This is a genomic window from Pseudomonas edaphica, from assembly GCF_965277385.1.
GTDB classification, from domain to species: Bacteria; Pseudomonadota; Gammaproteobacteria; order Pseudomonadales; family Pseudomonadaceae; genus Aquipseudomonas; species Aquipseudomonas edaphica.
In genome coordinates this window covers 5,385,431-5,614,292 of the sequence record NZ_OZ255725.1, presented here as the reverse complement: position 1 = coordinate 5,614,292, position 228,862 = coordinate 5,385,431, and the positions used below count along the sequence as shown (strand labels likewise).

Below are 228,862 nucleotides of genomic sequence, written 5' to 3'. Positions count from 1 at the left end.
GGCGGTGGAACAGCACCCCGAGTTGCTCGGCCGCCCACTCAACTACAAGGTCATCGACACCGAAGGCAATGCCGGCAAAGCCGTGCGCAAGGTCCAGGAAGCGATCCAGCAGGACGGCGCGCGGTTCTTCCAGGGCTGCACGTTGTCGTCCTCCGCGCTGGCGGTGGCCAAGGAAGTCGACAAGGTCGGCGGCGTGTTCATGACCCCGGTGGGCGCCGATGAAGTCACCGGCAAAGACTGCAACAAGGCGACCTTCCGCTGGTCGGTGCCCACCTACGGCGCGATCCGCGAAACCATGCTGCCGCTGATCAAGCTGCTGCCTGACGCCAAACGCTGGTACACCATCACCCCGCAGTACGTGTTTGGCGAAGCCTTGCTCGAAGGCGCGAAAACCGTGCTCAAAGACAACGGGCTGGAACACGTCGGCAACAGCTACCACTCATTGCAGGAACAGGAGTTCTCCGGCTACCTGACCAACGCCATCGCCGCCAAACCCGATGTGCTGGTACTGCTCAACTTCGGCAGCCAGTCGTCCAACACCCTGCGCCAGGCGGTGAACTTCGGTATCAAGGAGCGCATGAAAGTGCTGCTGGTATGGTCTGCCGGGCTCGACCAGTTCCAGGAACTGGGCAGCGACGTGCTCGAAGGCGTGTACCTCGGCGCCCAGTATTGGCACCAGGTCGACACCCCGCTCAACCGTGAACTGGTCAAGCTCACTCAAGCCAAATACGGCATCAACCCCACCTACCCGCTGGCGGCTGATTACATCAGCACCAAAGTCATGCTGGAAACCATCATCAGCACCGGCAGCTTCGACGGCCCGACCGTGGCCAAAGCCCTGCAAGGCTTGAGCTACGAAGGCCCGACCGGCAAGGAGTCGATCCGCGCCGGCGACCATCAGGTGATCAAGGATTACTACCTGCTGATCGGCAAAGCCACCGGCGACATGGCCGACAAGGACGACCTGGCCAAGGTGCTCAGCGCCGGGCAATCGTTCCCGCCGGTCGAGGCGACGGGCTGCACGCTCGCCTGATCCTCTGAATTGCTTAGCGCAGGGCCGCGCGAGCGGCTGCCTGCCGAGGGTTTCTGCATGCTTAATCTTTACCTGTTCCAGATCCTCAACGGCCTTGGGTTGGGGATGATCTACTTCCTGATCGCGGTCGGGCTGACGATCATTTTCGGCCTGCTCAACTTCGTCAACTTCGCCCACGGCGCGTTCTTTCTGCTGGGTGCGTACATCTGCTACACCGCCGTGAGCCTCACCGGCAACTTCTGGCTGGCGCTGTTGATCGCGCCGCTGGTGGTGGCCGCGCTGGCGTGGGTGATCGAGCGATTATTGATCCAGCGGATTTACCACTTGCCACACATGTTCCAGATTCTGGTGACCCTGGGGATCGCGCTGATCATCCAGGAAGCCAGCGTGATGATCTGGGGCCCAGTGGGCAAAAGCGTCGCCGTGCCGGAACTGCTGCGCGGCGTGCTGGTGGTGGGCGATTTCGTCTACCCCTACTACCGCCTGTTTCTCATCGTGTTTTCCGCGCTGATCGGCCTGGCCTTGTGGCTGCTGCTGGAGCGCACGCGCTTCGGCGCCCTGGTGCGCGCCGGCAGTGAAAGCACCGAAACCGTGTCGCTGCTGGGCACCAATATCTTCCGTCTGTTTTCCATGACCTTTGCCCTCGGCGTGGCCCTGGCCGGTGTCGCGGGTGTGCTGTTTGCACCGTTGCGCGGCGCGCAACCCTTTGTCGGCCCGGAGATCCTCGGCGTGGCCTTCGTGGTGGTGGTGATCGGCGGCATGGGCTCGTTCAGCGGCGCGCTGGTCGGCGGTTTACTGGTGGGCGTGGTGCAAAGCCTGATGACCACATTCTGGCCCCAAGGCGCGAGCCTGATGATCTACGGCGCGATGGCCGTGGTGATTCTGGTGCGCCCTTACGGCCTGTTCGGGAGAGCCTGACATGAGCGAGAAAAACCCCCTGCCGTTTGCCAAGACCCAATCCAAGGCCATGTTGCTGTGGGTGCTGGCGGTGCTGATCGGCTTGCCGTTGATTCTGCCCTCGGCCACCCTGGCCACCGAGATCCTGATCTTTGCCCTGGCCGCGCTGGCCTGCAACCTGTTGCTGGGCTACACCGGGCTGTTGTCGTTTGGCCAAGGCATCTTCTTTGGTGCCGGTGCGTATTGCGCGGCGCTGCTGATGATCCACCTGCAACTGGGCTTGTTCACGGCATTACTCGGCGCCGCCTTTGCCGGAGGGTTCCTGGCCTTGCTGGTCGGCGCGCTGGCAATCCGGCGCACCGGCATTTACTTCGTGATGCTCACATTGGCGTTCAGCCAGATGGCCTACTTCGTCGCCTACACCTTGAGCGACTGGACCGGCGGCGACAACGGCCTGCTCAGCGTGCCGCGCCCGGAGATCCGTCTCGGTGACACCGTGCTGCTGTCGCTGGCCGATGCCCGGGTGTTCTATGGCTTTGTCGCGGTGCTGTTCCTGCTGATCTTTATCGGCGCGCGCCGAGTGATCGCCTCGCCATTTGGCAGCACCTTGATGGCGATCCGCGAAAACGAAACCCGCGCCTCGGCCATCGGCTATGACACGCGCCACTTCAAGATCCTGGTGTTCGTGCTGTCCGGCGCGGTCACCGGCATCGCCGGGGCGCTGTACGCGATGCTGCTGCACTTTGTGCCGCTGTCGAACATCGACCTGGCGATGTCCGAGAACATCCTGATCATGACCATCGTCGGCGGCACCGGATCGCTGTTCGGCTCATTGCTGGGCGCAGGCTCCATCGTGCTGTTGGGGGACTTCCTCTCCGACCTGTGGCCACGCTGGCTGATGCTGCTGGGTGTGATCCTGATCTTTGTGGTGATCTTCATGCGCGGCGGCTTGTGGGGCGGCCTCGCATCGTTGTTCGAACGGGTACGCGGCAGCCGCAAGACCGCCGTCGTCGCCAAGGAGGAAGGGCTATGAGCATCCTGCTGGAAACCAAAGACCTGGAACTGGCCTATGGCGCGTTCCATGCGGTCAACGGCGTCAACCTCAAGGTCGAAGCCGGCACCATTCACACCATTATCGGCCCCAACGGCGCGGGCAAGACCAGCCTGTTTCACTGCCTCACCGGCGAGCGCCAGGCCACCGCCGGGGCGATTCATTTTGACGGCAAGAACCTGATACGCAAACCGGCCCACGGCCGTGTGGGCCTGGGCATGGCGCGCTCGTTCCAGCTCACCAGCCTGTTCCAGAACCTCAGCGTGCGCGAAAACCTGCGCCTGGCCGCCCAAGGCCGCGACGGCGCACGTGCGCTGAACTTCTGGCGCCGCGTCGACAGCAAGCGCGAGCACCTGGAGATGGCCGATCAAGTGTTGGAGCGCCTGCAACTGACCCGTCGCGCCGACACCCTGGCGGGCGAGTTGTCCCACGGCCAGCAACGGGTGCTGGAGGTGGGCATGTCGATCTGCTCCAAACCCAAACTGCTGATGCTCGACGAACCGACGTCGGGCATGGGCATCGATGACATTCCGATCATGACCCAGCTGATCAGCGACCTTGGCCGCGACCACACGGTGCTGTTGATCGAACACAACATGAGCATTGTCATGTCCATCAGCCAACGCATCACCGTGATGAGTCACGGGCAGATTCTGGTGGAAGGCACGCCGGAATTCGTGCGTGCCGATGAGCGTGTGCGTACGGCTTATCTTGGGGAGGCTGCCTGATGCTGATTGTCGAGAATATCCATTCCTACTATGACAAGAGCCATGTGTTGGAAGGCGTGTCGCTGACCGTCAACCCCGGTGAACTGGTGACGCTGCTGGGCCGAAATGGCGCGGGCAAGACCACCACGCTGCGCAGCATCCTCGGGATTATCTGCCCGCGCCAGGGCCAGATTCACTTCAACGGCCAGGCGTTGGTGGGCCAGAAGATCTTTGAAATCGCCCGTCAGGGCTTGGCGCTGGTGCCGGAGAACCGCGGGATTTTCCGCCTGCTGACGGTCGAGGAAAACCTGCGTATCGCCGTGCGCAAGACCAGCCGCTGGCAACTCGAAGACGTGTACGGCATGTTCCCGCGCCTCAAGGAACGGCGTAAAAACGCCGGCCACGCGCTGTCCGGCGGCGAGCAACAGATGCTCGCCATCGCCCGCGCGCTGCTCAACGACCCCAAGCTGCTGATCCTCGACGAGCCCACCGAAGGCCTGGCGCCGGTGATCGTCGACGAGCTGGTGAAGATCCTGCGCAAGGTCAAGGACGACGGCCTGCCGGTGTTGCTGGTGGAACAGAACCTGATGGTCTGCGACAAGCTTGCCGACCGCCATTACGTGCTCGAACAGGGCCGCGTCGTATACGAGGGCAGCGCCGCTGACTTCCGCGCCGACCCGAGCATCAAGAACCGCTACCTGGCCCTGAGTGCCTGACCGGAGATTTGCACATGAATAGTTTTGCGCAACCGCTCAAGAGCAATGCCCCGCTGATCAACCGCGACCGCTTGTGGCAATCGTTGATGGACCTGGCCCAGCTTGGCGCCACGGTCAAAGGCGGCGTGTGCCGCCTGGCCCTTACCGACCTCGACCGCCAGGCCCGCGACCTGTTTGTGCAATGGTGCGAGGCCGCCGGGTGCAGTGTCAGTGTCGATGCCATTGGCAATATCTTTGCGCGGCGTGCCGGACGCAATCCCGCCCTGCCCCCGGTGATGACCGGCAGCCATATCGACACGCAGCCCACCGGCGGCAAGTTCGATGGCTGCTACGGCGTGATGGCCGGGCTGGAAGTGATCCGCACCTTAAATGACCTGAATATCCAGACCCAGGCCCCCATCGAGGTGGTGGTGTGGACCAACGAAGAAGGCTCGCGCTTCCCGCCGTGCATGATGGGTTCCGGGGTGTTTGCCGGCAAGTTCAACTTGCAGGACACCCTCGACAAACTCGATGACCAAGGCCTGTCCGTGGGCGCCGAATTGCAGCGCATCGGCTACGCCGGCTCCCGCGCGGTGCTCGGCCACCCGGTCGGCGCATATTTCGAGGCGCATATCGAGCAAGGCCCGGTGCTCGAAGACCGCGCCACCACCATCGGCGTGGTCATGGGCTGCCTCGGCCAGAAGTGGTTCGACCTGAACCTCACCGGCGTCGAAGCCCACGCCGGCCCAACGCCCATGCACTTGCGCAAGGACGCCCTGGTGGGCGCCGCCGAAGTAGTCAGCGCGGTCAACCGCATCGCCCATCAACAGCAACCGCACGCCTGCGGCACGGTCGGTTGCCTGAACCTGCACCCCGGCTCGCGCAATGTGATTCCAGGCCAGGTGCACATGACCATCGACCTGCGTCACCTGCATGCCGACAAGTTGCAAGCCATGGTCGATGAAGTGCGCGGCGTGATCGAAGCCACCTGCGCCCGGCACGGGTTGAGCTTTGAACTGACGCCCACCGCCGACTTCCCGCCGCTGGACTTCAACCCGGCCTGCGTCAACGCCGTGCGTGACGGTGCGCAGGCATTGGGCTTGAGCCACATGGACATCGTCAGTGGCGCCGGGCATGACGCGATTTTCGTCGCCGAACTCGGCCCGGCCGGGATGATCTTTGTGCCGTGCGAAGGCGGCATCAGCCATAACGAAATCGAAAACGCCGCGCCGGATGACCTGGCGGCGGGCTGCGCGGTGCTGCTGCGCGCCATGGTCAACGCGGCGCAGGGAGAGGTGGCATGAGTGAGATTGGCCAACTGACGGCGGTGCAACTGCTGCAGCATTTTCGCGACAAGACCCTGTCACCGGTAGACGTCACTGAAGACGCTTTGCTGCGGATCGAGCGCTATAACCCGGTGGTGAACGCCTATTGCCACGTAGACCCTGAAGGCGCATTGAACGCTGCGCGGGCCTCGGAACAACGCTGGTTGAAAGGTGAACCCTGCGGCGCACTGGACGGCGTGCCTGCCTCGATCAAAGACCTGACGCTGACCATTGGCATGCCCACCCGCAAGGGGTCGCGCACCTCCTCTGCCGACGGGCCGTGGGATGTGGATGCGCCCTTCTCGGCTTTTATGCGCAAAGCCGGCGCGGTGCTGCTAGGTAAAACCACCACGCCGGAATTCGGTTGGAAAGGCGTCACCGACAACCCGCTGTACGGCATCACGCGCAACCCGTGGGACACGCGCACCACAGCGGGCGGTTCGTCGGGTGGCGCCGGTGCGGCGGCGGCGCTGAACCTGGGCGTGCTGCACCAGGGCAGCGATGCCGGTGGCTCGATCCGCATTCCCTGTGCGTTCACCGGTACGTTCGGCATCAAGCCAACTTTCGGGTATGTGCCGCAGTGGCCGGCCAGTTCCATGACGATTTTGTCGCACCTGGGACCGATGACCCGCACGGTGGAAGACACGGTACTGATGCTGCAAACCGTGGCCCAACCGGATGCGCGTGATGGCCTGATCGGGGCGCCGCGCCATACGCCGTGGTTGCCGGGCGCTACGGATTTGAAGGGTTTACGCGTGGCCTATAGCCCTACGTTCGGGTATGTGGACGTGGACCCACAGGTGGCCAAAGTGGTCGCCCAGGCGGTTGAGGGTCTGGTACAGCTGGGGGCGCATGTCGAGCAGATCGACCCAGGTTTCAGCGACCCGCTGGAGGTATTCAGCACCTTGTGGGCAGCCGGTGCGGCTCGCTTGACGGGCTCGATGAGTGATGCGCAAAAACAATTGCTGGACCCCGGTTTGCTGCGTATTGCCGAACACGGCCAGCAGTTGAGCCTCGGCAATTTTAACGACGCCCTTGAAGCCCGCGCGGCGTTGGTGGCGAGGATGGCGGCGTTTCATGAGCATTATGATGTGCTGGTCTCGCCGATGATGCCGATTACAGCGTTTGCAGCTGGGCATAATGTGCCGCCGGGTTCGTCGATGAAAGAATGGATGGAGTGGACGCCGTTTACTTATCCCTTCAATTTGACGCAGCAACCGGCAGCTTCGGTGCCCTGCGGGTTGGCAGCGAATGGTTTGCCGGTGGGCTTGCATGTGGTGGCTGCGCGGTTTGCGGATGAGCAGGTGTTGAGGGTGTGTCAGGCCTATGCCAAAGCCTTTCCTACTGAACACCTTGAAGCACCGCGGGTGCTCTGAACCCTGCATGTGCGGTCGCATCCGGCTTATAATCCGCGCTTCTTTTTTTGTTGCGCGGGTTGTTTTAGATGCTATTTACAAGGACTTTTATGGCGAGTGCAGTGCTCGCCGTCCTGCCGGTTATGGTCCATGCCACAGCGTTGGACTTGAGCTACGAAGCGCCTGTGCTTGAGGCGGTGCCACACGATGCACCGGCGACGGCGAAATCGTTGTTCCCGGTTCAGACCCAGGCGCCGGTGACGTTTGAGTACAAGTGCAAGGGGCCGCGTTGTCAGTATGAGGATGACCTGGAGCAGCGGCACGAAGACCAGACCACGCAGAGTTGGTCCATCGGTATTCACTAGGGTTCGGCCTGCCTTGGGCTGAAATGCGATCATCAACTGTGGGAGCTGGCTTGCCTACGATAGCGGTTTGCCGGGGTGTTTGGTCGGGGTACATATCCATTGCTGCGGTAACGGCGGCCTATGGTTCCGCTCTTACAGCGGCTCACTTTTTGAAGGACCAAAAAGTAAGCAAAAAGTCCTCGCCCCAACACTCGGTGCCTCGCTGTGGCTCGGCATGCCCGCAATCCGACAGTGATTTGGGGGGCCGCCGCGATGGGCCATCCTTGGCCCAGCGCGGCTAAACCGGCATCCCTGCCGGTTTACCCCCCAAATCCCTGTCGAATTCCGGCCATCGTGTTTGACGGGGCGATTTCAGATCAAGATCAAGATCAAGATCACAAGCGCAGATCAAAAGACCGCTGACTTCGTCATCGAAAAGGATGTAAGGGCCGGAGCAACAGCAGCAGCAGCAGCAGCAGCAGCAGCAGCAGCAGCAACAGCAACAGCAACAGCAACAGCAACAGCAACAGCAAAGCCATACTCGGTCAAAGGTGGGAGCTGGCTTGCCTGCGATGGCATCAACTCGGTGTGCCTGATGTACCGAGGTGTCTGCATCGCAGGCAAGCCAGCTCCCACAGAAAAGCAGCTCTTCAGTGTATGCAAATCCGCCTTCCGCCTTCCGCCTTTCGCCTTTCGTTTTTGATTCAACCACTCAGGTCGGCTACTAGGCCGCCGTGCTCTGCTTTTGATCTTGCTTTTGATCTGAGGCGCCCCGTTAACCACGATGGCCGAACGCAGGCTTGAATCCGTGGGTAACCCGGCAGGACGCCGGGTTAGCCGCGCTGGGCCAAGGATGGCCCATCGCGGCGGCCCACGGATTCAAGCCGGAGTGCGGGCACACCGAGCATTAGCGAGGTGCCGAGTGGTGGGGCGAAGACCTTTTGGTTACTTTTGGGGCGTTTGCCAAAAGTGACCCGCTGTAAGAGCGGAACCATAAGCCGCCGTGACCTAAATAACGGATATACACCCAGCCCCCCAACAAACCCACACACACCCCAGTTCCAAGCACATTCCATTACACTGTCCCCCATTCATCCCCGGGGGCTTCATGGACATCGAACTGGCACGCACCTTCCTCGAAATCACCCGCTGCGGCAGCCTGGCCGCGGCAGCCGAGAAACTGCACGTCACCCAGACCGCCATCACCGCACGGGTCAAAAGCCTGGAAAGCCAGTTGGGCAGCACACTGTTTGTGCGCAACCGCGCAGGCGCCAGGCTCACCGCCGATGGCGAGGCGTTTGTGGCCTACGCCAACCAATTGCTGCAAACCTGGGAAGCCGCCAAGCGCGACCTGCCGCTGCCCGATGGCTACCGCAATGTGCTGCATATCGGTGGTGAAGTCAGCCTGTGCAACCCGTTGATGCTGGGCTGGGCCAAGGCCTTGCGCGAACAGATCCCCGGCCATGCGCTGCGCACCGAAGTGCGTGAAGGTGAATACCTCTTGCGCCAACTGGAACTGGGCGTGCTCGATGCCGCGCTGGTATTCCAGCCGCAATACTGGCCTGGCCTGCAGGTCGAGCAAGTACTGGAAGAAAAACTGATCCTGGTGCAGTTAACAAGCAAACCCGCCCCTTATGTGTATATCGACTGGGGCCAGGGCTTTCGCCAGCAACACGACGCCGCGCTGCCCGACAAAGCCCGCGCCGCGTTGAGTTTCAACCTCGGGCCGCTGGCCTTGCAGTACATCCTGGAAAATGGCGGCGCCGGGTATTTTCGCACGCGGGTGGTGCAAAGCTACCTGGACAGCGGCGTCATGCAGCGCGTCCCGAAAGCGCCGGAATTCAGCTTCCCGACCTATCTGGTCTACTCACGGGCGCGGGATTCGGCGGTATTGCAACAGGCGCTGGGGCTGCTGCGCGAAGTGGTCAAGGCCGAAAGCGACTGGTCACAACGCTGGGACCCGCTGATTTGAATCACCCTACGCCCGCGCGCATGCTAGCCTGCGGATGTTTCCCAGCGCAGCCTTACCGATGAACAAGAAAAAGTCCGTCACCATCAGCGACATCGCCGAACGGGTGGGCATGACCACCATCACGGTGTCCCGCGCACTGAGCAAGCCCGACCTGGTCAAGCCCGCCACCCTGGCGCGCATTCTCGAAGTGGCGCGCGAGCTGGACTACGTGCCCAATGCCTTCGCACGCGGGCTCAAGCGCAGTGAAAGCCTGATCATCGGCGTGATCACCGCCTCGGTCGACAACCCGTTCTACAGCGAGATGATCAAGGCGATTTCCCGCGAGGCGAAGAAGCACGGCTACACCATCATGCTGGTGGACACCGATGAGCTGGAAGAACTCGAAAGCAAGGCCGTCGATACCCTGCTGGGCTATCGCGTGGCGGGGATTATCTTGTCGCCGGTCTCGGACGAACCCAGCTACCAACCCGACTATCTGGAGCGTCTGGGCAACGGCAAAACTCCGGTGGTGTTGCTCGACCGCACGATCCACGACAGCCCGTTCAGCCGCGTGGTGCTCGACAACTACCACAGCGGTATCCAGGCGGCGCACTACCTGCTGCGCCAGACACCCGACCTTAAACGCCTGCTGGTGCTGACCGGCCCGCAGCACTCACGTATCACCGTGGAGCGCCTCAAAGGGTTGCGCGAAGTGCTGGCTGAACACCCCCATGTTCAGGTTGAAGTCCAGGCCGGTGACTACACGCTGATGCCGTCTTACCTGCACACTCTCGACTACCTGGCCGAGCACTCGGCGCCCGATGCGATCATGGGTTTCAACCAGTTGATCACCCTCGGCGCCCTGCGTGCCTTGCGCATGCACAACATCCCCCACGACAGCCTGACCATTTGCGGCATCGACCGCCTGCCCTTCGCCGATATCTTCGGCGTGCCGATCGCCTGCGTGGCCCACGACGCCTCACTGGCCGGCAGCAGCGCGGTACGCCTGCTGCTTGACCGTTTGCAAGACCCGTACAAGCCACGGGACAAAGTGGTGATCGCCGGCGTGCTGGAAAACGGCTAGCGGCTGGTGTAGCCGCCATCGATCGGCAGGCTCACGCCGCTGATCATGCTGGCGGCATCGCTGAGCAGGAACAGCACCGGCAATGCGACTTCCACGGTTTGTGCGAAACGCCCCAGTGGAATGGCCGCCAGCGCCGGGTCGCGTTTGGCCGGATCCGACCAGGCCTTTGTCGCCATTGGCGTAAGTGTGACCGTGGGGTTGACGCTGTTCACACGAATGCCAAAGCGGCCCCACTCGGCGCACTGCACGCGGGTGATCGCGTCCAGCGCGGCCTTGGAGGCGCAGTAGCCGAGGTGATCGTCCAGCGCCACCAGTGACGCCTGGCTTGAGACATTGACGATGCTGCCGGGGATTTTCGCTTCGATCATTTTTGCCGCCACTCGGCTGGCGACCTGTGCGGCGGCGCGGGCGTTGACCTGCATGACCTGATCGAACGCCTCCGCGCTGATGGCGGCGGCGGGCTCCAGGCGTGAGATACCGGCGCAGTTGACCAGGCCGTTCAGCGGCGGCAAGTCTGACAGGGCTTTGTCCAGGGCGATGCTGTCGGCGATATCCACGCATAAGCTGTTGCAGCCCAGCTGTGACAAGGCTTGCGCGTCGCGGCCAAGGGCGAAGACTTCGGCACCGGCGGCAATCAGCTGTTGAGCGATTTCGCGACCGATGCCGCTGCTGGCGCCGGTGACGAGAATGCGCTGGCGGGTGAAGTTGAAGGTGGTGGTCATGGTCACTTCTCGATAAACACTGAAGATCCCTGTGGGAGCTGGCTGCCTGCGATAACGGTGGGTCAGTCAGCACATTTTTCACTGATACACCGCTATCGCAGGCAAGCCAGCTCCCACATTTTTGATCTGTGTTGGGTCAGTTGGTTTGCAGGCTATGCATGATCGGCTTGAGGGCCGGATACAGCTTCAGGTACTCGGCAAACGCCCGGTCATACGTCATGACATTCTCGCGCTTGGGCTGCGCCCGCAGTTCCAGCTGCACCCAGCCTTTGTCCATCTCGTCATCACTCACCAAGCCCACCGTATGCGCCGCCAGCAACGCTGCGCCCAAGGCCGCTTCCACCTCCTGCACAATGGTGTAGACCGGGTAGCGCGTGACATCGGCAATAATCTGCATCCACAAATCCGAATGGCTCGCGCCTCCCACCACAATCAAGCGCGGGTCCAGCGAATGCGCGCCCTGGGTACCGGCTTCAATGTTGTGGCGCAGGGCAAAACTCACGCCTTCAAGCACCGCGCGGTACAGGTGAATACGGCTGTGATACAGGTTCAGCCCGACAAAGCTGCCGCTGGCGCGGTCGTCCCATACCGGGCTGCGTTCGCCCATCAGGTACGGTAAAAACAACAAACCTTCGCTGCCCGCCGGAACCTGAGTGGCGCTCTGCTCCAGCAACACCAGGCTGTCCTGGCCGCTGGCTTGGGCCTGCTGTTCTTCGGCCTGGCAGAACTGCTCGCGAAACCAGCTGACCGACGCCCCGGCGGTGATCGCGCCGCCAAAGATGTACAGGTCTTGATGGCCGTTGTAGACGTGAGGCATGCTCACCAGGCCGTGGTGTGCGTCCACGTGCTGGTTCAAATACCCCCAGCACATACTGGTGCCGATCATCGCCACATGGTTACCCGGCTGCGTAACACCCGCTGCCAATGTCGCCATCGCCGCATCCACACCGCCGGCCAGGATTGGCGTGCCGGCCTGCAAGCCCAGGCGCGTGGCCCAGCTTTCAAGCAAACCGCCCACCACCTCACCGGAATACACCAACCGCTCGGGCATCATGGCCTGTGGAATGCCCAGCGCATCGAGCATCTCGACGGACCAGCCGCGCGCCTTCACATCGTAAACCCCACCGATATTGCCGGCGCTGCTATGGTCCACCGCCAGTTCGCCGGTAAGGCACCAGTTGATATAGCTGTTGGGCGGCAGCAGGTAGCGCGTGTCTGCCCACACCTGCGGCTGATGCTGCTTGAGCCAGAGCATCTTGGTGAAGCCGTAATAGCTGTCCACCGAGTTACCCGTTACTTCGAACAAGCGTTCCTGGTCCAGGTGCTCACGCACCCACGCCACCTGCTCGCCGGCGCGCCGGTCCATCCAGATAAGGCACGGGTGCAGCGGCGTCATCTGCACGTCAACGGCAATCCCCGAACCGCCATACAGGCTGCTGATGCACATCGCCTTGACCTGCCCGGCCGCCACACCGGACTTGGCCATGCACTGCGCCACACACGCCTCGACGGCCTCCAGCCACACCTGCGGCCATTGCTCGGCCCAGCGCACTTTCGGGGTATCGACGCGATACCCCTGGCTGTGCTGGGCGATGATCGTACCTTGACCATCCACCAGCAGCGCCTTGGTGCTCTGGGTTCCTATATCGACACCCATTACGTAGTTCATAGATCAAATCACCGGCTTCAACAGCACCTTGATCGATTTGGTTGAGTTGGCCAAGGCGAAGGCCTCGGCAAAATCATCCAGCGGGAAGTCATGGGTGACGATGCCCTTGGACGTCACCAGGCCGCGCTCAAACAGGTCGATAGCGATCGGGTAGCAATACGGGCCGAGGTGCGCGCCGCGCACATCCAGCTCCTTGCGGTCGCCGATGATCGACCAGTCGACGCTGGTTTCGGCGCCAAACACACTGAACTCGACAAAACGCCCGAGCTTGCGGATCAAGTCCAGACCCTGGGTCACGCCCGCCGGCACGCCCGTGGTTTCGATGTACACGTCGCAACCATAGTTATCGGTGAGGCCGTTGATGATCTCGCGGGCATTGTCGCGGGACGGGTTGATCACCACGTCGGCGCCAAACTGCTTGGCCAGTTCCAAACGCTCGTCGACCATGTCGATCACCACCAGTTTTTTCGGGGTTTTCAGTGCAGCCACCTGGACCATGCACAGCCCCAGCGTACCGGCACCGGCGATCACCACCACGTCATCGAGCTGGATTTCGCCACGGTTGACGGTGTGGATCGAACACGCCATCGGCTCCACCAATGCGGAGTCTTCCAGCGACACCGACTCGGGAATCTTGTGCACGATGGCGGTCTTGGGAATGCGCATGTACTGGGCCATGCCGCCTTCGGCGACTTCACGCTGGAAGCCGAAGATATTGTGCACTTCACACATCCAGTACTTGCCCGACTTGCAGAAGCGGCACTTGCCGCACGGCACGATCTGCTCGGCGATCACCTTGTCGCCCACCGCGACTTCAAAGTGTTCCTCGGCGCCCTCGCCCACCTCTTCCACGTAGCCGAAAAACTCATGGCCCGGCACCACCGGCGCCTTGACCCACGGGTTATCGCCACCCCAGAACATCGCCGCGCCGGAATGGCACTTGCAGTCACTGGCGCAGATGCCGCAGGCGGCAATGCGGATCACCAGTTCATTGGGGCGCGCCTTGGGTTTGCCGATGCGCTCCAGGCGGTAGTCTTTCGGGCCGTGGCAAACGACGGCTTGCATCTCGGTGTGCTTGTCCATGTGTTCGGTCCTTTCTTGTCAGGTGTTTATTTATGGCGCTGACGGCTGATGAAAATCGCCAGCAAAATGATCCCGCCCTTGATCACGCTCTGGACGTAGGGCGAGACCCCGAGCATGTTCAATCCGTTATTGAGTACGCCCAGCAGCATCGCGCCGAGCAAGGTGCCGACAATGACCCCGCGCCCGCCGGCAATCGACGCACCGCCAAGGACCACCGCCGCAATCGCATCCAACTCGAACGACACGCCGGCATTCGGCTGGCCGCTCATCAAGCGTGAGGTGAGCACCAGACCGGCAATCGCTGCGGTCAGGCCGCTGATGCCGTACACCAGCAACTTGAAGCGCGCCGCCCGCACGCCCGACAAACGCACCGCTTCTTCATTGCCGCCGATGGCGTAGATGTAGCGGCCGATGCGCGTGTGTTGCAGCAACACATAGGCGGCAAAGTAGGTGACCAGCATGATCAGGATCGGCACGTCGACGCCGAACAGGCTCTGGCGGCCGAAGAAACCGAACCACTCCGGCAACCCCGAAATCGGGTAGCCGTCGGTGTACATCAGGCCCAGGCCACGGGCGATGCCCATGGTCGCCAGGGTGACGATGATCGGCGGCATATGCAGGTAGGCGACGAACACGCCATTGCCGATGCCGAAGGCCACGCCGATCAGCATGCCGGCGCCAATCGCCAGGCCCGGCGGCAGGCCCGCGACCATCAGCCCTGCGGTCAAGGTGCCCGACAGCGCCATCACCGGGCCTACCGACAGGTCGATGCCACCGGTGAGAATCACGCAGGTCATGCCCACCGCGATAATCGCGTTGATCGACACCTGGCGTGCAATGTTCGACAGGTTGCTGGTGGTGAGGAAGTTATCGCTGGCGAAGATCATCACCAGGGTCACCACCACCAACCCCACAAAGGGATAAAACGCCGGCGAGCGCACCAGCCGCGCCAGGTTCAGGCGCAGTCGGCGGGTGTCGCCGGTATTAATGGACCTGTTCACTTGAGCCCCCTGTTGCATGGCGCATGACCTCTTGTGGGTTGACGGCGGCCGCTTCCAGCAGCTTGACGATGGCGCCCTTGTGGAACACGGCGACGCGGTCGCACATGCCAATGACTTCGGGCAGTTCGGAAGAAATCATGATGATCGCGTAGCCTTGTTCGGTGAGGCTGCGCATCAGGGCGTAGATCTGCGCCTTGGCGCCGACGTCGATGCCGCGGGTGGGTTCATCGAACACCAGCACGTCGCAGTGGTGGTTGATCCAGCGTGCAATCACGACCTTTTGCTGGTTGCCGCCGCTGAGGTTGAACACCCGGCTTTCGCTGCTGGGCGCCTTGATCGACAGCTGGCGCATCAGCGCATCAACGCTGGCGCACTCTTTGCTCTTGTCGATCAGGCCCGTGGCATTCTGGTATTTGGGCAGGTTGTTCAGGGAGATGTTTTCGCGAATGCTGAAATCGGTGATCAGCCCTTCGCTCTTGCGGCTTTCCGGGAGCAGGCCGATGCCGTGGGCCAAGGCTTGCGCCGGGTCATCGAGGGTGACTTTCTCGCCGCGCAACCACACGTCTTTGCTCACCGACGGCAGTGCGCCCATCATGCCCAGCGCCAGCTCGGTGCGACCGGAGCCGACCAGCCCGGCAAAGCCGAGGATCTCGCCCTTGTGCAACTGAAAGCGGTTGTGCGGGCCGTTGCGCACCAACTGGATGTCCTTGACCTCCAGCAACAGCGGGCCACGCTCCTTCGTGGGTTTGGGTGGAAAACTGTTTTCCAGGCGCCGGCCGACCATCATTTCGACGAGCCGGTCGATATCGCTGTCGGCCACATCGGTCACGCCTACGTTACCGCCATCGCGCAGCACGCTGATGCGGTCGCACACCTGGAAAATCTCCTCCAGGTGGTGAGAGATAAAGATCACCGCCACACCCTGGCGCTTGAGTTCGCGCATGATCTCGAACAGCAGTTCGGCTTCGCTGGGCGTGAGCGTAGCGGTCGGTTCATCGAGTACCAACAGGCGCGCATCCAGGGCCAGGGCCTTGGCGATTTCGACGAATTGCTGCTCGGCCACGCTCAGGTGCTTGATCGCACATTGCAGGTTGATACTCACGCCCAAGCGCTTGAACAACGCCTGGCTGGCCTCGACCATTTCACGTTTGCGCAGCAGGCCGAAGCGGTTGCTCAACTCATGCCCGAGGAAGATGTTTTCCACCGCCGTGAGATAGGGAATCAGGCTGAATTCCTGGAACACAATGCCGATACCGGCGGCGATCGCATCGCGGTAAGTGGCAAACTTTTGCACCTGGCCATCGATTAAAATCTGCCCTTCGTCCTGATGCTCGACGCCGCCGAGGATCTTCATCAGGGTCGACTTGCCCGCGCCATTTTCACCCAGCAACGCATGGATTTCGCCGCGCTCGACCTGCAGGTTGATGGACTTGAGGGCTTGTACGCCCGGATAGCGCTTACAGATATTTTCCAGCTTCAGAAGACTGCTCATGCCGCCGACCTCGTATTCAGAAGGAGACCTCAAGCCCCACGGTTCACGTGGGGCCGGGGCGATTTACCAGCTGAAGTCCTTGGCCTTGGCCTGGTCGATCAAGGTGATGTCGACGGGAATGGTGGCCGGCACTTGCGAGCCCCACTTCTTGGCCAGGGCGATGCCCAGAGCCAGGCGGATCTGATCGCGCGGGTATTGCGCCGAGGTGGCGATGAACTTGCTGCCGGGCTTCTGGATCGCCTTGATGGCTTCCGGTGCGCCGTCGACGCTGACCAGTTTTACGTCCAGGCCGCTGGCTTCGATGGCCGACAGTGCGCCGAGGGAGCCGTTGTCATTCACGCTGAAGATGCCCTTGAGGCTCGGCTGGGCCTGCAGCATGTTTTCGGTGACGGTCAGCGCCTGGTCACGTTCCTGCTTGCCATTCTGGATGCTCACGATCTTGATGTCCGGGTGCTTGGCCACCGCTTCTTTGCAGCCGCGCACACGCTCAAGGATCGGCACCACGGCGATACCGTCGAGGATCGCGATGTTGCCTTTGTCGCCGATGTTCTTGGCCAGGTATTCACAGGCCTGGAAGCCGGCGTCGAAGTTTTTTGAACCGACAAAGGAGTCCAACGGGCCGTCGGCCTGGGCGTCCACCGCGACCACGACCACACCCGCGGCGTGCGCAGATTTGACAGCCGATTGCACGCCAACCGAGTCGGTGGGGTTGATCAGCAGGATATCGATGCCCTTTTGCAGCATGTCTTCGACATCGCTGACCTGCTTGGACACGTCATGGCGGGCGTCGGTAATGATCAGCTTCGCACCGATGGTTGCGCCGGCTTCTTCCAGGGCGTTTTTCATGGTGACGAAATAGGGGTTGTTGATTTCCTGGAAGGAAGCGCCGATGCGGATCGGTTTGGCGGCGTCGGCAAACGCTGCGCTGGTGGCGCCGAGGGTGATGCTGACAGCCAGTAAACACAGGGTTTTCGGGAGCATTTTCATGGCGTGGTTCTCTGTTTTGTTTTTATTTTTAGAGCAAATGTTATCGATAACATTTTGCGAGAAGCTAGCAAGTAAATCAGGCCTGTGCAAGCCCCCGTCGGTCGCCCGCGGTTCAAGTGTGGGAGCTGGCTTGCCTGCGATAGCATCTACTCGCTCTACCTGACACACCGAGGTGTCTGCATCGCAGGCAAGCCAGCTCCCACACTTAAACCGCGTACTGCGCAAAAACTCGCACTATCTCGCGTACCAACTAAGCTCAGGCTCCAACAAAAAAACCAGAGCTTGCCGCCATGGCCCATCCCACCGAGACCTTCCGCGCCGGCTACCGCGCCGCCGTGAGCGCCCGATACAACCCCTGGCTGCACGCCAGTTTCGTGATGGGCTACGGCATCGTCTGCATCGCCCTGGCCTGGTCCTCCACCGCGCACATCACCGCGCTCCAGTGGCTCACCGTGCCGCTGACGCTGGTGTTCTTCAACCTGTGCATCTACCTCGTACACCGCCACCTGGGTCATCACAAACACAGCCTGGCCCGGCTGTTCTATGCGCGCCACACGGGTGACCACCACAGTTTCTTTACTCCCGGCCACATGACCTACGACAGCCCGCGAGACTGGCGTGTGATTCTGTTCCCGGCCTGGCTGATCGTGCTGCACAGCCTGACGATCACCCTGCCCGCCTGGTGGCTGCTCAAACAATTGAGCCCCAACGTCGCCGGGTTGTTTGCCGGGTGCATGATCCTTGGGTATTTACTTTACGAAGTGTTTCACGCCTGCGAACACCTGCCCGCCGAGCACCCGGTGGCGCGCTTGCCATGGATTCGCCAGATGCACCAGTTACATGCCCTGCATCATCGCCGTGAGCTGATGCAGGGGCGCAACTTCAATATCGTCCTCCCCCTGATGGATTACCTGTTCGGCACCCTGCACTGGGAGCCGAACGCCCACGACAACCAGGAATAGTCATGAGTACCCGCCCCAAAAAACTGCGCCATTTGCTGTTCGTACTGCTGCTTGCAGTCATCGCTTTTCTGCTGCTGATGCCCACCAAAGTGCAACCGGTGAACTGGTCGCCGCCCACGGCGCCCTCGCTCAAAGACGGCGCCTACGCCGAGAACCAGCGGCTCAAGGGCATTGAAAAAATCGGCGCACAGGACATCGCCGGCCCCGAAGCCTTGCTGCTCGACCCCCAGGGTTTTCTGATCAGCGGCCTGCAAGACGGGCGCATCATCCGCACCTCGCCGGACAGTCACACCCTGGAAGTGCTCGCCAACACCGGCGGCCGCCCGCTCGGCCTGGCGTTGCACCCGGATGGGCGCTTGATCATTGCCGATGGGGTCAAGGGGTTGCTTGCCCTGGATGCCAATCGCCAACTCAAGCCATTGAGCAGCAGCGCTGACGGCGTACCCTTTGGCCTCACCGACGATGTGACCGTCGATGCCAGCGGGCGCTATGCCTACTTCAGCGACGCATCAAGCCGCTGGGGCTATGGCCAGGACGGCACAGCAGTGATTGAGCATGGTGGCGACGGCCGGTTGCTGCGCTATGACTTCAGCAACGGCACCACAGAGGTGTTGCTAGACCGGCTGCAATTTGCCAATGGCGTGACCCTGGGGCCGGATGAAAACTACGTACTGGTGAATGAAACCGGCGCCTACCGTATCAGCCGCTACTGGCTCAAGGGCGAGCGCAGCGGCACCCATGACCTGTTTATCGACAACCTGCCGGGCCTGCCGGACAACCTCAGTTTCAATGGCCGCGATCGCTTCTGGGTTGCCCTGTATTCGCCGCGCAACCCGTTGCTGGACGGTTTCGCCGGCTACCCGCTGTTGCGCAAGGTGATGGTGCGCGCACTGATGGTGGTGCCCAAGCCCATCGAGCGTAAAGCCTTTGTGCTGGGGCTGGACATCGATGGCAAGGTCATCGCCAACTTGCAGGATGGCACTGAGGGCAATTTCTCGCCGGTCACTACCGCACGCGAATACGGCGACTGGTTGTACCTGGGCTCGCTCACGAGCACCAGCATGGCGCGCCTGCCGTTGAAGCTGGCGCTGGCCAGCGAATAACAAAAAGGGGCAGCCTGTTCAGGCTGCCCCTTCTGATTTACATCACGGTATCAATGGATGATGTCCTGGGTGCAGATGTGCCCAAAGGTCACATACTGCACGTTATCACCGCCGACACCCACGCCCGGGAACTCGTCCAGCTCAATACGCCAGCCGCCGAAGTTGAAGGTGGTGTCCCAGGTGTACTGCACGCCGGTGCTGCTGTCCGGGTACTGCACACGGTTATCGCCAAAGCAGGTACCGAGCGCAGCACTGGCCTGGGATGTGCCGGCACTGTTGGTGGTGGCCTTGAAGTCGGTCCAATGGAACTCGGTGCCCTCAAAGCGCTTGTCGACACGCAGCACAGGTGTGACGCCCAGCAGCGGCGCGCCCGTGGAGTCGGACCAGTTGGTGGTCCAGTTCAATGTGCGCCCCGCCTGCGTCGCCATCCAGAATATCGATGCCGGCACCCGCACGATGTTGTCACCGGTTACCTGCGAGCTGTTCAGCCGTGGCGCAGAGCCGAGGCTCAACTTGTAATATTTGCTTGGATCCTGCGTCACGGCCGGGTTGGCCCGCACACGCACCTTGACGGTCGTACCCGGCGTGACGCTCGGGTAGGTGGACGTAGAGCCGGCCGGTACGACGATCCAGTTGACGCCATCAAAGCGCTCGAAGATCCATTGGTTACGGCTGCCACTGTCATCGCCTGCCAGGTACATGCTCACGGCCTGGCCACGCACGGCCTTGAAGTCGAAGTAATCGACGTCGTTGGCGTTGTCCAGGTTGCCGCTCACCTTGTTCATGGTGTCCGGCAGCGCAAAAGCATCTTGCGGCGTGTCATTGGGCTCGAAGGCATCGATGTTGGTGTCTGCCGCCACGCCGAAACTGAACTGCGCGTTGGTGGCGGTCTTGGCCACCATGTACCAGTAGTAGTCACCAGCCGGCAGCACGCCGTCGATGTATTCATCGGCATTGCCGGCGTTATCAGCGGTGGCCAGCAGTTGCAGGTTGCCTTGGCCGTCGTCGCGGAACAGGCTCAGCGACATGTCGGCGCCGGCACTCTGGTTGATCAACTGCACCAGCACCCGCGCGCTTTTTGGCAGGTTGAAGTGGTAAGGGAAATCCTGGCCCGTTTGCACTTCGCTGATGGTGTAGAGGGTGTTGATATCCAGGGTCGGAAACAGCGGAACAAAGTCGGCGACCGCTGCACTTTTCAGCTCGCTCTGATTCGGCTTTTTCAACGTGCCGATAACGGTGTTGAACGGAGCGGATTTGGCAGCCTTGGTAGCCGCCTTGGCCTTGCCGTCCCGTGCATCCAGCAGCTTTTGCCGCAGCGCCTCCGAAATCGGCACCGCAGTGAGCGTGCCGCCAGGTTTGAGCGCGTCAATCTCGCTTTGGCTGACTGTGCCGGGGGTGAGTTTGGGAAGGTTCAGGTCGGCCAGGGCAGAGGCCGAGATAAAGCAGGAGGCCATCATGGCCGCGCCCAGCATAAGGGCTTTGGTTGGTTTCATTTTTTATCCATCCATAGTTAAAAAATTGATGCTCAGGTGATCGGTGACATCCGGTCACCTGGGATGGAATGTAGAACAATACTGTATGCATGAACAGTATTTTTTAGAAAAAATTAACCTCCTTCAAATAGGTAAGTCACCCCACCTGCGCCAAACGGACCAGACCACGGTTGTGATCAGCCAGGTAAACCCCAGGTAATAGGGCCATAACACCCAGCGTTTGAGCGCTAAAGGCACAGACGCCAGTTCGGCCTCGGTCACAACACCGGCTTTCACGTGGCGCTTTGAATCGGACAGAAACTCAAAAATCAGCAACATGCGGTACTGCCTGTCAATCCACTCCTTTCGTCTCCAAAAACGTTTGTTGCCACGAACCCGCTCGTTGTGACTGAAGTAACTTTCCACCTCATCGAGTTTTGTATATTCGGCAAAAAGCATCAGCCCCAGAACGACGAACATCCAAACAAACCACACAATTGAGTAGACCAGAAAAAAATCCATGGTTACGCGCCCTCTGGCTCGAAGATCAAATCACCATTGACCTCCAGGATTTTCCCACCCAGAAGCGCTCCATAATCACCACCTTCATTGCCTACGCCATACCCTCCAGCGGCGCCTCCAATAACGCCACAGGCAAGCGCACCATTCCCCTTCATAGAAATACCCAACACGATGTTGCATGCACGACGAGCGATGGCTGCACCATATTTTCCGCCCACAGCGGCACCTGCCACCGCCCCCACCAACCTTCCCGTTTCCACATACCTCGCCCTTCTACATTGCGCCTCCCTTCCCATCCCGCACGCCTCCTTGATCTCTAATCCTGCTGCTCCCACATCCAATGCCAACCCCACATAAGTGCCCTTCCCCAACCACTTCGACACCTGCGCCACGTCCCCGACCCGCTGCGCATACCCCGCAATCTCACCCTTATGCAGAAAGCTTTTGGTCGATATCCCTAGCACCTTCTTCAACGATTGATTGCCCCGCAACCCCGTGCCAAACCGCGCCGCGCCTTGCAGTTGCCCATCCAACTGCCGAAACAGCCCTTGGCGCTGGCGAGCAAACTCTCCCCGGTCCAACCCACCGCCCTTCAACCGCTGATGCAAGCGCTCAATCGCTTCCAGGGTCTGCGCCACCTCATCCAGATGCCGTGCCCACGCCGACGTGGCGCTGCCGATACCAATCGAGCCGTTCGCCAGCAAGCTCTGCAGCAAATCGTAGTTATTGATTACCGCCGAACCGGCCGATGGCTCCAGCCCCCAGCGAATCTGCTCGCCATAACGCATCAACCAAGCTTCTTCACTGCGACAGCTGAAGCTGAAGTCGTCAGGGATAATTACCAGTTGCCCCGGTGTTACCAGGCCAGTACGTAAGTGCCGGTTCAACACGTCAAAGTGATCAGAACGCTGACGATTTGGCGCCCCGCCCATCGCCCTGGACTTCAAACTGCCGTAGTCCGTTGTGCGGTCATTGATGAACCCCTGCGCCATGCCTTCCATCCCGGATGCAATGAAGATGGCGTCGGAATATAGGCAAGCACAGGCGGCCCGCACACAAGGGCGGGCGCGGGAAATCACATTTAGGAAGTTGCCTACTCGGCAGAGAAAAATCGCCTACAAAAACCCGCGATTAATACCCGGTCATCTCCAGATACCCCACACCACCGTCAAACTGCACCGGCCCTTCCCAGTACGGGATACTCAGGTTCATCCAGGCCTTCGGGTTGACGGCCTGTGGCGTGATATCCAGTTGCTTGCCGGGAATTTTCAGTGACCAGCGCGTAGGAACAGCGCGCCCGTCAACCTCGGTGGTGGCCAGCGGTGTGAGTTGAATATCGGCGTTATGCAGGGTCTGGGTGTGCCCTTGCTGGTCGATCCAGGTGCCGGTCAGGTAACCCGCGCCGTCTTTTTGCCGCACGCGAAACAGCATCAACTGCTCGCCACGGTCCAGGTGCAGGGAGAACCAGTCCCAGCCGGTCTGGCTCGCGGCCAGGGGCTGGCTGCTCCATTCGCGGTCGAGCCAGGCCGGGCCGCTGACCTGGTAGGTGGTGCCGTCAAGGGTGACGTTGCCTGCTGCGGTAAAAAACGGCTGGCTGTAGTAGTAGGACGCCTGGCCTTGATCGGATTTGCGGCTGTAGCCGTTATCACCTTGCAGCACCAGCGGGCGGCTGGAAGTCAGGTGCAAGTCGTAGGCAAACTGTGGGCCTGTGGCCTTGAGTTGCATATCGGCCAAGGCGCTGGCGGCATCGGGCCGGGTGGCAAAACTCCAATCGTCGAGCCACGCAGTGAATGGCGCTGCCTGGGCGCCGGCCTGGCCAACACCGCCACGGGCGTAGCGCTCAGCAGCGTAATGGCGGGTGGCGGAGGTGACGGCGGCGTGGCCCAGCCAGATCGTCGAGTCACGCCAGCCCGCGTGTACCGGCCCGGCCTTGAGCGCGTTGCGAAACAACGTCCATTGCACGCCGAACACATGGCCTTGGGCATCCTTGAGGTTGGCGGTGACGTACCACCATTCGATGCGAAAGCCGGGGTGCGGGCCGTGGTCTTCGGGAAAGCTGAAGACCTTGCCAGGCACCACCTGGGCGAAATCCGCCGCTTCACTGCCAAGGCCGGCGAAGCTTTCCTGCGGCGCGGGGGCTTTGTCGCAGGCGGTCAATAGCAACACGGCGGCCCAGCACCAGGCGTTAATCTTCATGGGCAAAGGTCCTCAGCAAATCCGCCGGGCGGCTGCGGTACAACTGCCACAGCGGCCAGGCCGAGGCCAGCAGCGTGGCAAGCATCGCCAGCCCCAGCAATTGCGCCAGCTGCCACGGGAACACTTGCAGCGGCAGGCGCCAGCCGAATGCCTGCACATTGATCACCGCGTCCAGGCACCACGCCAGCAGCAGGCCCAAGGGTAAGGCCAGTACCAGCGTCAACACCGCCAGCAGCCAGGTTTGGCCGAGGTTGAGCAGCATCAGTTGCCGGCGCGTCACGCCCAGCGCCCACAGCGGTGCGAGTTGGCCAAGGCGGCTTTGGCTCTGGGTCAGCAGGCTGATAAACAGCGCCACACCGGCGACACCCAGGGTCAGGCTGTTGAGTGCCGCGGTGGCGGCGAAGGTGCGTTCGAACACCTGGCTCGACCAGCCTTTGAGCTGCTGCTGATCGACGATGCGGCTGTCCTCCAGGGCAAAGGCGCGCCGCACCTCCTGCACCAGCGCCGGCACATTGCCGGGCAGTACGCGCAGGTTGAAGCGCGCCGGTGCCAGGCCCGGCCAGTGCGCCAGCAGGTGTTGCGAATTGACCAGCAGATGGCCCTTGGGGTTGCCGTAGTCGGCGTAAACCCCCACCACTTTTGGCGACCACACGCCTTGCGGCGTGGGGAGCTTGATGGCGTCGCCCAGGCCCACCTTCAAGCGGCGCGCCAATTGCTCGCTGAGCATCACGCTATCGCCCTCCAACAGTTGATCCCACGGTGCGCTGACGGCTTGCAGCAGCGGCCAGTGCTGGCGATAGGTCGGATCGTCGACCACCCCGAACACATCCGCCGGCCAGCCCTGCAATTGCACCGCCACCTGCCAGGTGGGCAGCACCGCCTGCACCAGCGGTTGCCGCGCCAACCAGGTGGAAAGCTGCTCGGCCTGGGCCGGGTTTTGCGGGTTGAGGTACAGCTCGGCGGTAAGGCGTTGTTCCAGCCAGTTATTGAACGTCTGGCGAAACCCCGAAGTCATGGAGCCCGCACCAATGTTCGCCGCCAGGGCCAACAGCAACGCCATCAGCGCCAGGCTCAAGGCCGGCAACTGTTGGCGGCAGTCGGCAAGAAACCACTGGCCCAACACCGAACGGCTATGTCCAAGCACCGCCGTCAACAGGCCATTGAGCACCACCGGCAGGCCGAGCGCCGCGCCCAGCAGCAAGGCTGCCATCAGCACAAACCCGGCGGCGAGGCTGTTACCCCACCACAGCGCCAGCACTGCAATCGCCAACGCAGTAGCCGCCACCCAACCCTGACGTCGCAGCCAGCGCCCGTGTGCCTCATGCCAGGCCTGGGCATTGGCCAGCGCCAGCAAGGGCAAACGCGACGCGCGCCACAGGCTGCTGGCGCCCGCCAGCAGCGCGCCGAGCAGGCTCAAGCCCAAGCCGGCCAGCCACCACCACGGGCTGAGGTTTAATTGGCCCGCCACCTCGGCGCCATACAGCCCGCGCAGGCTGGCGGCCACATCCGGGAGCAACAGGCTGGCCAGCAGGTAACCACTGATCACACCCAACACGCCACCCAGCAACGACAACACGCCCAGCTCAACCGCCAGGCTGACGATCAGCAGGCGCGCGCTGACCCCACAGGCACGCAAGGTACGCAGCAAGCCACGGCGTTGCTCCAGGGCCAGGCCGATGGCGGCGTGGACAATAAACAGGCCGACTACAAAGGATAAAAAACCCAAGGCATCGAGGTTCAGGTGAAAGCTCTCGGTGAGGCGCGAGAGGTTGTTGTCCTCGCCTTGCTTGAGTTGCAGCGCGGCGGGAGGCGTCGGGTGGGTGGCGGCAAATGCCTTGTCCACCAGCAGGCGCGACAGACGCCCCGGCATGTCCAATAACGGTTGGGCGAAGCCGATATCGGTCAGCAACAGGCCGGGAGCCATGTCAGGCTGAACCTGCAATGGTGGCAACCGTTGCCCGTTCGCCGTCAACGGTCGCGCACCGGCCTGCAACCCCAACGCCTGCAAGGTTTGCGCGGCGATCCAGGTTTGCCCAGGCGGGTTGAAAAACCCGAGCATCTGCGCCTGGCTCAAGCGCTGCCCCGCCACGGCACCGCCAGCGGGCAAGGACAACGGCTCGATGCCCATCAATTGCAGGCGCAGATCTTCATGCCCCTTGAGCTGCAGCCGCCCCTGCACCACCGGCGACACCGGCCAGCCGGCGCGGCGCAGTTCGGCAAACAGCGCTTGCGGGAAGCTCGCGCTGTCCGGCGCAGTCAGGCTGGCTTGGGGCTCACCGCCGATCAATTGGCTGGCACGTGCATAGCTGTCGCGCGCCTGGCTGTTAAGGGCTTGCACGCCGGTCAACAACGCGGTGGCCAGCCACAAGCCGGTGAGCACGCTGAAGAACTGCACCGGGTGTCGTCGCCAATGGCTCAACAATGCGCGCAGTGCCCAATAAAATACCCTCATCTCATGCGACCACACGACCACGCCGCAACACCACCTGGCGGTCCAGGCGCGCGGCGATGCGCGGGCTGTGGGTGACCATCAACAGACTGGTGGGGCTGTCTCGCAGCAGGTCCAGCAGCAATTGCAGCACGTCATCGCTGGTGGCCTCGTCGAGATTGCCGGTGGGTTCATCCGCCAGCAACAAGCCGGGGCGCGAGGCCAACGCACGGCCCACTGCAACCCGCTGCTGTTGGCCGCCGGAGAGTTGTTCGGGATAACGCTTGAGCAAATCGCCCAGGCCCAGGCGCTCAACCAGTTGCGCCTGCCATTGCGGGTCGAAGCGCCCGGCCAGACGTGCCTGGAACGCCAGGTTGTCGTCGACACGCAAACTGCCGATCAAGTTGAACTGCTGGAACACCAGGCCGATTTCGGTACGCCGCCAATGCGCCAGTTGCGCCTCGCTCAGTTGGTCCAGGCGCTGCTCGCCCACCTGGACAGTGCCACTGTCCACACGGTCGAGCCCGGCGACCAGATGCAGCAACGTACTTTTTCCGCTGCCGGACTCGCCCATCAGCGCCAGGCTGCTACGCTCTCCCAGGTACAGGTCGACACCCGCCAGCACCGGCAGTGGACCTTGCGGGGTGGCGTAGCTTTTAACAACACCTTGCACCTGCAACATAAACACGCTCGTTTAAAGGACTGCAAACGAGCATAACGGCTGGTTGACGGCCCCACGCAAATTTTTCACATGGATTTCACCGCTTGCCCACCCTCGCCCCTCTAAATTGCCCGCCATGCGTCGCTAGACGGCAACTTGTTAGTTACCGCCCACGGCAACTTTTAACCGTCGGATGTTCAGCCAAAAGACAGCAGCGCTATGACACGCTCCGCTTCAACTACGGGCATCCGTCAGTGCGTTGCGCCTATTTGAATAAAACACTGAAGACAGTGCCCATGGTGAATGATGTGGTTGACCTTACCCTGACCAAACCGCGCTCACGCCGGGGCTATCTCAAGCGCCTGCGAAAATGGTGGGCGGGCCTTGCCGTTATCGGCTTGCTGCTCGCCGGTTTCCTGGTGTGGCCGTTCTCGCCGCGCGACCTGAGCGTCGGCAATCGCCTGCTGACCTCGCAAGTGCTGCCGGCCTGGCGTAATGGCGACCTGATCGTGCTGGTGCGTCACGAAGAGCGCTGCGACCGCTCGCCCAATGCCTGCTTCGGCGCACCTGAAGGCCTGACGACCGTCGGCACCCAACGCGCTGAAGAAGTGGGCAAGGCCTTCAAACTACTGGGCCTGGAAAACAGCGACATCGTTGCCAGCCCGGCCTTGCGCACGGTACAGACCTCGCACTTCATGTTCGGCAAAGCCGAGCTGACCGCTGGGGAAAAGACCATCTGTGGCGAGGACATCGATGAAGAACTGCTCAGCCGCAAACGACCTGGTCGTAACCTCGTTTTTGTCACCCACAGCGGCTGTATTGCCGACTTCGAAAGCGCCCTGGGCTACCCCCATGCGACGTTCTCCGAGTACGGCAGTGCCCTGTTCGTGCGCGTACTGGCCAACGGCAAATTCGAGACGCTTGGCATCATGAAAGGCCCCGCCTGGGCCGCCGTACTTAAAAAGCTATAGACACTTTTTTACCTATAACTTTCTTCATGTTCAGCAAAACGACAGCCCTGTTCTGGCATGTTCAACTGCGCCCGCTACTATTGGACGTCATGAATACTTTCATCGACTTAGTGAACTTAGTGATTCTTCCTACAAACTTTTACACATCTGCTTACTTCGCCATTAAACGTCAAGGAGCGACGTTTTCATGACTCGACTGCTTAAACCCCTACCTCTGTTGCTACTGGCCTTCGCGGTATTCTATCTACTGCCCATGGGCCTGCACGGTTTGTGGATCCCGGATGAAACCCGCTACGCCCAGATCAGCCAGGAAATGCTCCAGAGCGGCAATTGGGTCGCACCGCACTTCATGGGTGTGCGCTATTTCGAAAAACCCGCCGCCGGCTATTGGCTGATCGCCCTCGGGCAGGCGGTGTTCGGCGAAAACCTGTTCGGTGTGCGTGTGGCTTCGGCCTTGACCACCGGCCTGAGCGTGGTGCTGGCCTACCTTATCGCCCGCCGCCTGTGGAACGACCCACGCAAAAGCTTCGCCTGCGCCCTGCTCTACATGAGCTTCGGGCTGGTGGCTGGGCAAGCAGGTTATTCCAACCTCGATCCGCAATTCACCTTCTGGGTCAACCTCAGCCTGGTAGCGCTGTGGTTTGCCCTCGACAGCCGCACGCCGCGTAGCCGCCTGGGTGCCTGGGCAGTGTTGGGCGTGGCCTGCGGCATGGGCTTTATGACCAAGGGCTTTCTGGCCTGGCTGTTGCCCGTGCTGATCGCCGTGCCCTATATCCTCTGGCAGCGCCGCCTGGGCGAACTGTTGCGCTACGGCCCGCTGGCCATTGTGGTCGCCGCGATCTTGTGTGTGCCGTGGGCCTTGGCCATTCACTTGCAGGAGCCTGACTACTGGCGTTTCTTCTTCTGGCACGAGCATATCCGTCGCTTCTCTGCCGACAATGCCCAGCATGCGCGGGCCTGGTGGTTCTTCCTGCCGATCATGGTGGTCGCCTGCCTGCCCTGGGCGGCGTTGCTGCCGGCCACACTGATCAAAACCTGGAAAGACAAAGCCCAGCCGGCCATCGTGTTCCTGGCGCTGTGGCTGCTGTTGCCCCTGGCCTTCTTCAGCATGAGCCGCGGCAAATTGCCGACCTACATCATGCCGTGCCTGCTGCCACTGGCCTTGTTGATGGGCCACGCGCTGATCGACTTGATCCAGCAAGGCAAGGCCCGCGCGATCCTGATCAACGGGCTGGTAAACGCCGTGATTGGCCTGGCGGCGATGGTGGCATTGATCTACCTGCAAATCAGCAACCCGATGTACGGCAACAGCCACGCGGAGATGTTCAGCCTGTCCCTGGCGTTTATCGTGTTGCTGGCCTGGATCCTCGCCAACCTGCTGCAAGCGCTGCGCCCGCTGACCCTGTGGGCAATGCCGGCACTGGGCATCGGTTTGCTGGTGGCGTTGCTGCCGGCGGGCATGCCGGAAATGATCACCGATACCGAAATGCCCGACCAGTTCGTGCTTGAGCATCTGGATGAATTGCAACAAACCCATGCTTTGATCAGCAACGAGTTGGGCTCTGCATCGGCCTTGTCCTGGCGCCTGGGTCGCACGGAAGTGGCGTTTTACGACACCGAAGGCGAGCTGCGTTATGGCCTCAAGTACGCCGACTCGGTGCACCGCAAGGTCGACCTGGACAGCGTGCAGACCTGGCTTGCGCAGGCGCGCCAGCAAGGTTCGGTCGGTGTGCTGATGCGCGTGCGCAGCACCAGCGAACACCGCGAAGAAGGGCAACTGCCACCGGGTGGCAAGCGCTATCGCAAAGGCGCCCTGCTCTTGATTATTTATCCGCAGCTTCCCTAACGTAACGTCTGCCTTGAGAGCCGCCCATGAGTGTCTTCAAAACCGAACGCGGCGCCCTGGTGCTGCTGCTGGGCGTCTCGGCGCTGCTCCTGCTGCTGGGCCTGGGCAGTCGCGACTTGTGGGGGCCGGAAACCCGCTGGGCCAACATCGCGTTGCAGATGCTGCAAAGCGGTGATTACTTCGACCCCTACCTCAAGGGCGCGCCCTACTACGACAAACCCCTGCCCTCCTACTGGCTGATCACCGGCTTCGCCAACCTGATGGGCGGGCTTGGCCCCTGGTCGCTGCGTTTGTCGTCGGTGATTGCGGCGTGGCTGAGCATCTGGCTGGTGTACCTGATCGGCGAACGCCTGTTTCGCAAAGGCACCGGGCTGATTGCCGGTTGGATGCTCGCCACCACCTTCTACTTTCTGTTCTGGGCGCGCGTGGCCACGGCCGATATCCTCACCGTGTGCGGCGTGCTGGCGGCGGTGTGGTGGTATTGGCGCGGGCCGGACGACACGCGGCTGGGGCGCTACACGGTGTTTTTCCTGCTGCTGGCGGCCACCTCGCTGTTCAAAGGTTTGATCGGTTTTGTGCTGCCGGGCCTGGTGCTGCTGCCGCACCTGCTCAGCGAGCACCGCTACAAGCGCCACCTCAACCTGCGCCTGCTGCTGGCCATGCTGATTGCAGCGGCGTTTTATGCGATTCCCTTCGTGCTGTCCCACCTCTACGGCGCGCCGACTTACGGCGAGAGTGGCCTTGAACTGGTGTTCAAGGAAAACGTCGTGCGTTTCTTCGACCCGTTCGACCACATGGGGCCGATCTACACCTACCTGATCTACCTGCCCGCCTACACCTTGCCCTGGGCACCGTGCTGGTTGCTGGGCCTGTGGCTGGCGCTGCGCAACTGGCGCCACACGCCACCGAACGTGCGCTGGCTGGTGTGGGGCCTGGGCCTGCTGTTTGTGTTCTTCACCGCCAGTGGCAGCCGGCGCAGCTACTACGTGCTGCCGCTGGTGCCTTTTGCCCAGTTGTTGGCGGCCTGGTGGTTGAGTGAACGCCTGGAGCAAAAAACCGCCAGCTGGCCGCGTTGGCAAAAAGGCTTCGGTTTCACCGCAGGCTTGCTGCTGCTGGTGCTCGGGGGCGTCTATCCCTGGGTCACCGGCAACGGCGGCGTGACCCGCTTCGCCGACGATGTACAAGCCGAGGCGACCAAAAGCGCACCGTGGAATCAATGGCAGATGGTGATGGTAGAAGTCGACAACAAAGTGCCGATGTACCTGCAAAATGGCGGCAAACCGTTCTACTACGTCAGCGAGACCCAGGACTTCCCGCGCCAGGGCGACAGCGCCGCCTTGATGGCCTGGCTGGAAAAAACCAGCGGCCAGGGCTTCGACCCGCAGCACACCATTATCGTCGCGCAGTATTCCAAGGAAGACCCGACGCCGCTGGCCTACCTGGGCGCGGATCACACGGTGATCACCACGCAGCCGGATAATGGCGAGCGGTTGTTCCAGAAGCGCTCGGGTGGCAGCGTGGCGTTTATTCCAACGCCACGCTGACGGCATTATCGGCGTCACCCTGCCTGGAACGCCGCTAGCGCTTCTCAAACACGGCATAACCGACATAAGCAAAATCCGACAGCCGCCGCGCTTCAGAACCGGGGTAAGTGAAATGCTCACGCGTCAGATAAGACGCAGGAAGATCAGGAACGTCCTCCACCCTTCCGTCTATTTCGCCGTTACTGGCCGTGGAATGGGCGCCGCCTTGCTGATCAATGAATTCAAGGAGGTGTTCAGCATTCGCGGCACTGGCTGCGCGAACATCGGCGGGTAACCGGGGGTCGTTCCAGTCACCGCCTACGAGCACTTTGAAGGCGAGCCGTTCGTTCGCGTCGAGCACGTTATCAAGTGCCTTGAACAAGGGATTCACAGTGATTGCCTGCACCGCGCGTCGGTCACCTGCTGCGCGGCCGTGGGGGGCAGGCTTTGGCCAGACGAGCCCACGACCGCCCTCCCCCAGTACGCGGTAGCCTTGCTCGGCGAACTGAGTCAGGCGGTCCACCTCGGACGCAAACCCCTTTATACCCTGCACGTCCAGGCGCCCATCCCCTGGATAACTGCCTTTGACCCGCCGCAGACAGGGGTCGTTGTCGATGTGGTGGATCACCCGCGCCAGGCGATACATGGCGTCGGCGCGCGACACGGGGTCTGGGTTGGCGGCGGTAAAGTCGCCCACCTGTCGCTTCAAGTGGGTGATCAATCGGGTTTGGCGCTCACGCCTTTGTGGGTTCCAGCCATAGGCTCGCGACATGATGCCCGTGCCCAGCATGGGGTTGTCCTTGTAGATCTGCGTCGCTGAGCGTTGATCATCCGCCGGCCGTGTTTGCGCGCGCGTCGGCAGGCTGGAGGTGTCGGCCTCTGTGCGAGGGGCAGGCAACGTCGGCGCGCGCGTCTGTATGAAAGGCTGAAAGTGTCCAAGCGTTGGGGTCATGAGCCAGGTTGTCCATCAAAATCCAACGGCGTCGAAACGCTGACGCCGACGTTTCAGGCGAAACTGCACAGTGTGTTGGTGGTGACGGCAAAAAAGGTTCCATCGGAACCTGCGGTTGATGGCGATCGTTCCCACGCGCAGCAAAGGAACGCCTCTTGGGACGCGCTGCGTCTCTCCACCATTGCGCACTTGCGACGCGGAGCGTCGCGGGCTGCATTCCCACGCGGAGCGTGGGAACGATCAAATCGGAACCTGCGGTTGATGGCGTTTGGTCATGGTTTGTAAAGGGCCAGCAAGGCATGTCCCTTTTAATTGCAGGACGTTTCCTAGACAATCCCTGGCGCCTTGTGCCTGTTGGAATCGATGGCTAGTCTGCGATCCGTCACTGCTTATCAGTGATCGGGTTTAGTCGCTCGGGTCTCATATGGCGCATGGTCCTCCGTGAAGTTTTATGGTGGCTGTGCGTAGGGCACCTTCGGGTGCGCCGGTTTTCCATGTGGCCGGTCGACTAACCTGCGTACAGCCGCCACCCTCGTTTAGTCGCGAAGGGTGTCAGCTCCAACCATGTGGAGTTACACCATGAAAAAAACTGTTCCAGACCCACCTCGCAACGCCACCAAAGACCGCGCCGCCTTCAATCGCGCCATCGACCATTACCTGCCCTCCAAAGGTGTTCAAATCGAAGACCTGAGCTTCGAAGATGCCCTGCTCTACACCGCCAGCTTGCTCGACAGTGCTTCAGCGACCGCGCTCAATTGCGGCGATCTGCTGGCCAGTCCCCAGCGGGCGAAGATTCTAGCGGTGTGGCATTTGCTGGAGGTGGCCAAGACCACGGTGGACCGCTCTATCGAGTGCCTGAATCCTTCAAAACCAACCGCCTGACTGTGGTCTAAAAATGTGGGAGCTGGCTTGCCTGCGATAGCCAAGTCTGTGGCAGGTGGGCTGTTGTGGCGAGCAGGCTTGTCCTGCGTTGGGCTGCGAAGCGGCCCCAGTAAAGGCACTGCAGTTTTCCTGAAAGAACTCAGCGTCTGGGTTAGGGGCTGCTTCGCAGCCCAACGCAGGACAAGCCTGCTCGCCACAGGTGAAATTGGCTGCCTTCAAACGTTGTGTAGATACCCATGCGGCGATAGCGGTGTATCAGCAACAGAGGCGTTGCCTGAACTACCGCTATCGCGGCGATGCGGCGACCCGACAAGCCCGGCTCCCACATTGCCCGCCTCCAGGCTTCAGATCCGGCGGCGGCGGTTAAGTTGGGGGATGGCGGTTTGCGGCACTTCCACGCGCTGTACCTGAGCAGTGGTGCAGGCGGCCAATTGCGCCAACGTCGGCTGGCTGAACAAGGTGCGCGCATCCACTTCCAACCCAGCCTTGCGCATCCGTGCCACCAGGTTCACCGCCAGCAACGAGTGCCCGCCCAATTCGAAGAAGTGGTCGTGACGCCCTACCCGCGCAAGCTTCAACACGTCGGCCCAGATGCCCGCCATCAGGGTTTCCATCTCACCCACCGGCGGCTCATACGCGCGACTCACCACCGCCTCCAACCCAGGCTCCGGCAAGGCTTTGCGGTCGAGTTTGCCAGCCGGGTTAAGCGGCCATTCTTCCAGCTGCACAAAGGCCGCCGGCACCATGTATTCAGGCAACTGTTCCAACACGTACGCACGCAAGGCTTCCAGGCTTGGCGCTTGCCCGCGCAGGGTAAAGTACGCCACCAAACGCTCATCACGAATCAGCACCGCCACGTCCCGCAGCGCCGGGTGCGCGGCCAGGCGCGATTCGATTTCGCCCAGCTCCAGGCGCACGCCCCGCAGCTTGACCTGAAAGTCATTGCGCCCCAGGAACTCAAGGTTGCCATCGGGCAAGTAACGCACCAGATCGCCGGTGCGATACAGCCGATCACCGGGCACAAACGGGCTGTCGATAAAGCGCTCGGCGGTCATCAGTTCCAGGCCCAAATAGCCCCGCGCAATGCCGACGCCGCCGATATGCAGTTGGCCGCTGACGCCCATGGGCACCAGCGTGTCATATTCATCCAGCACATACAGGCGGGTGTTGTTGATCGCCCGACCAATCGGCAGTTGCACGGCCGGCACGGCGGCGCCGGGTTCCAGGGTCCAGGCGCTGCTGTCCACTGTGGCTTCGGTGGGGCCGTAGACGTTATGCAAGCGCACGTTGGGCAAGCGTGCCAGCACGCCTCGGGCCAGGGCTTCAGTGAACTCACCGCCGCCGCAGAGCACGTCGGTGAGGCTGGTGCACAGCGCGGACTCTTCCAGTTCCAGAAACTGCTGCAACATCGCCGGCACGAACTTGATCACGCTGATCTGTTGCTCGCGGATCACCTGAGCCAGGTACGCCGGTTCACGGTGCCCATCGGGTCGTGCAAGCACCAGGCGCATGCCATTGGTCAGCGGCCAGAACAGCTCCCACACCGAGCCATCGAAGCTGAACGGCGCACGTTGCAACAAGGCGCCGCCCTGGGCATTCGGGCACAACCGGGAGCCCCAGTGCATCAGGTTGCTTAAGCCCCGATGCTCGATCATCACGCCTTTGGGCGTGCCGGTGGAGCCGGAGGTGTACATCACGTAGGCCAGGTTGGCGACGCTCAAACCGGGCACCAACGGGTTGCCGATAGGTGCCTGGCCCCAGGCGCAGCGGTCGAAGTCGATCACCGGCATCGACACCTCGCCGGGCAATTCACGGGTGGCCGCGTGCACCAGTAACGCCACGGGCTGACTGTCGCTGAGCATGTAGGCCAGGCGTTCGCGCGGGTAGCCAGGGTCCAGCGGCACATAGGCGCCGCCCGCCTTGAGGATCGCCAGCAACCCCACCACCAGCTCCAGCCCGCGCTCGACGCACAGGGCCACACGCGAATCCGGCTGGACGCCGCGCTCGCGCAGGTGAAAGGCAAGCTGGTTGGCACGCTCGTTGAGCTCTCGGTAGGTCAACTGCCGTTCGCCGGTCTGCACCGCAATGGCATTGGGAATCTGCCGCGCATGGGCTTCGAACAGGGCTTGGACGGTGAGGGTTTCGGGGTAGTCGGTGTGGGTCGCATTAAAGTCCAGCAACTGCGTTTTCAGTTCGCTGGCCGGCAGCACCTGTACCTCGCGCAGGGGTGTGGTCGGCGCGTGTTCAAGGGTTTCCGCCAGGCCGCGCAACACCGTCTCGATATAATCCAGCAAGCGCTCGGCACTGACCTTGCGCGGCGCCTTGGCCGTGAGGCGAAAGCCGCTGGCGACGTCGTCGACCGTCAGCATCAGCGGGTAGCTGAGGATGTCTTCGCTGCTGAGCAGCGCAATGCCCGGCACCAGGTTCAGGTCCCTGTCCGCCGCCGTGTGCCGATAGTTGAGCAGGCTGTTGAACAGCGGCGATGCACCGCTGCAACGCTGGGCCAGGGCCAGCGATGCCTGTTCATGGGCGACCAGCGCGCTCAGTTGCGCATGGGTGTCTGCCAGCGCAGCGACCACGCTTTGCCCGGCCAGGCGCACGCGCAGCGGCAAGGTGTTGATAAACATGCCCAAGGCACGGTCGGCGCCCTCGCCGGCTTGCAAACGGCCGAGCAACACGGTACCGAACACCACATCATCGCGGCCCGCGACCCGGCTGAGTACCTGGGCCCAGGCCAGGTGAAACAGGCTCGCGGCACTCACCCCAAGCGCTCGCGCTAGAGCGCGCAGGCGCAGGTTGAGGGCGTCTGCCAGGGGCCGTTCGGCCGCTTCGATGTCGGCGCGATTGGCCTGGCGCTCCTGCAAGCCGAACGCCAGGGTCGGCTCGTCAACGTCGGCCAGGCGCTCGCGAAAGAACGCCTCATGGGCCGCCTGGCGCGCTGCCGAGCGGGCCTGCGCGACCACGTTGCGGTAAGGCACCGGTTCCGGCAATTGCGCCTGCTGGCCCAGCAAGTGGGCGCGAATTTCATCCACCAGCACGGTGGTCGAAGTGGCGTCATTGACCAGGTGATGAAAGCGCAACTTGGCGACCCAGCGCTGGTTGTGCGGCTCCTCGGCGTAATCCAGCGCCATCAACGGCGCCTGGCGCAGATCCAGCGGTGCGTGCTGATCGTGCAGCGGCTCGACGCGCAACTGCGCCTGGCGCCACACCACTTGCATCGGTTGTTCCAGCGCATCCCATACCAGGCTGGTGCGCAGAATATCGTGACGGTTGATCACCTGCTGCAACGCTTGGGCAAACGCCTCCAACTGGTCGCGACGGGCAAAACTGAACAGTGCATGTTGCTGGTAGGGGTCGCGCTCGTCCGTGAGGTGGTGGTACAGCAAGCCCTCCTGCAACGGCGCCAGCGGGTAGATTTCCTGCACATTGGCAGCCCCACCGGGGATGCCGGCGACGATACGATCCAGGCTCGGCTGGTCGAGTTCGGCCAGTGCGAGCATGTCCGGCGTGATGTGGCTGCAACCTGGCGCAATACGATTGCCCGGCACCTGTACCTCACTGCCGCCACTGACCGCCGCCAGCGCGGCGAGCGTCGGCTGGCCGAACAACACCTGCACATCGGCATGCAAGCCGGCCTGGCGCATGCGCTGCACCAACTGCACCGCCAACAGCGAGTGGCCGCCCAGTTCAAAGAAATGGTCATGGCGCCCCACTTGCTGCACCTGCAATAGCTCAGCCCAGATCTGCGCCAGCAGGGTTTCCGCGCCTTCGTACGGTGCTTCGAACTGGCGCGTGACAAAGGCTTGCTGCGTGGGCGCGGGAAGCGCCTTGCGGTCAAGCTTGCCGTTGGCGGTCAGCGGCATCGCCTCCAACTGCACATAGGCCGCCGGCAGCATGTAATCGGGCAGCGAGGCTTGCAGATGGGCACGCAACGCTTCGATTTCGACGCTGTGCCGGGCGACAAACCAAGCCAGCAGTTGGCCTTCGCGACACTGCACCACGGCTTCCTGGACCGCCGGATGGCTGGCCAGCGCAGATTCGATTTCGCCCAGTTCGATGCGCACGCCACGGATTTTCACCTGGTCGTCATTGCGGCCCAGGTACTCAAGGTTGCCGTCGGGCAGCCAGCGCGCCAGATCGCCGGTGCGGTACATCCGGCCCTCGCTGAACGGGTCATCCACAAAGCGCTCGGCGCTCAGCTCGGGCTGGTTCAGGTAACCCCGCGCCACACCCTTGCCGCCGATATACAGCTCCCCCGCCACGCCAATCGGCACCGGGCGCCGCTGTTCATCCAGCACGTACACCGTGGCATTGTCGATCGGCGCGCCGATGTGCAAAGGGCGGCCCACCTCGACGCGCCCGGAGGTGGCGACCACCGTGGCTTCAGTGGGGCCGTAGTTGTTGATCACGTCATAGGTTTGTGCGCGGCTGAAGCTGCGCAGGCGGTCGCCGCCGATCAGCAGGGTGCGCAGGGTCGGGTGTTGCAGGCGCTGGCTGAAGGCGTACTCGGCCACCGGCGTCGGTAAAAAGCACACGTCCAACGGCTGCGCACGCCACCAGTCGAGCAGCGCGTCGATGTCCTGGGCGTCGTCCTGTGCCGGCGCCAGGTGCAAGGTCGCGCCCACGCATAACGCCGGCCACACTTCCCAGGCCATTGCGTCAAAACCGAAGCCGGCCACGCTGGCCGTCTGGCTGCCCGCGTGCAGGTTGAAGGCGCGGCAGTGCCAGTCCACCAGGTTCGACACGGTGTGGTGCTCAACCATCACGCCTTTGGGCAACCCGGTGGAGCCTGAGGTGTAGATCACATACGCGAGGTTCGACGGCGTGACCGCCACCGGTGGGCTGTCGCTGCGGCCGTGGGCCGGCAGGTCCAAACGGATTATCGGCACGTCGAGCATCGGCAGGCGCGCCAGCACGTTGTGCTGGGCCAGCACCGCCACCGGGGAACTGTCGTGCAGCAGGTAGCTCAGGCGCTCGGCCGGGTGAGCCGGGTCCACCGGTACGTAGCAGGCGCCGGCCTTGAGGATCGCCAGCAACCCGGCCACGGTGTCCAGCCCGCGCCGCGCCACAATCGCCACACGGTCATCCGGCTGCACGCCATGTTCGAGCAATTGGTGGGCCAGGGCATTGGCCTGTTGATCGAGCTGGGCGTAGGTCAATTGCCGGTCCTGATGCACCGCCGCAATGGCGTCAGGCGTGCGCGCAGCTTGCGCCTCGATGCGCCGATGCAGGGTTTGCGCGTTGGCAGGCGCTTGTGCGGTGGCATTCCACTGCTGCAACCGGAGCTGTTCGGCCGGCGTCACCAAGGCAAACTCAGCCAGCGTCAACGCGGTATTCGCCAACCCCTGTTCCAGCAGCCAGGTAAAGCGCTGCGCCAACGCCTGCACCTCGTCCTCGCGAAACCACGCCTCGTTGTACACGCAGTGCAGGCAAGCGGTGTCCTGGTAACGGTTGCTGCGCAGGTGGAAGGCAATCGGCAGCGGCTCGTGGTGGTTGGAGACCTTGATCGCACGGGCCTGGACCTGGCCGTAGCGCAGGTCGTGATCGTCCTGCTCAAAGGACACTGACAGGTCGAACAACTGGCCGCGATGGGTACGGCGCAGGCCCAGCTCACGGTTCATCTCGCTCAGGGGAAAACGCTGGTGGCGAAAATCCTGCTTGAGCTGGTCACGTACACCGCGCACCACCGCGCTGAACGGCAATTGCGCGTCGAACTGAAAACGTACTGCACTGACCTGGGCAAACAAGCCCACGGTGGAGCGAAAACGGGCGTTGGAACGGTTGAGGATCGGCAGCCCCACCACCCACTCATCACGCTGGCTGGTGCGGGTGAAATACACGTACAGCGCCGCCAGCAACACATGGAACGCCGAGGCCTGGTAACGGTTGGCGACTTGCTCCATGCGGTTGAGCAGCGCCACCTGAAATGGCTCCACCCAGGTATTGCTCGGCGCCGGGGCGTTGTGTCGCGGCGTCAGCAGCGGCTCGGGCAACACCTGGTATTTGTCCAGCCAATAGGCGCGGTCACGGGCGTAACGGGCCGATTCCTGGTAACGCTGGTCGGTGTCGATAAAGTCGATATACGACGGTGCATGCGGCTCCGGTGGCTGGCCCTGTACGAGGTCGGTGTACAGGCGGGCCAAGGATTGGAGCATCTGGCCAAAGCCCCAGCCATCGAGGATCAGGTGATGGGCCTGGGTGCCGAGGCGGTAGTGATCGTCATCGAGCTTGACCAGGAAAAACCGGAACAGCGGTTCGCCGCTCATCGCATAGGGCCGGGCCATTTGCGCTTGCATCAGCGTGTGGCTCGCGGCCAGTGGGTCTTGCAGCGCGCAGAAGTCGTGCCGTGCTACCTGCACCGTCAGCGCAGCATCAAAGGTCTGTCGAGGCAAGCCGTCGGCATCGGTGTGCAACTGGGTGCGCAAGGCATCGTGCTTGGCCACCAGCAACTCCACGGCGTGCTGGATCAGGTCCGGCACCAGGACGCCGGCAAAATCGACATAGCCGCCAATGTTGTACAGCGGCGAGTCGCCCGCTCGCAGTTGGTCGAGCCAGATGTCCTGCTGGGCGGCAGTCAGGGGGAAGCTTGGGGAACGCTGCATAAGATCCTTCTCAATAGGAGTCAGGCACGGCCGCGCACGGGCCCATTTCGCCAAAATTGCCGGATTTGAGCATGGCGACCCGAAGGTGTCTGTCACCCGAAACCCGGACATTCATATGGATGGAAACGGGCTTGGCTGATGGTTGACTGCTGAAACGATTAAAGCACTGTAGGAAATTGACTACACATGGCCGCAGTCAGTTTTTCTCAATACGCCCCAATTACTTATTTTTACTATAAATATCAATTGGTTAATCATTCCTAATTTTTAGCCATGGTTTTTCGTTGGCGGAATTCTCCGTCTGAAACGTCGAATTAATGACGTAGTTTTTATGGCAGCTTGTGTCCCTCGTTTCCGCTACATACGTAGGACAAATCGCTATGGCTAAATAAAATCTCGAACGCCGAATGACGCTGAAGAAGAGTCACGTTCAAGGAGTACGGGCCGCCCCACACAGACCCAGGGCACCCGTTGACGGTTTTCGACATCAAGGATGAGATGGCTATGAGTCTGACTTCTAGTATTGGCGGCGCCCACAGCCCGCAGTTCTACGCCGAAATGGGTGAATTGATTTCAAACAGTGGCCAGGAAAATTTCGCCGCCAACATGCTGCATCTGGTGGATAAATGGGTGCCGATTCACTTGGTCGACCTGAGTGAATGGACCCTCGACGAACTGCGTGACAGCGCGATCGATATTCAGCTGCTGGGCAGCGCCGGGTTGAAAAAACACCTGCTGGCGCCCCAGCCCGTACATGCGTTGAACGACCACCCGCTGCTACGGGAAATGCTGCGCATGCAAGACCCGTTGCTGATCCAGATGAAGGCCAAGGCCAACAGCGCACACCCACGCGGCACCTCGCACCAGTGCAACCTGGTCTCGCGCCAGGGCAACCGACGCTGCGTGATTTCGTTCTACCGCCCGCCGACCCAACAAGGCTTTTCCCTGGCAGAACTGTCGTTTCTCAAGTGCTTGTCGGACACCCTGTTGCCGTTGATGGAACGGCATGCGCGGATTTTGCGCCAGGCCCCTCACAGCCAGGCCGAACCAGCCCACAGCCAGCTGGAGCAGTCACAGTTGCAGCGCGAGTTCTACAAGCGCCTGTCCCTCAGCGATATCACCCTGTCGGCGCGTGAGCAGGAGGTGTGCCTGGGCCTGTTGACCGGCGGCACCGTGCCGCAAATGGCGGAAAAACTCAGCGTGAAAAACAGCTCGATCGAAACCTACCTCAAGCGTGCCGCCGCCAAACTGGGCGTCAGCGGGCGCCATGGCCTGGCCAAATGGATGGTTGGCGCCTGATGAAAAAATTCACCCTCACCACCGTTGGCATGGCCTGGGTGCTCGGCGGTTGCTCGCTGATCCCCGAGTATCAGCGGCCCGCTGTGCCGGTGCCGGCGCAGTACCCACAAGGCGGGGTCTACAGCCTGGCGCAAGCCGGCACTGTGGCGGTCGAGCCGGACTGGCAGCAGCTGTTCCACGACCCGGCGCTGCAACAGCTGATTGGCGCAGCACTGGCCAATAACCGCGACCTGCGGGTAGCGGCGCTGAATGTGCAGGCGTTTCAGGCGCAGTACCGCATCCAGCGAGCGGACCTGTTCCCGGCGATATCGGCCAGCGGCGCCGGCAAACGCCAGAAAGTACCGGGCGATCTGACCGGCACCGGCAAGTCGGCGATCACTTCCAACTATTCGGCCACCCTGGGCCTGAGTGCCTATGAGCTGGATCTGTTCGGACGGGTGCGCAGCCTCAGCGAGCAGGCGATGCTCACGTATCTGGGCACCGAAGAGGCGCGGCGCAGCGCGCAACTGAGCCTGGTGGCCAACGTCGCCAATGCCTACCTGACCTGGCGCGCCGACCAGGAGCTGCTGACCCTGGCGCAGCAAACTCTGACCGCCAACGACCACAGCTGGCAGCTCACCAGCCGTAGCAAAACCGCGGGCAAGGCCTCGGCACTGGATGTGGTGCAAGCCCGCACGGCAGTAGAAAGCACCCGCGCCAGCGTGGCCCGCTATGAGCGCCAGGTCGCCCAGGATGTCAACAACCTGGCCCTGCTGGTGGGCGGCCCGGTGGATGAAAACCTGCCGTCGCGCCCGCTCGCTGATGACCTGGTGGCGCGCCTGCCCGCAGGCTTGCCCTCCGACCTGCTGCAACGGCGCCCGGATATCCTCCAGGCCGAATACCAACTGCAAGCCGCCAACGCCAATATCGGCGCGGCGCGGGCAGCATTTTTTCCGTCGGTGACGCTCACCGCCAACGCCGGCAGCACCAGCAAGGAGCTGTCGGGGCTGTTCAAGGGCGGCGCGGGCACCTGGACCTTCCAGCCGCAAATCAACCTGCCGATCTTCAACGCCGGCAGCCTGCGCGCCAGCCTCGACTACGCCAAACTGCAGAAAGACATTACGGTGGCGCAGTACGAAAAATCCATTCAAACGGCGTTTCAGGAAGTCGCCGACGGCCTCGCCGCCCGGCAAACCTTTAACGACCAGTTGGACGCGCAACGGGATTTTGTCGCCGCCAACCAGGCCTATTACGACCTGGCCCAGCACCGCTACCGCAGCGGTGTGGACAGCAACCTGACGTTCCTCGATGCGCAGCGTTCCTTGTTCAGTTCGCAGCAGGCGCTGATTGTCGATCGGCTGGCGCAACTGGTCGCGGAGGTGAACCTGTACACGGCTCTGGGCGGCGCCTGGAGCGTCAACCCAAGCCCGACTGCCGCAGCCGATATTCCCCCGGTGTCACCTGCGCATAACGAAGGAAAAACCGGCTGAAATACGCCGGGTCCTTGAACCCCAGCTGGTAGCAGATTTCATTCGCGGAGCTGCCGGTAAACAGCAGCAGACGCTTGGCTTCCTGCATCAGCCGCTCCAGGATCAGGCGCTTGGACGGCAGGTCGGCCAGGCGTCGGCACACCTCATTGAGCCGCGCTTCGGTCACGCCAATCCCCTCGGCGTAACGCGCCAGCGGCCAGTGTTCCAGGTAGTGGGCTTCGATAAGTTCGTTGAAACGATGGAAAATGCGCAGGTCTTCATGCCGTGTCGGGCGGGCCGGCAGGCTGTTGGCGCACAGACGCAGCAGGCGAATCATGATCAGGCGGGTAAGGCTCTCCAATGCGGCGGCGCGCCCTGCCCTTTGCGCGTTGATCTCGCTGCTGAGTTCCCCGAAGAGTTGATCCAGCCCTTCGGCATCGGCGGTCAGCGCCACGCAGGCGGCGCCCGATGCAAGGCTGGGGTCGGCGTCGATCAACGCCCACACCAGTTGCTGACGCACGGTCAGCACATGCCCGTCGGCATCCGGCTCCGTAACAAACGCATGGGGCACTGTGGGCGGAGTGAGGAAAAACATCGGCCCCGACTCCACGAACTGGCGGTCATCCAGGTACACCCGCACCGCGCCACTCTTGACGAAATGCACCTGGAAAAACCGGTCATGCCGATGCACGGGCATATTGCGCCCGAAAAACCCCGCCAGGTTGCCGAGCTTGTCGTAATGCACCTCGGCATCGCTGTAACGCTGGTCGTAGACCTGCCCGATGTTGATGTTCGGAATCGGTTTCACAGAACACTCTTCTTATTGTTTTGATCCCGCCGGATTTTGCCACGCTTGACGGTAGTTAACATATTAATTATAACGTTAACACATTAACGAACTGCTTATGCAGCAGTCGCCACCGCCAGGAGAAACGCATGAGCCGTACCCTGCATGATGTTGCCAGCGGCACCTTGTTCGGCGTTGCGCTGAACTACCAGGGTCTGCTGGACCAGCATCTCGCCGCCTTCCAGCAGGCGCCCTACCAGAAGCCGCCTGCCAAGCCGGTGCTGTTTATCAAGACCCCCAACACACGCAACAAGCATGGCGGTGTAGTGCTGCATCCCGCGGGCGAACGCCTGCAACCGGGGCCGGCGCTGGGCGTGGTGATCGGCCAGCGCACCAGCCGCGTCAGCCTGGAAAACGCCATGGCGCATGTGGCCGGTTATGTGGTGGTCAATGAATTCAGCCTGCCGGAAGACAGCTACTACCGCCCCGCCGTCAAAGCCAAATGCCGTGACGGGTTTTGCGCGTTAAGCGCCGAGCTGATCCCGCGTGATCAAGTTGCAAACCCTAACCAACTGAGCCTCAAGTTGTTCGTCAACGGCGAACTGCGCCAGGAAAACTCGACGACCCATTGGGTGCGCGACATCCCGCAATTGATCGCCGAGATCAGCGAGTTCATGACCCTATACCCCGGCGATGTGCTGATCACCGGCACACCGGAGGGCCGCGTGGATGTGCAGCCTGGGGACCAGGTTGAGGTTGAAATCAACGGTATCGGTCGCCTGGCCAACACCGTGCAGGCGGAGGCACACGCATGAAACACGCTCGTATCCGTTTTGAAGGCGAAACCCATCACGTACAGGTAGAGGCTGATTGCAGCGTGCGCCTCAACGACGGCCGCCTGCTCGCCGAACAACAGGTGCAATGGCTGCCACCGGCCACCGGCAGCATGTTCGCCCTGGGCCTGAACTATGCCGACCACGCTGCCGAGCTGGCCTTCACACCGCCCACCGAACCGCTGGCATTTATCAAGTCGGTGGGCACCTACACCGGCCATCGCCAAGTCACTTGGCGCCCGGATAACGTTGCCTACATGCACTACGAGTGCGAGCTGGTGGCGGTCATCGGCAAGACCGCGCGCAACGTCAAGCGCGCGGATGCCCTGGACTACCTGGCCGGTTACACGGTGTGCAACGACTATGCGGTCCGCGACTACCTGGAAAACTACTACCGCCCCAACCTGCGCGTGAAAAACCGTGACGCCACCACCCCGGTCGGCCCGTGGATCGTCGATGTCGCGGACGTGCCCGACCCGAGCAACCTGACCCTGCGCACCTGGATCAACGGTGAACTGCGTCAGGAAGGCAGCACCCGCGACATGATTTTCGATATCCCCTACCTGATCGAGTACCTCTCCAGCTTCATGACCCTGCAACCCGGCGACATGATCGCCACCGGCACGCCCGAAGGCCTGGCCGATGTGGTGCCGGGCGATGAAGTGGTGGTGGAAGTCGAAGGCGTAGGTCGCCTGGTCAACCGAATTGTCAGCGAAGCGGAGTTTTTCTCCGCCCGTAAAGAGGCGTGAGCAGCATGATCAAACACTGGATCAACGGCCGTGAGGTCGAAAGCAAAGACACCTTCATCAACTACAACCCGGCCACCGGCGAAGCCATTGGCGAAGTCGCCAGCGGCGGCGCCGAGGAAGTTGCGCAGGCCGTTGCAGCCGCCAAAGAAGCCTTCCCGAAATGGGCCAACACCCCGGCCAAAGAACGCGCCCGGCTGATGCGCAAACTGGGTGAGTTGATCGAGCAGAACGTGCCGCGCCTGGCCGAGCTGGAAACCCTCGATACCGGCTTGCCGATCCACCAGACCAAGAACGTGCTGATCCCCCGCGCATCGCACAACTTTGATTTCTTCGCCGAAGTCTGCACGCGCATGGACGGCCACAGCTACCCGGTGGACGATCAGATGCTCAACTACACCCTCTACCAGCCGGTGGGCGTGTGCGGGTTGGTGTCGCCCTGGAACGTGCCGTTCATGACCGCCACCTGGAAGACCGCGCCGTGCCTGGCGCTGGGTAACACAGCAGTGCTGAAGATGTCCGAGCTGTCGCCGCTGACCGCCAATGAACTCGGGCGCCTGGCGGTGGAAGCCGGAATTCCCAACGGCGTGCTCAACGTAATCCAGGGCTACGGCGCCACCGCCGGTGATGCACTGGTGCGCCACCCGGACGTGCGCGCTATCTCCTTCACGGGCGGCACCGCCACCGGCAAGAAGATCATGCAAACCGCCGGGCTGAAAAAGTACTCGATGGAACTGGGCGGCAAGTCGCCGGTGCTGATCTTTGAAGACGCCGACCTTGAACGCGCCCTGGATGCCGCGCTGTTCACGATCTTTTCGCTGAACGGCGAACGCTGCACCGCCGGCAGCCGGGTCTTTATCCAGGAGAGTGTCTACCCGCAGTTTGTCGCCGAGTTTGCCGCACGCGCAAAACGCTTGATCGTCGGCGACCCGCAAGACCCGAAAACCCAGGTCGGCTCGATGATCACCCAGGCGCACTACGACAAGGTCACCGGCTACATCAAGATTGGCCTGGAAGAAGGCGCCACCTTGCTCGCCGGTGGCCTGGAACGCCCGGCCAATCTGCCCGCGCATTTGAGCAAAGGCCAGTTTATCCAGCCGACCGTATTTGCCGATGTGAACAACAAGATGCGCATCGCCCAGGAAGAAATCTTCGGCCCGGTGGTGTGCCTGATTCCATTCAAGGACGAGGCCGAGGCGCTGCAACTGGCCAACGACACCGAGTACGGCCTGGCCTCGTATATCTGGACCCAGGACATCGGCAAGGCCCATCGCCTGGCGCGCGGAATTGAAGCCGGCATGGTATTTATCAACAGCCAGAACGTGCGCGACCTGCGTCAGCCGTTCGGCGGCGTCAAAGGCTCCGGTACCGGGCGCGAAGGCGGCCAGTACAGCTTTGAAGTGTTTGCCGAGATCAAGAACGTGTGCATTTCCATGGGCAGCCATCACATCCCGCGTTGGGGTGTGTAGCACCAGAGCAAGCCAGCTCCCAAAGGGGCCTCACTGGTATTACAAGAATAAGTACTCAGGAGAATGATCATGGGCGAAGTGGTTCTGGCAGCGAAGATCTGCCACGTACCGTCGATGTACCTGTCGGAGTTGCCCGGCAAACATCACGGCTGTCGCGAAGCGGCGATCGCCGGCCACAAGGAAATCGGTCGGCGCGCCCGCGAGCTGGGCGCCGACACCGCCGTGGTGTTCGACGTGCACTGGCTGGTCAACAGCGGCTATCACGTCAACTGTGGCGCGCAGTTCCAGGGCACCTACACCAGCAACGAGCTGCCGCACTTTATCAAGAACATGGAGTACGCCTACCCAGGCGACCCGCAATTGGGTGAGCTGATTGCCGCTGAAGCCAACCTCGCCGGCGTGCGCAGCATGGCCCATAACATCCCGAGCCTGGAGCTGGAATACGGCACCCTGGTGCCCATGCGCTACATGCACATGGGCGTGCCGGAGGATGAGAAATTCAAGGTCATCTCCATCGCGGCCTGGTGCGCCTGGCATCGCCTGGAGGACAGTTTCGCGTTTGGCGCCGCTGTGCGCCGGGCTATCGAAAAGAGTGATCGCAAGGTACTGGTGCTGGCTTCCGGTTCACTGTCCCACCGCTTTTCGGATGACCGCCAGGCCGAGGCGAATATCCATAACTGGACCCGTGAGTTCGACAAGCAAGTGGACCTGCACGTAGTGGAGATGTGGAAGCAAGGCCGCTTCGAGGAGTTCTGCGCGATGCTGCCCGACTACGCCGAACACTGCTTTGGCGAAGGCAAGATGCACGACACCGCCATGCTCCTGGGCCTGCTCGGGGGGCCGGACTATGCCAAGCCTGCCGAGATCATCACGCCGCCGTTCGGCAGTTCGGGCACCGGCCAGATCAACGCGATTTTCCCGCTGTAAACCTGGGAGAAAAACCATGCCGCATTTTATCGCCGAGTACACCGACAACATTGAGCAACAGGCCGATCTGCCCAGCCTGTTTGAAAAAGTCCATCACGTGCTGGGCGACACTGGCGTGTTCCCACTCGGCGGCATTCGCAGCCGTGGCGTGCGCCTGGACAGCTGGCGCATGGCTGACGGCAAGCACGACTACGCCTTTGTACACATGACCCTAAAAGTCGGCCATGGCCGCGACCTTGCCACCCGCCAGGCGGTGGCCGAAGCGCTGTTCGCGGTGATCACCGCACACTTTGCCCCGTTGCAAGCGCAACGCTTGCTGGCGCTGTCATTCGAGATGGTCGAGCTGCACCCGCAGCTAAATTTCAAGCAGAACAATGTGCATGCGTTCCTGAACAACCCGACGGGCTAAGCCCCGCCGCCCCTCTCACGGCCACTCAAACAAAAAGTACAACACCATGAGCACAGCCAATTCCACTGCCAGCCACGTGCTGGCTGAGCACGACCGCACCCATCGTTTAGTCACCTGGCGGCTAATGCCACTGTTGCTGGTGTGTTACCTGTTCGCCCATCTGGACCGCATCAACATCGGTTTTGCCAAAATGCAGATGAGCAGCGACCTGCACTTCAGCGACACGGTCTACGGCTTCGGCGCCGGGCTGTTTTTTATCGCCTACGCGCTGTTTGGCGTGCCAAGCAATATGGCCCTGGACCGGGTCGGGCCGAGGCGTTGGATAGCCAGCCTGATGGTGGTGTGGGGCCTGTTGTCCACCGGCATGTTGTGGGTCGAAAGTGCGCGTGGTTTCTACGTGTTGCGCTTTCTGCTGGGGGTGGCCGAGGCCGGTTTTTTCCCCGGCATTCTGGTGTTTCTCAACCGTTGGTACCCGGCACGCCGCCGCGCCCAGGTCACCGCACTGTTCGCGATTGCGGTGCCGATGGCCGGCGTGCTGGGCGGGCCGATTTCCGGCGCGATCCTGGAAAACTTCCATGATGTCGGCAGCCTGCGCGGCTGGCAGTGGATGTTCCTGATCGAAGGCGCGCCGGTGGTGCTGCTCGGTCTGGTGGTGCTCAAGTGGTTGCCGGATGGTTTTGATTCAGTGAGCTGGCTGACGGACGCGCAAAAGCAGCAACTGCGCACCCAACTCAGCAGCGAGGAACAGCGCAAGACCATCACTTCATTCGGCGGCATCCTGCGTGACCCGCAAGTGTGGCTGCTGGTGGCGGTGTACTTTGCGGTGATGTTGGCGGTCAACACCCTCGCCTTCTGGATGCCCACGCTGATCCACGGCGCCGGCATCGGCCGCGACAGCCAGGTCGGTCTGCTCAGCGCCGTACCCTACCTGGCCGGCTGCTTCTTCATGATCGGTTGCGGGCGCTCATCCGACCGCCATCGCGAACGCCGGTGGCACCTGTGTGTGCCACTGCAGATGGCCGCCGTCGGCATCGCCGTGGCGGGCCTGGCGCCGGGCAACCCGCTGCTGGTGATGGGCGGGCTGGTGGTCGCCGGCATGGGCGCCAGTGCCGCCTTGCCGATGTTCTGGCAGCTGCCGCCGGCGTTCCTCTCGACCACCACCCAAGCTGCCGGCATCGCCATGATCAGTTCGTTCGGCAGCATCGCCGCGTTCCTCGCGCCGTACCTGATCGGCTGGATGCGCGACGCGACCCAGAGCGCCAGCCTGGCGCTTTACGTACTCGCCCTGTTTATCGCCCTCGGCGGCCTGCTGGTGCTGCGCACCCACGCCGCCATCGTCAACCCACACTAGAGACCGTTGCCATGCTCGACTCCCAGCAAATCCTCGCCGCCGCCGCCCACCTGGACCGCGCCGAACGCAGCCGCGAACAGGTGCGCCAGTTTTCCCTCGACTACCCCGGCATCACCATTGAAGACGCCTACGCCATCCAGCGCGCCTGGGTGGCGCAAAAGATCCAGGACGGGCGCCGCTTGAAAGGCCACAAGATCGGCCTGACTTCGCGGGCCATGCAGGTCTCGTCGAACATCACCGAGCCCGATTTTGGCGCGCTGCTCGATGACATGTTTTTCGACGAAGGCAGCGACATTCCGTTCGAGCGTTTCATCGTGCCACGGGTGGAAGTGGAACTGGCCTTCATTCTCGGTAAACCGCTCAAAGGCCCGAACTGCACGGTGTTCGATGTGCTCGACGCCACCGAGTGGGTGATCCCGGCGCTGGAGATCATCGACGCGCGCATCCAACAGGTCGACCCGCAGACCAACGCTACCCGCAAGGTCTTCGACACTATCTCCGACAATGCCGCGAATGCCGGTGTGGTGCTGGGCGGCCGCGCCGTGCGGCCCACCGAGATCGACCTGCGCAAGGTGCCGGCGGTGCTGTACCGCAATGGCGTGATCGAAGAGTCCGGCGTGTCAGCGGCGGTGCTCAACCACCCGGCCAAGGGCGTGGCCTGGCTGGCCAACAAGCTGGCCGCGTACGACGTCACGCTACTGCCCGGGCAAGTGATCCTCGGTGGCTCATTCACCCGCCCGGTGGCGGCCCGCCCTGGCGATACCTTCCATGTCGACTACGACATGCTCGGGTCAATTGCCTGCCGTTTCGTTTGAGCCCTGGAGGTTAGCCATGAACATGCCCATCAACCGCTTCAAACAACGCTTGCGCAACGGCGAGGTGCAGATCGGCCTGTGGCTCGGCCTCGCCGATGCCTACTGCGCCGAACTGGCTGCCAACGCCGGTTTCGACTGGCTGCTGATCGACGGCGAACACGCGCCCAATCAGCTGCACAGCATGCTCGGCCAATTGCAGGCCATCGCACCCTACCCCAGCCAGGCGCTGATTCGCCCGGTCATCGGCGACAGCGCGCTGATCAAGCAACTGCTGGATATCGGCGCCCAGACCTTGCTGGTGCCGATGGTGGAAAGTGCCGCCCAGGCCCGCGAACTGGTGCGCGCCATGCGCTACCCGCCACAGGGCATTCGCGGGGTTGGCAGTGCGTTGGCGCGGGCGTCGCGCTGGAACAGCATTGCCTGTTACCTCGACCAGGCCGATGAGCAGATGTGCCTGTTGGTACAAATTGAGAGCCTTGAAGGCCTGGCCAATCTGGATGCGATTGCGGCGGTCGACGGCGTGGACGGTGTGTTTATCGGCCCGGCGGATTTGAGTGCGTCGATGGGGCATCGCGGTAATCCGGGGCACGTTGACGTGCAGGCAGCAATAGAAGATGCGATCAAGCGCATTGTGCAGGCGGGCAAGGCGGCGGGGATTCTCAGTGCCGATGAGGGTTTGGCGCGGCGTTATATCGAGCTGGGAGCGACGTTTGTAGCGGTGGGCGTGGATACCACCGTGTTGATGCGTGGGTTGCAGGCGTTGGCGGGGAAATTCAACGGCGCTCCCACTGCCAACCACACAGGCAGTGTGTACTGAGACACCTGTGGGAGCTGGCTTGCCCGCGATAGCATCAACTCGGTTTACCAGGCATACCGAGGTGTCCGCATCGCAGGCAAGCCAGCTCCCACATTTGGATGTGTGGTGATTCAGCGCTTGATGTTCTTCAGCTCATCCAGCAGCCCCAGCAGCGCCTCAAACTTGTCTGCACCAAACTGATCCTGCAAACGCTGGTAGTTGGCCTCCATGCACTGGCTCATCGACTCAAAGCTCGCCTTGCCCTTGTCGGCCAGGGTCACCAGTACACGGCGCTGGTCTTGCTCGGCCTTGCGGCGGTGCACCATGCCGGCGTTTTCCATGCGCACCAGCACGCCGGTCATGCTGGGTTTAAGGATGCAGGCCAGTTCCGCCAGCTGGTAAATCTCCAGCTCACCGTACTGTTCGAGGATGCGGATGATCCGCCATTGCTGTTCGGTCAGCCCGTGTTCATTCAGGGATGGGCGGAAAAAACTCATGGCGGCTTCGCGGGCTTGCAGCAGCGCCAGCGTCAAGGATTGTCGAGGTTTGGACATAGGGATCAGGGTCACGGGTTATTTAGTTAATAATTTAACGAAACTCTAGCATTCCCGGTCGCCCAGCGCGCTATAACTTGTTGGCAACAGCTGCCCGTGGCGCGCTGAATCAAAAGCCTGGGCACGCAGGGTCAAGACTTCCATCCCGCCAGGGTACCTAATGGAGGCATCCGCTTTAGAGCCTTCCTTCACCTTTTCAGGCTGCGCCATGATCAACATTGAAACCCCCACGTATTACACCGCAACCAAGAAGTACAACCTCGGCTTTCCCACGCTGGAACAGGATATCGACGCCGACGTCGTGGTGATCGGCGGCGGTTTCTCCGGCATCAATACCGCCCTTGAACTGGCGGAAAAAGGTATCACCAACATTGTTGTGCTGGAGGCGCGCTACCTGGGCTTTGGCGGCACCGGCCGCAATGGCGGGCAGATCATGGCGGGCATCGGCCATGACCTGGAGAAGATCAAGAAGGATGTGGGCGAAGACGGCCTGCGACAGGTCTTCGAGATCAGCGACCTGGGCGCCGACATCATCAAGAACCGCATTGCCAAGTACAACATCGACGCGGACTTCTGCCACGGCTACGGCTACATGGGCTTCAACGCCCGCCAGGAAAAAACCCTGCGCGCCTGGGAGAAAGACTTCAAGTCAATCAACAGCCAGCACGAGATTCGCTTCCTGGGTGGCTCCGACGTGCAGCAGATCATCGGTTCCAACGCCTACACCAGCGCCCTATTGCACATGGGCGGCGGGCATGTGCATTCGCTCAACCTGCTGCTGGGCGAGGCCACGGCGCTGGCGGGCCACGGTGTGCGGATTTTCGAGAACAGCCCGGCCCTGGACGTCAGCTATGGCGAGCGCATCACCGTGCGCACCGGGCGTGGTTCGGTGCGCGCGAGCAAGTTGCTGTGGGCCTGCGACAGCTTCCTCAACAAGCTCGAACCCGAGCTGCACCGCTCGACCATCAACACTTACGCGTTCCAGATGATGACCGAGCCGTTGTCAGAAGAGCTGATCCAGCGCATCAGCCCGATCCGCGGGGCCTACAGCGATATTCGCCCAGTGATCGACTACTACCGCGTGACCAATGAAAACCGCCTGCTGTTCGGCGCCGCGACACCCTTGGTCGAGCATATCCCCGGTGACCTCAAGGCCTGGAACCGCAACCTGATGCTGAAGATTTTCCCTTACCTCAAGGACGTGAAAATTGATCTGGCCTGGGGCGGCCCGATGGCGTGCAGCCCCAATCTGTTCCCACAGATAGGCACCTTGCCGGGACGCAGCAATGCGTTTTTCGTACAGGGCTATTCGGGCTTTGGCGTCACCCCCAGCCACATCATCTGCAAGGTCCTGGCCGAAGGTATGAGCGAAGGCTCGGCACGCTATGACCTGGTCAGTTCGATTCACCGCCCGACCATCATCGGCAAGGACGCGATCCGCCCTCTGTTGCTAACGGCGGGCAAATCCTGGCACCAACTTTCCGGCTACTGGAACGGGCGCCGCTAACCCCCTTTTTACTCATCAGGAGCAACTGCCATGACCCTTACCACCATCAAGCACAACGTCCAGCTGTCTGAACTCGATGCCTGGGGCACCGTGGCCGACCTCGGCTCCGAGATCCTTGCAGGCGAAGTGCGAGCCTTCGGCAAGATGACCTTCGGCGCGCCCACCGACCCGGTCAGCAGCGCATATTTTGGCACGACCCAGGGCAAGTTCCGCATGGTCTACCCGTTTGCCGAGCAGGCCACGGTGGTCAGCGGCGAAGTAGTGCTGACCGACGAATCCACCGGTCAATCGACGCGTTTCAAGGCCGGCGACAGCTGGTTCGTGACCAAGGGCACGCCCGTGCTGTGGGAAGTGGTCAGCGAGCATTTCGTCAAACACTACTTCGCCGTTGCCTGAGGAGGCCTCCCATGACGAGTTCCCCAGACTGGATCACCGTGGGCGCCCTGGCCGACGGTTTCGCTCCCCAAGCCTTTATACTGCCGAACCTGGCCGAGCTGGCCGGCAAGACCTTCACCCTGCACTTTGAAAATGGCTGGCAGATCGAGCACCGTTTCGCGCCGGAGCGCCTTAATTGGCACGCCGCCGACGGTCATTCCAGCGGCAGCGCAGCCTACCGCGCCACCTCGATTCGAGCGGGCCTGTACCTGGTCGACTTCATCAAGCATGAGGCTGGCCAAAGCTGGTCGATCAGCCTGGTGCTGGATACGCCGAATGCGTCCTTTACTGCCGTGATCGGGCGTATGCCGGACCCGGCAGAGACCCACGAAGGTCTCTACCACCGAGCCCTGGCCGGCAAACCGCTGACCTCGGTGCAGGTCGACTTCCTGCACGGCAGCCTCGACCGCCCGTGGCAGGACGGCCACTGCAAGCACGCGCCAACCGATGAGCTGGTGGGCCTGCGTAACCAATATCGCTACAGCCCCAGTGAGGTCTACGAGCACATCTACCTCAATGAGCGCTTCTACGCCTGGCAATGCTTGAAGGGCGTGGAGCAAGGCCTGTGCGACATCGACCGCTGCCATTACTACAAGATCGCCGAGCAGTTGTACCTGTTTGTGTGGCAGGAGAAGATTGTACCCACCCTCGGACTGGTGTTGATCGACCTGCAACAGCACCGCAGCGACGGCAAGATCTTCGGCTATGCCGGGGCGTCGTTCGATGCGCTGTCGAACTTCCCGATCAGCTCGTATTGCCAGGTGCTTAACCGCACGGAGTACCCCCGTGACTGAGCCGCGCACGGTGGTGATCACCGGGGCCGGCACCGGCATCGGCGCCGCCTGCGCGCGCCTGTATGCCGAGCAAGGTGCGCAGCTGGTGTTGATCGGGCGGCGCCGTGAACCCTTGGAACAGGTGGCGCGCGACACCGGCGGCTTGATCCTGGTGGGCGATGCCGCCTGTCCTGGCACCTGGGACGGGTTTATCCGGCTGATCCATGAGCACTACGGGCGCCTCGATGTGCTGCTGGCCTGCGCCGGTGGCCATGGCTTGGGCAGCGCCACCCAGACCAGCTCCGCCACCTGGGAAGGCGCCCTGCGCAGCAACCTCGACAGCGCGTTCTACAGCGCCCGTGCCTGCTTGCCGTTGTTGCAGGCAAGTGCGGGCAACATCGTACTGATCGGCTCCATCGCCTCCTTGGCGGCGGGGCCGGAAGTCTGCGGCTACACCACCGCCAAGCATGCGCTACTGGGGCTAAACCGCTCGCTCGCGCGCGATTACGGGCCTCACGGTGTGCGGGTGAATGCCGTGTGCCCCGGCTGGGTAAAAACGCCCATGGCCGATGCGGAAATGCAGCCCTTGATGGACGCCTATGGCGATACCTTGCAGCAGGCCTATGCACGAGTTTGCGCCGACGTGCCACTGCGTCGGGCCGCCCAGCCCGAGGAAATTGCCAAGGTCTGCCGCTTCCTGGCGTCCAGCGATGCATCGATCATCACCGGGGCGACGATAGTGGCCGACGGCGGTTCAAGCATTGTTGATGTGCCGACCTTGGCGTTCACGCGCCTGGAGGCCAGCCATGCGCCGTGACCTGGATTTCCGCGGGCAAGTGGTGCTGGTAACTGGCGGCGCCCAGGGCATTGGATTGGGCATTGTCGACGCGTTTGCCCAACGTGGCGCGCAGGTGGTGATTGCCGATCGGATGTTGGCACAGGCCCAGGCTGTGGCCGCTGAGCTGTGTGCACAGGGTTATCGCGTGGAGGCCGTCGGAGTTGACCTGGCGGAGTCGGACGCGGTGTTTGCTTGCGTTCAGGGGCTGGCACGGGTGGATGTGCTGGTGCACAACGCCGGGTATTTTCCGTTGACGGCGTTTGACGACATTACCCCAGAGATTCTGCAGCGCACCTTGGCGGTGAACCTGTCGGCGTTGTTCTGGCTGACTCAGGCGGCGTTGCCGATGTTTCGTGAGCAAGGCCGTGGTTGCGTACTGGTGACGTCTTCAGTCACTGGCAATCGGGTGGGTTATCCGGGGCTCACTCACTATGCGGCGTCGAAAGCCGGGGTCAATGGTTTTATCCGCAATGCGGCGTTGGAATTGGCGTCGTTGAATGTGCGGGTCAATGGTGTGGAGCCGGGGATGATCGCTACGCCAGCGATGGGGAACCTGGGTGATGCTGCGTTGAATGACAGCATTGTCGGGCGCGTGCCGTTGGGGCGCCTGGGTTCGGCGCAGGATATTGCTGGGGCGATGGTGTTTCTGGCTTCGGATCTGGCGGGCTACATCACTGGCCAGACCTTAGTGGTGGATGGCGGTTCAACCCTGCCAGAAGTCTAAAACCCAATTCCAATGTGGGAGCTGGCTTGCCTGCGATACAGCCACCTCGGCGTGTCAGTCACACTGCGGTGATGCCATCGCAGGCAAACCAGCTCCCACACCAGCCCACAACGCATTTTCTTACGCCCCCACCGCCTGCAACCGGCTGGACCGGAAATCCTTGGGCGACAGCTCAAACTGCTTCTTGAACGATCGGCTGAAATGCGCCGAATCCGTAAACCCCCACTTATACGCAATCGACGTAATCGACTCACTGCGCAAAAACGGGTTAGTCAGGTCATCCGCACTGCGCTTGAGCCGCGCCCGCTGGATATAGCGGCACACACTGTCATCCTGTTCCTCAAACAACCGATACAAATGCCGCACCGAAATATTCAGCCGGTTGGCCAAACCCACCGGGCTCAGGCCGGGTTGGCTGAGCGACTCGTCAATCACCTTCTGCACATAGCTGCGCAGGTTATTGCCCTGCAACGCCGCCAGCCCTTCGCGGCACTCGTCACCCTGCTCCAGCGCCGAACCCAACAGCGACACAAACGCCGTCTGCAGCGCCGCCACTTCGCCCGCCCCATCGGCCGTATCGTCCTTGCACAGCTGGTCCATCAACACATGCAACATGCGCCCACAGGCCTTGGTCGAAGAAATTTTGCCAAACGCGCGCGACTCCCCGCCCAAGTGCTTGCACACCTCAGGCCGCGACAGCGACAGCGACGCGTGTTCGATCAAGCCAAAAGGGGTAATCTCGATGGAGCCCACCGAGTCCATCAACAGCATCTCGCCAGGCGCCAGTTGCAGGATCTGGCCGTTCTGCACAATTTGCGAATAACCGCTGCGCTGGCTGACCAGGAAACACTCCTGGTCGTTGTCGTGGTCGGCATGGTGCGTGGGGCGCTTGATCAGCCCGGCATTGGTGCGCAGGATCGCCAGGCCACGGGGCAAGTTGTTGATCTCGCCGATAAACAGCGAGCGGTTGAAGGCCAGTTCCGTGTCGAAGTGCCCACACGCAGCGCGCAGTTCGTGGTTCCAGCTGTCCAGCCCGTCGTGTGCCTGCTGTTGGATGCTCATGGGGTGCCTCCGCAATGGCTTGTTCTTGTTGTTCTGCTGCAATAGTTAACATGTTATCTATATGCGCGCAACAACTACCGGTTTACCCTTGCAGAAGCACTATTGATGCCAATCAGAGGTTCGACAACACCCGTTGCAGCCCCACCAGTGTCACCAGCAAATGCTCGCTCTGCACAGGGCTCAGGGCAATGTAACGCCGAAACGCCGGCAGGCGATTGACCACCTCGCTGCCGCCCATATGTTCCAGGCGCACACACCATTGCTGGTCCTGCAACTCGATACGCAGGCGCTTGAAATCCAGCGGCATCAAAGCCCGAAACAACGCCTCATCCGCCAGCAAACGCGCCTGCAATTCACGGCCCAGCGCCTGGTTGCCTGCACGCCGGCGTACACGCACGCCAGTGCGCCGAATCGCGCCGCCATGGTGCACCGCAAAACTGCCCGTGCCTCCTGTCGTCGCAGGCACATGCAGCACGAACTCGGTCATGACCAGGTGCATCAGCAACTGCGATTCGGCGCGTTCGACAATCTCGAACGCCACACCCTCCACTTCCAGTGTCGCCAGCCCCAAATTGCGCCGCAGACGCTCCAGCGTTACCCCAGGCCGATAGCCGGAAGGCGCACGATCCGCGCGAAACAGCTCAAACAGCTTTTGCCGCAAAGTCGCTATAACCTTCATGGGAATGCCCCGGTTCATTGCCGAATTCCTTGGCCAGCACCTCCTCCACGGAGGCCGGCTTGAAGGGGTTGACCTTCTGCACCACGAGGGTCCAGAACAACGCATAGGCGGCGGTGATCGCCAGCATCACGCCGAACGGCACGTAGATATCCGCCGGGTTCATGCCCGGCGGTGTGATAAACCACATGCCCAGCAAGATGCCGATGCTCGAGACGATCTGCGGCAGCGGGAACCACGGCGAACGGTAGGCCCGTGGCAAATCCGGGCGACGAATGCGCAGGCTCACCACCGACACCGTTACCAGCAGATAAGCGAAACTCCAGGCACACACCGCCGCCAGCACCAGGTGCATGATGTTGTCGGTGTTGCCGCCCAGGTACAGCGCGTGCAGACACGGAATCAGCATCGCCACCAGGATGCACAGCAGCGGTGTTTTAAAGCGCGGGTGCAGGTAGGTAAAGACCTTGGGCAATGCACCATCCACCGCCATGCCGTAGAGAATCCGCGGCACACCGGCCATCAGGGTATTGATGGTCGCCGCGCCGGCAAACAGGAAGCCGATGCCCAGCCACAGCGGGCCGACCTGCCCCATCACCTGCTCGGCGAACTTGGGGATGGCCATGGGTGTGTCCAGCAGGTGCACGCCCGACGCAGCGTCCAGCACCACGTTTTCCACTTGGCGCTTCATTGCAGCGCCGTAGATGAACATGCACGTGGCCACGCCCACCAGCCCGAGCATCATCGCCCGGGGCATGACCTTGGCCGATTGGCGCAGGTCTGGCGCCAGCGGCGTGACGAACTCGCAGCCGACGAACATGAACATCGCCATACCCACCAGGGACAGCACGGTGATCATGTCGGTGCCGACCAATGACACGCCGAACCAGCCGTCCAACTGCACCGCTGGCGCGGCGATCAGGCCAAGCACGCCGAACACCATCAAGGTGGTCCACATGCCAAAGGTGAGGATGATTTCTGCCCGGCCGAAAGCGCTGACACCAAAGGCATTCAGCACCCCGAAAACAACCACGAAGCCCACGCCCAGCAGCCAGGAACCGCCAGCGGACTCGGCCAAGGTATTGAGGTGCTCGAAGTTCACCAAGGCCATGACGCCGGCTAGAATGGTTTCGGCGGTGCCGGCAAACACGTGCACGATCAGGTAGGCCGACAAGGTGCCGGTGATCGCAAAAAACCGCCCCATGCCGCAGTTGATGTAGTCGTACACCGAGCCGGTGGTGGGCAGGATCGAGGCAGCTTCGGCGAAAGTGGTGGCCTGGGCCAGCATCATCACCACGGCGATCAGCATCGCCAGGGCAAACGCGCTGCCGCCGATGCCGAAGCCCATGGTGGCGGTGAGGATCACCGGGCTGGCCATGATCAGGCCAATGGTACTGGCCAAGGCGGTGGGAAAACCTACCGTGCCCCGGTTGAGGTGCGCGGTGAGTCGGTCATTGATCGACATAATGGGGTCCTCGAAAGCGTTTTTTTAATGTGCCAGCACTGTGCGCCCCACCCAAGTTGGTCGTCTTGCCCCTGTCTGCCGCCGGTTTTGTTGCTGCCTGCCACGGCGTATTGCCTGGCGGCCAGGGTCAATTCCCTGGCACGCAAATGAAAGACTTGCGCCTGCAGCGCTCGCCCTAATGCGCCCTCACTCTTAACCAAGCTGGGGACAATAACAATGGAGCACACACTGAAAAACCGTCGCTTGCGCCAGGCGGTAGGGCTGGGCATCGCGTTGCTGGTCGGCAAGGTTCAAGCCATCGAGCTGTACAGCGATGCCGACACCAGGGTCACCGGTAACTTCCTCGCCGTGTACGGCATGTTCAATAGCCCGAAAAACTACGACGGGCGCAGCGGCGGCTCGACCTGGCGTGAGGCGTTCATTAAGTACGGCCTGAGCGTCGAGCAAAACCTGGGCAACTTTGGCGGCGTGTACGGCACCGCCAACCTGGTGAGTTCCGGCACCTGGGGCGATGGCGATGCGTCCGGGGTCACCAACGGCACCGAGCGCACCACCAAATTCGACGAAGCCTTCGCCGGCTGGCGCTCCGGTGACCTGTTTCCGGCGCTGGGCAAGGATGGCGTCGACCTGTCCTTCGGGCGGCAAATCATCACGCTGGGGGACGGTTTTATCATCAACGACGACGGCCCCAACCTGGGCAAGGGCGTGGGCGATGGCGAGTTCAATCGCGGCGGTGCCTACTACATTGCTGCGCGCCACGCGTTCGACAAGGCGGCGGTGATCCGCCTGGGCGGCAAGGACGGCGTGCACGGCAGCCTGATGTGGCTCAAGTCCGACAACCCGGCGCAAGCCATGACCGAAATGGCCATCAGCACCCTCGATTACAGCGCCGCGCCGGGCACCTTGGGCCTGACTTATATTCACGGCATTGACGTGGATGAGCGCTACGCCACTGACCTGCAACGCCAGCGCAAGGGCATGAACCTTTATAGCCTGCGCGGCAGCGGCAATGCCGGTATCGATAACGCGCACTTTGCCTTTGAACTGGCGCGTCAGGACCGCCGCGAAAGCCAGCAAAACGCCGGTTACGCCGAGGCCGGCTACACCTTCGCTGGCTTGCCGTGGTCACCCGACCTGACCTATCGCTATGCGCGCTACTCAAGAAACTGGGACGGCATGTTCTCAGGCTTCAATCGCGGCTACGGTACCTGGGTTCAGGGCGAAGTGGCGGGCAACTATTCCGGCCCCTACAACAGCAACACGGGGGTGCAGCACGTGGCGTTCAAGCTCAAGCCACTGGACAACCTGACCCTCGGCGCGTTGTTTTTTGACTACAGCACCGTCAGCACCCGTGGCCAGCTCAACCTGGATGGCCGTGAGCTGGACCTGTACGCCGAGTGGGCGGTCAACGAGCACCTGATCATTACGCCGCTGATGGGCCTGTACAAGCCCAACAAGGATGCCGAAACCGGCGGCAACCAGGTCGTCGGTAACGGCACCAATGTCTACAGTCAGTTGGTGGTTGCCGTACCGTTTTGAAGCCCTTCGGGCGCGCACGGACGCAGCGCCTGAACCTCTGCGTAAGCGCCTTGGTGATAAAGCAACGGCGCACGCCCGAAGTCATCAAAGGCCACTACCTTGCCGATCATGATCCAGTGATCGCCACCGTCGATCTGCTGGTATTTCTCGCAATGAAAGCGCGCCGAGCAGTCGGCGAACACGGGCGAGCCACCCTCGCCCGGTTCGTATTCGATCAAGGCGAAACGGTCTTCACGCGGGCGCGCAAAGTTATTCGACAGGTGCACTTGGTCGGCAGCCAGTACATTCACGGCAAAGTGGCTGGCCTCCTCGAACACCTCGTGACTGCTGGAGCGTTTGTCGATGCTCCACAGCACCAGCGGCGGGTCGAGAGACACCGAGTTGAAACTGTTGGCAGTCACACCGACCTTACGCCCGGAGGCGGTGGCGGCGGTGACCACGGTCACACCGGTGGCAAAATTGCCCAGGGCGCGACGAAAGGCGCGTGGGTCGAAAAGGCTGCTGTCAGACATGCAAGACTCCCGGACGGCGGCTAAACGGCCGCCCTGATTAGTGTGGTGGCAAACCCGTCAGACCATGCTCGGGTCAGGTTCCAGGCCCATCAGCTCGCGGCCGAGGATCTGCGCACAAACGTCGTAGTCGGTGTAGGCATGTGCGCCGGTCATATGGGAATCGCGGAATAGGCGCTGCATCTCGTTATGCTCGAACCAGGCATTGCCGCCTGCTGCCGCAAACAGACGGTCCACCGCCTCGATGCACATTTTGGTCGCGTAGGCCTGATTGGTGCGCCAGAACGCCAGGGTTTCGCGGCTGGGATATTGGTGCGCGGCGCTGTGCTCGGCATGTTCCTGCCAGGTCTTCTCCAGGAAGGCGCGAGCGGCGGCGACCTGATGGGTGGACTCGGCCAGGCGCATCAAGGCCGGGGTCGCCGCGCCCACGGCAGCGCCGGTGTAGGCGCGCACGCGGGTTTTGGTTTTTTCGCGGAACACCTCCAACATGCGCTCGGCCACGCCCAGGCTCACGGTGGAGAACCCGCTGGCGAAATACGGCCGGTACGGCGCGTAGAAAATCTTGCTGTCGGGGTAGAGGCCAAAGCCTGCGGATTTGCCTTCCATCATGTCCTTGGCTTTCTGGATACGATGCTCGGGCACCCAGGCACGGTCGATGATCAAGGTCTTGGTGCCGCTGCCTTTCATGCCGGCGGCGTACCAGTCGTCACGGATCTGGTAGTCGCTGCGCGGCAGCACGGCGAAGCAGTAATCCTGGTTGCCTTCGGCGTTCTGGCGACGGCAGCCGACAATCGCCCACTCGCCATGGTCGCAACCACTGCTCCAACCCATCTCACCGCTGAAATACACGCCGCCCTCGCCCTCGGTGACACGCCCGAAGGGCGCAATACTGCTGCTGGCGGTGGCGTCGGGGTTCGCACCCCAGATTTCTTGCTGCAACTGTACGCTGAACAACGCTAACTGATGGCTGTGAGTACACAGCAAACTCATGGCCCAGGCAGTGCTGGCGCAGCTGCCGGCGAGCAAGGCGATGCAGTCGGCGAACTCGGGCAGCGAGAGTTCCAGGCCGCCAAAGGCTTTGGGCTGAAAGGCACGGTGCAGGCCGATACTTTTGAGCCAGGCGATATTTTCATCCGGCACTTGGCGCAGTTGTTCGGCACGTGCGGTATTCGCGGCAATGGCAGGCAAGAGAGGTTTGAGGTCTTCGAGCAGCGGGTTTGGCTTTTTCATGGATAGCCCTGCTTATTATTGGAAGTCCGGCAGGCGCTCCGAGGTCAAGAGCGGCGCTGGATGCAGGCCCAGTATCGGCCGGGGGGCAGCGGCGCAACATGCACATTCGGCAGGCAAGGTTGTACTTTTCACAAGCACGGCAGGCACAGGCATAAAACCTGGCAGGCACAGTCAAGCCGCCTCCAGGAGGGTTGGTTACCCTCGAGTTTTCCTTTGTGAACTGCCAGGAACCTGCCATGAGTGATATTGCGCTGCTGCCCCACGTCGAAACTTTTTTACGTCGCCAACATGGGCTGTTTATCGACGGCGTCAGCGTGCGCAGCCACGCCAGCCAGACGCTGACAGTGACCAACCCGGCAACCGGCCAGGTGATCGCAGAGGTTGCCGATGCGGACGTGGCGGATATCGACGCGGCGGTGGCTTCTGCCAATCGGGGTTTTAAGCAGTGGTCCCAGGCCGCACCCGCCACTCGCGGGAATGTGCTGCTCAAACTGGCCGATCTGTTGGAGCAAAACCGCGAAGAACTGGCGCAGATCGAAACCTGCCAGTCGGGCAAGATCATCCAGATTTCCCGAGCATTCGAGGTCGACCAGGCGACGCACTTTTTGCGCTACTACGCCGGTTGGGCCACCAAGATCAGCGGCCAGACGCTCACGCCATCGCTGCCCTCCTTCAATGGCGAGCGCTACACCGCCTTTACCCTGCGTGAACCGGTGGGCGTGGTGGTGGGCATCGTGCCGTGGAATTTCTCGACCATGATCGCCATCTGGAAACTCGCCTCGGCGCTGGTCACCGGTTGCAGCATCATCATCAAGCCCAGCGAATTCACGCCGCTGACGATCCTGCGCATCGCTGAACTGGCGATCGACGCCGGGTTGCCTGCCGGTGTGCTCAACGTGCTGACGGGCGGCGGCCATGTCGGCAAAGGCCTGGTGGAGCATCCGGGCACCCACAAGGTATCGTTCACCGGCTCCGTGCCCACTGGCATCGCCGTCGGCCGCAGCGCCATGGGCGCAGGCCTGACCCGCGCAACCCTGGAGCTGGGCGGCAAAAATGCCGCCGGATTCCTGCGCGATATGGACGTGGACAAAGCCGTGGGCGGCATCATCGAAGCCGGTTTTTTACACTCCGGGCAAATCTGCGCGGCGGCCGAACGCTTTTTCGTGCATCGCTCGCAGATCGACGCCGTGCTCGACACGCTCAGCCAGCGCCTCAGCGCCCTTAACATCGGCTCGCCCCTGGACGAACGCACCGAATTCGGCCCGGTGACTCACCGGCAGCACCAGCAAAAACTGCTCGGCTACATCAATCAGGCCCGCGCCGAAAACAACACAATCATTCACGGTGGCAACCTGATCGAGCGCCCCGGCTCCTACTTCGAACCCACCGTGATCCTGGCCAATAGCATCAACGACACTCTGCTCAACGAAGAAACCTTCGGCCCCATCGCCACCTTCCTGCCCTACGACAGCGAAGACGAACTGCTGGCACTGATGAACAACGGCCCTTATGGGTTGAGCGCCAGCCTGTGGACCAACGACCTCGGCAAGGCGCTGCGCATGATCCCGGCCGTCAATGCCGGCACTGTGTGGGTGAACATGCACACCCTGCTCGACCCGGCGGTGCCGTTTGGAGGCAATCGGTCTTCGGGGGTTGGGCGCGAGTTTGGCAGTGCGTTTATCGAGGATTACACCGAGCTTAAGTCGGTGATGATTCGGTACTGATTACACATGCTGTAAACACTACCTCCCACAGAAGTTACCAACCGCCCATCGCCAGGCTATGCGGCGAAAACTCCGCAAACTGCCAGCGCAGCGCCAATGCCGCCGGGCGGCGTACTACCTGCTCCACGGTCACTGTCCACAGCCGTTGGGCGCCCTCGAACCTGGCCACCTCAGGCCCGTCGAGGATCAGCGAAGTGCGCCCGGCAACCTGCAACACATCGCCCGATTCAAAATCGATAAACAGCAACCCCGCCACTGGGTTGAGCTGCAAATTGCCCAGGGTATTGAAGAACAGGTTGCCGGCAAAATCCGGGATGGTCAGCACGTTGCCTTCAACCCGCACAAACCCCGTATTGCCGCCTCTGTGTGAAACGTCCACCGAGCGTGCGCCATCCACGTCGGCGTAGCTGGCGACGAAGAAAGTGTCGGCGCTGCGGATCAACATTTGTGCCGCAGCGTCCAGGCCGTTGAGGCGCTCGACCGTGGTGCCGGGCTTGCGGGCGATGCCGTCGACGGGCCGCAACTGGATGTATTTGGGGCAGTTGCCATAGGTGTGCGCCACATCGACCGAAAAACCTTCGTGGTCCAAACCACCGATGCGGCCGTTCATGCGGTTGCGGCGCCGGGTGTTGAGGTCAATGCCGAGCAAACCCACGCTGGCACCTAAGTGCAAGGCGCCAAGCGCCGGGTCGCTTTTGGACGGCAAACTGTCGATCTGCAAGGTGTGTGGGTCGGGTGAATGCGCAAAGCCCGGCGCGCCTTCAAGCATGGTCGCCCAGGGAATGCCCTGGGGATCCACTACGCCGAGCATCAGGTAGGGCAACAGCGGGTAGAAGTCGCGATGCTGCTCCGGCAAGTGATCGCGAATCACCTTGAGCCCGACCACGGCCATGCGCTCAGCCGCACCAGCGCTTGCTTGCAGGTGCCGTTCGCCGGCATGCCAGGGAGATTGTTCGACTGGGTTCATGTTGAGCACCTCAGGTTGGATGCGCCCATGCTGCGCCCCACCTGCCAACGTGAGAATGCCCACACTTGGCAATCCACTATTTCACCGACTGAAATGCCGGATGCTCACGCAGCGCCGCCACACAGTGGTCAACAAAACTGCGTACGCGCATCGGTGCGTTGCGGCCCTCGCGGTACACCACATGCACCGGCAACGGCGGCTGTTCAAAGTCAGGCAACACACGGCGCAACTGGCCGCTCAGCAGGTGCTGGTGCAGCGGGTAACTCACGCAACGAATCACCCCCGCACCCTGCACCGCCGCGTTGATTGCACCTTGCACGCTGGCACAGCTCAAACGCGCGCGGGCCTTGAGCTGCAAGCCTTGAAAATCCCAGGCCACCGGGTCGGCACTGGCAATCAGCCGATGCTTTTTAAGCTCGCTCGGATGTCGGGGTTCGCCATGGGCGGCGAGGTAATCGGGGCTGGCGCAGAGGATATGCCGCACCTGCCCCACCGGCCGAGCGATGAGCGATGAATTGGGCAATTCGCCGACCAGGATCGCCACATCCAGCCCCTCTTCGTGCAGGTTCGGGTAGTAGTCGTGGTAGCGCGCCACCAGGCGGACGTCGGGGTAGTTGTCCATATAGCTGGCCAATACCGGCGCCATCACATAACGGCTGAACAGAAACGGCAAGAACACCTGCAAATTGCCCTGGGCCTGCACGTGCAGCCCCTTGGCCGAAGCCTCGGCGGTATCGACGGCTGCCAGCAACCGCACGCAATCGGCCAGATAGGCGCTGCCCGCTTCGGTCAGGCTCACGCCGCGTGTGCTGCGTTGCAACAACGGCACCCGCAGGCGGGCTTCCAGGCGAGCAACCGCACGGATCAGGGTCGGGCCGGAAACCTGGGCCTGGCGCGCCGCCGAAGCCAGGCTGGGCTGATCAGCCAGCGCTGCAAACAGCTGCATGTCGCGATAGCGTTCCATCAGCCGCGGCGCTTCATCGCCGGGTTCAGGGCAGCGTCCTGCCCGAGGCGATGGGTGAGGAAGTCCACAAAGGTATGGACCTTGGCCGGTACGCGGCCGCTTTTCTGGAACACCACCTGGATCGGCAGCGGTGGCGGTTCAAAAGCCTCCAGCACAACCTCCAACTCCCCAGCCGCCACCGCTGCCGCGACCTGATAAGACAGCACCCGCGTCATGCCCCAACCCAGGCGCGCCAGGTTGATCGCCGCATTATTTGCCGTGACCACCAGACGCGGCTCGATGGGTACCGTCAACGGCTGCCCGGCGTCGACGAACGCCCATTCACTTACCAGCTGGCTGGAGGATGACGTGACGATCTTGGCTTCACGCAACTGCTCAGGCCGTTGCGGCCGACCGTGCTGGTCGAGGTAACCGGGCGATGCACACACCACCCGGCGCACTTCCCCGACCTTTATGGCCTGCTGTCCAAGTTCTTGCAGATGACCGATACGCACGGCCACATCGACGCCTTCGTCGGTCATGTTAACCACACGGTCGACCAGTAAGGCGGTGATATTTACCAAGGGAAAGCGGTCCAGGTAATCCCCCAGCACCGGCGCCACATACAGCTCGCCGAACAGCACCGGCGCGGTCACCGTCAGGTGGCCGCCGGGGATGGAGTAGCTGCCCGCCGCCGCTTCCTCGGCTTCATCGAGCTCGGCCAGGATGCGTCGGCAATCTTCCAGGTAACGTTGGCCAGCTTCGGTCAGGTGCAGGCTGCGGGTGGTGCGTGCCAGCAACTGCGTGCCGATACGCTGTTCCATGGCGGCAATCGCTCGGGTCACGCTGGGCGGCGAGGTTTTCAGGCGCCGCGCAGCGGCAGCGAAGCCCTCCTCCTCGGCCACCGCCAGGAATACCTGCATCTCATGAAATCGATCCATCGGCACGCCTTCTCATTAGCTGAAAACTACTCACCCGTGGCGAGGGAGCTTGCTCCCGCTGGGGCACACAGCGGCCCCCAAAAAAATGACCGCGTATTGCCTGAATCAATGCGCTGCCCTTATTGGGGCTGCTGCGCAGCCCAGCGGGAGCAAGCTCCCTCGCCACAGGGGGTTTACGTTACTTTGCTTGCAGACCCACGGCGCTGCGCGGCATGCCGACAAACCCCGGCAACGCCTCGATGCGAGCAAGCCAGGCACGCACTTGAGGGTAGTCGGCCAACGACACATTGCCTTCCGGCGCGTGGGCCACGTAGGTGTAGAACGCCACATCGGCGATGCTCGGCTGCTCACCAACCAAAAAGCGGCTTTGGCTCAGTTGTTCGTCCACCAGCTTGAGCAGCGCATGGGAACGGCTGATGGCCGCGACTGTATCGACTTCGGCACCAAACACCACCGCCAACCGCGCAGCAGCGGGCCCGGCGTGCAGTTGGCCGGCAGCCGCCGACAACCAGCGCTGCACGCGAGCCTGGCCGACAGGGTCGCTCGGCAGCCACTGGCCGTTGCCATATTGGTTGGCGAGGTACACCAGAATCGCGTTGGAGTCGGCCAACACCGTGCCGTTATCGTCAATCACCGGCACCTGGCCAAAGCGGTTGAGGTGGGCGATAAAGTCCGGCGCTTTTTGCGCGCCTTGCTTGAGGTCGACCAGGATAAATTCACTGGGCAAGCCCAGCAACGACAACATCAGCTCGACCCGGTGGGAGTGGCCGGACAAGGGGAAACCATAAAGCTTGATCGCAGGCTGGGACATGAGAGGCTCCAAAAGTGGGGGTGTTGACGCCACACATACTCCACCGCTGCCCTGATCGATGGAATCACCAGACTTTACAATCGAGCATTTCACTCGATGAAACAATCACTCGCCAAACAATTCCACGATCAGGTTGAACATGGTGGTCTTCACCGCACTGTCCAACTCGGTCCAGGCCAACCCCGTGGTGGCCTGAAACCCACCCAATTGCAAAGGCCGCGACACGCAATTGGCTGGCAATGCCCGCGCCGCCTGCTGCGGCAACACGCCGATGCCCAACCCGGCGGAGACAAGCGCGAGCATGGTGGTGAACTCACCCAGTTCGCTGGCGATGTCCAAGGGCATGCCGACGGCCTGGATAAACTCATCGTAGAACCCCGGCGCGTAACGCCTGGCGAGGATATACACCGGCCACGTGAGCAGGTCGGCAGGCTGGATGGACTCCAGGGCCGCCAAAGGGTGGTCCATCGGCAGCGCCACGCAGAAACTCTCACGCAAGACCGCACGGGTCTGCACGCCGGGGTGGGCGGCCGGCAGGCGCATCAGGCCGAAATCCAGCTGGCCATTCTTTAACGCGGCGGCTTGGTCGGGGCCGGGCATGTCCTTGAGTTCCAGTTCGATACGCGGGTAACGCTGATGCACCGCGCGGATCAGTTGCGGCAGCAATTGCGGCAATACCGAGGACACAAACCCCAGGCGCACCCGGCCGATTTCACCGCGGTGGGATGCCCGCGCCGCCTCTGCCGCCCGAGCGGCCTGGTGCAAGGTGGCCTGGGCCTCAGGCAGGAACGCCCGCCCCGCTTCGGTGAGTGTGACCGAGTGGCGGTTACGATCCAGCAGGCGCACGCCCAAGCCGCTTTCCAGCACCTTGATCTGCATGCTCAGCGCCGGCTGCACGATCGACAACTGCGCCGCTGCCCGACCGAAATGCAGCTCCTGGGCGAGCACCACAAAGGCGCGCAAGTGCTTTAACTCCATTAAATTCTCTCAGCTATCAGAAACGGTTATCACAAACGGTGATCACCCGATCACAAATGAAAATTGGACGCTGCCCAGCGCCTGGGGTGAAGTAAGCCCAATTCATACACGATATGACGGGACGTGGCCTATAACAATCCGAACACGGACCCCACGTATCTGCTACTGGTCGCGCGGGTCACGATTATCGGATAGATATTGTTGATCACCCACCTCAAGGTCCATCCCTGTGTCGCCCTGGAGTTCATCATGCTGCTGTCGTTGGTAGTGTGAAGCGTTAGGAGAGGTAGCTCATGCAAAGCGTTCTAGACAACTTCCGCCTCGATGGCCGGCTGGCGCTGGTCACCGGCTCCAGTGCCGGTATCGGCCTGGCAATTGCCCGTGGCCTGGCCCAGGCCGGGGCGCAGGTGGTGCTCAACGGGCGCAACCGCAGCACCTTGCGCGATGCGGCGGCGCTGCTGGCGGCCGAAGGGTTGACGGTGCACACCCAGGCGTTTGATGTAACCGACAGCACGGCGATCCAGGCCGCCGTGGCGGATATCGAAGCGCGCCTCGGCCCGCTGGAGATCCTGGTGAACAACGCCGGCATGCAACGGCGTGGGCCGCTGGAGGACTACAGCGAGCAACACTGGCGCGAGTTGATCAGCACGAACCTGGACAGTGCCTTTCTGGTTGGGCAGGCCGTGGCGCGGGCGATGATCCCGCGCAAGCGTGGGCGCATCATCAATATCTGCTCGGTGCAAAGTGAGCTGGGCCGCCCCGGCATCGCGCCATATGCGGCCAGCAAAGGCGCGCTGAAAATGCTCACCAAGGGCATGGCCATCGATTGGGGCCCGCATGGGTTGACGGTCAATGGCATCGGCCCCGGTTATTTCAAGACGGAGTTGAACGCCAACCTGGTGGCCAACCCCGAGTTCAGCGACTGGCTGGTGCAACGCACACCGAGTCGCCGCTGGGGCGACGTGGCCGAACTGGCCGGTGCCGCCGTGTTCCTTGCCAGCGATGCTGCCAGCTTCGTCAACGGCCATATTCTGTACGTCGACGGTGGTATCACCGCTTCGCTGTAATCCGGAGAATTGTATGCACGCTATCGTCTGTCACGCCTCCAAAGACCTGCGGGTCGACCCCCAGGACGAACCGCAAACCCTCGCCCCCGATCAACTGCGCGTGCGCATTGCGCGTGGCGGCATCTGCGGTTCGGACCTGCATTACTACCAGCACGGCGGCTTCGGCACTGTGCGCCTGCGCGAGCCGATGGTGCTTGGCCATGAGGTGTCGGCGGTGATCGACGCCGTGGGTTCGGATGCCGGGTTGTTCAAGGTTGGCCAGCGCATCAGCGTATCGCCGTCGCGCCCGTGCGGCGGTTGCCGCTACTGCCATCAAGGCCTGCCGAATCACTGCCTGAATATGCGTTTCTACGGCAGTGCGATGCCGTTTCCGCATATTCAGGGCGCGTTTCGCCAGAGCCTGGTGATCGAGACGCATCAGGCACATCGGCTGGCCGACCACGTGAGCCTGGCCGAAGGTGCGCTGGCCGAGCCGCTGTCGGTGGGCCTGCACGCGATTCAACGCGCCGGCGCGGTGTTCGGCAAACGCGTATTGGTGACCGGTTGCGGCCCCATCGGCAACCTGCTGATCGGCAGCCTGCGCGCCGCCGGTGCCGGTGAAATCGTCGCCGTGGACCTGTCCGCCAGCGCCCTCGCCTGCGCCGAAAAAATGGGCGCCACGCGCACCCACAACATTGCCGACGGCGCGGATGCACTCAAGCGCTACACCGCCGAAAAAGGCTATTTCGAGGTAATGTTCGAAGTCTCCGGAAGCGCCCAGGCCTTGCGCAATGGCCTGGAATGCATCGCGCCACGGGGTGTGCTGGTGACGGTCGGACTCGGCGGCGATGTGTCGTTGCCATTGAACCTGCTGGTGAGCCGCGAGATCGACTTGCGCGGCACCTTCCGCTTTCACAGCGAGTTTGCCCAGGCGGTGGATTTGCTCAATCGCGGTATCATCGATGTGAAACCGGTGATCTCCCACACCGTGCCGTTTGAACAGGCGGTGCTGGCGTTTGAACTGGCGGCGGACAAGACCCAGGCGATGAAAGTGGTGCTGGATTTTGGTGTGACTGACTGAGCTTGATTCAGCGTTGTGGCGGCCTTCTGGCAGGACGGGGCCCGGTCAAATGTGGGAGCTGGCTTGCCTGCGATTGCATCACCTCCGTGTACCTGATGTACCGAGGTGCCCGTATCGCAGGCAAGCCAGCTCCCACAGAAAAGCGCCATGTGGGTTGAGCAGCGGGCATCAGGTGACGGAACGGCCAGACCAGCACCTGAGGTTCAAGCGCGCTCTTCAAGCCGATCGCGCAAAAACCGATGGCTGTTGGAAAACAACCGACGGTAGGTGAGCAGCACCGCACCTACCGTGCCCAAGGCCGAGGACGCGGCGATCAGAAACATGATCACGATCTGGTAACGCACCGCGTCCACCGGGCTTTCGCCGGCCAGTACCTGGCCGGTCATCATGCCGGGCAGGCTGACGATGCCGACCACGGTCATCTGGTTCAGCGTCGGGATCATCCCGGCGCGCACGGCCTGGCGGATCGCCTCCTGGGCGGCCTCCCAGCGTGAACCGCCCAGTGCCAGGATCATCTCGATGGTGTTGCGCCCCGAGGTCAGTTCCTGGGTCATGCGCTCAATGCCCAAGGACACACCGGTGAGGGTATTGCCGAGGATCATGCCGAGGATCGGAATCGCATACTGCGGCTCGTACCATGGGTGGATACGGATCACCGCGAACAACCCCACCGCGGTGACCAGCCACGAACTGCCCCACACCGACAGTATGCTGTCGACCCGTTGCCCACGGTAAGTGCGGCGCCCACGCCCCGCTGCGGATAACCCGGCGATCAAGGTCATCGCACACATCAGCGGCAGCACCACATACCAGTAGGCAAACTCGAACACCCAACCCAGCAGGTAACCGATGGCCAGCAATTGCACCACGGTACGCACGGCCGCCCACAGCAATTGGCGGCCCAGGCCCAGACGCAGCAACAGCGACAACGCGCCGTTAATGAGGATCAGCGAGGCGGCGATGCCCATGTCCAATGCCGTGAGGTTTTGATAGTTCATGGCTGGGCGACTCCGCTCAGGACACCGGCGCTCATGTGCAGGTGAATGGCGCTCATGCGCCGGGCCTGGTCGAGGTCGTGGGATACCCAGATATAGGCGCGGGCATTGTCGGCGGCATACCAGGCGCTGATCAGTGCCTCGACATCGCGCGAGGACGTGGGGTCGAGAGCGGCCGTCGGTTCATCCAGCAACAGCACTTCGGGGTTCAGTTGCAAGGTGCGGATCAATGACACCACCTGGGATTCACCACCGGACAGGTCGCCGGCGTTTTTGCCCAGGAAGTCCGGGCTTTTACCGGCATGTTCCAGCAGTTTGGTCACCGCTTGCAGGTCGAAGCGGCGCGTGCGCAGGGTCTTGAGGCTGAAAGGAAAGCGCAGGTTGTCCTCCACCGTGCCCTCCAGCAGCGCCGGGCGTTGCGACAGGTAGCTGATGTGGCTGCGATAGTGGGGAATCTGCGCATTTGCGATCGGCTGGTTGTTCCACAGGATCTGCCCCGACGTGGGCGCATCCAGCAACGCCAGCGCGCGCAGGAACACGCTTTTACCGGAGCCGGAGGAGCCGGTGATGGACACACGGTCGGCGCGCTTCAGGCTGAAATCCGTGGGTTGCAGCAACGCGACTTGGCGCCGCTCGTCCCTGCGCGTGAGGGCGCGGGTTTCGATCAATACGGTGTCTGTCATCAACTCGGTACTCGGCTCGACGGCTTGCAATCCACAACTCCACTGCCTATATTTCGTGCCTGGCGCACTCCACGCCACCTTCCGCGGAAAGGGCTGCGCCCAGGATCCTGACTGAATATCACATTTCTACGACTCCCAACCTGAAAGCGGAAAAGGTTTGTGCAAGGAGATCGTATGTCGCAACGCCTCTTATCCTCGACTACCGACGGCCGCCTCAACCTTGAGCAACAGCGCAAGCGCGCCAAGGAACTGTTGCCACGCCTGAAAACCCTCGACCCGCACGCCACCTTGTCCCAGGCCCAATGGCAGGTCGCCAGGCAGCTGGGTTTCAGCAGTTGGCCCAAGCTCAAGGCGCATGTCGACGCCATCGACTTCGCCGCCCGCCACCCGGACTTTGCTGCCAGCGATGAAGCCCGCACCACCCACTGGCGCTGTGGCAGTGACATTGCCCACAGCCTGCAACTGGCCGGGTTCAAGGGACAGTTCCGCATGCTCAGCGATCCGTTATGCATGGGGCCGGTGCGCGACCTGCCCAGTGAAGATTTCCGCGCGATGCGCAGTGCCTTTATCAGCCAGGCCTTTGCCCTGGACGCTGCTGAAGTAACCCACCGCGTCAATGATGAATACGACCACCTGCAGGCCCTGGCCAGCGCCGATCACAGCGTGCTGTGGTGCGAAGCGGACGCCTATGATCAGCTGTTTCTGGTCCGCGCGCTGGCCGGTCTTGAGCGCGCGCCGAAAAAGCTCGAGCTGATCGAAGTCGACCGTATTCCGGGTGTCGAACGCTTTATCGGCATCGGCCAGCTGGCGCCCGATGTATTGGCGTGGTTGTGGCCCCAACGACGCTTGATCGATGACGCAGCGGTGCAACTGGCCCGACAGGCCTGGGCGGCTTACTGCGACAGCTCGCCGGTCAAGCTTGCGCAACTGGCTCACGGCAACCACCCGGCCCTGCCCTTTCTAGCCAACGCGTTGTTGCGCCAGTTGCAGGAGTTGCCCGGTATTGAGGATGGCCTGTCACTGACTGAACGCTTGTCGCTGCGCTACATCGCCGAGGCCGGGCCGGTGCCGTTCGGCCAGGTGTTCGCCGAACTGATGGCCAAGCGTGAGCCGCTGCCGTTCCTGGGCGACATGATGTTCCACGCGCTGTTGCGGCCATTGATCGACGGCCCGACCCCCTTGCTGGTCGAAACCGCGACCGAACGCGACTGGCCGCGCCGCGAACTGGCATTGACGCCACTGGCGCACCAAGTGCTGGGCGGCGAGGCTTATTGGTTGGACCACGCCGGGCATGAGCGCTGGGTCGGCGGCGTGTGCCTCAAGCCTGGCCAACCGCATTGGGCACTGGCCCACGACAGCCTGCCGGTGTGGCGCAACTGAGACCGGATCAGCGCTTGGGCGATAACCCGACGGCGCACGCCATCACTGCCGGGTCGCCCAGGTAAACGCTACGCGCAGCCGTCGAGGGTGCAGCGACCCGGCTGTCGACAGCGCGCAACATCGGTCGCTCAACCGTCGGCAGACTATGCAGGGGGTCGACAATCTCCATGCAGCGGCGCAGGGAGTTGAAATCCGGCGACTGCGACAGTGACAGGTGCAAGGTCTGGCTCACCGACACCGACACCACCGAGCTCTGTGCGCATTGCCCGTCGTAGATCAGCGTATGGCGAATCAATGGGTTGTCATGGCAGTACTTCAACAGGTTGACCTGCCGCGAACGCACCAGCGCCGTATTGATGATCAACAGGTCGAATGCCACGCAACCGGAGCGCGTCAACGCCTGCAATTCGTCGAACGAACTCAAGGGGGCGATGCGGTGGTAGCCCAGCTGGTTGAGCATTTTCTCCAGCTTGATCCGCTGCAGCAGGTCTGCATCGGCAATCAGAAGGCGTAAGGCTTTATTGGACATAGGGTAAACCTGACAGTTGGGCATCAGCGTCGATCATTCAACGTCGAACACGGTAACTGTCGGGGCTCGAACATGCCTTTAAGGCGATTCTGAAACGGGCACTGCACGCTTTTAAGAATCGCCTCAAAGCCCTCGCACTCACCCGCCCCTACCATGGCTGCGTTCCCACACGTTGCCATGGAATTTTTGTGTTCATGTTTTTACTCAGAATGATGCTGCTGGCCGGCGGGCTGCTGGTGCTCGCGCCACCGCCGGCCGGCGCGGCGCTGAAGATCGAAGGCACACGCCTGATTTATTACGGCCAGGACAAGGCCGCCGGCATCAGCGTGGTCAACCCGGCCTCACAGCAAGTGGTGGTGCAAACCTGGATCACCAGCGAGGACGAATCAGCCGACAGCCCCGTGCCGTTTGCCGCCACCGAGCCGTTGGTGCAACTGGGCGCCGGCGAGCATCACATGCTGCGCATCTTGTATGCCGGTGAAGGCCTGCCCGCCGATCGCGAATCGCTGTTCTGGCTCAATATCATGGAGATTCCGCTCAAATCCGCCGACCCCAACAGCGTGCAGTTTGCGATACGCCAACGGCTCAAGCTGTTCTATCGGCCACCGACGCTCAAGGGTGGCTCGGCCGAGGCGCTGCAGCAGCTGGTGTGGAGCAGCGATGGGCACAGTGTCAGCGTTTACAACCCCAGTGCGTTTCACCTGTCACTGGTGAACCTGCAAACCGACAGCCTGGCACTCAGTGATTATCTGTTGCTCAAGCCCCACGCGCGCAAAACCCTCAGTGCGTCCAGCCCTGTGCCCAAAGGCACCACCCTCCATTTCACCGAAATCACCGATATCGGTTTGCAAGCCCGTCATAGCACGGCGCTCAACTGATAGATCGCGGGGTACTTGCACCAATGTCACTGATCAAACGTTTATTGCCGATGCTGGTATGGGCCTGCGCGGTGCTGCCCGCCACCAGCTATGCGCTGGCCTGCCGTGAAGACGGCACCGGCTCGATTATCACCCAGGAGGCGCTGGGCACCGCGCTGGCGGTTGCCGCCGATGCGCCCAACGGCACGATTATCTGGGAGTCCGGGCCGCGCTCGACCAATGTGATCTGCGCGGACGACTACAAAGTTGGCCGCGAGGAAGTGTACTTCTACGTCAACCCGGCCAGCGTGAGTATCGGCACCGGGATCCGCGTGGGCATTCGTTATAACAACCAGCCGATTACGCAAAGCACCGGCAAGGTCGGCACCGGATTTTTCTCCGACCGAGGCTGCACCTCCAACTGCATCGGCTGGGACAAGGCACGCTTTACCCTCAACTTCAGCGTGTTCATCGAGAAGTTCGACCCCACACCTCCCAGCGGCCAGGCCAGCACCCTGACCTCCTACCGCGTGTTCCAGCTGGACGGCGTGCGCGGGCTCAACTCGCGGCCCAACAGTAACTTCAACTATGTGGTCACGGGCATGAACAACATCCGTTTCGTGCCCTGCAGCCCCGAACTGACCATCAGCCCCAGCGTGGTCAACTTCCCCACGCCGTCGCGCAAGGCGTCAATCGGTGAAGTCGCCAGCAGCGCGAATTTCAGCTTGAACCTGCGCAAGGGCTGCGATACGCCGTATACCGTCAGCGCCAGTTTCGCCACCACGCCGGGTGGTGGCAGCGTGATCAATGGCTTGCTGGTGCCGGACAACAACAGCTCGGTGGGCATCGCTTTGTCACGCGCCGAAAGCCAGCAGCAGTTGCCCTTCAACAACTGGTTCACCCTGCAAGAGCTGATGGGGATGGGCCAGAGCCACGATGAGTTTCGCGCCGACCTCAAGTGGCGCACCTTGCCGATCCCTGGCGCGTTCGACGCCGCCGTGGTGGTGGATATGTATTACAAGTAAGCACTTGATCAAGCAGGCCATTTTTAAGGATCGTCTTATGCCAGGCACGAAGGCGCACGCTTAAAGTCTGCCGATGCGATTGAAAAGTTACCTGCTCCAGATCAACCCCGTCCTCTCCCGACCCGAAGCAGCCAGAAGGCTGCTTCGTATTTTTGCGAGCGTGCTGCTCGTGGGCATCCTGAGCGGGGTCTATACCTTTCTGCTGTCGACCTTCAACAACGACATCTCCCAGCGCCGCGGCTACATGAGCAGCGCCATCGCCGAAGCCCATACTTTTTTCACCAACCGCGAGGCGCTGCTGCAAAGCCTGAGCCTGTCGGCGGTGCGCAAACAGTCCAGGCTCTACCCCTCCTCCGAGGAAGAACAACACCTGGAACTGGGCAACACACCCGGCAACCAGTGGAGCATCTGGCTGACCGCACGCATGCGCGACTACCTCAAGGCCAAGCAGCTTAACCTGCTGTATGTGAACGCCGGCCCCAGCCCACAGGTGACGCGGCTGTACGACGCCACCGCGCAGGTACTGCCGATTTCCAAGTGCATGCTCAACCGCCTCAAGGCCCTGCAGCACAGCGACCCGGCCACACTCAACGAGTTGTGGCTGAGCGACAACACCGAAGGCCATTCGCACCTCTACATTTTCATCCGCCTCGACGAGCGCGACCCTGAGTCCGGCTGGCTCGGCCTTGAGATGGAAAGTCGTGAAGTGTCTTCAACCCTCAGCGACCAGAGTGCCGGTGAGTTCATGATGCTCAATTCCCAGGGCATGCTGGTGTTCACCAACAGCACCGACACCCAGCTCAAACAGCAACACCTGCGGCCCGGCGAAGAAAGCTTTTTCGGCTTTGTCGGCAACGGTTTGCTGCCCGACCACCTGGTGATTCGCAAGCACTTGAAGTCTTCGGAATGGCAGTTGATGTATTCCATCGACCTGCGCGCGGTGGTCACCGGCCTGTGGAAACAGCTGCTCGGCTCGTTGTTGTTCTGCCTGTTCAGCCTCACGCTGATCTGGCTGGTGATGCGCCGCGTCGACCAGCGTTTTATTATTCCGTCGATCCATCGCATCCAGGCGTTGATCGAAAGCGAAGCTTTTGGCCGCGATGTGATCCAGATCGCGCCCGTGGCCCTTTGCGTGCTGCGCCGCACCGACGGCCAGGTGGTGCTGGAAAACACCCTGGCCCAGCAATGGTTGGGCAACGGCCCGGAGCGCGAGGCACTGCGGGCCGGCTGGATCGAGCAAGCCTTCGCCCAAGGCCCATGCGAACGCAGTGATTACTTTGAAACCATCGACGGCCGCCACCTGTACCTGAGCAGTGCCCCCACCCGCTATAAAGGCGAGGACGTGCTGTTTTGCGCGTTCAGCGATATCAGTGCGCGCAAGCAAGTCGAAGCGGCGCTGGAAGAAGCACGCCAGTCGGCGGACGCTGCCAACGCCGCCAAGACCCTGTTCCTGGCAACCATGAGCCATGAAATCCGCACGCCGCTGTATGGCGTGCTCGGCACCCTCGAATTGCTGGCACGTACGCAACTGGATGCCCAGCAAAGGGACTACCTGCACGCCATCGAAGGCTCGTCGTCGACCTTGTTGCAGTTGATCTGCGATGTGCTCGATGTGTCGAAGATCGAAGCCGGGCAGCTGGCGCTGGAAATGAGCGAGTTTTCACCGCTGGATCTGGTCCACGAAATCATTCAGGGCTATGCCGCAGCCGCCCAAGGCAAGGGCTTGCAGTTGTATGCCTGCTTCGACCCGAAGCTGCCCGAAAGGTTGATCGGCGACGTGACGCGCATTCGCCAGATTCTGAATAACCTGCTCAATAATGCGGTGAAGTTCACCGACTACGGCCGCGTGGTATTGCGGGTAAAAGTGCTGGGCCGTGACGGTGAACGCTCCAGCCTGTTGTGGCAGGTCTCGGACACCGGCAAAGGCATCGCCCAGGAAGACCAGGCGATGATTTTCGAGCCGTTCTACCAGAGTGAAGGCAACACCAATGTGGTCGCCGGCACCGGCCTGGGCCTGCCGATCTGTCAGCGCCTGACCGAATTGATGAACGGCAACATCCGCATGGTCAGCGAGCTGGGCCTGGGCAGCAGTTTCAGCCTGATCCTGCCGCTGGAAGAAGCGCCGACCACGCCGATGACCGCGCTGTTGGCCGAGACCATCTATGTAGCGTCGCCGATCCCGGAACTGGCCAACTCCGTCAGCGGCTGGCTGCGCCGCTGGGGTGCCAGGGCCCAGGCCGGCCTGCCGACGTTGCCGGACACGCATCTGCTGCTGCAAGTGCACCCCGGCAGCGTCGACCCATTGCTGGCGCCCGAATGGCCGGGGCCGGTGATTCACGTGAGCAGTAATGCCTGCACCGCCGTGGAAGCCGAGGCCGGCGCCTGGCACGTCAACCTCAACCACCTGGGTGCGATTCATCAGGCCGTGAGCCAGGCGCAAGGGCTGTGGGTGGCCCGTGCCGATGAGCAAACACGCCAGCGCGACCTGAACAAACTCAACCTGCACTTGCTGGTAGCCGAGGACAACATCATCAACCAGCTGATTTTGCGTGACCAACTCGAAGAACTCGGCTGCACCGTGGAGCTCGCGGCCGATGGTCAGGAAGCGTTGCAACTGTACACCGCCGGTAGCTTCGACGTGGTGTTGACGGACGTGAACATGCCCCACATCAACGGCTATGAACTGGCACGCGAACTGCGCCGCCAAGGCTGCCCGTTGCCGATTATCGGGGCCACCGCCAACGCCATGCGCGGCGAGGCCGACCTGTGCCTGGCCGCCGGCATGAACCATTGCCTGGTCAAACCCTTTGCGTTGCGGGCTCTATTCAACTCCCTGGCGCCTTATGCACGGATCACCCATGAAGCCCCTTAGTATTTTGATTGTTGAGGACCATCCCCTGCAGCACATCTACCTGCAGCACTTGCTCAGTGAGTTGGGGGATTTCAGGCTGGAAACCGCCGAGGACGGCAAAGAAGCGCTGGAGCGTTTACGCCAGCGCGATTTCGACCTGGTACTGACCGACCTGCTGATGCCCGGCATGGACGGCGTGCAATTTATCCAGTGCCTGGCCAACTTGCGCAGCAAGCCGGCCCTGGCGATCATGAGCGCCGCCTCGCGGCGCATGCTGATGGCAGCCAGCCTGGTGGCGAAAAACCTCGATGTGGAAGTGATCGGGCTGATCTCCAAGCCCGTTAACGCCGAGGCCTTACGCAATCTGGTCGATCAGCTGAGGAACACGGTGCGCAAGCCCTCCCCCGAACTGCCCGAGCACATGGACATCGACCGTCATACGCTGGTGCAGGCCATGAGCAGCGGCCAGTTGCAGGCCTGGTTCCAACCGAAAAAGTCCCTCGCCAACGGGCGTATCGTCGCCGCCGAAGCCCTGGTGCGCTGGATGCACCCCGAGCAAGGCGTGATGCTGCCGGCCGCGTTCCTGCCGGCGATCAAGGCCTTCGAGCTGGAAGAACGGCTGTTGTGGCTGGTACTCAAACAGGCGATTCACGCCCAGGAGCAGTGGCGCCAACGCGGCTATGAAATCCCGGTGGCGATCAACCTGCCCACCCACCTGCTCAACAGCCATGACCTGGCGGACCGCCTGCTGGAGTTTGTGCTGCACCACGACGGCATTCCCGGAATGATCTGCTTCGAGTTGATGGAATGCTCGGTGCCACAGGACATCAGCAACTTCTACGCCGGGGCCTGCCGCTTGCGCATCAAAGGCTTCGGCTTGTCCCAGGATGATTTTGGCAAGGGCTACAGCTCATACCTCAACCTCGTCTCAACACCGTTTACCGAACTGAAGATCGACCAGGCATTGGTGCAGGGCAGCCATGACAACGAAGGCATCGCCCAGGCGCTGGCGAGCATCATCGCGCTGGGCCGCAAGCTCGGCCTGACAGTGGTCGCCGAAGGTGTGGAAACGCCAGCGCAATTGGCGCTGCTGCGCAAAATCGACTGCAATCAGGTGCAGGGTTTCCTGATCTCCCACGCGGTGTCTTCGGACCAATTTCAGCAACTACTGAACAATGATGGCCCCGCGACATCTCACTAGCTGGAGGCCCCGGATTATTTGCCCTTTATAAAGCGCAAGCTCCATCCAGTGCCGATTTGTCCTGCGCCTGCGGAAACCCCTGATGAAGCACAACAACGCGATACTCGAAGCCTTTACCCGCAGCTCCGTACGCTTGAACAAAGGCCTGATGGTGCTGATTGGAATCGCGTTGCTGCTGCTCCTCACCAACTACTGGTCATTGCAACGCGGGATCGAAACCCGTTATGGCGCAACGCGCTTTCATTTTGCGCGGCTAATGGAAAACCTCAGCGAGCAGCAAACCTATCTCAAGAGCTTGACGCACCCAGGCATCCAGGCCGAATTGCTGCGGGCGACCAGCGTGCAGGTCAGCCTCAAGAGCCGAATGGTCGAGAACCGCCGCACGTTATATGAAGGCCAGAAGTACTCGTTTTCGGTACCGTTCGACGTCAAGTTCGATGAGCAGCAGGTCGGCGTAGCTGCCCGGCCACCGATTTTGCCCTGGGCGCGCACCTGACCAGCTACTACAGCGCCTTCTGGTCTTCGTCACCGTACGAGGCACCGCAAACTTTTCTGTTCAATCGCCAGACCCACTACACCATCACCATTCCCTCCGTGGGCTATCAGCGTCGCGAAAGCACTGAAGAGACCGGCAACCAGGTGGCGCTGGTCAATGCAGTGCAGCAAAGCCTTGCGCAGACGCCACAGGTACTGGAGCAGGATTGGGTGTACTGGAAAGCAGGGCCGGAGCCCGAGCACTTGCTGGCCTACATTGGCCTGTCACTCGACGGCCAGGGCCAGACGGTGATCGGCACCCTGCTCGACCTGTCGCAGGTCGACGATGTGCAGCGTGCGCTGGATCACTCCGCGTTTGATCGCTTCACCTTGTTTGCGCCCGACGGCACCCGTTTGGTAGGGCCAGCCACCGAGCCGTCGCTCAGCAATGGCGTGCACTTCACGGCCCATGGCTTTGAATTCAAGATTACCCAGGCTGGCGACCGGCCCTGGAGCGCGGTCTATGGCCTGAACTACTCGCACTTCTTCCACTCGGCCTTATGGCCATTGAGCACCCTGGCGCTGCTGCTGGTCAGCCTGATAACCCTGGGCTGGGCCGGCAGCCGCTGGTACCGGCGCCAGGTGATCAGTCCGGCGCGCCTGGCCCACGAACGCATCGCCGAAAGCGTGGCGTTCAGCCGCGTGATCATCGACACCGCGCCCACCGGCTTGTGCGTGGTGCGGCGCAGCGACGGCAAGGTGCTGATCGAAAACCAGCGCGCCCAGCAGTGGCCGGGCACCGCACGTCTGGTGGCGGCCATGGCCGGTCAACACGACGGCGTCGAGAACGGCGAAAGCCACTTGGAGATCGAAGGCCGGCACCTGCAAATCGGCTTCGTGTCGACCCGTTATCAGGCCGAGGACGTGCGCCTGTATGCCTTCAACGACATCACCCGGCACATCGAAGACGCCCAGGCGCTGGAAGAGGCACGTCACGCCGCCGATACCGCCAACGAGGCCAAGACGTTGTTCCTGGCGACCATGAGCCATGAGATCCGAACGCCGTTGTATGGCGTGCTCGGCACCCTGGAATTGCTCGGTCTGACCGATCTGGATCCGCATCAGAAGACTTACCTGCACACCATTCAACGTTCGTCCGCCACGCTGTTCCAGCTGATCAGCGATGTGCTGGATGTGTCGAAGATCGAGTCCGGGCAAATGGCAATAGAAGCCGTGGACTTCTGCCCGCTGGACATGCTCGAAGACACCTTGCATACCTACGCCGCTTTCGCCCAGCGCAAGGGTCTGCAACTCTACAGTTGCATCGACCCGCAGTTACCGGACTGCCTGATGGGCGACCCGATGCGCATTCGCCAGATCCTCAATAACCTGGTGAGCAATGCGATCAAGTTCACCGACATCGGGCGCGTGGTGATTCGTGCCCGGGTGATGGCGCTGGACGCCGAGCATGTCGACCTGGAATGGCAAGTCACCGACTCCGGCGTCGGCATTCCCGAAGCGCAGCAGGCCAAGCTGTTCGACCTGTTTTACCAGGCGCCGGACACCGCCAGCGAAGGCGGCGCCGGGCTGGGACTGCCCATTTGCCGCTGGCTGGCGCAGATGATGGACGGTGAGATCCGGGTGGTCAGCGAGCCGGGGCTGGGCAGCAGCTTTACCCTGAAAATGCGCCTGCCGCTGTGCTGCGGCACGCTGACCAACCTGCCGCTGATCGAACCCAGCCCGACACCGGTGTACGTGCAGGCGCCGGTGCGCGAACTGGCGCAGTCGATGAGTGACTGGCTCAATCGGCTAGGCATCGCAGCGGCCTTGGCGGCGACCACCCAGGAAAAAGACAGCCGCCACGCGGTGCTGGTGGACCTGCTGCCCAGCGAGCCCGCCAAGCCATGGGGCGGCCAACGCGTGCTGTGCCTGCCGGGCGCACACAGCCCGCCGCTGCACACGGCGCAAGGCTGGGTGGTCGACCTGCACGATGTGCGCAGCATCGCCAGCACCGTGTCCCTGGCGCAGCACGGCAAGCATGAGCAACCCGCAGCGGCCCGGCCACAAAGCATCGGGCAGTTGGGGTTGCGCATCTTGGTGGCCGAGGACAACCCGGTCAACCAGGCGATCATCAAGGAACAGCTCGAAGCGCTCGGCTGTTCGGTGAGCCTGGCCGCCAACGGCGAGCAGGCGCTGCAACAGTGGCAACCCCAGGCGTTTGACCTGGTGCTGACCGACGTGAATATGCCGTTGATGAATGGCTATGAACTGGCCAGGACCTTGCGTGAGCATGACCCGCACCTGCCGATTATCGGCGTGACCGCCAACGCCATGCGCGAGGAAGGCGTGCGCTGCCTGGCGGTGGGCATGAACGCCTGGATCGTCAAGCCGTTAAGCCTGCAAACCCTGCGCGGGCAGTTGATCAAGCTGTGCAAGGTCAAGCCGGCGCCGGAGCCTGCCACTGCGTCCTGCGACGACAGCGTGCAGCTGTCGGACAAGATGCGCCCGCTGTTCATCAGCAGCGTGCAGCAGGACTTGCAGCGTATCGATACCGCCCTGACGCAACGTGATGCCCACGGCCTGGGCCAATTGCTGCATTCGGTCGCCGGCGCCCTGGGCGCAGTCCAGGCGCTGAACCTGGCCCAAGCGTGCATCGAACTGGAAAGCGCACTTAACCGCGGCAGCCTCGACACGGCACTTGAACTCAAGGTGAAGGCGGTGATGCAGCGTCTGTCGGCCGTTCTGGAAACTCTCCAGCCCGGGCACTCTTCACTCACTTGAACTGGCACTACGGACGGCCCTTTATGAAAAAATTCAACGTGGTAATCGCGGACGATCACCCGATCGTATTGCTGGGTGTTCGCGAGTTGGTGGAGCGCGACACACGCTTCCAGGTGGTCGGCGAGGCCGTGTGCTCGGCCGGCCTGATCGCGCTGTTGCAGCACCAGGGCGCCGACATTGTGATCACCGACTACAACATGCCGGGCGACTCGCCCTACGGCGACGGCCTCAAATTGGTGGAGTACCTCAAGCGGCATTTTCCGCAGGTGCAGATCCTGATCCTGACGATGATTTCCAACCACCTGATCCTCACCCGCCTGCAAGAGCTGGGTGTGGTCGGCATCATCCAGAAAAGCCAGTTGCACACCGAGATTCAATTGGCACTCAAGGCGATCGCCCAGCAGAGCGCCTATCGCAGCCTGGAACCGCCAAAAACCTCGGTGATCGAGACCCTTACGGCTATTGACGAGCGCTTTACCAGTTTGTCGCCCAAAGAGTTCGAGATCCTGCGCTTATTTATTTCCGGCATGAGCGTCAGTGATATTGCGCGCAGCCAGAACCGCAGTTCAAAGACCATCAGCGCGCAAAAGATCTCGGCCATGCGCAAACTTGAAGTGAGCAGTGACCAGGACCTGCTCGCTTATTGCCTGGCACGTAACATTTTCAACTAACCGACAACTAGCAAGCCATTTAAAACAATGGCTTCGCCCTTTATTTGCTGAGTATTCACACGCCCTTTCACCGCTCTAAACCGTCCGTTTCCTGACTTATAAGAATCGTCTTATTCGCTCGCTTGCCCTCGCCGCTTATTCTCCTCTCGCAGTTCAACAACAGCATTTTCCAACTAACACTAACGGACATCATCATGAAGAAGTTTTCCCTGGCTGTTATCGCCTCGGCCATTATCGCCGCTTCCGGCAGTGCATTTGCCGTCGACCCGGCACCGACGCCGACCCTGGGCGGCAGCGGTAAAATCACCTTCACCGGCGTGATCAACAACGATGCCTGCTCGGTCGACGGCGCCAACTCCGACCGCACCATTTCGGTGGACATGGGCAACGTGTCGATCAAGGACATGGGCACCGCCGAAAACCCAACCGCAGGCCGTGTCACCGCCAAAGACTTCAACCTGAACGTCAACTGCAACCAGGGCACCAAAGTCGCGATGATCTTTGACGCCAACAACGGCGGTTCGGGCCTGGTCACCGGCAAAAAAGTCCTGGCCCTGAACCCGGGTTCGGCCACTGCACAAAACGTCGGTATCGCCCTGCTCGACAGCAAAGGCAGCCTGATCGACCTCAGCTCTTCCAGCACCGCGCGCATCGAAAGCACCATGCACGGCGCCGGCACTACTGGCGGCGACGCCACCCTGAGCTTCGCGGCCGCCTACGTCACCACCGCAGCCGCCGGTTCGTCCACCGCCGGTCGCGGTGATGCCACCCTGCCGTTCATCCTGCAATACGAATAACTCGGCGCCCCCGGCACCGAACGCGCGAGGCCCTGCGGCCTCGCCATTGTCTTTTGATTACACCGGATAACCCTCATGCCGCCTCGTTCTATCGCCGCATGCTTGGGGCTACTGGGCTTGCTTATGGCTGCCCAGGCCGCCGCCAGCATTTCGTTGAATGCCACCCGCATCGTGTTTGATGGCGACCACAAGGAAGCCAATATCACCGTGCGCAACGGCAACCAGGATGTGTTGATTCAATCCTGGGTCGACATGAACGACGCCAGCGCCAGCCGCGCGCCGTTTGCCGTCACCCCGCCATTGGCGCGGGTATTCGCCAAGGAACAACAATTGCTGCGCATTCTGTACGAAGGCAAAGGCATGCCCACGGACCGCGAGTCGGTGGTATGGCTCAACGTGCAGGAAATCCCCAAGGCCAGCGCCGCCGAGAACACCTTGCAGTTGGCCATCCGCCAGCGCATCAAGATTTTTTACCGCCCTGCCGGCCTTACCGGCAGCGCGCTGCAAGCGCCTGCGCAACTTGAATGGACACTGGCCAAACACGGCGGCCAGACCCTGCTGCAGGTGAAAAACCCGACGCTGTATCACGTGTCCATGGCCGACATCAAAGTACAGTCGGTGCTGGCCAGCGACTCCACCATGATTGCGCCTGGCGAGCAAAAACAGTTCCCGATCGCAGCAGCCATCGCCAACGGCCCGGTGCAACTGTCGTTTTCCAGCATCAATGACTATGGCGCGCAGAACCACTACAGCGCGCCCCTGTCGAGCGGCGCTGCGCTACCTGCGCACGCGACTGAATCGCGCCTCAAACCCTAAGTAGCTTCTCTAACCCACAGGCTCACTTCGCGTGCGTGTTTGCGTGCCCGGCTGTCCGTCAATCAGGGATGTCATAGGTCTTCGCATGTCTTTTCTTTCCAGCAACAGGCCCGCACGTGGCGTACTGAAGTTGAAGACGCTGTCGCTCGCGATGGCTGCCAGCCTGCCGACCTGGGCGGTGGCCGATGACGCAGCGCAAAGCTTCAACACCACGTTCCTGCAGGGCTCGCAGTCGCCAGTCGATTTGCAGCAACTACTCTCAGCCAACAGCGTGCTGCCGGGCAATTACCGGGTCGACCTGTACAGCAACGAAGTGCTGGTGGGCCGGCGTGATATCGACTTCAAACGCAACCCGAACAACGGCCGGGTCGAAGCCTGCCTGACCCTCGACCTGCTCAAGCAATTGGGCGTCGACATGGGCCGATTGCAGGCCGAAGGCAAACTCGACCCGCAGCAACCGCAAGAGTGTTATGCCCTCGCGGACATGATCGAAGACGCCAGCGTGCGTTACGACAGCAGCCGCCTGCGCCTGTTGGCAAGTATTCCGCAAGTGGCCATGCAGCGCGGCCTGCGCGGGTATGTCGACCCGCAGCTGTGGGACGACGGCGTGCCGGCCGCGTTCATCAACTACCAGCTCAACAGCAGCCGCACCGCCGGCGACTATAAAACCCGCATCGCCAATAACCTCGGGCTGCGCAACGGCATCAACCTGGGCGCCTGGCGCCTGCGCAACGAATCGAACATGAGCAGCGGCACCGACCGCTCGAACACCTTCACCAGCAACCGCACCTACGTGCAGCACGACGTGACCGCGATCAAGGGCCAGTTCAGCGCCGGCGAGATTTTCTCTGACACCGACCTGTTCGACAGTGTGCGCTATCGCGGCCTCAAACTGGCCTCCGACGACGGCATGCGTGCCGACAGCGAGCGCGGCTACGCGCCGGTGATTCGTGGCGTGGCGCAGACCAACGCGACCGTAGAGATCCGCCAGAACGACTACATCCTCTACACCGCCAACGTCGCGCCCGGCCCGTTCGAGATCAACGACATCTACCCCAGCGGCTCCAACGGCGACTTGCAAATCACCGTGATCGAAGCCGACGGCAGCCGGCGGGTGACGATGCAGGCGTTTTCCAGTTTGCCGATCATGGTGCGTGAAGGCCAGGTCAAGTACAGCCTTTCGGCGGGCACGTTCAAAAGCAATGCCGACGGCCTGGGGAGCCCACGCTTTCTCAGCGGCACGCTGGCATATGGCTTGACCAGCAACCTCAGCGGCATCGTCGGCCTGCAAGCCAGCGAGGACTACAGCGCGCTGTCGATCGGCGCTGGCAGGAACACTGCGTTCGGCGCCTTCTCCCTGGATACCACGCACTCGTCCAGCAAAGCGCGCGGGCAAACCCACCAGGGCAGCAGCGTGCGGGCGTTGTACGCGAAGACCTTTGCCGGCACCGACACCAACTTCACCCTGGCCGCCTACCGTTACTCCACCGAGGGCTACCGCACCCTCACCGACCACGTGGAAGACAACAGTGAAGACGTGCGCGTGCGCACCGGCCACTCGAAAACCCGTACCGACCTGACCATCAACCAGAGCCTGGGGCGTAACAGCCAGTTCGGCAGCCTGTACGTCAATGCCAGTGACCAGCGCTACTGGAACCGTGGCGGTTCGCGCAGTTTGTCCGCCGGCTACACCGGCAATTGGGGCGACCTGAGCTACAACCTTGGCGTGACGCGCACCCAGCAGATCGTCACCTATGGTGAGCCCAGCAGCGACACCCAAGTGAACCTGTCCGTCTCATTCCCACTGGGCAGCCAGGCCCGTGCGCCGCGAGCCTTTGTCACTACCAGCCATCAGCGCGGCGACACCACCACGCAAGCGGGTATCAACGGTTACGTCGCCGATACCAGTGACACCTTCTATTCGGTGCAGGCGGGCCATAGCGATACCAGCGGCGACTCCGGCTCGGTGAATATCAACAGCCGCACCTCTATGGCGGATGTGAGCCTGGGTTACAGCCAGGGCCAGGGCTATAACTCGCAGAACCTCAACCTCGCTGGCTCCGTGGTTGCCCACGCAGGCGGCATCAACCTGGGGCAGACCGTCAGCGAAACCTTCGCTCTGGCTGAAGTGCCGGGTATCTCGGGGGCTAAAATCGGCAGCTACAGCGGCGTCGAGACCGGCTACAACGGCTATGCGGTGATCCCCACGGCGCAACCTTACCGGGTGAACTGGATCAGCCTGGACACCCGCGACCTGGGCGGCGATGTGGAGATCACCAACGCCACCCAGCAACTGGTGCCGCGCCGTGGCGCTATCGTGGTGGCGCGTTACAGCGGCACCACCGGGCGACGGGTGTTGTTCGAGTTGTTTGATGCGCAGCACAAGCCGTTGTCGTTCGGGGCTTCGCTGGAAGACTCGGCAGGTAAGCAACTGGCGATTGCGGACCCGAATGGGAATGCACTGGCGTTGGTGGAGCAGGACCAGGGAACGCTGGTCATCAAGTGGGGCGAGCAGCGTTGCAGTGCAAACTATGCGTTGGCGCCGCAGAACAAGGCGCTGAACTATGAGCGGCAGGCGTTGGTGTGCGGGCCTTAGGGGTGGCGGCTTGTCTGCTTTTCTGTGGGAGCTGGCTTGCCTGCGATGCAGACACCTCGGTGTATCAGGTAAACCGAGTTGATGCCATCGCAGGCAAGCCAGCTCCCACAGTTGACCGAGTATGGCTCTGCTGTTGCTGTTGCTGTTGCTCCGGCCCTTACATCCTTTTCGATGACGAAGTCAGCGGTCTTTTGATCTGCGCTTTTGATCTTGATCTGAAATCGCCCCGTCAAACACGATGGCCGGAATCTGACAGTGATTTGGGGGGTAAACCGGCAGGGATGCCGGTTTAGCCGCGCTGGGCCAAGGATGGCCCATCGCGGCGGCCCCCCAAATCACTGGCGGATTGCGGGCATGCCGAGCCATAGCGAGGCACCGAGTGTTGGGGCGAGGACTTTTTGCTTACTTTTTGGTCCCTCAAAAAGTGAGCCGCCGTAAGGGCGGAACCCTAAGCCGCCGTTACCGCAGCAACGGATATGTACACCAACAACCCACCCGCACATTCGGGATTGATGTATAGCCTGATTAGGCTAAGGTGCTGCCCACACGCTTCCACCGCCGAGACATCCCATGCGCCACCTGATTTTCGCCAGCATCTGCCTGCTGACCACCGCCCTGACCGGCTGCCAGCAGACCCCGCAGGCCAACGACCAACTCGACGCCGTGCTCTGGACCCAGACCTCCATCGAGCACGAGTTGATCTACCGCCAGCTGTTCGCCAACGCCACCCGCCAACTCGACGTGGCCCTGGCCGACCCGACCTGGGATGCCCTGCCCTTTCCACCCCGCAATCTGAACGGCTTGCCTCCAGCGGTGGTGGTTGATATCGACGAAACCCTGCTGGACAACGTGCCGCTGAACGCGCGCGATATCATCAATAATCAAATCTATTCCTACGATCGCTGGAACACCTGGGTCGACCAGGCCAAGGCCCAGGCATTGCCGGGCGCAGTGGCTTTCCTGCACGCCGCCGAGCAAAAAGGCATCAAGGTTTACTACCTCACCAACCGCGAACACAGCCAGGTCGCGGCCACCGTCGCCAACCTGCGCCTGCGCGGGTTTCCGGTGGCCAGCGACACGCAGGTCCTGGCCGCCAGCACGCCCATCGGCCATTGCGAAAGCGCCGGTTACGGCAAGGCGTGTCGCCGTCAGTGGGTCGCCAGCCATGCCCGCGTATTGCTGATGGCCGGGGACTCGCTGGGTGATTTCGTCCAGGCCGAACACAACACTCTCGCCGCCCAACGCCAGGCGGTGGAACCCTATGTGAGCTGGCTGGGGCAACGCTGGTTCCTGCTGCCGAACCCGAGTTACGGCAGCTGGTACAGCGCGCCGTATGGGGATGATGAAAAGCTGCCGTTTGCGCAGAAACGCAAGCTTAAGCAGCAGGCGTTGCAGCTGGAACAATGAAGGGTTGGCTGGGGTTCAGGCTTTGATGTTCTGCCGAATGTTCCAGCCAAACTTCACCGGCCCGCCGTCCTTGGCACCGTCGGCCTTCTGCGGCTGGTAGCTGACGTCGACGCTGGCGAAGTTGAGGGCGAAGCGGTCATGCACGACGTCGGTGTTGCTTTCAGCATTCGTGCTGTAGGACACCACCATGACTTCCTTCAGGGTAATCACCAGATACTCCACCGGGCTGGCACCGCCGGCCTTGCGTACTACCAACCTGGCCTCGGGGTAATGCTTGCCGCTGGCGCAGGCCATCATCAGGTTGGGGCTGGATTTATCCAGCGGTTTGGTCAGGTTCAGGTTGGCGATATTGACCTTGCCCGCACCGCCGCCCGTACCGCTGTGCATCGAACCCGACTGCGACATGCCCCACGCCCATTGGGTGATGTCGATCTCGTCGCGATGGGCCTGGTCCCTTGATTCACCCTTGATATCACCCAGCTTCAAAAACATATCGACTGCCATGTTTGCTCCCTGCCTTGGTATACGTCGGTAGTGACGTGGGGCGCACTTTTCCTCAGCCGCAGCGGTGCGCGCAAGACGCAGAAGGCAGTTAGAGATGCACCCGACGTTAAATGGCGAACCTTCCGACATTCAGCGCCACCTCCTCATCTTTACGCTCTCGACTCCCGCAAAAACAGGAGTTAAGGATGACGGCTTCCCTGCTCAAAGATGGATTCCCTTCAGCCCACCGCACCACACGTCAGCGGATTGAAAGCAGTATTGATCTGCGCAAGTTGTTCTTCACCATCGATAGCGACCCGGCACTGATTGGCGCGGGCGTGGTGTATATCGATGGCATGTTTAACGTGGTGGTACTGCGCGAGTTTCAGGCGATTTGCAGTGTGCGGCCGATCAAGGTCGTGCTGCGTGAGGCGCCCAAGTATGTGGGGCCGGTGGAGTTCAAGCGGATGTTGGAGCATGAGCCTCGCGAGTCCCGTTTGGTGGCTGAGGCACTAAACACGACGATCACTTGTGCGGGGGCGTTGTTGAGTTGGGCTGTGGTTACGAGTGGTGTGATATTGATGCCATTTACGGCGGGGACGAGTGCGGTGATCACGGTTATCGGCCAGGCTGCAGCGGCAGCGGGTACGGTTCAGTGTATCGCCGGCGCTCTGCGAATTGCGTCAGAAGCTGCATTCCCCGAGTTTAATGACTATTTAGATAGCGAACCCTGGTTTCAAGACGCGACGGCAGTACTGGATGGTGTAGCGCTACTGGGCGTTGCAACTTCGATGTTGGTCACCGTGAAAGCCATCATTACAACTACCCAGGTAACAGGGAAATCCATTCGCCAGGTGCTCAAAGGCCTGACTCGGCAAGAGCGGGCAAAGTTGAATAATGAGTTGCTCAAGATCCGTGACCCAAGGTTAACGAGCAGACTGCTTAAGTTGGAAAAAGCTAACGGTAAACTTTCCAAACGTATCAGCGCTGCGGCAATGCAGCATGCAACCGCTACCCACATCATGGATGCATTGGCTGCATCGCTCAGCTTTACCAGCAGTGCAACCAACAGAAATCTCAAGACGTTGGCAGTCGGCGTCTACGAGGAGGTCAACCCGTGAGCGAAAAGGGCGAAGAAAAAAACGCGTATTACTCAGCTGTTTTCATTGAAAACCCTTGGGAAATCATCAAACGGTACACGCCGGTAATCAGTGCCGACCTTCTCGTCGCATGCGCCTCGATAGCATTGACGGCTACCCTGACAATGCTCACTTACCTTTCGTCATACCCCATAAGCTTTGCGGCCAAGACATTTTTTTTCAGCGCGACCGGGCTTGGCGCTGTATATGCCGTTGCCAAATACCAAGTGCTGTACGGCCGCATACACTGGGTCTGGCTAAACGTCGCGATATACCTCATATGTCTGCTGGTATCACTTCCCGCCATCGCGTACCGCCCCAACGTCCACCTCTACTCCATGACCCTCATCGGCCCACTGACCGGCCTGCTGATCCTCAACAGCAACCGCTGCCGCGAACTGCGCCACAAGATGGTCGAAATCCGCCTCAAGCGCGAAGACATCATCGCCACCCTGAAAAAACAGGGCCGCTGGAAATGGTGGTGAGCGCCCTGCCACCTGTATTCGCTCAACGCCCATCAAGCCACGTTCTGCAACCGCCACAACAACTGCTCGCCACTCATCGCCGGCGCATACACATACCCCTGGCCCACCCTGCAGCCCATCGCCAGCAATTGCCGCTGCTGCTCCTGGGTTTCGATGCCTTCCACCACCACGCTCATGCCCAGGCTGTCGCCCAGCGCCAGGGTGCTGTGGATCACCGCGCGGCAACGTCGGTCGGTGGTCATGCCGCGCACAAACTCGGCATCCAGCTTGATCTCGTTGAACGGCAGCTGACACAGGCGTTGCAAGGATGAAAACCCGGCGCCGAAGTCATCCAGAGACAGGTTGCAACCGAGCATGCGCAAACGCATCAGGCACGCCAGGCTGCTCGCCGAGGCTTCCAGCATGCCGCTTTCGGTCAGCTCGAAAGTCACGCTGGAGCGCGGTGCCTTGAACGGCGCCATGACGTCTTTGATCTTCAAACTTAACCCGCCCTGAGCCAGCTGCTGAGCGTGCAGATTGAACGCCAGGTTCAAGGTCATGCCGCTTGCCCTGACGTGTTGTTGCAGGGTCAAGGCCTGGTGCATCTGCGCAAACAACAATGGGTCGAGCAGCCCGCAACGCTCCAGCACCGGCATGAAGGCCATTGCCGGTAACAGACCGTAAAGCGGGTGCTGCCAGCGGCTCAACACTTCCACGCCGATCATCTCGTTGGTCCACAGGCTGAATTTGGGTTGGTAGTACGCGTGCAGCTGGCCGGCCGCTAATGCGTCGCACACTTGCGATTGAGTAAACAATGGCAACGCCGGTGAAACCGCAGGCACGATCCCCCCAACAGGCTGATGACGATGCAATACCTCTTCGAGCTGATTGAGGGTCGCCAGCTTTTCGACATGGCCAAGCAAACACACGCCGAGCAGGCTGGTGAACTGTTGCAGGGCTTGGCTGATCCCGGTCGGCTGATGGCCGCTGACAATCACGCCATGCAGCCACCCTCGTTGCGCGGCATGTTGCAAAAACTCCAGCCCATCCATGCCGGACATGGACAAGTCGCACAGTACGACATCCACCCCGTGAACGCTTTCCAGGAGGGCCAAGGCTTCAATGGCATGCGTCGCCTCGATCACCGCATGCCCCAACCGTTTGAACTGGCTCACGACGACGGCGCGCTGAAAGGCTTGTTCCTCAAGGATCAGGACGCGTAAAGGCTGGCTCGTCATTGGCGTGGGCTCGTGGGTGGTGGACCCAACGATTGTCTAAAACTGCCCGGAAAAAGCGCGGATGTTTAATCCTTTATGAACGTAGGATATTTCTCAAAATACTAACTCCCGGCAAAGGCAGCGGATCGGTTCAACGCTATCCGCCGCCTCAGGGTTTGCTACACCGGCTTGCCCATCAACGGGTCACTGATGCTGTGCGCCCCCGTCTCAACCCGCCCCGCCACCCGGCGCACCCAGCCATGCTCATTACGCACGGTGAAGTCATACCAGCCACCGCTCGGCTGACGGGAGAATGTGCGTTGCTGCGAGCTGTGGCCAGCAATCTCCAGCAGCCATGGGCCTTGATGGGTGTAAGGGCAGCGCTTGATCGTCACCGAGGCTGGATGCTTGCTGGGGTTGATCACCGTCAGTTGAACGCTGTCCCCCTGGTAAGCCACTGACAGTTGCGGTTCGCGGCGTTGCAGATCACCCTTGAATGACCGGTGAAAGCCGTTCGGCCCCAATAGCCACAGGTCATAGCCGCCAGCCACTGGCCAGGTATCACTGAGGTGCTGTTCGGCGCCAACGGTGTAGCGCCGTGGGATGTCTTCCAGGTGCAGTCGGTCGTAGACGTGGAAGACCGCGCCCTGTTCGCCATGGTTGAAGAAGTTCAACGTCAGCTCACCGGCGCGACGATCAACGTCACCTTCGACGTTCAACTGGTATGGCAACGCACGGGATGGCCGAGCCATGCGCGCCTGATGCGGCGCCTGTTGCCGACCTTCAGCAGGCACCACAACCTGGGCCAGTTGTTCCTGGCGCTGGCGCAGCAAGTCCGCCGCCCGGCGGGTGGTTTCATGCAGTGGCGGCAACAACTCGGTGTTGGGGTTGACGAAGTTGAACGCCGAGGTGAGGTCGCCGCATACGGCGCGGCGCCAGGCGCTGATATTGGGCTCGCGCACCTGGAAGCGCTTCTCCAGAAATTGCAGCACCGAGGTGTGATCGAACGCCTGGGAGTTGACCCAACCGCCGCGGCTCCAGGGCGACAGCACCAGCATCGGCACCCGTGGGCCAGGGCCGTAAACACCACCGTCAGGCGCAGGCTGTTGCGTGGTGCCGGGCGGCGCCGGGTGCGTGAAGATTTCGCTGTCGAACTTGACCGTGGATTTACCGGCAAAGCTGCCATCGGCACGCTTGGACGGGGCTGACGGTGAAGGGACGTGGTCGAAGAAACCGTCGTTTTCATCGTAGTTGACCAGCAATACAGTCTTGCTCCAAACCTGCGGGTTTTCAGTCAGCGACTTGAGAATCTCCTGGGTGAACCAGCCACCCTGCACCGGGCTGGAAGGCCCAGGATGTTCGGAGTAATTGGCCGGGGCGACCAGCCAGCTCACCTGAGGCAAGCGGCCGTTTTTTATGTCATCGCGAAAGCCCTGGATGATCGCTTCCAGGTCACTGCCGTTTGCCGATGGCAGCGTGTTGCCGTTGCCTTTGTACAACGGCACACGGGTGTTGAGTTGATCGCTGTAGGGCACAAAGGCCTTGAAGTCTTTCGGTGGTTCCGCCGGGTTGCCGGCCGCAACGCTGGCGGCGCGGTACTGGCGAAAACCAGCCAGCGGGTTGTCGCCAAAGTTATCCGGCAAGAACTGGTAGACCTTCCAACTCACGCCCGCCTCTTCCAGGCGCTCAGGGTAGGTTTTCCAGGTGTAACCCACGCTCACTGCGCCAGGGCCGTCCCATTCATTGACCACCGCAGCCACATTGGCGCCGGTCGGGCCGTTGGTGCCGGTCCAATGGAACAGCCGGTTCGGGTTGGTGCCGGCGTGCACCGAACAGTGGTAGGCATCGCACAGGGTAAAGGTGTTGGCCAACGCAAACTGGAACGGCAATTCCTGCTCGCGGTAATAGCCCATTGACGTGTTGGTCTTGTAGGTTGGCCAGGCATTCATGCGGCCGCTGCCCCAGGCGGCGTGTTCGTCAACCCAGGAATGTGGCGTGCCGTCGACACGCTGGGCATTGCCGCGTGAACTGTCCAAATGATAAGGCAATACGCGCCGTCCCTTGCCCTGTTGCTCCCAGACTTTGCGGCCGCCCGGCAGCGGAATGGTGAAGCGGTCGCTGAAACCACGTACGCCGGGCAAGGTGCCGAAGTAGTGGTCGAACGCGCGGTTTTCCTGCATCAGGATGACTACGTGTTCGACGTCCATGATCGTGCCAGTACGGTTGTTGGCGGGGATCGCCAGCGCCTGGCGGATGGAGTCGGGTAGCAGGGTGTAGGCGGAGCCGATGGCGGCGGCCTTCAGCAGGGTGCGGCGGGTGAGAGTTGGCATGGCACTAATCAATCCCTGGGGTGCTTGAGATAAAAACGCTCAAGACAAAGTAGAGACTGCAAGCGACAAAAAGGTGACATGCGGTTACTGACAATCCGATGATCTGTTCACGGGCCTGCCACCAATGGTGGTGAGCAGCTTGTTGTGGCTAGAGGCTTATTGTGACAAGCAGGCTTGTTGTGGCGAGCAGGCTTGCCCTGCGTTGGGCTGCGCAGCAGCCCCAGTAAAGGCACCGGGATTCTCCTGAAGGAACTCAGCGCCTGGTTTCAGGGCCGCTGCGCGCCCCAACGCAGGGCAAGCCTGCTCGCCACAACAAGCCACAGCAAGCAAGCTATCCACAACAAGCCTGCTTGCCACAACAGCGCATTCAATAGAGTCAGGCCGTTCTGGCCGCAATCGCCTCCACTTCCACCAGCGCCCCTGGCAACGGCAATGCCACCACCTGCAACGCCGTGCGCGCAGGCTTGTTCGGCTGCTCGGGCGTGGCGAAGAACTGCGTGTAACCACGCTGCAACCCGGCAAAGTCGAGCTTGCCGTCGGTCTCTTCGGCACCCACCAAAAACACGCGCAATTGCACGATGTCGCCCAGGTCCAGGTCTTGCTGCTGGAGGATCTTGCGCAGTTTGTTGAACACCGACACCGTCTGCACTTCGGTGTTGCCGTAAACCCCGGGCACATTCGGGTCGGCCAGGTCGGGCAAGGTGCCGCTGACGAAAATCAGGCTGGCGGAGGCCGGTACGGTGACGGTTTGCGAGATGGGAAAATCGCCGACGCTGGTGCGTTGAATGCTGTCGCTCATGGTGATGCTCCTCAGGAGGCGGCGAGTGCCGCAATCTGTTGTTGTTGGGTAACGCGCTCGGCCAGCTGCGCGACCACATGCCGTGCCGAGTTGGCTGCCGACTCCTGCCAGATGCCCACACCGCTTTGCACCAGGCCGTCGCCGGCGAAGTACACGCGGCCGTGGGCCTGCTCCAGCAAGGCACTGGCATCGGCCGGGAAGTGTTCGCGTTGCAGCCATGGGCCTTCGCTGTAGGGGATCTGTTCCCAGGACACCGCCAGCGGGTGGCGCAGGTGTTTTGAATAACCCGGATGCAGCAGTTCCACGGCTTCTTTGGACGTGGCGTACTGTTGGTCGAATGGCTTGGCACCAAATACGTCGGCGCCCTCCCCGGTCACATAACCGGCCACCAGCAAACCGTCACGGGTGTTGAGGTCGTTGCTGGGGTACCACAGCAGGCGCGCCGGGTGTTCGATCCACGACAGGCCGCCGTAGGTGCGGTAGTCGGTTTCCCAGAAGCGCGGCGATTGCCACGCCACTTTGGTCGCCTGATCACTGCGGGTACTGAGCAAGGCGGCTTTGACCGGGTCGCTGAAGTCGGTGTCGAGTTTGGCCAACAGTGGCAACGGCAAGGTCGAGACCAGGTAATCGGCGCGCACCACCTGTTCGCGGCCGCTGAGCTGGTCGTGGTAGGTCACCGCCACGCCGTCTTCAAGCTGGCGGATCTGCCGCACCTGGGCGCCGAGTTGCACGTGCTCGCGCACGCGCTGGTAGAAGGCGTCGGTGATGCGGTCCATGCCGCCGACAGGTTGGAACATGGTGGCGGAAAATTCCGGGAATTCGGTGTGCAATAACGCGCCCCACAACTCCGGATGCAGCAGCCGGTCCAGCGCCAGCGGGCTGCGGCTGGCGGGCAGCGCGCCGGGGTGGGCAGGCGACTCCAGGTGACCGGAGCGCAAGCTGCCTTCAAAGGCCAGTTCCTGCGACAGATCGCCATACACCTGCAAAAACGCCAGCAAGCGCGTGCGCTCTTCACTGCTCAACACATCATCGAGGGCATCGCGCTGCACGGCTTTGGCCAGCAAGCCGGACAAATGCCCGCGCGTGTCATTGATCGCCTGGCCGACGGTGAACGCCGGCTGTTGCAGGTCGGGCCGCACCTGGGCGCCGTGGCTGCTGTTGACCAGCACTTCCAGCGGCACACCCAGCTCGCTGCAATAGTCGAGAAGCGTGCGGTGCTGGCTCGGAATCCTGGCGGGACCGGCGTTGAAATACAGGCCGTTATCAAACGCTACGGTTTGCGTGCGGCCGTCCTTGTAGTCCACGCGGTCGCCATTGCGCAGGGTCCAGGTGCGCCCGCCCACGCGGTTGCGGGCCTCCAGTACTTGCACGCTGAACCCGGCGCGGCTCAGTTCCAGGGCCGTCACCAACCCGGCAATCCCGGCGCCCAGCACCAGCACACGAGTGCCCTGCCCCAGGCCCGCGTTGAGTTTCAGCGGTTGCGGGCGGCGATGTGACGACGGCCCCAAACCCAATACCGCCAATGCATCCTTGACGGCCTTTTCGCCGCCTACAGCGGCGATGCTCGACAGCGCTTCACGGCGTGTCAGTCCCATGTCGATGCTCCTAGTCCGGCAGGCCCGGTGGGTTGATCAGCGAGGTGTCGACGCGCTCGATGTCCAGGCCCCAGCGTTGCAGCACCTGTTCGTATTGGCCGCCGGCAATCGCGCCTTGCAGGGCAGTGTGAATCGGCTGGATCAGGCCGTTGTCCTTGCGGGTGGTCACGGCAATATCCGCTTTCAACGGCCAGCCGCCGTTCACCGTGCCCACCCGCTTGATGCCACCGGTGACCGCCGCCGAATAGGCATACACCGAGTTAGGCCCGAACAGCGCATCGCTGCGACCGGACTGCACCGCCAGTTGCGCGGCGGCCTGGTCGTCGATGTATTGCAGGAGCGCAGGCTTGATACCGGCTTTTTCATTGGCCTCGTTCCACGCCAGCAGGACCTTTTCCTGGTTGGTGCCGGAGCCGACGATGATCTTCAGCCCGGCAATGTCGGCGGCCTGTTTGATCTCGGTGATTTTATTGGTGCTCTTGACGTAAAAACCGAGCACATCCTGGCGATAGGTGGCGAAGTCAAAACGCTTCTTGCGCGCCTCGGTCACGGTGACGTTGCTGATCACCGCGTCGTACTTGCCGGAGCTGACACCCAGCGGCCAGTCCTCCCAACTGGTCTGCACCACATTGAGTTGCAGGCCTAAACTATCAGCGACAAGCTGCGCGGTATCGGCTTCGCTGCCGATGGTGGTCTTGTCGTCGTTGGCCAGTAGCGCCAGCGGCGGCCCGGCCACGCCGGACACGGCGACGGTGAATTTGCCGGGCTGGGCGAACTTGAAGCCCGGCGGGATCTGCGCGATCGCCGCTTCATTGCGCGGCACATGGATGCGCACGCGGTCTGGGCTGAAATCCACCTGTTGCACGGCGAACGCGGTTTGCGCAGCACCGACGGCAAGCGTCAGCAAGGCCACGCGGGCAGTATTGATGAACATGGGCAGTCACTCCTTGAACTAAAGCACCTTGCCCAGAAAGGCCACGGTGCGGGGATGTCGGGGTTGGCGAAACATCTGTTCGGGCGGGCCTTCTTCGATCAGTTGGCCGTCACACAGGAACACCACGTGGTCGGCCACTTCGCGGGCAAACCCGATTTCGTGGGTGACGATCACCAGGGTCACGCCCAGTTGGGTCAGGCCTTTGATCACGTCGAGTACTTCGCCCACCAATTCCGGGTCGAGGGCTGAGGTGGGTTCATCGAACAGCAGCACTTTGGGGTCCAGCGCCAGTGCGCGGGCGATGGCCACGCGCTGTTGCTGGCCACCGGAGAGCTGGCGCGGGTAGGCATCGAGTTTGTCAGCCAGGCCGACCTTGGCCAGTAACTCGCCCGCCTTGGCCTGCGCTTCGGCCTTGCTCCAGCGCTTGTGCGCCAGCGTTGCTTCGGCGATGTTTTCCCAGGCAGTGAGGTGCGGGAACAGGTTGAAGTTCTGGAACACAAAACCCACGTCGATGCGGCGCTTGAGAATCTCGCGTTCTTTCAATTCGTAGAGCAGGTCACCCTTGCGCCGATAGCCGACGTATTCACCGTCGATGGTGATGTGCCCGCTGTCGATTTTTTCCAGGTGGTTGATGGTGCGCAGCAAGGTGGATTTGCCCGAGCCGGACGGCCCGAGAATCACCGTGACCTTGCCTGGGTCGATGGTCAGGTCGATGTCTTTCAACACCTGCTGGTTGCCAAAGCGCTTGCCCACGCCCTGGATCTGAATGCGCCCGGCGCGTGCTTCAGCCATGGGTTTTCTCCTTGAGCCAGCCGCGCAGGCGTTGCAGCGGTGTGGGCGGCAGTACCCGCGCCGTACCACGTGCAAAGTGGCGCTCGACGTAGTACTGGGCGCTGGTCAGCACCGTGGTGATGATCAGGTACCACACGGTCGCCACCACCAGCAGCGGGATCACCGCCTGGGTGCGGTTGTAGATGACCTGCACGGTGTAGAACAGCTCCGGCAAGGCCAGCACGTAGACGATGGACGTGCCCTTGACCAGGCCGATGATTTCGTTGAAACCCGACGGCAAAATCGAGCGCAGCGCCTGGGGCAGGATGATGCGAAAAATCCGTCGCGAAGCCGGCAAACCGAGGGCCGCCGCCGCTTCATGCTGGCCGGCATCCACGCCAATCAAACCGCCACGAATGATCTCCGCCGCATAGGCTGCCTGCATCAAGCTCAGGCCCAACACCGCCACGGTGAATTGGCTGAGCACATCCACGGTCGACCACTCGGCGAACACCACGCGGGTGAACGGTACGCCGAGCACGATGTGGTCATACAGGTAGGCAAAGTTGTAGAGGATGATCAGCACCAGCAGCGCCGGCATCGAGCGGAAAAACCAGATATAGCCCCAGGCCAACGCCGCCAGCAATGGCGAGCCCGACAGCCGTGCCAGCGCCAATGCAGTGCCGAAGAGGATGCTGAACACGGTACTGAGCAGCGTCAGCAGCAGCGTCTGGCCGAGGCCGCGCAGCACCGAGGCGGAAAAGAACCACTGGCCGAACACGCCCCACTCCCAACGCGGGTTGGTGGCCAGTGAATGCACGATGGCGAGCAGCACCAGCGCAGCGAAGATCGACCCGGCCCAGCGCCACGGATGGCGGGCGGGAACCACTTGCAGGGCCTTGATGGGCGTTGCAACGCGGCGCTGGCGAACCGGGCTGACGTCTTCGATCAGGTCATAGGATTTGGCGACAATGGGCATGTTCTATTCCTCGCGGGTTGCGGCCTTAGAAGGCGTAAGTCAGCCGGGTGTAGTAGTACCCGCCGGTAAAACCGTAGGGCGAATAAGTGCCGTAGCTGGCGAGCATGGTGCTGCTCGGCACGCCTTGTTTCTTGGGGTAAAGGTCGAACAGGTTCTTGGCGCCGACGGCGATGTTGAGGGCTTTGGTGAGGTTGTAGCCAAGGTCGAGGTCAGTGATCCAGCGGGCGTTGTAAACCCGGTCCAGGTCGCGATTGGCCGAGGAATTGACCTCTTTGTAGGCGCCGTAGCGGGTCAGGGCCAGGTTGAGGTTGAAGCGGTCGATGCTCCAGTCGCCGCCGAGGATGAGTTTGGTCTTGGGCTGCACATCGGTGATCAGGCCACGGGCCTGGCGGTCCATCAGGTCATAGGGCGTGCCGAGGATGTCGGTAGAGGCCTTGTAGTTGAGGATCTTGGTCTGGTTCCAGTTGAATGCGGCGGTCCATTTCAAGGCGCCGAACTGGCCGAGGTCCTGGTTGTAGTTGCTGACCAGATCCACGCCCTTGGTGCGGGTGTCGGCGCCGTTGATAAAGTACTGGCCGCCGGAGGTGGAGTTGATGCCGTTGCTTTGCAGTACCTGGGTGACTTCGGGGCCGAGCAAGGTGCCGGTCAGGGTGATGCGGTCGCGCAGGTTGATCACGTAGGCGTCGGCGGTGAAGTTCAGGCGGTCGGTGGGCGTAAGGGTGAAACCCAGGCTGAAGTTGGTCGAGCGCTCGGGCTTCAACTCTTGGGCGCCGAGGGCCTTGGCCGCCGCCGAACCCACCGGCAATACGCCGTAGTTGATCGACTGATACACGCCGTCGACCACGCCATAAGTGGTGGAGCGCGCACTGAACAGGCTATTGGCCAGGGACGGCGCGCGAAAGCCATTGCTGACGGTGGCGCGCACGGCAAATTGCGGGGTGAAATCGTAGCGTGTGGTCAGCTTGCCGCTGCGGGTGGCGCCGACGCCTTCGTTGTAATGCTCGTAGCGAAAGGCGGTGCCGATGTACCAGTCCGGCAGCGGGTTGAAGCCCACATCGACATAGCTGGCGAGGCTGTTGCGCGAGGCGCTGCTTTCTTCATCCGGCGAAATGCCGTTGGTGACCTGCGCCCCGGATGACGCGCAGTTGCCCGGCGCCACGCAGTAGCCGCCATTGGCATAAGACGCGTAGTCACCCGCCTGCACCTCATAGGTGTCGCGCCGATGTTCGAAGCCGTAGGACAGGTCCAACGGTTTTTGCAGGCCGACATCAAAGCCACGCTTGAAGTCGAGGTTGGTGGTCAGCTCGGTGGAAATCCAGGTGCCGGAGGTGAAGCTGTTGGGCGTGTACTCGCCCAGCGACGGGTTCTGGTTGTGGGTGGTGCCCTGCTCCGCCTCGTTGCGCCCGTAGGTGGTGGACAAATCCCAGTCCCACGCGCCAACGGTGCCTTTGCCGCCGAACGCGGCCTGGAAATCGTCCTCGTCGATGTACCAGGTCGGCGTGTACCCGGCCGGGTAGCCATTCGGCCCGGTGGTGATGGTGTTGGTGATGGTCGGCAGGCGGTAGTTCTGCCCCTGCTCGGCCTTGCGCCGCGAGTAGGTGGTGAAGGAATACAGGCTCAGGCTGTCATCAATCGGCAGCTCGGCGTTGTAGCCCAGGGTCAGCAGATTGGTCTTGGGCGTGCCGTAACCGCCGTAGGTCGATCTGCCGGCCTGGTTGTAGGCTTGCTCATAGGTGTAGCCGTTGGCGCTGGCTTTGTTGTCGTCATTCTGGCTGCGGGCATCCAGGGCCAATTGCACGACGCCGCCGTTGCCGATTTCAAAACCCTTGTTGAGGCTTTGTTGCACGGTTTGCTTCTTACCGTCGTAGCCCTGACCGACGTTGGTGACGGCGGTGCCGCTGGTATCAGCCTTGAGGATCACATTGATGACCCCGGCGATGGCATCCGAGCCGTACTGGGCGGCGGCGCCGTCGCGCAGCACTTCCACATGGTCGATGGCACTGATGGGGATCAAATCCAGGTCAGCCGGCGCCGCGCCGGTGTTGATGCCATTGATGTTCAGCGTGGCGCTGGTGTGGCGACGTTTGCCGTTGACCAGAACCAGCACTTCGGCAGCACTCAAGCCCCGCAGGTTGGGCGCACGGGCAATGCCGCTGGCGTCCCAGCCGGTTTTTTCCGGCAGGGTCAGCGACGGGATCACCGCGCTCAAGGCTTCCATCAAGCCGGGCTTGCCGGTGCTTTGCAGTTGCCTGGCGCTGACCACATCGATCGGCACCGGGCTGCTGGTGACGGTGCGCTGCTCGGCGCCACGGTTACCGGTGACCACCACGGTGGACAAGGTGCTGTCGTCCTGGGCGGATGCAGTGCCGGCCAACAGGGCCAGCGTGAGTGCGGCGGTGGGGGGTAAAACTTGCTTCATGACCACTCCAGGCTTTCCGAATCGCGAAGTCGGGCAGTCGCGCGGCGGGCGCGGTGCTCGTTTTTCAGGGTGTCGCTGCGATGGGGAACTAGGTGTGGAGTGAGCGAGGGTTTTGAATCGGCAACATACGTTGAACTCCCTTCCAACGATTCTGCCGCGGGGTCTTTACCCGGTTATGGCGCGCAGAATCTGAATCACGCTGGGTACCATCCGAGGTCAGGGGTAGGCTGTTGCGATCAAACATAACGGAATGGATTTTAAAAATATAATGCTATTTGGGCATAAGCTAATATTCTCTACTTTCATTATTATCGAATAACTTTATTCATATAAATAATGTTTTCCTGCTGATCGTTCCCACGCTCCGCGCGGGAATGCCTCATGGGACGCTCCGCGTCCCGCCCTGCAACCTTGTGACGCGGAGCGTCACGGGCTGCATTCCCACGCGGAGCGTGGGAACGAGCATTAGTGCGTGAGAGCGAACAGGGTCAGGTGTGGGTGCGGGTGCTTTTTTCCACCAGGCACATTGGCGTGCCGGCAACCGGCTCCTGCAGGATCTGCACTTGCACGTCGAACACCTGGCGCATCAGCTCGGCACTGATCACCTGGGCGGGGGCGCCATCGGCGACTAGCTTGCCGGCGTGCATCACCGCCAGGTGATCGGCGTAGCGGCAGGCCTGGTTGATGTCGTGCAGTACGGTGATCACGGTTTTGCCCTCGGCGGCCAGTTCGCCCATCAGGTCGAGCAGTTCCACCTGATGGCTGATGTCGAGGTAAGTGGTGGGTTCGTCGAGCAGCACCACTGGCGCGTTTTGCGCCAGCACCATGGCCAGCCAGGCACGTTGGCGCTGGCCGCCGGACAAATCCGCCAACGCGCGGTCGCCCAGGCTGTCCAGCTCGAGGCGCTGCATGGCTTGGGTCACCTGGGCCTGATCATTGCCACTCAAGCGCCCCCACAATGAGTTATGCGGGCTGCGGCCATAGGCGACCAACTGGCGCACGCTGACACCTTCCGGCACCGGCAATACCTGCGGTAAAAATGCGATCTGTCGCGCCAATTGCCGAGCGGACAGGCTCGCGTAGGCGTGGCCATCCAGGGTCAACTCGCCCTGGGTCGGCTTGAGGATGCGCGCAAACGCCTTGAGCAAGGTGGATTTGCCGCAGCCGTTGGGGCCGATCAGCGCGGTGACGCGACCTGTCGGCGGTGCGAACGAAAGGCCCTGCACAATGCGCGTGGCGCCGTAGCCGATGTCGAGTTGATGGGCCTGCAAAATACTCATGTCATCAACCCTTGAACCGTGCCAGCAACCAAAGAAAATACGGCGCACCAATCACCGCCGTAAGCACGCCCGCCGGAATTTCGCTGGGCGCGATCAACGTGCGTCCAAGCGTGTCGGCCAGCACCAGCAATAACGCGCCAATCAGCATCGCAGCCGGCAGCAGGTACTGGTGATGCCCACCCACCAGACGCCGCGCCATGTGCGGTGCGACCAGGCCGATAAAACCAATCGGCCCGATCACGCCGACACCCAGGCTGGTGAGCACCACCGCGCAGGCCATCGCCCACCAGCGGGTACGGCCAAGCGCAGTGCCCAAACTGTGGGCGGCCTCATCGCCAAGCGCGATGAGGTTCAGGGGTTTAGCCAGGCACAGGCCCAGCGGGATCAACAGCAGGAACGGCAGCACCAGCGCCACATGGTGCCAATTACGGCTCCACAAACTGCCCGTCAGCGCGAGCAACGCCGTGTTGATATCCAACGGATGGGACAGGATCAAAAACTCGGTGACGCTGGACAAGGTCACCGCAATCGCCACCCCCGACAGCGCAAAACGCACCCCGGAAAAACTCACGCCGGTGTTGTACAGCGCCAGCAGCAACGCCCCACCGGCGCCGCCCAGGCAGGCCACCAGTGGCAGCCAGGCAATCGGCAGGTGTGGCCAGCTGATGATCGCCACGGTCAGCGCCAGCCCGGCACCTTGGGTCACGCCGAGAATTTCCGGCGAGGCCAGCGGGTTGCGGATCACGCCCTGCACAATCGCACCGGCCAGGCCGAAGGCGCAGCCAGCCAGAATGGCGATCAGGCTGCGTGGCAGGCGGTGGTTCCACACTTCAAAATCGAGGGCGTCGTGGGCCAGCAGGCGCTCCAGCACGGTGGCAGGTTTGAGCCACACCGTACCGGCGCTGAGGCTCGCCAGCAGTGCCACCAGCAGCAAGCCCAACAGCAGCCATAAGCGTAAGCGTGGCCGAATCATAGGGTGCGCCTGGCAAGAAACAGGAAGAACGGTGCGCCGATCAAAGCAGTGACCACACCCGCCGGGGTTTCCACTGGAAAGGCCACCGCGCGACTGAGCAAGTCGGCGCCCAACACGATCACCGCGCCCAATGCCGCGCTGAGCGGAATCAGCCAGCGGTAGTCGTTACCGAGAAACTGGCGAATGATATTGGGCGCGATCAGCCCGACAAAGCCAATGGGGCCGACCGCGCACACGCTGGCGCCCACCAGCAGCAAGCTGGCGACAAACACCTGCAAGCGCAGGCTGGCGATACCGACGCCCAACGAGCGCGCGGCGTCTTCGCCGAGGTTGATCAGGTTCAGGCGCGGCGCACACCACAGCGCCCACACGCCGCCGATCAGCGTGCACGGCCAGAGCAGTTGCACCTGGGCCGCTCCCACATTGGCCAGCGACCCGGCCAGCCAGTTCAGCACGCTTTGGGCCTGGGCCTCGACCAGAATCACCGTGAGCCGGGTCAAGGCCGCGCACAGCGCCGCAACCGCCACACCGGCCAACACCAGCCGACCTTGCGCGGTGGTCGGCGACCACGCGCCGCCGAGGCTGAACACCGTGACCCAGGCCAGCGCGCCACCCAGGCAGGTCATCAACAGGGCGCCACCGGCAAAGGGCGGCGCGACCAACCCGGTGGAAAACAAGGCCAAGCCCAATGCTGCGCCGGCCGTCACGCCGAACAACGACGGCGATGCCAAGCGGTTGCGGGTGATGCCTTGCATCAGTGCACCGGCCAGGCCCAGGCAGGCACCGACCAACGCCGCGCACAACGCTCGGGGCACGCGCAGCTGCGCCACGATATAGGCCATATTGCCGCCCACGCTGCCCTGGTGAATCAGGCCGTTCCAGGCATCCGTCGCGGTGATAGTGAACGGCGACCAGCTGTACAGCGAGTACCAGAACAACACGGCACCCAGCAGCACAATGCCTGCCGCCGCGAAACTGCGCTGCACGGTTATTGGCTCAATACGGCTTTGCCGCCCTTGAGTATCGCCAGGGTGTCTTCAGCGATTTGCTCCGACGCCAATACACCTCGGTTACGCGCCCAACTGTCGCCATCGACCTCGGCCACCTGATGATTACGCACCGCGCCGAGCACTTGCCACAACGGCTGCTTGCTCCAGGTGTCGACGATACTTGGGCGACGATAGTGACCAACCAGCAACCAGCCAGGGTCAAGCGCGAGCAATTGTTCCAGGCTGACAAATTCAGTCGGCGCAGCCTTGGCACGTACCAAAGGCACTTTCAGGCCGATGGCTTGCAGCACGCTGCCGGCGTAGGAGTCAGGCCCGTGTACGGAAAAACTGTCTTCACGGGCAACCCCGAACAACACGCTGGCACCCGCCGGAATCTGCTTGGCAATGGCCTGCAAGTGTTCACGGTTCTGGGCGATGCGCGCGTGCATCTGCGCGCTTTTGCCCAGGGCCGTGCCGATCAGTTCGGCGGATTTAAGGCTGCCTTCGTAATCTTCTCCACGTGATGGCAGCAACAAGGTCGGCGCGATGCTCGTCAAGTCGCTGTACAACGCCTGATGACGATTGAGGTCGGCAACGATCAAGTCCGGCTTGAGCCGGGCGATTTCTTCGATGCTCGGTTGCGAACGCAGGCCCACCGACTTCCATTGGCCGATGGCCTGGCGCACACGCGGCAAGACGCGGTTGGCATCGCCATCGTCCGCAGCGCCGACCGGCGTGACGTCAACGGCGGCGAGACTGTCGAGAAAGGAAAACTCCAGCACCACCACGCGCTTGGGCGCATCCGGCAGGTGCACCGCGTGCTGGCCGTCATTAAGGTCGATAGGCGCGGCGTTCAATACGCTGCAAGACAACGCCAGGAGGCAGGCGGCAAGGGTCGGGATGGAGCGCAGCATTCGCATGACAAAGACCTCGGCGTTAAAACACCCCGGCTGGACGGGCCGGGGAAAACGGCGGGTACTATTCCATATTGAGGCGATGCAATCAAAAAACATTCTTATTAACGCGGCACGTCCGTGGTGTGGGCTGGCTTATGTGGTCAGGGCTATGTGGCAGTTGGCTTGTGTGGGAGCTGGCTTGCCTGCGATAGCATCGACCGGGTCTTACTGACAGACCGAGGTGCCTGTATCGCAGGCAAGCCAGCTCCCACATTGGCCCTCCAACATGGCCTTCTCTCAGCGCACCTCCCACATTGGCCTTCCCCTCGTGATCGTTGCGTTTAGAAATCCACCGTGGCCGACAGCAAATAGGTACGCGGCGTGGACAGGGTCAGGCCCGGCTCACTGTCATCCGAAGCACCGGCCGAACTCCAATAGCGTTTATCGGCGACGTTCTCGACATTCGCCCGCAAGGTGATGTGCTTATCGTCGACCTTGAAGGCATAGCGCGCACCGACGTCAAGGCGGGTCCAGGCATCGATCTCCTTGACGTTGGACTGGTCCAGGTATTGGGAGCTTGAGTAGATACCCCGGCTGGTCAGGGTCAGGCCTTCCACCGTCGGCACATCCCATTCGGCGCCCAGGTTGACGTTGTACTTGGGCGTGGCCGGGGCGCGGTTGCCGTCGAAAGTACCGTTGGTGGTGTGGGTCAGTTCGCTGTCGATAACCATCACACCACCCAGCAGGCGCACGCCCTTGAGCGGCTCGCCGAACACGCTCAGTTCCACGCCGTCGTTCTGGCGTTTGCCATTGGGGCCGAACACCCGCGTAGTGGCGTTGGTTTCGTAGGCCGGTTGCTTGATTCGGAACACCGCTGCCGTCACGGCAAACGCGCCGGCGTCGTATTTGGCACCCACTTCAACCTGGCGGCTGACAAACGGCGGGAAGATTTCATCTTCGTTGATCGAGGTCGACGGCGCGATTTTGCCTTGGCTCAGGCCTTCCATGTAGTTGGCGTACAGCGACAGTTTGTCGGTAGCTTTAAACAGGATGCCGCCGGAGGGCGAAACTTTTTCCTCATCGTAGGCCGTAGCGCCTATGACGTTGTCGGTCCAGTCGTCGACCTTGACCCGCTGCCAGCGCGCGCCGAGGGTCAGCAATAAACGCTCGTCGAAAAAGCCCAGGGTATCGGACAGCGCCACGCCACTGAAGCGGTTCTCGGTGTAGACCTTGGAATCCAGGCGTGTTGGCCGTGAAGGGGTTGGGGTTTCTACCGGGTTGTACAGGTTGCTCGGCGCCGCTGCGTACCGGGCGCCGCCGTTTTCAAAGTCCATGTAGAAGTAGCTGGCCGCCAGGTTGATCTCATGGCTGACCGGCCCGGTATGCAACCAACTGCGCACCCCGGCGGTAGCGGTGCGCACGTTTTCATCGCGGGTGAAATCCCGTGGCAATACGCTGAAATCCCCGGCGTTGTTGGTGACGGACACCGCGTGACGCAAGAAGTCGTGGTTGCTTTTACGTGCGCCGACGCCGCCATACAGCATCACGCTGTCACTGAGGTCGAACTCGCCGTTAATCGTGCCGAAGGTGTCATCGGTACGGGCTTTGCTCCAGGGCTGTGCGTAGTTATGCCGTACGTCATTGGCGCTCGGCACCCGGGCATTGGCGCCGACCTGCACGCGCTCTTGCGGCGCATCGGTGTCGCGCTCGGTGTGGCCGATATCCGTGGAAAGGCGCAGGCGCTCACCGCGAAAATCCAGGCCCAGCACCGCCATTTCACGGTCGACGCTTTGGTGATCCCATTCGGTATCGCCGGACTGCTTCACGCCATTGAAACGAATGCCGAACTTGTTGTCCTCACCAAAGCGCCGCCCCACGTCCACCGCGCCACCGGCCTGGCTGCCGGACGCCCAGGTCCCGGTCAGCGAGGTAATGTCCTTGTCGGTGGCGCGCTTGGGCACCACGTTGATCCCGCCGCCCACGCTGCCGCGCGGCGAGATGCCGTTGATCAACTGGCTCGGGCCTTTGAGGATGTCGACGCGCTCGGCCATTTCCATGTCGATGGTGTACGTCGGCAGTACGCCATAGAGGCCGTTGTAGGCCACATCACTGTTGAACAGGCTGAACCCGCGAATGGTGAACTGCTCGTAGCGCCCGCCCGCCGGGTTGGTGGCGCGCACCGAAGGGTCGCTGGCGACCAGATCGCCGAGGGTACGCGCCTGCTGGTTCTTCACCGCCTCGGCGGTATAGGTGGTCATGCTGAACGGGGTTTCCATAAAGTCCCGTGAGCCGAGCAGGCCTTGCGAGCCACGCCGCGCCACCTGGCCACCGGCATAGGTATCGCCATCGGCCAACCCAGTGGTACCGACGATGGACGTGGGTGCCAGTTGCAGGCTGCCGCTTTCCGGCACCGGCATCAGCCTGTAGGCCTGCGTGCCCATCGGTTGCAATTGCAGGCCCGAGCCCGTCAGCAACTGCGCAAAGCCCTCCTCCACGCCGTATTCACCCGACAAGCCGGCGCTGCTGCGACCGCTGACCAGCGCCGGGTCCACCGACAGGTTGACCCCGGCGAGCCCGGCGAAGCGGGTCAATGCGGCACTCAGGCTACCGGCCGGCACCTGGTAACTGCGGCGGGCGGTGCTGCCTTCGGCATAGCTGAGCGGGACAAATAACGGGCTGGCACTGAGGCTCAGCATCAGGCTCAGGTTCAGCAACGGGCGCAAGCGCATGGGTCGGACTGCGGGCATGGGGAGAAGCTCTCGATTTTGTTCACTTGCCTGGAATGACAGGCGAGGCGCAAAAAAGGGACAGGGGTTGGCGATTTTTTTCAGCAGATAAAGCCTTCGTCTTGCATAGAGGGCAGCCATTGCTCACGATGTCGCCTGATTTCAATCTCTGCATAAAGGCTCACCGCATGAAGTTATTGCGTAAATGGCGCGAAAAAAAAGCGCGCAAGGCACTACGCGCGCTCTCCCCGCTGGAGCGCTCTACGCAAAAACTGCGTAACCGCTATCCAAACTACAGCTTTGGCATAGGCACCTACGGCGATTTGAAGGTGCACGACTGGCATGAAGGCACGACACTGCGTGTTGGCGCCTACACCTCGATTGCCGGCAATGTGGAAGTGTATTTGGGTGGTCACCACCGTACCGACTGGCTCAGTTGCTACCCCTTCCCGGCCAAGATGAAAAGCCTCGCGCACATTACCGACTTCGGTGGCAGCAAAGGCGACGTGATCATTGGCAATGATTGCTGGATCAGCTCCCACGCGAAAATTCTGTCGGGCGTGACCATCGGCAATGGCGCAGTCGTGGCTGCGGGCGCGATTGTGACCAAGGATGTGGCGCCTTACGCCATCGTCGGCGGCAACCCGGCCAAACATATCCGCTGGCGTTTTGATGAACCGACTCGGCTGATCCTTGAGCAATCCGCCTGGTGGGACTGGCCGGAGGCGGAGGTGCGTGAGGTCGCGCATTTGCTCTGCAGTACGGATATCGGGCCGTTTGTGGAGTACCTCAGCCAGCGCGGGCGTTCGGCGGGCTGAAGCCTTCAGCGCTTGATCCAATCCAGATCCACGGCACCTTGAATGCCATCGACCTGGCCTTTGCTGCTGTGCTGCCACCAGTGCCAGCGCTTGCCGTGGCTACGCCAGGTTTCGGGCACCGTCGGCTGCTTGGCGTCCCAGTGGGCGATCCACAACGGGCACCGGCTGAAATCGTACTTGCGCCACGCCACACGGTCAGCCCAGATGCTGGGTGACGTGTAGATGTGGGGATGGGCGCCATCGAGTACTTGCGTGCTGAGCAGCGTGACCAGTTCGTGCAGGGCATCGGCCATCTGATCCGGGCTCGCCTCTTCGTTGCGCGAAGTTTCTACGTCAATGGCCAGGATGTGCTTCCCGACCTCGAAGTTTGCCTCGCAGAGCCGCTGCCGAATATTGGCCAGTTGTTCGCCGGGGGTACTGCTCAGTGCACGAAAGTAGTGGTAAACCCCCGCAGTCAAACCGTGGGCCAGCATCCCGGCAAAGTTTGTTGCAAACCGAGGGTCAGTGTAGGTGCCCCCTTCGGTCATCTTCACAATGGCATGGGTGACACCGGCTGACGCGACGCGGCGCCAGTCGATCTCTCCTTGCCAGCGCGATACATCAATGCCACGTGCATGGGGGGTAGGGGTTTGCTGTTCACAACTCATGAGTTTCTCCAAGACGCCGGGTGCCATATGCAACCTTTCATCTCGGATACTTTCATTCTAAAGCGCCGAAAAACCGTATAAGAGTACTGCCTACTTAGGGATGCGCTTGGGTATGGCAGACGGTACAAGGGTGAAAAATTGGGGCGTTCCCCAAAAAACGCGCACATGAAAAAGCCCAACCTTTTCAGATTGGGCTTGATCGAGAATATGGTCGGGACGGAGTGATTCGAACACTCGACCCCTAGCACCCCATGCTAGTGCGCTACCGGACTGCGCTACGCCCCGACTAGGCGTGTTACTGGGTTTGCTTCGTAACGAAGCGATCCGGAATATACCGCAAGCTTTTGAAATGTGGAAGTATTTTAAAAGCTTGTATCACTTCTTCAACACCACCAGCACATCTTCGAGTTCGGAGATCATCTGGCGGATCATTTGCTTGTATTGGGTGGTGTCGTCTTTGGCTTCATCACCGGACATACGCTGGCGCGCGCCGCTGATGGTGAACCCCTGGTCGTACAGCAACGCACGGATCTGTCGGATCATCAGCACATCCTGGCGCTGATAATACCGACGGTTCCCGGTGCGTTTGACGGGGTTGAGTTGAGGAAACTCCTGCTCCCAATAGCGCAGCACGTGCGGCTTGACCGCACAGAGCTCGCTGACTTCACCAATGGTGAAGTAGCGTTTGCCTGGGATGACGGGTAGTTCGTCGTTATGACTTGGTTCCAGCATAAGCCTCAACTCGGGCCTTCAACTTCTGCCCTGGACGAAAGGTGACCACACGGCGAGCCGTGATCGGGATTTCTTCTCCCGTTTTTGGATTGCGGCCAGGCCGCTGGCGTTTGTCCCGCAGGTCAAAATTGCCGAAACCGGACAATTTGACCTGTTCGTTGTCTTCCAGAGCGTGCCGAATTTCTTCAAAGAACAGCTCGACCAATTCCTTGGCTTCGCGTTTGTTCAGACCCAACTCTTCGTACAGACGTTCCGCCATCTCAGCTTTCGTCAAAGCCCCCATACGTCACTTCCTTAACGTGGCGTTCAACCTTTGTTCGAGCGAGGTGAGGATATTTTGTGTCGTGGTATTCACCTCATCGTCATTAAGAGTGCGCGATGGATGCTGCCAGGTCAAGCCAACTGCAAGGCTTTTTCTATGCGGATCAATGCCTTTACCCTGATAGACGTCAAATAGCCTGAGGTCTGTCAGCCATTCCCCTGCATTTTCACGGATTACGTCCAGAACGGCAGTGGCGGCCACTTCACGGTCGGCAATCAGCGCGAGGTCACGACGCACTTCAGGGAAGCGCGACAACTCGCTGAATTTAGGCATCTTGCCCGACGCCACTTCAGCCAGGACCAGCTCAAAAACGAACACCGGACGGTCCAGACCCAGGGTTTTCGACAGCTCAGGGTGGATAGCACCGACAAAACCCACCAAACGCCCTTCGCGCTCGATACGTGCAGTCTGGCCCGGGTGCAATGCCGGGTGGCTACCAGACACAAACGTGAAGTCATCCAGTGCACCGGCAAAGCCCAGCACCGCTTCCACATCGGCTTTAACGTCGAAGAAGTCCACGCCATCGCGGCCCTGTGCCCAGCCTTCTGGCAGGCGGCTACCGCAGACAACACCCGCCAGCATCGGCTCTTGCTTGAGGCCATCGAGTTGGCCGACAAAGCGCAGGCCGCTTTCGAACATGCGCACGCGGTCCTGCTGACGGTTCAGGTTATGGGACAGTGCCTTAACCAGACCCGGCCACAGCGACGAACGCATGGCGGCCATGTCATTGGAGATCGGGTTAGCCAACAGCAACGGCTCAACACCTGGGTTGAACAGCTCAAACTGCTTTGGATCGATGAAGCTATAAGTCACCGCTTCCTGGTAGCCACGGGCAACCAGCAGGCGACGCAACTCTGGCAGGTGCGCACGCGCCTCGGCCTTGGGTTGCGGTGCCAGACGCGCTTGCGGGTAACGAACCGGCAGGCGGTTGTAGCCGTACAGGCGGGCCAGTTCTTCGATCAGGTCGACTTCCAGGCTGATGTCGAAACGATGGCTTGGCACTTCTACGTGCCACTGCCCTTCCCCACCGGCGGAAATACCCAGGCCGAGTGCGGACAGCAGTTGCTCGATTTGCGCAGGTTCAATCACCAGGCCAAGCATTTGCTCGACGCTTTTGGCGCGCAGGGTGATCGGTGCAATCGACGGCAGGAACTGCTCGTTGACGGTTTCAGTGATCGGGCCGGCTTCGCCGCCAGTGATTTCCAGCAGCAGGCCAGTGGCGCGCTCCATGGCTTCACGGGCCAGTTTCCAGTCCACGCCACGCTCGTAGCGGTGCGACGCATCGGTGTGCAGGCCGTAGGAACGGGCCTTGCCAGCGATGGCGATCTGGTCGAAGAATGCGCTCTCAAGGAAAATATCGCGGGTGGTTTCGGACACGCCGCTGTGCTCGCCACCCATCACGCCGGCAATCGCCAGGGCGCGGGAATGGTCGGCAATTACCAGGGTGTCGGCGCGCAGGCTGACTTCCTGGCCGTCGAGCAATACCAGCTTCTCGCCTTCTTCGGCCATGCGCACGCGGATGCCGCCATTGATTTCGGCAAGATCGAAGGCGTGCAGCGGTTGGCCCAGCTCCAGCATCACGTAGTTGGTGATGTCCACGGCGGCATCGATGCTGCGCACGTCGGCGCGACGCAGGCGCTCAACCATCCACAGCGGGGTTGGCTTGGACAGGTCGACGTTGCGGATCACACGACCCAGGTAACGTGGGCAGGCGTTTGGCGCCAGTACGTCGACAGGGCGCACTTCGTCGTGGACTGCAGCGACTGCGGCCACCACCGGGCGGGTGACCGGGGCGTTGTACAGCGCGCCCACTTCACGGGCCAGACCGGCGAGGGACAGGCAGTCACCCCGGTTCGGGGTCAGGTCGACCTCGATGCTGGCGTCTTCCAGTTCCAGGTAAACGCGAATGTCCTGACCCACTGGCGCATCGGCCGGCAGTTCCATCAGGCCATCGTTGCCCTCGCCGACTTGCAGCTCGGCCTGGGAACACAGCATGCCGTTGGACTCAACGCCACGCAGCTTGGCTTTCTTGATCTTGAAGTCGCCCGGCAGTTCGGCGCCGATCATGGCAAACGGAATCTTCAGGCCCGGGCGCACGTTTGGCGCTCCGCACACGACCTGGAAGGTTTCCACGCCATTGCTGACCTGGCACACACGCAGCTTGTCGGCATCGGGGTGCTGCTCGGTGCTCAGCACCTCGCCCACCACCACGCCGGTGAAAACACCGGCGGCCGGCGTTACGCTATCGACCTCAAGGCCGGCCATCGACAGACGAGCAACCAGCTCGTCGCGATCTACCTGCGGGCTTACCCAGCCACGCAGCCATTGTTCACTGAATTTCATCCTGCTCTCCTAAAGATTCGTTACGACTAGCGAAATTGCGCGAGGAACCGCAAGTCGTTGTCGAAGAACAGACGCAAGTCGTTCACGCCGTAACGCAGCATGGCCAGGCGCTCAACGCCCATGCCGAAGGCAAAGCCCGAGAACTCTTCCGGGTCGATCCCGGACATGCGCAGCACGTTAGGGTGAACCATGCCGCAGCCCATCACTTCCAGCCAGCCGGTCTGCTTGCAGACGCGGCAGCCTTTGCCGCTGCACATCACGCATTCCATGTCGACTTCAGCGGATGGCTCGGTGAACGGGAAGAACGATGGACGGAAACGCACCGCCAGCTCTTTCTCGAAGAACACCCGCAGGAACTCTTCGATGGTGCCTTTGAGGTCGGCGAAATTGATGTCGCGATCGACCAGCAGGCCTTCGACCTGGTGGAACATCGGCGAGTGGGTGATATCCGAGTCGCTGCGGTACACACGGCCGGGGCAGACGATGCGGATCGGCGGCTTGTTCGCTTCCATGGTGCGGACCTGTACCGGCGAGGTATGGGTGCGCAACAGCATGTTCGCGTTGAAATAGAAGGTGTCGTGCATCGACCGGGCCGGGTGATGGCCTGGGATGTTGAGCGCCTCGAAGTTGTGATAGTCGTCTTCGACCTCGGGGCCTTCGGCAATGCCGTAGCCGATGTGGGTGAAGAACTGCTCGATACGTTCCAGAGTCCGGGTGATCGGATGCAGACCGCCCGAGGCCTGGCCACGACCAGGCAAGGTGACGTCAATGGACTCGGCGGCGAGCTTGGCCGCAAGATCGGCCTCCTCGAGCGACGCCTTGCGCGCATTGAGCACCTCGGTGACACGCTCCTTGGCGACGTTGATCAGCGCGCCGACTTGCGGACGCTCTTCAGCCGGCAAATTCCCCAGGGTCTTCATCACCTGAGTCAATTCACCTTTTTTGCCAAGGTAGTGAACCCGGATTTGCTCCAGGGCATTTACATCTTCAGCGCTATGCACAGCCTCAAGAGCTTGGGCAACGAGCGCATCCAGGTTTTCCATGTACAGACTCCAGATACAAAATAGGGGAAGAGCTTGAAGGCTCTTCCCCTATTTATGACGTTTACCACCTTGGGCTACAGGAGCAGCCCAAGGTGACTGTCGGGGGTACTTAAGCCAAGGTGGCTTTAGCTTTCTCGACAATCGCAGCAAACACCGCTTTTTCGTTCACGGCCAGTTCAGCCAGAACCTTACGGTCGATTTCGATGGACGCTTTTTTCAGGCCAGCGATGAAACGGCTGTAGGACAGACCGTTAACACGTGCACCAGCATTGATACGAGCGATCCACAGAGCGCGGAACTGACGTTTTTTCTGACGACGGTCGCGGTAGGCGTATTGGCCTGCCTTGATTACCGCTTGCTTGGCAACACGGAATACGCGTGAACGCGCGCCGTAGTAGCCTTTAGCAAGTTTCAGAATTTTTTTGTGACGCTTACGGGCAATGACGCCACGCTTTACACGAGCCATGAGTTATTCCTCTATTCTTGACTAAAATTAACGAAGGCGCAGCATGCGCTCGACTTTTGCCACGTCAGACGGATGCAGCAAGCTGCTACCGCGCAGTTGACGCTTACGCTTGGTCGACATTTTGGTCAGAATGTGGCTCTTGAAAGCGTGCTTGTGCTTGATACCGTTAGCAGTTTTCAGAAACCGCTTAGCAGCACCACTTTTAGTTTTCATCTTTGGCATGTTCGGTACTCCGCATTCAGTTGATAAACATAATCAGAAGGCCTGCCGTGCCCTGTTGATTACTTCTTCTTTTTCGGGGCGATGACCATAATAAGCTGGCGTCCTTCCATCTTAGGATGCTGTTCGACCGAACCGTACTCGAGCAAGTCAGCTTCAACCCGCTTGAGGAGTTCCATCCCCAGCTCCTGGTGGGCCATCTCACGGCCGCGGAATCGCAAGGATACCTTGGCCCTGTCCCCATCACTCAGGAAACGTACCAGGTTGCGCAGTTTTACCTGGTAATCCCCTTCCTCCGTCCCTGGACGAAACTTGATTTCTTTTACTTGAATCTGCTTCTGGTTCTTCTTCGCTGCGGCAACCTGTTTCTTCTTCTCGAAGATCGATTTGCCGTAGTCCATCACCCGACAAACAGGTGGGATTGCATCGGCGGAGATTTCCACCAGGTCCAATTTGGACTCTTCAGCAATACGAAGCGCTTCATCAATCGAGACGATGCCAATCTGCTCGCCGTCAGCGCCAATTAACCGAACCTCGCGTGCCGAGATATTCTCGTTGATCGGGGCTTTCGGTGCAGCTCGTTTATCTTGTCTCATTTCACGCTTAATAATAATTACTCCGAATCTGGGCGACCACGCCGGGAAACCGCTTGCGCGAGGAACTCAGCGAACTGGGCGACGGGCATCGAGCCCAGGTCAGCACCTTCACGAGTACGCACAGCGACAGTCTGCATCTCGACTTCCCGATCTCCGATAACCAAAAGATAGGGAACCTTGAGCAAAGTATGCTCGCGGATTTTAAAGCCGATCTTTTCATTTCTCAAGTCGGACTTGGCACGAAATCCGCTTTCGTTGAGAGTTTTTTCAACTTCAGCGGCAAAATCGGCCTGTTTATCAGTGATATTCATGATCACTGCCTGGGTCGGAGCCAGCCACGCAGGGAATGCACCCTCGTAGTGCTCGATCAGGATACCGACGAACCGTTCGAACGAGCCGAGGATCGCCCGGTGCAGCATAACCGGGTGCTTACGGCTGTTATCTTCGGAGACGTATTCGGCTCCCAAACGGATCGGCAGGTTAAAATCGAGCTGCAGGGTACCACACTGCCAGACGCGACCAAGGCAATCTTTCAGCGAGAACTCGATCTTCGGACCGTAGAAGGCGCCCTCACCCGGCTGCAGATCGTACGCAAGGCCCGCGCTGTCTAGCGCAGCGGCCAGTGCAGATTCAGCGCGATCCCACAGTTCGTCGGAACCAACACGTTTTTCCGGACGAGTGGACAGTTTCATTTCGACTTCGGTGAAACCGAAATCGCGATAAACATCCATGGTCAGCTTGATGAACGCGGCGGATTCAGCCTGCATCTGCTCTTCGGTGCAGAAGATGTGAGCGTCGTCCTGGGTGAAGCCACGCACACGCATGATGCCGTGCAGCGCACCCGACGGTTCGTTACGGTGGCAGGCACCGAACTCGGCCAGGCGCATCGGCAACTCGCGGTAGCTCTTCAGGCCCTGGTTGAACACCTGCACGTGGCATGGGCAGTTCATTGGCTTGATGGCGTAGTCGCGGTTTTCCGACTGCGTGGTGAACATGTTGTCGGCGTAGTTGGCCCAGTGCCCGGATTTCTCCCACAGGCTGCGGTCAACAACCTGAGGCGTCTTAATCTCCAGGTAGCCGTTGTCACGCTGAACCTTGCGCATGTACTGCTCGAGCACCTGGTACAGGGTCCAGCCGTTCGGGTGCCAGAACACCATGCCCGGCGCTTCTTCCTGAAGGTGGAACAGGTTCAGGCGCTTGCCGATCTTGCGGTGGTCGCGCTTTTCAGCTTCTTCGATGCGCTGGATGTAGGCCGCCAGTTGCTTCTTGTCAGCCCAGGCCGTGCCGTAGATCCGCTGCAATTGTTCGTTCTTCGCATCACCGCGCCAGTAGGCACCGGACAGCTTGGTCAGCTTGAACGACTTGAGGAAGCGTGTGTTCGGCACGTGCGGACCACGGCACATGTCGACATATTCTTCGTGGTAATACAGGCCCATGGCCTGTTCGTCCGGCATGTCTTCCACCAGACGCAGCTTGTAGTCTTCGCCACGGGCGGTGAACACGTCGATCACTTCGGCGCGCGGCGTGACCTTCTTGATCACGTCGTAATCTTTTTCGATCAGCGCGTGCATGCGCGCTTCGATAGCGGCCAGGTCGTCCGGAGTGAAAGGACGCTCATAGGCGATATCGTAGTAAAAGCCTTCGTCAATGACCGGGCCGATCACCATTTTTGCCGTTGGGTACAGCTGCTTGACCGCATGGCCAATCAGGTGCGCGCAAGAGTGGCGAATGATCTCCAGCCCCTCTTGATCCTTGGGCGTGATGATTTGCAGGCTGGCATCACCAGTGATCAGGTCGCTGGCGTCAACCAGCTTGCCGTCGACCTTGCCGGCCACGGTGGCCTTGGCAAGACCTGCACCAATGGATGCGGCGACCTCGGCTACGGAAACCGAATGATCGAATGAACGTTGACTGCCGTCGGGAAGAGTAATAGTTGGCATGGCGCCTCCTCTCCTAGTGGTGACCCCTACCAAAGGTCACGTGGGTTGGGATGAGCCAGTACAAGATCCAACACCAGGCCGTTCAATGATGAACGCCTGCCTTACAGCGGCAGGAGCCTTTCGGCCAACCGATAATCGAACCAGAGTGACTGGAGTGAACTCAAAAAACATGGCAAGGCGGCAATGGGCGCGCCTGGAAATAGCCAAGCAGAGGATGCTAGCACAGATGAACGGTCATCGCGCCTGCCGCGCCTGATGAAACATAAAATCCCGTGTTTGATGCCTGTAAAAGTGAACTTGAGCTGTACGAAAGCCCTCAAACCCGCTGAGAATCGCTGTTTGCCCACGAATCAAAGGAGCACTTCATGATGCGCTTTACCTCGACCCTCGCTCTCGCCGCTTCCCTGGCTTTCTTGTCTGTTGGCGCGCACGCCGCCGCCCCTTCGAACTGGCCTGAAGGTGCCCGTGACAGCTTCATCAAAGATTGCAGCTCGGCAGCCCAACAAAACGTGGACGCCAAAACCGCCAAAAGCCATTGCGAATGTGGCGCGGACAAGATCAATGCCGAATTGAGCACCGCTGAAATCAAAGAGCTCATGACTAACCCGAACTCCAGCCCCGAGCTCAAAAACAAAGCTGTCGCGGCTATTTCGTCCTGCAAAGTCGTGAAGAAAAAATAACAACGACCACTGATCAGACGGCCATTTGACTGAAAAAACAGCCTGAAAACTGCCATTTCACACAAATTACGCAGCTTTTACGGCTTTTTTTAACAGCTGGTATTTCGCTGCAAAGCCCCGTAGATCGGGGCTTTCAGCCAACCAAGGCACTAAACGCAACGCTATTGATTAGCAAACAATGCCTTGGGGGGGCTTACAAGCCGAACATTTCGACTATGATACCCCGGTGTGCCCAGTTGGCCTGAGCAGCACAGCACTACTGAAAATATATGTTTCTTGGAGATACACCATGTCTAATCGCCAAACCGGCACCGTTAAATGGTTCAACGATGAAAAAGGCTTCGGCTTCATCACTCCTCAAGGTGGCGGTGACGACCTGTTCGTACACTTCAAAGCTATCGAAAGCGACGGTTTCAAAAGCCTGAAAGAAGGCCAAACCGTTTCCTTCGTGGCTGAGAAAGGCCAAAAGGGTATGCAAGCTGCACAGGTTCGCGGCGAGTAATTCTCCGCTGAGCTAAAAAAACCCCGTCCATGTGACGGGGTTTTTTATGGGCGCTGCAAAAGCCGGGAGGCGATCAGCCGCAGTTGACCCGCGTGATCACCAGGTTGTCGTCGGTGTTCAGGTTCAGACGGTCGGAGCGGTATTCCAGGGTGATCATGTCGTTAGGCTTGAGGATCCGTGCGTTCTGCGCACCGGCACGGGTACGCGCCTGCTCCAGCAATTGAGGCGAGGCTTTCTGGCCGATGGCGAATTCGGCAGCCTTCGACTCGCAGCGAGTGTGACCTGCATCGGCAACGGCGGCATCTTTGCCCGGCTCAGGGGCACCCGGGGTGCTGCAACCCGCCAACGCGAGTGCTGCCAACAAAGTACCGAATGATGCGAGCTTCCAAGGCATGAAGCCTCCTATGAAAAAAATGGACAGAGATCGTGCGACAGCGATCTGGCGGTTTGGTTTCAAGACGTAAATCGCCTAAGAGCAAGTCTGCCTGACTCAAGGCGAGCATTCGCCGGATCAATCGTCACCAGATATGAACGAATTCAGTAGATATCGATGTAGTCAAACGGCGGCTTCGGCCAGTTCTGCTCGAGCGCGTTGAAAATCTGCCGGACCCAGACTTCATCGCTGGCCGCGACGTTACCGACATAACCCGAGCCTTTGGCCCAGGTCTCGAGGCGAAACAGCAGGCCGTCGATGTCGACTCCGCCTACGGCCTTCCCGGAAGAAATAAACGCGATACCGCCCTTGGTCACCCGCAACTGGGTGTGCTCGTCGTCACTGGCACTCGCAAGCAACTGGCGCACGGCTTCCAGCGTGAGGTTCTCGGGGTTGTTCAAATCGATCTGCACCTGGTGTCCCCGGCAATTGAATGGGGTAACAGTGTCGCACAGCATCGGCCTCATCCCGAAACGTCTCATGCCTAAGTAGCACTGCCAAACCCTACGCAAAAATGGTTAACTGCCCCGGTTAGAACCGCGTTCCAGCGCATTGCCCAGCCTTCCCGCCCCGTGAGCCCCGACCATGAGTACCGTAACCCTCCAAGCCGACATCAAAGCCAAGTGGCCTCAAGGACAAAGCTCCTACAGCCCCGGAAGCCCGGAGGAGTTGGCCATCATCGGAATCGACCTGCTGGTCAAGGAGCTCGGCACTCAGGCCGCACAGGCGTTCATCGGCCAGGTATTCGAGAAATACCCGGCCGACCACATGGGCGCTCATAACCCCGAGCGCGAATAAGACCCGGCCGGCGAGCGCCGACCGGCAAACACCTTACTTCAGACGGGCCAGGCGCTCGGTCAACAGATCGAAGAAGCCCTGGGCGTCGCCGTTCTCAACCCAGAATGCGTTCTTCGGCTGCTTGAGGCCGTCATACCAGTCGACGACGGTCTGGCCGAAGGTCGGGCCTTCGCGGCTGTCGATCACCACGTTGACTTCACGGCCGCTGAACAGGGAAGGCTTGAGCAGGTAGGCAATCACGGTAGCGTCATGCACCGGGCCACCCGGGATGCCGTAGTGCTCCATGTCGCCCTTGACGTATTCATTGAGAATATCGCCCACCACCTTGCTCGCATTGTTCTTGATGTCGGCAATCTGTTTCAGGCGCGCGTCACTGGTCAGCACCTTGTGGGTCACGTCCAGCGGCAGGTAAGTCAGCTTGACGCCACTTTTGAGCACAATTTCAGCCGCGACAGGGTCCGCGAACAGATTGAACTCAGCCACCGGGGTGATATTGCCGCCATTAAAATGCGCCCCGCCCATCACCACCACTTCCTTGATGCCTTGGGTGATCTCCGGCGCCTGGGTCAACGCCAGTGCCAGGTTAGTCTGCGGGCCGAGCATGGCGATGGTGATGCTGTGAGGCTTGGCGGTGCTGAGGGTCTTGATCAGGTAGTCAACGGCATTGCCTTCGGCCAGGCCTTTTTTCGGCTCATGCACGGCGACCCCGGAAATACCTTCCTTGCCATGGATATTCTCCGCATAGATCGGCGTGCGCAGCATGGGTTTTGGCGCGCCGGCGTACACCGGGATGTCTTCGCGCCCTGCCCACTCGCGGGCCAGGCGCGCGTTGCGGGAGGTCTTGTCGAGGCGCACGTTACCGGCGACGGTGGTCAGCGCACGAATGCTCAGCTCCTGCGGGGACGCCATGGCAAACAGCAACGCCACGACGTCATCGGCGCCTGGGTCGGTGTCGATGATCAGGTCGATTTTTTCCGCCGCGTGGGCGCTGGCTGCGGTGAGTGCGGACAAAAGCAGGACACTCCGAAATAGATTCTTCAGGGTTGGGAGACCACGTTGCATGAAACACTCCTTGTCGTAGGGAAACTCTAGAAGGTAACGCCGGACACCAGCGCGATATTGCAATACGGCTGGCACTCGCCCGTGCGCACCACGGCGCGGGCCTTGCGGCTAAGCTGCTTGAACTCTTCATGGCTGACCAAACGGCGCTCGCCCAAGGCGGCCTGTTCGGTCAACACATTAAGTGGCGTCAGCGCAGGTGGCTGCTTGAGCAGGATCTCTTCGGCCAACACATGGCTTTCTACCTGCATCTCGCTGAGCACAATGCGCAGGGTGCTGATGAAATCCGGAATGCCCTGGGTGAGCGCCAGGTCAATCAACTCGACGCCTGGCGGCACTGGCAGGCCGGCATCACCGATCACCAGGATGTCACCGTGGCCGAGGGATGCGATCACGCGCGACAGCGCAATATTGAGCAATGGTGTCTTTTTCATGAGGGCATAAAACCTTGTACGTCCTGCAGCGTAGGAATAGAGGGTTGCGCACCCGCCCGCGTGACCGACAGCGCGGCAGCCACCTGGCCAAACCGGATAGCCTCGGCTTCACTTTTGCCATTGGCCAGCGCCGCGGCAAAACCACCAACAAAGGTGTCACCGGCAGCTGTGGTGTCCACCGCCTTGACCTTGGGCGCCTGCAAGTGCTCGAAACCTTTGCCATCGGCAAACAACGCGCCCTGGCTGCCAAGGGTGATGATGACCTTGCCGGCACCCGCCTTGAGCAGCAGCGTTGCGGCAGCCTTGGCGCCGTCGAGTGAATCGACCGTCACACCACTCAAGGCGCTGGCCTCGCTTTCGTTGGGGATCAAATAATCGATCGAGGCATACCATTCCTCTGGCAGCGGGCCACTGGCCGGTGCCGGGTTGAGGATCACGGTCTTACCCAATTCACGACCGCGCTTGAGCGCCTGGCCAACCGTGTTCATCGGCACTTCCAACTGGCAGACGATGACATCTGCTGCCTGCAGTACCGCGTCAGCCGCCTGCAACGACGCGGGCGTGAGCTCACCGTTGCTACCGGCCACGATCACGATCGCGTTCTGGCTGCTGTCATCCACCACAATCAACGCCACGCCGCTGGAGCCATCCACCGTGCTGACGGCCTGGCAATCGATGCCCTCCACCAGCAGCGCATCACGCAATTGCGCGCCGTAGGCATCCGTGCCCACACAGCCGATCATCGCCACCTCAGCGCCAAGGCGCGCAGAGGCCACCGCCTGATTGGCGCCCTTGCCGCCCGGCACGGTGGAAAACGTCTGGCCGATCAGGGTTTCACCCGCGCGCGGCAAGCGACTGGCGCGGGTGACCAGGTCAATGTTCAAGCTGCCTATTACCACTACTTTTGCTGGCATACATCAGTACTCATCAATTCGGTTCAGCGGTATTGGGCGAACACACCGGCAAACGGCGCCGTCGACTCACGCAAAACAATGCTCGGCGTCACGATGCGCTGATCGATCGGCAGTTGGGGTGTTGCAATTCGTCGCAGTAAAAGCTCGGCCGCCGTCTCGCCCAGTTGCACGATCGACTGCCCGACCGTCGTCAGCGCCGGGTACACGTAGCGACCCATTTGAATATCGTCAAAACCAATCACCGACAGCTCGCCAGGCACACGGATATTGCGTTCGGCGGCTGCACGTAACACGCCGAAACCAATCATATCGTTACTGGCGAAAATCGCGCTGGGCGGGTTTTCCGACAGTAGCTGTACCGCTGCGGCATAACCACCGGTGCTGGTGAAATCGCTTTCCTGGGTGCGATTGGCTGGCACTTCCACGCCCGCCTCACGCAGCGCGCGGTGATAGCCGGCAAGACGCATTTGCGCCACGCGGGTATGACTGGGGCCGCCAATGCAGGCGATGTCGCGGTGACCAAGCTCCAGCAAATGCCGGGTTGCCAGGTAGGCACCCTGCTCATGATCGATGCGCACCAGGTCGACATCAATGCCGTCCAGTGCTCGGTCGACAATTACCATGGGGGTGCGCACTGCGCTCAAGCCTGCGGCAAGGCCACTGTCGTCGCCGCCCACCGAGGTTACGATCAGGCCGTCGATGCGTTTTTCCAGCAGCACACGCAGGTAGCTGCGCTGCTTTTCGGCGTTATCGTCGGAGTTGCAGAGGATCACGCAGTAGCCATTACGCTCGCAGTAATCCTCGATACCCCGCGCCAGCTCGGCAAAATACGGGTTAAGGCTGTTGGGCACCAGCAGGCCGATGGTCGCAGTGGTCTTGGCCTTGAGCGAGCGCGCGACGGCACTCGGCACGTAGTCCAGTTGCTTGATCGCCGCTTCCACCTTGATGCGCACAGGCTCGCTGACCGGCCGCGTCTTGTTCACCACATGGGACACGGTGGTGTAGGAAATACCTGCAAGCGCGGCCACATCCTTGATCGTTGCCATGGTTCAGCCCCGCCGACTGGCGCGCTGGCTGCGGTAGGTGTCGAGGACCACGGCAATCACGATCACGGCGCCAGTAATGATGCGTTTGGTTGGCTCTGTCGCACCGATCTGCGCAAGGCCGGCGGCCAGTACCGAAATAATCAGCACACCGAAGAAGGTGCTGATAACCGAACCGCGCCCACCCATCAGGCTGGTGCCGCCGATCACCACGGCGGCGATCACTTGCAGCTCCAGGCCGGAGCCGGCATTCGGGTCCGCCGCTTCCAGGCGGGAAATCTGGAACAATGCCGCCACCCCGGCCAGCAGGCCCATCAGGCTGAACACCAGGATCTTGTAAGGCTTGGGGTTGATGCCGGCCAGGCGCACGGCTTCTTCGTTGGTGCCGATGCCGATCAGGTAGCGACCGAATACAGTACGGGTCAACACCAACTGAGCGGCGATGATCACCAACAGGGCAATGATGAACGACGGCGAAATCCCGAAAGCCACCGGGTTCGACAGCCAGGCATAGGAGTCACCGATATAGGCGGTGCGCGAGCCGGTCATCTGGTAGGCCACTCCACGCGCCATTTCCAGCACGCCAAGGGACACGATAAACGACGGAATGCGCCAGGCCACGGTAATCGAGCCCGTAATGGTGCCCGCCAACGCAGCGCAGCCCATGCCCAGCAATGCGGCTGGCAACACGCTCCAGCCCCAGCCCAGAATCGCCACACTGACCGCCGAAGCGGCCAGTGCCAGCACCGAGCCCACCGACAGATCAATGCCGCCGATGATCAGGATGAACGTCATGCCCACCGCCAGCACCATCAGGTCCGGGATCTGGTTGGCCAGGGTGCTGAAGGTGTCATAGGACAGGAAGTGGTCGCTGAGTACCGAGAACAGCGCAATCATCGCGAGCAAGGCGCCGGCCAGCCCCAGGTAGGTGCCCAGGCCGTAGAAGTTGCCGCCGGTTTTGCCCGGGGAAGAAGTGGTTTTCATGGTGTTTCCCTAAGCACTGCGTCGTTGAGCAGCGCGTCACGTTTTTGATAGCCGGCAAAGGCGGCGGCGAGCAATTCGTCCTGGGTCCAGCTGTCGCGCTCGAAGGTCTCGATCAAGCGCCCGGCAGACAGCACACCGATGCGATCGCAGATCAGCATCAGTTCGCGCAGGTCACTCGATACCACCACCAGCGCTTTGCCCTGGCGCGTCAATTCGCCGAGCAATGCATAAATGTCGAACTTGGCGCCGACGTCGATACCGCGAGTCGGCTCATCGAACAGCATTACCGCGCAGTCGCGCTCCAGCCAACGGCCAATCACGACCTTCTGCTGGTTGCCGCCCGACAACTCGGACACCAACTGCGCCGGGCTGGAGCTGCGGATGCGCATGGCATCGATCTGGCGCTTGGCCAAGGCAGTTTCGTCGCGGCTGTTGACCACGCCGCCACCGGAGATTTCCGGCATGTTGCCCAAGGCAATGTTGGCGCTGATGGATTGGGTCAGCAGCAGGCCTTCGCCCTTGCGGTCTTCGGTGATCAGCGCGATGCCATGGCCCACTGCGTCCACCGGCGAGCGAATGCTCACCACTTGGGCTGGCGAACCCAGGGCCACGGTGCCGCTGTCGGCCAGGTCGGCACCGAAGATAAGACGCAGCAATTCAGTGCGGCCGGCGCCGATCAGGCCTGAAATGCCATAGATCTCACCGGCACGCACTTCAAAGGACACATCGCGAACCTTGTCCGAGCGGGTCAAGCCTTTGACCGTCAGCGCCGGGCCGCCAATGGTGCGTGGCCCCAGGTCGATCTGCTCACCCAGCTCGCGGCCGACCATCAAGGTCACCAACTGCTCACTGTTGTAATTGGCCATCGGCTCGACGCAGACCAGCTTGCCGTCACGCAGTACTGCAATGCGCTGGGCAACACGGGCGAGCTCTTCAAGCCGGTGTGAAATATAAATGATCGCCACGCCCCGAGCCTGCAGGCGGGTGATTTGTTCAAAGAGCATCTCGACTTCACGGGCCGTGAGCATGGCGGTCGGTTCGTCGAGGATCAGTACATGGCAGTCGCCGATCAGGTTGCGGGCGATCTCGACCATTTGCTGATGGCCAATGCCCAGCGTCCCCACCAGGGTGTCCGGGTCGATCGCATCCAGGCCGACCTGGGCCATGGCTTCGATCGCAGCTTTACGCAGTTGCTTGCGGTTGATCCAGCCACAGTTGCGGGGCAGGTTGTCCAGGAACAGGTTTTCGGCCACGGTCAGGGTCGGCAGCAGGTTGAGTTCCTGCATGACCATGCGCACGCCCAGCTCTTCAGCCTGGGTGCGGCTGCCGGGACGGTAATCCTGGCCATTGAACTGCATGTGCCCGGTGGTCGGCGTGACCAGCCCGCCGATGATTTTCGACAAGGTGCTTTTACCTGCGCCATTCTCACCGGTCAGCGCCAGCACTTCCCCGCGATTGAGCGTCAGGGTGATGTCGGACAGTACCGGTTGGGCATAGGTCTTGCCGATACCGCTGACCGAGAGGACAGCGTTCGGGGCGGAAGATGACATAGGAAAATCTCCAGGCGCCCGCTCAGGACGAGCGGGCGCTGTTGGGTGCTGCCAGGATTACTTCTTGAGGACGAGTTCGACCGGGGTTTCGATCACGCCGTCTTTGGACTCGACTTTTTCACCCTTGACCAGCTTGAGCGCGTTCTGGATACCGAATACCGCTTGCTGGGCTGCGGCCTGGTCGGCGGTCGCGAGTACGCGGCCGTCTTGCAACATAGGCTTGATGGCTTCGATATTGTCATAGCCAACCACCAGCACCTTGCCGGCCTTGCCCGCCGCACGTACGGCAGAGACAGCGCCCAGGGCCATGTTGTCGTTACCCGCCAGCAGTGCCTTGAGGTCCGGGTATTCGCTCAGCATGGCAGACGCCACCTTCTGGCCCTGGTCGATTTCCCAGTTACCCGATTGGGTGGAAACAATCTTCATGCCCGCGGCGTCCATCGCATCCTTGTAGCCTGCGGTGCGCTGCTGGGCATTGGTGGTGGTCGGCACGCCTTCGATGATACCGACCTTGTCACCTGCCTTCAGTTGCTTGGCCAGGTAGTCACCCACCAGCTTGGAGCCTTTGCGGTTGTCCGGACCTACGAACGGGATATCGAGGTTTTTGCTTTTGAGCACGTCCGGGTCAAGGCGATTATCGATGTTGACGACCTTGATGCCGGCATCGGAGGCTTTCTTCAACACGGTGACCAGCGCCTTGGAATCAGCCGGAGCAATCACGATGGCGTTTACTTTGGCGAGGATCATCTGGTTGACGATATCGATCTGCGCGCTGGTGTCGGTTTCGTTCTTGATCCCGTTGGTGATCATGTCGAAATCGGCGGCGTGTTCTTTCTGATAAGCCTTGGCGCCGTCCTGCATGGTCACGAAAAATTCGTTGGCGAGGGACTTCATCACCAGGCCGACCTTGGGTTTGGCGGCGGCGTCATCGGCAAAAGCAGAGGAAAGGGGCAGAGCAGCGGATGCGGCAGCAAGCACAGCGACAGCAAGAAGACGTCCAGCAAATGGCAGCTTCATGGGTTCACTCCGATCTTATGATTATTGTGAGCAACGCTTGCACTGCGAAACATCTCGCAAACGTTTGCGTTGTTCAAACTATGAGAACCTTGTCGAGATTTGTCAACGGGTGAAAAGCGTCTTTCATCCAAGCGCCCCACCACCGTCCCCTACACCCTGCGGGCCGCAAGATTAAACCTCAGCTTCTCCCAGTCGTTGTCTAAAACGACAGGCTGTGGCGCCCAAGTCCCACACCCACCGTTGATATTCCATCATGGTTTTCGGACAACCGAACGCAAGACCGCCCTGCTGTTCGGAATGCCGGACGAGGACGCTGCCAACTTATCTTAAAATTCAATATAAGTTGTTTTAAATCAACACGTTAATTTATGAGCGCGAACATCATTGGCTTGGTACAAATCCTGCTCTTTCCAAGCACCTCGAGGCGTTCAGACCCGCCCAGGTGTTCTCGATGAACCTGCTACAGCACTCATCAAAAACCAGAGAGAAAAATAATGAAATCTGCACTGAAGACTTTTGTTCCGGGCGCCCTCGCCCTTCTGCTGCTGTTCCCCGTTGCCGCCCAGGCAAAGGAAGTTGAAACCAAGACCAAACTGTCCAACGTGGTGATCCTCGCCACCGGCGGCACCATTGCTGGCGCCGGCGCCAGTGCGGCCAACAGTGCCACGTACCAGGCGGCCAAAGTCGGCATCGAACAACTGATCGCCGGCGTTCCTGAGCTTAGTCAGATCGCCAACGTACGCGGCGAACAAGTCATGCAAATTGCGTCCGAAAGCATCAACAACGAAAACCTGCTGCAGCTGGGCCGTCGTGTTGCCGAGTTGGCCGACAGCAAGGATGTGGATGGCATCGTGATCACCCACGGCACCGACACCCTGGAAGAAACCGCTTACTTCCTCAACCTGGTGGAAAAAACCGACAAGCCAATCGTGGTGGTCGGTTCCATGCGCCCGGGCACCGCTATGTCGGCGGACGGCATGCTCAACCTGTACAACGCCGTAGCCGTTGCCGGTAGCAAAGACGCACGCGGCAAGGGCGTGCTGGTGACCATGAACGACGAGATCCAATCGGGTCGCGACGTGAGCAAAATGATCAACATCAAGACCGAAGCCTTCAAGAGCCCATGGGGCCCGCTGGGCATGGTAGTTGAAGGCAAATCCTACTGGTTCCGCTTGCCTGCCAAGCGTCACACCATGGATTCGGAGTTCGACATCAAGACCATCAAGAGCCTGCCGGACGTTGAAATCGCCTACGGCTACGGCAACGTGAGCGACACCGCTGTCAAAGCCCTGGCCCAGGCCGGCGCCAAAGCCATCATCCATGCCGGTACCGGCAACGGTTCGGTGTCTTCCAAGGTGGTGCCTGCCCTGCAGGAACTGCGCAAGCAAGGTGTGCAGATCATTCGTTCTTCCCACGTGAATGCCGGTGGTTTCGTTCTGCGCAATGCCGAACAGCCTGACGACAAGTACGACTGGGTCGTCGCACATGACCTGAACCCACAAAAAGCCCGGATTCTGGCGATGGTTGCCCTGACCAAGACCCAGGACAGCAAAGAGCTGCAACGGATGTTCTGGGAATATTGATCCCCCGGTAACACGCGTAGAGGCGGGTTTGCCCGCCTCTACCTCTCCTCTTACACCTGGATACAACTCCCCGCGCTGCATAACCCCGCTCGAATCGCCGCCAGATAAACCTTCTGAATTTTAAGCAGTTGCGAAAATCGTAACAGTTAAATACTGTATGCCCGTACAGCACACTAAGGAATACTCCGTGGCAACGTCCTCTTCTGCAGCGCCAACCCCTGACGCCTACGCACGCCTTGCCGTTCGCGTGCAAAAAATCATCAATTCGACCAACGCCCAGAAAGCCAAGGCGGCCTTGATCTTCCGCTTGCCGGATGAGCCTGAGGAGGAATGGGCGCGCTTGCTGGAGGAGATTGCGGAGAACGACAACGTCACCCTCGCCTACCGGGATGACGGTGGCGTGCAGATTTTCTGGGTTGTGCCGAAGGAAGATTGATTCAATGAGTGGCCGTTTTATTGCTGTTTTTTGCCTGTTTTTTGCCGTTACAGCCCACGCACAGGCGCCTCGAACCTTCAGCGAGGCCAAGAAAGTCGCCTGGAAGCTCTACGCCCCGCAATCCACGGAGTTCTACTGTGGCTGCAAATACACCGGCAACCGGGTCGATTTGAAAGCCTGCGGTTACGTACCGCGCAAAAATGCCAACCGTGCCGCACGCATCGAATGGGAACATATCGTCCCGGCCTGGCAGATCGGGCATCAGCGCCAGTGCTGGCAAGCCGGCGGGCGCAAAAACTGTACGCGTCACGATGATGTGTTCAAGCGCGCCGAGGCGGACCTGCACAACCTGGTGCCGAGCATCGGCGAGGTCAATGGCGACCGTAACAACTTCAGTTTTGGCTGGCTGCCGGCGCAACGCGGGCAGTACGGCTCATGCCTGACCCAGGTCGATTTCAAGGCCAAAAAAGTCATGCCCCGCCCGTCTATTCGCGGAATGATCGCCCGAACGTACTTTTACATGAGCAAACAATACGGCTTGCGCCTGTCAAAACAGGACCGCCAGTTGTATGAAGCCTGGAACAAGACCTATCCGGTGCAACCCTGGGAGCGCCAGCGCAACCAGACTGTGGCGTGTGTGATGGGGCGCGGTAACGAGTTCGTCGGCCCGGTAAACCTTAAGACCTGCGGTTGAGCGTGGGCGGAGTTACCGCCCACCCTGCCGGTTATTGCGCAACCTTGTGCTCGATAACCTCTGATTCGGTATCGTTTTTCTTGGCCCGTGCGAGCTTTTCGGTCAGCAGCGCCTGCTTGGCTTCAGCCTCGGCCTTGCTCGCGAACGGGCCTAGATACACCTCGTCCTTGCCGTCTGTTTTGACGATATAGAAGTTGAAACCATGTTCGAGCAACCAGGCAGTCAGGTCGGTGATTGCTTGCAGCTTATGGTCCGGCGGGCCTACCCACACATCCCATTCCTGAGCGGCAATCGCCCCGGTTTGTGGCTGGCTCTCGGTCACGGCAGGCTTGGCCTTGGGGGCGTCAACCGGTTTACCTTCACCGCAACCGGCCAACGCCAACACCGCAATTGCCATCGCTACTTTACGCACTGCCCTGCTCCTTTAAGGATAAAGAGGCAACTTTATCATTCACTGTCTATTCTGGCCGTCATAAACGTTGGCTTAAACAATGCGAATGATGTATCGCAGACCTGTATGATGCCGCCATGGGAATTAATGTCGCCTCTATGCGTCCTAAAAGAGGCAGTCACAGGGAAGCGCTTAGCAGTAAGCTACACACATCCGACACCTGCCCTGTCTGAAACATGTGTCCTTAAAAGTAATCAAGGAGAAGTCCATGCTGATACTCACCCGCAAAGTTGGTGAAAGCATAAACATCGGTGATGACATCACGATCACCATCCTGGGCGTCAGCGGCCAGCAAGTACGAATCGGCATCAACGCCCCCAAGGACGTTGCCGTGCATCGCGAGGAGATCTACCAGCGCATTCAGGCTGGCCTGACAGCTCCGGACAAAAACCAGACTCCTTGACGCCTCACTCAGTAGCCAGCCTTTTCGTTCATTGTGATGGCTGGCGAAAACCCTTCCGCCCACTCGCGCTTCCTGCATGATCGGCGTGCTTTATGCTTTCAGCTACGCTGCAAGATAAAACTGTCTTGGCGACTGGAACTTGTTGCGTAATTCGCGGCCGAATCCACTGACTATAACCCTACCATCAGTGTGCGTTCAGGAGCACGTCGATGAGACCGATTGCAAAACAACCGCTTGCCTCCAAGTCTTGGGGGATCGCCCTGCTGATAGGGCTGGCCTTCGTGGTGCTGGGATATGGCGTGAAGTTCGAGATCGAAACAGTCAGTGACCCCGGCAAGCGTTCGTCGATGGAACTTACACTCTTCTTGTGCGGCTACCTGTTCGTGTTCTGCCTGCAGCCTATCCAGAAAGCCATTTTGCGCAAATTATGCCAGCGCGCCGCGCAACGTGAGCACCCGAAAACCGCACGTTGATGGCGGCTAATCTGCTATTAGATCGCCGGTATTTACAGGTCGGCGGCAGGATCTATGCTTGGGCTTGCACGGTTTCTGAAAGGCATTGACGCAGATGGATACCCTCAGCAAATCTCAAATCGAAGCGGCCCTGGCGGCGCGTTTGCCCAGCTATGCGATCACCTGTACGTTACACGCTGACGGCACCCTTTCCGCCATCCTTAGTGGTCCGGAAACCGACCATTTCGCGATTACCGGCATCGTGCGCGCGCACTACCATGGCCCCGAGGCGATTGCCCGGCTTGCCAATGAAATCCTCAGGGAAATGGTGCTTTCGCGCCAAGGCATCAAGAGCAGCCGACTGCAGGCGCCACCCGACTCGCCTTCCTGCGCACAAAGCCGAGACCAATAACGGGCTCGGCTTTTTCGTTTCAGTCTTCCAGGCGCTGCAAGCGTAACGTGCCCTCTGCATCGCGCAGAACCTGCAGCGGCTGATAGTCGTTAATGCAGGCATGCGCCGTGACGATCGGCGTCAGGTGTGTATTGGTTACAACCAGCACATCCGCGCCGGCCGCCTCCCCGGCGCGAATCCCCACCGAAGCGTCTTCGAACACCAGGCAATCCTGCACCGGCACACCCAGACGCTGGGCGCCCAGCACGTAACAGGCGGGATCGGGCTTGCCGCTGGCAACGTCCTCGGCCGTCACCAGCACGGCCGGGGGCGTAATACCGGCCGCAGCCAGGCGTCGTAGCGCGAGCGCCTTGGGCGCAGACGTGACCAGTGCCCATTGATCGCCAGGCACGCTATTCAGAAACCCGACAGCACCGGGAATCGCCACCACGCCTTCGACGTCGTTGATTTCGGCCTCGGTAATCCACTGTGCTTCAACTTCGGGATCTACCCCTGGCAGCGCCTGGCGGGTAATGGTGTCAATGGCGCGTGCGCCATGAATGGTAGTCAGGAACGCCGCCACCTCCAGACCGTGGCGTTCAGCCCAGATGCTCCACACGCGCTCGGCGGCGGCAATGGAGTTGAGCAGGGTGCCATCCATATCAAACAGGAAGGCGCGGTAACGTTGGGTGAATACGGCTGGACCTCGAATGGACACTGCGTGGCTTCCTCATAGGCGGTAACAAATAATCGGCCCGATGCAATCTACGGGTCACCTCCTCGCTTGTAAACGCCAGCGGTATCTGGCGGCCCCTGCGATTGAATGACAGGTTTGTAATGAGCCTGTAAGGCTTGTCAGCACCCTCGCTTCATACAGTGGCGTCGTCAGTCACCCACACCGGGTGGCACAACTTCCCACTGATGATGAAGGGCCGCACGATGAAACCTGCCAGCAAACTCTGCCTGATCGCCGCCAGCCTGTTGATGCTGGGTACCGGCACCGCCATGGCCGGCACTGTCGCGCCGATCAAGGCCAACAATGTGGTGCTGGTGCACGGGTCCTGGGCTGACGGCTCGAGCTGGTCCGAGGTGATCACGCGCCTGCAGGCCGCCGGGCTGCATGTGACCGCCGTACAAAACCCACTGACTTCGGTGGCCGATGACGTTGCTGCCACCAACCGCGTGCTGGACCAACAGGACGGCCCTACCGTGCTGGTCGGTCACTCCTACGCCGGCACCGTGGTCAGCGACGCCGGGGCGAACCCCAAGGTCAGCTCACTGGTGTATGTGGCCGCCCGTGCACCGGACGCCAACGAAGACTTCGTCGCCCTGTCTGCCAAATACCCCAGCACGCCGGTGCGCGCTGGAGTTGTCGAGCACGACGGTTACCTGACGCTGAACCAGGACGCCTTCCTCAAGTACTTCGCCGCTGACGTGCCGCGCGCCAAAGCCCTGCAGCTGTTCGCCGTACAACAGCCGATCGCCAAGACCCTCTTCAACGGCCGCACGGTGAATGCCGCCTGGCACACCAAGCCGTCCTGGTACGCAGTGTCGAGCAATGACCAGACCATCAACCCGGACCTGGAGCGTTTTCTGGCCAAGCGCATGAACGCGACCACCATCGAACTGCCGTCGAGCCACTTGTCGCTGGTGTCCCACGCCAAGGCAATCACCGACCTGATCCTCGAAGCGTCCGGCCGCCAGCCTTAAACCACGCATTACAAACTTGTCATCATCCTGTTGGCTGGCTGTTTGGGGTGCCTGGTTACTGTGAACTCAATGCCACCCCCGGCAGCCAACCCTTAAAGAGAGCTACTGCCATGAAACTGTTTATCCTGGGCTTTGCCGCTTTGCTTGCTACCGGCTCTGCGTTCGCTGCCGACACAGCCCCTGAAACTAACGTGATCCACGACAAAACCGGCTTCTTCGTGCACCTGGACGTGGCCAAAGTGCTGTCGAGCACCGACACCTACGGCCAATGCGGGATCGTCCCGGCGCAACTCAAATACCTCGACTCCCAAGACCGTGAACACGTGCTGGACTACCAGGTGCAAGGCATCGGTTGCGCCAGTGACAATTGATCCGGCTACACTTGCGCAACGCAGCGAACCAGGGCACTTCCCATGAACATCCTCGTAGTCGAAGACGAACCCAAGGCCGGCAATTACCTGCTCAATGGCCTGCAGGAACTGGGTTACTCGGTGAGCCTTGCCCGCGACGGCGTAGACGGCTTGCACCAGGCGCTGGAAACGCCCTTCGACGTCATCGTGCTGGATGTGATGATGCCGAAAATGGACGGCTGGGAAGTGCTGCGCCGCCTGCGCAAAGAGGCTGACACGCCGGTGCTGTTCCTCACTGCCCGCGATGACATCGCCGACCGCATCAAGGGCCTGGAACTGGGCGCCGACGACTACCTGATCAAGCCCTTCTCCTTCGCCGAACTGGTCGCGCGCTTGCGTACCCTGACGCGTCGCGGCCCGAGTCGCGAAGAAGAGCAACTGCACATCGCCGACCTGCAGATCGACGTGCTCAAGCGCCGCGTCACCCGCAACGGCACGCGCATAACGCTGACCAACAAGGAGTTCGCCCTGCTGCACCTGTTCGCCACGCACCAGGACCAGGTGTTATCACGCTCGATGATTGCTTCGCGGGTCTGGGACATGAACTTTGACAGCGACACCAATGTGGTCGACGTCGCCGTGCGGCGCCTGCGCCTGAAAATCGACGACCCATTCCAGCTCAAATTGATCCACAGCGTGCGGGGCATCGGCTACCGCTTCGACACCCAGCCATGAACCCTCGCCGCCATTATTCGCTGACCCTGCGCCTGGCGCTGATCTTCGCCCTGCTCGCCTTCGCGCTGCTCGCCACCTTGGGCGTTGCGTTGTATCGCGAGCTTGAGCGTGAACTGATCAAGCGTGACGACGCCGCACTGATTTATCGCGCCGACCAGTTGCGCAACCTGCTCAAGGACAGCAATACCCTGGACCTGATCAAGACCAAGCCGGAGCTGTTCCAGAACATGCTGGGCAACAGCGAGTCGGTGCTGAGCATCGCGGCGCCGGGTCAAAAGCCGTTGCTGCTGGTAAACCCGGGCAACATTGCAATGCCAGATGTGCCGCCCGTGCCCACCAACCGTGAACTGGGCTTTGCCGACGTCCACCATTTACCCGGTATCAATGGCGTGCCTTTCGCCACCGTGGCCGCGTCCATCGACTCGGGCGACCTGGGCAGCCTGCAAGTCACCACCGGGCGCCTGATGACCGAACGCACGGCGATGCTCGCCAGCTATCGCTTGAGCGTGTTTATCCTCGCCAGCATCGCCGCGGTCATTCTCGCCATCGTCAGCTACCTGCTGGTGCACCGCGGGCTGGTGCCACTGCGGCGCCTGGCCGTGCACACCCAAGGTATCGGCGTGGGCAACCTGGCCGAACGCCTCGACAGCCACGGCGCGCCCAAAGAGCTGCTGCCAATGATCGACGCCTTCAATACCATGCTTGAACGGTTGGCCAAGGGCTTTGTACAACTGAGCCAGGTATCCACCGACATGGCCCACGAGCTGCGCACGCCGATCAACAACTTGCTGGGGGAAACCCAGGTCGCCCTGCAACAGAGCCGTAATGTGGAGAGCTACCAGCAACTGCTGGCGTCCAATGTCGAAGAACTCGAACGCTTGGCACGAATGCTCGACAACATGCTGTTCCTCGCCCGTACCGACCCGGCCAGCGCACTGCGCCAACGCCAGGAACTGAGTGCGGCGGATGAAGTGGAGCGTATAGCCGACTACTTCGAAGGGTTGGCGAGCGATGTGGATATTCACATTCAGGCCGAGGGCGAAGGCCTGATCTGGGCCGAGCCGATGCTGTTGCGCCGCGCCTTGGCAAATTTGTGTGCAAACGCCATCAAGTACGGCGCACCCCGTTCGCAGTTGCTGATTCAGGCCATTCCAGACGCCGAGGGCATCAACTTGCGCGTCAGCAACCAGGGGCAGACCATTCCCGCCGAGCATTTGCCGCGCCTGTTCGAGCGTTTTTACCGGGTGGATGAGTCACGGGAACGCTCGGCCCAGTCCAATGGGCTGGGGCTGTCGATTGTGGCGACCATCATGCAGCTGCATAACGGCCACTACCGGGTCACAAGTGAGGCCGGAGTGACCTGTTTTGAGTTGTTTTTCCCCAGACGCGAAGCCTGAACACCGCGAGCCGGGTCAACTGACCTGGCCACCGGCCTGCACCACATCAACCGGTGTGTCCCATGCCACCTGCACCGCCAGGCGCAAGCCTTCTAAGGTTGTCACCAATGGCATCGATGCCAGCCCAGTCCCCACCACCTGCTCCGGCAAGTTCGGCACATGGATGAACCCACTGCGAACGTCCGTGCCGGCCAGCGCGTGCTGCAACAGATAAAACACCTGATTACACACAAACGTACCCGCCGTCTGCGAAACCGCCGCAGGCACCCCGGCCTCGCGCAACGCCTTGACCATGGCCTTGATCGGCAATGTGCTGAAGTACGCCACCGGCCCGTCGATCACCACGGGCGTATCGACAGGTTGCTCACCCAGGTTGTCCGGGATGCGCGCATCGTTAACGTTGATCGCCACCCGCTCCATGGAAATGCTGCTGCGTCCAGGCCCGAGGCCCGTAGCGATCACCATCGCCGGGCGCAATTGCGTGAGCCACTCAGCCAGGCACTCCCCCACCAAGGCAAATGCACAGGGCAGTCGGCGCGCAACAATCTGCACACCCTCACCCAAAAGCATCCCATCCAACTGGCGCACGGCTTCCCAGGACGGGTTGACCGGGTCTTGATCAAAGGGCTCGAAGCCCATCAACAGTAACGTTTGCATCCTGGCCTCACATCAACAGGTAAAGCAGCACAATATTGACCACCAGCATCATCAATGCCGTGGGCAATTGCGCCTTGATGACCGCGTTCTTGTCGGGCAACTCCAGCAAGGCTGCCGGAACTATATTGAAGTTGGCCGCCATCGGCGTCATCAACGTGCCGCAATAGCCGGAGAACATGCCAATCGCCGCCATTACCGCCGGGTTGCCGCCGTAGATGCCCACCAGCACCGGCACGCCGACACCGCCGGTCATCACCGGGAACGCCGCAAAACCATTGCCCATGATCACGGTAAACAGCGCCATGCCCAATACATACACCATCACCGCCACCAGCTTGAAATCCAGGTTGATATAGGTGGTGGTGACATGGGCAACCGCGGTGCCGACCCCGGCTTCATTGAACAGCAAGCCGAGCATGGCGAGCATTTGCGGCAGCACCATGGCCCAGCCCAAGGCTTCGGTCAGGCGCCGGGATTCACGCAGGGCTTGCACCGGTGTGTCGCGGGTCAACCAACAGGCCAGGCCGAGGGCGATCAGGCAACCGATGCCCAAGGAGACAAAAGTGGTGTTTTTCGGGTCCAGCAATGGCACGCCACCGATTTCGGTGTGCTTGAGCAATACCGAGCCAATCACGGTGGTCAGCGGAATGGCCAATGCCGGGATAAACAGCTTGTGGCCAAGCCGACCGGCACTGGCGCGGGCAGACTTGTCATGCAACTGGGCATGCACACCGCGCCCCACGCCACCCAAACCTGCGATCAGCGCCATCACCACTACGCCAACGCCGATAACCACCGGCGGCAAACGCTCCCCGACCAGGAACGGAATGGCAAACAGCAACCAGAATGCCGCGCTGGACCAGCGCTTGGGATGGGTACGATCCAGCAGGATCATGCCTGCGGTAATCAACAGCAGAATGCCGGCAAGCCAGTACAGGTACTCAATCGAGATAATCATTGCGCAGACTCCACCGGCGTCGCGACGGGCGTCATCTCGCGAGTAAGTCTTCGGTCGAACCGGTGCAGGCGAATCGCGTGGATGATAAACGCACAAATCGCCGTCGGAATGCCCCACACCGCAATGTGTAAAGGCTCTACATCAATTCCCGAACCGAGCAGGAAGGTGTGCATCAGCGCAATCGCACCAAAGGCGACAAAAATGTCTTCGCCGAAAAACAGGCCGACGTTGTCGGTCGCCGCACACATCGCCAACACCTTGTGGCGCACCTTGTCCGGCAGCTTGCCGTAGCGTTTTTCCGCTGCGCCTTCGGCCATCGGTGCCAACAGCGGGCGCACCATCTGCGGATGCCCGCCCAGGCTGGTGAGGCCCATGGCGGCCGTGGACTCGCGCACAAATAGATACATGATCAACAAGCGCCCCACCGTGGCGCGCTCGAAGCGGGCGATCCAGTTCTGCGCATGCAGGCGCAGGCCATGGCGCTCCAGCAGGCCAATGACGGCCAGGGGCAGCAACAGGATCAATTGCAGGGCGCGGGTCTGAAGGAAGCCTTCACCCATGCTGGCGAGGATTTTTTCCAGCGGGAAGTGGGCGGCAAGCCCCGTGGCGATGGCTGCGGCGGTCACCACCAGCAACGGATTGAAGCGCAGGACAAAGCCAACCACGATGACAAGTACGCCGATCAACGGCCATAGGTTCACAACAGTTTGCATGACGATTAAGTCCTAGAATGCGCGCTGCGGCGCCATGACGGCAGGATGTGAACAAAGGGTTCACAGCATGAAAGTGGCGTGCAGCCCGACGTGGTTTTTTATTGTTGACCTGGGAGGTCGAGCGTCAGTGGCGGCAACTGTGCTGCTTGGGGGCGGGAGGTGTCCAACAAGAAAAATTGTTGCTGCAAACCAATAAATTTTGTCGGTGATGGGCGCCGGGTGGCCCGGCGCTTTGAGGGAGTTCAGCTCAAGCGCTTGTGGAAAAAATGGCGTTTATGGCCCGGCGGGAAATCAGCAATGTGGCCAAATTCAGTGAAGCCCTGTTTGCGATAAAACCCGGGCGCCTGGAAGCTGAAAGTGTCCAGCCAGATGCCCTCGCAACCGCGTTCACGGGCCAGGTCTTCAGCCGCACGCATCAATCGCGTGCCCGTGCCTTGGGTGCGCATCTGGTCGGGAATGCTCAACAGTTCAATGAACAACCACCCGAAGGAAATCTCCCCGTAAAGACCGCCCACTACTTCTTGAGAAGCGGGATCACGCAGCAAAATACCGACCGTTTCGGACGGCATCTGGCCGGTGTGGCTGCGGTTGAAAGCCCGCAGCGGCTTGAGAATGGCCTCGCGCTCCTGCGCCGTCACGTCGAACGATACTTCCATTGCCAATTCCATTACGGACTCCATGGGTTGAATTCAATCGTTCCTCAGTATGCCTTGGGCGCACCAAACCTGAGTGGATCTGCGCCAGTTTCATTAACCCAGCGGCGCTCAATCACCTTAAGTCGTCTCGACAGCATGGATCTCGTTCCAGACCTATACTCAATACAGTGTTGCGCGGTCCTGCGCAGCGCTCAGCGCAGTATTGCCGATGGAGGCAGCCGCTATGTACGCCGGACAAACGAGTATGGCGACAACAAATGGTGAGATACGGTGCCAGATGTTTGCACAGATTATCTGCCTGTTATCGGTGGCTACGCTGTTCTGCTAGCAGTTCTCAGCGCAGTAACCCGCAAAGCGGTATGGGCAGGTATTGCCAAAATTCCAGCCAAAAAAAGAGCCCACCTTTCGGTGAGCCCTTCAACACTCAAGGTTTTGCACGTGTCAGAAGTGTGAGACTCAGGCCAACTCGGCCAAATCTTTTACGTCAAAAGGCTTCAAGTCGGCCGAATCGCCCGATCGAATTTTCCTCACCCACTGCGCGTCACTCAGCAGTGCTCGCCCAACAGCGATCAAGTCGAACTCCTCTTTCTCCAATCGCTGCACCAAATTGTCGATCGCTGCCGGTTGGGAGCTTTCGCCGCTGAAGGCGCCGAGGAAGTCGCCGGACAACCCCACAGAGCCGACACTGATAGTCGCAGCGCCCGTCAGTTTTTTGGCCCAGCCGGCAAAGTTCAGACCCTGCTCGCCGTCCAGTTCCGGGAACTCGGCTTCCCAGAAGCGCCGTTGAGAGCAATGCAAAACGTCCACACCGGCCTCCACCAGCGGCACCAGCCAATCGGACATGCTTTCAGGCGTCGTAGCCAATCGGGCGCTGTAATCCTGCTGCTTCCACTGACTCAGACGCAGAATGACCGGGAAATCCGGCCCTACGGCTGCGCGTATGGCCTTGACCACTTCCGCCGCGAACAGTGAGCGCTCCTTGATCGTTGCGCCGTTGAAGTGGTCGGAGCGTTCATTCGTACCTGTCCAGAAAAACTGGTCCAGCAGGTATCCGTGGGCACCGTGTATTTCGACGGTATCAAACCCCAGCCGCTTGGCGTCAGCAGCGGCCTTGGCGAACGCCGCAATGGTGTCGGCAATCGCCTCATCATTCATGGCCTGCCCCAGTGGTTTTTGAGGACCGGCAAGCCCCGACGGGCTCTCAAACCCACCGGCGGGCGCCCAGTCTTCCTGGAAACTGGGCGCGGCCCCGACGTGCCAGATCTGCGGCCCCATTTTGCCACCGGCGCGATGAACACCATCGATTACTGCTTTCCAGCCTGCGAGTGATTCATCGCCATGGAAAAACGGAATCCGCGACATATTACGAGCGCCCGGACGATCCACCACAGTCCCCTCAGACAGAATCAACCCGACCTGGTTTTCCGCACGCTTACGGTAATAAGCGGCGATTTGTTCGTCAGGCACACCGCCCTTGGCGAAAGCGCGCGTCATAGGCGCCATTACAATTCGATTCTTCAGGGTCAAAGACTTGATCGTGAACGTCTGAAATAGAGAGTCGAGATTCGTAGAACTCATTGAGAGATGCTCCGAGCAAAAGGAAACTCCATGGTATAAGGTGTATACCTAATATCAATAAGGCACTTAAAAGTGCTCAGATATACCCGAGGAAACTACATGCAGGAAAAAGCTATTCAGGCGTTGGGGCAAAACGAGAACCCTCCAGTCGTCTACGCCGCTGATTGCACCAGCCGGATACTGCTCGATCAGATCGCGGACAAATGGTCCGTATTGATACTGGCAACGCTCTGTAAAAGCCCGCTGCGCTTCAATGAAATCAAACGTCGACTCGACGGCATTACGCAAAAAGCGCTCACGCAAAGCCTGCGTCGCCTGGAGCGCAATGGCATTTTGTCGCGCCGCGTCATTCCCTCTTCTCAAGTCGCCGTCGAGTACAGCGTTACGGACCTGGGGCATACGCTGGAAGAGCCATTTCGTGCGTTATACAGGTGGACGCTCCAACATTCTGAAGCTGTGATGAACGCCCAGGCGGCATTCGATAAGCTTGCCGAAGAGCAGCAGCACGACGGGTAAAAGCATAACGATGGCGGCGGGAGTGTTGATAAGGAAGTTTTACAAATCCCAGACAACAAAAAAGGGCCCACCTTTCGGTGAGCCCTTCCAGACCGCCCAGCAGAGCGGATTTTGTTTGGTAGGCGCGATTGGACTCGAACCAACGACCCCCACCATGTCAAGGTGGTGCTCTAACCAACTGAGCTACGTGCCTGCTGTGAGGCGGCATTCTACGGAATTCCGAAGGGGTGTCAACATCTTTTTTGCAGCTAACCCTATGAATATGCGAATTTTTTATTTGTGAAAGGCATGCCCGGGGTTTTCGGGTGGCTGGCAGGCAATTTTCAACTCAGGTAGGATCGGCGCACTCGTAAAAAATATAAAACAGAGGTTCCAGGATGGCGAACACCCCCTACCCCCAGTCGTATTACGCCGCGTCCGCGAATGCGGTTCCGCCACGCCCGGTGCTGCAAGGTGAAGTCGAAACCGATGTCTGCGTGATTGGCGCCGGTTATACCGGCCTGTCCAGCGCGCTGTTTCTGCTGGAGAACGGTTTTCGCGTGACGGTGCTGGAAGCCGCCAAGGTCGGCTTTGGCGCCTCGGGCCGCAATGGTGGGCAGATCGTCAACAGCTATAGCCGCGACATCGACGTGATTGAACGCAGCGTTGGCCCCAAGCAGGCGCAGTTGCTGGGGCAGATGGCGTTTGAGGGCGGCAGGATCATTCGTGAGCGCGTGGCCAAGTACCAGATCCAGTGCGACTTGAAGGACGGCGGTGTGTTCGCTGCACTCAACAGCAAGCACATGGGCCACCTGGAGTCGCAGCAGCGCCTGTGGGAGCGCTACGGCCATACGCAGCTTGAGTTGCTGGATGAGCGCCGCATCCGCGAAGTGGTGGCCTGTGACAACTATGTCGGCGGCCTGCTGGACATGAGCGGCGGCCATATTCACCAGCTCAACCTGGCACTGGGCGAAGCAGCGGCGGTAGAGTCCCTGGGCGGCACGATTTACGAGCAGTCTGCGGCGGTGCGCATCGAGCGCGGCGCCAACCCTGTGGTACACACCGCCGAGGGCAAGGTCAGGGCCAAGTTCATCATCGTCGCGGGCAATGCCTACCTCGGCAACCTGGTGCCGGAGCTGGCGGCCAAGTCGATGCCGTGCGGCACCCAGGTCATCACCACCGCGCCGCTGGGCGATGAACTGGCCAAGACCTTGCTGCCGCAGGACTACTGCGTCGAGGACTGCAACTACTTGCTGGACTACTACCGCCTCACCAGTGACAAACGCCTGATCTTCGGCGGTGGCGTGGTGTATGGCGCGCGCGACCCGGCCAACATCGAAGCGATCATCCGCCCGAAGATGCTCAAGGCCTTCCCACAGCTCAAGGATGTGAAGATCGATTACGCCTGGACCGGCAATTTCCTGCTGACCCTGTCGCGCCTGCCACAGGTGGGTCGCCTGGGCGACAACATCTATTACTCCCAGGGCTGCAGTGGCCACGGCGTGACGTACACGCACCTGGCGGGCAAGGTGCTGGCAGAAGCGTTGAGAGGCCAGGCAGAGCGTTTTGATGCGTTTGCCGACCTGCCGCACTACCCGTTCCCGGGCGGGCAACTGTTGCGCACACCGTTTGCGGCGATGGGCGCCTGGTATTACGGGCTGCGGGATAAGCTGGGGTTCTGATTGCGATAGCTGGCTGCCGACGATGGCCATACCTTGGACCGAGGTGTAGCTATCGCAGGCAAGCCAGCTCCCACATTGACCAGTGGCAGCTTCAGAAGAAGCTCAACCCAAAATATCAAATCGCAGACACAAAAAACCCCGGTCTTTCGACCAGGGTCTTTGCTATCGGATCAAAGCAGCTTAACACTTGCTTTGTGCTCCAAGGCGTTCAGTGGGCCTTGGGGCAGATATGGCGCAGCGGACGGGACTCGAACCCGCGACCCCCGGCGTGACAGGCCGGTATTCTAACCGACTGAACTACCGCTGCGTATCGCTTGACCAGTTGAGCCTAAACCCTCAACTGTCTTTAAACGTCTGACTGATCAGCCTAAGCCTTTCAATCTCAAACCCGACAAATCGGACCTGGAAAATATGGCGCAGCGGACGGGACTCGAACCCGCGACCCCCGGCGTGACAGGCCGGTATTCTAACCGACTGAACTACCGCTGCGCGTCGGTGCAACCTTTAACGTTGCGTCTTGCCCGAAGGCAAAACTCTCAAGAAGTGGTGGGTGATGACGGGATCGAACCGCCGACCCTCTGCTTGTAAGGCAGATGCTCTCCCAGCTGAGCTAATCACCCTTTGCTTCGTTGAGGCCGCGAAATTTACGCAGGTAGCAGACCTAAGTCAATAGCCTGCTTGAAGTTTTTCTGAAAAAGACAAAATTGCTTCAAGGCGGCTACCCGCCCTACTCGCTGTAAATCATCTTCTTGCTCATGCCGCCGTCGACCACAAACTCTTGGCCAGTGACAAACCCTGCCTGACGCGACAGCAGCCACGCCACCATCGCCGCCACGTCCTCAACCGTGCCCACCCTGCCCGCCGGATGCTGGGCATGATCGGCATCGGTCAAAGGCTCGGCACGCCGCGCCGCTGGATCACGCGCATCGATCCAGCCAGGGCTGACGGCATTGACCCGCACCTCCGGCCCAAGACTTATGGCCAGCGCGTGAGTCAGGGCCAGCAGCCCGCCCTTGCTCGCCGCGTAGGCCTCGGTGTCGGGCTCCGATTGACGCGCGCGGGTCGAGGCCAGGTTGACGATCGCGCCGCCATGGGCACGCAGGTACGGTGCACAGTGCTTGGCCAGCAGCATCGGCCCGCTGAGGTTCACCGCCAGCACGCGGTTCCAGTACGCCAGGTCGAGGCTTTCGAGGGTGATATTGCGCGGGTCGGCCACGGCGGCGTTGCACACCAACGCGTCCAGGCGACCGAACTGACCGAGCACTTCGGCAACGCCCTGGGCGACCTGCTTCTCGTCGGCCACGTCCATGCTGATAAACCAGGCGTTGTCACCCAGCACCTTGGACACCTTGGAGCCGCGCTCGCGGTCCAGGTCGGTCAACACCACCTGCCAGCCTTCGCTGATCAGCCATGCCGCGATGCCGAGGCCAATGCCTCGGGCGGCGCCCGTCACCAGCGCAACACGGCCGTTACCGGCCGCTGCTGTTTCCATGGACCACTCGATCACAAGGCAGCCAGCCCGCGAGCCAGGTCAGCTTGCAGGTCGGCTACGTCTTCCAGGCCCACTGCAATGCGGATCAGGCTGTCACGGATGCCGGCCGCTTCACGCTCCTGTGGCGCCAGGCGCCCGTGGGAGGTCGTGCTGGGGTGGGTGATGGTGGTCTTGCTGTCACCCAGGTTGGCCGTGATGGAGATCAGGCGCGTTGCGTCGATAAAGCGCCAGGCGCCGTCTTTGCCGCCTTTTACTTCAAAGCTCACCACCGCGCCGAAACCACGCTGCTGACGCTGGGCCAACGCGTGTTGCGGGTGGCTCTTGAGACCGGCGTAATGGACTTTCTCAATCCCGTCCTGCTGCTCCAGCCACTCGGCCAGGGCCTGGGCATTGGCGCAATGGGCCTTCATACGCAGGCTGAGGGTCTCCAGGCCTTTGAGGAAGATCCACGCATTGAACGGGCTCAGAGTCGGCCCGGCGGTGCGCAAGAAACCCACCACTTCCTTCATCTGCTCGCTGCGGCCGGCGACTACGCCGCCCATGCAACGGCCCTGGCCGTCGATGAACTTGGTGGCAGAGTGCACAACAATGTCCGCGCCCAGCTTCAACGGCTGTTGCAGCGCCGGCGTGCAGAAGCAGTTGTCGACCACCAGCATCGCGCCCTTGGCGTGGGCCACTTCGGACAACGCGGCGATATCCACCAACTCGGCCAGCGGATTGGACGGCGACTCGACGAACAGCAGCTTGGTGTTGGCCTTGATCGCCGCATCCCAGCCGGACAGATCCGCCAGGGGCACGTAGTCCACTTCGATGCCGAAGCGCTTGAAGTACTTCTCGAACAGGCTGATGGTGGAGCCGAACACACTGCGCGACACCAGCACATGGTCGCCAGCACTGCACAGGCTCATCACCACTGCCAGAATCGCAGCCATACCGGTCGCCGTGGCCACCGCCTGCTCAGCGCCTTCCAGGGCCGCGATACGCTCTTCGAACGCACGCACGGTCGGGTTGGTGTAACGCGAGTAAACGTTGCCCGGCACTTCACCGGCAAAGCGCGCAGCCGCGTCGGCAGCGGTGCGGAATACATAGCTGGAGGTGAAGAACATCGGGTCACCGTGCTCACCTTCCGGGGTGCGGTGCTGACCGGCGCGCACAGCCAGGGTATCGAAAGCTACGCCATCGAGGTCGCTGTCCAACCGACCGGCATCCCATTCCTGACTCATGCTGCGACTCCTTACTCAATACTCTATTTAAGATACAAAACCGGCCCCTCAGGGCCGGTGTTTACTCAGTTGTTGTACAGATCGATGATCGCACTGACCGCCTGGGTCTTGATCTTCGACGAGTCGTTACGCGCCTGCTCGATCTTGTTCAGGTAGGCCTCGTCGACATCACCGGTCACGTACTTGCCGTCGAACACGGCGCAGTCAAACTCGGCGATCTTGATCTTGCCACCACCGACCGCCTCGATCAGGTCTGGCAGGTCCTGATAGATCAACCAGTCGGCACCGATCAGGTCGGCCACATCCTGGGTCGAACGGTTGTGGGCGATCAGCTCGTGGGCGCTCGGCATGTCGATACCGTACACGTTCGGGTAACGCACGGCAGGCGCGGCGGAGCAGAAGTACACGTTCTTCGCACCGGCTTCGCGGGCCATCTGGATGATCTGCTTGCAGGTGGTGCCGCGCACGATGGAGTCGTCGACCAGCATCACGTTCTTGCCGCGGAATTCCAGCTCAATGGCGTTGAGCTTCTGGCGCACCGACTTCTTGCGCGCCGCCTGGCCAGGCATGATGAAGGTACGGCCGATATAACGGTTCTTGACGAAACCTTCGCGGAACTTGACGCCCAAGTGGTTGGCCAACTCCAGCGCAGCGGTACGGCTGGTGTCCGGGATCGGGATCACCACGTCGATATCGTGCTCAGGACGCTCGCGCAGGATTTTCTCGGCCAGCTTCTCGCCCATGCGCAGGCGCGCCTTGTACACCGAAACACCGTCGATGATCGAGTCCGGACGCGCCAGGTAGACGTGTTCGAAGATGCACGGAGTGAGTTTCGGCGCAATCGCGCACTGACGGGTGTGCAGCTTGCCGTCTTCGGTGATGTATACGGCTTCGCCCGGCGCAAGGTCGCGGATCAGGGTGAAGCCGAGCACGTCCAGGGACACGCTTTCGGACGCGATCATGTACTCGACGCCTTCGTCGGTGTGACGCTGGCCGAACACGATCGGGCGAATGCCGTGCGGGTCACGGAAACCGACGATGCCATAACCGGTGATCATTGCGACGACGGCATAACCACCGACACAACGGTTGTGCACGTCGGTCACGGCAGCGAATACATCTTCTTCGGTCGGCTGCAACTTGCCGCGCTGGGCCAGCTCATGTGCGAACACGTTGAGCAGCACTTCCGAGTCGGAGTTGGTGTTGACGTGGCGCAGGTCAGATTCGTAAATCTCCTTGGCCAGCTGTTCAACGTTGGTCAGGTTACCGTTGTGCGCCAGGGTGATGCCGTAAGGCGAGTTGACGTAAAACGGTTGAGCTTCGGCCGAGGTCGAGCTACCGGCAGTCGGGTAACGCACATGGCCAATGCCCATATGCCCGACGAGGCGCTGCATGTGACGCTGATGGAACACGTCACGCACCAGGCCATTGTCCTTGCGCAGGAATAACCGGCCGTCGTGGCTGGTCACAATACCGGCAGCGTCCTGGCCGCGGTGCTGGAGGACGGTTAGCGCGTCATACAGCGCCTGATTGACGTTCGACTTACCGACGATACCGACGATGCCACACATGCGACGCAACCCCTACTTAATGAATCTTGACTGAACACTACTTACTGAGGCGTTTTGGCCGGCAAGAGGTGTTCCTTGAACGGAAGATCAGCGGGTACGCTGATTCCGCTGGCCAGCCACTGACTGCTCCACCCCAATATGAGGTTCTTGGACCAATCTGCAACCAATAGAAATTTTGGCACGAGTACCGACTCCTGCCACCACGAATCCTGCTGTACCGGCCCCAGGCTCAACAGCCCGACCGCCACAACCACCAGCAAGCCGCCACGTGCGGCGCCGAAGGCCATGCCGAGAAATCGATCGGTCCCGGAGAGGCCGGTGACACGTATCAACTCGCCAATAAGATAATTGACCATTGCCCCCACCAACAGCGTGGCGATGAACATGATGGCGCAGCCCGCAATGACGCGAGCCGAAGGTGTTTCGATATACCCGACCAGGTAAACCGACAGTGAACCACCGAACATCCAGGCTACAACCCCTGCGATGATCCAGGTCAGCAACGACAGTGCTTCTTTTACGAAGCCGCGGCTTAGACTGATCAAAGCGGAGATGGCGACGATTGCTACGATCGCCCAATCAACCCAGGTAAATGGCACAGTGCAGCCTACGTACGGATAAGGCGGCGCATTTTAGCAGAGCGCTGGGCTATCGGTAAGCTGTGATTGTGGGTGCTTTGCAAATCAATGGGTTGAGCAATCTCAAGACCACCCAAAAACAATGTGGGAGCTGGCTCCCACAAAAGCCAGCTCCCACATTTGGCCTGCATTCCAACCCTTTACTCAGCCGCGCTCAGGCTGGAACCGCACCACAAACCCATTCAGGTTCTGCTGTCGCCCCAGCAGGTCACGCAGGCGGTCCGCTTCGGCGCGCTCGATCAGCGGCCCGATAAATACGCGATTTTTGCCGTCGGCACTGCGGATATAGGCGTTATACCCCTGGGCACGCAACTTTTTCTGCAAGGCATCGGCGCTTTCACGGTTGGCCAGGCTGGCGAGCTGGATCGACCAACTGATCGGCAGACCATTCGGGTCGATACGGCTTTGACCGACATCCGGCTTGCCCGGCGCGGCAGGTTGTGGCGCTACCGGCTTGGGCGCAGGAGCTGGCGCAGCAGGTTTGGCGGCCACCACCGGGGCCGCTGGAGGCGACGCCGGCTTGACCACCGGCACACTCTGTTGCACCGGCACTGCTGGCGCCGCTGGAGCCGTTTGCGCAGCCACCTCATCATCGCTCGGCACCGGTTCTTCAGGCAGCGTCTGCGGCTCAGGCACCACCACAGGCTCCACCTGAACTTGCGGCATCGCTGGCGCCTGTGGCGCTGCCGGTGCCTCGACCACGACCTGGCGCTGTTCGTCCTGGCGCGAAAACAGCATCGGCAGGAAAATCACCGCCAACGCCACCAATACCAGGGCTCCGACCATTCGCTGCTTGTATGCGCTATCCAGTAATGCCATGTGCAGCTTCCTCCGTGGAGCGCCGGGCCAACCACTCAAGCGCCTCGGCAACACAATAAAATGATCCGAACAACAGAATCTCGTCCTCGGCCGTCGCCACCGCACATTGCGCCTCAAGCGCTGCAGTGACGCTTGTATACGACGCCGCCGACGCACCAAGGTTCTGCAATGCCACTTGCAGTTCGGCAGCCGGGCGACTGCGCGGCGTGTCCAGCGGCGCTACCGCCCAAGCCTGGACATTGCCGAGTAACGGCGCAACCACACCGTCCAGATCCTTGTCAGCCAACAGCCCGAACACCGCCAGGCGACGACCGGCAGGTGGCGTGCGTGACAGACGTTGCGCCAGGTACTCGGCGGCGTGCGGGTTGTGCCCCACATCCAGCAGCAGGTTCAAACGCTTGCCTTCCCACTTGAATGTGCGGCGATCCAGGCGCCCCACCACACGAGTAGCCAGCAACGTGGCAGCAATCTGCTCGGGACTCCACGGCAGATCCATCAACAGGTACGCTTGCAGCGCCAGCGCGGCGTTTTCCATCGGCAGGTTCAGCAGCGGCAAATCCCGCAGCTCTACCACCTGGGCACGCGCATCACACCCGCGCCACTGCCAATGCTGGTCGCCAACTTCGAGATTGAATTCGCGGCCGCGCAGGTAAAATGGGCAATCCAGCTCGCGCACCTTGTCCAGCAAAGGCTGCGGCGGGTTCAGGTCACCACACAGCGCCGGCTTGCCTTGGCGGAAGATCCCGGCCTTTTCATAAGACACCGACTCGCGAGTGTTGCCCAGATAGTCCGCATGGTCGACACCAATGCTGGTTACCAGCGCGATATCGGCGTCCACCACGTTAACGGTATCCAGACGCCCGCCAAGCCCGACTTCCAGCACGACCACATCCAACTGCGCACGCTCGAACAGCCAGAAAGCCGCCAAGGTGCCCATTTCGAAGTAGGTCAGGGAAATTTCGCCACGGCCGGCATCCAGTGCAGCGAAGGCTTCGCAAAGCTGCGCGTCAGTGGCTTCGATGCCATTGAGCTGCACCCGCTCGTTATAACGCAGCAGGTGCGGAGAATTGTAGACGCCTACTTTAAGCCCTTGGGCTTGCAGCAGCGCCGCGACAAAGGCACAGGTAGAGCCTTTGCCGTTGGTGCCGGTCACCGTGATTACACGCGGCGCCGGGCGGCCCAACCCGAGGCGGGCCGCTACCTGTTGCGAGCGCTCCAGGCCCATGTCGATGGCTGACGGATGCAACTGCTCAAGGTAAGCGAGCCATTCGCCCAAGGTACGTTGGGTCATAGGTTTGCTGGCACCGGCGGAACAACGATAGGTTCGATTTTAGGTGCGACGTACACAGGCGTCGGCAAGCCCATCATTTGCGCCAGCAGGTTACCCAGGCGTGGGCGCAGTTCACCGCGCGGGATGATCAGGTCGATCGCACCATGCTCCAGCAGGAACTCGCTGCGCTGGAAGCCTTCCGGCAGCTTTTCACGTACGGTCTGCTCGATCACGCGCGGGCCGGCAAAGCCGATCAGTGCTTTGGGCTCACCGACGATCACGTCACCCAGCATCGCCAGGCTGGCGGAAACACCGCCGTAAACCGGGTCAGTCAGTACCGAGATGAACGGGATGCCTTCTTCACGCAGACGTGCCAGTACCGCAGAGGTCTTGGCCATTTGCATCAAGGAGATCAGCGCTTCCTGCATGCGCGCACCACCAGAGGCAGCGAAGCAGATCATCGGGCAACGATTTTCCAGCGCGTAGTTGGCGGCACGTACAAAACGCTCGCCGACGATGGCACCCATGGAACCGCCCATGAAGGAAAATTCGAACGCGGACACTACCACCGGCATACCCAGCAGCTTGCCGCTGACCGAAATCAGCGCGTCTTTTTCGCCGGTCTGCTTCTGCGCTGCGGTCAAGCGGTCCTTGTACTTCTTGCCGTCGCGGAACTTGAGACGGTCAACCGGCTCCAGGTCTGCGCCCAGCTCGTTACGGCCGTCGGCATCAAGGAAGATGTCGATGCGCGCACGGGCGCCGATACGCATATGGTGGTTGCACTTGGGGCAAACGTCCAGGGTCTTTTCCAGCTCCGGGCGGTACAGCACCGCGTCGCAGGATGGGCACTTGTGCCACAGACCTTCAGGAACCGAGCTTTTCTTCACCTCGGACCGCATGATCGAAGGGATCAGTTTGTCTACTAACCAGTTGCTCATGCTTTCTTTCTCCAGTACCGGTGGCTTGAACACAGCCCCGCGTATGCCCTTGAGCTAAATTCATATGTGGCGATGACACAGGCTGGACGGGGTCAGACGTTCGACCGGCCATTTCCCGCCTGTATCCTCAGCCTTCCAGACAACCTGCCAACGCAGGGTTGCCACTTCATTTCCGGGCCTCCCGCAGGCGGCGCCGGTGCTGTTCTACACAGTGGTAGTTATGGACGGCGGCAGACTGCCAGCCGTCACATCGCGCCACTGCTGTTGCGCACGGCCTGCATGAATGCGCGAATCTTGTGGTGATCCTTGATGCCCTTGCCCTGCTCCACTCCGCCGCTGACGTCCACCGCATAAGGCCGGACCTGCTCGATGGCCGCCGCGACATTCGCGGGATTGAGCCCTCCAGCGAGGATGATCGGCTTGCTCAAGCCTTCGGGAATCAGCGTCCAGTCGAACGCCTCACCCGTGCCGCCGGGCACGCCTTCGACATAGGTATCCAGCAAAATGCCGCGAGCGCCAGTATAGGCGGCGCACGCAGCAGCAATGTCATCCCCGGCCTTGACGCGTAGCGCCTTGATGTACGGGCGCTGGTAGCTTTCGCATTCATCGGGGCTTTCGTCACCGTGAAATTGCAGCATATCCAACGGCACGGCATCCAGGGTTTCGTTGAGTTCGCAACGGCTGGCGTTGACGAACAGCCCCACGGTGGTCACGAATGGCGGCAGCGCAGCGATAATCGCCCGCGCCTGCAACACATTCACCGCGCGCGGGCTCTTGGCATAAAACACGAAACCGATGGCATCCGCCCCCGCTTCGACTGCCGCCAGCGCGTCTTCTATGCGGGTAATCCCGCAAATCTTGCTGCGAACGGCTGGCATGTCGTGGAAACCTCAGGGGTTGGGCCGAGAAAGTCCCGGATGGTAACAAAAGCGCTTGCAGGCGTCAGCCGTCAAGTTCGCTGAAACCTGTGAGGAAATGTGGACCGATAAAGCGCTGCGGCAATTCAAACTCGTCGCGGTACTCCACATCCACCAGGTACAAGCCGAACGGGTGCGCCGTGACACCGCCGGTGCGGCGGACGCGGCTCTCCAGCACTTCCCGCGCCCACTCCACCGGGCGCTCGCCAGTACCGATGGTCATCAGCACACCGGCAATATTGCGCACCATGTGGTGCAGGAAAGCACCGGCGCGGATATCCAGCACGATCATCTTGCCGTGACGGGTCACGCGCAGGTGATGGACTTCCTTGATGGGCGACTTGGCTTGGCATTGCCCCGCACGGAAGGCGCTGAAATCATGCACGCCGACCAGATGCTGGGCGGCCTCGGCCATACGTTCGGCATCCAGCGGGCGGTGGTTCCAGGTGATTTCCTGATTCAGGTGCGCCGGGCGGATCTGATCGTTGTAGATCACATAGCGGTAGCGCCGGGCAATGGCCTTGAAGCGCGCATGAAAATGCGCAGGCATGACCTTGGCCCAAGTCACGCTGACGTCATGGGGCAAATTGATATTAGCGCCCATCACCCAGGCTTTCAGCGTGCGCTCGGCCTGGGTGTCAAAGTGCACCACCTGGCCACAGGCATGCACACCGGCATCGGTACGCCCGGCACACATCAGCGAGACCGGCGAATCCGCCACCTTCGACAACGCGTTTTCGAGGGTTTCCTGCACAGTCAGCACACCTGAAGCCTGGCGCTGCCAGCCGCGATAGCGCGAACCTTTGTATTCCACGCCCAAGGCGATGCGGTTAAAGCCTGCGGCCGCCATTTCGGCAGCCGCGTTATCTATATTTGCCAAGAACTGAGAGCCCGATGAGTTGCGCGAAGGCGCGCATTATAAAGGCGCTGGAGGGATGCGGGGCGCTTTTGTTGTGTGGGAGCTGGCTTGCCTGTGATACAGGCACCTCGGTCTACAGTTGAGACCCGGTTGACGCCATCGCAGGCAAGCCAGCTCCCACACAAACCAGCTCCCACAGGGGGTTTGTATCAATTGTTAGATTTTGCCGAGCATTTCCTTGGCTTCACCGCGCTGCTCTTCACTGCCCTCGGTCAGCACTTCATTGAGGATGTCCTTTGCGCCATCCGCATCGCCCATGTCGATGTAAGCCTGGGCCAAGTCCAGCTTGGTGGCGACCTCGTCGGTGCCGGAAAGGAAGTCAAATTCCGGCTCATCAGCGCCCAACGCCGCGTCTTCAGCAGTGAAGGAAGGCTCGATCGGCGGATGCTCGAGGCTCGAAGACAGGCGATCGAGTTCTGCGTTGACGTCATCGAGCTGCGAGGCGAATGCATCAGGTTTGGCAACGGCCGGGGCTTGCGGCTCGTCCGCCAGGGACAGATCGAAGTCCTCCGGCAGGTCAAAATCGTCCAGCGCAGCCGGCTTGAGGGTCGGCGGCTCAACAGCCGGCACGTCCTTCATTTGATCTTCCAGGCCCGACAGGAAGTCGTCATCGGCCTGCGAAGACGGAGCCTCAAGCTGCAAGTCCAGGTCGAAGTCCGACAGGTCATCAGGGCTGGCCTTGGCTTCGGTCTGCTGTTGCAGCACCGACTCAAAGCTCGGCGCGTCTTTCGGGCTGACTACGGTGGGTGACGCCGCTTCCAGGTCATCCAGACTCAGGTCGAAATCGGTGTCGAACGCCTCAGGCTCCGGGGCAGGCGCGACGGGCTTGTCTTCGAGCAAGTCCTTGACGTATTGAGCATCCAGGGCCGCCGCTGCCACCGCAGCACTGACGCCCGCCGCCAACACGGCCATGGCCGGGAAGCGGTTTTTGAGCTGCTCGACCTGGGCATGGTTTTCACCATTGGCCACCAGTTGACGCTCCTGGGTGACGAAACCGTCCTTGTCGCCTTGCAGGCCATAGACTTCCATCAACTTCAGGCGCAGGTCGCTGCGCTTGGGTTCGCGCTTGATCGCCTGCTCCAGCACATCGGCGGCCTGGTTCAGGTGGCCACGGTCGATATGGGATTGCGCTTGCGCCAGTGCATCACTGGAGTTTTCCGGGGCGACGGCAACGGCCAAAGGCGCCAGCACGGAGGCGACCGATGGCACCACCACAGGCTCAGCAACCGCCGCCGGCGCAGGAGCAGCAGCCAATTTAACGTTCGGCGCTGCCACCTCAAGGCCTTCGAAGCTGTCCGCAGGCAGATCGTGATCCACATTTGGCGTAAATGCCGGTTCTTCGGCCAGCGCGCGTGCCATGCGCAGGTGCTTTTCCTCTTCGAGGCGCGCATTTCGATGGCGCGCCCACAGCAGCAGAAGCAACAACACCAGCAAGCCAGCCGCGCCACCGATTACACCAAGGACGATCGGATTGGTCAGCAGCTCGTTGAACTTGCCTTCGTTGGTGGCAGGCGTGTCCTGCGCCTTGATTGGCTCAGGCGCGGGTGCTGCGGCAACGGGCGCCGCCTCAGCGGGTGCAGGCGTTGGCGTAGCTTCAGTTGCCAATTGAGCCGGCATCGCCGCTGTCGCCTGCGCCGCCGGCTCAGGGTTACCGGCCTGCAACCTGGCGAGTTGATCGTTTTTCAGTTGAATCAGTTTTTGCAGCTTGTCCAGTTGGCTTTGCAGGTCGGCCGCACGGCTTTTGAGCTCTTCATTGTCGCGACGGGTGGTGTCCAGCTGCTCCTGGGTCATCGCCAGTTTATCGCTCACCGCTCGGTTATCACCGGTCTTGCCCTTTGCGCCTTTTTTTGCCGACTCCGCCGAGACCAGGCTCAAGTTGTCCTTGGCCGTGGTGCTCGACGGCGCATTGCCCGCCTGGGTGCGCTTGGTCGCGTCCAGCTGTTGCTTGCCCGCCACCGGGTTACTGGCTGCGCGACGACCTGCGCGCCAGGCAGCATTTTGCGCAGTCACTTCGGCAATCGCCTCGGGCTGCGGCAAGCTGGTGGCTTGCTGGCGGTCCGGCAGGCGCAGGACCTGGCCGGTTTTCAGGCGATTGATGTTGCCGTCGACAAAGGCATCAGGATTAAGCGCCTGGATGGCCAGCATGGTTTGCTGCACCGACGCACCGTTGCGATTCTTTTCGGCAATTTCCCACAAGGTGTCGTGAGAGGTCGTGGTGTGTTGAGCGGATTTGCTGGCGGTCTTCGCCGGGCTGGCGGCCGCAGTGCTGGCCGGTGCGCTCAAGCGCGGCGCGGGCGCGTTGGCGGTCGGCGCCGGCTGCTCGAACTTGGCAGGGTCGAGCAACACACTGTAGTCGCGCATCAAGCGGCCATTGGGCCACTGCACCTGCAGCAGGAAACGTACGTAGGAATCGGGCAGCGGCTTGCTGGAGGTGACGCGCACCACACTGCGGCCGCTGGGGTTGACCACCGGGGTAAACGTCAGGTCATTGAGAAACGCCTGGCGGTCAACGCCTGCATCGACAAACGCCTGGTCGGAGGCCAGGCTCGGGGTGATCTCGGCAGCCGTGAGGCCGCCCACGTCGAGCAATTCGATTTCCACCGACAACGGCTGGTTCAGCTTCGATTTGAGGGTCATCTCCCCAAGTTGCAGCGCCTGCGCCATACCGGAGGACAGCGCCGAGGCGGCCGCTATTGCTAACACCAGTTTGCGAACTTGAACCATAGCCTCATCCTTTGTCTGAACACTCCCCGGCCTGCGAGAAGGTTGGTAACCGCTGCCATAAGGCATGGCGAGCCGATAGGTTACCGACGCGCTTCTTTACCGCTTGGGGCCAAGCATAGCGCCTGGCTAGAATCAATCTACAAATTGCCGCCAAGTATCTTTTACACAAGGCCTTTTATCAACAACTGCGCCAGCTGTACGGCGTTGAGTGCCGCGCCCTTGCGTACGTTATCTGACGTCAGCCACAGATTTAGTTCCGCCGGGTCATCCACACCTGCACGCACACGGCCGACGTAGACCACATCCTGGCCGACCGCATCGCCCACAGCCGTGGGGTAATCGCCCTCTTCAACCAGTTCGATGCCAGGCGCCGCTTCCAATGCACGGTTCACCGCTGCCAGATCGACCGGCGCGCCCAATTGCAACGACACCGTCAGGCTATCGCCAAAAAACACCGGGGCTTGAACGCAGGTTGCAGAAATCTTCAGCAATGGAGTTTCCAGCACCGCGCGCAGTTCGTGTACGAGACGTTTCTCCAGGGCTGTATGACCTTTCGCATCTGGCGTGCCGACTTGTGCCAAAAGGTTGAAGGCCATTTGCCGATCAAAGAACTTGGGCTCCAGCGGGCGCACGTTCAACAGTTCGGCGGTCTGTCGTGCCAGCTCGCTGACGGCTTCACGGCCCTGGGCGGATACCGCCAGGTTGGCGGTGACGCTGACACGCTGGATCTCCAACAATTCACGCAACGGCGCCAGCACCACGGCCAGGTTGGTCGCCGATGGGCTTGGGCTGCTCAGCTGGAAGGGCTTTTTCAAACTGTCCAGTACATGGGCATTGGCTTCCGGCACCACGTGAGGCGCCTGTTCAGTAGGCAAGGCGCCAGACAGGTCGATCACCGCGCAACCGGCAGCGGTGGCGCGCGGGGCGAAGCTCAAGGTAACGGCCGGGCCGGCCGCAAAGAAGGCAAGCTGCGCTTTTTTGAAATCGAACTCATCGACTTCCTTGACCCGCACGTTCTTGCCGCGAAATGGCACGGAGGCGCCGGCCGAATTGCTGCCGGCCAGCAGATAGAGGGTGCCCACCGGAAAATCCAGCTCTTCGAGAATCTGCACCAGGGTTTCACCGACGGTACCGGTGGCGCCGATCACGGCGATTTCAAAGGTCTGGGTCATGGAGGCTGCCTCGGGCATTGCGGGGGGAGCGGCACTTTACCGGGTGGCTCGGGGTGAGGCAATTAAGCTGGCCTTTTTGGTGAGGCTGATGGCCTCATCGCAGGCAAGCCAGCTCCCACCCTTGAATGTGTTTACAAAACAAAATGTGGGAGCTGGCTTGCCTGCGATGGCGACCTCAAGGGCAACAAAAAACCCGCGCCTGTCACCAGTACGCGGGTTTCTCTTACGGCTTCAAGCGATCAACGCTCAAGCAAGATCCGCAGCATGCGACGCAGCGGCTCGGCAGCGCCCCACAGCAGTTGGTCGCCGACCGTGAACGCGCCGAGGAACTGGCTGCCCATGTTCAGCTTGCGCAGACGGCCCACCGGTACATTCAGGGTGCCGGTGACCTTGGTCGGGCTCAGCTCCTGCATGCTGATGTCGCGGTTGTTCGGCACCAGCTTGACCCACGGGTTGTGCTGGCTGATCAACCCTTCGATATCGGCGATCGGCACGTCTTTGTTCAGCTTGATGGTCAGCGCCTGGCTGTGGCAGCGCATGGCGCCGATGCGCACGCAGATGCCGTCGACCGGGATCGGGCTCTTGAAGCGGCCCAAAATCTTGTTGGTCTCGGCCTGGGCCTTCCACTCTTCGCGGCTCTGGCCATTTGGCAGTTCCTTGTCGATCCACGGGATCAGGCTGCCGGCCAATGGCACACCGAAGTTCTCGGTCGGGTAAGCGTCGCTGCGCATGGCTTCGGCCACGCGGCGGTCGATGTCGAGGATCGCGCTGGCAGGGTCGGCCAGTTGATCGGCGACAGCGGCGTGGGTCGCGCCCATCTGCTTGATCAGTTCACGCATGTTCTGCGCACCGGCGCCGGACGCCGCCTGATAAGTCATGGCGCTCATCCACTCAACCAGGCCGGCCTCGAACAAGCCGCCCAGGCCCATCAGCATCAGGCTGACGGTGCAATTGCCGCCGACGTAGTTCTTGGTGCCGGCATCCAGTTGCTGGTCGATGACCTTGCGGTTCACCGGGTCGAGGATGATCACCGCGTCGTCCTGCATGCGCAGGCTGGAGGCGGCGTCGATCCAGTAACCCTGCCAGCCGGCTTCCCGCAGCTTGGGGAAGACTTCGCTGGTGTAGTCGCCACCCTGGCAGGTCAGGATCACATCGAGGGTTTTCAGCTCTTCAATGCTGTAGGCGTCCTTGAGCGGGGCGATATCCTTGCCCACGGACGGCCCTTGGCCACCTACGTTCGAAGTGGTGAAAAACACCGGCTCAATAAGATCGAAATCCTGCTCTTCCAGCATCCGCTGCATGAGCACGGAACCGACCATACCGCGCCAACCGATCAGACCTACACGTTTCATCGCAACTACACCTTGTTAAAAAGTGGGCCGCCTTGCAGCAACAACTGCAAGCGGGCCGGAGAGATTACAGATTCCGCAGCGCGGCGACTACTGCGTCGCCCATTTCTTGCGTGCCGACTTTGGTGCAACCCTGTGACCAAATGTCACCGGTGCGCAAACCTTGATCCAGCACCAGGCTTACGGCCTTCTCGATGGCATCCGCCGCTTCGCTCAGGTTGAAGCTGTAACGCAGCATCATCGAGACCGACAAAATCGTCGCCAACGGGTTGGCAATGCCCTGGCCCGCGATGTCCGGCGCCGAACCGTGGCAAGGCTCGTACATGCCCTTGTTGTTGGTGTCCAGGGACGCCGACGGCAGCATGCCGATGGAGCCAGTGAGCATCGAGGCCTGGTCCGACAGGATGTCGCCAAACAGGTTATCGGTGACGATCACGTCAAACTGCTTGGGCGCACGCACCAGTTGCATGGCAGCGTTGTCGACGTACATGTGGCTCAGCTCGACGTCCGGGTAGTCCTTGGCGACTTCCTCGACGATTTCGCGCCACAGTTGGCTGGAGGCCAGTACGTTGGCTTTATCGACCGAGCAGACCTTTTTGCCGCGCACGCGGGCCATGTCGAAACCGACACGGGCGATACGGCGGATTTCACTCTCGCTGTACGGCAGCGTGTCGTAGGCCTGGCGTTCGCCATTCTCCAACTCGCGCACGCCGCGTGGCGAGCCAAAATAGATACCGCCGGTCAGTTCACGCACGATCAGGATATCCAGGCCCGCGACCACTTCCGGCTTGAGGCTCGACGCGTCGGCCAGTTGCGGGTAGAGGATGGCCGGGCGCAGGTTGCCGAACAGGCCCAGTTGCGCGCGGATTTTCAGCAGGCCGCGCTCAGGGCGGATGTCACGCTCGATCTTGTCCCATTTCGGGCCACCCACGGCGCCGAGCAGCACGGCATCGGCCGCACGGGCGCGGTCCAGGGTTTCGTCAGCCAGCGGCACGCCGTGCTTGTCGATGGCCGCGCCACCGATCACGTCGTGGCTCAGCTCAAAGCCCAGGCTGTACTTGCTGTTGGCGAGTTCCAGGACCTTGACCGCTTCGGCCATGATTTCCGGACCAATACCGTCGCCAGGGAGAATCAGAATCTGCTTGCTCATGCGTTCCTCATTTCATCAAGCGACCCGCCCGTGGGCAGGTCGGGAAAAATCAATCAGCGTTCAGCGAAAACCACCAGCACGTCGGTGCTGAAGGTGCCGTCGGCTTGAATCTCGTAGTAATCGCGCACTTCCTGGCCCATTGCCTGTTGCAGCGCAAGGATCGCCGCGCGCAATACCTCTGGCGTGCGCATGCGCTCGACCCACGAGGTGTATTCCAGGCGCAGGCGTTGACGGCTGCTGGTGCGCACATGCAAGCCGGATTCGCTGAGCTGTTGCATCCATTCGGCGGCGCAATAATCGCGCACGTGGCTGGTGTCACGCAGCACTTCGACGGTTTGCAGGTAAGTGTCCAACAGTGGGCTGCCCGGTGACAAGACGTCGACGAAGGCTGCCACGCCACCGGGCTTGAGCACCCGGCGCACTTCGCGCAGCGCCAGGCCCAGGTCGCTCCAGTGGTGGGCCGAGTAGCGGCTGAACACGAAGTCGAACTCGCCGTCGGCGAATGGCAGGCGCTCGGCGGCGCCGTGTACGGTGCGGATGTTGGCCAGGTTGCGGTCTTTGGCGGCGGCCGCAACCACGTCGAGCATCTGTTGGGACAGGTCGTAGGCCACCACTTCTTTAACCAGTGGCGCCACCTGAAAACTCACATGCCCGGCGCCGCAACCCAGATCCAGCAGGCGTGCAGCGCCCTGCCCGGCCAGTTCGGCCTGGAGCAGCGCGAATTCGGTGCCTTGGGCGTGCACGGCACTGCTCAGGTAGGCGGAGGCTTGCTCGCCGAATTGTTTTTGCACGACTTGGGTGTGGGCGGTGGTGGTCATGGTGGCTTTCCTTGGGTGTTGGGGTGGTTGTACGGGCGCTATCGCAGGCAAGCCAGCTCCCACAGTGGAATGCATTCCAGGGTGGGAGTCGGGCTTGCCCGCGATGGGGCCCGCACGGTTACCGCCAATCAGGCATCGCGAAACAACCAGGGCTGGCTCGCCCGGTGTTTGGCTTCAAACGCGGCAATCGCATCGCCGTCCTGCAAGGTCAGGCCGATATCATCCAGGCCATTGATCAGGCAATGCTTGCGGAACGCATCCACCTCGAAGTGATACACCTTGCCGTCCGGACGGGTCACGGTCTGCGCGGCCAGGTCAACGGTCAGTTGGTAGCCCACATCAGCTTCCACCTGCTTGAACAGCTCATCCACTTCAGCGTCGCTCAAGATGATCGGCAGCAAGCCGTTCTTGAAGCTGTTGTTGAAGAAGATGTCGGCGTAGCTCGGCGCGATGATGCTGCGAAAGCCATATTCTTCCAGCGCCCACGGCGCGTGTTCACGGCTGGAGCCGCAACCGAAGTTTTCCCGCGCCAGTAATACGCTGGCGCCCTGGTAGCGCTCGGCGTTGAGTACGAAGTCTTTGTTCAGCGGGCGCTTGGAGTTGTCCTGGTAGGCGTAGCCCACGTCCAGGTAGCGCCACTCGTCGAACAGGTTAGGGCCGAAACCGGTGCGCTTGATCGACTTCAAGAACTGCTTGGGGATGATCTGGTCGGTGTCGACGTTGGCGCGATCCAAAGGGGCGACAAGGCCGGTGTGTTGGGTAAAAGCTCTCATCGGGTATTCCTCAGATCAATTCGCGAACGTCGATGAAACGACCGTTGACGGCAGCCGCAGCGGCCATGGCCGGGCTGACCAGGTGAGTACGCCCGCCGGCGCCCTGACGCCCTTCGAAGTTTCGGTTGGAAGTGGACGCGCAATGCTCGCCCGATTCCAAACGGTCCGGGTTCATCGCCAGGCACATCGAGCAGCCCGGCTCACGCCATTCAAAACCGGCTTCGAGGAAGATCTTGTCCAGGCCTTCGGCTTCGGCTTGGGCTTTGACCAGGCCCGAACCCGGCACCACGATGGCTTGCTTGATGGTCGAAGCCACTTTGCGGCCCTTGGCGATCACCGCCGCAGCGCGCAGGTCTTCGATCCGCGAGTTGGTGCAGGAACCGATAAACACGCGATCCAACTGAATGTCGGTAATCGCCTGGTTGGCTTGCAAGCCCATGTATTTCAGGGCGCGCTCGATGGAACCGCGCTTGACCAAGTCGGTTTCTTTAGCCGGGTCCGGCACGTTCTGGTCAACCGCCAGGACCATTTCCGGCGAGGTGCCCCAGCTGACTTGCGGCTTGATCTGGGCCGCGTCGAGCTCGACCACGGTGTCGAACACCGCGTCGGCGTCGGAGACCAGGTCTTTCCAGGCCTCGACCGCAGCGTCCCAATCGGCGCCCGCTGGTGCGAATGGGCGACCTTTGACGTATTCAACGGTTTTTTCGTCCGCCGCCACCATGCCCACGCGGGCACCGGCTTCGATGGACATGTTGCAGATGGTCATGCGGCCTTCGATGGACAGGTCGCGAATCGCGCTGCCGGCGAATTCGATGGCGTGGCCGTTACCGCCGGCGGTGCCAATCTTGCCGATCACGGCCAGCACGATGTCTTTGGCGGTCACGCCGAACGGCAATTTGCCTTCGACTTTCACCAACATATTTTTCATCTTCTTGGCGACCAGGCACTGGGTGGCGAACACATGTTCCACCTCGGAGGTGCCGATGCCGTGCGCCAGGGCGCCGAACGCGCCGTGGGTGGACGTGTGGGAGTCGCCGCAGACCACCGTCATGCCCGGCAAGGTGGCGCCCTGCTCCGGGCCGATCACGTGGACGATGCCTTGACGCACATCATTCATCTTGAATTCGGTGATGCCATATTCGTCGCAGTAGTCGTCGAGGGTCTGCACCTGAAGGCGCGACACGGTGTCGACGATGGCGTCGATCCCGCCCTTGCGTTCCGGGGTGGTCGGCACGTTGTGGTCCGGAGTGGCGATGATCGAGTCGACGCGCCAAGGCTTGCGCCCGGCCAGTCGCAGGCCTTCGAACGCTTGGGGCGAGGTCACTTCATGGATGATGTGACGGTCGATATAGATCAGCGACGAGCCATCGTCGCGCCGTTTCACTTCATGGGAATCCCAAAGCTTGTCGTAAAGCGTTTTGCCGGCCATCAGTCGGTCCTCATCACAGGTGCATCTATACGCCGGGCTTTTCAATAACCCTTTGGCTTGTGAGGCTGATGGTATGGCGCTACATTAAATAACTCAAATTCATATTTTTTATGCTTTGGATTACCAACTGGAATACCACCATGGACCTGGCCAACCTCAACGCCTTTATCGCTATCGCCGAGACCGGCAGCTTTTCCGGCGCCGGTGATCGCCTGCACCTGACCCAGCCTGCGATCAGCAAACGCATCGCCGGGCTGGAACAACAATTAAAGGTGCGCCTGTTCGATCGCCTGGGCCGTGAAGTCGGCCTGACCGAAGCCGGGCGCGCCCTGCTGCCACGCGCTTATCAGATTTTGAATGTGCTGGACGATACACGCCGGGCGCTCACCAACCTGACCGGCGAAGTCAGCGGCCGGCTGACATTGGCCACCAGCCATCACATCGGCCTGCACCGCCTGCCGCCCATTCTGCGCACCTTTACCCGGCAATATCCCAATGTGGCACTGGATATTCAGTTCCTTGATTCGGAAGTGGCCTACGAAGAAATCCTCCATGGCCGTGCCGAAGTGGCGGTCATCACCCTGGCACCTGAACCGCACAACCTGGTGCGCGCCACGCCGGTGTGGGACGACCCGCTGGACTTCGTGGTGGCGCCGGAACACAGCTTGACCGGCAACGGCACGGTCAGCCTTGCCGACATTGCCAAACACCCGGCGGTCTTTCCCGGCGGCAACACCTTTACCCACCATATCGTCAGACGGCTGTTCGAGGCCCAGGGCCTCACGCCCAACATCGCCATGAGCACCAACTACCTGGAAACCATCAAGATGATGGTCTCCATCGGCCTGGCCTGGAGCGTTTTGCCGCGCACCATGCTCGATGATCAGGTGGCAAGTATCGCTTTGCCGGGCATACAGCTCAGTCGCCAGCTAGGCTATATCGTGCACACCGAAAGGACGCTGTCGAACGCTGCGCGGGCTTTCATGAGCCTATTGGATGCACAGGTCGATCTGCCAGGGATACCGGCATGAAGCTGTGCGGCCCATAAAGCCTGAATAATCCCACGCCGAACGCCCATTGAGCCAAGGCCCATTGATAATGCGCAACCCCGTCGATTCCGTACCGCCCCTGCCGCGCATTTACGCCTTGGACCCTCAAGAGGCGGAACAAAGCTGGGAAAGTGCTCCACAATTGCTGGCGGCCCTCAATGCTGCCCGCCTTGGCGCGTGGTGCTGGGAAATCGATACCGGCAGGATCAGCTGGTCACGCGGCACCCAGGCGTTGTTTGGCTACGACCCTCGGCAACCCTTGCCCAAAGACCTCGACTACCTGGACCTGCTGGCGCCGCAGGACCGCGCCCGGGTGGTGCGCGCGTTTCATGCGGTGCTGGCGGGCGAGCCGTTCGAGCAGGCCATGCACCACCACATCCAATGGCCGGATGGCAGCCATCACTGGCTGGAAATCAACGGCAGCCTGGCGCCGGACAAAACCGGCCGGCGCCGCATGATCGGGGTAATTCGCGAAACCACTCGCCAGCGCGAGCGCGAACACGCCCTCATGCAATCGGAAAAACGCTTCGCCACGCTGTTTCACCTGTGCCCCAACATGGTGTTGCTCACCCGCCAGTCCGACGGCCGCATCAGCGAAGCCAACCAGTACTTCGAGATTCACTTTGGCTGGCCCGTGGCCGAGGCCATCGGCCGCACCACCCTGGAGCTGGGCCTGTGGCGCCACCCGGAGGAGCGCGCGCTGCTGGTCAAGGCCACCCAGCGCAAGGGCGAGCCGATCACCATGGACGTGCAGTTCTGCGCCAGCAACGGCCAGATTCACGATGGCACCCTCAGCGCGCAAAAGGTCGAGCTTGAGGGCGAGGCTTACCTGATCAGCACCTTTCTTGACACCACCGACCGCAAGAACGCCGAGCAGGCCCTCAAGGACAGCCAGGAGCGCCTCGACCTAGCCCTGGATTCGGCGCAACTGGGCACCTGGGACTGGCATATCCCCACCGGCATGCTCTACGGCTCGACCCGCGCCGCCCAGTTGCACGGCCTGCCGCCCGAGCCTTTCCACGAATCCTTCGACGCGTTTTTTGAAGGCATGTCCGATGCCGACCGCGAGGGCATGCGCAACGCCTACCGCAGCCTGCGCGAAGGCCCGGACGGCAACTATCAGTTGACCTACCGCGTAGAAATGGAAGATGGCAGCCCGCGCTACCTGGAAAGCCGCGCACGCCTGTATCGCGATGACGCCGGCAAGCCGCTGCGCATGGCCGGCACCTTGCTCGATATCACCGACCAGGTTGAACGCGAACAACGCCTGACCGCCTCCGAAGAAAAATTCGCCAGCCTGTTCCAGGCCAGCCCCGACCCGATCTGCGTAACCTGCCTGGACAGCGGCGTGTTTATCGAGATCAACCCGGCCTTTACCCAGACCTTCGGCTGGACCGCTGCCGACGTCATCGGCAACAGCGCCGAGCAGATCGGCCTGTGGGACGATTCGAGCCAGCGCCTGCAACGCATTGAGCAGGTGATCCGCGAACAATCGTTGAGCAATGTGGCCCTGGTGGTGCATCACCAGAACGGCCAAAGTCTGACCTGCGTGATTTCCAGCCGGTTGATCAAGGTCGGTGACCAACCCTGCATTGTCACGACGTTGCGCGATATCACCCAGCAACAGCGCTCGGAAGCCGCGCTCAAGGCCAGTGAAGAGAAATTCGCCAAGGCTTTTCACTCCAGCCCTGACGCGATTTCCATCACCGAACGCGACACCGGCCGTTATGTCGAGGTCAATGATGGCTTCTGCCGCCTGACCGGCTACCGCGCCGAAGAAGCCATCGGCCTCACGCTCTACCAGATCGGCATCTGGGCCGATGAAAACCAGCGCGCGGCATTGTTGGCCGAACTGCAGATCAAGGGCCGCATTCATCACCTGGAAATGCTCTGGCACAACAAGCGCGGAGAAGTGTTGGCGGTGGAAGTCTCGGTCGAACCCATCACCCTCAATGAAACCCCGTGCCTGCTGTTGACTGCACGGGATGTGAGCCTGTTGAAAAACGCCCAGGCGCAGATTCGTCACCTGGCCTACCACGACCCTCTGACCAACCTGCCCAACCGCGCGCTGCTGATGGACCGTCTCAGTCAGCAGATCGCCCTGCTCAAACGCCATAACCTGCGCGGCGCGTTATTGTTCCTCGACCTTGACCACTTCAAGCACATCAATGATTCCCTCGGTCACCCGGTGGGCGACACCGTGCTGAAAATAGTCACTGCACGGCTGGAAGCCAGCGTGCGCCTGGAAGACACCGTGGCGCGCCTGGGCGGTGATGAGTTCGTGGTGTTGCTCAGTGGCCTGGAAGGCACACGTACAGCGGTCAGCGGCCAAGTACAAGTATTGGCCGACACGCTGCGCGAACTGCTGTCGGAGCCGATGTTCCTGGATGGCCACCGCTTGCAGGTCACACCGAGCATCGGCGTGGCGCTTATACCCGATCATGGCTCCACACCGGCCGACCTGCTCAAGCGCGCCGATATTGCGCTGTATCGCGCCAAGGACTCGGGGCGCAACACCACGCAAATGTTCCACAACAGCATGCAGAAAACCGCCAGTGAGCGTCTGCGCATGGAGACCGACCTGCGCCTGGCGCTGTCACGCGGTGAGTTCAGCGTGCATTACCAACCCCAGGTGGATGCACGCGGCAACAAAATTGTCGGCGCCGAGGCGCTTGTGCGCTGGCAGCACCCACAATTGGGCGCGCAGTCACCCACCGAATTTATCAAGGTACTGGAAGACAGCGGCCTGATCCTGGAGGTCGGCACCTGGATTCTCGATGAGGCCTGCGGCGCCTTTGCGCAGCTGATTGCCGAGGGCCTGGTAGACCCGCTTAATTTCAGCCTGTGCGTGAATATCAGCCCCCGGCAGTTTCGCCAGAACGACTTTGTGGAGCGGGTAGAACACAGCCTCAAACAGCATCATCTGCCCTGCAGCCTGTTAAAGCTGGAGATCACCGAAGGCATCGTCATCCAGAACCTGGACGACACCGTGGCCAAGATGCGCCGCCTGAAAAAGCTCGGCGTGAGCTTTGCCATGGATGACTTCGGTACCGGCTATTCGTCGCTGACTTATCTCAAACGCCTGCCGGTGGATGCGCTGAAGATCGACCAGTCTTTCGTGCGCGATGCCACCCATGACCCCAATGACGCGGAAATCATCCGCGCCATCGTGGCCATGGCCCGCAGCCTCAACCTTGATGTAATTGCCGAGGGTGTGGAAACGCCGGAGCAACTGGCGTTCCTGCAAAAGCTGGGGTGCCATTTGTTCCAAGGGTATTTGCACAGCCGGCCGTTGCCGATAAAGGCGTTCAGGCAGTTACTGGTCCAACCGCCCTCACCCGGTTTACACCAGTTTTAACGCGTGAGCGCCTTTCTCCCAGTCCGAACCGGCCAATTTTATTGTTGACCCATAAAAATCGATAATTCCGTCAAAAACGCCTACGGAGTGGCCATGATTGGCAAGAGTGCCCGCAACGCCACTGGCCAATTCCTCGACAGTGCTGCCACGCGTGAAGGCATACAAGCCAAGGCGCCGAAGTGCTTCGCCAGGGGTTTCTCTATCATTGAGCGTCCCCATGGCGGCCTCAAAACTCGCTTCAGCCCGAAACTCGTGATTTTCCATTTGCGCGCGCTTTGCGCTCACCGCGAACATGAAAATCGCATCGTGCAAAAGACCGTTATCTTCACCGAAGAAGTGCGAACCTTTTTGCGCTTTTTTCAACTCATCGTGGGTCAGGTGTACCGTGCATGAGTCACGCATGGTCACGGTATAACCCTCGGGTGTCTCGGTAATGCGTTTATAAATGCCCTGGGGATTTTGACCGTACTTCATCATCGCGGCCTTGATCGCAGAGACGGTGACGCAGTTGAGTTCTGAACCTTGATAAAACCCACTCCAGATATTGTCAGGCTTGACGCCCACCTGACGATTGGAGAGGTTTGAAATGTTCCCGCCCGGTTGCGCCGACGAAGTGTTCGACGGCTGCATGGCGAGCATATAGCCATAGTCTTTGACAACAGGCTGTTGTTTTCCCGACTGGTATTTGATGCCATCCAGTACAAACTCACCAGCGTAATTATCCAAGACGGCAACGGCGCCTTTTTTCAGCATTTTTTCGGGTTCGACAATGCGCAGGAAACCGATCATCCCCATCCCTTTCAATACCCGGTACGCCGTATCATTAAGCATGACCGCGGATAACGCGCGCTCGAAGCTCTCCTGTTTATCAGGGTCCGTACTGGACAGCTGCACACGTTTTACATAGGCCGCCAAGATGAAATTGGCATCCATCACAATACTGCTGTCACCGCCGGTAAACCGCGAGACCCCGGCCGTGCGACTCCATTCTTCTTTGGACAGATGTAAAGAAAAACCGTCCTTCATGGTGATGTCATAGCCCTCTGCGGCCGCCACGACCTTGTCGAACACATCCTGCGGACTTTGACCAAACCTCATCATCATCATTTTGATCACGGACGCATGCCGACGGGTATCGCCCTCACCGAACCGTCGTTCAGCGACGTCAAAACTTCTTACTCTATCGACAGGTTTCTGCCCCACTGCTCGAGTGGGGATGTCGGAAGACGAATCGCTCATTGGCGGCACGCCAGGGTCGGAGGGGCTCTGAGGCTGAGCGCTGGCACTCAAACCAGAGGCATTACCCTGCACCTCAACGGACGTATTGTGATTAACCAGCACGTAGACATAGGGACGCTCGACAGGTCGCTGGCCCCCATATTCATGGCTCACGCCCCCATAGACCAGGGCACCGCCAAATGTATGGGTTTGCATGACGCCGACGCCGCTGCCTGCCAACTGCGCCGACGGTACTTGGCGTAAAAAACCGGCCATGCCCAGGCCCTTGAGCACATTATAAGTCGTCTCACCACGCAACGAATTTGATAATGCACTCTTAAACCCCTGATTATTACCTGCCTGAACGCCCATTAGTTGTTTACGTTTAACAAACACAGCCAATGCAAAGTTCGCATCACTGATCGCCGCCGGGTCATGTCCAACAATTCTTGAGCCGGCGGCTGTTTGCCGTAACTCGAGATCGGACACTTGAACTTTGTTGCCATCTCTAAGCGTGACCTCATACCCCTGCTCGGCACGCTTGACCTGCGTAAACAAGTCCGAAGGGCGTTGACCAAAAGTAACCATCATCATTTTGATAACCGCTAAGTGAGCACTGGCGTCATAGTCCTCACCAAAGCGTCTTTGAGGGGCATTGAATGCGTTGACAACGTCCAGCAATTTAACGTCTGTGGAGTGTGAGATCGGCCCTGTAAAAGGCAGGGAATGTACGGGTGTTGAACGAGTAGAGAGGTTAAGCCTGGCTACGTCCACAAAAATGACTCCTGCAGTCTGTCAATCAATACACGTTGAGAAGAAGAGTTAAATCAATGAGTTGCGATAAGTAGAAAGTTACGGTCAACGCTTATCTTTTATTACCTGATCATTCGCGCCCAGCGAGGCCAGGCCTTGACAGCAAGGAGTGCGCTTGAGTGCCACAGCCTCCCCTCGCCGAGGCTCAGCCCCGGGCCGCCCCCAGATCTCTTCAAGGCCATTTATGACTGCTACCGAGTGCCCCCGCCGATTACTCACGCCCACGTGACCTTCGGCAAGCTCACGCACGCTGACGTTTTTCATATAGTGAATTAGCCCTAACCGCAGGAAGCCCTCGCCAGGCTTTTCCTCATCCTCACCATCATTCAAACTCTCCACACCCGCGTCAAAGCTCTCACCCGCCGTTGTGTCGTTGTTCTCCTCGTGTGCACGCTTGGCACTGACGGCAAATAAAAAGTGCGCATCCTTGAGCATGCCTTTATCGGGGCCGATGAACTGCGAAGCGCGCGAGGCGACTGCCAACTCTCGGTCGGTCAATGTGAGCGTGTAATTGTCGCGCATCGTTACCCGATAACCACCGTCCAGCCGCCTGACTTCGCGGTAGATGTCTGTCGGGCTTTGACCGAATGTGTGCATGGCAGCCTTGATCGTCGCTACCGTGGCACAGTTACCGCCTGGCCCCTGACGGAACCCACTCCAAATATTCAAAGGCTTTGCGCCATTACGCTTATCGGACAAACCCGGGATATCGCCTCCATGCGCCTGCGCAGGCACGCAAGTCAGCACGGGCGCCGAGTCAGCTGGCGCGGCACGCCTCACCGCCTGGGGATTCACTTGGGGTTGTGGGGGCACATCGGGAAAGACCTTAGCCTTTGGCTGCGAGGGACCACTGGCCAATTGCGCTAAAAATGCGGCAACCCTGTCCACCAGGCTTTGAGCCCTATGTTGCCCAGGCCTATCACTGGGCACCGGCACCGAGCTCCACCGCGAACCGGCATGTTTTGGCGTGTAAAAGGACGCGCGCTCATTGGGTGCGCCATGCAAATCCATGCTTGGCAGCTGACGCACATCTGGGTAAGCACTGTTATCAATTCGGTAATACACTATGACTTGCTCCACGTTTTTCAAACGTTTCCCCGAACCTTGGGCCCGGGGAAACGCGGCGTTATCGGCGAAGTAAAAACACCCTGGCGGGTGTCAGTTCCTCAGCCGGGAGCGGCTGGAGAAGTCTTGGTTCCAGCGATCACTTTCATTTTCAGCAGGGCCTGGGCTGGTTACACCACGCTTGGTCTGGGTGCTTACCTCCAAGGTCGCCTCGCGCGTGCCAGAGGTTTCAGACTCCGCGACTTCATCACGGCTACGGCGCAGACCGGTAAGGTGATCGGAATCGTGCTCACCGTCCTTGCCGTGCTTACCATCAGTCTTGGCCGACTCGACATGGCTGTCCGTGGCCTCAGTGACGAGCTTTGCGTCCTTGCCGTCAGTCTTGGCCGACTCGACATGACTGTCCGTGGCCTCAGTGACGAGCTTTGCGTCCTTGACATCGGTCTTGGCCGTCTCGACATGACTGTCCTTGGCCTCAGTAACGAGCTTTGCGTCCTTGCCATCGGTCTTGGCCGTCTCGACATGACTGTCCGTGGCCTCAGTGACGAGCTTTGCGTCCTTGCCATCGGTCTTGGCCGTCTCGACATGACTGTCCTTGGCCTCAGTAACGAGCTTTGCGTCCTTGCCATCGGTCTTGGCCGTCTCGACATGACTGTCCTTGGCCTCAGTAACGAGCTTTGCGTCCTTGCCATCGGTCTTGGCCGTCTCGACATGACTGTCCTTGGCCTCAGTAACGAGCTTTGCGTCCTTGCCATCGGTCTTGGCCGTCTCGACATGACTGTCCTTGGCCTCAGTGACGAGCTCACTGTTCTGGCCCTCAGTGATGACTGACTTTACGTGCCCTTCCACACTATCAGTCAGTACTGGCTTTTCAGGCGGCAAAGGCGCGTTAGTCTTGGACGTCACACCGGCGACGGCTCGCGAGGCCTTGCCGGCGTCACCCGAGGTCTCAGGGCAGTGGCAGTGGTTGACATTAACTTCCACTTTGATCTGTGGGTTTGCTTCAGTTATCACATTAATGCCGGGTTCATGTGCCTGAGGTAAAACACGGAGCCCGGGGGCACGCGTTTCTGCTTGATGCGAATCCTCACTCGACTTCTTTTTCAGTTGGTTCGCAACATCCGATATAACCTTGGACAACACACCGACTGGCAGCCGCTCTTTGGTTTGAACGCCTGCAACGTGTACGTCCTTGTGCTGCGAACTTTCTTCCAGCGTGCTCTTCGTTTGAGTTTCTACAGCCGTGGCGTTCTTAAGCGGCTGGCCTGTTTGCACTGTCGTTTTGGTTTGGGCGCCTGCAACGGCTGCGTCCTTTTGCTGCGCGCCTTCTTCCAGTTTGCTTTTCGATTGAGTTTCTACAGCCGCAGTGTTCTTAAGCAACTGGCCTGTTTGCGTTGTCGCTTTGGTTTGGGCGCCTGCAACGGCTGCGTCCTTCTGCTGCGCGCCTTCTTCCAGTTTGCTTTTCGATTGAGTTTCTACAGCCGCAGTGTTCTTAAGCAACTGGCCTGTTTGCGTTGTCGTTTTGGTTTGGTCGCCTGCAACGGCTGCGTCCTTTTGCTGCGCGCCATCTTCCAGTTTGCTTTTCGATTGAGTCTCGGAAGTGGAACCCTTCACCTGCGATTTAGTGTGCGCCGTCGCAACGATCTGAACGCCTGGGTCCTGTTTGGCGAGGACCGTGCTATTGGTTTGAGGCAATCGATTAGCTATTTCAGCTCTGCCCGAAAACATCTCACGCATGGCACTGATAAGTTGATCAAACATATCAAACAGTTTCGTGAGCACGCCGGCATTATTCAACCCGTCACGCTGCAGCGTTGCGGAAAATTCAGTTTTAGGGGCGGAAGGAGTATGCCCAAAACCAGCCCCGGACATGCTTAGCGTCGTGCCGACATCGGGACGTTTTGACGGTTTCGAGTCAAGGGGCAACGCATCATTTTTGATAAAGGGCGAGTTATTGATCGAAAAAGACATTAACAATTTCCTAATTAAGCGCAGCCTTGGCAATTAAACACCTAGAACAGCGACAGTTGTTTTAAGTGCTGCAAGCAACCGCGTTGCTTCACAGTCCCCACTTTTGTGGAGCGCGAGATTATTGAGTTCCAGAAATCGCGCTTCATATAAGGAAACCAAATCAACCTTTAGGACTTTTCCCCGTAGTTATTCACAAAAAACCAAGACGTCGCTCGCCCCTAACCGCATGACGACGGACACATGCACTTATAAACTGCCAAGACTGCAATTAAGAGAAATAATTAGCCGACCAGTAAAATGACACCGTATGCTATACCGCACTCAGCGAAACACTTTTCGCAACACCTATTGCGCGAATAAAAAAAACACTAACTTTCCAGAACAACCCTGTAGTAACTACTGAACGCTGGCCGATAGCGCCTGTTACTTTCCAGCACTAAAAAAGCTTCAACCGGCAAAAAAAACGCCAACTTTCAAGCCAGGTGAGCCGCCTCGGTAATACCTTTAAATGCAAAAATGCTCCGTATCTTTCAATACGGAGCATTTTTGCAACAAAGGCGGCGGTGGTCACTTCACTACGTCGGGTCAGGATGCTTCATACCCAATAAGCGGCTGACCTGCTCCAGCCCGGTTTCGCGGCGCAGCGCGGTAAACAACTCGACTGCCTCGGGGTAGTTGCGCGTGAGCATCGCCAGCCACTGCTTCAAACGGCCCGGCGCCTGCTTTTCGGTCAGTTGCGCCACCGATTGGCGCCAGAACTCCTGGAGCATCGGCTGCATGTCTGCCCACGTCATCTCTACCACCTCTTCGCCTGCCTTCGCCGCCACAATCTGCCGCGCCAGGTCTGGGCGGGCCACCAGGCCACGGCCAAGCATGATGTCTTCGGCGCCGCTGACTTCGCGGCAACGCTTCCAGTCTTCGACGCTCCAGATATCGCCATTGGCAAACACCGGCACCTTGACCACGTCTTGCACCCGGGGAATCCACTCCCAATGGGCCGGCGGCTTGTAGCCATCGGTCTTGGTGCGCGCATGCACCACGATGTGCGCCGCGCCGCCTTCAGCCAGGGCCGTGGCGCATACCAACGCACCGTCGGGGCTGTCGAAGCCCAGGCGCATTTTCGCAGTGACCGGGATATGCGCCGGCACGGCGCGGCGCACGTGCTCGACGATCTGGTTGAGCAGCTCGGGCTCCTTGAGCAGTACCGCACCGCCACGGGATTTGTTGACGGTCTTGGCCGGGCAGCCGAAGTTCAGGTCGATCACCTCGGAACCCAATTCGCACGCCAACGCAGCGTTTTCCGCCAGGCACACCGGGTCCGAGCCCAACAACTGCACGCGCAACGGCACGCCCGCTGCGGTGTGGGCACCGTGCAGCAGTTCGGGGGCGAGCTTGTGAAAATAGGCCGGGGTGAGCAGGCGGTCGTTGACGCGAATGAACTCGGTCACGCACCAGTCAATACCGCCCACGCGGGTCAACACGTCCCGCAGGATGTTGTCGACCAACCCCTCCATGGGCGCCAAAGCAATTTGCATGGGAAACACTCAACAAAAATCGTGGCGCAGTTTACTGGGTTTCCCACAGTAACCGTTAACCCCCTGTCAGGGCCGGGCCATAGCCATCGAGAAACTCGGCGGGCATGCGCTTGGGTTTGCCGCTGGACAGCTCGATGCAAACAAAGGTGGTTTGCGCACGCAGCAGGGTCGCACCATCGCTGGGGCGTACCAACTGGAAGCGCCGAGTCATCTTCAGCCGCTGGTCCCAGTCAACGATCCACGTGGCCAATTGCAACTCGTCACCTTCGTAGCCGGCCGCCAGGTAGTCGATCTCATGGCGCACCACGGCCATGGCGCGGTCCAGCCGGCGATACTCGGTGAGGTCCAGCCCCAGACGCTGGGAGTGACGCCACGCACAACGCTCCAGCCAGGACACGTACACCGCATTATTGGCGTGCCCAAGACCGTCGATATCTTCAGCGGCGACCTGCAGGTCGATGATAAACGGCGCTGCCAGATCCCAGCCCATGCCTTGCTCCAGTCGATGAATGTCGCCGGGCAGTGTATCAGGCGGTTTGCCGCTCCTGTAAACGACTGCCGGCCAACAGGGCCAACACACCCTCGATCACCCGTGGATCGGCCAACACCCGCTGATGACCGCCCTGCTCCAGGCGCAGCAGGCGGCTGTCGAACCAAGCCTCATGAATGGCTTGCGAGGCTTTGACCGGGACGAACGTGTCGTCTTCAGCGTGCACGATCAACCCCGGCAGGTTCATCTGGTAGTGGGCCACATCCAGATGCTTGAGCGGCATGCCGAAGGTCTGTTCGACCTCCTGGATAAACGCCGAGCGCGCACGCGGCGGCAAGCCCACCATGCGGGTAAAGCCACGCAGCACATCCAGGAAGCGCGAGGGCGCGGCAATGCTCACCAGCGCTTCAGTGCGCAACCCCAATTGCACCGCCAGCATCGCACTGGCGCCGCCCATGGAATGCCCGACCACCGCATGCAGCGGCGGCAACTCAGCGGCAGCATCGAGCATGGCGCGGGCAAACAGCAACACATGCGCTTCACGCCCCGGCGAGCGACCATGGGCCGGGCCATCCAGGGCTATTACCGAATAACCATTGTCCACCAACGCGGTGATCAAGCTGGCGAACTGCGTGGGGCGCCCTTCCCAACCGTGCATCAGCAATACTGCTGGGCCTTGGCCCCAGCACAACGCTGACAAGCCGAAACGCAAGGTGATGCGCTCCGATTGCGCCAGCAGCGGCAGCTCCCAATCTCGCGGCGGCAAGTTGCGCGGTGTCATGAAGGTGCGGCGCAATTTGCTGGCCACCGTTCGCGGCGCCAAACGGCCAACGGTGCCATGGAAACCACGAATCCAGGTTAATGCGCCCATCATGCGACTCCTCTTTAACGCACCGCCGACTTGGCGGCGCGCAACACGCGGTCGGACAATTCACCTGGGCCAAGCGCACGAGCCAGCGCCAGGCCGCCGATCATCAAGGCCATGTCGGCCAAGGCCTTGTCGGTGTCTTCGGGGCTGGCGGCCAACTGGGCGGCCATCAATTCGGTGTGCTCGTTGAGCGCCAGGCGGAACTCGTCCGGCAGGCGGCTCATCTCGCCCACGGTGGCGGGGATCGGGCAGGCGTGGTCGGTGGAGTCGCGGTGCTTGCGCGACAGGTAGAACGCCGCCACCAGGCTTCTGCGCTCCTCACCGGTCAGTTGCGCGTCCATGTCGTCGATCGACGCACGCCGCCGAGCCAGCAACTGGGTGAAGGCCTCCAGCATCAGCGCGTCCTTGCTTTCAAAGTGCGCGTAGAAACCGCCGACCGTGAGCCCGGCTGCGCCCATGACTTCGCCGACACTCGGTTCGGCCGGGCCACGCTGGATCAACGCCGCGCTGGCAGCCTGCAAAATGCGTTCGCGGGTTTGCGCTTTTTTATCGCTCATCAAAGCCTCCGTCTCTCATGGGTTGAATATTATTACCATAATAATATTTAGCAAGCGACAGGCATGACCGCTGGTCAGGACAGAATAAGGGGCACTGAGAAGAGAATTGGCCAAACGCCAGACAAACAAAAGGGCCATTCAATAATTGAATGACCCTTAAAAATCCCGCAGAGCGGGTAATCGTGGCGTCCCCTAGGGGACTCGAACCCCTGTTACCGCCGTGAAAGGGCGGTGTCCTAGGCCACTAGACGAAGGGGACACAAACCTTCTATACACTGATCAGTGCTGAGAACTGATCGATTCAAGGACGGTGTGGCCGGAACCTTGAACCTGTAAAATTGGTGGAGCTAAACGGGATCGAACCGTTGACCTCTTGCATGCCATGCAAGCGCTCTCCCAGCTGAGCTATAGCCCCGGATTTTTCGTCTCGCGACGCAGCAGACCTTTCGAGCTGCTTGTTGAAACTGGCGTCCCCTAGGGGACTCGAACCCCTGTTACCGCCGTGAAAGGGCGGTGTCCTAGGCCACTAGACGAAGGGGACAAAACCTTCTGTACAACCGATCAGAGCTGAGTTCTGATCAATTCAAGGACGGTGTGGCCAGACCTTGAACCTGTAAATTGGTGGAGCTAAACGGGATCGAACCGTTGACCTCTTGCATGCCATGCAAGCGCTCTCCCAGCTGAGCTATAGCCCCTCATCGGTGAGGACGGGGCGAATCTTAATGGCGGTTTGGAAGTGTGTCAAATTTATTTTCAACAATTTCCAAACTTTTTTGCCGGGATAACAATCACTTACCGGCGAAACCCCGGAAAACCGGGGTTTCGTCGTAACAACAGCCTGCTTAAGCGATAGCGCCCAGCAGCTTTTCCCACTCTTTGTTTTCTTTCTTCGACACACCCCCAAGCAAATCAAGGGCTTGGCGCAGACGGAAACGCGTAAGGTCCGGGCCGAGAATTTCCATCGCATCGAGCACCGACACCGAACTGGCCTGCCCGGTAATCGCGGCAAACATCAGCGGCATGGCATCGCGCAATTTCAATTCCAACGATTCCACCACTGCCTGGATCGTCGCGGTGATGGCATCTTTCTCCCACTGGCGCAGGCTTTCGAGCTTCCACAGGATCAACTGCATCAACTGGCGAACCTGATCACCGGAGAGCTTCTTGGACTCAAACAGCTTGGCGTCCGGGTTCACGCCACCGGCGAAGAAGAAGCTGGCCAGCGGTGCGACCTGACTGAACGTCTCTACCCTGCCCTGCACCAGCGGCGCGATCTTCATCATGTACTCGGGGTTCAGCGCCCACTGCTGCACACGGCTGGCAAACTCTTCCACCGGCAAATCACGCAGCCACTGGCCGTTGAGCCACGACAGCTTCTCGATATCGAAGATCGGCCCGCCGAGGGAAACGCGCGACAGGTCGAAGTGGTCGACCATTTCCTGCAGCGAGAACTTCTCGCGCTCGTCCGGCATCGACCAGCCCATGCGGCCCAGGTAGTTGAGCATCGCCTCAGGCATAAAGCCCATGCGCTCATAGAACGTGACGGAGGTCGGGTTCTTGCGCTTGGACAACTTGCTCTTGTCCGGGTTACGCAACAGCGGCATGTAGCACAGCTGCGGTTGCTCCCAACCGAAATACTCGTACAGCAGAATCAGTTTAGGCGCCGACGGCAGCCATTCTTCGCCGCGCAGCACGTGGGTGATGCCCATCAGGTGGTCGTCGACCACGTTGGCCAGGAAGTACGTCGGCAGGCCGTCGGTCTTCATCAGCACCTGCATGTCCATGCGGTCCCACGGGATCTCGACATCACCGCGCAGCATGTCCGGCACCACGCACACGCCTTCGCTCGGCACTTTCATGCGGATCACGTGCGGCTCGCCGGCGGCCAGGCGCCGGGCCACTTCTTCCTTGGACAGCAGCAGCGCGCGGCCGTCGTAACGCGGGGTTTCACCACGGGCCTGTTGCTCGGCACGCATCTGGTCGAGTTCTTCGGCGGTGCAGAAGCACGGGAAGGCGTGGCCCATGTCGACCAGTTGCTGGGTGTACTGCTTGTAGATGTCGCTGCGCTCGCTCTGGCGATACGGGCCGTGCGGGCCGCCGACGTCCGGGCCTTCAGCCCAGGTAATGCCCAACCAGCGCAAGGCATCGAAAATCTGCTGCTCCGACTCACGGGTGGAGCGCACCTGGTCGGTGTCTTCGATCCGCAGGATGAATTCACCGCCGTGCTGCTTGGCAAAGCAGTAGTTGAACAGGGCGATGTAGGCAGTACCGACGTGGGGATCCCCAGTAGGCGATGGCGCAATGCGCGTGCGGACGGTGGTCATGGCAGGTCTCGAATGGGCGATAAAACTGAAAATTGAAACAAGGGGCGAATGGTAACACCAGCGCGGGGGGTTCTGGCAGACCGAGGTGTCGCTATCGCAGGCAAGCCAGCTCCCACATTTTGACTGTGTTCACACATCAAATGTGGGAGCCGGGCTTGCCCGCGATGAGGCCAGACCGGCTAGCGAAAAATCAAACAGCCAACAGGCGCTCCCGCAACTTGCCGATCTCATCCCGTGTCTGCGCGGCGGCTTCGAATTCAAGATCGCGCGCCAACTGGTACATCTTCTCTTCCAACTGCCGAATCCGCTTGGTGATCTCACTCGGCGAGCGCAGTTCGTTCTCGTACTTGGCGCTCTCCTCGGCCGCCTTGGCCATGCCCTTGCGCTTCTTGCTGCGCGAGCCCGGCACGGTGGCGCCTTCCATGATGTCGGCGACGTCCTTGAACACGCCCTTCGGGGTAATGCCATGCTCCAGGTTGAAAGCGATCTGCTTGTCCCGACGGCGCTCGGTTTCGCCAATCGCCCGCTCCATGGAGCCGGTGATGCGGTCGGCATACAGAATCGCGCGACCATTGAGGTTACGCGCGGCACGGCCAATGGTCTGGATCAACGAGCGCTCGGAACGCAGGAAGCCTTCCTTGTCCGCATCCAGAATCGCCACCAGCGAAACCTCCGGCATGTCCAGGCCTTCGCGCAGCAAGTTGATGCCCACCAGCACATCAAACACACCCAGGCGCAGGTCGCGGATGATCTCTACACGCTCCACGGTGTCGATGTCCGAGTGCAAATAACGCACGCGAACGCCGTGGTCGGCCAGGTAATCGGTCAAGTCTTCGGACATGCGTTTGGTCAGCGTGGTGACCAGCACGCGCTCTTCCAGGGCCACGCGCTTGGTGATTTCCGAGAGCAAATCATCGACCTGGGTCAGCGCCGGGCGGATTTCAATCTGCGGGTCCACCAGCCCGGTCGGCCGCACCAACTGCTCAATCACACGGCCGGCATGTTCGGCTTCATAGTTGCCTGGGGTTGCAGACACGAAGATGGTCTGCGGGCTGATGGCCTCCCACTCGTCAAAACGCATCGGCCGGTTATCCAGTGCCGATGGCAGACGGAAGCCGTATTCCACCAACGTCTCTTTACGCGAACGGTCGCCCTTATACATGGCGCCGACCTGCGGCACGCTGACGTGGGATTCGTCGATCACCAGCAGCGCGTCGTCGGGCAAATAATCATAGAGCGTCGGCGGCGCGGCGCCGGCTTCGCGCCCCGACAGGTAGCGCGAGTAGTTTTCGATGCCGTTGCAGTAGCCCAGCTCCAGGATCATCTCCAAATCGAAGCGGGTGCGCTGCTCCAGGCGCTGGGCTTCCACCAACTTGTTGTTGGCGCGCAGGTACTCCAGACGCTCTACCAGTTCGGCCTTGATGCCTTCGATCGCCCCCATCAGGGTTTCACGCGGCGTCACGTAGTGGCTTTTCGGATAGAAGGTGAAGCGCGGCAGTTTGCGGATCACCTCGCCGGTCAACGGGTCGAAGGCCGACAGGCTCTCGACTTCATCGTCGAACAGCTCAATGCGGATCGCTTCCAGGTCGGATTCGGCCGGGTAAATGTCGATCACATCGCCACGCACACGGAAGGTGGCGCGGGCAAAATCCATGTCATTGCGGGTGTACTGAAGGCTTGTCAGGCGGCGCAGCAGTTCGCGCTGGTCGAGTTTGTCGCCGCGATCGACGTGCAGCACCATTTTCAAATAGGTTTCCGGGCTGCCCAGGCCGTAGATGCACGACACCGTGGTGACGATGATTGCGTCCTTGCGCTCCAGCAACGCCTTGGTCGCCGACAACCGCATCTGCTCGATATGGTCGTTGATCGACGCATCCTTCTCGATAAAGGTGTCGGACGACGGCACATAGGCTTCGGGCTGGTAGTAGTCGTAGTAGGAGACGAAGTACTCCACCGCGTTGTTCGGAAAGAACGCCTTGAACTCACCGTACAACTGCGCGGCCAGGGTTTTGTTCGGCGCCAGCACCAGAGTCGGGCGGTTGATCTGCGCGATCACGTTGGCGATGCTGAAGGTCTTGCCTGAACCGGTCACCCCGAGCAGCGTCTGGTGCGCCAGGCCGGCTTCGATGCCTTCGACCATCTGGCGAATGGCTTCGGGCTGGTCGCCGGCGGGTTCAAAACGGGTGACGAGCTGGAAATCCGACATAACGTACCTCGTGAAGTCACCCCAGACTCGAAACCGCCAGGGACGAAATAGCTCAGCAACCCGCGAATAGTCTTCGCAGGTTGCAGGAAAAAACCATGATAGCTGTAGAAGTGGTGGCGAATGTGACGGGTTTCAAGGCAATCGTCCTGCCTGCCGTCGCTGATCAATATTGCAATAAGACTAACGGTGGGCAAATAAACCGAAAAACTTGGCCGAAAAGCCGTTTCGGTTGTCGCCCTGAGCCTGGATGGCCTCTATACTAGCTCCCCGTTTGTGCACCGCTCTAGTGCATTCGGCTGGAGCGCGACACGTCCCTCCATTCCCCCATAGAGCTGCCGCAAAAATGAGCCTGTTCTCCGCTGTCGAAATGGCACCACGCGATCCAATCCTGGGCCTCAACGAAGCATTTAACGCCGACACACGAACCACCAAGGTCAACCTTGGCGTGGGCGTTTACTGCAACGAGGAGGGGAAGATTCCACTCTTGCGTGCCGTTGCCGAAGCGGAAGCCATTCGCGTGGCGCAACACGCCGCCCGTGGCTACCTGCCGATCGACGGTATCGTGGCGTACGACCAGGCCGTGCAAAAGCTGCTGTTCGGCGCTGAGTCGCCACTGCTGAGCGCCGGCCGTGTGATCACCGCCCAAGCGGTCGGCGGCACCGGCGCGCTTAAAATCGGCGCGGACTTCCTTAAGCAACTGCTGCCCAACGCCGTCGTCGCTATCAGCGACCCGAGCTGGGAAAACCACCAGGCCCTGTTCGAAAAAGCCGGCTTCCCGGTGCAGACCTACCGCTACTACGACGCCGCCACCCACGACGTCAACCGTGCCGGCCTGCTCGAAGACCTCAACGCCCTGCCGCCACAGTCCATCGTGGTGCTGCACGCCTGCTGCCACAACCCGACCGGCGTTGACCTGAGCCCGGCCGACTGGCAAAACGTGCTGGAGGTCATCAAGGCCAAGAACCTGGTGCCGTTCCTCGACATGGCCTACCAGGGCTTTGGCGACGGCATCCCCGAAGACGCCGCTGCTGTGCGCCTGTTTGCTGAATCGGGCCTGACCTTCTTTGTCTCCAGCTCGTTCTCCAAGTCGTTCTCGCTGTACGGCGAACGCGTGGGCGCGCTGTCGATCGTCAGCGAATCCAAGGAAGAAAGCGCGCGCATCCTGTCCCAGGTCAAACGCGTTATCCGCACCAACTACTCCAACCCGCCGACCCACGGCGCGGCGATCGTGGCGGCAGTGCTGAACAACCCTGAGCTGCGCGCCCAATGGGAAGCGGAACTTGCCGAAATGCGCCTGCGCATCCGCGGCATGCGCGAGCAGATGGTCGCCGAACTGGCCAAGGCTGCACCGGGCCACGACTTCAGCTTCGTCGGCCGCCAGCGTGGGATGTTCTCCTACTCCGGCCTGACCGTTGAGCAAGTCACCCGCCTGCGCACCGAGTTTGGTATCTACGCGCTCGACACCGGCCGCATCTGCGTGGCCGCGCTGAACCAGTCGAACATTGGTGCGGTCACTAAAGCGATTGTTCAGGTTCTATAAACCTGCCAGCGTCATACGAAGGGGGAAGCCAATGGCTTCCCCCTTTTTGTTGGCCAAGCCACTAGACTGAAGACCGACTGCCCCTTAGCTGTGAGAGCCTTATGAGAAACGACGACCTGGACCTGCGTGCCGACCGCGACGAACTGCACGACTACACACCCCGTGCCCCACAAGCCAAGCGCCAGAAAAGTCTGGTGCTGCAAGTGGCGCTGGGTGTGTTTCTGGGTGGGTTGGCCTTGTGGCTGGTGCAGTTGGGCGCCACGGCACTGATGGCCAAGCTGGCCATGGGCACCCTGCAATTTGGCGGTTAAAAACACGATCACAATGTGGGAGCTGGCTTGCCAGCTCCCACACTGGTTCTACTTCGCCTGCAGACCGCGTTCCTCCAGCAATTTCACAAAGCTGTTCAAACTCTGCGACACCGTACCCCGGCGCCAGATCAGCCAGGTATTGAGGAGGCGAAACGCGTCGGTCAACGGCCACACACTCACCGCCGTAAACCCCGGCATGCTCTCCAGCATGCTGCGCGGCATCAGCGCCAGGCCGGCCCCGGCGCTGACGCAGGCGAGCATGCCGTGGTACGACTCCATTTCGAAAATCTTGCCCGGCACCGCGCCATCCTGTGAAAACCAGCGTTCGAAGTGATGGCGATACGAGCAGTTCGAGCGAAAGGTGTAGATGCTCTCCCCCGCCACATCCTGGCCCCGCGTGATCGGCGCATGGTGCAGCGGCGCAATCACCACCATCTCCTCCTCAAACACCGCCACGCCCTCCAGCGTCGCATGCAGCACCGGCCCATCGACAAACGCCGCCGCCAGGCGCCCCGACAGCACACCCTCGATCATCGTGCCCGACGGCCCGGTGCTCAGGTCCAGCTCGACCTTGGTGTGTTTCTGGTTATACGCCGCCAATAGCGCCGGAATGCGTACAGCCGCCGTACTCTCCAGCGAGCCAAGCGCAAACGCGCCCTGAGGCTCCTCCCCGGCCACGGTTGCGCGGGCCTCCTGCACCAAATCAAGAATGCGCCGCGCATAACCGAGGAAATTCCAGCCGGCTGGCGACAGGCGCAGGCGGCTTTTCTCACGGATAAACAACTCCACGCCCAAATCCTGCTCCAGTTGCTTGATGCGTGTGGTCAGGTTCGACGGCACGCGATGAATCAACTGCGCGGCGGCACTGATGCTGCCTTGCTCGGCAACGGCCTTGAAGATTTCCAGCTGCACCAGATCCAAGTCATTCTCCAATCGTGAACGTATGTGAGCGTTCCCACGCTCTGCGTGGGAATGCCGCCAAGGACGCTCCGCGTCCAAAATCCAACATCCATTCTCAATTCGAGAACGTATCACTTAATATTATTCAGTTTCCAGAAAACATGCATCCCCGTAGGCTGACCCCATTCCACTCATTCAGTCGGACGGTGCCATGAACGCTATTACTCACCAGACCCACGCTTTGTCGATCAACCCCGCCAATGGCGAAATGGTCGCCAACTACCCCTACGAAACCGCGGCGCAACTGGACGCCGCCCTAGACCGCGCCACTGACGCTTTCCGCAGCTGGCGCCGCCAGCCGGTGAGCCAACGCGCTGAACTGCTGCTGGCCCTGGCCGGTGCATTGCGCGAGCAAGCCGAAGACATGGCCCAGATGATCACCCTGGAAATGGGCAAACCCATCGCCCAGGCCCGCGCCGAAATCGAAAAATGTGCACAGCTCAGCGAGTGGTACGCCGCCCAAGGCCCAGCCATGCTCGCACCGGAACCGACCCTGGTGGACAACGGCAGCGCGCAGATCGAATATCGTCCGCTGGGCCTGATCTTCGCCGTCATGCCGTGGAACTTCCCGGTGTGGCAAGTACTGCGCGGCGCCGTGCCGACCTTGCTGGCCGGTAACACCTACGTGCTCAAACACGCGCCGAATGTGATGGGCAGCGCCTACCTGATCCAGCAGGCGTTCCAGAAAGCCGGTTTTGCCGAAGGTATTTTTGAAGTGGTCAACGTGACCAACGACGGCGTATCCAAGGCCATCGCCGACCCACGCATCGCCGCCGTCACCCTCACTGGCAGCGTGCGCGCCGGTATCGCCATCGGCTCCCAAGCCGGTGCAGCGCTGAAAAAATGCGTGCTGGAATTGGGCGGCTCCGACCCGTTTATCGTGCTTAACGACGCCGACCTTGATGCCGCCGTGCAGGCCGCCGTGATCGGGCGCTTCCAGAACAGCGGCCAGGTCTGCGCCGCCGCCAAGCGCCTGATCATCGAAGCAGGTGTGGTGGAAGCTTTCACAGCCAAATTCCTTGAGGCCAGCCGCGCGCTGGTAATGGGCGACCCGACCTCGACCCACACTTACGTCGGCCCGATGGCCCGTTTCGACCTGCGTGATGAACTGCACGGCCAAGTCCAGGCCACCCTGGAAGAAGGCGCGACCCTGCTGCTGGGCGGCAATAAAGTGCCCGGCGCCGGCAACTACTATGAGCCGACCGTGCTGGCCAACGTCACCGACCAGATGACCTCGTTCAAACAGGAACTGTTCGGCCCCGTGGCCTCGATCATCACCGCCCGCGATGCTGACCACGCCGTGGCCCTGGCCAACGACAGCGAGTTCGGCTTGACCGCCAGTATCTTCACCACCGACTCGGCGAAGGCACGGGATATCACCAACCAGCTGGAAACCGGCGCAGTATTCGTCAACGCGTTCAGCGTGTCAGACCCACGCGTGGCGTTTGGCGGCGTGAAAAAGAGTGGGTTCGGGCGGGAATTGTCTCACTTTGGTGTGCGTGAATTCTGCAACGCACAGACCGTGTGGCTGGATCGCAATTAAAACCGGCAACACCCTTCAACTGTGGGAGCTGGCTTGCCTGCGATAGCCATAGGTATCTACACAACCGGTTAGTGGCCAGTGGGCTGTTGTGGCGAGCAGGCTTGTCCTGCGTTGGGCCGCGAAGCGGCCCCAAACCCAGACACCACAGGAGAAATAGGCTGCTTTAAAAAGTTGTGTAGATACCTATGCTGCGATAGCGGTGCATCAGTGACAACTCCTTGGCTGACCCACTGCCATCGCAGGCAAGCCAGCTCCCACCTTTGATCTGCGGTGCTTATCGATTAGTCGACCGTCACGTTCCCCACTTGCTTCCTGTGTATGACCTATCGAGGCTAGTGCTTGACGGGCGCATCCCAGCAATCCGGCTGGAGTGCGCAGACATTGTATTGGCGATCCATCAAGGCCATGCGGTTGATGTGGGCGTCCGTGGCCGCCCGGAACGCCTGATTGCTGGTCGTGATATAGGCCGCGCTGCGGTCACTCAGGCGTGTGCTCAACTGGCGGCGGGTGTGGGCATCCAGCGCCTGGGGCGCGGTGGCCATGGTTTGAAGTGTCACGTCGCTCAGGCGGCTCAACTCATCGCGGTAGGTGTTTACGTAGTCGGCACGGGCCGCGTCATGCTGGTGGTTCAAGTCGTACTGCATAGCTTCCAGGTTCTGCTTGTAGAGCGCCCAATAACCCTCGGGCAGCACACCAGCGTCTTGTTTACGCAATTTGGCAATGCGCGCGTCGTTGTCCGAAGTCGGTTGGAGGACGGGCTTGTGCGACGAAATCACGACAGGGTCTTGAGCGATGATCTGGTCGATCCAGCCCACCCGTGAAGGGTTCGAGGGCAAAACCTGCCCTAACGGTTCAAGCGGCACAGGCGCAGCTGGTAGGGGTGACGACACTGACTGGGCGCAACCACCGAGCAGTAACACGGTGCACAACTGGGTCAAGGCGAGGACGTTGCGAAAAAGCATAAGTTCTCCATGAACAAAAGCGAATCGAATGGGTGCAGCAAATAATATCATTGAGCCATCACTGCGTGTCAGCCCATAGCCCGAACATTCGCAGGGCGGTACAGCGCATCAATCCAGCATCCGACTAAGCAGCCGGTGCCCCTCTGCCGTCACCTCGACCATCGCCGACAGCATCACGCCGTCGGCACCGTCTGAGGAAAGCAGGCTCCAGAAATCTGGCGGCTGGTACCTCACACCCACTTTGCCCGCCTTGGCGATCACGTACACGTTCAGCACCTGCCCCGGTTGCATCAAGGGGCTGTCACCCTCGACCTTGTAACCGAGCACCTGCGGCTTTTGTATGCGCGCCTGGCCCATGGCGTAGCCCGCAAACTCACGCACCGCAACGGCCTGGCCCGCGTCCAGCTCCTGTTGTATCGCAGTCCCAACATTGGCCAGCCGCTGGCCACCCTGAACGTGAGCGACCCCATTGGCCAGCGCACGGCGCGCAGTGTCCAGCAATTGGCGCTGCGCCGGGGTGGCATTGGGTGTAGCGAACGTCCAGACCTGAGCAACATGGGCCTGGGCCGATGCCGCGATCAACTCAACTTTTACCAGCGCCGCGTCCGGGAACGGCACGTCGGTGGGCGGCGCGGCGCTCACCTGATTATTCACCGACACCGCCACCGCTGCCGGGTAACCGCGAAAGCCGAACATCATCGGCAACCAGCCGTGCTGCGCGTACTGGTCGAGTAAAAACCCCTGCACCGCAGTGCCGGTGCCGCCCTTGCGGATCAGCGGCGCGACCTTGAGTAACAGGTCACTGGCGATGGGCGCCAGTTTGGCTTCCTCGGCAAGAATGGTGGCGTCATCCAACTGGGCGATGGCGTGGGCCCTGTCGCCGATCGCGTCGGTGTAGCGGGCGAGCGCAGGGTCAGCGGCGTGTGCGCTCATGCAACACAGCAGTGGCACTATTCCCAGACGTATCAACATGGCCTTCCTTGGGGTGGTGATGGACGAGCCCGGATTGTACCTCCACCCAGCGCCCAAGATGGACTACCATACCGCGCCGGTTCCCAAACGGGACTAATAGGGAATTCGAAGCGCGGCCCATCGCGCCAATCGAAACTGCCCCCGCAACTGTAGGTGCCGAGCCTGCTCCCCATTGCCACTGGACCACGTCCGGGAAGGCCGGAGCGAGGCGACGACGCATCAGTCAGGAGACCTGCCGGCCCAGCGTTATCACTCACCGGCGGGGTGTCCGGGAAGGACATCCGCGCCCTGCAAACCTGCAGCGTTCAAAGGTGTGTTTCCGAGCCGTACCTGCCCTGTTTCCCGTACGGTTCACTCGGAGATTGCCCCATGCTGCTACGCGTTTGCGCCCTGATCACCGGCCTGGGCTTTTGTGCCCTGGCCCACGCCACGCCGACTCACTACCCGCTCACGGTGGAAAACTGCGGCAGCAGCGTCACCTTCCAACAAGCCCCGGCACGCAGCGTGACCATCGGCCAGGCCGCCACCGAGATGCTTTACGCTCTGGGCGTAGCGGACAAAGTGGTCGGCACTTCGCTGTGGTTCAACAGCGTATTACCGCAGTTCAAAGCGCAAAACGACAAGATCGAGCGCCTGGCCGACAACGAGCCGAGCTTCGAAGCTGTGATCGCCAAACGCCCACAACTGGTGGCCGCCGAGCTGGAATGGGTGGTCGGCCCGCAAGGCGTGGTCGGTACCCGCGAGCAATTCCACGAACTGAAGATTCCCACCTACGTGCTGCCCTCCGACTGCGAAGGCAAGGACAACCTGGTGGGCGCCGATGGCACGCGGCTGGAGCCGTTTCGCATCGACACGATCTATAAAAGCATCAGCCAGTTGGCTGAGATTTTCGACGTGCAAGCGCGTGGCCAACAGTTGAATGACGAACTCAAGGCCCGCCTGGCCAAGTCGGTCGCCACCGCCCAGGGTAAGGGCCTCAAGCACGCCAGTGCATTGGTGTGGTTTTCCAGCAGCGAAATGGCCGCCGACCCGTATGTAGCTGGCCACAAGGGCATTCCCGAATTCATGCTGCAAACCCTCGGCCTGCACAACGTGGTGCAGTCCGACGAAGAATGGCCCGCCGTCGGTTGGGAGACCATCGCCAAGGCCAACCCGACCTTCCTGGTGATCGCGCGCATGGACCGCCGTCGCTACCCGGCCGACGACCATGAAAAGAAACTCGCCTTCCTGCGCAGCGACCCGGTGACCCGCAACATGGACGCGGTGAAAAACAACCGCATCCTCATTATTGATGCCCTGGCGTTGCAGGCAAGCCTGCGCATGTTCGATGGCCTGGAACAACTGGCCGGTGCCATCGACGGCTACGACCTGTCGAAATGATGCGCACCCTACTCGCCCTCGCCGTGTTGCTGATGGCCGTGCTCGCCGGCACCGCCATCGGCGAAACCGCCATCGACCCGCAAGTGGTCTTGCAGGTGCTGGTCAACAAACTCTGGGCGGCCGGTTACGTGCTCGACCCGATCGATGAAGGCGTGGTGTGGAACTACCGCCTGACACGGGCGCTGGTTGCCGCCGCGTGTGGCGCCGGGCTGGCCACCTGCGGGGTGATCTTGCAGTCGCTGCTGCGCAACCCATTGGCCGATCCGTACCTGCTGGGCATCAGCGCGGGCGCCTCGACCGGTGCAGTGTTGGTGGCATTGATGGGCGTGGGCGGCGGGCTGATTTCGCTGTCGGCGGGCGCGTTTGTCGGCGCGATGGCGGCGTTTGCGTTGGTGATATTGCTGGCACGGGCCAGCGGCTCAGTCAGCGGCACCGGCCAGATCATCCTCGCCGGCATCGCCGGTTCGCAGCTGTTCAATGCCCTCACCGCGTTCCTGATCACCAAGTCCGCCAGTTCCGAACAGGCGCGCGGCATCATGTTCTGGCTGCTGGGCAACCTCAGCGGCGTGCGCTGGCCGTCGGTGTGGCTGGCGGTGCCGGTAGCGGTCGCAGGCCTGGCGGTGTGCTTGTGGCATCGGCGTGCGCTGGATGCGTTTACCTTTGGCGCCGACTCCGCGGCTTCGTTGGGTATTCCGGTGCGCCGTGTGCAATTTGTGCTTGTCGGTTGCGCGGCGCTGGTGACGGCGGTGATGGTGTCGATTGTCGGCTCCATCGGTTTTGTCGGGCTGGTGATTCCCCACGCCGTGCGCCTGCTGCTGGGCACCGGGCATTCGCGGTTGCTGCCCGCCAGTGCGCTGGGCGGCGCGTTGTTCTTGATCGCTGCTGATGTGCTGTCGCGCACCTTGATCAAAGGCCAGGTGATTCCTGTCGGTGTGGTCACTGCCTTGGTCGGCGCGCCAGTATTTGCATTGATCCTGATTGGCCGGAGGAATGCGCGATGACGGTACTCAGTTGCACCGGCCTGGGCTTCAAGGTGCGTGAAGCGCATTTGCTGCGCGACATTGATCTTGAAGTTCAGCCAGGTGAAACCTTGGGCATTGTCGGGCCGAACGGCTCGGGCAAATCCACCCTGCTCAAATTGCTCGCCGGTTTGCGTGTGCCTGCGTCCGGCGAGGTATTACTGGGCGGCCAGCGCCTGACCAAACTGCCCCGCCGCCTTGTTGCGCAACACCTGGCGGTGGTGGAGCAGCAGGCTGATACCGACGATGCCATCCGCGTGTTCGATGCCGTGGCGCTGGGCCGCACGCCCTGGCTGTCGGCGCTGAGCCCGTGGTCTGCCGAAGACGATGCCATCGTGCGCCAGGCGCTGCACGACGTCGATGCCACCCACCTGAGCCAACGCGCCTGGCGCAGCCTCTCTGGCGGCGAGCGCCAACGCGTGCACATCGCCCGCGCATTGGCGCAACGACCGCAGATCTTGTTGCTGGATGAGCCGACCAATCACCTGGATATCCAACATCAACTGGCGATTTTGAAAGGTGTGCAGGCGCTGCCGGTGACCACGCTGATTGCGCTGCATGACCTGAACCAGGCGCTGACCTGTGATCGTTTGGCGATACTGGATCAAGGCTGCCTGGTGGCATTGGGCACACCGCTGGAGGTGCTGACGCCGCAGCGGCTACAGGAAACATTCGGGGTGCAGGCGCATTACCTGACGGACCCGTTCGACGGCGCGCAAATCCTGCGGTTACGCCCCATTTAATGGACTGCACACCGCGCAAAGGTGGGAGCTGGCTTGCCTGCGATGGCGACGGATCAGTGCCATCGCTGGGGCTGACACACCGCTATCGCAGCATAGGTATCTACACAACTTTTAAAGGCATCCCATTTCTCCTGTGGCGAGCAGGCTTGTCCTGCGTTGGGCTGCGAAGCAGCCCCAGTAAAGGCACTGCAATTTTCCTGAAAGTACTCAGCGTCTGGGTTTGGGGCCGCTTCGCAGCCCAACGCAGGGCAAGCCTGCTCGCCACAACAGTCCACTTGCGACAGACTTCTAACCGTTGTGTAGACACCTATGGCTATCGCAGGCAAGCCAGCTCCCACCTTGATCTATAGAGCCCGCTGCATATGTGTCGTCTGCCACGCATGACCTGAACCAGGCGCTGACCTGTGATCGTTTGGCGATACTGGATCGCGGCTGCCTGGTGGCATTGGGCACGCCGTTGGAGGTGCTGACGCCGCAGCGGCTACAGGAAACATTCGGGGTGCAGGCGCATTACCTCACGGACCCGTTCGACGGCGCGCAAATCCTGCGGTTACGCCCCATTTAATGGACTGCACACCGCGCAAAGGTGGGAGCTGGCTTGCCTGCGATGCCGGCGGATCAGTGCCATAGCTGGGGCTGACACACCGCTATCGCAGCATAGGTATCTACACAACTTTTAGAGGCATCCCATTTCTCCTGTGGCGAGCAGGCTTGTCCTGCGTTGGGCTGCGAAGCAGCCCCAGTAAAGGCACTGCAATTTTCCTGAAAGTACTCAGCGTCTGGGTTTGGGGCCGCTTCGCAGCCCAACGCAGGGCAAGCCTGCTCGCCACAACAGCCTACGTGCGACAGACTTCTAACCGGTTGTGTAGACACCTATGGCTATCGCAGGCAAGCCAGCTCCCACCTTGATCTATAGAGCCCGCTGCATATGCGTGGTCTGCCACACCGGGTCGGCTTCGACGTCGATCACCTCAAACCCCTGCCGCCGCCAAAAATCAATTGCACCCGGCAAAAACGGATGGGTGTGCAGGTAAACCACCTCCACCCCATCCGCCTGTGCCTTCATCTCCAATGCGCGATACAACTCCCCTGCCAAACCAAAACGGCGAAACGCCGGCAGCACGAACAGGCGCACCACTTCGACGACCTTGCGGCCCTGGTAACTCAACTGCGGGAAGCGCCCGTCATACGGCAGATAGCCGACGGCAGCCACGATTTGACCTTCAACACAGGCCAGCAGAAACTGGCCGTCACCCTTTAGGTAAACGGCCTCAAATCGCGCCAAGTCATCCGGCAGGCCCGTGGCGCTGAGCTTGGGGAAAAGCTCGGCACGGGCCTGCAGAACAAAGGCCAGCACTTGCGGGAGGTCGGCGGCCGTCACCGTCCGAATGGTCGGGCTTTGTGCCATACAATCTCGATCGCTCAGTGTCACTTGGTATGCACGTAGCACAAAGCAGAGCCCTTCACGCCCGACGCATGGACGCTGACATGCCGCGTGGAAAAACCTGGCTTCTCGACGAACTGCTTCTCTTGCCAACTCGCGTAGATGCCGTACTGATAACCGATGGCGCCATTGGCGTACCACGACACGGCCATCTTATACACGCCCTTCTCATCCGGGGCCTCCCACAGCGTCTTGTCGAGGACCGGCTTCGCCTGGTTGAACGTGCGCAGGTGGAACGTGCGCGGCCCGCCGTTGGGCTCGGTCGAACTGGACAGAAACAGCGTGTCGTCCTCGGCATCGTCTTCGGCAGCCGCCAGAATCACTGCCGGCACCCACTTCTCGCCTCGGTACTCTTTTTCGATGAACACCGTGCAGCTCAACGTGCCGTCACCTGGGGTCTTCATTTTGAATTGCCGCTCGTACTGCCCGTAGGGCACATCAAACGAGAAGTTGTATTCGGCGGCTTGAACACCTGCCACCAGCAAAAATGCCGATAGCCCTACAACTGCATGGGAAATGGTCACGTGTGCGTCCTTGCGGGAATCTGGAAATCAGGGTGTCAGAGGTTACGCGGGGTGGAGGTGAATGGCTAACCACTACAAGCGAGTACCGACTGGATTCTCGCCGATATCCACCGCCGGCTGTAAGCAAGTACGCCATCCGCCATCGCCACCGGAAAATGAATAAACCCATGGGCCGACTCCGGCAACAGGTGCGCCTCAACCTGCGCGGCCATGCCCCAGCGCTCGGCCATCTGCAGCGTGTCGTCCAGCAACGGGTCAAGTTCGCCCACAAACATCAACGCCGGCGGCAAGCCGCTCAGGTCGCCAAACAACGGTGACAACGGCGGCTGCCGACGTTGCTCATCACTCAAGCCCGGCGTGAGCATGCGCAGCGCGTCGACCATGCCCGGTCCGTCCAACAACAACGTCTCGGGCCCCGCCGTGCGCACGCTCGGTGTGCCGGTCAAGTCGTATACGCCGTAGTACAGCACCGCGCCGTTTACACGTTTGAGCAGGTCCGGCCATTGCTTAAGCGCCAGCAAGGTTGCCGCCGCCAAATGCCCACCGGCAGACTCACCCACGACGAACACCGGCAAGTCGGCAAACTCATCACTGCTGAGCAGCCAGCGCGCGGCATTCAGGCAGTCCTCCATCAGCCCCTCAACCGGCGTGTCCACCGCCAGCCGGTAATCCACCGACACCACCGCCACACCACACGCCTGCACCATGCCCAGGTTGAGGTCGTCATCCATCTGTGCATTGCCGATCACCCAGCCGCCGCCGTGGATATCCAGCACCACGCCTTTGGTTTTCCCCTCGGGCCGCAGGATACGCACGGGCACACCGGCCACTCGGCGGGTTTCAGCCGCAGGCGCTTTCTTGACCTTTTGACTGACCCGCAGCAACGCCTGGATCAAACGCGGCGTGACGCGATTGCGGATTTTAAAACGCGGCAACCAGGCCAGCTTTTTATTGAACTGGCGCATCTGGACTAATTCAGCCTCGCTCGCGGGCCAGCGTTTATGAGCCATCAGCTGTTATTACGCAGAATCGAGAAATTCAACGCCGCCGCTACGCTCAGCCACGCCAGGTAAGGGAACAGGATCAAGCCGGTGATCAAGTCCAACCGCAACGCCATCACCACCAACGCCGCCACCACCAGCCACAACAGCACAATCACCACCATCCCGGCCACGATGTTATGCGCGCCGAAAAACACCGGCGTCCACAGCGTGTTCAGCGCAATCTGCGCCGCCCACAGGCCCAGGGCCAATTGGCTGCCGGGAATCATCGTCAGGCGATAACCCGCCCAGGCGAGCAGCAGGTAGATGACGGTCCAGGCCACCGGAAACAGCCAATTGGGTGGAGTGAAGCCGGGCTTGACCAGGGTTTCGTACCACTGGCCGGGCTTGAAAATGATGCCGGTACTGGCGGCGGCGCCGCAGGCGATGAGGAAAATAAGGAAGATCATGGGCTGTCCTGGGCTGAAATCAGCGGTGATGGGTGGGAGGCCTTGTTCCCTGCCATTTCAATGACTCAAACACACGGGCATAAATTCCATCCAGCGCGGCAATTTGCACAAACCAGCGCCTCTTCTTCGCGTCATCAAAATCGACTAGGGTGCCTCTACGCCTTAATCCGTTTGCCGTCATTGGGATGCTGCGCCTTGAACCTCTCCACTGTTGACCACCGCGCCAGCCCCTGGTCGGTATTCCTGATTTTCCTGCGCCTTGGGCTCACGTCATTCGGTGGTCCGGTGGCGCATCTGGGTTACTTTCGCGACGAGTTCGTCACCCGGCGGCGCTGGCTGAGTGAGCGCACTTATGCGGACCTTGTAGCACTGTGCCAATTCCTCCCCGGCCCGGCCAGCAGCCAGGTGGGCATTGCGCTGGGTCTGTCACGGGCGGGCTACGGCGGCGCGCTGGCGGCGTGGCTGGGGTTTACCCTGCCGTCGGCCGTGGTGCTGATCCTGTTTGCAATGGGTATTGCCCAACACAGCGCGGCCATCCCGTCCGGCGTGCTGCACGGCCTTAAAGTCGTGGCGGTCGCCGTCGTCGCGCAAGCCGTGTGGGGCATGGCGCGCAACCTGTGCACCGACGCAACGCGCATCACTGTGATGCTGATCGCCGCCTGCATAGCCCTGCTGCAAACCTCGGCCTGGGGCCAGGTGGGTGTTATAGCCGCAGCGGCACTGGCCGGCCTGCTCTGGCTCAATACCCCGCCGCCGACCACCCACGACGCGCAGCCCATCACCCTCAGCCGTCGAACCGGGGCAATGTGGCTGGCGTTGTTCCTGGTATTACTGGCGGGCCTGCCGCTGCTGGCGCAGTTCACAACCCGCCAAGACGTGGCCGTGATCGACGCGTTCTACCGCACCGGTGCACTCGTGTTCGGTGGCGGCCACGTGGTACTGCCGCTATTGCAAGCGGAGGTCGTGCCGACACTCTGGGTGAGCAACGACGTATTCCTGGCCGGCTACGGGGCGGCGCAAGCCATGCCTGGCCCCCTGTTCACCTTCGCCGCATTCCTTGGCGCGTCGATGCAACAGCCCCCCACCGGTTGGCCTGGCGGTTTGCTCTGCCTGCTGGCGATCTTTACGCCCTCGTTTTTGCTGGTGATGGGCGCAATGCCCTTCTGGGAAAGCCTGCGCCGCAGCCCGCGCACCCAAGCGGCCCTCGCGGGCTTGAATGCTGCGGTGGTTGGCCTGTTGCTGGCAGCGCTGTACCAACCGGTGTGGACCAGCGCCATCTTCAGCGCCCGGGACTTCGGTCTGGCCCTGATTGCCCTGGTGGCGTTGATGGTGTGGAAATTACCCCCGTGGCTGGTGGTGCTGGGCAGCGCCGGGGTCGGATGGCTGCTCAGCCTCGGCCCGGCATAACCTCAGGCGCCACGATCGTGAGCCAAGGCCAGCGCGCCTGATAACTGCGGGCCTTGGCGGCGAACAACTCAGGCTCGCGGTGCAGCGGGTTAATGCGCAACACGCCCTGCTCCACATCCGCTAACCCATAGGGCGCATACACCTCGCCGGTGTCGATCTCCAGCCCGATGCAGGTGCCGGCCACCAGGTAACGGTCCACGCCCTGTTTAGCCGAGTGCAGCTGTGGGTAAGGCCGACCAAAGCGCTCGCGGTACCAAAGGTGCACCCGCGCCTGGTTCTTGACCTCGACATTGACGCCCAAATCCCCAAATAACCGTTCGGCGGTGCGGATCACTTTGTCCTCAGCTTCGTAGGACAGATCCGTGTCGAAGTAAAAGACGTCGTAGTCCTTTACGCCCTGAGCCGCAGGCAAGTTTGACTGATGGTTCCAGACGGCCTGGAACAGGCAGCCCGCCGTGAGCATGCACTGCTCTACGCCGAGGTCGGGCAGGCGTGCGGTGATTTCGGCGTTGATGGGGTTGGCCATGGCCAGCTCGAGCAGGGTGTTGACGGTCAATGTCATGTTTAATCCTTGTGTGTTCAGGGTGGCTCAAGTCACCGAACCTACACGACGGCGGGGAGGGTTTCGTGACAGCAATGTTTCTATACACTTTGCCCGCCCGCCACCAATCGTCAAGGATAAAACGATGCGAATCAGAGAAATGGCCCTCATCACCGCCAGCGCCCTGCTGCTCACCGCCTGCAGCGACAGCCCGTCGGACACCGACATTCAAGCCGCGCTGCAACCCCGGCTGGAAGGCGCGTCCTGCGTGAAGGCGGCGATGTTCAACCGCTTCCCGGTGACCTTGGGTGAGGGCGTCATGAGCGGCACCTCCAGCGCCAACCAGCCGGCCTTCGACGCCCTGACCGACGCCGGCCTGCTGGCCAAAAGCGCCAACACCTACAGCCTCACCGACAACGGCCGCGCCGCCTATGTGCAGCAAGAGTCCGGGTTCTGCTACGCCCAGGGCTATGAAATCGCCAAGATCCAGAACATCGCCGCCAATCCCAACCCGATGGGCGCCGCCGTGGATAAATCCTGGGTGGTGACCGTGGACATTCGCCAGAAAACCATCGCCGACTGGGCCAACACCCCGGCGATTGAAAAACTGGCCCGCAACCCGGAAAACCTCTCCGAAGTGCCCAAGACCTACACCGTGGTGGTGGGCCGCTTGAAGGGTGAGCAAACGCTGAAGTTGATCGACCCACGGTTTTCGATCATGCGTGGGGTTGGGGTGAACCAGGCCTACTGACCAGCACAGCTCACCTGTGGCGAGGGAGCTTGCTCCCGCTGGGCTGCGCAGCGGCCCCAAAAATAGTGAGAGCGCCTCGCACTGGAGTAGCAGCCCGGTCCAGCGGGAGCAAGTTCCCTCGCCACAGAGAATGTAATGCCCTGCACCACCTTGCTCCATTGCCTACGCGTGCGTCAGAATCCGCCGGCTTGTGTGCTGAGGTGGCCGTCTCTAAGGTGGCTCGGTCGCTGAATGTTCAGTGATCGGGTTTAGTAGCCTGAGTTGGGTATGGAAAAGTGCATGAGCTTCATCAATCAGACATTGCGTCTGTGCTTGATGGTGGCTGTGCGTAGGGCGTCCTCGGGCGCGCCGGCTTTGATATCCACCGGTCTACTAACCTGCGCACAGCTGCCACCTTTTCGTTTAGTAGCGAAAAGATGGCGGCCAAAACCAGGATATCGTTATGACTCAAGCAAAAACTGACTCAACCACCCTCTTCACCGTCGTCCCCGACGCCAACACCGAAACCCTAATCACCAACAGCTACGAAACCTTCACCAGCGTCAGCACATTACTGCTCGACCTGTCCGAAGACCTGTGCGGCAAACACCGCGACGTCGCTCTGGCCATCCACCAACTGAGCGAACTGGGCGTGCTGCTCACGGCCAAATTGCTCGACCGTGAAGCACCTTGCCCTGGCTGATGAACAGCCCAAGGCAGCGCCGCAAAGGGCGCTGCCTTCAATTAACGTCAGGGTATTAATCCACGTACTGAATAGTGAAATCCGGGTAGTGATCAACAATCTGAATCTTGTAGTCGGGGTAGTGATCCACCGTTTTCCACTTGCCGGCTGAATCAGGGTAGTGATCCACCCTCTTCACCTTGAGGTCCGGGTAGTGATCGACCACCTGCACCTTGTAGTCCGGGTAGTGATCGACGTACTGAATGTTGCCGTAAATCTTCGAGACATCAACGCTCGTGCCCGCTTGAGCGCCGAAGGCACAGGTCAGCAGCAGTGACGCAACAGCAACTTTAAACATGACAGCCTCATCCTGAGCAATAAAAGGCGCCCAGTCTAATGCCCTGCGCGCGCAGCGTCCTGTAGTGCCGGGTTCTTAACCCTTCAACTCACCCGCGCGGTTACTCGCCGCATCGTCGTAAGCCACATACAAGGATTCGGCGATCTGGCTTTTGATGGCTTTGGCGGATTCCAGCCCCAAGACAAAACCTTCGGCTTTGCCGCCAGCGCGGTTGAGTTCTTCGTGGGTGGAGGCGCCGGTGATGGCGTCAAGGAGCTTGGTGGCGTGAGGACCGACGCCTTTTGGGAGGGAGATTTGGTCGATGGACATGGCGATACCTAGAAGTATGGGGATCGGTAGCGCGTGGACCACTGCCGAGGACGCTATGGTAGACCTGTCGGATAGGAAACGGGGCGGTTTTCAACAGAATCGAGCACTGGTAAATCCTTCAAGAGCGATATACCTTAGGCTCATACCAAAATGACATCATGCAATTTTAGAGCTAACGGATGAGCTTAAAAATCGTAAATCCTTTCAAGCCAAAAGAAACGGACAACTGTCTGGCTGTCTTTCCCCGTGTCCGGCAAAGAGTAAGCGTCGAATTTCGCACACTCAATTGCTCGACCACTCCTTCAGTAAAAAATCCACCTTCACCCGATCTGCGAACGACGGACGCAAAACAAAAGGACTTATCTTGACTAAGAAAATACAGGGTGCTCTTGGGAAAAACGCCAAGGACAGCAATCCAGATTTTGAGTTTTCAAAAAACACCTATTCTGATATCGGTCAGGTCGTTATGGACTCCATGACCAAATACTTTGCTACCTACTTGGAGCACGATGACGGTTCATCGCTGACTGAATCTATTTTTTCACCAAATCTTAAGGCGTCAGCCGCATTTTCAGCCAAGTCCGCCCGGATGGCGTACTTATTAGGTAAGGCATCATTGCTCGATGCCACACTAATCAAAGGTGTAATCAGAACTCAGATGCTAGAATACGGAGCAGTCTGTGAAGCCATATTATTAGATATCGTTCAAGCAGTAGGAATCAATAATAAGCCACCTAACAGCCGCCCCCTTAAAGACAAAACACCCAAAGACGCAAAAATAATAGATTGGGCGGGCGACGGCTTATTTACTGTTATTCCTTCAAAGCCATCAGTCATGCAGTATAAATTTGACTTTATATGGCTGATTGACGTGGCCTACGAGTTACGCGTATTTGACAAAAACTTGAGAGACAGGCTTCACAACCTGAGGAAAAGTAGAAACTTGGTTCACCCAGTGCTACCTACTTTTGACCGATACAGCGGAAACCTAGCCAGTGGGTATGCGTCCAGAGAGACGGTGGTCGCACTCAGGGATGCTTGCCTTAAGTTCAAGCGCTATCACGGTCTCCCCACACATAAAAAAATAACGCTTACTAGCGGAAAACCGCAGGAACAGGTCTCACTTATAAAGCGAGACCTGCCAACTTGCAGGAAAAAGGGGACAGATTTATTTACCTGCATATAGATCCGTCCCGTTTTTTGATTGGCCAATAGCCAGCACTGAAACGAGGACAGATTCGCGCCAAACAGGTAAGGTTCGCCCATTGCACCGCCCGCCAGGAGGGCGGTGCCGTTGTTCATGGAGTTGCGCCGCACATGAGTTGCTGGAACATCCTCGGCCTGCCTTCCGATGCCGACACCCGCGCGATCAAACGTCAATACGCCGCCCTGCTGAAGAAAACCCGCCCGGATGATGACCCCGAGAGCTTTCAACGCCTGCGGGAAGCCTATGAAGAGGCGTTGAACTGGATCGAAGGGCAACGGGAAGATGATCAGCCTACGGTCGTGGAGCCGGTGCCCACTGCCGTCACTGTCGGGACGCTGCAACAGCAGTATCAGCAAGCCCTGGCAACCGGCACCGGGCTGATGTTTGAAGTCACGCTGCTGCAACGCATTGTCGACACCCACGACGTCAGCCTCGACGACCGCCAATGGGCCTTTGAAACCTTCCATTGGCTGACCGCCTGGCAACGCCTGGAGCTGCCCGGCGTGCTGATTGAAGCCCTGGAGATGCATAGCAAGGCGGCCCTGCAAAAATCCCTGCGCCTGCCCCTGGAACAGCAGGATGAGGCCGGCTTCCTGGCCGCCTATGAGGCGCGCTTGCGTGAGCCCTGGATTGACAAGACGCCCCACGCACAGTGGTTTAACACGTGGCTGGCCAAGCTGCTGCTGGACACCCGCTATTGGTCCCCGAGCGTGTTTGAAGCCGTGTGCGCCGGCCAGGGCTGGCACGGTGGCAGCGACCATACCTGCCCGCCCGACGATTGGCTGCAGTTGCTGCGGCGCCAGCAAAGCCCGCAGTTTATCGCCCGGCAACGCGAGCTGGCGGCGGAGCCTCCCGGCACCCCGCAGCAACGCGCCGCCCGCCTGCTGCTGGCACCCATGACCCTGGGACAACGCCGCGCCTTTGCCCAACGCCTGGACGCAGACGACTGGGCCGCCTGCCAACGGCTCAGCGCCGACATCTATGCCGACCACCCCACGGTGGCGGCCTCGATGCCAGGCGGCACGCCCTACTTCTGGCAAGGCTGGGAACGTGCGTTCGACAGTTGGCCGCTGGTGCTGGCAACCGTCGTGGGCTGCATGGTGGGCGCCCTGATACACGCCGATTCCCTGGCCGGCAACCTGATGAGAACCGTTGGCGTCGGCCTGTTGTGGTCGATCCCCATCGTGATGGGCGGCTTCGTGGGGTGGCATGTATGGCGCCCGCTGGCCCACCAGTATCGCGTGCTGGATGATCGCCTGGGCGCCCTGCTTCCCCGGTGGTTGAGCCCGACACGTCTGCCCCTGTTACCGTTGCGCGACCTGCTGCCAGGCGCGGTGATGATGGTGGCGGCCGGTTATAAAATCGGCCCGGCGGCCAGCGTGACGCTGCTGCTCGTGCTGGCTGCCATTGGCCTGTTCAAGCGGCACACCCTGAAAACCCACATCCCGTGGAAGGCCGACAACGCCCAATGGTCAACCCGCGCGATCGCCCTGGGCATTGCCATCTGCGTGGTGCTGTACAGCGCATTGAAGGCATTCGACAGCCAACACCAGGTCAATCCCAACCAGGGCTTGCAGCAATGGACCGAACGCCTGTGCAGCCGACTGCCGGCCACCGCCCGGGAGTGCCACGCCCCCGCCACCGAGGCGCAATGGTACGGCCAGGAGGCCAAACGATGAATCCGAAATGGTTGGTGCCCATCGCCCTGACCCTGGGCCTGGGCTTGCTCGGCCTGGCAGGGGCCAGCAAGCAGGTGGCGCAAGTGCAACTCTGGCTGGACAAGCGCGACGGCCCCGAAACCGCCAAGGCCAGCGCCCTGGCGCCGATCATCGACTGCATGAACCGCGTCGACCGGGACTGGCGCCTGTTCTATTACGGCTACACCCATCAGGAATGGTACAGGCCTTCGATTTTCGACGAGCAGACCTACGAATCCCTCGTGCAGATGGACCGGATCCTCAAGGAGTTCGGCGACCACGACGAAGCCCTGGGCCGCGACCTGCAAAACGATATCTGTGCCCGGCGCATCACCGGCAAGCTGGAGCGCCTGGAGCCCAATAGCCCATTGATCAATGCTGCCGGACGCTACGTGCTGGCCTTGCAGGACGTCACGCCGCTGACCAATTCGTTCGACTTCTACCAGCGGCTGGGCATGGCACGGTTTCAACCGCCCCAAGGGCAAGTCGCCCAGGCCATGGCCATCAAGGGCGATGCCTATATGGCCGCCTCCACCGAGCTGCGCAAGCGCCTGGAGCGCGAGGACGTGCGCCTGCGCCCTGGGCAACTGGCGCTGCTGCAGGCGCGCTTTGGCCAGGACACCCACTGGCACCTGCTCAACTACATGATTGCCGCACGAACAGCGGTGGACGAACTGGAGCAAGGGGTTTACCTCGCCACACTGACTCCGCAAACCCTCGCGCCATTGATTGACGCGGTGCAACGGGCGAGCGCCCACGGCAAGGCGTATGTGCGCCTGCACCCCGGCACACCGCGGGACGAGTTTGCCAACTACCTCTGGTACACCATAACTCCGTCGGCGGACGCGTACCTGCAAGCGTTGCAAACCCTTCAGCAGCACTGGCAGGAACATGCGACGCCGCAGCAGCTGAGTGACGACTATGCCCTCGTCACCCACTGCTACGACGTCTTGCTCAGCTTCTACAACAAACCGGCCCGTAATACGTTTTGAGGCTTAGCTCTTTTTAAGCTTCAGGTACGACTGATGCAGGTCCGAAGCCCAGCCGTCGATGACGCTCTTCACATCATCGGCCTTCATCACCTGGGAGTCGTTCGACAACGGCTTGCCGGTGCCTTTGCGCACGACCTGGGCGACTACTTTGCCGCTGTCGCCATCGAGGAACTGGCTTCGGTACCCAGGGTAGTTTCCTGGTCACGAATCCCAGTGCCAGTGCTGACCGCTGCAGCCATCAACGCCACGGGAATGTACTCATACGGCTTGAGGCTTTCGGTCTTGCTGCTGCCCATCAATTGCGTCGACTGCTACTCTCTGCGGTCAATGGACTCAGTGCTGCTTATAACGTGAGACCGTAGGAATAACCAACTCGCCATTTTGATCAGCGACTACCAAGCAAGTGTTGGCGCCGCTGTGGACATGATGCATCGGTCTGGTATCCCGCGGCCCTTGACCAATACGGATTGGGTGGGAGCTGACATTCCTCAGCACGGAGAGCTAGAAGGCGGAGTTCGTTACTTCAAGCACGGCTATGGCTGCACGGTTAGCCTCCCCACAGGTAAAGTAGACTTTGACTTTGGGGCTTATGGTGAGATCGGTGGCTTCGACGCTTGGCGACTTGCTAGTTTCGCAGGCGACAAGTTGCCGGAATACGGTTTTGCTGATGAGGATGCACTCACAGAGTGCTTCAAAGCAGAAGCTGCTGCCGGTTCTCTAGTGTATTCAGGGTACATTCTGTACTACGTAGCAGACGACACCTCACAATTTCTGTCGAAATAGTCCGTTCTATCCGAGCATTAAGTTCTCAGTACAGGGCGCCTGCCTGGACCTGCCAATTTCGGTCACCTACCACCGCCAAGTTAGGCCGATTAATGCCCGTTCCGACAGGCAGAAATCGAGCCAAAGCAGACAGTGGTCACCTGCCGATCTTGCCCAGAAAAGACTATTCGATTCGTATACGAAAATGGGAGCGACTCATAGAGTTGTCGTGGTTAAATATTTATTCAGTGAATTATTCTTGGTAAGTGGTGTTATTTTTAATTATTGCAGTGGATTGGATTTCGATAGTGCTGCACTTAATTAGATTTTTGGATAGGAAGTCTACAATCTGCGCTTTCTCTTTTAAAGACAAGGCACCAGTGGCTTGGCGTTGGATTTCTTTGTTCAAGTTCTCTGCTAGTGTTTCATACGAAGAACTGAGTTGGTGTGATAGGGCGTAATGTGTGCTGAATTTAGATTCGTACTCTTTCTTGGCTTCTGGCTTGATCAATACTTGTGCGGCCGCATAAAACGCAGCGCAGCTTGTATTAGCCATTGCAAGAGGTTCAAGATTCACGCCTTTTTGATCCGCTGACACGTTGTGAGTAATTGCTGAAAGTGAAACTAAAATCATCTTCAGATTCTTGCGTTCCATGTCTTTAGATCCGGTATAACTACAAATAGGCCCTAAATGGGGCAAAAAACGCTTTCGTGGACTTGGTGGATAACATTCCTTGTTTCCTGCCTAGGCTGGGTTTTGCAGCGGTCCGATGACCACGTAAGGGAGTTATACACCATGGTTGGAAAGCCACGGTTACTCTCGCAGATGCATGAGCAGATCAGCTTAAACACTACTCGATTCGCTTTGCGCGAGTCTACTGCGACTGTCCGCTCCTGACCGAAAGATGACCTTCCCACAATTATCTACCGAACAAACGCAGAAACATACATCATTCCCCAACCCGCCCCACCAACACCCCAAACAACTCCCCCCGCGGCATCTCACTCAGCGCAATCCCCGCATTCTCAAACCACTCCTTCCCCGCCTCCGGATGCGGCCCGCTCAGCACCACCACGCCCTTCTCATACCGATACCGCGCCGCCGCCACATCTCCATTGCGATAAGTCGCAATCACCGTATACGGCGCGTGCCCCTTAACCTTGGGAAAGTACGGGCCATCCTGATAGAACACACTGTCCGGCTTGCCATCCCACACCACCCGCACCGCCGCGTCTTCAATCTCGCGTACTTCAAACCCCGGTCGCCCGGCTTCGGAGTCGAGGTCCTGGGGTATCAACCCGAAGTTGCTGTTGTCGGCAAGATAAGCGCCCATGCACAACCCCAGGTAGCGCCCGCCCTTGGCCACGTACTCTCGAATGGCGTCCGCGCGTGCATCACCGAAGCTGTCGAGCGCAGCGGGAATATCCTGCCCGCCGCCCGGCTGAACATAGAGGTCGTAGCGCGCGAGGTTTTGCGGGGTGATGTCGATGGCTTCATCCGCGCCCACGAAGTCGATCAGGTAGTTGGGGCTGAGCCGCAGCAAGGCGTTTTTGACGTTCTCGGAACAGTCATCACAGCCCGCCGGGCCTCGGTAGATGGCGACGTGGGTGATGGGCGTTGCGGCCTGTGCCCAGGGTGATTGCACGGTGGCGAGTACAAAAAATGCGGCAGCGATGGCGGGCAGTTTCATGGTTGAGGGCTCGGCGAACAGGGGTTAGGACTGTTCGAAGCCTATATCGAACGCGACTTTCAATTCGTTAACAGTTGTAAATCGGCTACTGTCGCCTGAATCCACACCCGCCAAGAGGGCCTGTAATGGAGCTGAAGTTCAGCCACGTCGACGTACTGGTCGAGAACCTTGAAGAAACCTGCGCTTATTACGCCAAGATCCTCAAGGCCAAAATCTCCAACACCCAGGTGTGGGAACGCGGCGGGCTGCATGTGCGATATGCGGTGGCGTTGATGGGCCTGGAGCGTTTTATGCTGGTGCAGCCGGTGGCGGGCAACTTGCGCGAGCTGTTGGACGCGCACGGTGAGGGCATGATTTATCGGCATTGCTACACCACGCCGGATATTGAGGTGGCCTATGCCGAGTTGATGGCCGAGGGTGTGCAGCCGCAGGATGAAAACGGCCGGCCCTTGAGCCTGGCGGATCTACAATCGCCGTCCGGCACACGGATCATTTGGTTGCCTAAGCGCTTCGGGCATTTCTCTATCGAGATTCTGGAGGAGAAAGGCTTGGAGGCGTTTATGGTCGCCGCGTTTGCTTGATCGGCGTTGCATTGGCTGCCTACATGAGGATTACTGTAGGCCGCGCCCATCTGCGAGATAACCCGCCATGTTTGAATTCACTGCCCTCGTCACCTACATCGCCGTGGTGCTCGGCCTTTTCCTGATCCCCGGCCCTTCCGTGCTGTTGGTGCTCACGCGCACGATTCAAGGCGGGCGCAAGGTTGGTGTTGCGACCGGGCTGGGTGTGGCGTGCGGCGACTTGATTCATACACTGTGCGCAGCACTGGGGCTGTCGGCGATTTTGATGACTTCGGCGGCGGCGTTTAATGCGGTGAAGTGGGCCGGCGCGGCGTATTTGATCTACCTGGGCGTGCGGGCGTTCATGGCCAAAACCGGCACGCATGCGCGATTGGAGCTACCGGCGGTGACGCCGCGCCAGGCGTTTTTCCAGGCGATTGGGGCTGAGGTGTTGAACCCGAAAACGGCGATCTTCTTCCTGGCGTTCCTGCCGCAATTTGTACACCCGGAATCGGGTTCGTCGTTGGTGCAGTTTGCCGTGCTGGGCTTGATTTTTTCGGGGCTCAGCGCGGTTTATACGAGTTTGCTGGCCCTCTCGATTCGCCCGTTAAGTCGCGGGCTCAAGGGGCTATCCAAGTTGCGTCGGTGGGAAGGCAAGATCATCGGCACGCTGTTTATGGGGCTGGGGCTGAAAGTAGCGTTTCAGCAGCGATAGGCAGGCGCGATGAAATTCCATGGTTTTGCACTCGGGCATATAGAGGTTGAGGTCGAAGGACGCGCCTGTGACCTGCACAATTTCTATGTCGCCAGCGACATCCATTACGCGCTGTCTGAGCGCACGCTGTCGCTCAGGTTTACACGGCGGACCGAGGACTGGGTGCCGCCCGAAGAGCCTCGGGAGATCACCGTCACGTTCCATGGCGTGAGTTTTTTTTCGGCCGAAGGGCGCCATGACAGCCCGATTGAAGACGACACGGTGCTTCACGCCATCGGCATTGTGGCGGCCGATGCCGAGACAGAAACGTTCTACCTCTGCGATACCTTCCCCGCCGACCATCACGTGGTGGTGTGCTTCGCATCGGGTCTGACCTTGCGGCTGCACGCTGTTGAGGCGCGGTGTGACATTCAGGTCTAAGGAGTTTCAGTTCAGCATGGAAATAAAAGACATCCGGCAACGCTTGGCCAGACCTGCGCTCAAACTGACTGCCGGTGGTTTTCGCCCCGCCGGCACGGATGAGGAAAGCTGGCTTGGAAATGTGTTTCTGTTTAAACCCGATGAAGTCGTTCCGACCAACGACGCAGGGGTACAGTTACTCCCGTACGCGCAGTTTTACTTGCCCAACCTGCCCTTCTATTGCCCAGTGCTTGAAGGGATTCGCGTACTGACAGTGTTTGTCTCAGCGCCTTTTCCCGAACACTTCGAACCGATGGGGAACAACTGGCTGATTCGTGAATATGGGCCGGAAGACCTCTTGGTTCGCAAGCAGCTCTCGGTAGATGGCGCTTTCCTCAAACCCTTCCCATTGAGTGCGGAGGTTGTGCCTGAAGACTTCCCTTTGTGGGATGGCGGCGGCGTGCCTTCCGACCTTGAGGATGAAATACTCAAGCTGGAGCGAACAGGTGCAATTCAAAGCTATTACGACCTGGTGACGCACACCTACGAGCACAAGATCGGTGGTTACCCATCTTTTTGCCAGTCCGGTGTTGATCCGGGTGAGGGCTTTGAGTTTGTGTTCCAGATATCCTCGGACGCGAAAATAAACCTGAACGTCGTAGACAGTGGAAGCCTGATGTTCTGGAAGCACGCCGTCACGGGCGAATGGGCGCTCTACTATGACTTTTATTAAATCTCAGGACCTTTGATGCCCCCAACCAAACGCGACACCGCCCGCCTCGAACGCCGCCTGGTCGCCACGTTGACCGACGCCTGCGAAACCGCCAAGGCTGAAATCCCGGGCTTCGAGTGGCTGACTCACACGGTCGATTACGCCGCGTTCCCGCAAAGCCTGCGGGTGATTTGGGTGTTCGATACGCGGGCCAATAAGGAGCTGGCCCTGGCAAACGGCGCGGACCAACGTATGCGCGAACTGACGGCTGTTGCGTTGCACGACGCCGAAGTGGCCCCCGTGAAAATTGAGCGCTGCGTGAGCTTTGATTGCGAAGAAGCCTGCAACACCCAGCATGGCGGTGATTGGCGGGCACGACTGGCCTGATACTGCGGCGATTCAGGTGTTTCGGCTCGGCAGGTCGCCCGTGTTGATGCCTTCGCAGGCAAGCCAGCTCCCACAGTGATTGTGGGAGCTGGCTTGCCTGCGATAGCTATGGGTATCTACACAACGTTTGAAGGCAGCCAATTTCTCCTGTGGCAAGCCTGCTCGCCACAACAGCCCACCTGCCACAGACTTCGTGTTAACCGGCTATCGCAGTTCAAGCCGGCTCCCACAGGGGATTGCGGGGCGACGAAGATCAACTGTGGGTTTCCTGAACGGGGTACAGGCTACCGCCTTATCCCCATTGTTTTTTCCCACGCCTTAGCCTCAACTACGCCCTCACCTCACACGCGAGTACCAACCTTGGAACGCTATGAATCGCTGGTCATCGGCCTGGGCGCCATGGGTGCCGCCACGGTGTATCAACTGGCAAAAGCCGGTGTGAAAGTCGCCGGCATCGACCGCCACCACCCGCCCCACAGTTTTGGCTCCAGCCATGGCGATACGCGTATTACGCGGCTGTCGGTGGGCGAAGGCGCGCAGTACGTGCCCATTGTGCGGCGTTCGCACGCTATCTGGCGCGAGCTTGAGGCGATGTCGGGGCAGGCGCTGTTTGAGCAGTCGGGGTTGTTGGTGCTCACCTCTCGTGATGACTTTGACCCCAGCGATGCAACCGACTTCACCCTGCGCACCATCGGCCTGGCGCAAACCTACGGCATTGAACATGAGCGGCTGGACGCTGCGCAGATTCGCCAGCGTTTCCCGCAATTTGCCCAGGTGGCGGACAGCGCCATCGGCTATTACGAGCCTGGCGGCGGCTTTGTGCGCCCTGAGCGCTGCATTGATGTGCAACTCACCTTGGCCGAGCAACACGGCGCCACGCTGTACAAGGGCGAGACGGTGACCCACATCAGTTCGGATGTTCACGGCGTGACGGTGACCACCGACCAGCGCACGCTACAGGCCGACAAGCTGGTGGTGAGTGCGGGCAACTGGGCCGGCGAATTACTCGGCGCGCCGTTTGACCGGCTGCTGAGTGTTTATCGGCAACAGCTGTTCTGGTTCGCGCTGGAGCCTGGGGCCGACCTGGTGGGCAAATCCCCCACCTATATCCTCACGCACGAACAAGGTCAGACCCACTATGGGTTCCCTGCGTTGCCCGGCGAAGGCAGCATGAAGCTGGCTACGGCGCAGTACCACACCACGGCCACGCCTGAAACGCTGGACCGCACGGTCTCGGCGGCGCAAGCCCAGGAGATGTACGAACAGCAGGTAAAGGGCCGTATCACCGGCGTGTCGGCCAAAGTGCTCAAGGCGGCGGTGTGTGCCTACACCGTGACGCCGGACCACGACTTCATTATCGACGAACACCCCACGTTGCAGCACACCCTGGTGGTGTCGCCGTGCTCGGGGCATGGCTTCAAGCATTCGGCGGCGCTGGGTGAGGCATTTGCGCAGTGGTGCATGCGAGGGTCGAGTGACCTGGACCTGTCGGCGTTTTCGTTAAAGCGCTTCGAGGGCAATAGCGCTTAAGAATGGGGACACAGACCCGTGGCGAGCGGGCTGGCCCCGCTCGCCACAAGGGGCAATTGTGCCTTCTGGCCTGACCTATTTGGCGAACGCGTATTCCCCGCCCTGCTCCACCGCCTTGCGGTACGCAGGTCGCGCCTGGAAGCGTTGCACCCAGGCCGCCAGGTTTGGATAGGCCTGCAACTTGCCCTGGGCCTTGGCGATTTCACCGATAAAGCTCATCTGAATGTCCGCGCCGCTCAGTTCGTCACCGACCAGATACGGTGTATCCGCGAGCACGTCATTCAGATAGCCCAGGTAGTTGGCCACTTCCGACTCGATACGCGGGTGCAACGGCGCACCGGCTTCACCCAGACGACCGACGTAGAGGTTGAGCATCAGCGGCAGCATGGCCGAGCCTTCGGCAAAATGCAGCCATTGCACATATTTGTCGTAGGTCGCAGAGGCAGGATCAGGTTGCAGGCGGCCTTGACCATGGCGGCGGATCAGGTAGTCGATGATGGCGGCGGATTCGATCAACACCAGGCTGCCATCTTCCATAACCGGGGATTTCCCCAGTGGGTTGATGGCCTTGAGCTCCGGGGGCGCCAGGTTGGTTTTCGGGTCGCGCTGGTAGCGCTTGATCTCGTAAGGCAGGCCGAGCTCCTCAAGTAGCCAGAGGATGCGCTGTGAGCGCGAGTTGTTGAGGTGGTGGACGGTGATCATGGGAAGCTCCGCAGGATAAGCGTGGGTGTCTGGCCATGAGACTACGCCAGCCCAGTGGAGTGCCCACGATTTATTGTGGCAGCCCCTTCACGAGAGGCTGCCCCTCAAGAGCCCGTGATCAGGCGACGGCGGTCAAAAGCACGTCTTTCTTGAGCGCATCTACCAAGCCCGCCATCGTTGCATACCGCTTGCCTTGCAACTGCGGCCAGCGTTCGATAAACAACTGCCCCACCTCGTCACTTTTTATCGGGGTGGTAATAATCTCTCCAGTCCTGGAACGGTGAAGCAGACTGGCTTGGGTGGATGAAGCGTACTCGATCAGGAAGTCACCGATGTTTTTCAGGCGCACGCTCGGCAGGGTCGAAGCGGAAACGGCCGTCAACTGCACATCCGTCTTGAGTGCATGAATCAAAAAATCCAAACTTGGGTAACGCTTTGCTTGCAACTGTGGCCACCGCTCAATAAAGAACTGCCCCTTATCGTCAATTTGAACAGGCGTGGAAATGATATCTCCAGCGTTAGAACGATGGAGCACATTGGCTTGGGTCATTGAAGGCCGCTCGATCAGGAAATCGCCGACACTTCTGATCCATGTACGATCCGCTGCAACCATCGGGCGCGGCGCCGGCGTACCGGCCACACCGACATGCACCTTGAAGTCACTGCGCATGGCCGTGCCCGCGGGCGTCTTGACCCCGCGCTCCAGGATTTCCCAGCCTCCACGGTGCAAAGGCAGTGCATGGTCGGGCGCGACATCGCGTACCGTCAAGCTGACCGCATCCTGCAATTGCGCAATGCCTGGCACGCCCTGATAGATGTCGGCGTGGGCGGTGCCCATGAGTGCGACCCACTTATGCGGCCCCAGTGCCGCCTGATCAGCCTTGATCACCTCATTGGCAAAGTAACTGAACACGCTCTGGCGGGCGTTCAAGTCGTGCATGCCTTTGACGTGGTAGCTGGCGGTACAGTCGAGAGCCCGGACGCGGATGCCCGCCTTGTTCGCCGCTTTGACGACCTTGGTGTAGGTGTTTTTTCCCGTGTAACCGCTCCCCATATGGCCGAGGTCCTGCGCCCTCAGATAGCGCTTGAGATTTTCCGGCATTTTCAGCGTGTTATAAAAAACGTCCAGTTCAAGCTGGTGCAGATCGGTAAGCAGGTGTTCCAGATACAAGGTTTTTACACCCTGCTCTTTCAATAGCTTCATGTATTTAATCAGGAACTGTTTACTCGCCTTATCCGCATGCGCTTCAGCAACAATCAGTCCGCGCTTGAGTTTGTACAGTAGCTTGACGAACGCCTCTTCGCTGGCCACCGCACCCAGTTCGACAAAGGTGGACCGTGCCGGGGGCGTGTAAGTGGCAAAGGCGGCTTTGGCGGCCTTCTCCAAACGATTACGGGTGTTCTTGAACCCCTTGAACGCCGCCTCATACAGGTGCCCAATCCCAAAGCCGTAGCGAGTATCCAAGTCACGGTGCGAGTGCACCATTTCATCCAGGTGCGCTTTAAACGACGCGGGCAGATCGAACTCACTGTAATGGGACGGTGCAGCGGGCGCCGGCACCGCCCTTGAAGGACCCGCCGTCGGCAGCGCTTGCGATGCCGGCGCCATGGTCATCCGGTAATCACCCCGGGACAACGCGGCGGAGGCAGTATCAGGCGAGACGCCCACCGCCTGGCCCGGGGTAACATCCTCCACACGCAGGGCGATGACATTCTGCAAATCGGCCAGCCCCGGCACTTCGTCCGTGCTCCCTATGCGGGTGTGATCAACCAGGGCGATCCAACCATCATCGGGGTCGTTTTGTGAAAGGGCTTTGTGGGAATAGAAGTTCCTGAGTTTGCTGTTGCGTGGGATAAACCGCTCTTGTTCAGACAGCGCCAGCACATGCTCCATATGATAAGAACTCGAGGCGTCCACGCCGTCGATCGCGACCTTGTGCTTGTGGGCTTCAAGCATCAGTTTACGGTAGGTAAAAGGCGCGTCCGCGTCCCAGCCCAAGCCTGCGTCTACCCGCGCCAGATGGTCCTCGACCCGTTTCAAGGCATACGCCACGTCACCCTGGGTTTCGCCGTTGATAATTTTGAGTTTGGTCCGGAAAACATCGGCCGGCAGGTTTTCAACGTAAACGCGCTTGAGCCCTTGCGCTTTCAAGGCTGGCAGGTTTTCGATGAGTAATTGCTTACTGGCAACGCTGGTATTGGATGCGCCAATGATCAGCCGCTTCTTGAGTGGAAACAGGGTGGCAAGCGCAGTAGATGGGCTGGAATCCGGTGCCAGCACCGGCAAGCCGCTACGGTCCGGGCGCGCTGGAGGCGAGGCATAAAACGCGTCCGCGTCTTGAGTCAGGTGTTTCATCTGATCGAGATAGCTGTCGCGTAGAGGCTTCAACTGAAGATAGGCCCCGTCACTTATGCCCTGTGCAATGGCGTCGTCCGGAGGGCTGGTAACGATGCGCACATATTCAAGGTCGAGCGCGCGCCTGAAGTACTTCCCTTGCTCGGGTGCAATCTCGTAGGGCACCAGTAACTCGTCGACCTCTTCGCGCAGTAGCGTATGGCGCCCGCCTCCCGGAGTCGTGAAGCGCACCCAATGGCCATCGCTGTTCTGGTTGACCACACGTGTGGTTGACTGCATTTGCCCGGTGACTGGGTCACGGCGAAACAGCAGATGCCGGCCCAGGGAGTCCGGTGTGCTTTTGATCCAGAACTGCTCGGTATTGAACATCACAGGTTTCATTCCGGCAGCAATGCCGGGGTCAATATCATTGATCAGCGTGGCCTGCTCCAGCACCTTGGTCACCGGCCGCACGCGCAGTGCTTTAAGGGCCGGGCGAAAGTCAAACAGCACAGCGCCGCCCACATTGGCCAGGAAGCCAATGTAGTGTTTCAAGGCTTCGCCCGTGTCACCCTGTTGGTAGGCACTGATAGCGAGCATCGCGTCCTTGAACGCCAGCAAACCACCCAGGCCCAGGCTCAATACGGGAAAAGGGGCAGTGGCGATGGCAGTGACCAGTTCGACGCACGTCCACAGAATCCCCGTGATCATCTCCGTGCGATTGACCGTGGTGGCAACTACATCGTCTATTTTGCGCTGCAACACCATGTTGTAAAAATCATTGCGCGGGTCGCTCACGGTGGTGCCCGGGGTTATCCGGTCATAGCGCGCCGGGCTTGGGGTCGTACGGTCAATCGTTTCGGGCAAGCCATTGCGGGCAGTCTTCAGAAACGCTCCGATCCGTACCTGAGATGGGACCGGCACCCGACCCTGCAGGTAATCCGACACACCGTCGACCTTTTTCAGCCAGTAGTTGAATAGCTTCGCTTCACGAAAACCGATGCCATCGGGTGCGTTGGGGGTGTAGAGCAAAACCGGGTTGCTGGCATGGCTGAACAGGTAGCTGCCTATCACCCAATCGCCGTCAATGCTCAGGCGATGTACCTGATAAGTCGAGCGGGTCGCCGCCGCTGTGTCGCCAAGGCTGTCGATCGCACGCTCCAACCAGGTCAAGTCGGCTCGGGCGATATGACCGCGCAGGCAGCCATCGAGTGCGGCGTACTTCATCTGCAGTTGTGTGATCGTCAAGGTGGCGTCGCGCCGTTTGGCGTAACCGGGACTGCTCGCGCTTTGCAAGTTGGCGCGCACTTCGTCGGTGTAGCGTTGCCCGATCCATACACCCGTCACCGCCCTTGATACGTTCTGCGGGGTCAAACGGCTCAGGTCCACGCCCACCGGCCCGCTGAACGTGGCCGAAGTGGAGAATTTCGGGTCGATGAACCCGACGTTATCCGTGTAACCGTCCCTGTACAGCCGGGTATAGGAAATGGGCTTCGGCGCACCGCCCAGCAACGGCCAGGGCGCCGACACAAACACGCTATCCGGGTCGATATCATTCTGACGGCGACCAAGCAGCGTGTTCAGGCTGAGTTTGGCTTTATCGTGCAGATAGGCATTGAAGGTAATGAAGTTCGCTTCTGAATCGGGCATGGCGTTATAGACGCGCAAGGCACCTGCGGCATCTTCGGCAAGGCTGGTCAACCGGGTTCGGTCCGCCGCCTGGGCTGAGCGATACCACAGCGGGGTGCTGTATTCGTAGTCGTCCTGCGCTGCGCTTTGCCCATGCATGACCAGGGCGTCCAGGCATACCGTGTGGGAGCACACAGGGCCAAATGTCACCTCCTCATGTTCCTTTGCGTCGGGCCTGAAGCCCAAGCCTTTGAGGAACGTGCGCATCTTCGGCCGAAAACGCAGCGGGCATTGCTCCAACAGGTAGTCGCTCATGGTGCGACCCTTTAACCGGGTGTTGTCATCGGCCCAACCGATGATATGCGCCTGGCATTCGAGCTCGGTGGTGAACGCCAGGAACTGTCGCTCACGTGGCGAATCGGGGGTGCACAACAGCAAGCGTCGGATTTGGCCGTTGGCATCTTCCTCGCGCAATAACCACAGGTCTTTGAGTTGCGCGCCATGCAGCAGCACGGTGCGTGCGCACAGGAGCGGGTTCGTACCGGCCCGCAACGTTTCGAACAACCTGTGGTCTGCCGGGCTCAGGTCGCCTCGCAACCGGGCGACAAAGGCAAGCAACACCAGGCGATGATCAAACAGGTCGCGAGTGGCCTGCTTGTAGCCAGTTTCGGCCTGCATTTTTTTTTGCAGCGCGGCATAGTCCAGGCGCGGTTGCAGGCCAGGTTCGCGGAGGATGTGGAGCAGGCTTTGCGCACTCAGAACGGCATGGTCACCTTGCAGTGGCGCGTCGGCATAGGTCAGGGCGGTCGTGGTCAAAAAATCAGAGCCGGGCAACTCGTCGTCGGTATGCAGCCCGTCATAGCTTAATTGCACCAGATTGCGGGTCTGCTCATAGGTGCCGACATTGGCGACGTTGCGTCGGGTGGTGATGTTCAGGTGATGCGGGTCCAGGTCGTAGATTTCCAGCGCTTCGTCCAGATACTCGGTCAACTGGAAACTTGCCAGGGCTTGAGGCGACGCAACAGGCCCCAGCAGCTCGATATAGGTAGCCCGGGCCTGATTGTAATCCTGCATGCAACGACTCAGGGTTTGCTGGTCCGTCGCAGCCGCGTTGCGATACCAATCCGGCAGGCTGTTATAGACGCTGCGCTCGAGTAGCTGTTGGCGCCTGAACGCCAAGCGTGACGACAAGTCTGGCAGCGCTGCTGTCACCGCGTTGTCCAATGCTGACTTGAGCTGCGTTGCCTCCTGCAATGGGTTGTCTACCAGGCTCAATGCCAGTTCGATGTCCTGGCTGCGCTTGTCGATAATCGCGTTGTAGGTGTGTTCGAACAGTGGCTCGCCGTCAATGGGCAGCAATTGCAAGGGCCAGATATCGACGACATCCAGCGTTTGATAACGTACAGGCAAGTGTCGGCAGAACTCCGCTCGACCCGCCGGTAGCGCCAAAGTCGCCTTGAGGCTCTGCTCGAGCTGCACCAGAGAGTCGAAGGCCTCCAGCCCCCTGTTTGGCGTGAACAACAAGACCTGGCCGAGGTTTTCTACCGACGTCAGGTTGTCCACGACTGGGCTGGACTTTCTCGTAAGAACGAAGGCCCCGGCAAATTCCACAGTTTTGTCCTGGTAGCTGAAATTGAGCGAGTACATGCCAGGACGAAAGGTCGGGCCTCGGGAGCAGTCTTCAACCATGCGCTGTTCGGCAGGGCTTAGCAGGTAATCACGCACATCCAGTTTGGCTTGCTGCTCCAACGCGCCAAGACCGGCCGCCTGGGTGAGGTAGCTCTTGCGGCCTTGAATGCCTACCGTGCTGACTTCGTCAAGGCCAAGCAGGTGCTTGTCCAAGTCGGTTTTGAGTTGGGCAAGCAACGTCTTGCCGGCCGCTTGGGTGAGATCTGCCTCCGTCAATGCCTCGAACAAGCTGCGTGACCTCGCCAACAGGACGTTGTTGGCGCTGATGAGGGTGGTGTTCAGTTGTTCCAGCGCATGCAGTTCGGCAGGTAATACGACAGGCTCCTGGGTTTGCGTGCGCAGGCCCGGGTCGATCTCAAGCAGGTGTGTACGAATTTCCTGAAACGTCGGTGACGCGGATGTAGGGCTCGGCGTGCTCATGGGCACGGTCCTCATACTGATGGAATGAACCCTCAGCATGAGACGCAGCCCGAGCGTATCTGCGGTAGATATTGTTGACCTGCCCGCGCGTCAGCCCAATCGAAAGCGCGCCGTGTTATCACTCAGCGCCAGGCTGCCCTTGCGCAAGGTATCGGCCGCCTGATTCACCGCCCGTGCGCCGTCCAGCAAGCGCCCCGCCGCCTGGTCGACCTGCTGGATATTGCCGCTGACCTCATCGGCCGTTGCAGCCTGTTCTTCCACCGCAGCCGCGATCTGCGCCAGGGTGTCGGTGACGTGTTGCACCGCACCGGCAATTTCGCCCAGGCGGGTGCCCAGGCCGGTGACGGATTCGGCGTCGGTCAGTGCCTGGTCGCACGCCGTGCCCATCAGGCTGACCGCCTGGCTGACAGTCGCGCGCAAACTGTCCACGGTGCCGGCGATCTGTGCGGTGGACGCCTGGGTGCGTTGCGACAGGCTGCGCACTTCATCGGCCACCACGGCAAACCCACGGCCCTGCTCGCCCGCACGCGCAGCCTCGATGGCCGCGTTGAGCGCCAGCAAGTTGGTCTGTTCGGCGATGCCGCGAATGGTGTCGACCACCGATTGAATCTGCTGGCCCTGCTGGCTGACCTGTTCCAGGGCGTTGGCGGTGTCGGTCAGGCGCTGGTTGAGCTGTTGGATACTTGCCGTGGTGCGCTGGCTGTCGCGGCTGCTGTCTTCGGCGATGCGCCTTGTGTGCTGCGCGCTGCCCGAGGCTTGTTCGCAACTCTTGGCTACGCCCATGGAGGTGGCGGCCAATTGGGTCGCGGCGGCCGCAATCTGGCTGATTTGGTGTTGCTGGTCTTCCACCTCGGTGAGGGTGCTGCCTGACTGCGCGTTAAGTGTGAGTACGGCAGAACCGAGTTGCTGGGTTTCGTGATTGACGCCCAGCAGGCTGGTGCGCAATTGCACCACGGCAACGTTGAGCGCCCGGCTGATGGCCGCTAATTCATCACGCCCTTCTACCGCCACTTCGACGCACAGGTTACCGTCGCGCAACGACTCGGCCAGTGTGGTGATGCCACTGGCGCTGCGGCGAATCGAGGCTTGCAGACAGGTAAACAAGTACAACGCGGCCAGGGCCAGCAGGCTGAACGTCGCCGCCACCGGAATAAAGTGCTGGAGCGAGCGCTCGCGGTAGTCACTCAGGCGCGTATCCAGTGAGTTAAGCGACTGGCTGCGCAACGCCCCCAACGCGCCCAACATGCTGTCGACGCTGCGGTCGAAGGCGGCGGTGTCCAATTTGATGGTGCCGCCAAACACGCCTTCATCCAAGGTTTTTAGTTCGTTATCCAGAAGCAGCAGGCTGCTGTCATATTGCGCCGTCCACGGCTCGATCCCAGGATATTGCTTGGCTTTGAGCGAAGCGGCGGCCTTGGCCAATTGGTCACGTGCATCGCCAATACGGCCGCGCAGGTCGCGCATCTGCAAGCGGCTTTGCAAGGTGAACTGCCCCGAAGCGATGGACGACTGGCCGACGCTGGCCGTGCGACCGATGCGCTCGATCAGGTCCGGGGTGTGCTGGGTGGAGATCTGCATCAGCAGGTAGGTTTCCAGCCACGGATCGAGGATCAGGCCAGTATCCAGAGTGATTTGCTCGCGCAAGGTTTGCAGCGCCGTCAACGCAGCAGTGAAACGGTCGTAGCCGTCCGGCCACCAGCCCACGGTGCGCAGGGACTGGGTGTCCATGCCCTTGACCGCCGCCTGCAATGCCTCGAACCGCGCAAGCGTGTCGGCGCTGGCGTTGCGGGCTTTGAGTGCTTCACCCAAGCCTTGCAGGCTTTGCATAATCATCGGGTTGCCTGCATCCACTTTGTCCATTGCTGCCTGGGCGGCAGGGGTTGGGGTGTGGAGGATATCCAATGCTTTCCAGCGCGCGGCCAGGTTGCGTTGCGCAGTCAATTGGCCATCGAGCGTGTCCAGGGCCAGCAGTTGGTGCACGCCGGACTGCTCGCTGGTAATCACGTTCAATTTGCCGCGATAGTCCGAGCCAATCATCCAGAGGCTCCCGGCCAGGGGCAGCATGAACAGGAAAAACAGCACCTGGAATTTGCGCGCAAAACCGAGACGGCCGAGCAAATGAATACCGGGTGATAAAAGAGTGTGCATGGCCGACCGCTCCCAAAAACAAGCTGGAAATGACTAGAAGCAAAATGCCATGTCATTGATTAGCTTGGTTCTAGCAAGATACGGGCCGTTGCAGGAGGGGCCGGAGATAGGCGGTGCGGCAATCAAAAAGTGCGCGGGCGTGCGCAAAAACGGGGCAAAAACACTCAATGACGAGAGTGAAACGGTAACTGTGGGCTGCCCAGCACACAGCCCCTCCCCCACCACCCTCTTAGTCCGCCACTTTCACCCGCATGTACTGACTGAAATTATTGATGTGATCATCCAGGTTATCCTCAAGCATCATCCTGTACTGATCACAGAAATACTTCAGCATCGCCTCACGGGCCTCGGCCATCTCGGCGCCGGACTTGAAGTTGCGGGCGCTGGCCCAGGCATTGAAGCGCGTGGTGCCGAACATCATCGAGGCGCTGACCTCACCGAGGTTTTCACAGGTCTTGAGCTGCTCGTTCGACAGTTCGATATGCGCATCTGCGCGGTCGTAGAAGGCTTGGTCGGTGGTCTCGGCCATGGCAGGGTTCCTGGGTCAGCAAAAGAAGGCGGCTATTGGAGCATATTCGAGGCCAGCAAAGCAGGCGCCTCCCACTGGGAGACGCCTGGTGCTTCACGCCAACGCCAGCACCAACCGCTCAAGCCCGATACCGAAGCCCGCGCCTTCACGGTAAGCCCCGCCGCCCACGACTTGCTGTTGCGCACCCAATGCCGGGCAGCGCACCTCAAAGCCGTTGCCCTCCAGGTAGTAACTCAGCCCACGTTTCACGGCCAGGTTCAGCGCATAGTCGAGCCCCAGCGTGTCCAGAAACCCAGTACACAGGGCCTGGCTGCGCTGCAACGCCAACCCAGGGTCAGGGCTTAGAATCTCCAGCCCCAGTTGAGTGAACTCACGATAACGGCCGGCTTGCGGCCGCTCATAGCGATAACACCGCGCCACGTAAAAAAACATCGCCGCCGCGCGCCCCTCGAGCAAGTCGGCGTTGCGCTCCTGGAACAGCGCAGTGGCTTCCGGGATCAGGCAGCACTTGCGGCCCGCCTTGTCATCGAAGGCCCACATCTGCCCGATGATTTCACTGCCGCCGGTTTTTTCGATAAACGTGTCCTGGCCCCAAAGAGCCGGCACGATGACTTCTTCAGCGCCCGCTTCGATGAAGATAGCTCCGGAAACGGCCTTCTACTTCACGCATCGTTGCGGCTTCTTTGCCGGTGACCATTCGGGTTCCACGTAGCATTGTCATGGGTTGAATCTCCAGTGTTTGCAGGCAATAAAAAAGGCGCCATAGGCGCCTTGGGTGGGGTTCATTGAGTGATCAGTGGGTCTGGTCAATCAGTGAGCGCAAGCAACCACGGCACCTGAAGGAAGGTCCGTGGGAATGATGGCGGTTGCTTTGCGAAAATTGAGTCATGGGCAGATCCTTGCACATGCGTAGGAAAAGTTACAAGTCACTTCACGCCAGCAACTCGGTAATCCACCGCGCCTGCTGGGCAATTTCTTGCAGTTTTTGCTCCGGCACCGCCTGGCGTGCCTGCTCAAAACTGGCCAGGGTCTTGTGCTTCTGGCGCAGCATCCGCTGCCACTTGGCCAGGAACTCCGGGCTGCGGGCTTGCATTTGCAACGGGCCAAAGTACAGCTGCTCATTGGTATAGGTCACGGCGCCTGTGCGCTCGGCCACGATGATCTCGTAGTAAAAGCGGTTTTCCCGCAGCAACTCTTCGCTGAGGATGCGATAGCCGTTGTCCATCAGCCATTGGCGCAAGGGTTGCTCGCCACCATTGGGTTGCAGGACCAGGCGTTCCTGGCCGCTGAGGTGCACCTTGCCGTTGTCGAGGATGTCGCGGATCGTCTCGCCGCCCATGCCACAGACGCTGATCGCGGTGATCCCATCGCCCGGCTCAATCGCCGCCAAGCCATCGGCCAGGCGCACGCTGATGTGTTGCTCCAGGCCATTGTCGCGCACGGTGCGTTGGGCTGCGTAAAAGGGCGTGGTCGCCACTTCCCCCGCCACCGCTGCCGTGATCACGCCACGGCGCATCAAGGCCACCGGCAGGTAGCCGTGGTCCGAGCCGATGTCGGCCAGGCGCGCGCCGGCGGGCACGTTGGCGGCCACGCGCTCCAGGCGCATGGACAATGTGTGTTCGTTCAACGGTGGTTCCTTGTCATTCCCCGGAAAACCGGTCCCGGCTGTTGGTCAGGTGCAGCACCATGGCGGCCCGCGCCGCGTCCGGGTCCTGGCGCTTGATGGCATTGAAGATTGCCTCATGCTCAAGGTTCGCCAACTGCCCCAGCTTGGCGAAGTCGGCCCCGCCGCGTTCGACGCCCTTGACCTGGGTGCGCGGGATCATCGCACTGCCCAGGTGCAGCATGATTTCGGTAAAAAAGGTATTGCCGGTGGCCTCGGCGATCAGTTGATGAAAGCGCTTGTCCTCTTCCACACAGCTGTCGTTGCTGGCCAGCGAGGCCTGGTAATCGTCCAGCGCCTGGCGCATGTGTGCGAGCTGTTCGTCGCTCCTGCGCAGCGCGGCCAAAGCCACGGCTTGCACCTCCAGGCCCAGGCGCAGCTCGAGCATGTTACGCACGCTGGCGACCGTGTCCACATGCAAACGCAAACCTTGCTGGGCGTGCTGCGCCAACACAAAGGTGCCGATGCCGTGACGCGTCTCCACCAACCCCGACGCCTGCAGCTTGGAGATCGCCTCGCGCACCACTGTGCGGCTCACGCCATGCTCCAGCACGATGCTGGACTCGGACGGCAATTTTTCACCGGGTTTGAGCTGGCCCAGCAGGATGCGCTGGGTCAGCGCCTCGACCACACCTTGGGCGAGGTTATTGGAACGTTTACGCACAGGGTTTGCGCTTTCAATGGGCATCACTATGGGTCCACGGGGTTGGCTGAGGGGAGCTTAACACCCTGCCCCGAGTAGGCGCTGGCTTGATTCACAAAGCCTCCAGCTTGTATGACAACCAACCAGAATGACGCAATGCTCGCTGGCCCTTGCGGGCTGTGCGTGAAGGTAAAGATCGCGATAATTACATCGGTGATCGATCTACACACCCAACAAACGCTAGATAAATAACCAAAACACATACCCAATCAGCAGCCTTATAAGAACAAAAACAGTTGCAGGTGCATTGCGAACTCAAGAAATCCACTTGTATGATGTCTGGTAACAAAACACGCAAACCCGCATAAAAATAAATCAGGGGGAGTTTTTCAATTGTGAACAATTCAAACCAGGCATCTGCCGCTCCAGAACGTGATTCGGTCCTCACGCGCGCCGTGAGCAAAGTGAAGGGCCACGTGCTCCCACTGTTCGTGATCATGTTTATTCTCAACTACATCGACCGGGTCAATATCGGCTTCGTGCGCACGCACATGGAGCATGACCTGGGTATCGGCGCGGCCGCCTACGGCTTGGGCGCCGGGTTGTTTTTCATCGGCTACGCGCTCTTTGAAGTGCCCTCCAACATGCTGCTGCAAAAGGTCGGTGCGCGCATCTGGCTGACCCGCATCATGTTCACCTGGGGCATCGTCGCCACGCTGATGGCGTTCATCCAGAACGAAACCCAGTTCTACGTCCTGCGCTTTCTGCTGGGCGTGGCCGAGGCGGGGTTTTTCCCTGGGGTGATTTACTACTTCACGCGCTGGCTGCCCGGCGTGGAGCGCGGTAAAGCCATCGCCATCTTCCTCAGTGGCTCGGCGGTTGCGTCGCTGATCTCCGGCCCGCTGTCGGGGGCACTTCTGCAGATAGAAGGGTTCGGGTTTCACGGCTGGCAATGGATGTTTGCCATCGAAGGCCTGGCTTCTGTGGCGCTGGGCTTTTTTGTGTGGTTCTGGCTCGACTCCAAACCCCACGACGCCCAATGGCTGACCCACGAAGAACAGGACGCACTGGTGGGCGCCATCGACCAGGAACAGCGCGAGCGTGAGGCGCTGACCACCATCAAACCGACCATTGCCAAGCTGCTCAAGGACCGCCAGATCCTGCTGTTCTGCGCCTTGTACTTCTGCATCCAGCTGACGATCTACGCCGCGACCTTCTGGCTGCCGAGCATCATCAAGAAGATGGGCGATCTGAGCGACGTGCAGGTCGGCTTCTTCAACTCGATCCCGTGGCTGATCTCGATCATCGCCATGTACGCCTTCGCCGCGCTGTCGGGCAAGTTCAAGTTCCAGCAAGCCTGGGTCGCCGCCGCGCTGTTGATTGCCGCCGTCGGCATGTTCATGTCCACCACCGGCGGGCCGATCTTCGCCTTTGTCGCGATCTGCTTTGCGGCCATCGGGTTCAAGTCCGCGTCCTCGCTGTTCTGGCCAATCCCACAGGGTTACCTGGATGTGCGCATCGCCGCTGCCGTGATCGCGCTGATCAACTCCATCGGCAACCTGGGCGGCTTCGTGGCGCCTACGACCTTCGGCTTTCTGGAGCAGACCACCGGTTCGATCCAGGGCGGCCTGTATGGCCTGGCCGGCACCTCGGTGCTGGCGGCCATCCTGGTGTTTTTTGCCAAGACTTCGCCTTCTGCCGTGCTGGCGCCGCCGAGCGTTGCAGCAACAGGCACCGCTATCAGCAAACCTCTTTAAGCTTATTAGGATCCTGCCATGACCACGCCCGTCGTCACCCATTTCCAAGTCGTTCCCGTCGCCGGCCACGACAGCATGCTGCTGAACCTGAGCGGCGCCCATGGGCCATTTTTTACCCGCAATATCGTCATCCTCAAGGACAGTTCGGGCAACACCGGTGTCGGTGAAGTGCCCGGTGGCGAGCGCATCCGCGAAACCCTGGAGGACGCCCGCAGCCTGGTGATCGGCCAACCCATCGGCCAATACCAGCGCATCCTCAACCAGATGCGCACCACCTTTGCATCAAGGGACGCCGCCGGCCGTGGGCTGCAAACCTTCGACCTGCGCATCACCATCCACGCCGTCACCGCCATGGAGGCCGCCCTGCTCGACCTGCTCGGTCAATTCCTCGAAGTGCCCATAGCGGCCCTGCTGGGCGAAGGCCAACAGCGTGACGCAGTAAAAATGCTCGGCTACCTGTTCTACGTCGGTGATCGCACGGCCACCGACCTGGCCTACCGCAACGAGGCGGACGCCGATGACGAATGGTTCCGCCTGCGCCATGAAAAAGCCCTGACCAGCGAGGCCGTGGTGCGCCTGGCCGAAGCCGCCAAAGCCAAATACGGCTTCAACGACTTCAAGCTCAAAGGCGGCGTATTGAGTGGCGATGAAGAAATCGAAGCGGTGACGGCCTTGGCCGAGCGCTTCCCGGACGCACGCATCACCCTCGACCCGAACGGCGCATGGTCACTGAAAGAAGCGATCCGCCTATGCCGCGATCAACACCACGTGCTGGCCTACGCCGAAGACCCCTGTGGCGCAGAAAACGGCTACTCGGGCCGCGAAGTCATGGCCGAATTCCGCCGTGCCACCGGGCTTAAAACCGCGACCAACATGATTGCCACCGACTGGCGTGAAATGGGCCACGCGATCCAGTTGCAATCGGTGGATATTCCCCTGGCCGACCCGCACTTCTGGACGATGCAAGGCTCGGTTCGCGTGGCGCAAATGTGCAATGAGTGGGGCCTGACCTGGGGCTCGCACTCCAATAACCACTTTGATATTTCCCTGGCGATGTTCACCCAGGTGGCCGCCGCCGCGCCGGGAGACATCACTGCGATCGACACCCACTGGATCTGGCAGGACGGCCAACGCCTGACCCGGGAACCGCTGAAAATCGAGGGTGGCTACGTCAAGGTGCCGAGTAAACCGGGCCTGGGCGTGGAGATCGATATGGACGCCGTGGCCAAGGCCCACGAACTGTACAAAGGCATGGGCCTTGGGGCGCGGGACGACAGCGTGGCGATGCAGTTTTTGATACCGGGCTGGGCCTTCAACAACAAACGGCCTTGCCTCGTACGCTGAGGTCTTCGCGTGCGGCAGCCAGGGCCAGCTTCACCAGCTCCTTGCGCTGCATCGCACGCCCAAGCACGGCCTGTGTACCTTGCCAATCGAGCGACAGCAGCAGGCTCAGCTTCTGCTGGCTGAGAGAAGGCTCGGCCAACCAATAGCTCTTGCGCTCGCGGATGCTGATAGCGTTCAACAGCCAGTCCTCACCTTGCGCCGCCAGCCATTGTTCAATGGCTGCGTGGTGCCGTTCAAGCAACCCCTGCGCATCCCACACCGTCATTTGCGCAATGAGCTGCGGCAGGTTGCGCGTGGCCGTCATGTGTTTCATATCAGCCGCCATGGCGACCTCAAGGTCGGCTTCGATCGCAGCCTGGCATTCGCTGAAATAACGCTGCGGCCAATCCGCCGTCAGCCCCGCCCGCCGCGCCAGCACCTCGTAGGCCCAGATATCCAGGGATGCGGTCATTTTTCCGGTGAAGTTCAGGGTATTGTCCAGAATCGCCGTGGCCAATAACGCAGCGCTGTGCCGGCTGATCTGCGGCAGCAGGCCGGACCTTTCCCAACGCTGGAAAACCAGCGTTGCCGCGGCACCGATTGGCCGGATATCAGCATCCGCACCCAGCTTCCGCGCCCAGTGGATTTCAAAGCCTGGATGATGGTCAATCACTTCGCACACCTGATCGAGTACCACGACCGGGTCAAAATGATGGTAGTCGGAGACATCCACCAACACGAACTCATCGTCGGCGCCGGGTTGGTAATCGTCCAGCGAGGCCTTCCAACCAAGCACACTGGCGCAAACGCTGAAATTGAGCGGCGCGCTGCTCACCGCCCGCGCTTGAATACCCTGGTGGTTGAGCAGCTCGGCATAGGCAATGCAACAGGCGTACGCGTCAATATCCAGATAAGCAGAGCCTGAGGTCACGACCCTCATGATTAAATCTCCTTGAAGTACCACTCAGGCGTAGGCAGGTGCCCTATGTTCTTTGGCGGATGAACGTTCGCATCAGCGTGTGACAACACCATGACTTCAAGGGGAAAGATACTGTGAAAACTGACAGTTGCTGATTATTGTCCGTTGTGCCGTGGCAATTTTTTGTTTGCGCCCGCTGCGACAGGCTGCACAGTCAGCTCAACGCCTAACGCCAGCATCAGCTTTTTGATCGTTTCAAAACGTGTCTTGGAGCCGCCCTTGAGGGTTTTGTACAAGCTCTCGCGATTGACGCCCGCCGCCTCGGCCACCTTGTTTACACCCTGGGCCTTGGCGACCTCGGCCAGTGCCTTCATGAGGATGTGTGGGTCTTGGGACTTCATGCTTTGCGCCAGATAAGCGCTGATGATTTCGGGGTTGTCGAGGAAGCGCGAAGCTTCGTAGACGCTGGTGCCGGATGTATCAAGATCGAGGATCGGCATGTCCTCGGGTTTGAATGTCGAATTGCTCATTTCACCTACCTCTCAGGGCATCGAGAATCTCTTTTGCCCGTTTTATGCCTCTTTTTTGGTCGGTTTTATCACTGCCCCACAGCATCAGGTAAGCCGTGATGCCCGTGCGTACAAAGTAAATTCTGTAGCCAGGCCCGACGAATACACGCATTTCACTCAGGCCGTCACCGGCTGGCTCGCAATCGCCAAAATTGTTTTCTTCGGCGCGGTCCAGGCGCGTCAGCACCGCCGTTTTGCCCCAAAGGTCCTTCATACCGTCGAGCCATGTATCAAACTCCGGCGTCCTGCCGATCGTATTGGTCAAAGTCTCACCTGTAGCCTACTGGCTACTCCATACTGATGCTAGTGAATTTTTTATTCCGGCGCCAACCGGAACAAAAAACCCTAGCTCAGCCCCCGTATCAACAGGCGCTTAAGACTATTAGCGCGTGTTTCCCCCGTGTTTAAAAGGCCTGATCAAACAAGGGCGTCACGACATAAGGCTGTTTGAGCATTTGCGCATCGACCAGGAAATCCGCCGTGGCCTGGGCTTCGCTGACAATGGTCGGGGAGATCGGCAGCACCTTGATCGCATCGCGCTTGAACCACACCTTGGCAATCTCCGGCGCGGATTGGTTGGCCTTCGACCACGCCTGGGCGTACTCATCAACGTGGCTGCTGCTCCACACTCGCGCACGGGTGAGACGCGCAACAAAATCCTTGATAATCGCGCGTTTCTGCGCCAGCGCCGGCTCATACGCAACGATGTAGGTCGGCGCGCTCATCAAGCCTTTGGCATTGCGGATCAGGGTGTTGCCCTCTTTTTCCTGCAACGACACGTAGGGCTCCCAGGTGCCGAAGGCATCGATGTCGCCCTGGCTCAGCGCCAGGCTGGCTTCGGCCGGCAGCAGGTATTTGAAGGTCACGCTGGTGCGCGGCACACCGGCCTCATCCAGCGCCTTGTAGGCCAGCTGCTGGCTCCAGGAGCCGTTCCAGATCGCCACCGTTTTGCCTTTGAGCTCGGCCACCGAATGAATCCCTTTGCGCGCCACAATGCCCACGCCATCAAGGCTGGTCTGGGTGCTGGCGACCACTTTCACCGGCGCGCCATTGGCGGCGAGGCTGATCACCGGCGTATCGCCGACAATGCCCACGTCCAGCGCGCCACTGGCGACCGCCGAGGCCACCGGGGAGCCGGTATTGAAGCGTTTGAAGTCGATTTGATACGGCAGGTCTTTCAGCTCGCCGGACAGCTCCAGGACGATGCGATTGGAGAAGAACTGGTCACCCACCGTCAGGGTCTGCGGCGCTGCCGCCCACACCGATGGGCCATGCAGTGTCAGCGAGGCCAGGCCCAGCACGGCAAGCAAATTACGACGATTGATCATAGGAGGAATCCACACAGTTAATGGCTGACTCAACCATCTGTGGGCGTGCAGTCTGGCAATGAGAGAAGGGTTTTGGCAGTCGCCGAGCGTGGCGCCCGTAGAAGCTAACGCAATAAAAGCGCCGGGTTTAATACTGTTGTGCACTATCGATAGAACCGCCGAACAGTGGGTTAGCTATTTTTCGTATTAAAAGTTTGCTGCCCACTGAGTTAGGGTGACGCCACCAGACCACTGGACCCCGCGCCTGAAACCCTTTCTGCAAGGTCCATTGCATGTCGACTCCCGTATTGAATATCTGGGGCACTGCGCCCTCCGCCCGTTACGAACAACTGGCCGCTCCGTTTCGCCCGCTTTTTGCGCAGATCCTTGCACACGCTGCCGAGGCGGATCAGACACGCGCCAGCCTGGCGACAGTGATCCAACAGCTCAACGCTCTGGGTTTGCCACGCTGGCGATTGCCAGTCAGTTACGGCGGGCAAGGCGCGACCTTCGCTGAACTGCTTGCGCTGCTGACAGAACTGTCCGCCGCCGACTCCAACATCACCCAGGCACTGCGCGGGCATTTTGGCTTTTGCGAAGACGTGCTGTGTGCCAAAGACCGCGACTGGCGCGCCCAATGGCTCGACCGCCTCGGCCAAGGCGCCCTGCTTTCCCCCGGCAGCACCGAAGTCGGCAACCAGGCCCGTGGCGATTTCGGCACCCGCCTGCACCGCCACACCGATGGCACACTGCGCATCAGCGGCAAAAAGTTCTACACCACCGGCGCGCTCTACAGTGACCTGATCAACACCGTAGCCACCGGTGAAGACGGCGTGGTGTACAGCCTGGTGGTCGACCTCAAGGCGCCCGGTGTGCAGATCATCGACGACTGGAATGGCTTCGGCCAACGCCTCACCGCCAGCGGCACCTGCATCTTCGACAACGCACCGGTGGTGGATGACGATGTGCGCCCCACCACCCAACGCTTCGCCTATGGCCAGTCGTTCTACCAGATCTACCACCTTGCCACCCTGGCCGGCATCGCCCGCCGCGCCGCGCTCAGTGGCGCCGCAGAACTCAGCCAGCGCGCCCGCACCTTCACCACCGGCAACGCCGACACCGCAGCCCAGGATGTGCAGTTGCTGCAAGTGATTGGCGAAGTCGCCAGCCAAGCCTACGCCGCACAGGCCATCACCCAGCACGCGGCGCAGCGCCTGGATCAGACGGCGCAGTATGTGATTGCGCATGACCGGCCGCTCAATGACGACGACGCGCAGGTTGCACTGGCCGAGCTGGAGGTGTGCCTGGCGGTCAATCCCGTGGTGGATGCAACGTTGGCGGCGACCACCGGGTTGTTCGATGCATTGGGCGCCAGCGCCACGGCCAGCAACAAGGCCTTGGATCGGTTGTGGCGCAATGCGCGCACGTTGGCGAACCATAACCCGCGGGTGTACAAGTCGCGGATCGTGGGTAATTACCTGGTGAATGGGCTGCTGCCGCCCGCGCAGTGGCGGGTAGGTGTGGCCAAAGCCTGATCAACCCACCAACACAAAACCCTGTGGGAGCGGGCTTGCCCGCGATGGCGGAGGATCAGTTAACTAATTTATTGACTGACACACCGTAATCGCAGGCAAGCCAGCTCCCACATTTTGTTCGGCGTAAGGCTCATGTCCTACAACGAAGCCTGAAACAGGAAAGTCCGAAGCCACAGCGCCTTGCTCCATTGCCTACGCTTGCGTCAGAATCCGCCGGCTTGTGCGCTGTGGTGGGCGTCTCTAAGGTTGCTCGGTCGCTGACAACTCAGTGATCGGGTTTAGTAGCCCGAGTGACAACATAAAGTGCATGAGCCTCATCTCTCAGATGTTTTTGTCTGTGCTTGATGGTGGCTGTGCGCAGGGCGTCCTCGGGCGCGCCGGCTTTGTGTGTTTCCCCGGTCTACTAACCTGTGCACAGCTGCCACCCTTTCGTTTAGTAGCGAAAAGGTGTCGGCCCTAATCAGGTACAACACACATGTTCAAAATAACGCCGAACCCTCCCAGCGAACCGGACCTGAAACTCAATCAGGCCGCGCATCGCGCAATTGATCACTACCTCAATCCAAAAGCCGACCCGGCTATGCCACCGCCTGCGCTGTTCAACGTCGCGGCCGACGCCAGCAACGAAACCCTGATCACCAACAGCTACGAAACCTTTTCCTCAGTCACCGCCTTGCTGCTCGACCTGTCAGAAGATTTGACGGGAAAACAGCGCGACGTGGCGCTGGCGATTCACCAGTTGAGTGAGTTGGGGGTGTTATTGATGGACAGGCTGCTGGAGCGCGAGGCCGCCGGCTAACGATCAAACACAAAACCCTGTGGGAGCGGGCTTGCCCGCGATGGCGGAGGATCAGTTAACTAATTTATTGACTGACACACTGTAATCGCAGGCAAGCCAGCTCCCACATTTTGCAACGATCATCTCGGCGGCCCTCAAGCCCGCTTCGGCAGCTTCCAGTTCGGCCGAATAAAGTGGCAGGTATACCCATTCGGTATCCGCTCCAGATAATCCTGATGCTCAGGCTCCGCCTCCCAGAACGGCCCTGCCGGCTCAATCTCGGTGACCACTCGACCAGGCCACAGCTTCGACGCGTCCACGTCGGCCGCCGTATCTTCGGCAATATCGCGCTGCTGCTCACTCAAGTAATAAATCGCCGAGCGATAGCTGGGCCCCGTGTCATTGCCCTGGCGGTTAGGCGTGCTCGGGTCATGGATCTGGAAAAAGAACTCCAGAATCTGCCGATAACTGATCACCGCCGGGTCAAACACGATCTCGATGGCTTCGGCATGGTTGCCGTGGTTGCGGTACGTGGCATTCGGCACATCGCCGCCGGTGTAGCCGACACGCGTGCTGAGTACACCAGGATAGCGCCGCAACAGGTCTTGCATGCCCCAGAAGCAGCCGCCGGCAAGGATGGCGGTTTCGGTTGGGTTGGTCATGGTCTGCGCCCTCAGTGGATACGAGGGTAGTTATGGGGCTGGGTTGGCCAATACCAAGGTGGCACAGGCGATTAATCTCAAACACTGACAGACGAACGGGCTAGCGAAACGATCCCCAACGGGGCGGGTATTAACTGCAAACAGGGGATGTGCAGACCACAGGGTTTCAGGTGATGATTCGCTACCTAAATCAAGGACGATAACAACAATGAAAACCGCTCTACGCGCGCTGTTCCTGCTCTGCCTGGCCGCCCCCGCTTTCGCCGACGAAAGCTCGGTCGGTTTCAAAACCACCACCCTGCCCGATGCGCACAACAATCGCGCGCTGGAGTTGGTGGTGTGGTACCCCGCTACCACCACGGCCAAACCCAAGTTGATCGCCGACAACGCGGTCTTCATCGGCGCCCTCGCCGTGCCCGACGCGCCGCCGGCTGCGGGCGAGCATCCGCTGGTGGTGCTGTCCCACGGTTACGGCGGCAACTGGGGCAAGCAGGTGTGGCTGGCCAGTGCATTGGCGCACAAAGGTTACATCGTCGCGGCGGTCAACCACCCCGGCACCACCACCAAGGACCGCAACCCGCAAGCCGCCGCACAGCTATGGCAACGCCCGGCCGACCTGAGCCGCGCCATCGACGCGGTGCTGGCTCAACCCAAGCAATTTGGCGCGGTGGCGAACCAACAGATTGCCGCCGTCGGCCATTCCCTCGGCGGCTGGACCGTACTGGAAATCGCCGGCGCGCGCTTCGACCATGACCTGTTCAGCCGCGACTGCGCCGCCCACCCGAAGCTGGGCGGTTGCATCGGCTACCATGAGATGAACCCCGCCGCGACACCCGACGGCAAAGCGCGTCTGGCTGCGGACTTGAGCGACAAACGCGTCACCGCCATCGTGTCTCTGGACCTGGGCCTGTCACGCGGCATGACCGACGCCAGC

At 60.7% G+C, this 228,862-nt stretch carries 206 protein-coding genes, 9 tRNA genes, 4 pseudogenes and 1 riboswitch (2 of these 220 cut by a window edge); of the genes and pseudogenes, 92 read left to right on the top strand and 127 right to left on the bottom strand.

Annotation, left to right across the window (positions count from 1 at the left end):
• The 11 genes from ACQY47_RS25605 to ACQY47_RS25555 form a co-directional block, all read left to right on the top strand.
• On the top strand, positions 1-1,033 hold the 3' portion of the coding sequence (locus ACQY47_RS25605; protein ID WP_428552957.1) for an ABC transporter substrate-binding protein. It extends 170 nt beyond the left edge of the window; only the last 1,033 of its 1,203 coding nucleotides appear in the window; the start codon falls outside the window, past its left edge; its stop codon occupies positions 1,031-1,033.
• A 57-nt stretch (positions 1,034-1,090) separates the two neighbouring features.
• Positions 1,091-1,951, top strand: a complete 861-nt coding sequence (locus ACQY47_RS25600) for a branched-chain amino acid ABC transporter permease (protein ID WP_017136275.1) — start codon at positions 1,091-1,093, stop codon at positions 1,949-1,951.
• A 1-nt stretch (position 1,952) separates the two neighbouring features.
• A complete protein-coding gene (locus tag ACQY47_RS25595) occupies positions 1,953-2,963 on the top strand; it encodes a branched-chain amino acid ABC transporter permease (RefSeq protein ID WP_177034283.1) in 1,011 nt (336 codons plus the stop codon).
• On the top strand, positions 2,960-3,709 hold the full coding sequence (locus tag ACQY47_RS25590; RefSeq protein ID WP_017136277.1) for an ABC transporter ATP-binding protein: 750 nt from the start codon (positions 2,960-2,962) through the stop codon (positions 3,707-3,709). The genes ACQY47_RS25595 and ACQY47_RS25590 overlap by 4 nt, the downstream gene beginning before the upstream one ends.
• Positions 3,709-4,404: an ABC transporter ATP-binding protein gene (locus ACQY47_RS25585; RefSeq protein WP_065931154.1), complete on the top strand. Its 696-nt coding sequence runs from the start codon at positions 3,709-3,711 to the stop codon at positions 4,402-4,404. Before ACQY47_RS25590 ends, ACQY47_RS25585 begins: the two co-directional genes overlap by 1 nt.
• Positions 4,405-4,418: 14 nt before the next feature.
• On the top strand, positions 4,419-5,687 hold the full coding sequence (locus tag ACQY47_RS25580; protein WP_428552951.1) for a Zn-dependent hydrolase: 1,269 nt from the start codon (positions 4,419-4,421) through the stop codon (positions 5,685-5,687).
• On the top strand, positions 5,684-7,084 hold the full coding sequence (locus ACQY47_RS25575) for an amidase (RefSeq protein ID WP_428552948.1): 1,401 nt from the start codon (positions 5,684-5,686) through the stop codon (positions 7,082-7,084). Before ACQY47_RS25580 ends, ACQY47_RS25575 begins: the two co-directional genes overlap by 4 nt.
• A gap of 89 nt (positions 7,085-7,173) precedes the next feature.
• Positions 7,174-7,428, top strand: coding sequence for a hypothetical protein (locus tag ACQY47_RS25570; RefSeq protein ID WP_017136281.1), 255 nt, complete (start codon positions 7,174-7,176; stop codon positions 7,426-7,428).
• 337 nt (positions 7,429-7,765) lie between these two features.
• A complete protein-coding gene (locus ACQY47_RS25565) occupies positions 7,766-8,110 on the top strand; it encodes a hypothetical protein (RefSeq protein ID WP_428552945.1) in 345 nt (114 codons plus the stop codon).
• 405 nt (positions 8,111-8,515) lie between these two features.
• Complete coding sequence (locus tag ACQY47_RS25560; protein WP_428552942.1) at positions 8,516-9,379, top strand: LysR family transcriptional regulator; 864 nt, start codon at positions 8,516-8,518, stop codon at positions 9,377-9,379.
• 58 nt (positions 9,380-9,437) lie between these two features.
• Entirely contained in the window at positions 9,438-10,442 is a 1,005-nt protein-coding gene (locus tag ACQY47_RS25555) for a LacI family DNA-binding transcriptional regulator (RefSeq protein ID WP_138450709.1), read from the top strand.
• Here ACQY47_RS25555 and ACQY47_RS25550 read toward each other — a convergent pair.
• The 6 genes from ACQY47_RS25550 to ACQY47_RS25525 all read right to left on the bottom strand — a co-directional run bounded on the left by ACQY47_RS25550 (position 10,439) and on the right by ACQY47_RS25525 (position 17,396).
• Positions 10,439-11,164 (bottom strand): SDR family oxidoreductase, encoded by a 726-nt coding sequence (locus ACQY47_RS25550; RefSeq protein WP_099549978.1) that lies wholly within the window; start codon positions 11,162-11,164, stop codon positions 10,439-10,441. The genes ACQY47_RS25555 and ACQY47_RS25550 overlap by 4 nt on opposite strands.
• Before the next feature lie 136 nt (positions 11,165-11,300).
• Positions 11,301-12,833, bottom strand: coding sequence for an FGGY-family carbohydrate kinase (locus ACQY47_RS25545; protein WP_428552938.1), 1,533 nt, complete (start codon positions 12,831-12,833; stop codon positions 11,301-11,303).
• Between the two features lie 3 nt (positions 12,834-12,836).
• Entirely contained in the window at positions 12,837-13,916 is a 1,080-nt protein-coding gene (locus ACQY47_RS25540; RefSeq protein ID WP_169988701.1) for an alcohol dehydrogenase catalytic domain-containing protein, read from the bottom strand.
• Positions 13,917-13,942: 26 nt separating this feature from the next.
• Entirely contained in the window at positions 13,943-14,935 is a 993-nt protein-coding gene (locus tag ACQY47_RS25535; RefSeq protein WP_428552934.1) for an ABC transporter permease, read from the bottom strand.
• On the bottom strand, positions 14,901-16,409 hold the full coding sequence (locus tag ACQY47_RS25530) for a sugar ABC transporter ATP-binding protein (protein WP_428552931.1): 1,509 nt from the start codon (positions 16,407-16,409) through the stop codon (positions 14,901-14,903). The genes ACQY47_RS25535 and ACQY47_RS25530 overlap by 35 nt, the downstream gene beginning before the upstream one ends.
• A 63-nt stretch (positions 16,410-16,472) precedes the next feature.
• Positions 16,473-17,396 carry a substrate-binding domain-containing protein gene (locus ACQY47_RS25525; RefSeq protein ID WP_428552928.1) on the bottom strand — a complete coding sequence of 308 codons (924 nt, stop codon included), beginning with the start codon at positions 17,394-17,396 and terminating at the stop codon, positions 16,473-16,475.
• Positions 17,397-17,686: 290 nt separating this feature from the next.
• On the opposite strand from ACQY47_RS25525, the gene ACQY47_RS25520 reads away from it, so the two are divergent.
• Together ACQY47_RS25520 and ACQY47_RS25515 are read left to right on the top strand one after the other, a co-directional pair.
• Positions 17,687-18,358: a sterol desaturase family protein gene (locus tag ACQY47_RS25520; protein WP_428552925.1), complete on the top strand. Its 672-nt coding sequence runs from the start codon at positions 17,687-17,689 to the stop codon at positions 18,356-18,358.
• A 2-nt stretch (positions 18,359-18,360) separates the two neighbouring features.
• Positions 18,361-19,461: an SMP-30/gluconolactonase/LRE family protein gene (locus ACQY47_RS25515; protein ID WP_428552922.1), complete on the top strand. Its 1,101-nt coding sequence runs from the start codon at positions 18,361-18,363 to the stop codon at positions 19,459-19,461.
• 50 nt (positions 19,462-19,511) lie between these two features.
• Here the strand turns inward: ACQY47_RS25515 and ACQY47_RS25510 are convergent, their stop codons facing one another.
• From ACQY47_RS25510 to ACQY47_RS25485, 6 genes are all read right to left on the bottom strand, one after another.
• Positions 19,512-20,954, bottom strand: coding sequence for a hypothetical protein (locus ACQY47_RS25510; protein ID WP_170040452.1), 1,443 nt, complete (start codon positions 20,952-20,954; stop codon positions 19,512-19,514).
• 123 nt (positions 20,955-21,077) lie between these two features.
• Positions 21,078-21,455, bottom strand: coding sequence for a hypothetical protein (locus ACQY47_RS25505; protein ID WP_017139558.1), 378 nt, complete (start codon positions 21,453-21,455; stop codon positions 21,078-21,080).
• 2 nt (positions 21,456-21,457) lie between these two features.
• A complete protein-coding gene (locus ACQY47_RS25500; protein WP_428552918.1) occupies positions 21,458-22,447 on the bottom strand; it encodes a hypothetical protein in 990 nt (329 codons plus the stop codon).
• A gap of 139 nt (positions 22,448-22,586) precedes the next feature.
• Positions 22,587-23,651, bottom strand: coding sequence for a lipocalin-like domain-containing protein (locus ACQY47_RS25495; protein WP_428552915.1), 1,065 nt, complete (start codon positions 23,649-23,651; stop codon positions 22,587-22,589).
• A complete protein-coding gene (locus tag ACQY47_RS25490) occupies positions 23,641-26,103 on the bottom strand; it encodes an FtsX-like permease family protein (protein WP_428552912.1) in 2,463 nt (820 codons plus the stop codon). The genes ACQY47_RS25495 and ACQY47_RS25490 overlap by 11 nt, the downstream gene beginning before the upstream one ends.
• A gap of 1 nt (position 26,104) precedes the next feature.
• On the bottom strand, positions 26,105-26,761 hold the full coding sequence (locus tag ACQY47_RS25485; protein WP_017139562.1) for an ABC transporter ATP-binding protein: 657 nt from the start codon (positions 26,759-26,761) through the stop codon (positions 26,105-26,107).
• Between the two features lie 275 nt (positions 26,762-27,036).
• Between ACQY47_RS25485 and ACQY47_RS25480 the strand changes: the two genes are divergently transcribed.
• From ACQY47_RS25480 to ACQY47_RS25470, 3 genes are all read left to right on the top strand, one after another.
• Positions 27,037-27,711: a histidine phosphatase family protein gene (locus tag ACQY47_RS25480; RefSeq protein WP_026013879.1), complete on the top strand. Its 675-nt coding sequence runs from the start codon at positions 27,037-27,039 to the stop codon at positions 27,709-27,711.
• A gap of 187 nt (positions 27,712-27,898) precedes the next feature.
• A complete protein-coding gene (gene arnT, locus ACQY47_RS25475; RefSeq protein ID WP_017139564.1) occupies positions 27,899-29,557 on the top strand; it encodes a lipid IV(A) 4-amino-4-deoxy-L-arabinosyltransferase in 1,659 nt (552 codons plus the stop codon).
• Positions 29,558-29,583: 26 nt separating this feature from the next.
• Positions 29,584-31,101: an ArnT family glycosyltransferase gene (locus ACQY47_RS25470; protein WP_428552907.1), complete on the top strand. Its 1,518-nt coding sequence runs from the start codon at positions 29,584-29,586 to the stop codon at positions 31,099-31,101.
• Positions 31,102-31,135: 34 nt separating this feature from the next.
• Here the strand turns inward: ACQY47_RS25470 and ACQY47_RS25465 are convergent, their stop codons facing one another.
• A complete protein-coding gene (locus ACQY47_RS25465; RefSeq protein WP_428552904.1) occupies positions 31,136-32,032 on the bottom strand; it encodes a hypothetical protein in 897 nt (298 codons plus the stop codon).
• A 579-nt stretch (positions 32,033-32,611) separates the two neighbouring features.
• Here ACQY47_RS25465 and ACQY47_RS25460 point away from each other — a divergent pair.
• The gene (locus ACQY47_RS25460) at positions 32,612-32,914 is read left to right on the top strand and encodes a DUF6124 family protein (RefSeq protein WP_285679315.1); all 303 of its coding nucleotides are present in this window, start codon (positions 32,612-32,614) and stop codon (positions 32,912-32,914) included.
• 344 nt (positions 32,915-33,258) lie between these two features.
• Here the strand turns inward: ACQY47_RS25460 and ACQY47_RS25455 are convergent, their stop codons facing one another.
• Positions 33,259-39,516, bottom strand: a complete 6,258-nt coding sequence (locus ACQY47_RS25455; protein ID WP_428552901.1) for an amino acid adenylation domain-containing protein — start codon at positions 39,514-39,516, stop codon at positions 33,259-33,261.
• A gap of 504 nt (positions 39,517-40,020) precedes the next feature.
• Here ACQY47_RS25455 and ACQY47_RS25450 point away from each other — a divergent pair.
• Complete coding sequence (locus tag ACQY47_RS25450) at positions 40,021-40,815, top strand: helix-turn-helix transcriptional regulator (protein ID WP_026013880.1); 795 nt, start codon at positions 40,021-40,023, stop codon at positions 40,813-40,815.
• The gene (gene adeC / locus ACQY47_RS25445) at positions 40,815-42,284 is read left to right on the top strand and encodes an AdeC/AdeK/OprM family multidrug efflux complex outer membrane factor (RefSeq protein ID WP_395600828.1); all 1,470 of its coding nucleotides are present in this window, start codon (positions 40,815-40,817) and stop codon (positions 42,282-42,284) included. Before ACQY47_RS25450 ends, adeC begins: the two co-directional genes overlap by 1 nt.
• Here the strand turns inward: adeC and hpaA are convergent.
• On the bottom strand, positions 42,211-43,071 hold the full coding sequence (hpaA, locus tag ACQY47_RS25440; protein ID WP_138450176.1) for a 4-hydroxyphenylacetate catabolism regulatory protein HpaA: 861 nt from the start codon (positions 43,069-43,071) through the stop codon (positions 42,211-42,213). The genes adeC and hpaA overlap by 74 nt on opposite strands.
• A 128-nt stretch (positions 43,072-43,199) precedes the next feature.
• Here hpaA and ACQY47_RS25435 point away from each other — a divergent pair, with 128 nt between their 5' ends.
• From ACQY47_RS25435 to hpaI, 8 genes are all read left to right on the top strand, one after another.
• Entirely contained in the window at positions 43,200-43,865 is a 666-nt protein-coding gene (locus ACQY47_RS25435; protein WP_138450178.1) for a fumarylacetoacetate hydrolase family protein, read from the top strand.
• Positions 43,862-44,632, top strand: a complete 771-nt coding sequence (locus ACQY47_RS25430; protein ID WP_138450180.1) for a fumarylacetoacetate hydrolase family protein — start codon at positions 43,862-43,864, stop codon at positions 44,630-44,632. The genes ACQY47_RS25435 and ACQY47_RS25430 overlap by 4 nt, the downstream gene beginning before the upstream one ends.
• A gap of 5 nt (positions 44,633-44,637) precedes the next feature.
• A complete protein-coding gene (gene hpaE, locus ACQY47_RS25425; protein ID WP_138450182.1) occupies positions 44,638-46,098 on the top strand; it encodes a 5-carboxymethyl-2-hydroxymuconate semialdehyde dehydrogenase in 1,461 nt (486 codons plus the stop codon).
• Positions 46,099-46,167: 69 nt separating this feature from the next.
• Positions 46,168-47,025, top strand: coding sequence for a 3,4-dihydroxyphenylacetate 2,3-dioxygenase (gene hpaD, locus ACQY47_RS25420; protein ID WP_138450184.1), 858 nt, complete (start codon positions 46,168-46,170; stop codon positions 47,023-47,025).
• Between the two features lie 16 nt (positions 47,026-47,041).
• Positions 47,042-47,434 carry a 5-carboxymethyl-2-hydroxymuconate Delta-isomerase gene (locus ACQY47_RS25415; RefSeq protein WP_138450186.1) on the top strand — a complete coding sequence of 131 codons (393 nt, stop codon included), beginning with the start codon at positions 47,042-47,044 and terminating at the stop codon, positions 47,432-47,434.
• Between the two features lie 46 nt (positions 47,435-47,480).
• The gene (locus ACQY47_RS25410; protein WP_138450187.1) at positions 47,481-48,785 is read left to right on the top strand and encodes an MFS transporter; all 1,305 of its coding nucleotides are present in this window, start codon (positions 47,481-47,483) and stop codon (positions 48,783-48,785) included.
• Between the two features lie 11 nt (positions 48,786-48,796).
• On the top strand, positions 48,797-49,600 hold the full coding sequence (hpaH, locus tag ACQY47_RS25405; protein ID WP_170040428.1) for a 2-oxo-hept-4-ene-1,7-dioate hydratase: 804 nt from the start codon (positions 48,797-48,799) through the stop codon (positions 49,598-49,600).
• A gap of 16 nt (positions 49,601-49,616) precedes the next feature.
• Positions 49,617-50,417: a 4-hydroxy-2-oxoheptanedioate aldolase gene (gene hpaI / locus ACQY47_RS25400; protein WP_170040426.1), complete on the top strand. Its 801-nt coding sequence runs from the start codon at positions 49,617-49,619 to the stop codon at positions 50,415-50,417.
• Positions 50,418-50,527: 110 nt separating this feature from the next.
• Here hpaI and hpaR read toward each other — a convergent pair whose 3' ends face one another.
• Positions 50,528-50,950, bottom strand: a complete 423-nt coding sequence (gene hpaR, locus ACQY47_RS25395) for a homoprotocatechuate degradation operon regulator HpaR (RefSeq protein ID WP_138453172.1) — start codon at positions 50,948-50,950, stop codon at positions 50,528-50,530.
• 208 nt (positions 50,951-51,158) lie between these two features.
• On the opposite strand from hpaR, the gene ACQY47_RS25390 reads away from it, so the two are divergent.
• From ACQY47_RS25390 to ACQY47_RS25370, 5 genes are read left to right on the top strand one after another with little or no spacing between them, the layout of a single operon-like run.
• Entirely contained in the window at positions 51,159-52,457 is a 1,299-nt protein-coding gene (locus ACQY47_RS25390) for an NAD(P)/FAD-dependent oxidoreductase (RefSeq protein ID WP_170040424.1), read from the top strand.
• A 30-nt stretch (positions 52,458-52,487) separates the two neighbouring features.
• On the top strand, positions 52,488-52,853 hold the full coding sequence (locus ACQY47_RS25385; protein WP_138453175.1) for a cupin domain-containing protein: 366 nt from the start codon (positions 52,488-52,490) through the stop codon (positions 52,851-52,853).
• Positions 52,854-52,864: 11 nt separating this feature from the next.
• Positions 52,865-53,686 (top strand): molybdenum cofactor biosynthesis F family protein, encoded by an 822-nt coding sequence (locus tag ACQY47_RS25380; RefSeq protein ID WP_170040422.1) that lies wholly within the window; start codon positions 52,865-52,867, stop codon positions 53,684-53,686.
• A complete protein-coding gene (locus ACQY47_RS25375; RefSeq protein ID WP_138453179.1) occupies positions 53,679-54,482 on the top strand; it encodes an SDR family NAD(P)-dependent oxidoreductase in 804 nt (267 codons plus the stop codon). The genes ACQY47_RS25380 and ACQY47_RS25375 overlap by 8 nt, the downstream gene beginning before the upstream one ends.
• Complete coding sequence (locus ACQY47_RS25370) at positions 54,472-55,227, top strand: SDR family oxidoreductase (protein ID WP_428552887.1); 756 nt, start codon at positions 54,472-54,474, stop codon at positions 55,225-55,227. Before ACQY47_RS25375 ends, ACQY47_RS25370 begins: the two co-directional genes overlap by 11 nt.
• 120 nt (positions 55,228-55,347) lie before the next feature.
• On the opposite strand, the gene feaR is transcribed toward ACQY47_RS25370, so the two are convergent.
• From feaR to ACQY47_RS25355, 3 genes are all read right to left on the bottom strand, one after another.
• On the bottom strand, positions 55,348-56,289 hold the full coding sequence (gene feaR / locus ACQY47_RS25365) for a transcriptional regulator FeaR (RefSeq protein ID WP_138452224.1): 942 nt from the start codon (positions 56,287-56,289) through the stop codon (positions 55,348-55,350).
• Between the two features lie 112 nt (positions 56,290-56,401).
• On the bottom strand, positions 56,402-56,968 hold the full coding sequence (locus ACQY47_RS25360) for a DUF3156 family protein (RefSeq protein WP_170040418.1): 567 nt from the start codon (positions 56,966-56,968) through the stop codon (positions 56,402-56,404).
• The gene (locus tag ACQY47_RS25355; RefSeq protein ID WP_236461119.1) at positions 56,931-58,430 is read right to left on the bottom strand and encodes an APC family permease; all 1,500 of its coding nucleotides are present in this window, start codon (positions 58,428-58,430) and stop codon (positions 56,931-56,933) included. The genes ACQY47_RS25360 and ACQY47_RS25355 overlap by 38 nt, the downstream gene beginning before the upstream one ends.
• 216 nt (positions 58,431-58,646) lie before the next feature.
• Here ACQY47_RS25355 and ACQY47_RS25350 point away from each other — a divergent pair, with 216 nt between their 5' ends.
• The gene (locus ACQY47_RS25350; RefSeq protein ID WP_428552882.1) at positions 58,647-59,969 is read left to right on the top strand and encodes a hypothetical protein; all 1,323 of its coding nucleotides are present in this window, start codon (positions 58,647-58,649) and stop codon (positions 59,967-59,969) included.
• Positions 59,970-60,001: 32 nt separating this feature from the next.
• On the opposite strand, the pseudogene ACQY47_RS25345 reads toward ACQY47_RS25350, so the two are convergent.
• Positions 60,002-60,481: pseudogene (locus tag ACQY47_RS25345) on the bottom strand (flavin reductase family protein); the annotation flags it as partial.
• Between the two features lie 57 nt (positions 60,482-60,538).
• Positions 60,539-61,708 (bottom strand): p-hydroxyphenylacetate 3-hydroxylase oxygenase component, encoded by a 1,170-nt coding sequence (locus ACQY47_RS25340; RefSeq protein ID WP_138452235.1) that lies wholly within the window; start codon positions 61,706-61,708, stop codon positions 60,539-60,541.
• Between the two features lie 236 nt (positions 61,709-61,944).
• Between ACQY47_RS25340 and ACQY47_RS25335 the strand changes: the two genes are divergently transcribed.
• The gene (locus tag ACQY47_RS25335) at positions 61,945-63,432 is read left to right on the top strand and encodes an aldehyde dehydrogenase family protein (protein WP_138452237.1); all 1,488 of its coding nucleotides are present in this window, start codon (positions 61,945-61,947) and stop codon (positions 63,430-63,432) included.
• Between the two features lie 34 nt (positions 63,433-63,466).
• Here the strand turns inward: ACQY47_RS25335 and ACQY47_RS25330 are convergent, their stop codons facing one another.
• From ACQY47_RS25330 to ACQY47_RS25310, 5 genes are all read right to left on the bottom strand, one after another.
• Positions 63,467-64,399 (bottom strand): pyridoxamine 5'-phosphate oxidase family protein, encoded by a 933-nt coding sequence (locus tag ACQY47_RS25330; protein ID WP_428552878.1) that lies wholly within the window; start codon positions 64,397-64,399, stop codon positions 63,467-63,469.
• Positions 64,400-64,475: 76 nt separating this feature from the next.
• Positions 64,476-65,363: a LysR family transcriptional regulator gene (locus ACQY47_RS25325; protein ID WP_099549964.1), complete on the bottom strand. Its 888-nt coding sequence runs from the start codon at positions 65,361-65,363 to the stop codon at positions 64,476-64,478.
• Entirely contained in the window at positions 65,363-66,283 is a 921-nt protein-coding gene (locus tag ACQY47_RS25320; protein ID WP_017139575.1) for a LysR family transcriptional regulator, read from the bottom strand. The genes ACQY47_RS25325 and ACQY47_RS25320 overlap by 1 nt, the downstream gene beginning before the upstream one ends.
• Before the next feature lie 178 nt (positions 66,284-66,461).
• The gene (locus ACQY47_RS25315) at positions 66,462-67,094 is read right to left on the bottom strand and encodes a glutathione S-transferase family protein (protein ID WP_017139576.1); all 633 of its coding nucleotides are present in this window, start codon (positions 67,092-67,094) and stop codon (positions 66,462-66,464) included.
• 105 nt (positions 67,095-67,199) lie between these two features.
• Entirely contained in the window at positions 67,200-68,072 is an 873-nt protein-coding gene (locus ACQY47_RS25310) for a LysR family transcriptional regulator (protein ID WP_428552873.1), read from the bottom strand.
• A 293-nt stretch (positions 68,073-68,365) separates the two neighbouring features.
• On the opposite strand from ACQY47_RS25310, the gene ACQY47_RS25305 reads away from it, so the two are divergent.
• Both ACQY47_RS25305 and ACQY47_RS25300 read left to right on the top strand, forming a co-directional pair.
• Entirely contained in the window at positions 68,366-69,139 is a 774-nt protein-coding gene (locus ACQY47_RS25305) for a glucose 1-dehydrogenase (protein WP_099549962.1), read from the top strand.
• A gap of 13 nt (positions 69,140-69,152) precedes the next feature.
• Complete coding sequence (locus ACQY47_RS25300) at positions 69,153-70,199, top strand: L-idonate 5-dehydrogenase (protein WP_428552870.1); 1,047 nt, start codon at positions 69,153-69,155, stop codon at positions 70,197-70,199.
• A gap of 203 nt (positions 70,200-70,402) precedes the next feature.
• Here the strand turns inward: ACQY47_RS25300 and ACQY47_RS25295 are convergent, their stop codons facing one another.
• Positions 70,403-71,197 carry an ABC transporter permease gene (locus ACQY47_RS25295; protein WP_017139579.1) on the bottom strand — a complete coding sequence of 265 codons (795 nt, stop codon included), beginning with the start codon at positions 71,195-71,197 and terminating at the stop codon, positions 70,403-70,405.
• On the bottom strand, positions 71,194-71,877 hold the full coding sequence (locus tag ACQY47_RS25290) for an ABC transporter ATP-binding protein (protein ID WP_428557389.1): 684 nt from the start codon (positions 71,875-71,877) through the stop codon (positions 71,194-71,196). The genes ACQY47_RS25295 and ACQY47_RS25290 overlap by 4 nt, the downstream gene beginning before the upstream one ends.
• A 174-nt stretch (positions 71,878-72,051) precedes the next feature.
• Here ACQY47_RS25290 and ACQY47_RS25285 point away from each other — a divergent pair, with 174 nt between their 5' ends.
• Complete coding sequence (locus ACQY47_RS25285; protein ID WP_428552866.1) at positions 72,052-73,257, top strand: DUF1835 domain-containing protein; 1,206 nt, start codon at positions 72,052-72,054, stop codon at positions 73,255-73,257.
• Positions 73,258-73,264: 7 nt separating this feature from the next.
• Here ACQY47_RS25285 and ACQY47_RS25280 read toward each other — a convergent pair whose 3' ends face one another.
• Entirely contained in the window at positions 73,265-73,786 is a 522-nt protein-coding gene (locus ACQY47_RS25280) for a chemotaxis protein CheY (protein ID WP_099549957.1), read from the bottom strand.
• A gap of 188 nt (positions 73,787-73,974) precedes the next feature.
• On the opposite strand from ACQY47_RS25280, the gene ACQY47_RS25275 reads away from it, so the two are divergent.
• The 10 genes and pseudogenes from ACQY47_RS25275 (at position 73,975) to ACQY47_RS25230 (ending at position 89,262) form a co-directional block, all read left to right on the top strand.
• Positions 73,975-74,664, top strand: coding sequence for a fimbrial biogenesis chaperone (locus ACQY47_RS25275; protein ID WP_428552863.1), 690 nt, complete (start codon positions 73,975-73,977; stop codon positions 74,662-74,664).
• Between the two features lie 23 nt (positions 74,665-74,687).
• Positions 74,688-75,668 carry a fimbrial protein gene (locus tag ACQY47_RS25270; RefSeq protein WP_219268874.1) on the top strand — a complete coding sequence of 327 codons (981 nt, stop codon included), beginning with the start codon at positions 74,688-74,690 and terminating at the stop codon, positions 75,666-75,668.
• Between the two features lie 73 nt (positions 75,669-75,741).
• Positions 75,742-78,540, top strand: a complete 2,799-nt coding sequence (locus ACQY47_RS25265) for an ATP-binding protein (protein ID WP_428552859.1) — start codon at positions 75,742-75,744, stop codon at positions 78,538-78,540.
• On the top strand, positions 78,527-79,720 hold the full coding sequence (locus ACQY47_RS25260) for an EAL domain-containing response regulator (protein WP_017139586.1): 1,194 nt from the start codon (positions 78,527-78,529) through the stop codon (positions 79,718-79,720). Before ACQY47_RS25265 ends, ACQY47_RS25260 begins: the two co-directional genes overlap by 14 nt.
• 82 nt (positions 79,721-79,802) lie before the next feature.
• Positions 79,803-82,975 (top strand): annotated as a pseudogene (locus tag ACQY47_RS25255) (response regulator).
• A 23-nt stretch (positions 82,976-82,998) separates the two neighbouring features.
• Positions 82,999-83,646: a response regulator gene (locus ACQY47_RS25250; protein WP_099549954.1), complete on the top strand. Its 648-nt coding sequence runs from the start codon at positions 82,999-83,001 to the stop codon at positions 83,644-83,646.
• Between the two features lie 194 nt (positions 83,647-83,840).
• Positions 83,841-84,443: a fimbrial protein gene (locus tag ACQY47_RS25245; protein WP_017139590.1), complete on the top strand. Its 603-nt coding sequence runs from the start codon at positions 83,841-83,843 to the stop codon at positions 84,441-84,443.
• Between the two features lie 75 nt (positions 84,444-84,518).
• Positions 84,519-85,259 carry a fimbrial biogenesis chaperone gene (locus ACQY47_RS25240; protein ID WP_017139591.1) on the top strand — a complete coding sequence of 247 codons (741 nt, stop codon included), beginning with the start codon at positions 84,519-84,521 and terminating at the stop codon, positions 85,257-85,259.
• 85 nt (positions 85,260-85,344) lie between these two features.
• Complete coding sequence (locus ACQY47_RS25235; protein ID WP_428552853.1) at positions 85,345-87,855, top strand: fimbria/pilus outer membrane usher protein; 2,511 nt, start codon at positions 85,345-85,347, stop codon at positions 87,853-87,855.
• A gap of 570 nt (positions 87,856-88,425) precedes the next feature.
• Positions 88,426-89,262, top strand: coding sequence for a 5'-nucleotidase, lipoprotein e(P4) family (locus tag ACQY47_RS25230; RefSeq protein WP_428552850.1), 837 nt, complete (start codon positions 88,426-88,428; stop codon positions 89,260-89,262).
• Positions 89,263-89,277: 15 nt separating this feature from the next.
• On the opposite strand, the gene ACQY47_RS25225 is transcribed toward ACQY47_RS25230, so the two are convergent.
• On the bottom strand, positions 89,278-89,766 hold the full coding sequence (locus tag ACQY47_RS25225) for an Hcp family type VI secretion system effector (RefSeq protein ID WP_428552847.1): 489 nt from the start codon (positions 89,764-89,766) through the stop codon (positions 89,278-89,280).
• A 185-nt stretch (positions 89,767-89,951) separates the two neighbouring features.
• Between ACQY47_RS25225 and ACQY47_RS25220 the strand changes: the two genes are divergently transcribed.
• The gene (locus ACQY47_RS25220; RefSeq protein ID WP_428552844.1) at positions 89,952-90,866 is read left to right on the top strand and encodes an NAD synthetase; all 915 of its coding nucleotides are present in this window, start codon (positions 89,952-89,954) and stop codon (positions 90,864-90,866) included.
• Positions 90,863-91,369 carry a hypothetical protein gene (locus ACQY47_RS25215; RefSeq protein ID WP_428552841.1) on the top strand — a complete coding sequence of 169 codons (507 nt, stop codon included), beginning with the start codon at positions 90,863-90,865 and terminating at the stop codon, positions 91,367-91,369. The genes ACQY47_RS25220 and ACQY47_RS25215 overlap by 4 nt, the downstream gene beginning before the upstream one ends.
• Before the next feature lie 32 nt (positions 91,370-91,401).
• Here the strand turns inward: ACQY47_RS25215 and ACQY47_RS25210 are convergent, their stop codons facing one another.
• The 13 genes from ACQY47_RS25210 to ACQY47_RS25150 all read right to left on the bottom strand — a co-directional run bounded on the left by ACQY47_RS25210 (position 91,402) and on the right by ACQY47_RS25150 (position 109,277).
• Entirely contained in the window at positions 91,402-92,586 is a 1,185-nt protein-coding gene (locus ACQY47_RS25210; RefSeq protein WP_428552838.1) for an EAL domain-containing response regulator, read from the bottom strand.
• A gap of 158 nt (positions 92,587-92,744) precedes the next feature.
• Positions 92,745-94,895: a phosphocholine-specific phospholipase C gene (locus ACQY47_RS25205; RefSeq protein ID WP_428552835.1), complete on the bottom strand. Its 2,151-nt coding sequence runs from the start codon at positions 94,893-94,895 to the stop codon at positions 92,745-92,747.
• A gap of 376 nt (positions 94,896-95,271) precedes the next feature.
• On the bottom strand, positions 95,272-95,694 hold the full coding sequence (locus ACQY47_RS25200; RefSeq protein ID WP_017138711.1) for a RidA family protein: 423 nt from the start codon (positions 95,692-95,694) through the stop codon (positions 95,272-95,274).
• 11 nt (positions 95,695-95,705) lie between these two features.
• Positions 95,706-97,289, bottom strand: coding sequence for a flavin monoamine oxidase family protein (locus ACQY47_RS25195; protein ID WP_428552832.1), 1,584 nt, complete (start codon positions 97,287-97,289; stop codon positions 95,706-95,708).
• Positions 97,290-97,299: 10 nt separating this feature from the next.
• A complete protein-coding gene (locus ACQY47_RS25190) occupies positions 97,300-98,223 on the bottom strand; it encodes an ABC transporter substrate-binding protein (protein WP_099549947.1) in 924 nt (307 codons plus the stop codon).
• Between the two features lie 18 nt (positions 98,224-98,241).
• Positions 98,242-99,015 (bottom strand): amino acid ABC transporter ATP-binding protein, encoded by a 774-nt coding sequence (locus ACQY47_RS25185; protein ID WP_428552829.1) that lies wholly within the window; start codon positions 99,013-99,015, stop codon positions 98,242-98,244.
• Positions 99,008-99,973: an amino acid ABC transporter permease gene (locus ACQY47_RS25180; protein ID WP_017138707.1), complete on the bottom strand. Its 966-nt coding sequence runs from the start codon at positions 99,971-99,973 to the stop codon at positions 99,008-99,010. Before ACQY47_RS25180 ends, ACQY47_RS25185 begins: the two co-directional genes overlap by 8 nt.
• 25 nt (positions 99,974-99,998) lie before the next feature.
• Complete coding sequence (locus ACQY47_RS25175; RefSeq protein ID WP_138450892.1) at positions 99,999-102,392, bottom strand: TonB-dependent receptor plug domain-containing protein; 2,394 nt, start codon at positions 102,390-102,392, stop codon at positions 99,999-100,001.
• A 488-nt stretch (positions 102,393-102,880) separates the two neighbouring features.
• Entirely contained in the window at positions 102,881-103,672 is a 792-nt protein-coding gene (gene fecE / locus ACQY47_RS25170; RefSeq protein ID WP_236458917.1) for a Fe(3+) dicitrate ABC transporter ATP-binding protein FecE, read from the bottom strand.
• 4 nt (positions 103,673-103,676) lie between these two features.
• Positions 103,677-104,645, bottom strand: coding sequence for an iron chelate uptake ABC transporter family permease subunit (locus tag ACQY47_RS25165; RefSeq protein ID WP_138450896.1), 969 nt, complete (start codon positions 104,643-104,645; stop codon positions 103,677-103,679).
• Positions 104,642-105,631, bottom strand: coding sequence for an iron-dicitrate ABC transporter permease FecC (gene fecC, locus ACQY47_RS25160; protein ID WP_428552823.1), 990 nt, complete (start codon positions 105,629-105,631; stop codon positions 104,642-104,644). Before fecC ends, ACQY47_RS25165 begins: the two co-directional genes overlap by 4 nt.
• A 2-nt stretch (positions 105,632-105,633) precedes the next feature.
• Positions 105,634-106,548: a Fe(3+) dicitrate ABC transporter substrate-binding protein FecB gene (locus ACQY47_RS25155; protein ID WP_428557388.1), complete on the bottom strand. Its 915-nt coding sequence runs from the start codon at positions 106,546-106,548 to the stop codon at positions 105,634-105,636.
• A gap of 323 nt (positions 106,549-106,871) precedes the next feature.
• Positions 106,872-109,277 carry a TonB-dependent siderophore receptor gene (locus ACQY47_RS25150; RefSeq protein WP_428552820.1) on the bottom strand — a complete coding sequence of 802 codons (2,406 nt, stop codon included), beginning with the start codon at positions 109,275-109,277 and terminating at the stop codon, positions 106,872-106,874.
• Positions 109,278-109,444: 167 nt separating this feature from the next.
• Between ACQY47_RS25150 and ACQY47_RS25145 the strand changes: the two genes are divergently transcribed.
• Positions 109,445-110,074, top strand: coding sequence for a CatB-related O-acetyltransferase (locus ACQY47_RS25145; protein WP_236446538.1), 630 nt, complete (start codon positions 109,445-109,447; stop codon positions 110,072-110,074).
• A gap of 5 nt (positions 110,075-110,079) precedes the next feature.
• On the opposite strand, the gene ACQY47_RS25140 is transcribed toward ACQY47_RS25145, so the two are convergent.
• The 10 genes from ACQY47_RS25140 to thrS all read right to left on the bottom strand — a co-directional run bounded on the left by ACQY47_RS25140 (position 110,080) and on the right by thrS (position 118,382).
• Complete coding sequence (locus ACQY47_RS25140) at positions 110,080-110,721, bottom strand: glycoside hydrolase family 25 protein (protein ID WP_428552817.1); 642 nt, start codon at positions 110,719-110,721, stop codon at positions 110,080-110,082.
• Between the two features lie 208 nt (positions 110,722-110,929).
• Positions 110,930-111,006, bottom strand: a tRNA-Pro gene (locus ACQY47_RS25135).
• A 90-nt stretch (positions 111,007-111,096) separates the two neighbouring features.
• Complete coding sequence (locus tag ACQY47_RS25130) at positions 111,097-111,453, bottom strand: MerR family transcriptional regulator (RefSeq protein WP_003219935.1); 357 nt, start codon at positions 111,451-111,453, stop codon at positions 111,097-111,099.
• Positions 111,434-111,736: an integration host factor subunit alpha gene (ihfA, locus tag ACQY47_RS25125; RefSeq protein ID WP_002553164.1), complete on the bottom strand. Its 303-nt coding sequence runs from the start codon at positions 111,734-111,736 to the stop codon at positions 111,434-111,436. The genes ACQY47_RS25130 and ihfA overlap by 20 nt, the downstream gene beginning before the upstream one ends.
• A 3-nt stretch (positions 111,737-111,739) precedes the next feature.
• Positions 111,740-114,118, bottom strand: a complete 2,379-nt coding sequence (gene pheT, locus ACQY47_RS25120; RefSeq protein ID WP_236460741.1) for a phenylalanine--tRNA ligase subunit beta — start codon at positions 114,116-114,118, stop codon at positions 111,740-111,742.
• Between the two features lie 26 nt (positions 114,119-114,144).
• On the bottom strand, positions 114,145-115,161 hold the full coding sequence (pheS, locus tag ACQY47_RS25115) for a phenylalanine--tRNA ligase subunit alpha (RefSeq protein ID WP_034117607.1): 1,017 nt from the start codon (positions 115,159-115,161) through the stop codon (positions 114,145-114,147).
• 109 nt (positions 115,162-115,270) lie between these two features.
• Positions 115,271-115,627 carry a 50S ribosomal protein L20 gene (gene rplT, locus ACQY47_RS25110; protein ID WP_003174975.1) on the bottom strand — a complete coding sequence of 119 codons (357 nt, stop codon included), beginning with the start codon at positions 115,625-115,627 and terminating at the stop codon, positions 115,271-115,273.
• A 27-nt stretch (positions 115,628-115,654) separates the two neighbouring features.
• A complete protein-coding gene (gene rpmI, locus ACQY47_RS25105) occupies positions 115,655-115,849 on the bottom strand; it encodes a 50S ribosomal protein L35 (RefSeq protein ID WP_002553160.1) in 195 nt (64 codons plus the stop codon).
• Positions 115,850-115,908: 59 nt separating this feature from the next.
• Complete coding sequence (gene infC / locus ACQY47_RS25100; RefSeq protein ID WP_015884933.1) at positions 115,909-116,460, bottom strand: translation initiation factor IF-3; 552 nt, start codon at positions 116,458-116,460, stop codon at positions 115,909-115,911.
• A complete protein-coding gene (thrS, locus tag ACQY47_RS25095; protein WP_017138778.1) occupies positions 116,460-118,382 on the bottom strand; it encodes a threonine--tRNA ligase in 1,923 nt (640 codons plus the stop codon). Before thrS ends, infC begins: the two co-directional genes overlap by 1 nt.
• A 365-nt stretch (positions 118,383-118,747) precedes the next feature.
• Between thrS and ACQY47_RS25090 the strand changes: the two genes are divergently transcribed.
• Both ACQY47_RS25090 and ACQY47_RS25085 read left to right on the top strand, forming a co-directional pair.
• Positions 118,748-119,062, top strand: a complete 315-nt coding sequence (locus ACQY47_RS25090) for a hypothetical protein (RefSeq protein ID WP_017138777.1) — start codon at positions 118,748-118,750, stop codon at positions 119,060-119,062.
• A 289-nt stretch (positions 119,063-119,351) separates the two neighbouring features.
• On the top strand, positions 119,352-119,564 hold the full coding sequence (locus tag ACQY47_RS25085) for a cold-shock protein (protein WP_003234260.1): 213 nt from the start codon (positions 119,352-119,354) through the stop codon (positions 119,562-119,564).
• A gap of 73 nt (positions 119,565-119,637) precedes the next feature.
• On the opposite strand, the gene ACQY47_RS25080 is transcribed toward ACQY47_RS25085, so the two are convergent.
• Positions 119,638-119,958: an I78 family peptidase inhibitor gene (locus ACQY47_RS25080; RefSeq protein ID WP_017138776.1), complete on the bottom strand. Its 321-nt coding sequence runs from the start codon at positions 119,956-119,958 to the stop codon at positions 119,638-119,640.
• 143 nt (positions 119,959-120,101) lie between these two features.
• A complete protein-coding gene (locus ACQY47_RS25075) occupies positions 120,102-120,410 on the bottom strand; it encodes a hypothetical protein (RefSeq protein WP_170040740.1) in 309 nt (102 codons plus the stop codon).
• Positions 120,411-120,582: 172 nt separating this feature from the next.
• Between ACQY47_RS25075 and ACQY47_RS25070 the strand changes: the two genes are divergently transcribed.
• Positions 120,583-120,795, top strand: coding sequence for a hypothetical protein (locus ACQY47_RS25070; RefSeq protein WP_017138774.1), 213 nt, complete (start codon positions 120,583-120,585; stop codon positions 120,793-120,795).
• Positions 120,796-120,828: 33 nt separating this feature from the next.
• On the opposite strand, the gene ACQY47_RS25065 is transcribed toward ACQY47_RS25070, so the two are convergent.
• From ACQY47_RS25065 to ACQY47_RS25035, 7 genes are read right to left on the bottom strand one after another with little or no spacing between them, the layout of a single operon-like run.
• Positions 120,829-121,857: a nucleoside hydrolase gene (locus tag ACQY47_RS25065; RefSeq protein ID WP_017138773.1), complete on the bottom strand. Its 1,029-nt coding sequence runs from the start codon at positions 121,855-121,857 to the stop codon at positions 120,829-120,831.
• Positions 121,858-121,883: 26 nt separating this feature from the next.
• Positions 121,884-122,288, bottom strand: coding sequence for a D-ribose pyranase (rbsD, locus tag ACQY47_RS25060; RefSeq protein WP_017138772.1), 405 nt, complete (start codon positions 122,286-122,288; stop codon positions 121,884-121,886).
• Positions 122,285-123,202: a ribokinase gene (gene rbsK / locus ACQY47_RS25055; RefSeq protein WP_428552805.1), complete on the bottom strand. Its 918-nt coding sequence runs from the start codon at positions 123,200-123,202 to the stop codon at positions 122,285-122,287. Before rbsK ends, rbsD begins: the two co-directional genes overlap by 4 nt.
• Positions 123,203-123,225: 23 nt before the next feature.
• Entirely contained in the window at positions 123,226-124,248 is a 1,023-nt protein-coding gene (locus ACQY47_RS25050; protein WP_099549915.1) for a LacI family DNA-binding transcriptional regulator, read from the bottom strand.
• 3 nt (positions 124,249-124,251) lie between these two features.
• Entirely contained in the window at positions 124,252-125,229 is a 978-nt protein-coding gene (locus ACQY47_RS25045) for an ABC transporter permease (RefSeq protein ID WP_017138769.1), read from the bottom strand.
• Entirely contained in the window at positions 125,226-126,779 is a 1,554-nt protein-coding gene (locus tag ACQY47_RS25040; protein ID WP_017138768.1) for a sugar ABC transporter ATP-binding protein, read from the bottom strand. The genes ACQY47_RS25045 and ACQY47_RS25040 overlap by 4 nt, the downstream gene beginning before the upstream one ends.
• Positions 126,780-126,836: 57 nt before the next feature.
• On the bottom strand, positions 126,837-127,796 hold the full coding sequence (locus ACQY47_RS25035; protein ID WP_099549913.1) for a sugar ABC transporter substrate-binding protein: 960 nt from the start codon (positions 127,794-127,796) through the stop codon (positions 126,837-126,839).
• A gap of 494 nt (positions 127,797-128,290) precedes the next feature.
• Here ACQY47_RS25035 and ACQY47_RS25030 point away from each other — a divergent pair, with 494 nt between their 5' ends.
• From ACQY47_RS25030 to ACQY47_RS25020, 3 genes are all read left to right on the top strand, one after another.
• Positions 128,291-129,379: an asparaginase gene (locus ACQY47_RS25030; RefSeq protein WP_017138766.1), complete on the top strand. Its 1,089-nt coding sequence runs from the start codon at positions 128,291-128,293 to the stop codon at positions 129,377-129,379.
• Positions 129,380-129,566: 187 nt separating this feature from the next.
• On the top strand, positions 129,567-129,815 hold the full coding sequence (locus tag ACQY47_RS25025) for a DUF1654 domain-containing protein (protein ID WP_017138765.1): 249 nt from the start codon (positions 129,567-129,569) through the stop codon (positions 129,813-129,815).
• 4 nt (positions 129,816-129,819) lie between these two features.
• Complete coding sequence (locus tag ACQY47_RS25020) at positions 129,820-130,509, top strand: endonuclease (RefSeq protein ID WP_056861270.1); 690 nt, start codon at positions 129,820-129,822, stop codon at positions 130,507-130,509.
• A 31-nt stretch (positions 130,510-130,540) separates the two neighbouring features.
• Here the strand turns inward: ACQY47_RS25020 and ACQY47_RS25015 are convergent, their stop codons facing one another.
• Complete coding sequence (locus tag ACQY47_RS25015; protein WP_017138764.1) at positions 130,541-130,906, bottom strand: SPOR domain-containing protein; 366 nt, start codon at positions 130,904-130,906, stop codon at positions 130,541-130,543.
• A 262-nt stretch (positions 130,907-131,168) separates the two neighbouring features.
• Here ACQY47_RS25015 and csrA point away from each other — a divergent pair, with 262 nt between their 5' ends.
• The 3 genes from csrA (at position 131,169) to ACQY47_RS25000 (ending at position 132,227) form a co-directional block, all read left to right on the top strand.
• Positions 131,169-131,363: a carbon storage regulator CsrA gene (gene csrA / locus ACQY47_RS25010; protein WP_003192511.1), complete on the top strand. Its 195-nt coding sequence runs from the start codon at positions 131,169-131,171 to the stop codon at positions 131,361-131,363.
• Positions 131,364-131,572: 209 nt separating this feature from the next.
• The gene (locus ACQY47_RS25005; RefSeq protein WP_017138763.1) at positions 131,573-131,836 is read left to right on the top strand and encodes a hypothetical protein; all 264 of its coding nucleotides are present in this window, start codon (positions 131,573-131,575) and stop codon (positions 131,834-131,836) included.
• A 94-nt stretch (positions 131,837-131,930) separates the two neighbouring features.
• Positions 131,931-132,227, top strand: coding sequence for a hypothetical protein (locus ACQY47_RS25000; protein ID WP_017138762.1), 297 nt, complete (start codon positions 131,931-131,933; stop codon positions 132,225-132,227).
• Between the two features lie 19 nt (positions 132,228-132,246).
• On the opposite strand, the gene ACQY47_RS24995 is transcribed toward ACQY47_RS25000, so the two are convergent.
• Complete coding sequence (locus tag ACQY47_RS24995) at positions 132,247-132,924, bottom strand: HAD-IA family hydrolase (protein ID WP_099549912.1); 678 nt, start codon at positions 132,922-132,924, stop codon at positions 132,247-132,249.
• A gap of 221 nt (positions 132,925-133,145) precedes the next feature.
• Here ACQY47_RS24995 and ACQY47_RS24990 point away from each other — a divergent pair, with 221 nt between their 5' ends.
• The 4 genes from ACQY47_RS24990 to ACQY47_RS24975 all read left to right on the top strand — a co-directional run bounded on the left by ACQY47_RS24990 (position 133,146) and on the right by ACQY47_RS24975 (position 136,398).
• Complete coding sequence (locus tag ACQY47_RS24990; RefSeq protein WP_428552794.1) at positions 133,146-133,916, top strand: alpha/beta fold hydrolase; 771 nt, start codon at positions 133,146-133,148, stop codon at positions 133,914-133,916.
• A gap of 110 nt (positions 133,917-134,026) precedes the next feature.
• Positions 134,027-134,287 carry a DUF2790 domain-containing protein gene (locus ACQY47_RS24985; protein ID WP_428552791.1) on the top strand — a complete coding sequence of 87 codons (261 nt, stop codon included), beginning with the start codon at positions 134,027-134,029 and terminating at the stop codon, positions 134,285-134,287.
• A 42-nt stretch (positions 134,288-134,329) separates the two neighbouring features.
• The gene (locus tag ACQY47_RS24980) at positions 134,330-135,001 is read left to right on the top strand and encodes a heavy metal response regulator transcription factor (RefSeq protein WP_056861264.1); all 672 of its coding nucleotides are present in this window, start codon (positions 134,330-134,332) and stop codon (positions 134,999-135,001) included.
• A complete protein-coding gene (locus ACQY47_RS24975; RefSeq protein WP_428552787.1) occupies positions 134,998-136,398 on the top strand; it encodes a heavy metal sensor histidine kinase in 1,401 nt (466 codons plus the stop codon). The genes ACQY47_RS24980 and ACQY47_RS24975 overlap by 4 nt, the downstream gene beginning before the upstream one ends.
• 15 nt (positions 136,399-136,413) lie before the next feature.
• Here ACQY47_RS24975 and pcp read toward each other — a convergent pair whose 3' ends face one another.
• From pcp to ACQY47_RS24950, 5 genes are all read right to left on the bottom strand, one after another.
• Positions 136,414-137,055, bottom strand: a complete 642-nt coding sequence (pcp, locus tag ACQY47_RS24970; protein ID WP_428552784.1) for a pyroglutamyl-peptidase I — start codon at positions 137,053-137,055, stop codon at positions 136,414-136,416.
• 7 nt (positions 137,056-137,062) lie between these two features.
• Positions 137,063-138,013, bottom strand: a complete 951-nt coding sequence (locus ACQY47_RS24965) for a DUF979 domain-containing protein (RefSeq protein ID WP_428552781.1) — start codon at positions 138,011-138,013, stop codon at positions 137,063-137,065.
• Entirely contained in the window at positions 138,010-138,726 is a 717-nt protein-coding gene (locus ACQY47_RS24960) for a DUF969 domain-containing protein (protein WP_176991853.1), read from the bottom strand. Before ACQY47_RS24960 ends, ACQY47_RS24965 begins: the two co-directional genes overlap by 4 nt.
• Before the next feature lie 242 nt (positions 138,727-138,968).
• Positions 138,969-139,394, bottom strand: coding sequence for a GNAT family N-acetyltransferase (locus tag ACQY47_RS24955; RefSeq protein WP_017138753.1), 426 nt, complete (start codon positions 139,392-139,394; stop codon positions 138,969-138,971).
• A gap of 444 nt (positions 139,395-139,838) precedes the next feature.
• A complete protein-coding gene (locus ACQY47_RS24950) occupies positions 139,839-140,960 on the bottom strand; it encodes an NADH:flavin oxidoreductase (protein ID WP_428552777.1) in 1,122 nt (373 codons plus the stop codon).
• 99 nt (positions 140,961-141,059) lie between these two features.
• Between ACQY47_RS24950 and ACQY47_RS24945 the strand changes: the two genes are divergently transcribed.
• Entirely contained in the window at positions 141,060-141,476 is a 417-nt protein-coding gene (locus ACQY47_RS24945; RefSeq protein WP_017138750.1) for a winged helix-turn-helix transcriptional regulator, read from the top strand.
• A gap of 116 nt (positions 141,477-141,592) precedes the next feature.
• On the opposite strand, the gene ACQY47_RS24940 is transcribed toward ACQY47_RS24945, so the two are convergent.
• Positions 141,593-141,669 (bottom strand) — tRNA-Val (locus tag ACQY47_RS24940).
• Positions 141,670-141,853: 184 nt separating this feature from the next.
• Between ACQY47_RS24940 and ACQY47_RS24935 the strand changes: the two genes are divergently transcribed.
• Positions 141,854-143,137 carry an NAD(P)/FAD-dependent oxidoreductase gene (locus ACQY47_RS24935; protein ID WP_428552773.1) on the top strand — a complete coding sequence of 428 codons (1,284 nt, stop codon included), beginning with the start codon at positions 141,854-141,856 and terminating at the stop codon, positions 143,135-143,137.
• Between the two features lie 230 nt (positions 143,138-143,367).
• Here ACQY47_RS24935 and ACQY47_RS24930 read toward each other — a convergent pair.
• From ACQY47_RS24930 to leuC, 19 genes are all read right to left on the bottom strand, one after another.
• Positions 143,368-143,444, bottom strand: a tRNA-Asp gene (locus tag ACQY47_RS24930).
• Positions 143,445-143,549: 105 nt separating this feature from the next.
• Positions 143,550-143,626, bottom strand: a tRNA-Asp gene (locus ACQY47_RS24925).
• Positions 143,627-143,681: 55 nt separating this feature from the next.
• Positions 143,682-143,757: transfer RNA gene (locus ACQY47_RS24920), tRNA-Val, on the bottom strand.
• Positions 143,758-143,864: 107 nt separating this feature from the next.
• A complete protein-coding gene (locus tag ACQY47_RS24915; RefSeq protein ID WP_020372699.1) occupies positions 143,865-144,629 on the bottom strand; it encodes an SDR family oxidoreductase in 765 nt (254 codons plus the stop codon).
• Positions 144,630-144,640: 11 nt separating this feature from the next.
• On the bottom strand, positions 144,641-145,852 hold the full coding sequence (locus ACQY47_RS24910; protein WP_017138747.1) for an O-succinylhomoserine sulfhydrylase: 1,212 nt from the start codon (positions 145,850-145,852) through the stop codon (positions 144,641-144,643).
• A gap of 65 nt (positions 145,853-145,917) precedes the next feature.
• Complete coding sequence (gene purF / locus ACQY47_RS24905) at positions 145,918-147,423, bottom strand: amidophosphoribosyltransferase (RefSeq protein WP_017138746.1); 1,506 nt, start codon at positions 147,421-147,423, stop codon at positions 145,918-145,920.
• 41 nt (positions 147,424-147,464) lie between these two features.
• Complete coding sequence (locus ACQY47_RS24900) at positions 147,465-148,022, bottom strand: CvpA family protein (protein ID WP_428552768.1); 558 nt, start codon at positions 148,020-148,022, stop codon at positions 147,465-147,467.
• A 183-nt stretch (positions 148,023-148,205) separates the two neighbouring features.
• A complete protein-coding gene (locus ACQY47_RS24895) occupies positions 148,206-148,880 on the bottom strand; it encodes an SPOR domain-containing protein (RefSeq protein ID WP_428552765.1) in 675 nt (224 codons plus the stop codon).
• Complete coding sequence (gene folC / locus ACQY47_RS24890; RefSeq protein ID WP_428552762.1) at positions 148,864-150,171, bottom strand: bifunctional tetrahydrofolate synthase/dihydrofolate synthase; 1,308 nt, start codon at positions 150,169-150,171, stop codon at positions 148,864-148,866. Before folC ends, ACQY47_RS24895 begins: the two co-directional genes overlap by 17 nt.
• Positions 150,168-151,088, bottom strand: a complete 921-nt coding sequence (accD, locus tag ACQY47_RS24885) for an acetyl-CoA carboxylase, carboxyltransferase subunit beta (RefSeq protein WP_003234319.1) — start codon at positions 151,086-151,088, stop codon at positions 150,168-150,170. Before accD ends, folC begins: the two co-directional genes overlap by 4 nt.
• 245 nt (positions 151,089-151,333) lie before the next feature.
• Positions 151,334-151,966 carry a phosphoribosylanthranilate isomerase gene (locus tag ACQY47_RS24880; RefSeq protein WP_017138743.1) on the bottom strand — a complete coding sequence of 211 codons (633 nt, stop codon included), beginning with the start codon at positions 151,964-151,966 and terminating at the stop codon, positions 151,334-151,336.
• 64 nt (positions 151,967-152,030) lie between these two features.
• Positions 152,031-152,855, bottom strand: a complete 825-nt coding sequence (gene truA / locus ACQY47_RS24875; RefSeq protein ID WP_026013815.1) for a tRNA pseudouridine(38-40) synthase TruA — start codon at positions 152,853-152,855, stop codon at positions 152,031-152,033.
• 225 nt (positions 152,856-153,080) lie between these two features.
• Positions 153,081-155,648 (bottom strand): FimV/HubP family polar landmark protein, encoded by a 2,568-nt coding sequence (locus ACQY47_RS24870; protein WP_428552757.1) that lies wholly within the window; start codon positions 155,646-155,648, stop codon positions 153,081-153,083.
• A 161-nt stretch (positions 155,649-155,809) separates the two neighbouring features.
• Positions 155,810-156,820, bottom strand: a complete 1,011-nt coding sequence (locus ACQY47_RS24865; RefSeq protein WP_428552754.1) for an aspartate-semialdehyde dehydrogenase — start codon at positions 156,818-156,820, stop codon at positions 155,810-155,812.
• Positions 156,821-157,059: 239 nt separating this feature from the next.
• On the bottom strand, positions 157,060-158,172 hold the full coding sequence (asd, locus tag ACQY47_RS24860) for an aspartate-semialdehyde dehydrogenase (protein WP_017138739.1): 1,113 nt from the start codon (positions 158,170-158,172) through the stop codon (positions 157,060-157,062).
• 64 nt (positions 158,173-158,236) lie between these two features.
• Positions 158,237-159,319, bottom strand: coding sequence for a 3-isopropylmalate dehydrogenase (gene leuB, locus ACQY47_RS24855; RefSeq protein WP_021491199.1), 1,083 nt, complete (start codon positions 159,317-159,319; stop codon positions 158,237-158,239).
• A gap of 53 nt (positions 159,320-159,372) precedes the next feature.
• Entirely contained in the window at positions 159,373-160,137 is a 765-nt protein-coding gene (locus ACQY47_RS24850) for a class I SAM-dependent methyltransferase (RefSeq protein ID WP_176991849.1), read from the bottom strand.
• 128 nt (positions 160,138-160,265) lie between these two features.
• Complete coding sequence (leuD, locus tag ACQY47_RS24845) at positions 160,266-160,910, bottom strand: 3-isopropylmalate dehydratase small subunit (protein ID WP_003234333.1); 645 nt, start codon at positions 160,908-160,910, stop codon at positions 160,266-160,268.
• Positions 160,911-160,920: 10 nt separating this feature from the next.
• The gene (gene leuC, locus ACQY47_RS24840) at positions 160,921-162,339 is read right to left on the bottom strand and encodes a 3-isopropylmalate dehydratase large subunit (RefSeq protein ID WP_122673451.1); all 1,419 of its coding nucleotides are present in this window, start codon (positions 162,337-162,339) and stop codon (positions 160,921-160,923) included.
• 140 nt (positions 162,340-162,479) lie between these two features.
• Between leuC and ACQY47_RS24835 the strand changes: the two genes are divergently transcribed.
• Together ACQY47_RS24835 and ACQY47_RS24830 are read left to right on the top strand one after the other, a co-directional pair.
• Positions 162,480-163,370 (top strand): LysR family transcriptional regulator, encoded by an 891-nt coding sequence (locus tag ACQY47_RS24835; protein ID WP_099548313.1) that lies wholly within the window; start codon positions 162,480-162,482, stop codon positions 163,368-163,370.
• Positions 163,371-163,437: 67 nt separating this feature from the next.
• A complete protein-coding gene (locus ACQY47_RS24830) occupies positions 163,438-166,746 on the top strand; it encodes an EAL domain-containing protein (RefSeq protein WP_428552747.1) in 3,309 nt (1,102 codons plus the stop codon).
• Here ACQY47_RS24830 and ACQY47_RS24825 read toward each other — a convergent pair.
• The 13 genes from ACQY47_RS24825 to uvrB all read right to left on the bottom strand — a co-directional run bounded on the left by ACQY47_RS24825 (position 166,732) and on the right by uvrB (position 179,793).
• The gene (locus tag ACQY47_RS24825) at positions 166,732-168,645 is read right to left on the bottom strand and encodes a hypothetical protein (RefSeq protein ID WP_428552744.1); all 1,914 of its coding nucleotides are present in this window, start codon (positions 168,643-168,645) and stop codon (positions 166,732-166,734) included. The genes ACQY47_RS24830 and ACQY47_RS24825 overlap by 15 nt on opposite strands.
• 177 nt (positions 168,646-168,822) lie before the next feature.
• A complete protein-coding gene (locus tag ACQY47_RS24820; RefSeq protein WP_428552741.1) occupies positions 168,823-169,842 on the bottom strand; it encodes a hypothetical protein in 1,020 nt (339 codons plus the stop codon).
• Between the two features lie 93 nt (positions 169,843-169,935).
• On the bottom strand, positions 169,936-171,813 hold the full coding sequence (locus ACQY47_RS24815) for a hypothetical protein (protein ID WP_428552738.1): 1,878 nt from the start codon (positions 171,811-171,813) through the stop codon (positions 169,936-169,938).
• A 575-nt stretch (positions 171,814-172,388) separates the two neighbouring features.
• Positions 172,389-173,348: a tRNA dihydrouridine synthase gene (locus tag ACQY47_RS24810; protein WP_236460725.1), complete on the bottom strand. Its 960-nt coding sequence runs from the start codon at positions 173,346-173,348 to the stop codon at positions 172,389-172,391.
• Positions 173,349-173,403: 55 nt separating this feature from the next.
• Positions 173,404-173,838, bottom strand: a complete 435-nt coding sequence (locus ACQY47_RS24805; protein ID WP_138814668.1) for an acyl-CoA thioesterase — start codon at positions 173,836-173,838, stop codon at positions 173,404-173,406.
• Positions 173,839-173,875: 37 nt separating this feature from the next.
• Positions 173,876-174,709 (bottom strand): alpha/beta hydrolase, encoded by an 834-nt coding sequence (locus ACQY47_RS24800; protein WP_017138729.1) that lies wholly within the window; start codon positions 174,707-174,709, stop codon positions 173,876-173,878.
• Between the two features lie 14 nt (positions 174,710-174,723).
• Complete coding sequence (locus ACQY47_RS24795; RefSeq protein WP_017138728.1) at positions 174,724-175,263, bottom strand: TetR/AcrR family transcriptional regulator; 540 nt, start codon at positions 175,261-175,263, stop codon at positions 174,724-174,726.
• Between the two features lie 183 nt (positions 175,264-175,446).
• Positions 175,447-175,522 (bottom strand) — tRNA-Glu (locus ACQY47_RS24790).
• 80 nt (positions 175,523-175,602) lie between these two features.
• Positions 175,603-175,678, bottom strand: a tRNA-Ala gene (locus ACQY47_RS24785).
• Between the two features lie 50 nt (positions 175,679-175,728).
• Positions 175,729-175,804: transfer RNA gene (locus ACQY47_RS24780), tRNA-Glu, on the bottom strand.
• A 78-nt stretch (positions 175,805-175,882) separates the two neighbouring features.
• A tRNA-Ala gene (locus ACQY47_RS24775) sits at positions 175,883-175,958 on the bottom strand.
• Between the two features lie 147 nt (positions 175,959-176,105).
• Positions 176,106-177,587, bottom strand: coding sequence for a glutamate--tRNA ligase (gene gltX, locus ACQY47_RS24770; RefSeq protein WP_017138727.1), 1,482 nt, complete (start codon positions 177,585-177,587; stop codon positions 176,106-176,108).
• Between the two features lie 190 nt (positions 177,588-177,777).
• Positions 177,778-179,793, bottom strand: a complete 2,016-nt coding sequence (gene uvrB / locus ACQY47_RS24765) for an excinuclease ABC subunit UvrB (RefSeq protein ID WP_099548995.1) — start codon at positions 179,791-179,793, stop codon at positions 177,778-177,780.
• A gap of 343 nt (positions 179,794-180,136) precedes the next feature.
• Between uvrB and ACQY47_RS24760 the strand changes: the two genes are divergently transcribed.
• Positions 180,137-181,333, top strand: coding sequence for an amino acid aminotransferase (locus ACQY47_RS24760; RefSeq protein WP_428552731.1), 1,197 nt, complete (start codon positions 180,137-180,139; stop codon positions 181,331-181,333).
• A 101-nt stretch (positions 181,334-181,434) separates the two neighbouring features.
• Complete coding sequence (locus ACQY47_RS24755) at positions 181,435-181,644, top strand: hypothetical protein (protein ID WP_049712317.1); 210 nt, start codon at positions 181,435-181,437, stop codon at positions 181,642-181,644.
• 48 nt (positions 181,645-181,692) lie between these two features.
• Here ACQY47_RS24755 and ptrR read toward each other — a convergent pair whose 3' ends face one another.
• The gene (gene ptrR / locus ACQY47_RS24750; protein ID WP_395600803.1) at positions 181,693-182,565 is read right to left on the bottom strand and encodes a putrescine utilization regulator PtrR; all 873 of its coding nucleotides are present in this window, start codon (positions 182,563-182,565) and stop codon (positions 181,693-181,695) included.
• Positions 182,566-182,755: 190 nt separating this feature from the next.
• Between ptrR and ACQY47_RS24745 the strand changes: the two genes are divergently transcribed.
• Entirely contained in the window at positions 182,756-184,147 is a 1,392-nt protein-coding gene (locus ACQY47_RS24745) for an aldehyde dehydrogenase family protein (protein ID WP_428552727.1), read from the top strand.
• 332 nt (positions 184,148-184,479) lie between these two features.
• Here the strand turns inward: ACQY47_RS24745 and ACQY47_RS24740 are convergent, their stop codons facing one another.
• Both ACQY47_RS24740 and ACQY47_RS24735 read right to left on the bottom strand, forming a co-directional pair.
• Complete coding sequence (locus ACQY47_RS24740; RefSeq protein WP_428552724.1) at positions 184,480-185,109, bottom strand: hypothetical protein; 630 nt, start codon at positions 185,107-185,109, stop codon at positions 184,480-184,482.
• Between the two features lie 108 nt (positions 185,110-185,217).
• Positions 185,218-186,081: a M24 family metallopeptidase gene (locus ACQY47_RS24735; RefSeq protein WP_428552721.1), complete on the bottom strand. Its 864-nt coding sequence runs from the start codon at positions 186,079-186,081 to the stop codon at positions 185,218-185,220.
• Between the two features lie 60 nt (positions 186,082-186,141).
• Positions 186,142-186,335: riboswitch (cobalamin riboswitch) on the top strand.
• A gap of 115 nt (positions 186,336-186,450) precedes the next feature.
• Between ACQY47_RS24735 and ACQY47_RS24730 the strand changes: the two genes are divergently transcribed.
• From ACQY47_RS24730 to ACQY47_RS24715, 4 genes and pseudogenes are all read left to right on the top strand, one after another.
• Complete coding sequence (locus ACQY47_RS24730; RefSeq protein WP_428552718.1) at positions 186,451-187,461, top strand: ABC transporter substrate-binding protein; 1,011 nt, start codon at positions 186,451-186,453, stop codon at positions 187,459-187,461.
• Complete coding sequence (locus ACQY47_RS24725) at positions 187,458-188,462, top strand: FecCD family ABC transporter permease (protein WP_428552715.1); 1,005 nt, start codon at positions 187,458-187,460, stop codon at positions 188,460-188,462. The genes ACQY47_RS24730 and ACQY47_RS24725 overlap by 4 nt, the downstream gene beginning before the upstream one ends.
• On the top strand, positions 188,459-189,223 hold the full coding sequence (locus tag ACQY47_RS24720) for an ABC transporter ATP-binding protein (protein ID WP_428552712.1): 765 nt from the start codon (positions 188,459-188,461) through the stop codon (positions 189,221-189,223). The genes ACQY47_RS24725 and ACQY47_RS24720 overlap by 4 nt, the downstream gene beginning before the upstream one ends.
• A 373-nt stretch (positions 189,224-189,596) precedes the next feature.
• Positions 189,597-189,788: pseudogene (locus ACQY47_RS24715) on the top strand (histidinol phosphatase); the annotation flags it as partial.
• A 345-nt stretch (positions 189,789-190,133) separates the two neighbouring features.
• Here ACQY47_RS24715 and ACQY47_RS24710 read toward each other — a convergent pair.
• The 4 genes from ACQY47_RS24710 to tspO form a co-directional block, all read right to left on the bottom strand.
• Positions 190,134-190,631, bottom strand: coding sequence for a GNAT family N-acetyltransferase (locus ACQY47_RS24710; RefSeq protein WP_186617556.1), 498 nt, complete (start codon positions 190,629-190,631; stop codon positions 190,134-190,136).
• Between the two features lie 20 nt (positions 190,632-190,651).
• Positions 190,652-191,191 carry a hypothetical protein gene (locus tag ACQY47_RS24705; protein WP_176992079.1) on the bottom strand — a complete coding sequence of 180 codons (540 nt, stop codon included), beginning with the start codon at positions 191,189-191,191 and terminating at the stop codon, positions 190,652-190,654.
• A gap of 65 nt (positions 191,192-191,256) precedes the next feature.
• Positions 191,257-192,201: an alpha/beta hydrolase gene (locus ACQY47_RS24700; RefSeq protein WP_428552707.1), complete on the bottom strand. Its 945-nt coding sequence runs from the start codon at positions 192,199-192,201 to the stop codon at positions 191,257-191,259.
• Positions 192,201-192,641, bottom strand: coding sequence for a tryptophan-rich sensory protein TspO (gene tspO, locus ACQY47_RS24695; RefSeq protein WP_428552704.1), 441 nt, complete (start codon positions 192,639-192,641; stop codon positions 192,201-192,203). Before tspO ends, ACQY47_RS24700 begins: the two co-directional genes overlap by 1 nt.
• 195 nt (positions 192,642-192,836) lie before the next feature.
• Between tspO and chrA the strand changes: the two genes are divergently transcribed.
• Positions 192,837-194,048: a chromate efflux transporter gene (gene chrA, locus ACQY47_RS24690; protein ID WP_428552701.1), complete on the top strand. Its 1,212-nt coding sequence runs from the start codon at positions 192,837-192,839 to the stop codon at positions 194,046-194,048.
• Here the strand turns inward: chrA and ACQY47_RS24685 are convergent.
• On the bottom strand, positions 194,029-194,610 hold the full coding sequence (locus ACQY47_RS24685) for a nucleotidyltransferase family protein (protein ID WP_428552698.1): 582 nt from the start codon (positions 194,608-194,610) through the stop codon (positions 194,029-194,031). The genes chrA and ACQY47_RS24685 overlap by 20 nt on opposite strands.
• A gap of 124 nt (positions 194,611-194,734) precedes the next feature.
• On the opposite strand from ACQY47_RS24685, the gene ACQY47_RS24680 reads away from it, so the two are divergent.
• Together ACQY47_RS24680 and ACQY47_RS24675 are read left to right on the top strand one after the other, a co-directional pair.
• Positions 194,735-195,340 carry a hypothetical protein gene (locus ACQY47_RS24680; protein WP_428552695.1) on the top strand — a complete coding sequence of 202 codons (606 nt, stop codon included), beginning with the start codon at positions 194,735-194,737 and terminating at the stop codon, positions 195,338-195,340.
• A gap of 442 nt (positions 195,341-195,782) precedes the next feature.
• Positions 195,783-196,022, top strand: coding sequence for a DUF6124 family protein (locus tag ACQY47_RS24675; protein ID WP_017136895.1), 240 nt, complete (start codon positions 195,783-195,785; stop codon positions 196,020-196,022).
• A 55-nt stretch (positions 196,023-196,077) separates the two neighbouring features.
• Here ACQY47_RS24675 and ACQY47_RS24670 read toward each other — a convergent pair whose 3' ends face one another.
• Together ACQY47_RS24670 and ACQY47_RS24665 are read right to left on the bottom strand one after the other, a co-directional pair.
• The gene (locus ACQY47_RS24670) at positions 196,078-196,359 is read right to left on the bottom strand and encodes a hypothetical protein (RefSeq protein ID WP_428552692.1); all 282 of its coding nucleotides are present in this window, start codon (positions 196,357-196,359) and stop codon (positions 196,078-196,080) included.
• Between the two features lie 75 nt (positions 196,360-196,434).
• A complete protein-coding gene (locus ACQY47_RS24665) occupies positions 196,435-196,668 on the bottom strand; it encodes a hypothetical protein (protein WP_058422485.1) in 234 nt (77 codons plus the stop codon).
• Between the two features lie 364 nt (positions 196,669-197,032).
• On the opposite strand from ACQY47_RS24665, the gene ACQY47_RS24660 reads away from it, so the two are divergent.
• From ACQY47_RS24660 to ACQY47_RS24650, 3 genes are all read left to right on the top strand, one after another.
• Complete coding sequence (locus tag ACQY47_RS24660; protein WP_428552689.1) at positions 197,033-197,854, top strand: hypothetical protein; 822 nt, start codon at positions 197,033-197,035, stop codon at positions 197,852-197,854.
• Positions 197,855-197,985: 131 nt separating this feature from the next.
• A complete protein-coding gene (locus tag ACQY47_RS24655) occupies positions 197,986-199,554 on the top strand; it encodes a J domain-containing protein (protein ID WP_428552686.1) in 1,569 nt (522 codons plus the stop codon).
• Positions 199,551-200,564: a DUF3829 domain-containing protein gene (locus tag ACQY47_RS24650; RefSeq protein WP_236462836.1), complete on the top strand. Its 1,014-nt coding sequence runs from the start codon at positions 199,551-199,553 to the stop codon at positions 200,562-200,564. The genes ACQY47_RS24655 and ACQY47_RS24650 overlap by 4 nt, the downstream gene beginning before the upstream one ends.
• Before the next feature lie 3 nt (positions 200,565-200,567).
• Here ACQY47_RS24650 and ACQY47_RS24645 read toward each other — a convergent pair.
• Positions 200,568-200,854, bottom strand: a pseudogene (locus ACQY47_RS24645) (DUF3313 family protein); the annotation flags it as partial.
• A 91-nt stretch (positions 200,855-200,945) separates the two neighbouring features.
• Between ACQY47_RS24645 and ACQY47_RS24640 the strand changes: the two are divergent.
• The gene (locus ACQY47_RS24640) at positions 200,946-201,347 is read left to right on the top strand and encodes a DUF6896 domain-containing protein (RefSeq protein ID WP_419789539.1); all 402 of its coding nucleotides are present in this window, start codon (positions 200,946-200,948) and stop codon (positions 201,345-201,347) included.
• A gap of 232 nt (positions 201,348-201,579) precedes the next feature.
• On the opposite strand, the gene ACQY47_RS24635 is transcribed toward ACQY47_RS24640, so the two are convergent.
• Positions 201,580-201,981, bottom strand: coding sequence for a hypothetical protein (locus ACQY47_RS24635; RefSeq protein WP_428552681.1), 402 nt, complete (start codon positions 201,979-201,981; stop codon positions 201,580-201,582).
• Positions 201,982-202,276: 295 nt separating this feature from the next.
• Positions 202,277-203,017: a BPL-N domain-containing protein gene (locus ACQY47_RS24630; RefSeq protein WP_428552678.1), complete on the bottom strand. Its 741-nt coding sequence runs from the start codon at positions 203,015-203,017 to the stop codon at positions 202,277-202,279.
• A gap of 125 nt (positions 203,018-203,142) precedes the next feature.
• On the opposite strand from ACQY47_RS24630, the gene ACQY47_RS24625 reads away from it, so the two are divergent.
• From ACQY47_RS24625 to solA, 6 genes are all read left to right on the top strand, one after another.
• A complete protein-coding gene (locus ACQY47_RS24625; protein WP_099548977.1) occupies positions 203,143-203,598 on the top strand; it encodes a VOC family protein in 456 nt (151 codons plus the stop codon).
• 67 nt (positions 203,599-203,665) lie between these two features.
• Positions 203,666-204,292, top strand: coding sequence for a LysE family translocator (locus tag ACQY47_RS24620; RefSeq protein ID WP_017136948.1), 627 nt, complete (start codon positions 203,666-203,668; stop codon positions 204,290-204,292).
• A 9-nt stretch (positions 204,293-204,301) separates the two neighbouring features.
• Positions 204,302-204,712, top strand: a complete 411-nt coding sequence (locus ACQY47_RS24615; protein ID WP_170037918.1) for a hypothetical protein — start codon at positions 204,302-204,304, stop codon at positions 204,710-204,712.
• Positions 204,713-204,728: 16 nt separating this feature from the next.
• Positions 204,729-205,424 (top strand): DUF1963 domain-containing protein, encoded by a 696-nt coding sequence (locus tag ACQY47_RS24610; RefSeq protein ID WP_017136950.1) that lies wholly within the window; start codon positions 204,729-204,731, stop codon positions 205,422-205,424.
• Between the two features lie 15 nt (positions 205,425-205,439).
• Complete coding sequence (locus ACQY47_RS24605) at positions 205,440-205,790, top strand: hypothetical protein (protein ID WP_428552673.1); 351 nt, start codon at positions 205,440-205,442, stop codon at positions 205,788-205,790.
• 360 nt (positions 205,791-206,150) lie between these two features.
• Positions 206,151-207,320, top strand: a complete 1,170-nt coding sequence (gene solA / locus ACQY47_RS24600; RefSeq protein WP_428552670.1) for an N-methyl-L-tryptophan oxidase — start codon at positions 206,151-206,153, stop codon at positions 207,318-207,320.
• 75 nt (positions 207,321-207,395) lie between these two features.
• On the opposite strand, the gene ACQY47_RS24595 is transcribed toward solA, so the two are convergent.
• From ACQY47_RS24595 to ACQY47_RS24565, 7 genes are all read right to left on the bottom strand, one after another.
• Positions 207,396-208,022, bottom strand: coding sequence for a glutathione S-transferase family protein (locus ACQY47_RS24595; RefSeq protein WP_428552667.1), 627 nt, complete (start codon positions 208,020-208,022; stop codon positions 207,396-207,398).
• A 118-nt stretch (positions 208,023-208,140) separates the two neighbouring features.
• Entirely contained in the window at positions 208,141-214,095 is a 5,955-nt protein-coding gene (locus ACQY47_RS24590) for a dermonecrotic toxin domain-containing protein (protein WP_428552664.1), read from the bottom strand.
• Positions 214,096-214,185: 90 nt separating this feature from the next.
• Positions 214,186-216,243, bottom strand: a complete 2,058-nt coding sequence (locus ACQY47_RS24585; protein ID WP_428552661.1) for a methyl-accepting chemotaxis protein — start codon at positions 216,241-216,243, stop codon at positions 214,186-214,188.
• A gap of 229 nt (positions 216,244-216,472) precedes the next feature.
• Positions 216,473-216,772: a DUF3144 domain-containing protein gene (locus ACQY47_RS24580; RefSeq protein WP_017136956.1), complete on the bottom strand. Its 300-nt coding sequence runs from the start codon at positions 216,770-216,772 to the stop codon at positions 216,473-216,475.
• Between the two features lie 93 nt (positions 216,773-216,865).
• The gene (locus ACQY47_RS24575; RefSeq protein WP_428557387.1) at positions 216,866-217,411 is read right to left on the bottom strand and encodes an ATP phosphoribosyltransferase regulatory subunit; all 546 of its coding nucleotides are present in this window, start codon (positions 217,409-217,411) and stop codon (positions 216,866-216,868) included.
• 292 nt (positions 217,412-217,703) lie between these two features.
• Positions 217,704-218,399, bottom strand: a complete 696-nt coding sequence (locus ACQY47_RS24570; RefSeq protein ID WP_428552657.1) for a tRNA (adenine(22)-N(1))-methyltransferase — start codon at positions 218,397-218,399, stop codon at positions 217,704-217,706.
• 13 nt (positions 218,400-218,412) lie between these two features.
• Positions 218,413-219,123 carry a FadR/GntR family transcriptional regulator gene (locus ACQY47_RS24565; protein WP_017136959.1) on the bottom strand — a complete coding sequence of 237 codons (711 nt, stop codon included), beginning with the start codon at positions 219,121-219,123 and terminating at the stop codon, positions 218,413-218,415.
• Between the two features lie 350 nt (positions 219,124-219,473).
• On the opposite strand from ACQY47_RS24565, the gene ACQY47_RS24560 reads away from it, so the two are divergent.
• Both ACQY47_RS24560 and gudD read left to right on the top strand, forming a co-directional pair.
• Positions 219,474-220,835, top strand: coding sequence for an MFS transporter (locus tag ACQY47_RS24560; RefSeq protein WP_428552654.1), 1,362 nt, complete (start codon positions 219,474-219,476; stop codon positions 220,833-220,835).
• 18 nt (positions 220,836-220,853) lie between these two features.
• Positions 220,854-222,179 (top strand): glucarate dehydratase, encoded by a 1,326-nt coding sequence (gene gudD, locus ACQY47_RS24555; RefSeq protein ID WP_138451478.1) that lies wholly within the window; start codon positions 220,854-220,856, stop codon positions 222,177-222,179.
• Here the strand turns inward: gudD and ACQY47_RS24550 are convergent.
• The 4 genes from ACQY47_RS24550 to ACQY47_RS24535 all read right to left on the bottom strand — a co-directional run bounded on the left by ACQY47_RS24550 (position 222,148) and on the right by ACQY47_RS24535 (position 224,974).
• The gene (locus tag ACQY47_RS24550) at positions 222,148-223,098 is read right to left on the bottom strand and encodes a DHH family phosphoesterase (RefSeq protein ID WP_428552649.1); all 951 of its coding nucleotides are present in this window, start codon (positions 223,096-223,098) and stop codon (positions 222,148-222,150) included. The genes gudD and ACQY47_RS24550 overlap by 32 nt on opposite strands.
• 134 nt (positions 223,099-223,232) lie before the next feature.
• Positions 223,233-223,607: an addiction module antidote protein gene (locus ACQY47_RS24545; protein ID WP_428552646.1), complete on the bottom strand. Its 375-nt coding sequence runs from the start codon at positions 223,605-223,607 to the stop codon at positions 223,233-223,235.
• A 1-nt stretch (position 223,608) separates the two neighbouring features.
• Positions 223,609-223,911, bottom strand: coding sequence for a type II toxin-antitoxin system RelE/ParE family toxin (locus ACQY47_RS24540; protein WP_428552643.1), 303 nt, complete (start codon positions 223,909-223,911; stop codon positions 223,609-223,611).
• A gap of 139 nt (positions 223,912-224,050) precedes the next feature.
• Positions 224,051-224,974 (bottom strand): ABC transporter substrate-binding protein, encoded by a 924-nt coding sequence (locus tag ACQY47_RS24535; protein ID WP_428552640.1) that lies wholly within the window; start codon positions 224,972-224,974, stop codon positions 224,051-224,053.
• 272 nt (positions 224,975-225,246) lie between these two features.
• On the opposite strand from ACQY47_RS24535, the gene ACQY47_RS24530 reads away from it, so the two are divergent.
• Positions 225,247-226,488, top strand: a complete 1,242-nt coding sequence (locus ACQY47_RS24530) for an acyl-CoA dehydrogenase family protein (RefSeq protein ID WP_428552637.1) — start codon at positions 225,247-225,249, stop codon at positions 226,486-226,488.
• Between the two features lie 475 nt (positions 226,489-226,963).
• A complete protein-coding gene (locus ACQY47_RS24525) occupies positions 226,964-227,287 on the top strand; it encodes a DUF6124 family protein (RefSeq protein WP_428552634.1) in 324 nt (107 codons plus the stop codon).
• A gap of 134 nt (positions 227,288-227,421) precedes the next feature.
• On the opposite strand, the gene msrA is transcribed toward ACQY47_RS24525, so the two are convergent.
• Positions 227,422-227,928 carry a peptide-methionine (S)-S-oxide reductase MsrA gene (gene msrA / locus ACQY47_RS24520; protein ID WP_099548962.1) on the bottom strand — a complete coding sequence of 169 codons (507 nt, stop codon included), beginning with the start codon at positions 227,926-227,928 and terminating at the stop codon, positions 227,422-227,424.
• 208 nt (positions 227,929-228,136) lie between these two features.
• Here msrA and ACQY47_RS24515 point away from each other — a divergent pair, with 208 nt between their 5' ends.
• On the top strand, positions 228,137-228,862 hold the 5' portion of the coding sequence (locus tag ACQY47_RS24515; RefSeq protein ID WP_428552629.1) for an alpha/beta hydrolase family protein. It continues 336 nt past the right edge of the window; the window shows 726 of its 1,062 coding nt (coding positions 1-726); it begins with the start codon at positions 228,137-228,139; its stop codon lies beyond the right edge, outside the window.

Excerpts from the sequence above, each read along its gene's own strand:
- ACQY47_RS25600 (WP_017136275.1), top strand. The coding sequence starts at position 1,091 with ATGCTTAATCTTTACCTGTTCCAGATCCTCAACGGCCTTGGGTTGGGG.
- ACQY47_RS25595 (WP_177034283.1), top strand. The coding sequence starts at position 1,953 with ATGAGCGAGAAAAACCCCCTGCCGTTTGCCAAGACCCAATCCAAGGCC.
- ACQY47_RS25590 (WP_017136277.1), top strand. The coding sequence starts at position 2,960 with ATGAGCATCCTGCTGGAAACCAAAGACCTGGAACTGGCCTATGGCGCG.
- ACQY47_RS25585 (WP_065931154.1), top strand. The coding sequence starts at position 3,709 with ATGCTGATTGTCGAGAATATCCATTCCTACTATGACAAGAGCCATGTG.
- ACQY47_RS25580 (WP_428552951.1), top strand. The coding sequence starts at position 4,419 with ATGAATAGTTTTGCGCAACCGCTCAAGAGCAATGCCCCGCTGATCAAC.
- ACQY47_RS25575 (WP_428552948.1), top strand. The coding sequence starts at position 5,684 with ATGAGTGAGATTGGCCAACTGACGGCGGTGCAACTGCTGCAGCATTTT.
- ACQY47_RS25570 (WP_017136281.1), top strand. The coding sequence starts at position 7,174 with ATGGCGAGTGCAGTGCTCGCCGTCCTGCCGGTTATGGTCCATGCCACA.
- ACQY47_RS25560 (WP_428552942.1), top strand. The coding sequence starts at position 8,516 with ATGGACATCGAACTGGCACGCACCTTCCTCGAAATCACCCGCTGCGGC.
- ACQY47_RS25555 (WP_138450709.1), top strand. The coding sequence starts at position 9,438 with ATGAACAAGAAAAAGTCCGTCACCATCAGCGACATCGCCGAACGGGTG.
- ACQY47_RS25550 (WP_099549978.1), bottom strand. The coding sequence starts at position 11,164 with ATGACCACCACCTTCAACTTCACCCGCCAGCGCATTCTCGTCACCGGC.
- ACQY47_RS25545 (WP_428552938.1), bottom strand. The coding sequence starts at position 12,833 with ATGAACTACGTAATGGGTGTCGATATAGGAACCCAGAGCACCAAGGCG.
- ACQY47_RS25540 (WP_169988701.1), bottom strand. The coding sequence starts at position 13,916 with ATGGACAAGCACACCGAGATGCAAGCCGTCGTTTGCCACGGCCCGAAA.
- ACQY47_RS25535 (WP_428552934.1), bottom strand. The coding sequence starts at position 14,935 with ATGCAACAGGGGGCTCAAGTGAACAGGTCCATTAATACCGGCGACACC.
- ACQY47_RS25530 (WP_428552931.1), bottom strand. The coding sequence starts at position 16,409 with ATGAGCAGTCTTCTGAAGCTGGAAAATATCTGTAAGCGCTATCCGGGC.
- ACQY47_RS25525 (WP_428552928.1), bottom strand. The coding sequence starts at position 17,396 with ATGAAAATGCTCCCGAAAACCCTGTGTTTACTGGCTGTCAGCATCACC.
- ACQY47_RS25520 (WP_428552925.1), top strand. The coding sequence starts at position 17,687 with ATGGCCCATCCCACCGAGACCTTCCGCGCCGGCTACCGCGCCGCCGTG.
- ACQY47_RS25515 (WP_428552922.1), top strand. The coding sequence starts at position 18,361 with ATGAGTACCCGCCCCAAAAAACTGCGCCATTTGCTGTTCGTACTGCTG.
- ACQY47_RS25510 (WP_170040452.1), bottom strand. The coding sequence starts at position 20,954 with ATGAAACCAACCAAAGCCCTTATGCTGGGCGCGGCCATGATGGCCTCC.
- ACQY47_RS25505 (WP_017139558.1), bottom strand. The coding sequence starts at position 21,455 with ATGGATTTTTTTCTGGTCTACTCAATTGTGTGGTTTGTTTGGATGTTC.
- ACQY47_RS25500 (WP_428552918.1), bottom strand. The coding sequence starts at position 22,447 with ATGGCGCAGGGGTTCATCAATGACCGCACAACGGACTACGGCAGTTTG.
- ACQY47_RS25495 (WP_428552915.1), bottom strand. The coding sequence starts at position 23,651 with ATGAAGATTAACGCCTGGTGCTGGGCCGCCGTGTTGCTATTGACCGCC.
- ACQY47_RS25490 (WP_428552912.1), bottom strand. The coding sequence starts at position 26,103 with ATGAGGGTATTTTATTGGGCACTGCGCGCATTGTTGAGCCATTGGCGA.
- ACQY47_RS25485 (WP_017139562.1), bottom strand. The coding sequence starts at position 26,761 with ATGTTGCAGGTGCAAGGTGTTGTTAAAAGCTACGCCACCCCGCAAGGT.
- ACQY47_RS25480 (WP_026013879.1), top strand. The coding sequence starts at position 27,037 with ATGGTGAATGATGTGGTTGACCTTACCCTGACCAAACCGCGCTCACGC.
- arnT (WP_017139564.1), top strand. The coding sequence starts at position 27,899 with ATGACTCGACTGCTTAAACCCCTACCTCTGTTGCTACTGGCCTTCGCG.
- ACQY47_RS25470 (WP_428552907.1), top strand. The coding sequence starts at position 29,584 with ATGAGTGTCTTCAAAACCGAACGCGGCGCCCTGGTGCTGCTGCTGGGC.
- ACQY47_RS25465 (WP_428552904.1), bottom strand. The coding sequence starts at position 32,032 with ATGACCCCAACGCTTGGACACTTTCAGCCTTTCATACAGACGCGCGCG.
- ACQY47_RS25460 (WP_285679315.1), top strand. The coding sequence starts at position 32,612 with ATGAAAAAAACTGTTCCAGACCCACCTCGCAACGCCACCAAAGACCGC.
- ACQY47_RS25455 (WP_428552901.1), bottom strand. The coding sequence starts at position 39,516 with ATGCAGCGTTCCCCAAGCTTCCCCCTGACTGCCGCCCAGCAGGACATC.
- ACQY47_RS25450 (WP_026013880.1), top strand. The coding sequence starts at position 40,021 with ATGAGTCTGACTTCTAGTATTGGCGGCGCCCACAGCCCGCAGTTCTAC.
- adeC (WP_395600828.1), top strand. The coding sequence starts at position 40,815 with ATGAAAAAATTCACCCTCACCACCGTTGGCATGGCCTGGGTGCTCGGC.
- ACQY47_RS25435 (WP_138450178.1), top strand. The coding sequence starts at position 43,200 with ATGAGCCGTACCCTGCATGATGTTGCCAGCGGCACCTTGTTCGGCGTT.
- ACQY47_RS25430 (WP_138450180.1), top strand. The coding sequence starts at position 43,862 with ATGAAACACGCTCGTATCCGTTTTGAAGGCGAAACCCATCACGTACAG.
- hpaE (WP_138450182.1), top strand. The coding sequence starts at position 44,638 with ATGATCAAACACTGGATCAACGGCCGTGAGGTCGAAAGCAAAGACACC.
- hpaD (WP_138450184.1), top strand. The coding sequence starts at position 46,168 with ATGGGCGAAGTGGTTCTGGCAGCGAAGATCTGCCACGTACCGTCGATG.
- ACQY47_RS25415 (WP_138450186.1), top strand. The coding sequence starts at position 47,042 with ATGCCGCATTTTATCGCCGAGTACACCGACAACATTGAGCAACAGGCC.
- ACQY47_RS25410 (WP_138450187.1), top strand. The coding sequence starts at position 47,481 with ATGAGCACAGCCAATTCCACTGCCAGCCACGTGCTGGCTGAGCACGAC.
- hpaH (WP_170040428.1), top strand. The coding sequence starts at position 48,797 with ATGCTCGACTCCCAGCAAATCCTCGCCGCCGCCGCCCACCTGGACCGC.
- hpaI (WP_170040426.1), top strand. The coding sequence starts at position 49,617 with ATGAACATGCCCATCAACCGCTTCAAACAACGCTTGCGCAACGGCGAG.
- hpaR (WP_138453172.1), bottom strand. The coding sequence starts at position 50,950 with ATGTCCAAACCTCGACAATCCTTGACGCTGGCGCTGCTGCAAGCCCGC.
- ACQY47_RS25390 (WP_170040424.1), top strand. The coding sequence starts at position 51,159 with ATGATCAACATTGAAACCCCCACGTATTACACCGCAACCAAGAAGTAC.
- ACQY47_RS25385 (WP_138453175.1), top strand. The coding sequence starts at position 52,488 with ATGACCCTTACCACCATCAAGCACAACGTCCAGCTGTCTGAACTCGAT.
- ACQY47_RS25380 (WP_170040422.1), top strand. The coding sequence starts at position 52,865 with ATGACGAGTTCCCCAGACTGGATCACCGTGGGCGCCCTGGCCGACGGT.
- ACQY47_RS25370 (WP_428552887.1), top strand. The coding sequence starts at position 54,472 with ATGCGCCGTGACCTGGATTTCCGCGGGCAAGTGGTGCTGGTAACTGGC.
- feaR (WP_138452224.1), bottom strand. The coding sequence starts at position 56,289 with ATGAGCATCCAACAGCAGGCACACGACGGGCTGGACAGCTGGAACCAC.
- ACQY47_RS25360 (WP_170040418.1), bottom strand. The coding sequence starts at position 56,968 with ATGAAGGTTATAGCGACTTTGCGGCAAAAGCTGTTTGAGCTGTTTCGC.
- ACQY47_RS25355 (WP_236461119.1), bottom strand. The coding sequence starts at position 58,430 with ATGTCGATCAATGACCGACTCACCGCGCACCTCAACCGGGGCACGGTA.
- ACQY47_RS25350 (WP_428552882.1), top strand. The coding sequence starts at position 58,647 with ATGGAGCACACACTGAAAAACCGTCGCTTGCGCCAGGCGGTAGGGCTG.
- ACQY47_RS25340 (WP_138452235.1), bottom strand. The coding sequence starts at position 61,708 with ATGAAAAAGCCAAACCCGCTGCTCGAAGACCTCAAACCTCTCTTGCCT.
- ACQY47_RS25335 (WP_138452237.1), top strand. The coding sequence starts at position 61,945 with ATGAGTGATATTGCGCTGCTGCCCCACGTCGAAACTTTTTTACGTCGC.
- ACQY47_RS25330 (WP_428552878.1), bottom strand. The coding sequence starts at position 64,399 with ATGAACCCAGTCGAACAATCTCCCTGGCATGCCGGCGAACGGCACCTG.
- ACQY47_RS25325 (WP_099549964.1), bottom strand. The coding sequence starts at position 65,363 with ATGGAACGCTATCGCGACATGCAGCTGTTTGCAGCGCTGGCTGATCAG.
- ACQY47_RS25320 (WP_017139575.1), bottom strand. The coding sequence starts at position 66,283 with ATGGATCGATTTCATGAGATGCAGGTATTCCTGGCGGTGGCCGAGGAG.
- ACQY47_RS25315 (WP_017139576.1), bottom strand. The coding sequence starts at position 67,094 with ATGTCCCAGCCTGCGATCAAGCTTTATGGTTTCCCCTTGTCCGGCCAC.
- ACQY47_RS25310 (WP_428552873.1), bottom strand. The coding sequence starts at position 68,072 with ATGGAGTTAAAGCACTTGCGCGCCTTTGTGGTGCTCGCCCAGGAGCTG.
- ACQY47_RS25305 (WP_099549962.1), top strand. The coding sequence starts at position 68,366 with ATGCAAAGCGTTCTAGACAACTTCCGCCTCGATGGCCGGCTGGCGCTG.
- ACQY47_RS25300 (WP_428552870.1), top strand. The coding sequence starts at position 69,153 with ATGCACGCTATCGTCTGTCACGCCTCCAAAGACCTGCGGGTCGACCCC.
- ACQY47_RS25295 (WP_017139579.1), bottom strand. The coding sequence starts at position 71,197 with ATGAACTATCAAAACCTCACGGCATTGGACATGGGCATCGCCGCCTCG.
- ACQY47_RS25290 (WP_428557389.1), bottom strand. The coding sequence starts at position 71,877 with ATGACAGACACCGTATTGATCGAAACCCGCGCCCTCACGCGCAGGGAC.
- ACQY47_RS25285 (WP_428552866.1), top strand. The coding sequence starts at position 72,052 with ATGTCGCAACGCCTCTTATCCTCGACTACCGACGGCCGCCTCAACCTT.
- ACQY47_RS25280 (WP_099549957.1), bottom strand. The coding sequence starts at position 73,786 with ATGTCCAATAAAGCCTTACGCCTTCTGATTGCCGATGCAGACCTGCTG.
- ACQY47_RS25270 (WP_219268874.1), top strand. The coding sequence starts at position 74,688 with ATGTCACTGATCAAACGTTTATTGCCGATGCTGGTATGGGCCTGCGCG.
- ACQY47_RS25265 (WP_428552859.1), top strand. The coding sequence starts at position 75,742 with ATGCGATTGAAAAGTTACCTGCTCCAGATCAACCCCGTCCTCTCCCGA.
- ACQY47_RS25260 (WP_017139586.1), top strand. The coding sequence starts at position 78,527 with ATGAAGCCCCTTAGTATTTTGATTGTTGAGGACCATCCCCTGCAGCAC.
- ACQY47_RS25250 (WP_099549954.1), top strand. The coding sequence starts at position 82,999 with ATGAAAAAATTCAACGTGGTAATCGCGGACGATCACCCGATCGTATTG.
- ACQY47_RS25245 (WP_017139590.1), top strand. The coding sequence starts at position 83,841 with ATGAAGAAGTTTTCCCTGGCTGTTATCGCCTCGGCCATTATCGCCGCT.
- ACQY47_RS25240 (WP_017139591.1), top strand. The coding sequence starts at position 84,519 with ATGCCGCCTCGTTCTATCGCCGCATGCTTGGGGCTACTGGGCTTGCTT.
- ACQY47_RS25235 (WP_428552853.1), top strand. The coding sequence starts at position 85,345 with ATGTCTTTTCTTTCCAGCAACAGGCCCGCACGTGGCGTACTGAAGTTG.
- ACQY47_RS25230 (WP_428552850.1), top strand. The coding sequence starts at position 88,426 with ATGCGCCACCTGATTTTCGCCAGCATCTGCCTGCTGACCACCGCCCTG.
- ACQY47_RS25225 (WP_428552847.1), bottom strand. The coding sequence starts at position 89,766 with ATGGCAGTCGATATGTTTTTGAAGCTGGGTGATATCAAGGGTGAATCA.
- ACQY47_RS25220 (WP_428552844.1), top strand. The coding sequence starts at position 89,952 with ATGACGGCTTCCCTGCTCAAAGATGGATTCCCTTCAGCCCACCGCACC.
- ACQY47_RS25210 (WP_428552838.1), bottom strand. The coding sequence starts at position 92,586 with ATGACGAGCCAGCCTTTACGCGTCCTGATCCTTGAGGAACAAGCCTTT.
- ACQY47_RS25205 (WP_428552835.1), bottom strand. The coding sequence starts at position 94,895 with ATGCCAACTCTCACCCGCCGCACCCTGCTGAAGGCCGCCGCCATCGGC.
- ACQY47_RS25200 (WP_017138711.1), bottom strand. The coding sequence starts at position 95,694 with ATGAGCGACAGCATTCAACGCACCAGCGTCGGCGATTTTCCCATCTCG.
- ACQY47_RS25195 (WP_428552832.1), bottom strand. The coding sequence starts at position 97,289 with ATGGGACTGACACGCCGTGAAGCGCTGTCGAGCATCGCCGCTGTAGGC.
- ACQY47_RS25190 (WP_099549947.1), bottom strand. The coding sequence starts at position 98,223 with ATGTTCATCAATACTGCCCGCGTGGCCTTGCTGACGCTTGCCGTCGGT.
- ACQY47_RS25185 (WP_428552829.1), bottom strand. The coding sequence starts at position 99,015 with ATGGCTGAAGCACGCGCCGGGCGCATTCAGATCCAGGGCGTGGGCAAG.
- ACQY47_RS25180 (WP_017138707.1), bottom strand. The coding sequence starts at position 99,973 with ATGCCCATTGTCGCCAAATCCTATGACCTGATCGAAGACGTCAGCCCG.
- ACQY47_RS25175 (WP_138450892.1), bottom strand. The coding sequence starts at position 102,392 with ATGAAGCAAGTTTTACCCCCCACCGCCGCACTCACGCTGGCCCTGTTG.
- fecE (WP_236458917.1), bottom strand. The coding sequence starts at position 103,672 with ATGAGTATTTTGCAGGCCCATCAACTCGACATCGGCTACGGCGCCACG.
- ACQY47_RS25165 (WP_138450896.1), bottom strand. The coding sequence starts at position 104,645 with ATGATTCGGCCACGCTTACGCTTATGGCTGCTGTTGGGCTTGCTGCTG.
- ACQY47_RS25155 (WP_428557388.1), bottom strand. The coding sequence starts at position 106,548 with ATGCTGCGCTCCATCCCGACCCTTGCCGCCTGCCTCCTGGCGTTGTCT.
- ACQY47_RS25150 (WP_428552820.1), bottom strand. The coding sequence starts at position 109,277 with ATGCCCGCAGTCCGACCCATGCGCTTGCGCCCGTTGCTGAACCTGAGC.
- ACQY47_RS25145 (WP_236446538.1), top strand. The coding sequence starts at position 109,445 with ATGAAGTTATTGCGTAAATGGCGCGAAAAAAAAGCGCGCAAGGCACTA.
- ACQY47_RS25140 (WP_428552817.1), bottom strand. The coding sequence starts at position 110,721 with ATGAGTTGTGAACAGCAAACCCCTACCCCCCATGCACGTGGCATTGAT.
- ACQY47_RS25130 (WP_003219935.1), bottom strand. The coding sequence starts at position 111,453 with ATGCTGGAACCAAGTCATAACGACGAACTACCCGTCATCCCAGGCAAA.
- ihfA (WP_002553164.1), bottom strand. The coding sequence starts at position 111,736 with ATGGGGGCTTTGACGAAAGCTGAGATGGCGGAACGTCTGTACGAAGAG.
- pheT (WP_236460741.1), bottom strand. The coding sequence starts at position 114,118 with ATGAAATTCAGTGAACAATGGCTGCGTGGCTGGGTAAGCCCGCAGGTA.
- pheS (WP_034117607.1), bottom strand. The coding sequence starts at position 115,161 with ATGGAAAACCTGGATGCGCTCGTTGCCCAAGCTCTTGAGGCTGTGCAT.
- rplT (WP_003174975.1), bottom strand. The coding sequence starts at position 115,627 with ATGGCTCGTGTAAAGCGTGGCGTCATTGCCCGTAAGCGTCACAAAAAA.
- rpmI (WP_002553160.1), bottom strand. The coding sequence starts at position 115,849 with ATGCCAAAGATGAAAACTAAAAGTGGTGCTGCTAAGCGGTTTCTGAAA.
- thrS (WP_017138778.1), bottom strand. The coding sequence starts at position 118,382 with ATGCCAACTATTACTCTTCCCGACGGCAGTCAACGTTCATTCGATCAT.
- ACQY47_RS25090 (WP_017138777.1), top strand. The coding sequence starts at position 118,748 with ATGATGCGCTTTACCTCGACCCTCGCTCTCGCCGCTTCCCTGGCTTTC.
- ACQY47_RS25085 (WP_003234260.1), top strand. The coding sequence starts at position 119,352 with ATGTCTAATCGCCAAACCGGCACCGTTAAATGGTTCAACGATGAAAAA.
- ACQY47_RS25080 (WP_017138776.1), bottom strand. The coding sequence starts at position 119,958 with ATGCCTTGGAAGCTCGCATCATTCGGTACTTTGTTGGCAGCACTCGCG.
- ACQY47_RS25070 (WP_017138774.1), top strand. The coding sequence starts at position 120,583 with ATGAGTACCGTAACCCTCCAAGCCGACATCAAAGCCAAGTGGCCTCAA.
- ACQY47_RS25065 (WP_017138773.1), bottom strand. The coding sequence starts at position 121,857 with ATGCAACGTGGTCTCCCAACCCTGAAGAATCTATTTCGGAGTGTCCTG.
- rbsD (WP_017138772.1), bottom strand. The coding sequence starts at position 122,288 with ATGAAAAAGACACCATTGCTCAATATTGCGCTGTCGCGCGTGATCGCA.
- rbsK (WP_428552805.1), bottom strand. The coding sequence starts at position 123,202 with ATGCCAGCAAAAGTAGTGGTAATAGGCAGCTTGAACATTGACCTGGTC.
- ACQY47_RS25050 (WP_099549915.1), bottom strand. The coding sequence starts at position 124,248 with ATGGCAACGATCAAGGATGTGGCCGCGCTTGCAGGTATTTCCTACACC.
- ACQY47_RS25045 (WP_017138769.1), bottom strand. The coding sequence starts at position 125,229 with ATGAAAACCACTTCTTCCCCGGGCAAAACCGGCGGCAACTTCTACGGC.
- ACQY47_RS25040 (WP_017138768.1), bottom strand. The coding sequence starts at position 126,779 with ATGTCATCTTCCGCCCCGAACGCTGTCCTCTCGGTCAGCGGTATCGGC.
- ACQY47_RS25035 (WP_099549913.1), bottom strand. The coding sequence starts at position 127,796 with ATGAAGCTGCCATTTGCTGGACGTCTTCTTGCTGTCGCTGTGCTTGCT.
- ACQY47_RS25030 (WP_017138766.1), top strand. The coding sequence starts at position 128,291 with ATGAAATCTGCACTGAAGACTTTTGTTCCGGGCGCCCTCGCCCTTCTG.
- ACQY47_RS25020 (WP_056861270.1), top strand. The coding sequence starts at position 129,820 with ATGAGTGGCCGTTTTATTGCTGTTTTTTGCCTGTTTTTTGCCGTTACA.
- ACQY47_RS25015 (WP_017138764.1), bottom strand. The coding sequence starts at position 130,906 with ATGGCAATTGCGGTGTTGGCGTTGGCCGGTTGCGGTGAAGGTAAACCG.
- csrA (WP_003192511.1), top strand. The coding sequence starts at position 131,169 with ATGCTGATACTCACCCGCAAAGTTGGTGAAAGCATAAACATCGGTGAT.
- ACQY47_RS25005 (WP_017138763.1), top strand. The coding sequence starts at position 131,573 with ATGAGACCGATTGCAAAACAACCGCTTGCCTCCAAGTCTTGGGGGATC.
- ACQY47_RS25000 (WP_017138762.1), top strand. The coding sequence starts at position 131,931 with ATGGATACCCTCAGCAAATCTCAAATCGAAGCGGCCCTGGCGGCGCGT.
- ACQY47_RS24990 (WP_428552794.1), top strand. The coding sequence starts at position 133,146 with ATGAAACCTGCCAGCAAACTCTGCCTGATCGCCGCCAGCCTGTTGATG.
- ACQY47_RS24985 (WP_428552791.1), top strand. The coding sequence starts at position 134,027 with ATGAAACTGTTTATCCTGGGCTTTGCCGCTTTGCTTGCTACCGGCTCT.
- ACQY47_RS24980 (WP_056861264.1), top strand. The coding sequence starts at position 134,330 with ATGAACATCCTCGTAGTCGAAGACGAACCCAAGGCCGGCAATTACCTG.
- ACQY47_RS24975 (WP_428552787.1), top strand. The coding sequence starts at position 134,998 with ATGAACCCTCGCCGCCATTATTCGCTGACCCTGCGCCTGGCGCTGATC.
- pcp (WP_428552784.1), bottom strand. The coding sequence starts at position 137,055 with ATGCAAACGTTACTGTTGATGGGCTTCGAGCCCTTTGATCAAGACCCG.
- ACQY47_RS24965 (WP_428552781.1), bottom strand. The coding sequence starts at position 138,013 with ATGATTATCTCGATTGAGTACCTGTACTGGCTTGCCGGCATTCTGCTG.
- ACQY47_RS24960 (WP_176991853.1), bottom strand. The coding sequence starts at position 138,726 with ATGCAAACTGTTGTGAACCTATGGCCGTTGATCGGCGTACTTGTCATC.
- ACQY47_RS24955 (WP_017138753.1), bottom strand. The coding sequence starts at position 139,394 with ATGGAATTGGCAATGGAAGTATCGTTCGACGTGACGGCGCAGGAGCGC.
- ACQY47_RS24950 (WP_428552777.1), bottom strand. The coding sequence starts at position 140,960 with ATGAGTTCTACGAATCTCGACTCTCTATTTCAGACGTTCACGATCAAG.
- ACQY47_RS24945 (WP_017138750.1), top strand. The coding sequence starts at position 141,060 with ATGCAGGAAAAAGCTATTCAGGCGTTGGGGCAAAACGAGAACCCTCCA.
- ACQY47_RS24935 (WP_428552773.1), top strand. The coding sequence starts at position 141,854 with ATGGCGAACACCCCCTACCCCCAGTCGTATTACGCCGCGTCCGCGAAT.
- ACQY47_RS24915 (WP_020372699.1), bottom strand. The coding sequence starts at position 144,629 with ATGGAAACAGCAGCGGCCGGTAACGGCCGTGTTGCGCTGGTGACGGGC.
- ACQY47_RS24910 (WP_017138747.1), bottom strand. The coding sequence starts at position 145,852 with ATGAGTCAGGAATGGGATGCCGGTCGGTTGGACAGCGACCTCGATGGC.
- purF (WP_017138746.1), bottom strand. The coding sequence starts at position 147,423 with ATGTGTGGCATCGTCGGTATCGTCGGTAAGTCGAACGTCAATCAGGCG.
- ACQY47_RS24895 (WP_428552765.1), bottom strand. The coding sequence starts at position 148,880 with ATGGCATTACTGGATAGCGCATACAAGCAGCGAATGGTCGGAGCCCTG.
- folC (WP_428552762.1), bottom strand. The coding sequence starts at position 150,171 with ATGACCCAACGTACCTTGGGCGAATGGCTCGCTTACCTTGAGCAGTTG.
- accD (WP_003234319.1), bottom strand. The coding sequence starts at position 151,088 with ATGAGCAACTGGTTAGTAGACAAACTGATCCCTTCGATCATGCGGTCC.
- ACQY47_RS24880 (WP_017138743.1), bottom strand. The coding sequence starts at position 151,966 with ATGCCAGCCGTTCGCAGCAAGATTTGCGGGATTACCCGCATAGAAGAC.
- truA (WP_026013815.1), bottom strand. The coding sequence starts at position 152,855 with ATGGCGGCCGCAGGCTTTAACCGCATCGCCTTGGGCGTGGAATACAAA.
- ACQY47_RS24870 (WP_428552757.1), bottom strand. The coding sequence starts at position 155,648 with ATGGTTCAAGTTCGCAAACTGGTGTTAGCAATAGCGGCCGCCTCGGCG.
- ACQY47_RS24865 (WP_428552754.1), bottom strand. The coding sequence starts at position 156,820 with ATGACCCAGACCTTTGAAATCGCCGTGATCGGCGCCACCGGTACCGTC.
- asd (WP_017138739.1), bottom strand. The coding sequence starts at position 158,172 with ATGAAACGTGTAGGTCTGATCGGTTGGCGCGGTATGGTCGGTTCCGTG.
- leuB (WP_021491199.1), bottom strand. The coding sequence starts at position 159,319 with ATGAGCAAGCAGATTCTGATTCTCCCTGGCGACGGTATTGGTCCGGAA.
- ACQY47_RS24850 (WP_176991849.1), bottom strand. The coding sequence starts at position 160,137 with ATGACCACCACCGCCCACACCCAAGTCGTGCAAAAACAATTCGGCGAG.
- leuD (WP_003234333.1), bottom strand. The coding sequence starts at position 160,910 with ATGAGAGCTTTTACCCAACACACCGGCCTTGTCGCCCCTTTGGATCGC.
- leuC (WP_122673451.1), bottom strand. The coding sequence starts at position 162,339 with ATGGCCGGCAAAACGCTTTACGACAAGCTTTGGGATTCCCATGAAGTG.
- ACQY47_RS24835 (WP_099548313.1), top strand. The coding sequence starts at position 162,480 with ATGGACCTGGCCAACCTCAACGCCTTTATCGCTATCGCCGAGACCGGC.
- ACQY47_RS24830 (WP_428552747.1), top strand. The coding sequence starts at position 163,438 with ATGCGCAACCCCGTCGATTCCGTACCGCCCCTGCCGCGCATTTACGCC.
- ACQY47_RS24815 (WP_428552738.1), bottom strand. The coding sequence starts at position 171,813 with ATGTCTTTTTCGATCAATAACTCGCCCTTTATCAAAAATGATGCGTTG.
- ACQY47_RS24810 (WP_236460725.1), bottom strand. The coding sequence starts at position 173,348 with ATGCAAATTGCTTTGGCGCCCATGGAGGGGTTGGTCGACAACATCCTG.
- ACQY47_RS24805 (WP_138814668.1), bottom strand. The coding sequence starts at position 173,838 with ATGGGCTGGGATCTGGCAGCGCCGTTTATCATCGACCTGCAGGTCGCC.
- ACQY47_RS24800 (WP_017138729.1), bottom strand. The coding sequence starts at position 174,709 with ATGGGCGCATTAACCTGGATTCGTGGTTTCCATGGCACCGTTGGCCGT.
- ACQY47_RS24795 (WP_017138728.1), bottom strand. The coding sequence starts at position 175,263 with ATGAGCGATAAAAAAGCGCAAACCCGCGAACGCATTTTGCAGGCTGCC.
- gltX (WP_017138727.1), bottom strand. The coding sequence starts at position 177,587 with ATGACCACCGTCCGCACGCGCATTGCGCCATCGCCTACTGGGGATCCC.
- uvrB (WP_099548995.1), bottom strand. The coding sequence starts at position 179,793 with ATGTCGGATTTCCAGCTCGTCACCCGTTTTGAACCCGCCGGCGACCAG.
- ACQY47_RS24760 (WP_428552731.1), top strand. The coding sequence starts at position 180,137 with ATGAGCCTGTTCTCCGCTGTCGAAATGGCACCACGCGATCCAATCCTG.
- ACQY47_RS24755 (WP_049712317.1), top strand. The coding sequence starts at position 181,435 with ATGAGAAACGACGACCTGGACCTGCGTGCCGACCGCGACGAACTGCAC.
- ACQY47_RS24745 (WP_428552727.1), top strand. The coding sequence starts at position 182,756 with ATGAACGCTATTACTCACCAGACCCACGCTTTGTCGATCAACCCCGCC.
- ACQY47_RS24740 (WP_428552724.1), bottom strand. The coding sequence starts at position 185,109 with ATGCTTTTTCGCAACGTCCTCGCCTTGACCCAGTTGTGCACCGTGTTA.
- ACQY47_RS24735 (WP_428552721.1), bottom strand. The coding sequence starts at position 186,081 with ATGTTGATACGTCTGGGAATAGTGCCACTGCTGTGTTGCATGAGCGCA.
- ACQY47_RS24730 (WP_428552718.1), top strand. The coding sequence starts at position 186,451 with ATGCTGCTACGCGTTTGCGCCCTGATCACCGGCCTGGGCTTTTGTGCC.
- ACQY47_RS24725 (WP_428552715.1), top strand. The coding sequence starts at position 187,458 with ATGATGCGCACCCTACTCGCCCTCGCCGTGTTGCTGATGGCCGTGCTC.
- ACQY47_RS24720 (WP_428552712.1), top strand. The coding sequence starts at position 188,459 with ATGACGGTACTCAGTTGCACCGGCCTGGGCTTCAAGGTGCGTGAAGCG.
- ACQY47_RS24710 (WP_186617556.1), bottom strand. The coding sequence starts at position 190,631 with ATGGCACAAAGCCCGACCATTCGGACGGTGACGGCCGCCGACCTCCCG.
- ACQY47_RS24700 (WP_428552707.1), bottom strand. The coding sequence starts at position 192,201 with ATGGCTCATAAACGCTGGCCCGCGAGCGAGGCTGAATTAGTCCAGATG.
- tspO (WP_428552704.1), bottom strand. The coding sequence starts at position 192,641 with ATGATCTTCCTTATTTTCCTCATCGCCTGCGGCGCCGCCGCCAGTACC.
- ACQY47_RS24685 (WP_428552698.1), bottom strand. The coding sequence starts at position 194,610 with ATGACATTGACCGTCAACACCCTGCTCGAGCTGGCCATGGCCAACCCC.
- ACQY47_RS24680 (WP_428552695.1), top strand. The coding sequence starts at position 194,735 with ATGCGAATCAGAGAAATGGCCCTCATCACCGCCAGCGCCCTGCTGCTC.
- ACQY47_RS24675 (WP_017136895.1), top strand. The coding sequence starts at position 195,783 with ATGACTCAAGCAAAAACTGACTCAACCACCCTCTTCACCGTCGTCCCC.
- ACQY47_RS24670 (WP_428552692.1), bottom strand. The coding sequence starts at position 196,359 with ATGTTTAAAGTTGCTGTTGCGTCACTGCTGCTGACCTGTGCCTTCGGC.
- ACQY47_RS24665 (WP_058422485.1), bottom strand. The coding sequence starts at position 196,668 with ATGTCCATCGACCAAATCTCCCTCCCAAAAGGCGTCGGTCCTCACGCC.
- ACQY47_RS24655 (WP_428552686.1), top strand. The coding sequence starts at position 197,986 with ATGAGTTGCTGGAACATCCTCGGCCTGCCTTCCGATGCCGACACCCGC.
- ACQY47_RS24650 (WP_236462836.1), top strand. The coding sequence starts at position 199,551 with ATGAATCCGAAATGGTTGGTGCCCATCGCCCTGACCCTGGGCCTGGGC.
- ACQY47_RS24635 (WP_428552681.1), bottom strand. The coding sequence starts at position 201,981 with ATGGAACGCAAGAATCTGAAGATGATTTTAGTTTCACTTTCAGCAATT.
- ACQY47_RS24630 (WP_428552678.1), bottom strand. The coding sequence starts at position 203,017 with ATGAAACTGCCCGCCATCGCTGCCGCATTTTTTGTACTCGCCACCGTG.
- ACQY47_RS24625 (WP_099548977.1), top strand. The coding sequence starts at position 203,143 with ATGGAGCTGAAGTTCAGCCACGTCGACGTACTGGTCGAGAACCTTGAA.
- ACQY47_RS24620 (WP_017136948.1), top strand. The coding sequence starts at position 203,666 with ATGTTTGAATTCACTGCCCTCGTCACCTACATCGCCGTGGTGCTCGGC.
- ACQY47_RS24615 (WP_170037918.1), top strand. The coding sequence starts at position 204,302 with ATGAAATTCCATGGTTTTGCACTCGGGCATATAGAGGTTGAGGTCGAA.
- ACQY47_RS24610 (WP_017136950.1), top strand. The coding sequence starts at position 204,729 with ATGGAAATAAAAGACATCCGGCAACGCTTGGCCAGACCTGCGCTCAAA.
- ACQY47_RS24605 (WP_428552673.1), top strand. The coding sequence starts at position 205,440 with ATGCCCCCAACCAAACGCGACACCGCCCGCCTCGAACGCCGCCTGGTC.
- ACQY47_RS24595 (WP_428552667.1), bottom strand. The coding sequence starts at position 208,022 with ATGATCACCGTCCACCACCTCAACAACTCGCGCTCACAGCGCATCCTC.
- ACQY47_RS24590 (WP_428552664.1), bottom strand. The coding sequence starts at position 214,095 with ATGAGCACGCCGAGCCCTACATCCGCGTCACCGACGTTTCAGGAAATT.
- ACQY47_RS24585 (WP_428552661.1), bottom strand. The coding sequence starts at position 216,243 with ATGCACACTCTTTTATCACCCGGTATTCATTTGCTCGGCCGTCTCGGT.
- ACQY47_RS24580 (WP_017136956.1), bottom strand. The coding sequence starts at position 216,772 with ATGGCCGAGACCACCGACCAAGCCTTCTACGACCGCGCAGATGCGCAT.
- ACQY47_RS24565 (WP_017136959.1), bottom strand. The coding sequence starts at position 219,123 with ATGCCCATTGAAAGCGCAAACCCTGTGCGTAAACGTTCCAATAACCTC.
- gudD (WP_138451478.1), top strand. The coding sequence starts at position 220,854 with ATGACCACGCCCGTCGTCACCCATTTCCAAGTCGTTCCCGTCGCCGGC.
- ACQY47_RS24550 (WP_428552649.1), bottom strand. The coding sequence starts at position 223,098 with ATGAGGGTCGTGACCTCAGGCTCTGCTTATCTGGATATTGACGCGTAC.
- ACQY47_RS24545 (WP_428552646.1), bottom strand. The coding sequence starts at position 223,607 with ATGAGCAATTCGACATTCAAACCCGAGGACATGCCGATCCTCGATCTT.
- ACQY47_RS24535 (WP_428552640.1), bottom strand. The coding sequence starts at position 224,974 with ATGATCAATCGTCGTAATTTGCTTGCCGTGCTGGGCCTGGCCTCGCTG.
- ACQY47_RS24530 (WP_428552637.1), top strand. The coding sequence starts at position 225,247 with ATGTCGACTCCCGTATTGAATATCTGGGGCACTGCGCCCTCCGCCCGT.
- ACQY47_RS24525 (WP_428552634.1), top strand. The coding sequence starts at position 226,964 with ATGTTCAAAATAACGCCGAACCCTCCCAGCGAACCGGACCTGAAACTC.
- msrA (WP_099548962.1), bottom strand. The coding sequence starts at position 227,928 with ATGACCAACCCAACCGAAACCGCCATCCTTGCCGGCGGCTGCTTCTGG.